General features: G+C 46.3%; 177 protein-coding genes (2 of these 177 only partly in view). 113 read left to right on the top strand and 64 right to left on the bottom strand.

The window, feature by feature from the left end; genetic code table 11:
- The 4 genes in view from gldE to CLV25_RS01235 are tightly spaced (at most 2 nt apart) and all read left to right on the top strand, a layout consistent with a single transcriptional unit that may run on beyond the window.
- Positions 1-162 carry the end of a gliding motility-associated protein GldE gene (gene gldE, locus CLV25_RS01250; protein WP_243649576.1) on the top strand. Its footprint begins 1,098 nt before the window's first position, so 162 of the gene's 1,260 nt are visible here — the last part of the coding sequence; its start codon lies off the left edge, out of view; the stop codon is at positions 160-162.
- Positions 149-745, top strand: coding sequence for a gliding motility lipoprotein GldD (gene gldD, locus CLV25_RS01245; protein ID WP_131837820.1), 597 nt, complete (start codon positions 149-151; stop codon positions 743-745). Before gldE ends, gldD begins: the two co-directional genes overlap by 14 nt.
- A gap of 2 nt (positions 746-747) precedes the next feature.
- On the top strand, positions 748-1,395 hold the full coding sequence (locus tag CLV25_RS01240) for a 4'-phosphopantetheinyl transferase family protein (RefSeq protein WP_131837819.1): 648 nt from the start codon (positions 748-750) through the stop codon (positions 1,393-1,395).
- Complete coding sequence (locus CLV25_RS01235; RefSeq protein ID WP_131837818.1) at positions 1,382-2,134, top strand: geranylgeranylglyceryl/heptaprenylglyceryl phosphate synthase; 753 nt, start codon at positions 1,382-1,384, stop codon at positions 2,132-2,134. The genes CLV25_RS01240 and CLV25_RS01235 overlap by 14 nt, the downstream gene beginning before the upstream one ends.
- 917 nt (positions 2,135-3,051) lie before the next feature.
- On the opposite strand, the gene CLV25_RS01230 is transcribed toward CLV25_RS01235, so the two are convergent.
- Both CLV25_RS01230 and ychF read right to left on the bottom strand, forming a co-directional pair.
- Positions 3,052-4,680 carry an alkaline phosphatase family protein gene (locus CLV25_RS01230; protein WP_165876953.1) on the bottom strand — a complete coding sequence of 543 codons (1,629 nt, stop codon included), beginning with the start codon at positions 4,678-4,680 and terminating at the stop codon, positions 3,052-3,054.
- A gap of 38 nt (positions 4,681-4,718) precedes the next feature.
- A complete protein-coding gene (gene ychF, locus CLV25_RS01225; protein ID WP_131837816.1) occupies positions 4,719-5,819 on the bottom strand; it encodes a redox-regulated ATPase YchF in 1,101 nt (366 codons plus the stop codon).
- A 201-nt stretch (positions 5,820-6,020) separates the two neighbouring features.
- On the opposite strand from ychF, the gene CLV25_RS01220 reads away from it, so the two are divergent.
- The 12 genes from CLV25_RS01220 (at position 6,021) to CLV25_RS01165 (ending at position 24,372) form a co-directional block, all read left to right on the top strand.
- Positions 6,021-6,866, top strand: a complete 846-nt coding sequence (locus tag CLV25_RS01220) for a transketolase (RefSeq protein ID WP_131837815.1) — start codon at positions 6,021-6,023, stop codon at positions 6,864-6,866.
- Between the two features lie 29 nt (positions 6,867-6,895).
- Positions 6,896-7,849 carry a transketolase family protein gene (locus CLV25_RS01215; protein ID WP_131837814.1) on the top strand — a complete coding sequence of 318 codons (954 nt, stop codon included), beginning with the start codon at positions 6,896-6,898 and terminating at the stop codon, positions 7,847-7,849.
- A 16-nt stretch (positions 7,850-7,865) separates the two neighbouring features.
- Positions 7,866-8,414, top strand: a complete 549-nt coding sequence (locus CLV25_RS01210; RefSeq protein ID WP_131837813.1) for an RNA polymerase sigma factor — start codon at positions 7,866-7,868, stop codon at positions 8,412-8,414.
- A 49-nt stretch (positions 8,415-8,463) separates the two neighbouring features.
- A complete protein-coding gene (locus CLV25_RS01205) occupies positions 8,464-8,913 on the top strand; it encodes a hypothetical protein (RefSeq protein ID WP_131837812.1) in 450 nt (149 codons plus the stop codon).
- 3 nt (positions 8,914-8,916) lie between these two features.
- Positions 8,917-9,375 (top strand): hypothetical protein, encoded by a 459-nt coding sequence (locus CLV25_RS01200; RefSeq protein WP_131837811.1) that lies wholly within the window; start codon positions 8,917-8,919, stop codon positions 9,373-9,375.
- Positions 9,376-9,644: 269 nt separating this feature from the next.
- A complete protein-coding gene (locus tag CLV25_RS01195) occupies positions 9,645-13,634 on the top strand; it encodes a hybrid sensor histidine kinase/response regulator transcription factor (RefSeq protein WP_131837810.1) in 3,990 nt (1,329 codons plus the stop codon).
- Between the two features lie 724 nt (positions 13,635-14,358).
- Positions 14,359-17,649, top strand: coding sequence for a SusC/RagA family TonB-linked outer membrane protein (locus tag CLV25_RS01190; protein ID WP_131837809.1), 3,291 nt, complete (start codon positions 14,359-14,361; stop codon positions 17,647-17,649).
- A 37-nt stretch (positions 17,650-17,686) separates the two neighbouring features.
- Positions 17,687-19,261, top strand: coding sequence for a RagB/SusD family nutrient uptake outer membrane protein (locus CLV25_RS01185; protein WP_131837808.1), 1,575 nt, complete (start codon positions 17,687-17,689; stop codon positions 19,259-19,261).
- 100 nt (positions 19,262-19,361) lie between these two features.
- Positions 19,362-20,924, top strand: coding sequence for a sialidase family protein (locus tag CLV25_RS01180; RefSeq protein ID WP_131837807.1), 1,563 nt, complete (start codon positions 19,362-19,364; stop codon positions 20,922-20,924).
- Between the two features lie 164 nt (positions 20,925-21,088).
- The gene (locus CLV25_RS01175) at positions 21,089-21,988 is read left to right on the top strand and encodes a dihydrodipicolinate synthase family protein (protein ID WP_131837806.1); all 900 of its coding nucleotides are present in this window, start codon (positions 21,089-21,091) and stop codon (positions 21,986-21,988) included.
- Between the two features lie 3 nt (positions 21,989-21,991).
- Entirely contained in the window at positions 21,992-23,176 is a 1,185-nt protein-coding gene (locus CLV25_RS01170) for an AGE family epimerase/isomerase (RefSeq protein WP_131837805.1), read from the top strand.
- 8 nt (positions 23,177-23,184) lie between these two features.
- Positions 23,185-24,372 carry a cyclically-permuted mutarotase family protein gene (locus CLV25_RS01165; RefSeq protein WP_131837804.1) on the top strand — a complete coding sequence of 396 codons (1,188 nt, stop codon included), beginning with the start codon at positions 23,185-23,187 and terminating at the stop codon, positions 24,370-24,372.
- A 68-nt stretch (positions 24,373-24,440) separates the two neighbouring features.
- On the opposite strand, the gene folE is transcribed toward CLV25_RS01165, so the two are convergent.
- Together folE and CLV25_RS01155 are read right to left on the bottom strand one after the other, a co-directional pair.
- Complete coding sequence (gene folE / locus CLV25_RS01160; protein WP_131837803.1) at positions 24,441-25,067, bottom strand: GTP cyclohydrolase I FolE; 627 nt, start codon at positions 25,065-25,067, stop codon at positions 24,441-24,443.
- A gap of 11 nt (positions 25,068-25,078) precedes the next feature.
- Positions 25,079-25,498: a 6-carboxytetrahydropterin synthase gene (locus CLV25_RS01155; RefSeq protein WP_131837802.1), complete on the bottom strand. Its 420-nt coding sequence runs from the start codon at positions 25,496-25,498 to the stop codon at positions 25,079-25,081.
- A gap of 818 nt (positions 25,499-26,316) precedes the next feature.
- Here CLV25_RS01155 and CLV25_RS01150 point away from each other — a divergent pair.
- Together CLV25_RS01150 and CLV25_RS01145 are read left to right on the top strand one after the other, a co-directional pair.
- Positions 26,317-26,892, top strand: a complete 576-nt coding sequence (locus tag CLV25_RS01150) for a superoxide dismutase (RefSeq protein WP_131837801.1) — start codon at positions 26,317-26,319, stop codon at positions 26,890-26,892.
- 72 nt (positions 26,893-26,964) lie between these two features.
- Positions 26,965-27,537, top strand: a complete 573-nt coding sequence (locus tag CLV25_RS01145; protein ID WP_131837800.1) for a nitroreductase family protein — start codon at positions 26,965-26,967, stop codon at positions 27,535-27,537.
- Positions 27,538-27,785: 248 nt separating this feature from the next.
- On the opposite strand, the gene CLV25_RS01140 is transcribed toward CLV25_RS01145, so the two are convergent.
- Positions 27,786-31,016 (bottom strand): FAD-dependent oxidoreductase, encoded by a 3,231-nt coding sequence (locus CLV25_RS01140; protein ID WP_131837799.1) that lies wholly within the window; start codon positions 31,014-31,016, stop codon positions 27,786-27,788.
- A gap of 222 nt (positions 31,017-31,238) precedes the next feature.
- Here CLV25_RS01140 and CLV25_RS01135 point away from each other — a divergent pair, with 222 nt between their 5' ends.
- From CLV25_RS01135 to CLV25_RS01120, 4 genes are all read left to right on the top strand, one after another.
- Positions 31,239-31,631 carry a hypothetical protein gene (locus tag CLV25_RS01135; RefSeq protein WP_131837798.1) on the top strand — a complete coding sequence of 131 codons (393 nt, stop codon included), beginning with the start codon at positions 31,239-31,241 and terminating at the stop codon, positions 31,629-31,631.
- A gap of 106 nt (positions 31,632-31,737) precedes the next feature.
- A complete protein-coding gene (locus CLV25_RS01130) occupies positions 31,738-32,637 on the top strand; it encodes a PASTA domain-containing protein (RefSeq protein WP_131837797.1) in 900 nt (299 codons plus the stop codon).
- Positions 32,638-32,661: 24 nt separating this feature from the next.
- Entirely contained in the window at positions 32,662-33,741 is a 1,080-nt protein-coding gene (locus tag CLV25_RS01125) for an RluA family pseudouridine synthase (protein WP_131837796.1), read from the top strand.
- A 349-nt stretch (positions 33,742-34,090) separates the two neighbouring features.
- Positions 34,091-35,077, top strand: a complete 987-nt coding sequence (locus CLV25_RS01120) for a D-alanine--D-alanine ligase (protein WP_131837795.1) — start codon at positions 34,091-34,093, stop codon at positions 35,075-35,077.
- A 102-nt stretch (positions 35,078-35,179) separates the two neighbouring features.
- Here the strand turns inward: CLV25_RS01120 and CLV25_RS01115 are convergent, their stop codons facing one another.
- From CLV25_RS01115 to CLV25_RS16145, 7 genes are all read right to left on the bottom strand, one after another.
- The gene (locus CLV25_RS01115) at positions 35,180-35,698 is read right to left on the bottom strand and encodes a nuclear transport factor 2 family protein (RefSeq protein WP_131837794.1); all 519 of its coding nucleotides are present in this window, start codon (positions 35,696-35,698) and stop codon (positions 35,180-35,182) included.
- A gap of 376 nt (positions 35,699-36,074) precedes the next feature.
- On the bottom strand, positions 36,075-36,827 hold the full coding sequence (locus CLV25_RS01110; RefSeq protein WP_131837793.1) for a HipA family kinase: 753 nt from the start codon (positions 36,825-36,827) through the stop codon (positions 36,075-36,077).
- Positions 36,828-36,897: 70 nt separating this feature from the next.
- Positions 36,898-37,422: a GNAT family N-acetyltransferase gene (locus CLV25_RS01105; RefSeq protein ID WP_131837792.1), complete on the bottom strand. Its 525-nt coding sequence runs from the start codon at positions 37,420-37,422 to the stop codon at positions 36,898-36,900.
- Positions 37,423-37,500: 78 nt separating this feature from the next.
- Entirely contained in the window at positions 37,501-38,280 is a 780-nt protein-coding gene (locus tag CLV25_RS01100) for an alpha/beta hydrolase (protein ID WP_131837791.1), read from the bottom strand.
- Between the two features lie 368 nt (positions 38,281-38,648).
- The gene (locus tag CLV25_RS01095; protein ID WP_131837790.1) at positions 38,649-39,554 is read right to left on the bottom strand and encodes a D-hexose-6-phosphate mutarotase; all 906 of its coding nucleotides are present in this window, start codon (positions 39,552-39,554) and stop codon (positions 38,649-38,651) included.
- A gap of 227 nt (positions 39,555-39,781) precedes the next feature.
- Positions 39,782-41,212, bottom strand: coding sequence for an SDR family oxidoreductase (locus CLV25_RS01090; protein WP_131837789.1), 1,431 nt, complete (start codon positions 41,210-41,212; stop codon positions 39,782-39,784).
- Between the two features lie 193 nt (positions 41,213-41,405).
- Positions 41,406-41,564: a hypothetical protein gene (locus CLV25_RS16145; protein ID WP_207895567.1), complete on the bottom strand. Its 159-nt coding sequence runs from the start codon at positions 41,562-41,564 to the stop codon at positions 41,406-41,408.
- A gap of 559 nt (positions 41,565-42,123) precedes the next feature.
- On the opposite strand from CLV25_RS16145, the gene CLV25_RS01080 reads away from it, so the two are divergent.
- Positions 42,124-44,787 carry a glycoside hydrolase family 3 C-terminal domain-containing protein gene (locus CLV25_RS01080; protein WP_131837788.1) on the top strand — a complete coding sequence of 888 codons (2,664 nt, stop codon included), beginning with the start codon at positions 42,124-42,126 and terminating at the stop codon, positions 44,785-44,787.
- A gap of 86 nt (positions 44,788-44,873) precedes the next feature.
- On the opposite strand, the gene CLV25_RS01075 is transcribed toward CLV25_RS01080, so the two are convergent.
- A complete protein-coding gene (locus CLV25_RS01075; RefSeq protein WP_131837787.1) occupies positions 44,874-45,821 on the bottom strand; it encodes a FecR domain-containing protein in 948 nt (315 codons plus the stop codon).
- A 356-nt stretch (positions 45,822-46,177) separates the two neighbouring features.
- Here CLV25_RS01075 and CLV25_RS01070 point away from each other — a divergent pair, with 356 nt between their 5' ends.
- The 3 genes from CLV25_RS01070 to CLV25_RS01060 all read left to right on the top strand — a co-directional run bounded on the left by CLV25_RS01070 (position 46,178) and on the right by CLV25_RS01060 (position 48,943).
- The gene (locus tag CLV25_RS01070; protein WP_131837786.1) at positions 46,178-46,978 is read left to right on the top strand and encodes a DNA/RNA non-specific endonuclease; all 801 of its coding nucleotides are present in this window, start codon (positions 46,178-46,180) and stop codon (positions 46,976-46,978) included.
- A 51-nt stretch (positions 46,979-47,029) separates the two neighbouring features.
- On the top strand, positions 47,030-47,680 hold the full coding sequence (gene elbB, locus CLV25_RS01065; protein WP_131837785.1) for an isoprenoid biosynthesis glyoxalase ElbB: 651 nt from the start codon (positions 47,030-47,032) through the stop codon (positions 47,678-47,680).
- Between the two features lie 444 nt (positions 47,681-48,124).
- Positions 48,125-48,943 (top strand): helix-turn-helix domain-containing protein, encoded by an 819-nt coding sequence (locus CLV25_RS01060; protein ID WP_207895566.1) that lies wholly within the window; start codon positions 48,125-48,127, stop codon positions 48,941-48,943.
- 320 nt (positions 48,944-49,263) lie between these two features.
- On the opposite strand, the gene gcvP is transcribed toward CLV25_RS01060, so the two are convergent.
- From gcvP to CLV25_RS01045, 3 genes are all read right to left on the bottom strand, one after another.
- Positions 49,264-52,122: an aminomethyl-transferring glycine dehydrogenase gene (gcvP, locus tag CLV25_RS01055; protein WP_131837783.1), complete on the bottom strand. Its 2,859-nt coding sequence runs from the start codon at positions 52,120-52,122 to the stop codon at positions 49,264-49,266.
- A gap of 111 nt (positions 52,123-52,233) precedes the next feature.
- On the bottom strand, positions 52,234-52,890 hold the full coding sequence (locus CLV25_RS01050) for an MBL fold metallo-hydrolase (protein ID WP_131837782.1): 657 nt from the start codon (positions 52,888-52,890) through the stop codon (positions 52,234-52,236).
- Positions 52,891-52,906: 16 nt separating this feature from the next.
- Positions 52,907-53,569: a protein-L-isoaspartate(D-aspartate) O-methyltransferase gene (locus tag CLV25_RS01045; protein ID WP_131837781.1), complete on the bottom strand. Its 663-nt coding sequence runs from the start codon at positions 53,567-53,569 to the stop codon at positions 52,907-52,909.
- A 146-nt stretch (positions 53,570-53,715) separates the two neighbouring features.
- On the opposite strand from CLV25_RS01045, the gene CLV25_RS01040 reads away from it, so the two are divergent.
- A complete protein-coding gene (locus CLV25_RS01040; protein WP_131837780.1) occupies positions 53,716-54,546 on the top strand; it encodes a hypothetical protein in 831 nt (276 codons plus the stop codon).
- A 57-nt stretch (positions 54,547-54,603) separates the two neighbouring features.
- Here CLV25_RS01040 and rpmH read toward each other — a convergent pair whose 3' ends face one another.
- The 4 genes from rpmH to CLV25_RS01020 all read right to left on the bottom strand — a co-directional run bounded on the left by rpmH (position 54,604) and on the right by CLV25_RS01020 (position 57,261).
- The gene (gene rpmH / locus CLV25_RS01035) at positions 54,604-54,762 is read right to left on the bottom strand and encodes a 50S ribosomal protein L34 (RefSeq protein WP_131837779.1); all 159 of its coding nucleotides are present in this window, start codon (positions 54,760-54,762) and stop codon (positions 54,604-54,606) included.
- Positions 54,763-54,893: 131 nt separating this feature from the next.
- Entirely contained in the window at positions 54,894-55,514 is a 621-nt protein-coding gene (gene rsmG, locus CLV25_RS01030) for a 16S rRNA (guanine(527)-N(7))-methyltransferase RsmG (RefSeq protein ID WP_131837778.1), read from the bottom strand.
- A complete protein-coding gene (locus CLV25_RS01025; protein ID WP_131837777.1) occupies positions 55,514-56,122 on the bottom strand; it encodes an RNA polymerase sigma factor in 609 nt (202 codons plus the stop codon). Before CLV25_RS01025 ends, rsmG begins: the two co-directional genes overlap by 1 nt.
- Positions 56,113-57,261 (bottom strand): glycosyltransferase, encoded by a 1,149-nt coding sequence (locus tag CLV25_RS01020; RefSeq protein WP_131837776.1) that lies wholly within the window; start codon positions 57,259-57,261, stop codon positions 56,113-56,115. Before CLV25_RS01020 ends, CLV25_RS01025 begins: the two co-directional genes overlap by 10 nt.
- 182 nt (positions 57,262-57,443) lie before the next feature.
- Between CLV25_RS01020 and tgt the strand changes: the two genes are divergently transcribed.
- The 4 genes from tgt to CLV25_RS01000 all read left to right on the top strand — a co-directional run bounded on the left by tgt (position 57,444) and on the right by CLV25_RS01000 (position 61,823).
- A complete protein-coding gene (tgt, locus tag CLV25_RS01015; RefSeq protein WP_131837775.1) occupies positions 57,444-58,574 on the top strand; it encodes a tRNA guanosine(34) transglycosylase Tgt in 1,131 nt (376 codons plus the stop codon).
- A 77-nt stretch (positions 58,575-58,651) separates the two neighbouring features.
- Complete coding sequence (locus tag CLV25_RS01010) at positions 58,652-59,743, top strand: LptF/LptG family permease (protein ID WP_131837774.1); 1,092 nt, start codon at positions 58,652-58,654, stop codon at positions 59,741-59,743.
- A gap of 194 nt (positions 59,744-59,937) precedes the next feature.
- Positions 59,938-61,482 carry an acyl-CoA carboxylase subunit beta gene (locus tag CLV25_RS01005; RefSeq protein WP_131837773.1) on the top strand — a complete coding sequence of 515 codons (1,545 nt, stop codon included), beginning with the start codon at positions 59,938-59,940 and terminating at the stop codon, positions 61,480-61,482.
- Between the two features lie 11 nt (positions 61,483-61,493).
- Positions 61,494-61,823, top strand: coding sequence for a biotin/lipoyl-containing protein (locus CLV25_RS01000; protein ID WP_131837772.1), 330 nt, complete (start codon positions 61,494-61,496; stop codon positions 61,821-61,823).
- Positions 61,824-62,443: 620 nt separating this feature from the next.
- Here the strand turns inward: CLV25_RS01000 and CLV25_RS00995 are convergent.
- On the bottom strand, positions 62,444-69,742 hold the full coding sequence (locus CLV25_RS00995; RefSeq protein WP_131837771.1) for a T9SS type A sorting domain-containing protein: 7,299 nt from the start codon (positions 69,740-69,742) through the stop codon (positions 62,444-62,446).
- A 997-nt stretch (positions 69,743-70,739) separates the two neighbouring features.
- Here CLV25_RS00995 and CLV25_RS00990 point away from each other — a divergent pair.
- From CLV25_RS00990 to pruA, 5 genes are all read left to right on the top strand, one after another.
- Positions 70,740-71,480, top strand: coding sequence for a DUF6261 family protein (locus CLV25_RS00990; RefSeq protein ID WP_131837770.1), 741 nt, complete (start codon positions 70,740-70,742; stop codon positions 71,478-71,480).
- A gap of 554 nt (positions 71,481-72,034) precedes the next feature.
- Positions 72,035-80,245: a PKD domain-containing protein gene (locus tag CLV25_RS00985; RefSeq protein WP_131837769.1), complete on the top strand. Its 8,211-nt coding sequence runs from the start codon at positions 72,035-72,037 to the stop codon at positions 80,243-80,245.
- 45 nt (positions 80,246-80,290) lie between these two features.
- Complete coding sequence (locus CLV25_RS00980) at positions 80,291-81,244, top strand: PorP/SprF family type IX secretion system membrane protein (RefSeq protein ID WP_165876949.1); 954 nt, start codon at positions 80,291-80,293, stop codon at positions 81,242-81,244.
- Positions 81,245-81,368: 124 nt separating this feature from the next.
- A complete protein-coding gene (locus CLV25_RS00975; RefSeq protein ID WP_131837767.1) occupies positions 81,369-81,965 on the top strand; it encodes an OmpH family outer membrane protein in 597 nt (198 codons plus the stop codon).
- Between the two features lie 170 nt (positions 81,966-82,135).
- Complete coding sequence (gene pruA, locus CLV25_RS00970) at positions 82,136-83,767, top strand: L-glutamate gamma-semialdehyde dehydrogenase (protein WP_131837766.1); 1,632 nt, start codon at positions 82,136-82,138, stop codon at positions 83,765-83,767.
- Positions 83,768-84,195: 428 nt separating this feature from the next.
- Here pruA and CLV25_RS00965 read toward each other — a convergent pair whose 3' ends face one another.
- Complete coding sequence (locus CLV25_RS00965) at positions 84,196-84,669, bottom strand: hypothetical protein (protein WP_131837765.1); 474 nt, start codon at positions 84,667-84,669, stop codon at positions 84,196-84,198.
- A gap of 425 nt (positions 84,670-85,094) precedes the next feature.
- Here CLV25_RS00965 and CLV25_RS00960 point away from each other — a divergent pair, with 425 nt between their 5' ends.
- The 5 genes from CLV25_RS00960 to galK all read left to right on the top strand — a co-directional run bounded on the left by CLV25_RS00960 (position 85,095) and on the right by galK (position 91,051).
- Positions 85,095-86,102 (top strand): GntR family transcriptional regulator, encoded by a 1,008-nt coding sequence (locus CLV25_RS00960; protein WP_131837764.1) that lies wholly within the window; start codon positions 85,095-85,097, stop codon positions 86,100-86,102.
- Between the two features lie 115 nt (positions 86,103-86,217).
- Positions 86,218-87,126 (top strand): nucleotidyltransferase family protein, encoded by a 909-nt coding sequence (locus tag CLV25_RS00955; RefSeq protein WP_131837763.1) that lies wholly within the window; start codon positions 86,218-86,220, stop codon positions 87,124-87,126.
- An 80-nt stretch (positions 87,127-87,206) separates the two neighbouring features.
- The gene (locus tag CLV25_RS00950; protein WP_131837762.1) at positions 87,207-88,256 is read left to right on the top strand and encodes an aldose epimerase family protein; all 1,050 of its coding nucleotides are present in this window, start codon (positions 87,207-87,209) and stop codon (positions 88,254-88,256) included.
- Between the two features lie 5 nt (positions 88,257-88,261).
- Positions 88,262-89,887 (top strand): sodium/sugar symporter, encoded by a 1,626-nt coding sequence (locus CLV25_RS00945; protein ID WP_131837761.1) that lies wholly within the window; start codon positions 88,262-88,264, stop codon positions 89,885-89,887.
- Between the two features lie 15 nt (positions 89,888-89,902).
- Positions 89,903-91,051 carry a galactokinase gene (galK, locus tag CLV25_RS00940; RefSeq protein WP_131837760.1) on the top strand — a complete coding sequence of 383 codons (1,149 nt, stop codon included), beginning with the start codon at positions 89,903-89,905 and terminating at the stop codon, positions 91,049-91,051.
- 83 nt (positions 91,052-91,134) lie between these two features.
- Here the strand turns inward: galK and CLV25_RS00935 are convergent, their stop codons facing one another.
- Together CLV25_RS00935 and CLV25_RS00930 are read right to left on the bottom strand one after the other, a co-directional pair.
- On the bottom strand, positions 91,135-91,656 hold the full coding sequence (locus CLV25_RS00935; RefSeq protein WP_131837759.1) for a hypothetical protein: 522 nt from the start codon (positions 91,654-91,656) through the stop codon (positions 91,135-91,137).
- A gap of 71 nt (positions 91,657-91,727) precedes the next feature.
- A complete protein-coding gene (locus CLV25_RS00930; RefSeq protein ID WP_131837758.1) occupies positions 91,728-92,228 on the bottom strand; it encodes a flavin reductase family protein in 501 nt (166 codons plus the stop codon).
- Between the two features lie 379 nt (positions 92,229-92,607).
- On the opposite strand from CLV25_RS00930, the gene CLV25_RS00925 reads away from it, so the two are divergent.
- Together CLV25_RS00925 and CLV25_RS00920 are read left to right on the top strand one after the other, a co-directional pair.
- Positions 92,608-93,522 (top strand): DMT family transporter, encoded by a 915-nt coding sequence (locus tag CLV25_RS00925; RefSeq protein WP_131837757.1) that lies wholly within the window; start codon positions 92,608-92,610, stop codon positions 93,520-93,522.
- A 189-nt stretch (positions 93,523-93,711) separates the two neighbouring features.
- Entirely contained in the window at positions 93,712-94,071 is a 360-nt protein-coding gene (locus tag CLV25_RS00920) for an FtsB family cell division protein (protein ID WP_165876948.1), read from the top strand.
- Positions 94,072-94,123: 52 nt separating this feature from the next.
- Here CLV25_RS00920 and CLV25_RS00915 read toward each other — a convergent pair whose 3' ends face one another.
- Positions 94,124-96,820: a cation-translocating P-type ATPase gene (locus CLV25_RS00915; RefSeq protein WP_131837755.1), complete on the bottom strand. Its 2,697-nt coding sequence runs from the start codon at positions 96,818-96,820 to the stop codon at positions 94,124-94,126.
- Between the two features lie 291 nt (positions 96,821-97,111).
- Between CLV25_RS00915 and CLV25_RS00910 the strand changes: the two genes are divergently transcribed.
- Both CLV25_RS00910 and CLV25_RS00905 read left to right on the top strand, forming a co-directional pair.
- Positions 97,112-98,680: a hypothetical protein gene (locus CLV25_RS00910; protein WP_131837754.1), complete on the top strand. Its 1,569-nt coding sequence runs from the start codon at positions 97,112-97,114 to the stop codon at positions 98,678-98,680.
- Positions 98,681-98,704: 24 nt separating this feature from the next.
- Positions 98,705-100,162 (top strand): DUF5723 family protein, encoded by a 1,458-nt coding sequence (locus CLV25_RS00905; RefSeq protein ID WP_131837753.1) that lies wholly within the window; start codon positions 98,705-98,707, stop codon positions 100,160-100,162.
- Between the two features lie 71 nt (positions 100,163-100,233).
- On the opposite strand, the gene CLV25_RS00900 is transcribed toward CLV25_RS00905, so the two are convergent.
- The 4 genes from CLV25_RS00900 to CLV25_RS16090 all read right to left on the bottom strand — a co-directional run bounded on the left by CLV25_RS00900 (position 100,234) and on the right by CLV25_RS16090 (position 103,628).
- Positions 100,234-101,430, bottom strand: coding sequence for an MFS transporter (locus tag CLV25_RS00900; RefSeq protein WP_131837752.1), 1,197 nt, complete (start codon positions 101,428-101,430; stop codon positions 100,234-100,236).
- A 151-nt stretch (positions 101,431-101,581) separates the two neighbouring features.
- A complete protein-coding gene (locus CLV25_RS00895; RefSeq protein ID WP_131837751.1) occupies positions 101,582-102,376 on the bottom strand; it encodes an ABC transporter permease in 795 nt (264 codons plus the stop codon).
- A 79-nt stretch (positions 102,377-102,455) separates the two neighbouring features.
- On the bottom strand, positions 102,456-103,370 hold the full coding sequence (locus CLV25_RS00890) for an ABC transporter ATP-binding protein (protein WP_131837750.1): 915 nt from the start codon (positions 103,368-103,370) through the stop codon (positions 102,456-102,458).
- 126 nt (positions 103,371-103,496) lie between these two features.
- Positions 103,497-103,628, bottom strand: a complete 132-nt coding sequence (locus tag CLV25_RS16090) for a hypothetical protein (RefSeq protein WP_262709449.1) — start codon at positions 103,626-103,628, stop codon at positions 103,497-103,499.
- Between the two features lie 29 nt (positions 103,629-103,657).
- Here CLV25_RS16090 and CLV25_RS00885 point away from each other — a divergent pair, with 29 nt between their 5' ends.
- The 3 genes from CLV25_RS00885 to CLV25_RS00875 all read left to right on the top strand — a co-directional run bounded on the left by CLV25_RS00885 (position 103,658) and on the right by CLV25_RS00875 (position 106,274).
- A complete protein-coding gene (locus tag CLV25_RS00885; RefSeq protein WP_131837749.1) occupies positions 103,658-104,698 on the top strand; it encodes a sensor histidine kinase in 1,041 nt (346 codons plus the stop codon).
- Positions 104,695-105,423, top strand: a complete 729-nt coding sequence (locus CLV25_RS00880; protein WP_131837748.1) for a LytR/AlgR family response regulator transcription factor — start codon at positions 104,695-104,697, stop codon at positions 105,421-105,423. The genes CLV25_RS00885 and CLV25_RS00880 overlap by 4 nt, the downstream gene beginning before the upstream one ends.
- Before the next feature lie 95 nt (positions 105,424-105,518).
- Positions 105,519-106,274: a hypothetical protein gene (locus CLV25_RS00875; protein ID WP_131837747.1), complete on the top strand. Its 756-nt coding sequence runs from the start codon at positions 105,519-105,521 to the stop codon at positions 106,272-106,274.
- Between the two features lie 399 nt (positions 106,275-106,673).
- On the opposite strand, the gene CLV25_RS00870 is transcribed toward CLV25_RS00875, so the two are convergent.
- A complete protein-coding gene (locus CLV25_RS00870; RefSeq protein ID WP_131837746.1) occupies positions 106,674-107,366 on the bottom strand; it encodes an HAD family hydrolase in 693 nt (230 codons plus the stop codon).
- Positions 107,367-107,592: 226 nt separating this feature from the next.
- On the opposite strand from CLV25_RS00870, the gene yihA reads away from it, so the two are divergent.
- From yihA to CLV25_RS00840, 6 genes are all read left to right on the top strand, one after another.
- Positions 107,593-108,201 (top strand): ribosome biogenesis GTP-binding protein YihA/YsxC, encoded by a 609-nt coding sequence (gene yihA, locus CLV25_RS00865; protein ID WP_131837745.1) that lies wholly within the window; start codon positions 107,593-107,595, stop codon positions 108,199-108,201.
- 78 nt (positions 108,202-108,279) lie between these two features.
- On the top strand, positions 108,280-109,224 hold the full coding sequence (locus CLV25_RS00860; RefSeq protein WP_131837744.1) for a ribose-phosphate pyrophosphokinase: 945 nt from the start codon (positions 108,280-108,282) through the stop codon (positions 109,222-109,224).
- A gap of 102 nt (positions 109,225-109,326) precedes the next feature.
- The gene (locus CLV25_RS00855) at positions 109,327-109,932 is read left to right on the top strand and encodes a 50S ribosomal protein L25/general stress protein Ctc (RefSeq protein WP_131837743.1); all 606 of its coding nucleotides are present in this window, start codon (positions 109,327-109,329) and stop codon (positions 109,930-109,932) included.
- 80 nt (positions 109,933-110,012) lie between these two features.
- Entirely contained in the window at positions 110,013-110,576 is a 564-nt protein-coding gene (gene pth / locus CLV25_RS00850; protein ID WP_131837742.1) for an aminoacyl-tRNA hydrolase, read from the top strand.
- A gap of 5 nt (positions 110,577-110,581) precedes the next feature.
- Positions 110,582-110,995: an RNA-binding S4 domain-containing protein gene (locus tag CLV25_RS00845; RefSeq protein WP_131837741.1), complete on the top strand. Its 414-nt coding sequence runs from the start codon at positions 110,582-110,584 to the stop codon at positions 110,993-110,995.
- On the top strand, positions 110,992-111,543 hold the full coding sequence (locus CLV25_RS00840) for a DUF4924 family protein (RefSeq protein ID WP_131837740.1): 552 nt from the start codon (positions 110,992-110,994) through the stop codon (positions 111,541-111,543). The genes CLV25_RS00845 and CLV25_RS00840 overlap by 4 nt, the downstream gene beginning before the upstream one ends.
- A 396-nt stretch (positions 111,544-111,939) precedes the next feature.
- Here the strand turns inward: CLV25_RS00840 and CLV25_RS00835 are convergent, their stop codons facing one another.
- The 3 genes from CLV25_RS00835 to CLV25_RS00825 all read right to left on the bottom strand — a co-directional run bounded on the left by CLV25_RS00835 (position 111,940) and on the right by CLV25_RS00825 (position 114,937).
- Positions 111,940-112,797: a VIT1/CCC1 transporter family protein gene (locus CLV25_RS00835; protein WP_131837739.1), complete on the bottom strand. Its 858-nt coding sequence runs from the start codon at positions 112,795-112,797 to the stop codon at positions 111,940-111,942.
- A gap of 11 nt (positions 112,798-112,808) precedes the next feature.
- Positions 112,809-113,783 (bottom strand): hypothetical protein, encoded by a 975-nt coding sequence (locus CLV25_RS00830; RefSeq protein WP_131837738.1) that lies wholly within the window; start codon positions 113,781-113,783, stop codon positions 112,809-112,811.
- 164 nt (positions 113,784-113,947) lie between these two features.
- Positions 113,948-114,937, bottom strand: coding sequence for a type I phosphomannose isomerase catalytic subunit (locus tag CLV25_RS00825; protein ID WP_131837737.1), 990 nt, complete (start codon positions 114,935-114,937; stop codon positions 113,948-113,950).
- A 121-nt stretch (positions 114,938-115,058) separates the two neighbouring features.
- Here CLV25_RS00825 and udk point away from each other — a divergent pair, with 121 nt between their 5' ends.
- Positions 115,059-115,682: a uridine kinase gene (udk, locus tag CLV25_RS00820; RefSeq protein ID WP_131837736.1), complete on the top strand. Its 624-nt coding sequence runs from the start codon at positions 115,059-115,061 to the stop codon at positions 115,680-115,682.
- Between the two features lie 2 nt (positions 115,683-115,684).
- Complete coding sequence (locus CLV25_RS00815; protein WP_131837735.1) at positions 115,685-116,404, top strand: 3'-5' exonuclease; 720 nt, start codon at positions 115,685-115,687, stop codon at positions 116,402-116,404.
- On the opposite strand, the gene CLV25_RS00810 is transcribed toward CLV25_RS00815, so the two are convergent.
- Positions 116,401-117,219, bottom strand: coding sequence for an alpha/beta fold hydrolase (locus CLV25_RS00810; protein WP_131837734.1), 819 nt, complete (start codon positions 117,217-117,219; stop codon positions 116,401-116,403). The genes CLV25_RS00815 and CLV25_RS00810 overlap by 4 nt on opposite strands.
- A gap of 1 nt (position 117,220) precedes the next feature.
- The gene (locus tag CLV25_RS00805) at positions 117,221-117,934 is read right to left on the bottom strand and encodes a pyridoxine 5'-phosphate synthase (protein WP_131837733.1); all 714 of its coding nucleotides are present in this window, start codon (positions 117,932-117,934) and stop codon (positions 117,221-117,223) included.
- A 48-nt stretch (positions 117,935-117,982) separates the two neighbouring features.
- Between CLV25_RS00805 and CLV25_RS00800 the strand changes: the two genes are divergently transcribed.
- The 9 genes from CLV25_RS00800 (at position 117,983) to murI (ending at position 126,339) form a co-directional block, all read left to right on the top strand.
- Positions 117,983-118,654 (top strand): CBS domain-containing protein, encoded by a 672-nt coding sequence (locus CLV25_RS00800; RefSeq protein ID WP_131837732.1) that lies wholly within the window; start codon positions 117,983-117,985, stop codon positions 118,652-118,654.
- 9 nt (positions 118,655-118,663) lie between these two features.
- Positions 118,664-119,539 carry an NAD(+)/NADH kinase gene (locus CLV25_RS00795; RefSeq protein WP_131837731.1) on the top strand — a complete coding sequence of 292 codons (876 nt, stop codon included), beginning with the start codon at positions 118,664-118,666 and terminating at the stop codon, positions 119,537-119,539.
- Between the two features lie 78 nt (positions 119,540-119,617).
- Complete coding sequence (locus CLV25_RS00790; RefSeq protein ID WP_131837730.1) at positions 119,618-120,382, top strand: hypothetical protein; 765 nt, start codon at positions 119,618-119,620, stop codon at positions 120,380-120,382.
- On the top strand, positions 120,382-121,044 hold the full coding sequence (gene porG, locus CLV25_RS00785) for a type IX secretion system protein PorG (RefSeq protein WP_165876947.1): 663 nt from the start codon (positions 120,382-120,384) through the stop codon (positions 121,042-121,044). The genes CLV25_RS00790 and porG overlap by 1 nt, the downstream gene beginning before the upstream one ends.
- A gap of 15 nt (positions 121,045-121,059) precedes the next feature.
- On the top strand, positions 121,060-121,800 hold the full coding sequence (locus CLV25_RS00780; protein WP_131838103.1) for an isoprenyl transferase: 741 nt from the start codon (positions 121,060-121,062) through the stop codon (positions 121,798-121,800).
- 23 nt (positions 121,801-121,823) lie between these two features.
- Positions 121,824-124,355: a BamA/OMP85 family outer membrane protein gene (locus tag CLV25_RS00775; protein WP_131837728.1), complete on the top strand. Its 2,532-nt coding sequence runs from the start codon at positions 121,824-121,826 to the stop codon at positions 124,353-124,355.
- Positions 124,356-124,408: 53 nt separating this feature from the next.
- A complete protein-coding gene (locus CLV25_RS00770; protein ID WP_243649575.1) occupies positions 124,409-124,876 on the top strand; it encodes an OmpH family outer membrane protein in 468 nt (155 codons plus the stop codon).
- Positions 124,877-124,920: 44 nt separating this feature from the next.
- Positions 124,921-125,472 carry an OmpH family outer membrane protein gene (locus tag CLV25_RS00765; RefSeq protein ID WP_165876946.1) on the top strand — a complete coding sequence of 184 codons (552 nt, stop codon included), beginning with the start codon at positions 124,921-124,923 and terminating at the stop codon, positions 125,470-125,472.
- Positions 125,473-125,538: 66 nt separating this feature from the next.
- The gene (murI, locus tag CLV25_RS00760) at positions 125,539-126,339 is read left to right on the top strand and encodes a glutamate racemase (protein WP_131837725.1); all 801 of its coding nucleotides are present in this window, start codon (positions 125,539-125,541) and stop codon (positions 126,337-126,339) included.
- A gap of 1 nt (position 126,340) precedes the next feature.
- Here murI and CLV25_RS00755 read toward each other — a convergent pair whose 3' ends face one another.
- A complete protein-coding gene (locus CLV25_RS00755) occupies positions 126,341-126,862 on the bottom strand; it encodes a gamma carbonic anhydrase family protein (RefSeq protein WP_131837724.1) in 522 nt (173 codons plus the stop codon).
- Between the two features lie 370 nt (positions 126,863-127,232).
- Here CLV25_RS00755 and CLV25_RS00750 point away from each other — a divergent pair, with 370 nt between their 5' ends.
- The 13 genes from CLV25_RS00750 to CLV25_RS00690 all read left to right on the top strand — a co-directional run bounded on the left by CLV25_RS00750 (position 127,233) and on the right by CLV25_RS00690 (position 141,135).
- The gene (locus CLV25_RS00750) at positions 127,233-129,080 is read left to right on the top strand and encodes a 2-oxoacid:acceptor oxidoreductase subunit alpha (protein WP_131837723.1); all 1,848 of its coding nucleotides are present in this window, start codon (positions 127,233-127,235) and stop codon (positions 129,078-129,080) included.
- A 2-nt stretch (positions 129,081-129,082) separates the two neighbouring features.
- Positions 129,083-130,120, top strand: coding sequence for a 2-oxoacid:ferredoxin oxidoreductase subunit beta (locus CLV25_RS00745; protein ID WP_131837722.1), 1,038 nt, complete (start codon positions 129,083-129,085; stop codon positions 130,118-130,120).
- A 939-nt stretch (positions 130,121-131,059) separates the two neighbouring features.
- Positions 131,060-131,833, top strand: coding sequence for a DUF6261 family protein (locus CLV25_RS00740; protein ID WP_131837721.1), 774 nt, complete (start codon positions 131,060-131,062; stop codon positions 131,831-131,833).
- Positions 131,834-132,335: 502 nt separating this feature from the next.
- Positions 132,336-133,220, top strand: coding sequence for an ACP S-malonyltransferase (gene fabD / locus CLV25_RS00735; protein WP_131837720.1), 885 nt, complete (start codon positions 132,336-132,338; stop codon positions 133,218-133,220).
- A gap of 199 nt (positions 133,221-133,419) precedes the next feature.
- A complete protein-coding gene (locus CLV25_RS00730) occupies positions 133,420-133,863 on the top strand; it encodes a hypothetical protein (protein ID WP_131837719.1) in 444 nt (147 codons plus the stop codon).
- A 106-nt stretch (positions 133,864-133,969) separates the two neighbouring features.
- A complete protein-coding gene (locus CLV25_RS00725; RefSeq protein ID WP_131837718.1) occupies positions 133,970-136,195 on the top strand; it encodes a TonB-dependent receptor in 2,226 nt (741 codons plus the stop codon).
- 35 nt (positions 136,196-136,230) lie between these two features.
- Positions 136,231-136,578 carry a heavy-metal-associated domain-containing protein gene (locus CLV25_RS00720; RefSeq protein WP_131837717.1) on the top strand — a complete coding sequence of 116 codons (348 nt, stop codon included), beginning with the start codon at positions 136,231-136,233 and terminating at the stop codon, positions 136,576-136,578.
- A gap of 258 nt (positions 136,579-136,836) precedes the next feature.
- Positions 136,837-138,087, top strand: a complete 1,251-nt coding sequence (locus CLV25_RS00715) for a 3-oxoacyl-ACP synthase III family protein (protein WP_131837716.1) — start codon at positions 136,837-136,839, stop codon at positions 138,085-138,087.
- Positions 138,088-138,091: 4 nt separating this feature from the next.
- Positions 138,092-139,135: a 3-oxoacyl-ACP synthase III family protein gene (locus CLV25_RS00710; RefSeq protein WP_131837715.1), complete on the top strand. Its 1,044-nt coding sequence runs from the start codon at positions 138,092-138,094 to the stop codon at positions 139,133-139,135.
- A gap of 48 nt (positions 139,136-139,183) precedes the next feature.
- Positions 139,184-139,573 (top strand): hypothetical protein, encoded by a 390-nt coding sequence (locus CLV25_RS00705; protein WP_131837714.1) that lies wholly within the window; start codon positions 139,184-139,186, stop codon positions 139,571-139,573.
- A gap of 52 nt (positions 139,574-139,625) precedes the next feature.
- The gene (locus CLV25_RS00700; protein ID WP_131837713.1) at positions 139,626-140,018 is read left to right on the top strand and encodes a hypothetical protein; all 393 of its coding nucleotides are present in this window, start codon (positions 139,626-139,628) and stop codon (positions 140,016-140,018) included.
- A gap of 148 nt (positions 140,019-140,166) precedes the next feature.
- On the top strand, positions 140,167-140,565 hold the full coding sequence (locus CLV25_RS00695) for a hypothetical protein (protein ID WP_131837712.1): 399 nt from the start codon (positions 140,167-140,169) through the stop codon (positions 140,563-140,565).
- 156 nt (positions 140,566-140,721) lie between these two features.
- Entirely contained in the window at positions 140,722-141,135 is a 414-nt protein-coding gene (locus tag CLV25_RS00690; RefSeq protein ID WP_131837711.1) for a VOC family protein, read from the top strand.
- 411 nt (positions 141,136-141,546) lie between these two features.
- On the opposite strand, the gene CLV25_RS00685 is transcribed toward CLV25_RS00690, so the two are convergent.
- Positions 141,547-142,266: a hypothetical protein gene (locus tag CLV25_RS00685; protein WP_131837710.1), complete on the bottom strand. Its 720-nt coding sequence runs from the start codon at positions 142,264-142,266 to the stop codon at positions 141,547-141,549.
- Positions 142,267-142,509: 243 nt separating this feature from the next.
- Here CLV25_RS00685 and CLV25_RS00680 point away from each other — a divergent pair, with 243 nt between their 5' ends.
- The 8 genes from CLV25_RS00680 (at position 142,510) to CLV25_RS00645 (ending at position 154,068) form a co-directional block, all read left to right on the top strand.
- Entirely contained in the window at positions 142,510-143,751 is a 1,242-nt protein-coding gene (locus CLV25_RS00680) for a serine hydrolase domain-containing protein (RefSeq protein ID WP_131837709.1), read from the top strand.
- Positions 143,752-143,930: 179 nt separating this feature from the next.
- Positions 143,931-146,909, top strand: coding sequence for a PEP/pyruvate-binding domain-containing protein (locus CLV25_RS00675; RefSeq protein ID WP_131837708.1), 2,979 nt, complete (start codon positions 143,931-143,933; stop codon positions 146,907-146,909).
- A 187-nt stretch (positions 146,910-147,096) separates the two neighbouring features.
- Positions 147,097-148,437: an NADP-specific glutamate dehydrogenase gene (gene gdhA / locus CLV25_RS00670; RefSeq protein WP_131837707.1), complete on the top strand. Its 1,341-nt coding sequence runs from the start codon at positions 147,097-147,099 to the stop codon at positions 148,435-148,437.
- Positions 148,438-148,599: 162 nt separating this feature from the next.
- Positions 148,600-149,112, top strand: coding sequence for an RNA polymerase sigma factor (locus CLV25_RS00665; RefSeq protein WP_131837706.1), 513 nt, complete (start codon positions 148,600-148,602; stop codon positions 149,110-149,112).
- An 83-nt stretch (positions 149,113-149,195) separates the two neighbouring features.
- Positions 149,196-151,802 carry a TonB-dependent receptor gene (locus CLV25_RS00660; protein ID WP_165876945.1) on the top strand — a complete coding sequence of 869 codons (2,607 nt, stop codon included), beginning with the start codon at positions 149,196-149,198 and terminating at the stop codon, positions 151,800-151,802.
- 71 nt (positions 151,803-151,873) lie between these two features.
- Positions 151,874-152,737, top strand: coding sequence for a FecR family protein (locus tag CLV25_RS00655; protein ID WP_131837704.1), 864 nt, complete (start codon positions 151,874-151,876; stop codon positions 152,735-152,737).
- A 19-nt stretch (positions 152,738-152,756) separates the two neighbouring features.
- Positions 152,757-153,557, top strand: a complete 801-nt coding sequence (locus CLV25_RS00650; RefSeq protein WP_131837703.1) for a hypothetical protein — start codon at positions 152,757-152,759, stop codon at positions 153,555-153,557.
- 100 nt (positions 153,558-153,657) lie between these two features.
- Positions 153,658-154,068, top strand: coding sequence for an OsmC family protein (locus CLV25_RS00645; RefSeq protein ID WP_131837702.1), 411 nt, complete (start codon positions 153,658-153,660; stop codon positions 154,066-154,068).
- Between the two features lie 304 nt (positions 154,069-154,372).
- On the opposite strand, the gene CLV25_RS00640 is transcribed toward CLV25_RS00645, so the two are convergent.
- Positions 154,373-155,758 carry a C1 family peptidase gene (locus CLV25_RS00640; RefSeq protein ID WP_131837701.1) on the bottom strand — a complete coding sequence of 462 codons (1,386 nt, stop codon included), beginning with the start codon at positions 155,756-155,758 and terminating at the stop codon, positions 154,373-154,375.
- A gap of 172 nt (positions 155,759-155,930) precedes the next feature.
- Between CLV25_RS00640 and CLV25_RS00635 the strand changes: the two genes are divergently transcribed.
- Entirely contained in the window at positions 155,931-156,299 is a 369-nt protein-coding gene (locus CLV25_RS00635) for a hypothetical protein (protein WP_131837700.1), read from the top strand.
- Positions 156,300-156,337: 38 nt separating this feature from the next.
- Here CLV25_RS00635 and tilS read toward each other — a convergent pair whose 3' ends face one another.
- The 7 genes from tilS to proS form a co-directional block, all read right to left on the bottom strand.
- On the bottom strand, positions 156,338-157,675 hold the full coding sequence (gene tilS / locus CLV25_RS00630) for a tRNA lysidine(34) synthetase TilS (RefSeq protein ID WP_131837699.1): 1,338 nt from the start codon (positions 157,673-157,675) through the stop codon (positions 156,338-156,340).
- A 30-nt stretch (positions 157,676-157,705) separates the two neighbouring features.
- On the bottom strand, positions 157,706-158,998 hold the full coding sequence (locus tag CLV25_RS00625) for an anthranilate synthase component I family protein (protein ID WP_131837698.1): 1,293 nt from the start codon (positions 158,996-158,998) through the stop codon (positions 157,706-157,708).
- Positions 158,999-159,037: 39 nt separating this feature from the next.
- A complete protein-coding gene (locus tag CLV25_RS00620; RefSeq protein WP_131837697.1) occupies positions 159,038-160,825 on the bottom strand; it encodes a hypothetical protein in 1,788 nt (595 codons plus the stop codon).
- Positions 160,826-161,054: 229 nt separating this feature from the next.
- Positions 161,055-161,636: a SiaB family protein kinase gene (locus tag CLV25_RS00615; RefSeq protein ID WP_131837696.1), complete on the bottom strand. Its 582-nt coding sequence runs from the start codon at positions 161,634-161,636 to the stop codon at positions 161,055-161,057.
- A 31-nt stretch (positions 161,637-161,667) separates the two neighbouring features.
- Complete coding sequence (locus CLV25_RS00610; RefSeq protein ID WP_131837695.1) at positions 161,668-163,341, bottom strand: dipeptidyl-peptidase 3 family protein; 1,674 nt, start codon at positions 163,339-163,341, stop codon at positions 161,668-161,670.
- A gap of 23 nt (positions 163,342-163,364) precedes the next feature.
- Positions 163,365-164,069 (bottom strand): hypothetical protein, encoded by a 705-nt coding sequence (locus tag CLV25_RS00605; protein ID WP_131837694.1) that lies wholly within the window; start codon positions 164,067-164,069, stop codon positions 163,365-163,367.
- Between the two features lie 94 nt (positions 164,070-164,163).
- Positions 164,164-165,639 (bottom strand): proline--tRNA ligase, encoded by a 1,476-nt coding sequence (gene proS / locus CLV25_RS00600; RefSeq protein ID WP_131837693.1) that lies wholly within the window; start codon positions 165,637-165,639, stop codon positions 164,164-164,166.
- Positions 165,640-165,736: 97 nt separating this feature from the next.
- On the opposite strand from proS, the gene CLV25_RS00595 reads away from it, so the two are divergent.
- Both CLV25_RS00595 and CLV25_RS00590 read left to right on the top strand, forming a co-directional pair.
- Entirely contained in the window at positions 165,737-167,044 is a 1,308-nt protein-coding gene (locus CLV25_RS00595) for a hypothetical protein (RefSeq protein ID WP_131837692.1), read from the top strand.
- Between the two features lie 53 nt (positions 167,045-167,097).
- A complete protein-coding gene (locus CLV25_RS00590) occupies positions 167,098-168,624 on the top strand; it encodes an OmpP1/FadL family transporter (RefSeq protein WP_131837691.1) in 1,527 nt (508 codons plus the stop codon).
- A gap of 34 nt (positions 168,625-168,658) precedes the next feature.
- On the opposite strand, the gene CLV25_RS00585 is transcribed toward CLV25_RS00590, so the two are convergent.
- From CLV25_RS00585 to CLV25_RS00560, 6 genes are all read right to left on the bottom strand, one after another.
- Positions 168,659-169,297, bottom strand: a complete 639-nt coding sequence (locus CLV25_RS00585) for a WbqC family protein (RefSeq protein ID WP_131837690.1) — start codon at positions 169,295-169,297, stop codon at positions 168,659-168,661.
- A gap of 88 nt (positions 169,298-169,385) precedes the next feature.
- A complete protein-coding gene (locus CLV25_RS00580) occupies positions 169,386-169,955 on the bottom strand; it encodes a DUF4251 domain-containing protein (RefSeq protein WP_131837689.1) in 570 nt (189 codons plus the stop codon).
- Positions 169,956-169,977: 22 nt separating this feature from the next.
- Complete coding sequence (locus tag CLV25_RS00575) at positions 169,978-170,526, bottom strand: hydrolase (protein ID WP_131837688.1); 549 nt, start codon at positions 170,524-170,526, stop codon at positions 169,978-169,980.
- Positions 170,527-170,851: 325 nt separating this feature from the next.
- A complete protein-coding gene (locus tag CLV25_RS00570; RefSeq protein WP_131837687.1) occupies positions 170,852-171,133 on the bottom strand; it encodes a DUF427 domain-containing protein in 282 nt (93 codons plus the stop codon).
- Positions 171,134-171,522: 389 nt separating this feature from the next.
- Positions 171,523-173,172, bottom strand: a complete 1,650-nt coding sequence (gene hcp / locus CLV25_RS00565) for a hydroxylamine reductase (protein WP_131837686.1) — start codon at positions 173,170-173,172, stop codon at positions 171,523-171,525.
- 112 nt (positions 173,173-173,284) lie between these two features.
- The gene (locus CLV25_RS00560; RefSeq protein WP_131837685.1) at positions 173,285-174,172 is read right to left on the bottom strand and encodes a 4Fe-4S dicluster domain-containing protein; all 888 of its coding nucleotides are present in this window, start codon (positions 174,170-174,172) and stop codon (positions 173,285-173,287) included.
- 313 nt (positions 174,173-174,485) lie between these two features.
- Here CLV25_RS00560 and CLV25_RS00555 point away from each other — a divergent pair, with 313 nt between their 5' ends.
- Positions 174,486-175,154, top strand: a complete 669-nt coding sequence (locus tag CLV25_RS00555) for a Crp/Fnr family transcriptional regulator (protein ID WP_131837684.1) — start codon at positions 174,486-174,488, stop codon at positions 175,152-175,154.
- A gap of 334 nt (positions 175,155-175,488) precedes the next feature.
- On the opposite strand, the gene mazG is transcribed toward CLV25_RS00555, so the two are convergent.
- Entirely contained in the window at positions 175,489-176,262 is a 774-nt protein-coding gene (gene mazG / locus CLV25_RS00550; RefSeq protein WP_131837683.1) for a nucleoside triphosphate pyrophosphohydrolase, read from the bottom strand.
- Between the two features lie 18 nt (positions 176,263-176,280).
- Positions 176,281-177,060 carry an SAM hydrolase/SAM-dependent halogenase family protein gene (locus CLV25_RS00545; RefSeq protein ID WP_131837682.1) on the bottom strand — a complete coding sequence of 260 codons (780 nt, stop codon included), beginning with the start codon at positions 177,058-177,060 and terminating at the stop codon, positions 176,281-176,283.
- 226 nt (positions 177,061-177,286) lie between these two features.
- Between CLV25_RS00545 and CLV25_RS00540 the strand changes: the two genes are divergently transcribed.
- The 7 genes from CLV25_RS00540 to xseB all read left to right on the top strand — a co-directional run bounded on the left by CLV25_RS00540 (position 177,287) and on the right by xseB (position 185,012).
- Positions 177,287-178,057, top strand: a complete 771-nt coding sequence (locus CLV25_RS00540; protein WP_131837681.1) for a 3'-5' exonuclease — start codon at positions 177,287-177,289, stop codon at positions 178,055-178,057.
- Positions 178,058-178,069: 12 nt separating this feature from the next.
- Entirely contained in the window at positions 178,070-178,684 is a 615-nt protein-coding gene (locus tag CLV25_RS00535) for a fumarylacetoacetate hydrolase family protein (RefSeq protein WP_131837680.1), read from the top strand.
- A 237-nt stretch (positions 178,685-178,921) separates the two neighbouring features.
- Positions 178,922-180,844, top strand: a complete 1,923-nt coding sequence (gene dnaK, locus CLV25_RS00530; protein ID WP_131837679.1) for a molecular chaperone DnaK — start codon at positions 178,922-178,924, stop codon at positions 180,842-180,844.
- Between the two features lie 112 nt (positions 180,845-180,956).
- The gene (locus CLV25_RS00525) at positions 180,957-181,745 is read left to right on the top strand and encodes a toxin-antitoxin system YwqK family antitoxin (RefSeq protein ID WP_165876944.1); all 789 of its coding nucleotides are present in this window, start codon (positions 180,957-180,959) and stop codon (positions 181,743-181,745) included.
- A gap of 56 nt (positions 181,746-181,801) precedes the next feature.
- Complete coding sequence (locus CLV25_RS00520) at positions 181,802-183,424, top strand: S8 family peptidase (protein ID WP_131837677.1); 1,623 nt, start codon at positions 181,802-181,804, stop codon at positions 183,422-183,424.
- Complete coding sequence (xseA, locus tag CLV25_RS00515) at positions 183,424-184,827, top strand: exodeoxyribonuclease VII large subunit (RefSeq protein ID WP_131837676.1); 1,404 nt, start codon at positions 183,424-183,426, stop codon at positions 184,825-184,827. Before CLV25_RS00520 ends, xseA begins: the two co-directional genes overlap by 1 nt.
- Complete coding sequence (xseB, locus tag CLV25_RS00510; protein WP_131837675.1) at positions 184,809-185,012, top strand: exodeoxyribonuclease VII small subunit; 204 nt, start codon at positions 184,809-184,811, stop codon at positions 185,010-185,012. Before xseA ends, xseB begins: the two co-directional genes overlap by 19 nt.
- A 54-nt stretch (positions 185,013-185,066) precedes the next feature.
- On the opposite strand, the gene aspA is transcribed toward xseB, so the two are convergent.
- Positions 185,067-186,527 carry an aspartate ammonia-lyase gene (gene aspA, locus CLV25_RS00505; protein ID WP_131837674.1) on the bottom strand — a complete coding sequence of 487 codons (1,461 nt, stop codon included), beginning with the start codon at positions 186,525-186,527 and terminating at the stop codon, positions 185,067-185,069.
- A 696-nt stretch (positions 186,528-187,223) separates the two neighbouring features.
- Here aspA and CLV25_RS00500 point away from each other — a divergent pair.
- Complete coding sequence (locus CLV25_RS00500; protein WP_131837673.1) at positions 187,224-189,764, top strand: NACHT domain-containing protein; 2,541 nt, start codon at positions 187,224-187,226, stop codon at positions 189,762-189,764.
- Here CLV25_RS00500 and CLV25_RS00495 read toward each other — a convergent pair.
- The 3 genes from CLV25_RS00495 to CLV25_RS00485 form a co-directional block, all read right to left on the bottom strand.
- Positions 189,761-190,609, bottom strand: a complete 849-nt coding sequence (locus CLV25_RS00495; protein ID WP_131837672.1) for a hypothetical protein — start codon at positions 190,607-190,609, stop codon at positions 189,761-189,763. The two genes, CLV25_RS00500 and CLV25_RS00495, sit on opposite strands and share 4 nt — an antisense overlap.
- Positions 190,590-192,218, bottom strand: coding sequence for an ABC transporter substrate-binding protein (locus tag CLV25_RS00490; protein ID WP_165876943.1), 1,629 nt, complete (start codon positions 192,216-192,218; stop codon positions 190,590-190,592). Before CLV25_RS00490 ends, CLV25_RS00495 begins: the two co-directional genes overlap by 20 nt.
- Positions 192,219-192,376: 158 nt before the next feature.
- Positions 192,377-192,691: a YbjQ family protein gene (locus CLV25_RS00485; RefSeq protein ID WP_131837670.1), complete on the bottom strand. Its 315-nt coding sequence runs from the start codon at positions 192,689-192,691 to the stop codon at positions 192,377-192,379.
- Positions 192,692-192,832: 141 nt separating this feature from the next.
- On the opposite strand from CLV25_RS00485, the gene CLV25_RS00480 reads away from it, so the two are divergent.
- The gene (locus CLV25_RS00480) at positions 192,833-195,304 is read left to right on the top strand and encodes an endonuclease MutS2 (RefSeq protein WP_131837669.1); all 2,472 of its coding nucleotides are present in this window, start codon (positions 192,833-192,835) and stop codon (positions 195,302-195,304) included.
- Positions 195,305-195,435: 131 nt separating this feature from the next.
- Here the strand turns inward: CLV25_RS00480 and CLV25_RS00475 are convergent, their stop codons facing one another.
- Together CLV25_RS00475 and CLV25_RS00470 are read right to left on the bottom strand one after the other, a co-directional pair.
- Entirely contained in the window at positions 195,436-197,796 is a 2,361-nt protein-coding gene (locus tag CLV25_RS00475) for a GAF domain-containing protein (protein WP_131837668.1), read from the bottom strand.
- An 813-nt stretch (positions 197,797-198,609) separates the two neighbouring features.
- Positions 198,610-199,086, bottom strand: a complete 477-nt coding sequence (locus tag CLV25_RS00470; RefSeq protein WP_131837667.1) for a hypothetical protein — start codon at positions 199,084-199,086, stop codon at positions 198,610-198,612.
- A gap of 243 nt (positions 199,087-199,329) precedes the next feature.
- On the opposite strand from CLV25_RS00470, the gene CLV25_RS00465 reads away from it, so the two are divergent.
- Positions 199,330-201,324 carry a site-specific recombinase gene (locus CLV25_RS00465; protein WP_165876942.1) on the top strand — a complete coding sequence of 665 codons (1,995 nt, stop codon included), beginning with the start codon at positions 199,330-199,332 and terminating at the stop codon, positions 201,322-201,324.
- A 5-nt stretch (positions 201,325-201,329) separates the two neighbouring features.
- On the opposite strand, the gene CLV25_RS00460 is transcribed toward CLV25_RS00465, so the two are convergent.
- Positions 201,330-202,328: a cation diffusion facilitator family transporter gene (locus CLV25_RS00460; RefSeq protein WP_131837665.1), complete on the bottom strand. Its 999-nt coding sequence runs from the start codon at positions 202,326-202,328 to the stop codon at positions 201,330-201,332.
- A 364-nt stretch (positions 202,329-202,692) separates the two neighbouring features.
- Between CLV25_RS00460 and CLV25_RS00455 the strand changes: the two genes are divergently transcribed.
- Positions 202,693-204,537: a glycoside hydrolase family 13 protein gene (locus CLV25_RS00455; RefSeq protein ID WP_131837664.1), complete on the top strand. Its 1,845-nt coding sequence runs from the start codon at positions 202,693-202,695 to the stop codon at positions 204,535-204,537.
- A 317-nt stretch (positions 204,538-204,854) separates the two neighbouring features.
- Here the strand turns inward: CLV25_RS00455 and CLV25_RS00450 are convergent, their stop codons facing one another.
- Positions 204,855-205,550 (bottom strand): cell division ATP-binding protein FtsE, encoded by a 696-nt coding sequence (locus tag CLV25_RS00450; protein WP_131837663.1) that lies wholly within the window; start codon positions 205,548-205,550, stop codon positions 204,855-204,857.
- A gap of 274 nt (positions 205,551-205,824) precedes the next feature.
- Here CLV25_RS00450 and CLV25_RS00445 point away from each other — a divergent pair, with 274 nt between their 5' ends.
- The 10 genes from CLV25_RS00445 (at position 205,825) to CLV25_RS00400 (ending at position 223,156) form a co-directional block, all read left to right on the top strand.
- The gene (locus CLV25_RS00445) at positions 205,825-208,899 is read left to right on the top strand and encodes a tetratricopeptide repeat protein (RefSeq protein ID WP_131837662.1); all 3,075 of its coding nucleotides are present in this window, start codon (positions 205,825-205,827) and stop codon (positions 208,897-208,899) included.
- A gap of 6 nt (positions 208,900-208,905) precedes the next feature.
- Positions 208,906-210,603 carry a TonB-dependent receptor gene (locus tag CLV25_RS00440; RefSeq protein ID WP_131837661.1) on the top strand — a complete coding sequence of 566 codons (1,698 nt, stop codon included), beginning with the start codon at positions 208,906-208,908 and terminating at the stop codon, positions 210,601-210,603.
- Positions 210,604-210,792: 189 nt separating this feature from the next.
- Positions 210,793-212,787: a DNA topoisomerase (ATP-hydrolyzing) subunit B gene (gene gyrB / locus CLV25_RS00435; RefSeq protein WP_131837660.1), complete on the top strand. Its 1,995-nt coding sequence runs from the start codon at positions 210,793-210,795 to the stop codon at positions 212,785-212,787.
- A gap of 179 nt (positions 212,788-212,966) precedes the next feature.
- On the top strand, positions 212,967-213,962 hold the full coding sequence (locus tag CLV25_RS00430) for a diacylglycerol/lipid kinase family protein (RefSeq protein ID WP_131837659.1): 996 nt from the start codon (positions 212,967-212,969) through the stop codon (positions 213,960-213,962).
- A gap of 244 nt (positions 213,963-214,206) precedes the next feature.
- Positions 214,207-217,344 (top strand): PDZ domain-containing protein, encoded by a 3,138-nt coding sequence (locus CLV25_RS00425; RefSeq protein WP_131837658.1) that lies wholly within the window; start codon positions 214,207-214,209, stop codon positions 217,342-217,344.
- A gap of 1,607 nt (positions 217,345-218,951) precedes the next feature.
- Positions 218,952-220,172 carry a TCR/Tet family MFS transporter gene (locus CLV25_RS00420; protein ID WP_131837657.1) on the top strand — a complete coding sequence of 407 codons (1,221 nt, stop codon included), beginning with the start codon at positions 218,952-218,954 and terminating at the stop codon, positions 220,170-220,172.
- 170 nt (positions 220,173-220,342) lie between these two features.
- Entirely contained in the window at positions 220,343-221,056 is a 714-nt protein-coding gene (locus tag CLV25_RS00415) for a hypothetical protein (RefSeq protein WP_131837656.1), read from the top strand.
- Positions 221,057-221,231: 175 nt separating this feature from the next.
- Entirely contained in the window at positions 221,232-221,972 is a 741-nt protein-coding gene (locus tag CLV25_RS00410) for a hypothetical protein (RefSeq protein ID WP_131837655.1), read from the top strand.
- 11 nt (positions 221,973-221,983) lie between these two features.
- Positions 221,984-222,427 carry a zinc ribbon domain-containing protein gene (locus CLV25_RS00405; protein WP_131837654.1) on the top strand — a complete coding sequence of 148 codons (444 nt, stop codon included), beginning with the start codon at positions 221,984-221,986 and terminating at the stop codon, positions 222,425-222,427.
- 183 nt (positions 222,428-222,610) lie between these two features.
- On the top strand, positions 222,611-223,156 hold the full coding sequence (locus CLV25_RS00400) for an RDD family protein (protein WP_131837653.1): 546 nt from the start codon (positions 222,611-222,613) through the stop codon (positions 223,154-223,156).
- A 646-nt stretch (positions 223,157-223,802) separates the two neighbouring features.
- Here the strand turns inward: CLV25_RS00400 and CLV25_RS00395 are convergent.
- Complete coding sequence (locus CLV25_RS00395; protein ID WP_131837652.1) at positions 223,803-226,973, bottom strand: glycoside hydrolase family 31 protein; 3,171 nt, start codon at positions 226,971-226,973, stop codon at positions 223,803-223,805.
- A 249-nt stretch (positions 226,974-227,222) separates the two neighbouring features.
- On the opposite strand from CLV25_RS00395, the gene CLV25_RS00390 reads away from it, so the two are divergent.
- Together CLV25_RS00390 and CLV25_RS00385 are read left to right on the top strand one after the other, a co-directional pair.
- Entirely contained in the window at positions 227,223-228,314 is a 1,092-nt protein-coding gene (locus tag CLV25_RS00390; protein ID WP_131837651.1) for a phosphotransferase enzyme family protein, read from the top strand.
- Between the two features lie 94 nt (positions 228,315-228,408).
- A complete protein-coding gene (locus CLV25_RS00385; RefSeq protein WP_131837650.1) occupies positions 228,409-229,218 on the top strand; it encodes a glycoside hydrolase family 16 protein in 810 nt (269 codons plus the stop codon).
- A 93-nt stretch (positions 229,219-229,311) separates the two neighbouring features.
- On the opposite strand, the gene CLV25_RS00380 is transcribed toward CLV25_RS00385, so the two are convergent.
- Together CLV25_RS00380 and CLV25_RS00375 are read right to left on the bottom strand one after the other, a co-directional pair.
- Positions 229,312-230,178, bottom strand: coding sequence for an endonuclease/exonuclease/phosphatase family protein (locus tag CLV25_RS00380; RefSeq protein ID WP_131837649.1), 867 nt, complete (start codon positions 230,176-230,178; stop codon positions 229,312-229,314).
- A 195-nt stretch (positions 230,179-230,373) separates the two neighbouring features.
- Positions 230,374-230,686: the end of an outer membrane beta-barrel protein gene (locus CLV25_RS00375; protein WP_131837648.1), read on the bottom strand. Its footprint extends 509 nt past the window's final position; the window shows 313 of its 822 coding nt (coding positions 510-822); the start codon falls outside the window, past its right edge; its stop codon occupies positions 230,374-230,376.

Here is a 230,686-nt window from a genome sequence, read left to right as displayed (position 1 = left end):
GCCGAAACGCTTGCCGGGTTGCTGCTGGAGATTAAGGGCGATTTCCTTCAAAAAGGGGAAGAGCTGGTTTACGGAGGCTTCACCTTTAAGGTAGACTCTATAGAAAAGCGTAGAATTAAAAAGGTAAAAGTTACAATACAGAATAAAGATGAAGAAGAGTAAGCGCTCCTATATATATTTGGCTCTTATGGTGGGGCTAGTTTCGCTGATTATGGAATCGTGTGGCGGGAACTATACGCCAAAGCCTAGAGGGTACTTCAGAATAGCCCTGCCCAAGAAGTCGTACGCGCTTTTCGATTCGACGGGCTTTCCCTACAGCTTCGAATATCCGAAGTACGCTAAGCTTGTTCCCGACAGGGAGGCTGGTGCTGAGCCCTACTGGGTAAACATCAACTTTAGAGGCTACAAGGCGGTGCTTCACCTTAGCTATAAGCGGATCAATAACGACCTGCCAACGCTGCTGGAGGATGTACATGCCTTTGTGTACAAGCACACCATTAAGGCCGATGCCATTCTCGAAACGGCCTACAGCGCTCCCGAGCGCAAGGTGTACGGAACGCTTTACGATATAGAGGGCAACGCGGCAAGCGCCCTTCAGTTCTACCTTACCGACAGCACCAAAAACTTTGTTCGCGGTGCGCTCTACTTCTATACCCGCCCCAACAAGGACTCGTTGGCTCCAGTTGTCGAGTACTTCAGGAAGGATGTGGTTCGGTTGGTGGATACCTTTAACTGGAGGCGATAGCAATGGCCATATCCTTTATCAGCAGAGACGAACGGCTGTCGGTTTACCTTTGGAAGATTGAGGAGGAGCTGCCGGATCTGCTGAGCAGCGCTGCGCTTACCGCCGACGAGCAGGCGCAGTACGATACCTTTAGGGCCGAGTCGCGCAAGCGGCAGTGGCTTACGGTTCGGGCGCTCGCCAATAAGGTCTTCGGGCGTAAGGCTACAATTACGTATAGCGCCATTGGTCGGCCTTCTTTGGAAACCGATGGCGAGTACATCTCCATCTCGCACGCCGATGCCTATGCGGCCATCGCCGTAGGGCCGATTAGCCGCATTGGGGTTGATGTGGAGAGCATCAACCGCAAGTACACCTCCATCCGTCATAAGTTTGTTGCGGATAGCGAGGCGGCCATCTTCGCCGCTAAAGGATTTGAGGCGAAGCTTTATCTACCTATTATATGGTGCGCCAAGGAGGCGGCCTTTAAGGCGGCCAACTGCAGCGATGTCGATTTTATCCGCGATGTGGTGGTTGATGGGGTAGCGGCCAACGGTGAGCTTTCGGCTGGCGAGGTGACGGTAAGGTTCAACCCGCTGGATGCAAGCGGCACCTTTAAATTCTCGATTTTTGATGATCATGTTATAGCATGGGGCGAGTATGACGGTATTTAAGAATATACAAAGCACCATAGGGCAGCGCCCGATGCTGGCGCTGCTGGTTGACCCCGACAAGGTGGGCGATGCAAGCGCGAGGGATACCCTTATTAATAGGATATCGAACTCGAAGGTAGATCTGGTGCTGGTGGGAGGAAGCCTCATCTTCTCGAGCGTTGACGATACTGTTGTGGCGCTGAAGCGGGGATGCGGGAAGCCTGTTGTGCTATTTCCCGGGCTGTCGTCGCACTTTACGCCATCGGCCGATGCCATCCTGTTCCTGTCGCTCCTCTCGGGGCGTAACCCCGAATTCCTGATCGGCAACCATGTGCACGCCGCTATCCCCATCATGAAAAGCGGCATCGAGGTTATCCCTACCGCCTACATTCTTGTTGATGGAGGCCGTACAACCTCGGTGGAGTACATGAGCAATACACATCCCATACCTGCCAACAAACCCGACATTGCGCTTGCCACCGCGGCGGCTGCCCAGCTGCTGGGCTTTCGGATGATCTACCTCGAGGCGGGTAGCGGCGCGCTAAACCACGTTCCGAAGGAGACCATCTTACAGGTGAAGCAGCATGTGAGCCTGCCGGTGATTGTGGGCGGGGGCATCCGTACCGAGGAGAGCCTATGCGAGGTGCTCGATGGTGGCGCCGATGTGGTGGTGGTGGGCACTGCCTTCGAGGAGGATGCGGGGCTGATCGATCGGTTTGCCGAGATCGTAAGCACAAGAAGTAGAAACGAGGAGCGTTAGGGCTCCTTTTTTTATGTGAGTTCGATGTGGGAATTGAACCCCAATAAATGGGTAGCAAAAGTTATAATCAGCGCGATTGCTCCCGCTAAGGCGGGAGGTCGGCGTAGCCGGGGGTGGTTGTAAGTGAGAAATCTTGTAATGCCTTAACAATCCGACTTAAACCACCCCACCCCCGCTTCTCGGGATTTCCGCTTCGCTACAACCTTCGGGCACTCCTCCTTGAAAAGGCGGGGAGTACACTCTAGGCAACCTTTGCTTATGATATTATCTTCTTTCATAGAATAACGATTTTTTATGGGCGACAGCTGCTTGTCGTACACTTTCGGGCAGCTGGTAAATGGACGACAACTGCTTGTCGTGCACTTTAGGTCTTCTGGAAATAGGCATCACTCGGTTGATGCGCACTTCCGGGCTTCTGGTAAATGGGCGACAGCTGCTTGTCGTGCACATTCGGGTGTCTGGAAATGGGCGACAGCTGCTTGTCGTGCACTCTCGAGCATCTGGTAAATGGGCATCAATCGGCTGATGTGTACTTCCGGGCTTCTGGTAAATAGGCATCACTCGGTTGATGAGCACTTACGGGCATCTGGAAATGGGCATCACTCGGTTGATGTGTACTTCCGAGCATCTGGTAAATAGGCATCATTCGGTTGATGAGCACTTCATCTGTCTAAAAAATGCAAACGAAGCGGGTAGCTCTTTCGCTCTTGACCTAGGTTCTGAATTAGAACGAGACGCATGCAATGCGTCTCTACCCCAGAAACGCTGATTCGGGCGGTTAGAGACGCGATGATCGCGTCTCGAAGCAACCTTAGCAGAGGATTAGCCGCAAGCCGAACAATCCGCGATTCAGACATTAAAAAAATCCCCCAGCAAATGCATCTGCTGGGGGATTCGTATTATTAGGTAACGCTATGCTATCGGACTAGTTCCTTAATTGGCTCGCCGGTTGCGGCGTTCGACCACGAGATGTCGAGCAGGTTGGCAATTGTTGGAGCAATGTCGGCAGGATCTACCTTGCTCGATATGCTTTCGCGCTTAATCTTCCATCCGTACCAGATTAGGGGTACGTGGGTGTCGTAGCTGTAGGGCGAGTTGGACGAGGTTACCACCTCGTCGCTATCCACCCAGCCGGGCTGCAGGTTGATCACCACATCGCCCGAGCGCTGCGCGTAGAAGGAGTTCTGCATCTTCTGCATGATGCCGTCGGTGAAGCTGGTGTACTCGAGCACCGATGCCGGTATGGCCTGTGCCACGCCCGAGAACTGCTTCATGAAGTTGGCCACCTTGGTTTGCATTTCCGCTAGGTTGATCTTGGAATCCTCGATCAGCGTATGGTTAAGGTAGATCTGCTTCTGATGGTAGGCCTTAATCCACTCTCCACGGCCGTAGGTGGCGTTGAGGAAGATCTTTAGCAGCATCAGGTTGCGGTTGGGCTCGAAGTGTCCGGCCGGAATCTTACTCTTTTCGATAAACTTAGGAGCGTTGGCCACCCCGTTGTCGGAGGTGAGCACCACCAGCACGTTTTGCTTTCCGATGTTGTCGGAAAGGAACTTAACCAGATGCGCAATTTCTTCGTCGAGGCGGTAGTAGGTGTCCTCCATTTCGATGGAGGTGGGGCCGTACTTTTGCCCGATATGCTTGTTGGCATCAAGGGTGATGGTGAGCAGGTCGGTGGCATCATCCTTGCCCAGCCCCTCGTTAACGATGGCGGCAATGGCAAAATCCTTGGTGAGGTTGTTGCCGTAGGGCGTATCCATCAGCTTCTCGTAGGTAGGGCGCGATTTAGACTTAAGCATGCTGCCAAGGCCGTTGTCCGGATTGGTGAGCAGCGGCTTGGCGGTGGTGTCGAAGTTCTCTTTCGAGCTGATGTACTTGTTCAGCGGCTTGGTAAGCCCCCACTTGTTGTAGATATAGATATCGGGGAACTTCTTTTGGTTGAACTCGTCCACCCACTTCGGAAGCGATGGCATGTAGTAGCTGCTGGTCATAAACTTTCCGGTCGATGGATCGAACCAGTAGGCTGCATCGGCGCTGTGGCCTGCCAGGAATACCGCCGAGGTTGGCTCCATGGCAACACCAATCACCTTCGAGTTCTTGTTGGCCATTTTGATCTCGTCGGCCAGCGTTCCGGCCAGCAGGTTGCGTGGCGAAACCTTACCTAGATCGCCGAAACCACCAACGCCTTCGGTCTTCGAATCCTGAACGGCCTTCACGTTTTGGTCGGTAAGCGGTATGTACCACATGTCGCCAACAACGCCGTGGGTCGATGGGTTGGTTCCGGTTGCAATGGTTGCCAGTCCGGGAGCCGATTGCGTGAAGCTATAGTTGTACTTTGCATTCTTGCATACCGCACCTTCTTCGAGTAAAACCCTGAATCCGTTGTCAGAAAAGTTTCCGAAGTACCGTTGAAGGTAGTCGTAGCGCATTTGGGTAACCACGATCTCAACGATAAGCTTGGGCCTTTCGGAAGGAATAGCGCGTCCTTGTCCAAAAGAGCACGATGCAATAAGCAGTGCTGCCAGTGCAGCGGCGATTTTTTGCATTTTATTTGCCATTAACGACGGTAGAATAATCCTTAAGCCTAAACGTTGAAGCGGAAGTGCATGATGTCGCCGTCTTGGACAACGTACTCTTTACCTTCAACAGCCAGCTTGCCGGCTTCCTTAACTGCAGCTTCCGAGCCAAGCGCAATGTAGTCGGCATACTTAATAACCTCTGCACGGATGAATCCCTTTTCGAAGTCGGTGTGGATTACGCCTGCAGCTTGTGGAGCCTTAGACCCCTTATGGTAGGTCCAAGCGCGGCACTCGGTTTTGCCGGTGGTGAAGTAGGTTTCCAGGTTAAGCAGCGCGTAGGCCGATTTGATAAGGCGCGATACGCCCGACTCGTGTAGGCCGACCTCCTCTAGGAACATCTGGCGCTCCTCGTAGGTTTCCAACTCGGCGATTTCGGCTTCGGTCTTTGCCGCAACGATTAGGATTTGAGCCCCCTCGTTCTTTACCGCCTCGCGAACCATATCTACGTACTTGTTGCCGTTTACGGCGCTTGCCTCATCTACGTTACAAACGTATAGAACGGGCTTTACGGTAAGCAGGTGAAGATCGTAGCAAAGCGCCTTGCCGGTTTCGTCGAGCTCGAGCTCGCGAGCCGATCGTCCGCTTTGCAGCAGCGCCTTGTACTCAAGAAGAATTTCGTAAAGCTTCTTGGCGCTCTTGTCGCTGCCTGTTTTTGCCATCTTCTCAACGCGGCTGATGCGGGTCTCAACAGTTTCGAGGTCCTTCAGCTGCAGCTCAGCGTCGATAATTTCCTTATCCCTAACAGGGTCTACGGAGCCGTCTACGTGGGTCACGTTCTCGTCGTCGAAGCAGCGAAGCACGTGGATAATGGCATCGGTGTCGCGGATGTTAGCAAGAAACTTGTTGCCAAGGCCCTCGCCCTTGCTGGCTCCTTTTACCAAGCCTGCAATGTCAACGATTTCAACGGTTGCAGGAACTATCTTTAGGGGCTTGTCGATGTCGGCAAGCTTTATGAGTCTTTCATCTGGAACTGTAATAACGCCCACGTTGGGTTCGATAGTACAGAATGGGAAGTTCGCAGCCTGTGCTTTTGCGTTCGAAAGGCAGTTGAATAGGGTCGATTTTCCAACATTAGGAAGCCCTACAATACCACATTGTAATGCCATTGGATATTAACGTAATAGTTTAGATTAACGAGGCGCAAATTTAGCGGAAAAAACAGAGCCTCCTTGTTTTGTCTGGTTTAAAACACCTTATTAAGGGGAAAATTACTAAATATTAGCTGGTACTTATACCTTAATCGGTTAACTTTGCCGCCGATAAATTAACATTATCAAATTTTTATCTCACTCTTAATCTTCGTCTTCATGGCAGATATAGCAGAACTAAAGCTAATGGCTTCTCAGGTTCGAAGGGATATTATTCGAATGGTTTCTGGCGCAAATTCGGGGCATCCAGGAGGCTCTCTCGGATGCGCAGATTTTATGACGGCGCTTTACAAGAATATTCTACAAAACAATCCGGCAGATTTTCGTTACGATGGGCATGGACACGATATGTTCTACCTTTCGAATGGTCACATTTCTCCGCTTTGGTATAGCGTGCTAGCACGTACCGGATACTTTGGTGTTGAGGAGTTAGGCTCATTCCGTAAGCTGGGAGCCCGTCTTCAAGGTCACCCAACCCCCGATAAAGGTATTCCCGGCGTTCGTGTTGCATCTGGCTCGCTTGGTCAAGGGCTTTCTGTTGGAATAGGAACGGCACTTGCTAAGAAGATGAATGGCGACCGCTCGCTGGTGTTCACCCTACATGGCGATGGCGAGCTTCAGGAAGGTCAAATATGGGAAGCTGCCATGTTTGCAGGGGCAAAGAAGGTTGATAACATCATTGCTACCGTAGACTATAACGGAAAGCAGATTGATGGCCCTGTTGATCATGTGCTCTCGCTTGGCGATCTTGAGGCTAAGTGGCGCGCATTCGGTTGGGAGGTGCTTGCCATGAACGGAAACGTGATGGAAGAGGTTGTTGATACGCTCGGCAAGGCACGTTCGATGACCGGCAACGGCAAGCCAATCGTAATCCTTATGAAAACCGAAATGGGCTTCGGCGTCGACTTTATGATGGGAACCCATGCATGGCACGGAAAGGCTCCTAATGCCGAGCAAACCGAAAAGGCCCTTGCTCAGCTCGAAGAAACTCTAGGAGACTACTAATCGATCAACTTACCTTAAGATTATTAGCGATGATTAAATACGAAAATACAGGAAGCAAAGATACCCGTTCGGGTTTTGGCGCTGCACTCGATATTCTTGGTGATGAAAATCCTAATGTTGTTGCCCTTTGTGCCGACCTTATAGGTTCGCTTAAAATGGACAACTTCGTAGCAAAGCATCCCGAGCGCTTCATTCAAACCGGAATTGCCGAAACCAATATGATTGGAATGGCAGCAGGACTGGCTGTGGCTGGAAAGATTCCTTTCGCAGGAACTTTTGCTGCATTTGCTTCTGGACATGTTTACAATCAGATTCGTCAATCGGTTTGCTACTCAAAAACCAACGTTAAGATTGCCGCATCGCATGCTGGCATTACCCTTGGCGAGGATGGCGCAACCCACCAGATTATGGAGGATATCGGGTTGATGAAGATGCTGCCAAATATGGTGGTTATCAACCCATGCGACTATAACCAAACCAAGGCTGCAACCCTAGCTGCTGCCGAGTATGTTGGTCCTGTTTACCTTCGCTTCGGTCGTCCTGTTGTTCCAAACTTTACCGCTGCCGATCAGAAGTTCGAAATCGGTAAGGCTGTAATGATGAATCCAGGTAAGGATGTTACCCTTATTGCAACAGGGCATTTGGTGTGGAAGTCTATTCAGGCAGCCGAGATTCTGGAAAACGAAGGGATTAGCGTAGAGTTAATCAATGTTCATACCATTAAGCCATTAGATGCTAATGCCATTATCGAATCGGCTAAGAAAACTGGTGCGGTAGTAGTAGCAGAGGAGCATTTAATAAGTGGAGGTTTAGGCGAGAGCGTTGCTCAAGTTTTATCGCAAAACGTGCCAACTCCGATGGAATTTGTGGCTGTAGATGATAAATTTGGCGAAAGCGGAACACCCGACGAGCTAATGAAGAAGTTTCACTTGGATACTTCGGATGTCGTTGAGGCAGTTAAGCGCGTGTTGAGCCGCAAGTAATACGCCTATAAGTTTAATGGCAGCATACACGGATAGCGAGCTTTTATCTCAATTTCAAAAAGAAGAAACGAAGAACTATGCGTTTCGCCTGATAGTCCAAAAGTATCAGGAGAAGGTTTATTTGCATATTCGTAAGCTTGTTATCGACCACGATGATGCCAATGATATTGTTCAGAACACCTTTGTAAAGGCTTGGAGCGGACTCGATAATTTTAGGGAAGACTCCCAACTCTTTACATGGCTATACCGAATTGCAACCAACGAGGCGCTTACCTTTTTAAAAAGGAAGCGCACTCGTTTTTTTTTACCCTTGGTTGACGTGGAGGCTCAGCTGGCCAATACGCTCGAAACCGATCCCTACTTTAATGGCGACGAAGCAGAGCTAAAGTTGCAGAAAGCGCTACTCACCCTTCCTGAAAAGCAGCGCGTAGTGTTCAACCTCAAGTATTTCGACGAACTTACCTACGAGGAAATGTCAGAGATACTCGGGACATCGGTAGGTGCGCTAAAGGCATCGTACCATCTTGCTGCAAAAAAAATCGAAAAATATTTACAGGCCGATTAAACCTTTTGCCTTTTCCGTAGTCAAATAAAAGTGAAACGAAACAATTGCTATGGAATTTAAAGGAAATAGGATGACGGATAAAATGGGGAAGCAAAGCCCTTTTGCCGTTCCTGATGGTTATTTTGAGGGCCTTCCTTCTGAAGTTCAGAATAGAATTGCAGCAAGGAAGGCCTTAAAACCATCGATAAACTACCTACATCTATTTAAGCATCAAATGGGAATAACGGTTGGAGTTCTGTTTTTTGCTGCTGTTGCTTATACTGGCTATAGGTACAATAAGTTTGTTGATGAGGCTGTTGTTCTACCCGAGGATTACTACGAATATGTATCGAACAACACAGAAGACTTTAATGAGCAGGATCTAATTCTCGAAATAAAAACCAGCAAAGCAGTGGCCTCTAAAAAAGTATTGAAAAGAGAATCTGATAAGATTATTGATTATCTTGTAGATCAACAGGTTGATGTTGCTGCTGTGGAAGAAGAATTGTATAAAGATTAAGAGATGAACTTACTTAAATTATTAAACGTAAGCACGCTTTCTGTATTAATGTTGTTGTGTACGACTGTTGCGAATGCAAAGTCAGGGATAAAGGAAGATAAGTTGAAAGCCAAGAAAGTAGCCTTTTTTACTCAGAAGTTGAATTTAAATTCGGAAGAAGCTGAGGTTTTTTGGCCAGTTTACAATGAGTATCAGGAACAAAAAGAAAATTTGTTTGAACAGAGGAAGGCTATACATGAGCAATTCGCTCGAAGTCTTCATAAGATGCCAAACAAAGAAGTAGAGGAGTCGTTAGACAAGTTAATGGCTATATCAAAGGATGAAGCAACGTTGCTTGAAACTTATGTGACAAAGTTTAAGGATATCCTTCCCGACAAAAAGGTTGCACAGCTTTTTGTTGTAGAAGAAGATTATAAACGCTTTTTACTCCAGCAAATCAGGAATACCTCCAATCATAGATAGATAATTTGTACAGTGTTTTGTGAATAATAAAGAAGGGTGCTCTGTTGAGCATCCTTTTTTTGTGAAGATTCTTGGATGGTGCTGTTGCCGTAAATTGACTTATTTTTGCAAAAAGTGCTATCTTGCAGAGAACTTTTGACTTGGGTGCGTTTTAGAGTTTCTTGTAAGGTTTGGACTCTTACGCAATAAGTACGGTCGTTTTTATAAGTGTGAGTTTATTGAGTCCATTTGCTGAATTTTTTGTTGCAGTTAGGTATCCCTTTGTGTTTATGTTGAGAATATTTTATAGGTGTTGTCTTTTTTTTATTCTATTCGGGAGTTCTTTAAATTGCCGTGCAGAAGGTTTTGATCTTGTAAAAAATATAAATGCTACCAATGGACTTTCCTCTAATGTCGTTTATACCTCTTTGTTGGATCATCAAGGATTTATTTGGTTTGGAACAGAAGAAGGGTTAACTCGTTTTGATGGGCATTCCTTTAAGGTTTATCCGTCAGACAATATGCAGGAGGCCAGTATCCCTTATGATATCGTTAAAAGGTTGTTCGAAGACAGTAAGGGACGAATTTGGGTTGGTACAGAGCGCGGTTTGGCTTATCTCAGCAACCCTGATCGAAGAGTTGTTCGTCTTTTGGGAGATGTTTCTACGTTGCGGATTTCTGCCATAGAGGAGTTGCGGAATGGCGCAATTTGGGTGACAACTCCTAAAGGAGTATACGAGATTACAGATGATCAGGATGCTGCAAGGCTAGTTTCGCTTCGGCGATATGGGTTAAAGAATGGCGTTGCACTTTCGAATATAGTTCAGGATAAGGATGGCTATCTGTGGGCTTTGGATGTAGATGGAGGTGTTTTCTCTAACCGAAAAGGGGATGCTGCGTTCTCATTTAGGGCTAATAAAAAGTATACCTCACTAGGAAAACTAGATGAAGGACGTTACATATATTTGGTTGGTCGTAATAACGTGGATTTTTTTGATGTTAAAAGAGGTAGGGCAAGTAGCCTAAAACTTCAAAGTCGGATTATGGGGGCTTACCTCTTATCTAAAGACCAACTTCTTATTGTTATGACCAGTGGAGAGGTTGCTCTCTATAGCATTTCAAAAGGCGCAAGCACTTTGGTTCCCCTTCGATTATCGAATATGTTTATTACAGGCGCTGCTTCTCCAATTCCTGGGGTACTATCTTTCTCTACACTCGAAAGCGGAGTTTTAATGTATGCTGAAAACAAACCTCTTTTCGATGTGGTGAATCCTCTTGGGGAGCAAAATGGAGAATACCAGATCTTTAAGTCAATGGTGAAGATGCGTGATGGGCGTATTGCAGCATGTGCATGGAATCATGGTGTTGTAATACTTTCTGGCGATCTAAAGGTGGTTCGTACATACCCTATTTCTTCTGTTTTTGATGGATACAATGCTCAAAGTATAACGGAGTTTATTCCTGGGAATTTGATGGTAGGAACCGTAGGTGGGGGCGTGCGGTTTATTGGAAATGTAAATATTTCAGACAAGGTTAGGGGATTGTTGGGCGTGCTGCAAAACGATAATGTGTGGACCTTAGTTGCCAGCCAATACAAAAGGGGGATTTGGATAGGTACACAGCAAGTTGGCCTTTTGCGATTTGATCCGCTGAAGGAACAAGTAGATAGAAGATTTGGTGCTACCTTCAGGAATATGGATGTGCGAGCTATAATGGAGGTGGATTCCACAAAGCTGCTAGTCGGATCGTTGAATAGGGGGATTTATTTGGTTAATCCTACAACCAGCTACGTTTATAAAATTGGCTCCGATTCTCGATTGGGGAGTGTAGGTGTTTACTGCTTTTATAGGGATGCAAGGCAATCTAATATAGTATGGGTTGGGACTTATGGAAGCGGATTGCTAAAGTTAAATGTGGCAACATTGAGGGTGGAACGAGCTTATACTGTTAAGGATGGCTTGCCGAGCAATGTTGTAAAAAGCATTCAGGCCGATACAAGAGGATTACTTTGGCTAGGAACTGCAAAAGGGTTGAGTAAGTTTTCTCCTGCAACTGGCGAATCTTTTAGCTTCGGGACTGATGGGAAAATGCCTCAGCATATATTCAGCTTTGGCTCCTCTATTCGAACCTCTGATGGATCCATTGTTTTTGGTACAGCTAATGGGCTTATTCGATTTAGACCTCAGCAATTGCGCGAGGTACTGCAATCGGCATTGCCTATTGTTTACGCAGTAAAAGCAGATGGGAAAGAGATCGCTGCCTATAGACAAGGAAGCGATGCAGCGCCCTTAAAAATCCCTTACGTGGATAATACCGTATCGATAGAATTTGGCGGTATAGCCTATAACGTTCAGCAAAAATCCAACTTTTTCTACAAGCTTGAGGGTGTCGATACCGAGTGGAAACGATCGGATAATCTTCAAAATGATGTAACCTATTCTAACCTTAGAAGCGGGACATATACCTTTAGAGTCCGAAATGCAATCTATGGTAAGGAGGATGGTGCGAACGAAACCGTCGTGCGTTTTCGTATTGGCTATCCGTTTTGGGGATCACCCGGGATGATCTCTTTTTATGTATTGGTGGTGATGACCGTTCTTTTCTTTTACAAAAGATATGTAGATTACCGAAAAGCATCAGAAGCAGAACGGGTAAAGAGTAAGTACGAGCTGTATGTTGCTCAGCAGATGTACCGTATGAGGTTGAAGTTTTTTGCAAATATTTCACACGAGTTCAGGACTCCATTAACGCTAATACTAGGTCCAATTCAGTCTTTGATGGATGAGAAGAGCATGACGTCAGAGCGGAAGCTGGCTATGTACCATAGGATTAGTCGTAATGCGAAACGAATGCTAAACCTGGTTTCGCAAATTGCCGACTATAGAAAGCTAGAAGAGGATCAGACTTCTATTGCAGTTGAGCTGCTCGATGTGGCATCTTTGGCACGGCAAACCGTCGATTTATTCTTGGATCAGGTAGAGCAAAAGCAGCAGCAGCTTGTTCTTGAGACCGAAGCTCCTTTATTGGAAGGATGGGTAGATCGCGATAAGTTCGAAAAGATACTGGTGAACCTTTTGTCGAATGCTGTAAAGTACTCCGAAGAGCATGATTCTATTCGCGTCCTTCTGCGTAAAGAACAGATTGCGGACGAAGATTGGCTAGTCCTAGAGGTTGCCGATTCGGGGATTGGTATTGCGCAAGAGAATGTGGGTAAAGTGTTCGATGACTTTTTCCGTGAATCATCTGATGAAGGTGGAACAGGAATAGGTTTGGCCTATACAAAGCGGCTAGTAGAGCTGCATAAGGGAGCTATATCGATTGTTTCGGAGCTGGGCGAAGGAACAACGGTTTCTGTGCGCCTGCCAGTATCGGCAAAGGCTTATAGCGAGCAGGAGCGATATGGAGCAGGAAGCTACGTTCGCAAGGAGCATACCTCTATGCTTCCTTTCGAAAAGGAAGCACCTGAGGTTTCAACATCTGCGGAGCCCAAAAAATGGAAGATTCTAGTGGTTGACGATGATGCCGAAATTTGTAAGTACGTTGCAGAAATCTTCGAAGATCACTGCGAGGTGATGACGGCCTCCGATGGACAGGTAGGGCTTCGAAAGGCTACATCTTTTCTTCCTTCGCTCATCATTAGCGACATTCTCATGCCAAAGATGAATGGCTTAGATCTTCTTAAAAAGCTGAAGGATAACGAGAGAACAGCTCATATCCCGGTGATGTTGCTATCGGCAAGGGCTGATAGTAGCAGCATCAAGCAGGGGCTGGCCCTTGGTGCAGATGCCTATCTCTCTAAGCCATTTGACGAGGATCAGCTCAAGTTCAACGTGCTTAACCTGCTTACTACTCAAGATCGGCTCTTGTCTAGTGTGAGCCCCGCAGGCACAAATGTAAACGTAGAGCTGCTTTCGGCCGTTGATAGGCGCTTCTTCAAGAAAGTCGTTGGTGCAGTAGAGCGCAATATTGACAACTACGAGTACGATATTGACGATTTATGTGTTGATATCGGCGTTAGTAGGACACAGCTCTACCGAAAGATGAAAGTTGTGACAGGCGTGTCTGCAAACGAGTTCATACGTAGCTATAGGCTGAAAAAAGCCGCCCGATTGCTGGGGAACCCAAACATGAACGTGGGGGATGTGCTCTTTGCCGTTGGGTTTAATAACCGGTCGTACTTTAATAGATGCTTTAAGGAGTATTTTGGGATGACACCTATGGAATACGTAGAGCGCTTTTGTAAGGGGGCGGTCTCTGATTCTCAACAATCTGTAGATTAGTATACTTAAACGACAATTAGATTGGTCGTCATAGAGGGTGGCTGCTAGCTTGTGTGCTGGCTGCTGCCCTTTTTTATGAAATAGGCCTTTGCTCAACGTTACCACCCTAAGCGTATCTCTAAATCGGAGCTGTCATTTGGGAGATATTCCGGCATCTACCCCAGGATTTAATAAATTATGATAAAGCCAATTGGTAATTCATTAGGTTGGCAATGTTGAGTTTGCTTTGCTCGGCTTAGTAAAAAGCAAGAGGTAATATTCCTATGCAAAGTCGATAGGAAAGTCGAAGTCTTTGAGTTTTTGCTATTCTCAAATTTTCCCAAGATAATAAATGGAGTGTTTTCTTTTTTACCATATAACGAGGTATACCAAGATGATTGCTTGATGCGTTTGGAGTGCTTTCGGACTCTGTTCGAACTTCTTCGTGATACAGCCTGTATTTGCTTTTTTTCTAGTGGTCTGTTTTGTAAATAGGGTAAGTTTATCGTTAAAAAGTCAATGGTAAGGCAGAAAACTCGGTTTTTGCAACGATTTGTAGATTAAATGACCTTAATATGAGTAAATGAAAAGTTAAAATGAGGGTGTGTTTTTTTAAGTTGTTGATTGATAGGTTTTAGTTTAAGGATTGGTGGTGTAAAAGTGTTGATGTTTGAATTGTTTGTACTCATAAAACAGGGTGTTTCGAGCGTATTTTGGCAGCTAACAAACATTAATTTATTGGTGTATGAAGTTGAAGCTGGGATTTACTTGGATCATGCTGCTACTAGTAATAGTGGCACAAGCTCAGTTCTCCATCAAAGGGCGTGTCCTTGATGCGAAAACTAATGAGCCAATGCCTGCGGTAACCGTAGGCGAAAAAGGAACATCAAAGGGTACAATAACGGATGTTGATGGCCGATATACGCTGAATGTATCAAGCGATAAGGCTGTCCTTGTTGTAAGCTTTGTTGGCTATGCTTCGCAGCAAGTGGCTGTGAATGGAAGGCATGAGGTAAACTTTATGTTGCAGCCTTCTGATATTAAAATTGAAGAGGTGGTTGTTACCGGATATGGTAGCACGCAATCTAAGGCAAAACTAACCTCTTCGATTGCAAAGGTAGATAGTAAGGTGCTAGAAACGGGAGTACGCTCTAATCCTGCTCAGGCATTAGCAGGATCGGTAGCAGGTTTGAAGGTTGTTCAAGCTTCTGGAAAACCTGGATCTACTGCTACGGTTACTCTTAGAGGTGGAACAAACTGGGATGGCTCTGGATCACCACTGGTTATTGTCGATGGTCAAGTTCGTGGAGGTTTTTCGGACATTAACCCCGAGGATATTGAATCTATGGACGTGCTGAAGGATGCGGGTGCTACCGCGCTTTATGGTGCTCGTGCCAACAACGGTGTAATCCTTATTACCACAAAAAGAGGCAAAGCGGGAAAGTCTGAGATTACCGCCAAGGTTCGTTTAGGGGTAAACTACCTCAACGAGCCGTATAAATTCCTTAATGCAGGGGATTACCTATACTGGATGCGTATGGGATATAAGAATGCGACGGATGGCGGATTCCAAAACCTGAACAGCTTAAAGCAAGCGGTTGCATATGGTACGGGAAACCTTTATTTTGATCCGAGCAACCCAAATGTAATTCTAGATGGCAATAAAGATAATAGGGCCGTATGGAGTCCAATGATTCTTAACGACCAAAATAAGTTTTTGCTAGACAAGGGCTATAAGCAGATGACCGATCCTGTTTACGGAGATCAAATTATCTATAAGGAATTTAATTACAAGGATGTTGCTTTCAATAATCCTGCAAAAACACAGGATTACAATATCTCTGTGATGGGAGGAAATGAAAAGGGCAGCTACTATGCAGGTTTAGGATTTTATAATGAAGAAGGTCTTCCTATTGAAACATTCTATAAGCGCTTAAACTTTACCTTTAATGGAGACTACAAGGTTCGCGATTGGCTAACTTCTTATACAGGATTCAGCTTTGCAGATGCTCGTTGGAAGGATACTCCAATTACAGGTGAGGGGAACTACTTTGCTCGTATGCTTAGTGCTCCTCCTACAATGCGCGGGTACAATGAGCAAGGAGAGCCGCTGGTTGGGCAAAGCTTGTCTGATGGAAACCCTCAGGCTAATATTGACAAGTTCTTACGTAAGAATAATTCTGATAAGTTCACATTAAGCCAGTCGTTTAAGGTTAACTTTATGCGAGACCTTTCCTTGAAGGTTGGTGCAATATGGATGTATGACGAAGGTTTCTACGAGAGCTTTAATAGGGATTACCTCCAATCTTCGAATAACTGGAACCGTACTCGTTCTAGCTCTGCTCAGTTCGAAAGGACAATGCGTCAGACCTACAACGCTGTATTAAGCTACAAGAAAACCCTATTTGAGAACCATAATATTGACGCTATGTTAGGGGGAGAGTTTTACGATACCTATAACTACGGATTGTATGGTGCTGGTAAGGGTGCTCCAACTGATGACTTTAGAGATTTATCGTTGACTCTTGGTGATAAGGATGCTCGTAGCATAGACACTTGGCATGACCGTCAGCGCATTCTATCTGCATTTAGCCGCATTAACTACGATTTTAAGAGCAAGTATTTGTTATCCTTTACTTTCCGTGAGGATGGCTATTCTACATTGTTTGAAAATAATCGTTGGGGATTCTTCCCAGGGGTGTCTGCTGGATGGGTTCTAAACAAGGAACAATTTATGCAATCTACTAGCAGTTGGTTGAATCTATTGAAGGTAAGAGCAAGCTACGGTGTAAACGGTAACGTATCAGGAATTGGGTCGTACCAACTACAAGGTTCATATGGTGCTGCAAAGTACGATGGAACTACGGGATTCCTACTAGGAGGACTTCCAAACCCAGAACTAAGATGGGAACGCTCAAATACTTCAGAAGTAGGTGTTGATATTAGCCTGCTTAACAACCGCATTTTTGCTTCTATTGCCTACTACGATCGTACAACCCGTGATAAGATTGCAACAATTCCTGTTCCTTCTAGTTCTGGTGTTACCGGTATTCTTTCGAATAATGGTGAACTAAGGAACAAGGGGCTTGAGATTGAAACCAAGTTTGTTGCCGTTGAAAAGGCTGGATTCAAGTGGAACGTTAACGTAAACTTTGCTTGGAATAAGAACAAGGTGGTTAAGCTTCCTGATAACGGATTAGAGCGCAATAGGCAAAGTGCATTTCAAATTTACAACTCAAAGGGTGAAAAAGTTTGGGTTGGAGGATATCAGGAAGGCCAAGAACCAGGTGGAATGTGGCTTTTTGTTGCAGAAGGTATCTACAAGAGCGCTGAAGAAATTGCAGCTGAAGCTGGAAATCGTATAGATATTACTTCTGGAAATAATGGAAGTAATGGGCGTCCTCTCTATGGTCCAGAAGCATGGGCTAAGCTAACTGCTGCTGAAAAATCTAAGGGTTTGCAGATTCAGCCAGGCGATGTTAAGTGGAAAGATGTAAATGGCGATGGTATTATCGACAACTACGATAGAGTTTATGTTGGTCGTACAACCCCTCGTTTTACCGGAGGTATCACCTCTTCAATGACATGGAAAGGTCTTAGCCTATTTGCCCGTATGGACTATGCTCTAGGTTTCTACCAGTACGATAATGTTCTTCCTTGGTTTATGGGATGTATGCAGGGGTCTTTTAATCCAGTTACTGAAACTAAGGGAACTTGGACTCCAACAAATGTAAATGCGCAATATCCAATCTATACATGGGCAGACCAATTAGGGAAGCGTAACTATGCTCGTGACTCAAAAATGTTTGCTTATAAGGCCGATTATCTATGCTTCCGTGAGGTGTCGTTGAGCTACACATTCCCTAAGGATTGGGCTGCTAAAGCAAAAATGCAGAATCTTCAGGTTACCCTTACAGGACAGAATCTTGGTTATCTGACTAAGGCAAAAACATACTCTCCTGAAATAGGAGGTTCTGTAGGAGGTGGATACGCCCTGCCTCGTACCTTTGTATTTGGTGTAAATCTTACATTCTAGTAATGTAATTGGATTGTAACGTTAAAAACAGATTCAAATGAAAAAGTTAAAAACGCTTTTTTACGCAATAGCTTTCGTGGGAGCGCTAACCTCTTGTAGCGATACTCTCGATTTAGCTCCAGAAGACTACTATGCTAGTGGAAACTACTGGAAGACTCAAGCACAATTTGAGGGTTTTATGGTAGGGATGCACAATTCTCTAAGAGGGGATTATTCAAATGTTTTTGTTCTTGGAGAAGCTAGAGGGGGAACTCAAAAATTTGGAACCTCTACAATGTCTACCAGCTTAAACTACAGCTCTCCTATTAAGAATAATGCCTTTACAAAAGATCAAACTGGCGTAGGAGGTTGGGCTAGTTACTATGGGCGCATTTTGCAGGTAAACCTTTTTATCCAAAAAGCAGAGGCAGCTACAGCTGCAGTTTTGCCAGATGCTGCAAAGAACTATTTGTTGGGTCAGGCTTATGGCTTACGAGCATACTACTATTTCCAACTTTACAAAACCTTTGGAGGTGTCCCTATTGTTACAGAACCAAAGCCAACAACAACGTCTGATCCCACAAAGCTTAGCACTGCGCGTAGCACCCCAAAGCAGACGCTAGACTTTGTAAAGCAAGATGTGGAGAAGTCGGAGCAGTACTTTTCAAGTGATAATTTTACCCTAAAAAGCAGAAGAGCAATGTGGTCGAGAGCTGCAACGCTAGTTCTTAAGGGTGACGTATATCTCTGGTCAGCAAAAGTTGCTGTTGGAGACCAGGCTCCTACGGATGTGTCTGGTGATCTAACCAAGGCTGAGAACGCTTTATTGGCAGTGAAGAATTCTGGAAAGTTTGGCCTTCTTTCTAAGTTTGAAGATGTTTTTTCTACTTCAAACAAGGGAAATAACGAGATCATCTTTGCCATACGTTTTGCTGATGGTGAGGCAACCAATAATGCTGCTGAATTCCTTTATCAGGATGCTGTTTTCTTGAATCAGTATATAGGTTATAATGGTAAAGTAATGAAAGATACGCTTAATCTTAAAGGAACCGGAGGCGTATTCCGTAATGAGTACAAGTTTGAACTTTTTGCTTCTTACGACAACGCCGATACCCGTAAGCGTGCTACATTCCTTGATTATTACAAGGTTGCTAATGGAGATACTACAGTTAGAGCAGTTGTATTGCGTAAGTTCGTTGGTTCTATCAATACTACCAATAATAGAGTGTACGATAGCGATATCCCAGTATACCGTTATGCTGATGTGCTTCTTCTCCTTGCTGAAATTGCAAATAAGAAGGGCGAAGATCCTTCCGGTTATATCAACGATATAAGGAAGCGTGCTTATGGACCGACCTTCCCAGTTTACACAAATGGAACATTTGAAGAAAATGAACTAGCAATCCTAAAGGAGCGCGACAAAGAGTTTGTTTGGGAAGGTAAGCGTTGGTATGATCTTCGTCGTATGCAAAATGCTGCTGGCAAGCCACTCGCATTTGCTGCTGCAGCTAATTATCCTGCTACTGCTCCTGTGCTACTAGAGACAGAAACGCATAAGCTGTTATGGCCTATTGATGTTAATACATTAAATGCCGATCCTTTGCTCAAGGATCAGCAGAATCCAGGATACTAGAGTAGTAGTCTGTTTTGAGTGTTTGAATAATAGCTAGGAGGATGAGGGGTATTCCTTATCCTCCTATATTTGTAGATACTAATTCATCACATTGCATTTCATGAGAATACTTTTCGTTGTTGCTTTTTTTGCATCGTTAGCTGCCGTTTGTCAGGCGCAGTCTTCTTTGCAGGCAGAGGTTTTGCAAAAGCAAAATCCAGTGTTGGTAGGGGTAAAGAATAATGTTGCTCTTTGCCTAAAGGTGAGCGTGCCAGAAAACCAGCAGATTGCCATCTCAGAATTAAGGTTTAGTACTAAAGGAACTTCGAGGTTGTCGGATTTGAAAGCTTTTCGTGTATTCTCTACAGGAACACGATCTTCTTTTGTCGATTCTGCGATGGTAAGCCAAACTGCAAAGGTTGGGAAAGAGCTTGCTGTAAAGGAGGCTATAATGCTACAAAAAGGTGAGAACTATTTGTGGGTTACCCTAGAACTAAAAGATAAGGTCAACCTTTTAAATCGATTTGATGTTGCCTGCTCATCAATGACGCTTTCAAATGGTGCTGTTTTAACTCCAACAGACAGGACTCCAAATGTTGTTCTTCGTGCTGGTTATGCAGTTCGCCAGCGCATGCAGGATGGTGTTAACACCTATCGTATACCCGGTTTGGTTACAACAAAAAAGGGGACGCTAATCTCGGTTTTTGACATTCGTCGCAAGTATTCTGGCGATTTGCAGGGAGATATTGATATCGGCATTTGCAGAAGCATGGATGGTGGTAAATCGTGGCTGCCAATGCAGGTTGCCATTGATATGGGCGAATGGGGTGGCCTTTCGCACGATGAGAATGGGATTACTGATCCTTCCATTTTGGTAGATGAAACAACCGGAACAGTTTGGATTGCGGCTCTTTGGCTAAATGGGTCGAAGGGTAAGCCTGCCTGGTGGGCCTCTAAACCTGGAATGACTCCGGATGTTACAGGACAATTCGTCCTTGCTAAAAGCGATGATGATGGGCTTACTTGGTCGGAACCAATTAACGTAACAGAGCAGATGAAAGATCCCAAGTGGTATCTATTCTTCCAAGGACCGGGACGTGGCATTACCATGAAGAATGGCACCATTGTTTTCCCTGCACAGTTTAAGGATGAGAATCAGGTTCCTCATTCTACGATTATCTACAGTAAGGATCATGGTAAAACATGGTCGGTAGGTACAGGCGCTAAATCGAAGACTACCGAGGCTCAGGTGGTGGAACTGTCTGATGGTTCGCTAATGCTGAACATGCGCGACGATAGAGGTGGCTTCCGTTCTATTGCGGTAACCTCCGATATGGGTAAAACTTGGGTGGAGCACTCATCTTCCCGTTCTGCCCTTCCCGAGTCTACCTGCATGGGTAGCATTATCACCCTAAAGACTAAGAAGGGTGAGAATATAATGCTCTTCTCCAATCCGAATACGCAGAAGGGCCGTCACTCCATGACCATCAAGGTTAGCTTTGATGAGGGGAAAACCTGGCCTGTCGAAAATAACCTGCTCTACCATGCCGGCGACTGCTTCGGTTACTCCTGCCTAACTCAAATTGATGATAAGACGGTAGGGGTACTCTACGAGGGTGTTCGCGACTTGTACTTCCAAAAGTTTGCCATCGAAGAACTTCTTCATCCTAAAATGAAGAAATAACCTTTGGGAGAGACGCGAATCTTAATTATGCAGGAGTGTAACGTTCCTGATGAATTTTTTTACAGTTTTAATCCATATTCTAATAATGAATCATCCATGTTTCAGAGTTAAAAACGAATGGATTAAACGTGCAACAATGCCTTTAAACACAAATTTATATTTTGATGAAACAGCATAACTTTATTGCGGCACCTCATACGCCATTTTTGGAGAATGGTGAGGTAAATCTTTCTGAAATTGCGAACCTTTACGCTTTCCTTAAGAGGAATGGTATTAAAGGGGTTTTTGTTAATGGCTCTACTTCGGAAGGCTACCAGATGACGACTGAGGAGCGTATGAAAACCGCCAAAGCCTGGGATGCAGCTGTTGACCCCGACTTTCAACTTTTTATTTTTGTTGGACACCTCTCTACCAAGGAGGCATGCAATCTGGCCGCACATGCAAATGGTCTTAAGAATGTGAAGGCTGTTTCGGCAACTGGTCCATTCTATCAGCGTCCTGGTAGTTTGGAACTGCTTGTTGATATCTGCCAAACGATAGCAGCAGCAGCGCCTGATAAGGGCTTCTACTACTACCATATTCCGGTGCTTACCAACATCAACTTCTCGATGACCGACTTCCTGAAGGCTGCTGCACCAAGAATTCCTAACCTGAAGGGAGTAAAGTATACTCATACCGATATGCAAGACTACATCACGGCAACAGCATCTCCATTTCCTGTAATGGCTGGTGTTGATGAGATTGCGCTGGCTAGCATGCAGCTGGGTGCTGATTGGTTTATTGGCAGTACCTACAACTTCATGCTTCCGCTTTACATCCAAATGGGCAAGTGCCTTGAGGCTGGAGATATTGAGGGTGCGCTTAACCTTCAGCGTAAGAGCATCGAGATTATCGGCATCTTGGCAAAGAACGGCTACATGCCTGCTGCCAAATTCGTGATGAGCCACCTTGGCGTAAATGTTGGCATTGCTCGTCATCCTTTCAAGAACCTTACCGACGAGCAAAAGGCGGGTATCCTGAAGGATTTAACTGCAGCCGGTTTCTTCGAATATGCTAATAAGTAGGCCATGGAAAAGAACTTTGCAGAAATAGCATCGCTGTATAGGAGTAACCTTCTTGACAGGGTTATGCCTTTTTGGATGAAGAACTCGCTAGACCACGAGTTTGGCGGCTACTTTACCTGCCTTGCCCGCGATGGTCGTGTTTTTGATACCGATAAGTTTATGTGGTTGCAGAACCGCGAGCTCTGGATGCTCTCCTTCCTTTACAATAAGCAGGAGGCTAAGCAGGAGTGGCGCGATGCTGCCGATCTGGGCTACCATTTCCTTAAGAAGCATGGTAGAGCAGCCGATGGCAGTTGGTACTTCTCTGTAGATCGTCAGGGAAATCCGCTTGTGCAGCCCTACAACATCTTTTCGGACTGCTTTGCCACCATGGGATTCAGCGAGTACGCAAAGATGACCGGCGATGCAGAGGCTATGGATATTGCCATCACCACCTTCAACAACATCTTGAAGCGTCAGGATAACCCTAAGGGTATTTGGAGCAAGGCTGTTCCAGGTTCGAGAAACCTTATCAACTTTTCGCTTCCAATGATCCTGAGTAACCTGGTGCTGCTGCTTAAGGATGTTCTTCCTAAGGAGCAGGTGGACGAAACTGTTGCCCACTGCGTGGATATGGTAATGAATACCTTCCTTGATAAGGAGCGCGGCATCATCTTCGAAAATGTTCTGCCTAACGGCGAGCATCATGATAGCTACGAAGGTCGCTTAATCAACCCTGGGCATGGCATCGAGAGCATGTGGTTTATCATGGATATCGCAAAAGCTTACGGCAATGACGAACTGATGAAGCAGGCTGTTGAGACCACCCTTTCTATCCTCGAGTACGGTTGGGATAAGGAGCACGAAGGCATCCTTTACTTCCTCGATGAGAAGGGAAATCCTCCTTTGCAGCTCGAGTGGGATCAGAAGCTTTGGTGGGTTCACCTCGAAACGCTGATTTCGCTTTCGAAGGGTTACCTGTATACCGGCGACGAGCGCTGCTGGGAGTGGTACAAAAAGGTACACGAGTACTCTTGGTCGCACTTTAACGACGAGGTTTACGGCGAATGGTACGGCTACCTAAACCGCCAAGGCCAGCCGCTTACAACCCTTAAGGGTAGCAAGTGGAAGGGCTGCTTCCATTTGCCTCGTGCGCTTTACCAGTGCAGCGTTACCTTCGATGCTCTAGCACAAAAGCATTCTAAATAGCGTAACCTATGCGAAAGGCTGCCTTTTCTATTCTTTTCGCCCTGCTTGTGGCAGGTTGCTTGGCGCAGCAGAAAGCATCATCAATTTACCAGTGGAGTAAGCTGGGCGATGTGGGTGATGCTTCTGAGGTGAATGCGGGTTACGGGCTGGGCGTTGCCTCGCCTTTTGCGGGCGTGGTAAACGGTAGACTGGTTGTTGCCGGTGGGTGTAACTTTCCCGGAAAGGCTGCTGCCGATGGTGGCACTAAGGCGTACTACGACGATGTGTACGTTTTCGACCTAAAAGGAAAGAGCCGTACGGCGCAAAAGCTATCCCTAAAGCTACCTGCTGCGTTGGCCTATGGCGCATCGGTGCAGATTCCTTCGGGGGTGGTGTTCCTTGGCGGGCGAAACGATAGCATCTACAGCCGCAAGGTGCTGCACCTAAGCTGGGATAGCGCCAAAGGTAGCATTGCAATCAGCTATCTTCCCGATTTACCCGTAGGCAAGGCTTTGTTTGGGGCAACCTACTCCGATAGGAAGATCTACGTAGTGGGAGCGGAGGCTGTATCTCCCTACCAAAAGGTATTTTTGGTTTACGACTTCCGAAATCCTAAAAAGGGATGGACGAGGCTGCCCGATTACCCTGGAGTTGCCCGTACGCTTCCTGCCGTAGTGGCGCAAAGCAACGGCGATGAGGTGCAGGTGTACATGTTCTTTGGCGCTACGGCCAATGGGGCATCTCCCTATATCCTCGATAGCTATATGGCCTACAGCATAAAGAGCAGAAGTTGGGCGGAGGGAGGTAAAACCCTATTCAACGGTAAGCCTATCTGCTTCTACGGTGGCGATGCATTTAGCTCGGGTACCAACGACATCCTCTTTATAGGAGGGGTTAACGTGGACGTGTTTCGGACAGAGGTGCAGCGTAGGGCAACGGCAAAGGTCTCCCCCGATAAGCAGCTGGTAGATTCGCTAAAGGCTGTTTCGGATGCCTACATGCGTGCCGATCGATCCTTTTACCGCTTCAACAGCAAGGTTATGGCCTTTAGTCTGCTTACCAATACCTGGACTGAGCTTCAGGACGCTCCTTATGGTGGGATAACTGGCGAAGAGGTCGTTGTTGATGGAAAAACAATTTTCGTAGTCAGCGGCGAGATTAAGCCGGGCATACGAACTCCCGATGTGTACAAGGGATTGCTTAAACGGATTAAATAGCCGAGCTATTCATACTTAAAAGGCTGCCTCTTGATGGGGCAGCCTTTTGTTATTCGCTATGCTTGTTTCTAGTGTAGCTTTAGTCCAATAAGGTGGATAAACTCCTCGCGTGTCTTGTTGTTGGAGAGGAATGCTCCGGTGAACGCCGAGGTGGTGGTTACCGAGTTCTGCTTCTGAACACCGCGCATCTGCATGCACATGTGCGAGGCCTCGATGACAACCGCCACGCCTAGCGGCTTTAGCGTTTCCTGAATGCAATCGCGGATCTGAACCGTAAGGCGCTCCTGTACCTGAAGGCGGCGGGCATAGGCCTCAACTATTCGGGCGATCTTGCTTAGCCCGGTGATGTAGCCGTTAGGGATGTAGGCCACATGGGCCTTCCCGTAGAAGGGTATCATGTGGTGCTCGCACATCGAGTAGAGCTCGATGTCCTTTACCAGTACCATCTGCTGGTAGTCCTCCTTAAACTTTGCTGAGTTTAGTATCTCCTTGGGGTCGAGGTGGTAGCCGTGAGTAAGGAATTGCATGGCTTTGGCAACCCTTTCCGGCGTCTTAAGCAGCCCTTCGCGCTCTACATCTTCGCCCAAAAGCGAAAGAATAGCCTTATAGTGTTCCATGAGCTTTAAGGTAACCTCGGAGTTGTACTTCTCCTCCTTTTCATATCCCCGGATGGTGCCGTTATCGAAATCGTTCATTTTAGTATTGGTTAGAAGCCGTAGTATTCGGCTGAATTATTCTCAGTTTCCTCAATTTTGACGCAGTGTAGTTCGATGCCCAGCCCCTTTATGTGCGGCTCGAGCTGCTTCCAAATGGCAACAGCAAGGTTCTCGGTCGAAGGGATGATTCCCTTCATAAAGTCGACCTCTAGGTTCAGGTTCTTATGGTCGAGCTTTTCCGTTATCTTCTCCTTGATGATTTTGCTGATCTCCTTTAGGTTTGCCACGTAGCCTACCTGCGGATCGACTTCGCCCTTTACGGTTACCCAGAGCGTGTAGTTGTGCCCGTGCCAGTTGGGGTTGCTGCACTTTCCGTAAAGCTCAAAATTCGCATCGTCGCTAAGCCCCGGCTGGTAGAGCCGATGCGCGGCGTTGAATAGCTCTCTGCGCGTTAAGAATGCTGTTGGCATACTCGTAGTGGTTTGAATTTTGTGTGTAATGTTAATTCTTTTGCACGTTTTAGGCAACAGTATAACAATATAAATGTTGATGGGTTCATCTACATCTTGTACTGGGCGGTGGCCTATTTCTCTCATGCTGGTTAAAGGGGGGAGGTACATCGACTAAAAAGCACCACCCTCAAGCTGAGGTTCGAGAGTGATTGCTTAAAAACGCTCACCCTCAAGTTGAGGTTTTAGGATGATTGCCTGAAAGCGTTCGCCCTCAAGTTGAGGATTTGGGTGTATAGCCTAAAAACGTCCACCCTCAAGCTGAGGTTCGAGGGTGATTGATTAAAAAGCGCTACCCTCAAGCTGAGGATTTAATAGGCTTGTCTAAAATCATCGACCCTCAAGTTGAGGATTTGGGTGTATTGCCTAAAAACGTCCACCCTCAAGTTGAGGATTTAGGATGATTGCCGGAAAGCGTTCACCCTCAAGCTGAGGTTTTATGGGAATTGCCTAAAAGTATCCACCCTCAAGCTGAGGTTAAAGGTGCCTCTTCCCCTTAAAGGGTTAATCATCGGGTTGTGGGCAGGTGTTCATCCCGAAAAATGCGTCGCGAAATGTGCTGCTCTAGTTCGTGTTGCAAAAAAATATCCGGCAAAGGTGGCTTTTACGATTCTTTCGAGTGAACATTTCCGTCTGGCTGCTGTTCTGTGGTCAAATAATCGAAGATAAAGTCGAAGATATGGCGGCTGGTGGAGTGGATTTTTCTGAGCTGCTATTTTGCATCTGATCGAATTTGGCCTTACCTTTGGTAACAACGTAAAAACTTTAATACTTAAAAGATGAAATTTGAACTACCAAAACTACCTTACGAGGTTAGCGCGCTAAACCCTAGCATTAGCGATCGTACAATTGAATTCCACTATGGAAAGCACCATCAGGCTTACGTAAACAACCTGAACAACCTTATACAGGGAACAAAGTTTGAGGATGCCGATCTCGAAACCATCATTCGCGAAGCCGAAGGTCCAATCTTCAACAACGCCGCGCAGGTGTGGAACCATACCTTCTACTTCAACCAGTTTTCGCCTAAGCCATCGGCGCATCCAAAGGGTGAGCTGGCCAAGGCGATAGACCGCCAGTTCGGCTCGTTCGATAAGTTTAAGGAGGAGTTTACCAAGGCATCCGTAGGGCTGTTTGGCTCGGGATGGACTTGGCTGGTGAAGAATGACGATGGTTCGCTCGATATCGTACCCGAGCCCAATGCCGGAACGCCAATCCGCAAGGGTAAAAAGGCAATCCTAACCTGCGATGTTTGGGAGCACGCCTACTACCTCGACTACCAAAACCGCCGTCCCGACTACGTATCCAGCTTCTGGAACATCATCGATTGGGATGTGGTTTCGGAGAGATATTAAAATGTAAAGCGTATATTCGTAGTCCCTGCATAGGCTTATGCAGGGACTTTTTTAATTAAAAAGGTATCTACTATGATAAAGGAGCTAGTTTATAAGAACAGGAGCTACCGCCGTTTTTACGAAGACGAGCCGGTAGGTAGAGATTTGCTGGTAGAGCTGGTAGACTTGGGTCGTATGTCGCCTAGTGGGCGCAACCTGCAACCGCTAAAGTACTTTATTTCGAACGATAGGGATTTAAACGCCAAGATATATCCAACCCTTGCATGGGCGGGTTACCTTAAGGATTGGGGTGGTCCTGTCGAAGGGGAACGTCCAAGCGCCTACATCGTAATTTTGGAAGATACATCGCTGGGGCAGGGGATGCCGCACGATCAGGGAATCGTTTGCCAGAGCATGCTTCTTGGTGCCGTAGAAAAGGGGCTGGGTGGATGTGTAATTGCGTCGGTGAAGAAAGCGGAGCTTGCCGATATCCTCAATATTCCCGAGCATCTGAAAGTAGCCCTTGTCCTTGCCCTCGGAAAACCCAAGGAGGAGGTGGTTGTTGACGATATCTCCGAAGACGGCGACATCAAGTACTGGCGTGATAGCGAACAGCATCACCATGTGCCAAAAAGAACGCTGAAGGAGGTTTTGATAAACCTATAGCATAAAAAAGGGAGCCGAGGGGCTCCCTTTTCTTATCATTTATAAATAGGACATTAAATGGGAAAGTCCTAAGTTCTATCAGGGTGATTTCCCTCCTTACCAAGGAGGGGTGCCCGACGGGCGGGGTGGTTCTTAACTTTTTTCATCTACAACCACCCCCGGCTGCGCCGACCCCTCCTTGAAAAGGAGGGGAATACGCTCTGTGCTAACTTATGTATGACATCGATTTCAAATATCGATCATTGCTCTTACTTAAACGCCTGTTCCAGTAGCCCGTCTCCCTGTATCGATAGCCTATCGAAGTAGGCAGGTGTTGGCTTTCCTGTAATCTTGTCAACGTAAAGTTTCGCCATCTCTAGGCCAAGCATAAATCCTTGTCCGCGTAGGCCAACCAAAAGCCCAGCCTCGGGATCGACATACATACGAGGCTCGGTGTAGTATCCGGCCCAGAATGCCTGGAAGCCGATGTTGGATAGGTTGGGTATCCACTCGGTAAAGACCTCCGAAACAATCTTCAAGAATTCCTGCGAGTTAATGGCAAGGTTCTTTCCGGCCTCCTGAGGATCGGTCATTGGCGAAGCGCAGCCGATAATTTGTCCGGTATCGGCCAGCTGCTGACCGTACACGGCAACAAATCCCTTATACTTGCGCCTGTCGATAAGCATTCCTAGTGGAGTGGTATTTGCACCCAGCCAAGGTAAGCGACGGGTGATGAACGCCTGATGCTTTACTGGGTACATCCCCAGCTGATACCCCAGCTGCTTTGCGTACCTGTCGGCATCGCCACCCAAGGCGTTTATGAAGAGCTCGGTGTGGTACTCAATAAACTCCTTCTTGTGGTTGCGAACCAGAGCAACGTACTCTTTGCCCTCCCTGTGGATGCTGATTAGTTCGCTATCCTCCTCTACGGTTCCTCCATGCTCAACTCCAAGGTCGCGGATTAAATCAACGGTCTTACCGGGCGTTGCCTGCCAGCAATCGCGGGTGATAAGAGCACCTTTGTATAGGTCGAGCTTTGGGTTGATGTATGGCGATATCTCCTTGTCGAAATCTTTAGGATCGACCATATAGGCGTTCGACCAAGCTTTTGATGCCTCAAGAGCCTGATAGGTTTTATCGTCGTGCGCAAAGTTTACGTAGTTGATAGGACGATAGTCGATGTTCGATATCTCCTGTAGCTGCTTAAACTGCTCGTTGCTACGGGTGGCTATCTCGGCAATTTCGGGAAGGCTAAATGCTGGGCGACCTCCGGCTATATTTCTCCACGAAGATCCTCTTCCAAAGTTTAGCAGGGTAGGCTTTAGGCCTGCCTTCGCCATATGCATAAACAGCGAGCTACCTGCAATACCACCACCGGCTATCAATGCGGTAACCTTTACCTTTTGGGCGGGTTTCGAGTTAATCTCGGTGATGTACTTTTCCTGCTTGCCATTTGGCTTTAGCTCGCCCATTGTAATTTGGTTCGATAGCGGTCCGCGAGGAGTAGAGTCGCCCACAATCTCGATACCCATAGGGGCAAGGGCAACCTTTAGGCGTTTCATGCAGCGCTTGCCACGGCAAGGCCCCATCCCTAGGTGGGTGGTGTGCTTAATCTCATCTGCCGAGATAAACTTACGGTTGCCGATAACAGCGAGCACCTCATCGAGCGGAACATCGTCGCAGTGGCAGAGGTAAAGCTCCGATTCTACATCTTTTGGTGCATCCTTAAGCGTTACTGGCTCTGGATAGCGATCCTTGGCAATAAACCCGCGGATGTTGGTAAGGTCGTCGGTGGTTGTTGAGGTGCACTTTACCCTTGCCAGGTTGGTCTTGTTCGGCTTGGTGATTACCTTTTCGATAACGCCTTCGCCCATCTTCTTGCCGTTGTTGTCTACCAGGTAAACCTCGGTTCCTTCCTGCGTGTGGAACTCAACGGGAAGGAAAATCTGCTGCTTGCCGATGTTGTACCCGAAGATGGCCAAGCCAGGGCAGAGCGTAACGCACTGCATACAGCCGATACACTTGGTGTAGTCGATAACTGGAGTCGAGTTGGTAGAGTTTTTTATGATGGCCCCATACTGACAGGCAAAGCTGCAAGGGTTACAGGCAAATCCGTATAGGCAGTCGGCAATCACAAAAGGCTTTTCGAGGCGTTCGCCTGATGGCTTTTGGGCCTCCTTTAGCAGATGAACCGGGTGCTGCTGCGACTCGATGTACTCCTTGGATACGGCAAGGTAGTGCGAGTAGGAAACGCGATGCCCAAGCTCCTGCATTATCTCGTAGGCCACCTGCTGACCGCGAAGCACGGCGCTGGTTCCCTCGCCAATGCGTATGGCATCGCCTGCTCCGTAGCAGCACTTGCCGAATACCTCATTCCCTTTTATCAGAAGATGGTTGTCGGGGAAGAGCCCGGTGCAGATGTTTATGGCGTCGATACCGTCGATGTACCTTTCGGTGCCGGGTATTGGCTGGAAGTTTTCGCTCTGGGCAACTATTGCGCCAACAATGCCATCGTGGTTTTTGTTGGGCACGGCTTTAATCAGCATATGCGAAAGCATTATCGGAATGCCTAAGCGGCGTACGCGGTTGGCCTGAACGGGGAATCCTCCTTCGTGGGGTGCAGCCTCGATTATAGCCTTAACATTGGCTCCGGCCTGCATCAGCTGGTAAGAGGTAAGGTAGCCGATGTTTCCAGCGCCAACCGTAAGGATGTTTTTACCAAGGATGGTGTACTCCTGGTTCATCATTTTTTGTACAACGGCAGCGGTGTACACGCCCGGAAGGTCGTCGTTCTCGAAGGCGGGCATAAAAGGAACAGCGCCCGTTGCCACCACTAAGTAGTCGGCATCTATGTAGTAAATTTCGTTGGTGACGATGTTCTTAACGGCAATTCGTTTTCCATCTAGGATGTCCCAAACGGTGCTGTCGAGCAGGATGCCGTCCATGGAGTCGCTCGCTAGGGTTTTGGCGATGTCGAAGCCGCGCATCCCTCCAAACTTTTTCTCCTTCTCGAAGAAGAAGAACTGGTGCGTCTGCATGTTAAACTGACCGCCAATCTTGCTGTTGTTGTCGACAACCAGATTAGGAATGTTGTTCTTAAGCAGCAGCTCGCGGGCGGCAAGTCCCGCTGGTCCAGCACCAATAATGGCTACAGTTGTTCGGAATATCTTCTCCTCCTTTTGGGCCTCTGGCTCTTTACTGGAGGGGATGTAGTCCTGAGGAATTTCCTGAACTTCCTTTACTCCATCAACAAGGGTTATGCAGATACGCTTGGCAACGCCATCAACAAGCATTTCGCAGGCGCCGCATTTGCCGATACCGCACTCGAGGCTACGCTCGCGGTTCTCTAAGCTGTGGCTGTGAACTGGGTATCCGGCGCGGTGTAGGGCGGTGGCAATGGTTAGGCCTGCCTCTCCCTTAATAGTCTTTCCGTCGAAGCGAAATTCAACTTCTTTCCCTTTTGGGATATCCAAAATGGGGTGTACGTCTACTTTATACATAGGTTGGTACTTTTGGTTTACGGTTTAGGTTAGTGATTTAGTGTTGCCCAATTTAGTTAAACTTAACCCTCGTTGTATTCAAAAAGAAAAGAAAGAATAGGGGTAGCGTAATTATTTTTAGTGGATAAGGCGAATAGTTGTATTTTAACACTATTCCAGTATGGTTTATTCTATGTTAAAATGCGTATAAGGCTGTTTCTGGTTTTTTAGGAGATAACGGGTTTGCTTAATTGCCGCTCGGCAGCAGAGCATTTACATAGTGCAAAGCTCTATCGCCGCTCGGCAGCTGAGCATTTACATAGTGCAAAGCTCTATCGCCGCTCGGCAGCTGAACTTTTAATAAGGGAAAAACTCAATCGCCACTCGGCAGCTGAGCTTTCACTAAGAGAAAAGCTCAATCGCCACTCGGCAGCTGAACTTTTACTAAGGGAAAAGCTCTATCGTTACCCGGCAGCAGAGCTTTCACCAAAGGGAAAGCTCTATCGCCATCCGGCAGTAGAGTTTTTACTAAGGGAAAAGCTTCGTGCTTTTATTGCATTTCGGTTTCCATCGTATGGGAGCAGCAGGATGCATTGGATGCTAGTTTGTGGCAAAGAAACTACGATCAACTTATAGGGCTCTAAAACGCGAAATCCCTGGAGTGAACCTTCATTTTTGCATTACTTCAAGCAGATAATTATATCTTTGCTTGAATTTTAGTCGGTCTCTTAAAATTAGTGGAATGGATTTCGATAAACTCACAAAAACGATAAAGGTAAAGGCCAAGCGTGCTTGGGCAAATGTTTATAGCCGTCAGCTAATTATAGCATTTGGTTTGCTGCTTCTTCTTTGGTTGGTAACATCGCTCTTTTTGAACATTGTTACCCAACATGGCATTTCGCAGCCTGTTCCCGAGTTTAGGGGGATGATGATTGACGAGGCAATCGCTCAAGCCGAGGGTGCCAATCTTGAGATTCAGATCGCCGATTCCATTTATATTCCAGGTAGGCAGGCAGGCATGATTATAGACCAAAATCCTAAGCCTGAAGTTCAGGTTAAGAAGGGCCGCAAAATATTTGTTACCATCATAACCCGCACCCCTAAGCTAAGCAACGTACCCAACGTGGTTGGCTACTCGCTTCGTCAGGCAAAAGCCATCATCGAATCGCAGGGGTTTGCTGTGGGGCGCTTAGATTACGTTGCCGATATTGCAACCAACAATGTGCTCGAGCAGCGCTTCAATGGTCGAATTCTAAGCTCAAGCGTTAAGATCCCCGTGGGGTCTGCCATCGAACTAGTAGTTGGGCTATCGCAGGGCGATGTTACCGAGGTGCCCAATGTGGTAGGACAGACTTTTGGTGGTGCGCGTTCGTCAATCGTTGAATCGTACCTAAATGTAGGTGAAGCCCGATATGACGAGACCGTTCGCAACTCGATAGATTCGCTCGAGGCTAAGGTTTACTACCAAAATCCATCGGTAGGTGCAAAACTTGGATTAGGGAAGAAGGTTAACGTCTATCTTTCGAAGAATCCTAAGAAGAAGCCTCAGTCTTGGATGATGGTGTCGCCTAATGGTGCCGATACGGTATCTACTGTTGATACAGCTGCATCTGTCGAAGAGCAGCCTGAAGAAGAACTATAAGAATATCTTAACCCTACATATTTGATGAAGGAGTACGAAGATCCTGACTTTATTGACGAACAGGACGAGGAGGAAGAAGAGGAGCAGTCGGGCTTGTACGAGCATTTCAGCTTCGGCGTCGATAAGGGACAGGGCATGCTTCGCATCGACAAGTGGCTTACCAACCGCATGGAGAAGGTGTCGCGCAACCGCATTCAGAGCGCTGCCGATGCCGGAAATATCCTTGTAAATGGCAAGTCGGTTAAGTCGAGCTACAAGGTAAAACCGCTCGATACCATCTCGATTGTGCTTCCATATCCCCGCAGGGAGCTGGAGATCATTCCAGAGAATATTCCTCTCGATATCCTTTACGAGGATGATGACGTTATCATCATAAATAAGGAGGCCGGCATGGTGGTGCACCCCGGTCATGGCAACTACACCGGAACCTTGGTGAACGCGTTGACCTACCACCTTAAGGACCTGCCGCTATTCCAGAGCGGCGATATGCGTGCCGGATTGGTGCACCGTATCGATAAGAACACGTCGGGCATTCTGGTAATTGCCAAGAACGAGTTTGCCCACGCCTACATCGCCAAGCAGTTCTTCGATCATACCACCAAGCGCGTATATACAGCGCTGGTTTGGGGTAATCTGCCGGAGGATGAGGGCACCATCATCGGGCATGTTGGCCGTAGCGTTAAGGATAGGCTTAAGATGGATGTCTTCCCTGAAGGCGATCAGGGGAAGCATGCTGTTACCCACTACAAGGTGCTGGAGCGCCTTGGCTACGTGAACCTGATAGAGTGCCGACTCGAAACCGGGCGTACCCACCAAATTCGAGTTCACATGGAGCATCTCAAGCATCCGCTGTTTAACGACGACCGCTACGGTGGCGATCAAATCCTAAAGGGAACAACTTTCAGCAAGTACAAGCAGTTTGTAAAGAATTGTTTCGAGATATGTCCACGCCATGCCCTTCACGCCCGCTCGTTGGGCTTTGTGCATCCAACCACCAAAAAGGAGATGTACTTCGAGAGCGAGCTGCCAAGCGATATGGCCCAGCTGCTCGACAGGTGGCGTTCGTACATCGCCAGCCGAGAGTTGGAACTCGAAGAGGAATAACGAGTGAGTAGGGAATAAGGGAGTAGTGTGTCGTGAGTTGGATGGATGCAATGTAGTTTGAGAAGCCCCGAAGGGGTGAACTCTTAGTAACCCCGGGATTTATCCCGGGGAATAGAAGCACAATATAAGCTGCCGCAACTGCTGCCTTTCCCAATAGGGATAACGATCTATGCGGCATAATACCGCTGTTTCTTGAGAGAGGAATAGCTACAAGGTTAATTTAACGTCATTATTCCTCCCTTGGGAGGGGTGAGTTTAGTGACTAATAGAAGATTACTCCTAGATTTATCTCGGAGATTATACAAGCATTAACGACTAGGTGCTTGCACCTACAAGAATAACTACCGTTATGAACAAGAAAAATATTGCCATCGTTGCAGGTGGCGACTCTTCGGAAGCCGTAATCTCGTTTAAGAGCGCGCAGCAAATCGCCGAGGTTATCGACCGCGATCGCTACAACGCCTACACCATCTTTATAAAAGGAACGGATTGGACCGTAAAGCAGGAGGGCAAGGCCGATATCGCCATCGATAAGAACGATTTTACCTTTGTTGAAGATGGCGCAAAGACTACCTTCGACTGCGTACTGATGATGATCCACGGAACTCCTGGGGAGAATGGCATCCTTCAAGCTTACTTCGATCTTATCCGTTTACCATATACCGGCTGTCGCACCTTTACCTCGGCGCTTACCTTCGATAAGTATGCAACCAAGAAGTACCTCGAGGGCGAAGGCGTTGATATGGCACGAGGTTTTATGTTCCGCAAGGGGCAACAGGTTGATGCCGATGCGCTGGTTGAGGAGCTAGGTCTTCCTATGTTCGTTAAGCCAAACGCAAGCGGTAGCAGCTTCGGCGTTACCAAGGTAAAGAGCGTTGAGCAGCTACAAGGTGCCATCGATGCCGCCTTTACCGAGGGTGATGCCATCCTTATCGAGGAGAGCATCAACGGCATAGAGCTGGGCAACGGATTGATCAAGACTCCTAGCAAGGCTCTTGTGTTTCCCGTAACCGAAATCGTTCCTAAAACCGAGTTCTTCGATTTCGAGGCTAAGTATACCTCCGGTATGTCGGAGGAGATTACCCCTGCTCGTATTCCCGAAGAGGTTACCGAAAGGGTACAGGAGCTATCGTCGCATATCTACGATGTACTAGGCTGTCGCGGTATCGTTCGTGTAGACTACATCTACAGCAACGATAAGCTTTACTTCATCGAGATCAACACCATACCTGGAATGAGCCAGGCTAGCATCGTGCCTCAGCAGGTTCGCACCATGGGGCTTGAACTTCGCGATGTGCTTACCCTCGAAATTGAGGATGCGATTGAGAGATTCTAGATTTGTGAATTGAAATAATAGAAAAGGTCGATGCTGAGGTGTCGACCTTTTTGTTTACATGGATACTTTGTTTGTCGGTAAATGCTCCGAATAGTTGCGAACTTAGTTTGTACCTTCTATCTGCTTTTGGAACTCGGCTGTATCGTAGTAAGTTTTATCCTCTATTGCTAGTCCTTCTGTGTTTACTTTCATTAAGCATACTCCTTTTATCCCAATCTTATGGCCTTTGGGGGATATATTAATAGGGGTATGGTCTGATGAGGCCGCAAGCGACTTGACAGCGGTTCCCTCTTGGTAAAACTCAAAACATAGCTGATTACCCTCCGAAATTACGGTAATGTATTCAAGTTTCAGATCTGGAACCATACGGAACAAATTCGCGTAGTATTCCTCAATAGCCTTTCTCCCAACTGTAGGTTTTAATTCACCCGATGCAATCATTGTTGCCTTTTCTGAATACAACTTCGCTAATGTTGCTGCATCATGAGAGTTAAGTGCCTGTCGGAATTTTTCCGTGAACTGTTTCGAATCAAAGGTGTCTTTTGTTTGATTGCAGCTGCTAAATAGCAAAAGGAAGAAAATCAAACTTAGTAGGAACGAATGCTGTACTGACTTTTTCATAATCTTGATATTTTTTATTTATGAACCCTATTCGTCTATTAACGAGCTTATGATGGTGGTTAAATGGACTGGGTATGGTTATAGACAAAAAACTAAAGTCAAGATTACGACAAAGTCAGCCTAAAGTCAATTTATTATCAGATGATTATGATGGTGTGTTTTGGTTGAAGGAAAATGTAGAATATATTTCTTATACAGTACAAAATACGGTGTCAGGTTCTTTTTTGTAGAAAAGGAAGAAATGAAGCTGTTAATATTTTTGGTTGTCTTATAATGCGTTTCTTTACTCAAAGAAAACTAGTTCTATTCGCCTTTATAGGTTTCCCTTTACAAGTTTTTCGAGCTTTTCTCGGTTTTTTCTAATTCGGTTATTCCTTTACTCTTCGGTTTCGAGGATTACGCATTCAAGTTTTTCTAGTGCTTCCTTTATCCTCCATCCGTTCTTCGATCTTTCCTGTATGCCCTTCTTTAGTACTTCTCGGCGCGCATCGTCGATTATTTCACTTGGAATTTCATCTATGATAGAATCAATTGACGCATGATTTACCTTTTCGAGAAACTGGTCAGTTCTATCGTTTTCAACATTTCGGTAAAGAGGGTTTGCTCTAAAGCATTGAAGGATTCTGTTATCGGCAAGCAAATCTCTACCGTATGCGATTTCGTTAAATAGCAGGCTCGAATCGAAATCGGAAATCGTTGGCTTTCCCGATATATTTAGCAGGTTTAGGTTGGTTGTTGTCCTATCGATATTCATCATTAGTATATCAAACAGAAAGATGTCCGTTAGAGCATCCTCGTCAATGCTATTCAGCTCTTTCATGCCTACCTCCTGTATCTGGTTGATGTACTTGTAGCCGATGTTAACGCCAACGCTTTTTGCCACCAGCTCGCGCACCTCTATGTAAATGTCGTTGAATTCTACACTTTCGGGTATTGTAATCCAAAAAGGAGTTCGGGTATTAAGCCCTATTCGGTTTCCGAGTGTATTTCCAAACCATTCGCTTATTAGTGAAAATTCTCCGCTCATTCTTTCGCGCAGCTTTACAAGAAAGGTCTCTTCGTCCCTCTTTAAAACCACGGGGAAAGAGTTTCCCTGTAGGAAATACGATACTATTTGAACGCTTTTCATCGATATTTTAGATTATACTTTTTGTACAAGGTATTGTTAGCAGTCTACTAATAGGAATAAAGTTTTTGTTTTAGTAATGATCTACGTACACGGTTTTAGTAACCTCTTTTACCGCTAGTTCTAGACTTGCACTATCCCATGGTTTGTTCGACATCAGCGCCATGCTCACTGGTGGCTTTACGCCATCGTACGAGGGCTGCATATAGTCGTAATTGAGCAGGGTTAACCCTAATCGCTCGTAAAACCGTATTCTTCTAACTGCCTCTTCGCTGTTCGGATGCTCTACCTCTAGCAGTAGAGGCGTTTCGATGCTAGCTAGCAGCTCCTTCATTATGGTGCTACCGTATCCTTTCCCTTTCTTCTGACGGTCTATGGCAATATGCTCGCCAAAGGTGAACGTTCTAAATGTCCAGTAGCACAGCATTCCTACTACGTTCCCATTATCCATGTAGGCCATCAGCTTCATCCGATTTATGGTAAGCATCTTCTTAAGCTGATCCGATTCACGTCGCTCGTCGGCCGGGAACGCGGTTATGTATATGGGCATTACTTCTTCAAAACGTTGGATGTTGGTGGTGGTAATGGCTTCCAGCATCTTCTTTTCTTTAGTTTATGTGATGATAGGAGTAGTAGGAGTTGAATTTATTCCGTTTTTTCTTAACGAGTTCTGCTTTTACCTATTTTCCTCAAGCCAATGCTTCAGCGCTCGTTTTAAGGCTTCGTCAAAGAATGTCCAGTTATGGTTACCTTGCCAATCCTCAAAGGTCGAGTCGTACCCTAATTCCTGTAGCAACCCTTGATATCTTTTGTTATCGTTGTGTAGGAAGTCTTCGGTGCCACAAGCAAGGTATAGCTGAGGTTTATTGGGTTTATTCTTTGCTTCTTTTGCTAGTTCTACTACATCCTCTTTCGGATTCCATTCTATCTTTTCGCCAAAGGCTGCTTGAAAATCCTTGAATAACCGCTCTCCAAAAAGCTCTTCGAATCGTTTAGCTCCTTCCGAATATTCAAGATGTTCCTTCAGCATTAGGCATGGCGACGAAAAGGCTCCGCAAAAACCGTATTGCTCAGGTTTCGACAATACACACTTTAAGGCTCCATATCCGCCCATCGAAGCACCTATAACTGCCGCATCTTCTCTTCTTTTCGATATGTTGAATAGGTTGCTAACCATCAGAGGGAGTTCCTCTGAAACATAGCTTTGGTAGCTTAAACCGTACCTCATATCCGTATAGAAGCTTCGGGCCACCTCTGGCATAATAAATACGGCATCGTAATCTTTCGCATAGTTTGGAAGCATGGTGTAGTCTACCCAATCGCCACTTCTTCCGCATAGGCCATGCAATAGGTAAACAACCTTATATGGACTACCCGTATGTTTATCTGGAGCAACAATCGTAATGCTGGTCTCCATTTCTAGCTTTTGTGAAAAAAGATTCCCTTGTAAAATCATTTCCTAAGTGAGTTGTTATCGTATGTTTGAGACTATAAAGATGGGCATTATCTGCTAATTGTATCATCAATCGGGATCGCTTTTCTGCTTGTTAGCAATATCCCATTTTACGGAACTCTTACATTCATCTCGTTATTCTTTATCTGTTGTATTAGTTCTTCAATATTCTTAATTAAGCGGTTGCGGATAAGATGTTCAACAAGTTATCCTAGTTCCTTCGAATTTCCGATAATACGTCCTTAAGTGGCCGCGCCGACATGCATCGTTACCCGCCGTGGCTTTTTAAAAGTTTTGTATGTAATAGGAGTGGTTACCCCAACGGTTTGTGATGGTTTCCGTTGGGGTAAAAAGCTCTTTTTCTTCTTCTACTAAAGAATTCCTATTATGGTCGTAATGCTATGGCTTTGTCCGGGTTGTAGAACAACCGAGTCGCTGTAGGCATTAACCGCTTCTACGCATACAAACGAGTGGTAGCCGTCGTTTGGAATATCTCCCATAGTTTTTGTGGTAACCTCGCCAGGGTTCCAAACCACCGTAACTTCGCTTCCGCGCTTTTCCACGCCAATCTTACGGTTCCACGCTGCATCGGTAATGGTACAAGTTGCCGAGTGGCCTATGTACCTTCTGTTCTCCTCACTTGTACTTGTAATGGTGAGCGTTGCCTCGTTTTGAACGTGGGTGGGCTCCTTCTCGAATCCGTTATAGTAGCGACATCCGCTTAAACCATCGATGCTGATATTGTCGATATCGCTAACGTTAAAGTAGCTATGCAGCGCATCGCTAACCGTAAACGATTGATCATTATCGGTGTTGGTGTAGCAGAGCGTTACCTCGAGTTTTTTGCCAACAACAACGCTTAGCGATGCTGTAAAGCTAAACGGCCAAAGCCCTTCGGTATAGCTGCTATTCTTTAGCTCGAATACTACTTCTGTTTCTCCCGATGGTAATGCCGCTGTTTTTACAACATCCCAAGTGCTAAGGCGGGCAAAACCATGCGCTGGTTTGCTGCCATCTTCGGGATTTGGCCCGAACCAAGGGAAGCAGATCGGTATCCCTCCGCGGATGGGCGTTCCTTTTTCGAATACGCATTGTGGGCTCATCCAAAGAACCTCCTTTTGTCCTTTTGGTTGGTAGCTTTGTACCTGTGCGCCGTATAGCGATATGGTTGCCCTTGCTAGGCTATTGGCTACCTTGGCAGCTACAAATCCGTTTTCTTCGTTAAATTCGATATGCCCTTCGATGGCATACCTTTGGTTTAGCTCGTTTGTGCTCATCTCTTGCTGTCTGCTTTAGTTGTTTTATGTGAACCGCGATCATGCTCTTCGCAGTTGTTTTTATTGTCGGGCTATGCTTCGTGCACATGCAGGCCTAGCGCTACTTGTGGTTTGGCATAGCACGTCGGCGTTAAGGTAAGGATAATTTAGTTAGTTGCCAGATAGTATTAGGGCTCGTAATCTCTCTATGCTATTCGATGTTTGGATTAGCTGAACGCTGTAGGTTTTTATGGCTGCGGATTTTGTGTGGTTAGTTTTTTTATTAATCCTTTGAAAATTATACTATGTAAGGGCAGTACTGCATGCCAGTATATCCTTCCAAATAATCCTTTTGGGCGAAATGTCGCTATTTGAATAAGCCTGTCGCCCTCTATTTGAAACTCCAACCAAGCTTCTCCAGGTAGCTTCATCTCGGCAAATAAGAGCAATCGTTTCTCTGCTTTGTTGGCGTATAGCACCCTCCAAAAATCTAGAGTGTCACCTGCCTGAATATTGCATGTGTTTGTTCTTCCTCGTCGTAAGCCTACTCCTCCAAAAACCTTATCAATAAATCCCCTTACCTTCCATAGCCAGTTCGCGTAATACCAACCTGTTTCTCCGCCGATTCTCCAGATGTTTTCGATACAAGATGAAACATCAATAACTCGTCTTTGGCGAATATCCTTATAGCATCCATATTTGGGAACTTTTATGTAATCTGAAATTTTGAAATCGAGCCTGCCGCTTACTGTTGAATCTTTCCAACTCGAAACAATCTCGTTTTGTTCAATTTTTTTAAAGGCTTGTTTTATGGAGTCCCTATAGGATAGAGGTTTAATGTTGAGTAGCCTTATAAGTTCATTATTCTTTGCTACTACCTCAACTTTCATGCTATCTACCAAAGAGGTTGCGAGTTTGTATGATGTAGAAGTGATAAAATATAGCCAATATGACGATAGCTTAGGTGTCATTACTGGGATAGTCCAAATATGCCTTTTTAATCCGCGTACCGATGCAAATTCTAGTAGCATCTCTTTATACGAAAGAATTTCGTCTCCAGCAATATCAAAGTTGCGATTGAACATTTTTTCATTATTTAAGATCTCTGTTAAGATCTTTATGACATCCGAAATTCCTATGGGCTGGCATTTGGTGTTTAGCCATTTAGGCGTAACCATGATTGGTAGTTTTTCTACTAAATCACGAATTATCTCGAATGATGCACTTCCTGATCCAATTATAATTCCTGCTCGAACTGTTGTAAGTGCATATTTTCCTTTCCCTAATTCTATTTCTACATTTTTTCTCGAATTCAAATGCTTCGATAGTGTTTGCGAGTTTACTATTCCACTTAGGTATATTACTTGTTTTGCATTGGTCTCATTCAGCCTTTCTCTAAAATTAATTGCAGATCTTCTTTCCAATTCATCAAAATCTTTTGAAGTTGACATGGAATGTACCAGATAGTATGCAAAATCAATATCCTTCGGGATGTTGGTCAGAGTGTTCTTGTTATTTAAGTCAACTTCAACTATGTTGATTCTATCTTTAATAGATTCTTCTGGATGAAACTTATTCCTATCCCTAACACAGCAAATAACGTAGTAGCCTTTATCGACTAGCACAGGTAGTAATCGCTTACCAATATACCCGGTTGCTCCCGTTAGTAAAACTTTCATTATGTTTCCGTTTAGTTAAACACAACGTTTGACTGTGTGGATAACAAGCATACTGGGGCTTATGTTCTTTTAGACTTTTTTCTAGCAATGGCATTGTAAATATTTGCTTACAGTTTTGTTTTTCAGTTGGCTATCCTATAAAATTATTCAAATGCTCTGTGTTATTCTTTCTCCAAATTATTTATCGTCGGATTTAATCCTCTGTATAATCTATCCCCTGCCATTTTGCCGGATTCTTGATAATGTATTCGGCAATATTGATGTACGATTGTTCGTTGCGGATGATATGTTCATAGTACTTGAGTTGCCACACCGAACAACCAATCCCCTTTCCGTTTAATTTTTTTTGCAACCTCCGATTTATACCCACGAACAGCTGCTCCAGCCGTTTGTGATGGTTTCTACAAATTAACCGAAAAATGGTGTGGATATGGTTGGGAATTCGATAGTACAGCCGAATTGTTCCATGCTGCACGTCGCCTATTTGGTGAGGCTGTTGTAGTCGGAAGTCTTGGTTATAGAAAAAAAGAGGAGAGGAGCTAACCACAACTCCTCTCCCTAGTAATCGAAACGTTCAATGTTCTATCTTGGTATCGTTGGCCCCTTGGGCCTAACGAACAACAAATAATCGCGTATCTTTTCGGTCGATACTATATAGATGCAGCTGCCATCGAAATTCCACACGGCATCGGCAAGTATTTTTAAAAAAAATATCCAATCATATTTTGGTTGTTCCCATTGTTGATCAATGTGCACCCTGTATGCATCTTTTATTTACTGCTAAATGGATGGAATTCTAGATAGATGAGTGCTAGCTTAGCGTAAAAATCACCACAAACAAGCATGCGATATTTTCTTTGCGTACCTTTGAGTTCCTAAGTACAGCTTTTTAAATCTAATCCCATAGCAAAATGAGGTTACTACTTATTCCCCTGATGGTTCTGTCGCTAGCCATACACGTTAGCGCTCAGCCCTACAAGGATCCTAAGGTTCCGATAGAGGATCGTGTCCGCGATCTGCTCTCGCGCATGACTCCCGAGGAGAAGTTCTGGCAGCTCTTTATGATCCCTGGCGATATTAGCGGCGATCGCGATCGCTACAAAACAGGAATATTTGGTTTTCAGATCAGCACCGTAGGCCAGAATGCCGATGCTGCCCAGCAGATGCTCAGCTACGCTGCCGGAGCCTCGGCTACCGAAACCGCCGAAATGGTGAACGATATGCAGCGCTACTTCCTTTCTCAAAGTCGGTTGGGTATTCCTATTATTCCTTTCGACGAGGCGCTTCACGGGCTGGTTCGTCAGGGTGCAACCGCCTTTCCTCAGGCAATCGGGCTCGCTGCAACCTTCGATCCTGCAACCATGCGCCGTGTATCGCAGGCTATAGCCAAGGAATGCTACACTCGTGGTCTAAGGCAGATTCTTTCTCCGGTGGTAAACATCGCCAGCGATGTTCGCTGGGGCCGCACCGAGGAAACCTACGGCGAAGACCCGCTTCTCGCCTCGGCAATGGGCGTTGCCTACGTCTCGGAGCTCGAGAAGATGGGCATCATCACCACCCCCAAGCACTTCTTGGCCAACGTGGGCGATGGCGGTCGCGATAGCTACCCCATTCACTTCAACGAAAGGCTGCTGCGCGAGATCTACCTGCCTCCGTTTGAGGCCTGCTTTAAGCAGGGCGGCTCGCGCTCGGTAATGACCTCCTACAACTCGCTCGATGGCTCCCCCTGCACTGGCAACGACTGGCTACTCAACCAGCTGCTCAAGAAGGAGTGGGGCTTTAAGGGCTTCACCATCTCCGATGCCGGAGCAACTGGTGGCGCCAACGTGCTCCACTTCACCGCCAAGGATTATCCCGGCTCCACCGTAAGCTCCATTACCAACGGCCTCGACGTCATATTCCAAACCAGCTACGATCACAAGTCGCTCTTCATGCCCCCTTTCCTCGATGGCCGCATTAGCCAAAAGGTTATCGACGAGGCCGTCGCCCGCGTTCTTCGCCTGAAGTTCGAGCTGGGCCTATTCGAGAACCCTTATGTCGATCCGAAGGAGGCTAAGGTTTGGAACGGACACCCCTCGCACCGTCAGATTGCCCGCGAGGCTGCTCAAAAGTCAGTTGTTCTTCTTAAAAATGATAAAAACATCCTTCCGCTAAGCCGTACGATCAAGTCGATTGCCGTTATCGGTCCCGATGCTGCCGAGGCTCGCCTTGGCGGGTACAGCGGCCCCGGCATCAACAAGGTTAGCATCCTCGATGGTATAAAGCGTAAGCTCGGAACATCCGCTGCCGTTCGCTACGCCAAGGGTTGTAGCCGCGAGGACGTTCAGTACGTCACCATTCCTTCCGATGCGCTATCCTGCATAGTCGATGGTAAGGTTCAGAAGGGGCTTAAGGGCGAATACTTCAGCAACGTTACCCTTTCGGGAGTTCCCGCGCTCACCCGCATCGACCAGCAGCTGCAGTTCCAATGGACGCTCTTCTCTCCCGATCCCAACGTGCTGCCCTACGACTTCTACTCCGTTCGATGGACGGGCAAGCTAAAGGCTCCAGCAACGGGCAAGTTCAAGATTGGGGTCGATGGTAACGATGGATACCGTATCTACATCGATGGTAAGCTCGTTGTCGACAACTGGAAGAAGCTCACTAAGCAGGCCGTGCTTAAGGATTTCACCTTCGAAAAGGGCCGCGAGTACGATATTCGAGTTGAATACTACGAGCCAGCCGGAAACGCCTTCTTCTCCTTAGTGTGGAATGCAGGTGTAAAGAATACCGAGGCTTTGGATATTGATAATGCCGTAAAGATTGCCGCGCAAAGCGATGTTGCCGTAGTGGTTGTGGGTATCGAAGAGGGCGAGTTCCGCGATAGGGCCTACCTTTCCCTTCCCGGACGTCAGGAAGAGCTCATTAACCGCATCGCCGCAACCGGAAAACCTGTTGCCGTAGTGCTCGTTGGTGGAAGCGCCATTACCATGAATAATTGGATGGGCAACGTATCCTCTATTCTCGACGTTTGGTATCCCGGCGAGGAGGGAGGCAACGCCGTTGCCGACGTTCTCTTTGGCGACTACAACCCCGCAGGTCGTCTTCCCATCACCTTCCCCGTATTCGAGGGGCAGCTACCGCTGGTTTACAACCATAAGCCTACCGGGCGTGGCGACGACTACAACAACCTCACCGGTCAACCCCTATTCCCATTCGGTTACGGGCTTAGCTACACCACCTTCGAGTACAGCAACCTCGATATAATCAAGAAGAGCATCTCTGCAACCGACTCTACGCAGATCTCCCTCACCGTTCGCAATACCGGAAAGGTTGCAGGCGATGAGGTCGTACAGCTCTACCTCCGCGACGAGCTGGCTTCGGTCGTTCGCCCCATCACCGAGCTCAAGGCGTTTAAGCGCATCACGCTAAAACCGGGCGAGGCTACCACGGTAACCTTCTCGGTAACCCCCGAAATGCTCTCCATGCTCGATGTCAACTTGAATAAGGTGGTAGAACCTGGCGACTTCCGCATCATGGTTGGCGCCTCCTGCAAGGACATCCGCCTACGCGGAATTCTAACCGTTACTCAGTAGAGTGCCGCTAGCGGCAAGCCTAAATAGCAAGCGAGGTGCAGAAGAGCTGCACCTCGCTTGCCATTTTTATGGGCTATTCTCGCCTTCTAGTAAAAAACTATCGTTTGTTCCTCCAGCTTCACCTGAAGTTTTAGATGTTTTGCCAGCGTATCGGTAATGCTTCTTTCGGTAGCGGGCTTAACGGTAAAGGTTAGCGGAATGCTATAGTCTACAGTGCTGCTAAAATGCACCTTCTTTCGCGTTAGCTTCTCAATTGGCCTGATGAGCTTACCTAGCGGGGTGCCATCTGCTACTAGCTGCCCGGTTCGCCATGCAATAAGATTCATATTTGCTGGTATAATCATTGGCGTATCCAGCGAGTCTACCGATATCATGCTCCCCTCTCTTACGCTTATCGTTTTGCTTATCGTTTTAAGGTTAAGGTTGCCGCGGAGGGCAATGGCCTCTCTAATGCTTTCGTCCTTCGTCAAAACATCTGCAATGCCATTGTCTATGGTAATCTTTGAATTCTTTGTCCGAATGGTAAGCGGAAGCCGCTGTGCGCTTATCGCCTCAAAAATTGCCTCGCCCTTTAGGTTGACGGTGCGGTTCCTGCTTCCGTAAAGCTTAGAGTACTTTATGGTTGTCCCGCTATCCAGGTAGGCAATGGTGCCATCGGGGAGGCTAACGCGCTCGCTCCGTTGTTTCGCCGTTATGGTAGTGTTAATCGTTCCGGTAAGCAGGGCAATGCCAATGCCCATAACGATAAACAGCAGCACAATAATAAGCAGCGTCTGCCCTATAAGCTTCGAAAGCGATCGTTTTTCTGATGTTGTTATTGGCTTGATGCTGCTTACCATCATCTCCCAGGCAACCTGCTTATCTTCCGTAAACTCGCTGTCGGCAAATCCCAGCTCGTCCCAAACCTTTTGGGCCTGTTCGACAATTGACGCATTCTCCTCCGATTCTGAAAGCCACTGCTGCAGCTCCTTTTTCTCAATTTCGGTTAGCTTCCCAAGGAATTGCTTGGCAATAAGCTTATCTGGTGCTTTCATCTGGCTTCAATTTTTGAAGTAAATATAGAAAGAACCTTTCTATTCTTGCTCGTTGTGGCGTAAAGTTAAGCGTAAGCATCCTGCTGTTATTCCGTATCGCTTCGCAGCCATACAGCCTCAGCTATTATGTGCCAGCTGTTCGTTGTTCTTTCTGATTAAGGAGTAAGGGCAGACTAGTGATCTAAAAGTTATTTTGAAAGAGTAAGCAACAGACAATATTGACAGTACGATTGCCTTTATGCGAAGGCTTCAGCAAAGCTTCCTTTAATAGCTGCCGCTGCTAAGCTTTTCACATGGTTTATACCTCCCGATTAACTTTCTGCTGTTTCGCTATCTTTGCCTTAAAATTTGTTGGAATGAAATTACGCTTTCCCCTTTTGCTGATGCTGCTCCTCGGTTTGTCGGTTTATGCCGTGCAGCACAATAGTAAGGCCGATAACGAGGCCCGATACGAATTGCCGAAATCGAGTTCAAGGACTCAGATCGTAAAGCATACGGGTTACACGCTTTCCTATAGCGAAGATGACGAGCAAGCCTTTTGGGTGGCCTATGTTCTAACCAAAGAGCATGTAGAGCAGCGAAGCGCTAAGCGAACTAATAAGTTCATAGACGATCCTGCGGTTAGAACAGGCTCTGCAACCAATGCCGACTACGCCCGTTCGGGGTACGATAGAGGGCATTTGGCCCCAGCTGCCGATATGGGATGGTCGGAGACGACCATGAAGGAGTCATTTTTCTTTAGCAATATGAGTCCGCAGGAGCCTAGCTTTAATAGGGGCATATGGAAGGACCTTGAAGAGCAGGTACGCGCTTGGGCTATTGATAACGAGCGAATTTATATAGCAACAGGCCCTGTTCTTTCCGGTAATCTCGAAAGAATTGGGCCAAGTGGCGTATCCGTTCCCCGCTACTACTATAAGGTAATCCTCGACTATACGCAACCCGAGCTTAAAGCCATTGGCTTTATAATGCCTAACCAAAAGAGTACGCGCTCTGTGAAAGATTTTGCGGTACCTGTAGATAGCGTAGAGCGTTTTACCGGGATAGATTTCTTTTACACCCTTCCCGATGATCTCGAAAAGCACCTCGAATCGCAAGTTGATCTTAATCTCTGGAGCTGGAAGCAAAAGAAAGTTCGAAAGCAGCCTAAATCCTAAAGTGTTGATAATTTTGTTTTAAATTGATACCTTTTCGAAAAAAACTAAATCATGAAAAAGTTCGCAATAGTAATTTCTGGATGCGGCGTTCAAGATGGCGCCGAGATTCACGAATCGGTAATGGCAATGCTTGCTGTTGATATGGCCGGATGCTTCTATCAGCTTTTTGCTCCCGATATGCTGCAGCTTAGGGTTGTAAACCATTTAACAGGGAGGGAGGTTGATGAAAAGAGAAACGTACTTGTAGAATCGGCTCGTATTGCTCGTGGCAACATAAAACCGCTAAGCGAGTATCGTGCTGCCGATTACGATGCGCTGCTTTTCCCCGGTGGATTCGGCGCTGCGCTCAATCTTAGCACCTATGGTCGCGATGGTGCAAGCATGAAGGTTAATTCTGAAGTGGAAAGAGCCGTTAAGGACGCTTACAGCCAAAAAAAGGTAATTGGTGCAATGTGTATTGCTCCGGTAGTTGTTGCAAAAATACTGGGCAAGGGAATGCTAACAATCGGTTCCGATAGAGGAACTGCTGCCGATATCGAAAACTTTGGGGCTAAGCATCAAAGTTCGGGTAAAGGCGAGGTTGCCATTGATTTAGAGAATAAGATATTCACTACTCCATGCTATATGCTTAGTTCATCCATTAAAGACATCTTCGTAGGTGCTACTAATCTGGTGAACGAAATGGTGCGAGCTATGGAGTAGCAGTGATACTATTTATTGCTATATTTCTCCCAAAATGTAAGTATGCTGCACAATCTTGTTATTTGTCTGCCTTCTCTTACAACGCTATTTTGGGGCCTAACTCTTTTCTTCGATAAGGGAGATAATAGTCAAGCACGAAGGTTTCTATCGTTATTTATGATGGTTGCTTTTGTGCTTTACTTATGTTACATCCCCTACTTTAATGGACAGCTCAGTTTGTTTATATACCTTTTGCCTGTGTACACGTTGGCAAGTCTGCTGGTTTACCCAATGTACTTTCACTACGTTTGCATGATAACGTTGCATCCAAGTTTCCAGAAAAAGTATCTTTTACACTATATTCCAGCCTTGTTCTATTTTGTTGCTTTATCAGCAGGAATCCTAATGTTGCCGCAAAAGGATGTTCATGCATTGCAACATTTAATGGAGAGCAATCAGCTATCAATGGCTCGATTTGATGGTGATATGCTTTCGGTGGTAACGATGCTCTTCCTATCCTCACGGTTGGTGTTTGGCGTTTTAGTTGTTGTAACGCTTTACTATAATGTAAAGAACATAAGACGGTACAATATTTCGATTCCAGACTTCTTCTCTAACCCCGAATCTCGAAGGGTAGACAACCTCTCTTTCGTGCTTGTAGCTATGGCTATTACATCGGGAACTAGCATGGTTTTTAATCTAATTGGCTTTCAGGTGTTCTTACACAACGATTATTTATTGGCGATTCCTTCTGTAATGCTAAGTTCGATGCTTTACGTTGTGGGTTTTGTGGGTAGTAAGCAAAAGCAGGTTTGTGTTGCCATGAAAGATGATAAGTATACAGATGAATGTGATTGTAGTGTTGTCGATAGCTTTGATGCCAAATTCGTAGAGCAGTTTAATATGCTTTTTTATGAGAAGAAGATATACCTGCAGCAGGATCTCAAGATTTGGGATGTTTGCGAGGCTATGAATTCTAATCGTACCTATATTTCCTGCTACATAAATAAGGCGGTTGGACTAAATTTTTGCTCTTTTGTAAACAAACTTAGAGTTGAAAACGCCTTGATTCTGCTCTCCGACTTTTCGTACGACATTTACAGCCTTAATTATATAGCAGAAAAGTCAGGCTTTAGTTCGATGAACTCATTCTACAGAGCATTTACCAAAGCTTATGGAGTTAGTCCGGGAAAGTATAGGCAAGTAAGAACAGAGCCTGATAGTTCTAATCATCAATTCCACAGTGAGAACTCGGAGGTATCTGATAAACGAGAGTTTTTGTAGCTCGTTTCCCAAAGTTTATTTGCCAATTGGTAAATAATTGACGTTTTGACCCTACATCAGGGATTGTTGTTTCGCATATTCTACTATTTTTGAAAGGCAACTAATGGATTTCTTGATTCAAAAAGTGAAATTATGAGCCTGTTTTTAATTGTAAGTGCATTAGTTTGGATTGGTTTGCTAACGTATATTCTTGTTTACTTTATGCGACTATGGAGAGCAATAAAGTAGTTTGAATAGGGTTTGTAAACGACATTGAAAATGGAAAGAGAGCGTAAACGTTTAGTTACGCTCTCTTTCCATTTTTCTATTGCAGATGATTTCTAAAGGTACGACTCAATAGGTGCGCAGGTGCAAACAAGATTACGGTCTCCAAATCCGTTATCAACACGGGTAGATGCAGGCCAGAACTTGTTCTCCTTAATCCATTCAAGAGGATAAGCAGCCTTCATCCTGTCGTACTTGTGGTTCCATTCGTTGCCACAAACCTCTTCGGCAGTATGAGGTGCCATCTTTAGAACGTTATCCTCTGCATCGGCAGTACCGTTCTTTATCTCTTCGCACTCGTTCTTAATGGTAATCATTGCCTCTACAAAACGATCAATTTCCTGAACTGATTCGCTTTCTGTAGGCTCAACCATTAGGGTTTCGTGAACAGGGAACGAAAGGGTAGGAGCGTGGAACCCAAAGTCCATCAAACGCTTTGCAATATCGGTAGCATCAATGCCATATTCGCGCTTAAAGTTCTGTACGTCGATTATACACTCGTGACCAACACGTCCGGTTTCTCCTGTATATAGAGTGCTGTAGCAGCATTCTAATTTTTTCGATAGATAGTTGGCATTAAGGATGGCCATCTCGGTAACCTTCTTCAATCCTTCAGAGCCAAGCATCTTGATGTAACCGTAGGTGATTGGGACTACGCTAGCGCTACCAAATGGAGCAGCAGCAACCGAGTTGATTGGCTTGTTGCCTCCCGTTTTTACCATACTGTGAGATGGCAAGAATTGGGCTAGGTGCTTTGCTACGCAGATAGGACCAACGCCAGGACCACCTCCACCGTGAGGTATTGCAAAGGTCTTGTGTAAGTTTAGGTGGCAAACGTCTGCTCCGATAAAGCCTGGGTTGGTAATGGCTACCTGAGCGTTCATGTTAGCGCCGTCCATGTAAACTTGTCCACCTGCCTCGTGAATAATGTTAACGATCTCCCTAATGCGTCTTTCGAAGACGCCGTGGGTAGATGGGTAGGTAACCATTAAGCACGAAAGGTTGTCGCGATGCTGATTCGCTTTTTCGCGAAGATCGTCTACGTTGATGTTTCCTTTTTCGTCGCAAGCAACCACAACAACCTCCATGCCAGCCATGGCAGCTGAGGCAGGGTTGGTTCCGTGTGCTGATGCTGGAATGATAGCAACGTTACGATGTCCTTCTCCGTTGTTTATATGGTGTTGGCGGATAACCATTAATCCTGAATATTCACCCGCTGCACCAGAGTTTGGTTGTAGAGATGTTGCTGCAAATCCGGTGATAACGGCTAAATCGTTTTCTAGATCTTTAAGCAGTTCGTAGTATCCTTCAGCCTGATCTGCTGGTACGAATGGGTGTAATGCTGCAAATTCTGGGAAACTAAGCGGAAGCATTTCGGCAGCAGCATTTAGCTTCATGGTGCAAGATCCCAATGAAATCATGCTGTGGGTAAGCGAAATGTCCTTACGTTCAAGCTTCTTTATGTAGCGCATCATCTCTGTTTCCGATTGGTACTTGTTGAATACTTTTTCGGTGAGAATTGCAGAGGTCCTTTCAAATTGCTTGTCGAAGCAAATGCTGTTGCCTATTTCTGCAGAGGCTTCGCTCTTTTTGCCAGCGGCAGCAGCGAAGATGTCAAGAATGGTTTGGATTTCGGTCTCGGTGGTAACCTCGTCGAAGCTCATACGAACGGTCTTGTCGCATGGGTAGAAGAAGTTTATCTCTTTGGCAAGAGCAAGTTCCTGAATCTTTTTAGTATCAGCAACCTCAACTTCTAATGTGTCGAAGAAGTTTGCGTTGTGCTGCTTGTATCCTAGGGCTACAAGCCCCTTGTTTACGGCACAAGCGGCATTGTGAGCGTGAAGAGCAATTCTACGAACGCCTTCTGGGCCATAGTAAACGGCAAACATACCCGCCATCGAAGCAAGAAGTGCCTGTGCTGTACAAATATTCGATGTTGCCTTTTCGCGTTTGATGTGCTGCTCGCGGGTTTGTAGCGCCATGCGTAGCGATTGCTTGCCAAGGCGGTCTACAGAAACTCCAATGATACGACCAGGCATACTGCGCTTGTACTCATCCTTAGTTGCAAGGTAGGCTGCATGAGGTCCGCCAAAGCCCATTGGAACTCCGAAGCGTTGAGTAGAGCCAACGGCAATATCAGCACCCCATTCTGCAGGAGCCTTCATAAGGGCAAGGCTTAAGATGTCGCAAACGGCAGTTACCAGAATTTCCTGCTCGTGACATTTTGCCGTAAATGCGCTATAGTCTTTTATCTTTCCTGATGCAGTTGGATATTGAACGATTGCACCAAACATCTTATCGGTTAATTCGAACTCTTCAAACTTACCCACAACCACTTCTATATCTCTTGGAGTGGCACGGAGATTAATAACGTCTAGGGTTTGAGGAAAGATATCTTCATCAACAAAAAGAACGTTCTTGCCAACCTTGACAGCGGCACGCGAACGTGCACCAAGCATCATGGTCATTGCTTCAGCAGCGGCAGTAGCTTCATCGAGCAACGAGCAGTTGCTGATTTCCATCCCGGTAAGGCTAAGAATTGCTGTTTGGAAGTTGAGTAGCGCCTCTAGGCGACCCTGAGAAATTTCAGCTTGATAGGGAGTGTAAGAGGTATACCAGCTAGGGTTCTCGAAGATGTTTCGCTGAATTACTGCAGGAGTGTAGGTTGGGTAGTAGCCCATACCAATAAAACTGCGGTATAGCTTGTTCTTAGAGGCTATCTGTTTAACCTTAAGAGCAAACTCGTACTCGCTGATTTCCTTTTCAAGATTAAGCGGCTCCTTCAATCTGATGTCTTCTGGAACTACTTGGTTGATTAACTCGTCTATGGAAGAAACGCCTATAACATTAAGCATTTCGGCTATTTCGTGCTGACGAGGTCCGTTGTGTCTTTCGACAAAATTATCGTTTGCCATTATTTATGTTGTTACTAGGTTAAGTTCTAAATTGGAGCTTAAAAATAGATATACACTTTTAATATCTAATCTATTTTTGATTAAAAAATTAGACTGTGTAATCTTTTAACGTTAAAGTTCAAAAGGATGTTCATTCACAAACGGGTTATATCGGCGCTCGTGTCCTAGGGTACTGCTTTCGCCGTGTCCCGAGTAGTAGCGAACTTCGTCGCCAAGTGGAAGCAGATTTTTTATTATGCTTCTAATTATGGTCTCGTAATCTCCACCAGGAAGGTCTGTCCTTCCTATGCTCCCTCTAAATAGGGTGTCGCCCACCATAATAATCTTTTGTTCGGCGTTGTAGTAGCCAACGCCTCCCTTGGTGTGGCCTGGTAGTGCAATAACTTTTAGCGTTGAGTTCCCAAATGTTACGTTGTCATTTTCTTCAACAAAGTTTACCTCGCAACTTGGTACCTGAATGTTGAATCCCCAAGCGGCACCCATTGCCACAGAACGATTGATGTTATCGACATCGTCGGCGTGCATGTAAAGTTCTATCTTATACTTCTTGCTTAGGTATTCAATGCCTGCAATATGGTCAATATGTCCGTGTGTGTTTAGTAATTTAACGGGTCTTAGGTTGTTTCCTGCAATAAAGCTGTCGATGCTTTCTTGTTCATCAGGAGTGTAACAGCCAGCATCAACAATCACGCATTCGCCAGTTTCGTCGTACAGAATATAGGTGTTCTCTTGAAAGGGGTTGCAGATGAAAGTTTTTACAGTTATCATATCTTAGCATTGTGAGTTATCTATTATTAGTTCCTTTGAGCATGGGTACAAATACAAAGTTCCCGTGCTCATGTATGTCTACCTGTGTTGGCGATATTCTATCGAGGGTAGTCATAACCTGAAGGTCTGAGGTTCCAATTGGGATTACCATTCTGCCCCCAATGGCGAGCTGTGCAATCAAATCCTTTGGGATTTCGGGGGCGCCTGCCGTTACAATGATTTTATCATATGGTGCATATGATGGTTTACCTAAGTATCCATCCCCAAAAAAGTAGAGGGGGTTGTATCCAAGCATTTTTAATAGATGCTGACAACTCTGAAATAGGTCTTTCTGCCGTTCTATGGTGTAAACTTTGGCCCCCAATTCCGAAAGAATGGCCGTCTGATAGCCTGAGCCTGTTCCAACCTCAAACACTTTGTCGAGGGGTTTAATGTTGAGCAACTCTGTCATAAATGCTACTGTATACGGTTGGGAAATTGTTTGCCCGGCGGCAATGGGAAAGGCCTTATCCTGATAGGCAAATTCAACAAAGCTGCTGTCCATAAAGAGATGTCTTGGCACTTTGTCGAAAGCGTTCAAAACGCGTTCGTCGCGAATGCCTTTCCGACGAAGTTCTTCAATTAGTTTGCGTCTTAGCCCTTTATGCCTGTAGCTGTCTTCAAAAATCGTAATTCCCATCGTATACTCTTTGTGCAAATATACCGAATGGTGTTGGTTTGCCAACCTCTTATGCCAGATTTGGGCAGGCTGTTAATAACTTTATTGTGCAACAGATGAGCACGCATCTACTTTTCTGCTATGTTTGTAATAAAACGAGTAAAGCTATGCTTATTGGACTTTTTGAAAACTCTAAACCTGCCCTTTACGAGTTGATGAATAGTCTATCAATGGAGTTAGGGTTTGATGTCAAGCTTTTAAAAAATGTCGATGAGGTGACGAATGAAAAGCTTGATGGACTTGTTGTTGCCGATGAGTTTAAGTCGTCAGCGTCTATTGCCGGCATCCTAAAGCAGTTTAAGAATGTTCTTTTGCTTGATCCTGTAAAGGCAGCAGAGGTTGTCAATCAGGAACTTTTGATTATTTGCGAGGAAGCAAATGTCGACCTGATGATAGCAGGCCCCCCTGTCAACCCTAATGTTTTTAGTTTTATAGGTAAGTACGCAAGCGATCCCTTTTACGTTAGGGTTATACACGAAGAGGATGGCATTGAGGTTGTTCACTTTGATATCTTATACAAGTCGTTTTATTGGAATGCTTTTTTCTCTGATGGCGACATCCGTAGGATAAAGGTAAATGCGTTGCCTTCGGTAAGCGAAAGCGGCATTGTCTTTTACGGAAAAACGGAGTCGGCAAAGAGTATACCCGTTGATACGTGGTTTACAAATCTCGGGTTTTGCAAAGTTCAAATGGTAAAAGTATTCTCGCAAAAAAATGTAGTAGAGCTCGATTGCAACACGTGGACGTTTAAAATGAAGAATAAGAATATTGAGGTTGTGGACAGCTATAAGGATTGTGGAAATACTCAGGAGCCTTTTGTTCGTTCCTTCATCGAACAGCTTATGGGTAAAAATGAACGACCATTGAACATCCCAATATCCAACTTTTTGAAGGTTACGGAACTTTATACGATGGCACTTCAGAAACTAGCGCTGTAGAAAATTAAAAAGGCTGTCTCAATCGAAACAGCCTTTTTAATATCTTGAAAGCAACTACTAGTACTTGCCTCTTGATTCGTCAGATACAGTAAGTTTCTTACGACCTTTTGCTCTTCTGGCGGCTAGAACTCTACGTCCATTGGCAGTAGACATTCTTTCTCTAAAGCCGTGTTTGTTTCTTCTCTTCCTCTTCGATGGTTGGTATGTCCTTTTCATTGGGAGACGCTTTAAACTATATTATTAACTTGTTACTCCTTTTTTTTGAACTGCAAAAATAGCCTTTTTTTTCTTCTCGCAAATAATGTTTAACCAAAATATTGTTTGCGCGTAACGAATTTTAGATTTGGCTAGCGTTGTAGGTATACAACCTTTTTAGTGTCAAAGAATTCGTCGGTAAAAAACTCTGGTATGTCGTACACAACTCGTGGGTAGGGTATTGTGCTGAGTTCGTCGGTTAGGTCTCCTCCTTTAAGGTAGAGAATGCCGTTTGGTAGTGCATTTTCGCCTTTGGGCTTAATCTTTTTCCATACCCACGAACAAAACGTTTTGATGTCGGTAACGGCACGGCTTACCACAAAGTCGTAGTTCTCGGGAAGCTGCTCTGCTCTAATTTGCATTGCCTTTACGTTTTTAAGCCCAATACTGTTTGCAATGTTTTGAACGACGGTAATCTTTTTCCCAATGGAGTCTACAAGAGTAAAACTTACCTCGGGAAACATAATTGCTAAAGGAATTCCAGGGAAGCCGCCACCTGTTCCTACGTCTAGTACCTTTGTCCCTTTCTTAAAGGAGATGACTTTTGCTATGGCAAGCGAGTGGAGAATGTGTTTAGTGTAGATGTTGTCGATATCTTTTCTGGAGATAACGTTTATCTTTTCGTTCCATTCGGTGTATAGCTCACGCAGCATCCCAAATTGCCGTTTTTGTTCCTCGGTTAGGTTTGGGAAGTATTTTTCGATAATTTCCATTAAAGTGGGTTGTCTTTGTTGTTTTTCATATAGGTCGAAAGCAACTCTTTCGCCCTAAAAAGTTGAGCCTTTACCGTACCTATCGGTAGCTCAAGTTCTTCTGCTATTTCTTCGTAGGAGTACTCTTTAAAGTACCGAAGTTCTAGCAGGCGTCGGTATCTGGGTTTTAGCTTAGATACTAAATCCTGAATTAACTTGGCATTTTGCTCCTTTATCATCGATTCTTCGGGATCGGGAGCGCTTGCTGGAATATCTACATGAGGAGAGAAGAATTCCTCAGTGTCATTCTGTTGGTCAATCGATACTAAGTTTGCCTTGTTCTTTCGGATAAAATCAATACAGTTATTGGTGGCAATCTTAAATAGCCAAGTGCTAAAGGCAAAGTTAGGGGTGTAAAGGTGGATGTTGCGGAATGCTTTTCCAAATGCTTCTATGGTAAGGTCTTCTGCATCAATCTTGTTGTTTACCATTTTTAGCAGCAGAAAGAAAAGCGCATCCTTATACCGATCCATTAGCTCTGCATACGCCTTTTGATCGCCCAAAAGAGCTAGTTGCACAAGCTTGTAGTCGTACTTTGCCTTTTCCGATAGATTGTCTTCTAGCTCCATTGTTGCCTCTTAGGTGTAAATTTACGCTTAAGGTAAATCGCAAGATACAAAACGGGCGAAATAATATCAAACAGAATCATAGGAAACCAAAGTCCGTACTCTTGAAGCTTGTTTATGCTTGTTTTAAAGCAAGTGGCGACTATGATTATTCGAACGAATATAAAGCCGAGAGCAATGTATGGGATTGGCATTAAAACTGCAAGAGCAACTGCAGTTGCTAGAAATGCTAATCGGCTAATCATTTCGATTGCAAGATTTGCTTTTGAGGCAAATCTATAGTGCTTGTATGTTGTGCCGTGCCTTGTTTTTTGCTGAATCCACGAATCCCAACTTGTTTTGGGCTCTGTAACAAGTAGTGCTTCTTTGGATATGCAAACCTTAGTGTTCTTCCCGGTTGCGACTTCGTTGATGAATAAATCGTCATCACCCGAAATTAGCTTATGATGGTTGGCGAATCCACGGTTCTTAAAAAAGATGCCTTTTTTGTACGAGAGGTTACGTCCAACACCCATATAGGGTGCCTTGCATAAAGCCAATCCAAGGTAGTTTAGTCCAACGAAAAAGGCATCGCATCGGATAATCTTATTTAAAATTCCTTTTTTACGCTCGTACCCGCAGTATCCTAGCACTACCTCTGTATTCGAGTTGTAGGCATTTACCATCTGCTTAAGCCATTGGTTGGTTTTTGGAGCGCAGTCTGCATCGGTAAGTATGATGATTTCATTCATGGCTGATTTAATGCCAACGGTTACCGCAAGCTTTTTTCCATGCCAAAATTTCTCATCCTTTTTGATGAAAGTCTGTCGTAGGTGTGGGTATATAGCCTTCAACGACTTTAGTACATAGTGGGTGTCATCCTCAGAGCAATCATCTACTACAACAATTTCATAGTTGGTATAATCTTGCTCAGCAATAATCGGAATGTTTTTTTTGAGGTTTCCCTCCTCGTTTCTGGCGCAAATCACAACAGAAACAGGAGGCCATTGTGCTTTCGCGCTGTCGATTTTCACCTGTTTAAACCTGCCAACTTTGCCATAAACGAAGATGTAGTATACAAGTTGGATTAAAAACGTAAGCGTAAGAAGAACCAGTAACGCTTGCTGATAAAACGCTAATTCGCTGAAGGAAGTGTACCCCATTGTTATGCTAAAAAATAATCGGCAATTTTATCAAAGTTTTTCGGCATTCTCAGCTGTTATTCACATTTTATTTGTTTGTTGTAAACTACTTAACATTTTTGGAGCGGATTTATTGCCTACTCTACGGTAGTTTGCGATGTATAATTAGTTATTTTTGCGCTCATTTTCAATAAAAGAGAATAATGAAGTTCGACTTAACAGCCACTGATCTGCATTCGAAAGCGCGTGCTGGTGTAATAACCACCGACCATGGGCAGATACATACGCCAATATTCATGCCTGTAGGAACGGTTGCTACCGTTAAGGGTGTTTTTCATCGTGATTTAAAGGATGAGATAAAGGCCGAGATTATTCTGGGGAATACCTACCACCTATATCTTAGACCAGGCCTAGATGTGCTTAAGGCTGCTGGCGGCTTGCATAAGTTTAGCGCTTGGGATCGGCCAATCCTTACTGATAGCGGAGGCTACCAGGTTTTCTCTTTGGCCGAAAATCGTAAGCTAACGAATGAAGGGTGTACCTTTCGCTCGCATATCGATGGCTCTAAGCATATGTTCACCCCCGAGAATGTTATGGATATTCAGCGCGTTATTGGTGCTGACATTATCATGGCGTTTGACGAGTGTCCTCCAGGAACGGCAACTTACGAGTATGCCAAAAAATCGTTAGACCTTACACAGGGATGGCTGGGACGATGCATTAAGCGTTTTGATGAAACCGAAGGGCTTTACGGTTACTCTCAAACCTTATTTCCAATCGTTCAGGGATGTGTATATCCTGATTTACGCAGAAAGGCTGCCGAGCATGCTGCTGCTCTCGATAGAGAAGGGTATGCCATTGGAGGATTGGCCGTGGGAGAACCTGCCGAAAAGATGTACGAGATGATAGAGGTGGTGAACGAGATACTACCTTCAACAAAACCTCGTTACCTGATGGGCGTAGGAACTCCTGTAAATATTCTCGAGGGGATCTCGCGTGGAGTTGATATGTTCGATTGCGTTATGCCTACTCGTAACGGGCGAAACGGAATGCTCTTTACAAGCGAAGGTATAATCAACATTCGGAACCTGAAGTGGAGGGACGATTTTTCGCCGATAGACCCTAATGGATCCGCATTTGTTGATACAACCTACACCAAGGCGTATCTTCGACATCTGTTTATATCCGATGAAATGCTAGGTGCTCAGATAGCATCTATGCATAACCTTGCCTTTTACCTTTGGTTGGTACGCGAGTCTCGTGCGCATATTCTTGCCGGTGATTTTGCTCAATGGAAGGAGATGATGGTGCCAAAGCTGTCTGTTCGACTATAATTTTGTTGAATAAATTACACTAATTAGCTTAGTAGCTCTGTTGCTTTTGTAATTTTGAAAGCATAAAAATTCTAAGGATGAAGGTTAAACTTTTTAAGCGTCTCGATATATACATCATCAAGAAGTTTATAGGAACATATTTCTTTGCGCTTCTTATTATTATAGGTATTGCAGTTGTATTCGATGCCGCTGAAAAAATTGATGATTTTATGGAGAAGAATGCTCCGTTAAGGGCTATCTTCTTCGATTACTATATGAACTTTATTCCCTACTTCGCAAGCCTTTTCAGCTCTCTGTTTACTTTCGTAGCGGTAATATTCTTCACCTCTAAGCTGGCTAGCAATACCGAGATTGTTGCGATTTTGGCAAGTGGGGTTAGCTTTAAGCGCCTGCTTTATCCCTACTTTGTTGCTGCGTTTATAATTGCAGTCCTAAACTTCTTACTCGTTGGCTTCATAATTCCTAGGGCAAACGAGGTTAAAATCGACTTTGAGAATAAGTACGTAAAGAGGCAGTACCAAAATACAGAAACAAACATCCATAGGCAGCTATCTCCGAACACGTTTGTTTATATGGAGAATTTTATGGTAATAGGGAAGATTGGTTCGAAATTCTCTTTGGAGAAATTTGAGGGTAACAAGCTTAAGTCGAAGCTGATTTCTGATTATGCCGTGTGGGATTCGACTAGTGGAAAGTGGACTGCCTACAACTACTACATACGTGAGATTCTGAATGGTAAGGAGGTGATTAAGCGTGGCGAGAAGATAGATACGCTCATAGATCTTAGCGGGAAGGAACTCTCGCAGCGTGCCAACGTGGTCGAAACAATGAACTTAATAGAGTTGTCTCGACAAATCGAAAAGCAGAAGCAGCGCGGAGCCGACGATGTTGAATTTTTGCAGGCAGAACGGAATAAGCGTTATGCGTATCCTTTCAGCACGTTTATTCTAACCTTAATAGGTGTGTCCTTTGCTTCTCGTAAAACAAGGGGAGGGGTAGGGCTTCATATCGGAATGGGTTTTGTTATAGGCTTTTCCTACCTGCTTTTCATGCGATTTAGCGAAATGTTTGCAATTGGAGGCATTATTTCTGCAAATGTCGCAATTTGGGTTCCTAACATTCTTTATGCTTTTATTGCACTATATCTATACTGGAAAACACCTAAATAGGGTGTTTTTTCTTTGACTATCGCGGTTCCCTTTCTTTAAAAAAAAAGTATAACGTGTGAAAAACTGGTGTTAAAGTTATCACACTATTTCGCATTTTTGGATTAGAATAGCTAGAATTGTAGCTTGATTTATAATGTGGATGTTGGAAATTATAATCGGCATCTTACGAGTTATCAACTAACACAAAAAAACACATGCCTTTGAAAAAGAAAATTCTTGAGCTTAAGAAGCGCAAGGAGGAAGTACTACAAGGAGGTGGCCCAAAAGCGATTGCTAAGCAGCAAGCGATGGGAAAAATGACCGCACGCGAGCGTATTCTCGCCCTACTAGATGAAAGTTCATTCCACGAGTACGATCTTTTCGTTGAGCACTCGGCTCGCGAATTTGGAATGGATGGTAAAGTGCTCGCCGGGGATGGTGTGGTAATAGGTACTGGTACGATATTTGGCTCTCCTGTGGCAATCTTTGCTCAGGACTTTACCGTTATGGGTGGTTCGCTTGGTCTTATGCACGCTCGCAAAATCACCAAAATCATGGACTACGCTATTAAGATGCGTATGCCTCTTATCGGAATTAACGACTCGGGTGGTGCTCGTATTCAGGAAGGCGTTAACTCGCTTGCCGGATATGGTGAGATTTTCTACCGCAACACCATTGCTAGCGGCGTGATTCCTCAAATTTCTGTAATTCTTGGCCCTTGTGCAGGTGGAGCCGTTTACTCTCCTGCGCTAACCGACTTCGTTTTTGTGGTAGACAACATCTCGAAGATGTTCATTACTGGACCAGAAGTTATTAAATCGGTTCTTGGCGAAGAAATTACCCAAGAAGAACTTGGTGGTGCTCGTGTACACTGCGAGACTACCGGTAACGCTCACTTCTTTGCCAACAGCGAAGCCGAGTGCTTTGAGCAGATTAAGAAGCTTATCACCTTTATTCCTTGGAATAACAGCAAGAAGGCGCTACGCTTCGAGCCTAAGCATCCAAAGGCTCAGTATAAAATTGGAGATATTGTACCCGATAATCCTAACAAGCCATACGACGTTCGCGATGTTATTCGTGCCGTTGTTGACGATTCCGATTTCTTCGAAATTCAGGAAATGTGGGCTCAAAATATCGTTATCGGATTTGGCCGCTTGAATGGTGATACCATTGGTTTCGTAGCCAACCAGCCTAAGGTGCTTGCAGGGGTGCTCGACTGCGACTCGTCGGATAAGGCAGCTCGCTTCATCCGCTTCTGCGACGCATTCAACATCCCAATCGTAACCTTCGAAGACCTTCCTGGGTATCTTCCAGGCGTAGACCAGGAGCACCAAGGGGTAATCCGCCACGGAGCAAAGATGCTTTACGCCTACAGCGAAGCTACCGTTCCTAGAATTACCGTTATCCTTCGTAAGGCATACGGTGGTGGGTATATCGCCATGAACTCGCGCCACCTGCAGGCCGACTTCGTATTTGCTTGGCCTCTTGCCGAAATCGCCGTTATGGGACCCGAAGGGGCCGCTAACATCATCTTCCGTAAGGAAATCATGGAAGCCGAAAACCCCGACGAAATGCGTAAGGCTAAGGTTGAGGAGTACAAGGAGAAGTTTGCCAACCCATACGTTGCTGCTTCGAGAGGGTACGTTGATACCGTTGTCGAACCAGAGGAAACCCGCAAGTTCCTTATCCATGCGCTAGAAATTTCGCTGGAGAAGGTTGTAGAGCGTCCTAGTCGTAAGCACGGAATTCCTCCATTTTAATCGTTGGGAAGATGAGCAAGAAAGAGGAATTGAATCCCGACTACACGACCTTTATCATTGACGATACCAAGTACGAGACAATAGTCCCTACAAAGGTTAGCAACCGTAAGGCGTGGGAGAGGCCAAATCCTAACATGATCACCTCGTTTCTTCCAGGCACCATTCTGGAGCTGTACGTAAAGGAGGGCGATGTTGTTAAGGCTGGCGATAAGCTGCTTCTTTTTGAGGCAATGAAGATGCACACCGCAATCACCGCTCCATTTGATGCAACCGTAAAGGCGATTAAAATATCGACCGGAGACAAGGTTCCTAAAGGAGAGCTGCTGATTGAGCTGAAATAGGATAGAGGGGAAGGCGAAAGCTTTCCCCTTTTTTTGTTCCCGTTTGCAGCGTAGAAGGTGCTGCTCGATCCAACAAATGGGATGTCGGATCGCACAAGCCATTTGTCGGACTCAACAAATGAGATGTTGAGTCGTACAAGCCACCTGTTGGACTCAACAAATGAAATGTTGAATAGCACAAGCCTCTTGTTGGATTCAACAAATGAAATGTTGAGTCGCACAAGCCATTTGTTGGACTCAACAAATGAAATGTCGGATCGCACAAGCCATTTGTCGGACTCAACAAATGGAATGTCGGATCGTACAAACCTCTTGTCGGACTCAACAAATGAGATGTTGAATCGTACAAACCTCTTGTCGGACTCAACAAATGAAATGTTGAGTTGTACATTTCATTTGTCGGACTCAACAAATGAAATGTTGAGTTGTACAAGCCATTTGTCGGACTCAACAAATGAAATGTTGAATTGTACAAGCCATTTGTCGGACTCAACAAATGGGATGTTGAATCGAACAGGTCGTTTGTTCTCCTACGCAGCAAGGGCATTTAACGCACGAAGGGCGAAGTCTTCCTTACCGGAGGCCTTCGCCCTTCAATTTTGGCGGTGGCTGCTGCTGTGCTACCTGGCTACCTGCAGCATTTTGGCCATTTTCTTATCCTTGGTTCGGGCTACTACCACGTAGCTGCCCGACTCTAAGCGGCTGATGTCGTAGTTGAGGATGATGGCCTGGGTGGTGGCCTCAAACTTCTTCGACTCGATAAGCGCGCCTACCGACGAGTATACCTCTATGAAGATGTCGCTTTTGCTGCTGGCAAAAGCCTCTATGTTGACAAACGATACGGCCGGATTGGGGTACAGGTTCATCTTAAGGGTGGCCTCTTCGGCTCCCTGCTTAACCTCTACCGTATCGGATGCCGTACAGCCGTTCTTGCTGGTAACCTTTACCCAGTACTCCCCTTCGGTGTCGATGATGATGCTGCTGGTGTTTTGTCCGGTGCTCCATAGGAACGTGTAGTCGCTGGTGAGGTTAACGTTCAGGGTGCTTGGTAGCGGACGGTAGATAACATCATTGCCTAGGTTGATCTTGGGTATAGGGTAGATTTCGAACTGCGTAGTCTTAACGGCGCTTTGCTTGCCGCCAATTTCAGAGAATCCGGCAATGGTGTGCTTGCCCGCAGCTTCCTCCACCATGTTGGCTGCTTGCTTGCCCTGGGCGGTCATGTTATCGAAGCGGTACACGATGCTTTGGCCAGGCTTTAGCTCCTGGGCAAGCGTTGTTGTGCCGCTAAACTTATACTCTAAGGCCGTACCATCGGGCTTGTCGATACGGTAGGTGCAGGATATCTTGATGCTAGTTCCTGTGGCAACCGGGGTGTTGGTGCTTTCGTTAACGAGCATGGCCTCGAATGGCGCCTTTTTCCCATCGTAGCACTTGGTTTGGCTTACGGCAGGATAAACCATGACGATGTTCTTTACCGAAGGGATCAGGTAGTCTATGGCAACCTCCTTGGTAAGCGTACACCCGTCGGCATTCGTGCCGGTTACCTTGTATAGGCTATTCTCGTAAACGGTAATCTCCTTGGTGGTAGCGCCGGTCGACCAAAGGTAGCTTAGCTCGGGCTTGTTGGCCGTAAGCGTAGCTTCGCTCCTGTCGGTTGCCGTTTTTATGTCGATGGTAAAGGTTGGGTTGGCCACCACCGTAAAGGTTCGGGTTACCGATGGGTTATTCGTATTTACGTCGTACTGGTAGCTAACGCTCACCTCGGCCGTTACGGTGGTTCCTGCCGTAGCGGCGTTAATCCCGGTGGCAGTTGTAAGGGTGATGGTGGCTGTTGTTTTGGCCAGAAGATCTTCGGTGAGCACGAAGTTTTCCGTCTTTACGGAGCCATTCGACTTAACGGAGATGGTAATGGTTTCCCCTTTCAGTATCGGCATATCGCCATCGTTGCCAATTACCAGCGAAAGGGGAACCGCGCGGCCCGACTGGCACATTTTTTCGTTGTTGACGATCGACTTAAGAACGAGGTCGCCACCCCTAAACTGTACCAAGATTGATTGCTCGGACGAGCAGCCCTTATCGTTGGTTACCTTAAGGGTGTAGGTTCCCGATTTGGTAACGGTTATCGACTGGGTTGTTGCACCGGTACTCCACAGGTAAGCTGCCATTCCCGATGGCCCGTTGATGGTTTCCTGCGTGTTCGACGAAACGATATCGGCCGGAAGGGTAAACGTTGGGGTTGGGTTGACGGTTATGGTAGCATCCTTCTTGTTGTTGTCCGTATTAAGATCGTTATCGATGTCCACTTCTACCGTAATAGGATATTGACCAGCCGTAGCTCTAGGAAGCGAGGCCGTTAGCGTGATGGTTGTCGATGCATTGGGCGCCAAGTCGGCCGCTAGCATCAGTTCCTCTGTAAATGCAACTCCATTTATGGTACCATCAAAATCTAGCTCTGATCCTTTTGTGATTGTTCTTCCCGACTTGTTGGTTACCGTTACGGTTATTGGTTCTGGTGTGTTGTTTTGGCAAATGCTGGTGTTTACAATAGCAGTAAGCTCGATGTCCGTGCTGAAAACCACCTCGGTGCTTTGGGTGCTAGTACATCCGTTGGCATCGGTTACGGTTAGCGAGTAGGTGCCTCCTGTTTCTACTGTAATGTTTTGGGTCGTTGCCGTATTGCTCCATAGGTATTTGCTCATGCCGGCAGGGCCTGTAATGCTTACCTGTGCATCGCTGCTGGTAATCGGATTGGTGAGCGTAAACGTAGGAGCCGGATTAACCTTAAAGTTACCCGTAAGCGTGTTGTTGGCGGCAACACCATCGCTGGCAAAGGTTGCCGTTGCCGAAATGGAGTAGCTGCCTGCCGTTAGCGCGGGTAGCTTTTGGGTAAAGGTGTAGGCTATGGTCTTGCCGATGGTCATTTCTTCGGCAAGGGTGGTTTCTTCGGTTACGGTATTGCCGTTAAACGTGTACGAAAGGGTAACCTTTGTTCCCGCCGCAATATTCTCCAGCCCCGAGTTTTTGAAGCTTACAGCAACAGCATGGCCTTCGGTAGATGCACAGAAGTCCTTAGGGCTGTCTATGGATGCTATTGCAATGTCTTTTCGGTTAAAGCTTACCACAACTTCGTCCGATGCCGAGCAGCCTTGGTTGGTTACCGTTAGCGCGTAGCTTCCCGAGTTGGTTACCGTCAGCGTCTTCGAGGTAGCGGCGGTATTCCACTTGTAGGTGTTCGATGCCAGATCGGGGGTAATGGTAGGCACAATGGTGTGGCTAGTTGATGTTGATGTAACATCGGCACCTAGGCTAACCGTCGGCGTTTGGTTTACCGTTACGTTTATGACGTTGGTAAAGTTGTTGGTTAGGTTCAGGTCGTCGAGCGTAATCATTGCCGAAACGCCCGTTGGCTGAGCCGTTGTAAACGTAGCCTTCTTTGTAAATGTATAGTCGATGCTTGCGTTGGGGGCAAGGTCGGCTACAAGGGTGATCTCTTCGCTGAATTCCGTAGCCCCAACCTTGAATGTTACCGGAATCTTTGTTCCTGCTACGGGCGTATCGTTACCCTTGTTTGTTATCTTGATGCTAACGGGGTATTCGTCTGCACCTGTACAAACGGTGCTGGCGGTTCCGTAGGTCGATGTAAGCTCAACGCTTAGATCGTTTCGGATAAAGGTTACCTGCGAGCTAAAAATGTTGGAGCATCCGTTGGCATCGGTGATCTTAACATCGTACTTCCCATCTTTTGATACTAGGATGGTTTGGCTTGCTTCGGTAGTGCTCCATTTGTAGTCCGTAAATCCGGCACCGGCATCGAGGGTTACCTCCACGTCTTTGGTTGTTACCGTAGGGGGAAGGGTCGACTGGGGAAGCCCGTAGGTTTCTACGGTGGTGGCTAGCGTGTTGTTGTCGGCCACCAAATCGTCGGTAAGCTTAGCGGTAAAGCTTACCGTGTAGTTCCCCTTGGCCGATAGATCGATGGGGTTGTTTAGTATGATTTCGGTAGTGGCACCAGGCGCAAAATCGGCCGCAAGCGTATAGCTATCGTTGGTTGAGGCTCCATTCTTTAGTATCTCAAATGGGATTACCGTGCCGCTAGGTATTGTAACGTTGCCCTTATTCTCGATGGTAAGCGAAGGCTTCATTGCAGGATCGTGGGTGCAGGACGTTTGAATGTTATTTGCCGATTTCACAGCAATATCCTTTACCGCAAAGGTTATAGTTGCTTCCGATTTGGTGCTACATCCGTTGTTGTCGGTTACCGTACACCACACTTTGCCATCGGCAGGCCCAGGATAAACAACCTTGTTTGTTTTTAGCGTGGTTTTATCGTACCACTCGTACGACTTGTACGCCATTGCAGGGTCTGCATCGTAGGTGTAGTCGAGCGCGTTTACGGTTTGCGTTTGAGGGGTTAGCGTAAAAGCTGGGAATCCAAACGATTTTACGCTAGCATCGAGCATATCATTTGCAACTTTGATGTCGTACTGCATGGTAACCGATGGCTTTAGCGAATAGGTTGTGCCCGTAGCCGACATGTTAAACGTTTCGGGGAAGGTGTACTCAAACGACTGGCCCGAGGCTACATCGTTAGGAACCGCAAATGTATGGGGTGGGGTTGTAGTTCCATTAAAGTTGAGCTGGAGGGTTAGCTCCGTTCCTGCTTTAATGATATCTATATCCTTCCCGTTATTGGTTAAGCTGATGGTGACGGCTTGCTTATCGCTAAGGCTACAGGCATCAACTGGCGATACTATTTTATCTACGGCAACGTCGGGGTTTAGCTTGTAAACAACGGTTGTGCTGCTGACGTTACATTTCGATGTATTTTCGGTTAGCGTAACCTTGTAGGTTATCTTGTTGTTGGGATCAACGAAATCTCCGGTTGTAACATTTCGAACGTATGCTCCGCTGGTGCCGTTGGGACTTACAGCCCAAGCTCCATCGCCAATCTTTACTAGCCAATCTATGGTATAGTCGAACCCTGAGGCGTCGCCAGAAATGTCGAATTTATGCAAGCTTGGATTGGGGCCTCCTAGCATTACTGTTGGACCAAGGTCTACAATGGGCTTGTTCACCTTTATAAGCTTTGTGAACGAATCGTTGTTGGTAAGGTAGAAATTCTCTGGGTCGTCTATGGTTTTGGCGGTAATTTGGTAGAGGCCGCCACGGTTCATGTCTATGGTTTTCGTTGTTATGAACTCCTGCTCGGCGTTTACATCTAAGTCTGCAGGAAGCGTAAACGTTTCCTCGAACGTTTCGGTTTTAGAAACGGGGTCTCCTAATTTTTTTGCGTATTTCGACTCGAAGGTAACCTTTACAGCAGTTCCTGCTTTAGCCTTCTTTATTCCGAGATTCTTTACCTTAAAGGTTATCTTTTCGGTTTCGGTAAAGCCATTGCAAACATCGGTACCCGTTAGCTCCACGGGTTTTGATATCTCCGAAACCCCAAAGTCATCGGGGGCTTCCTTTATGGTAAATCCGTTGAGCCCAAATCCGCTGTAGAAGCTGTTTTGGGCATCGCTGGTAAACTCGAAACGGAACTTGGCGCCGGTAGCTCCGTTAAGGGCAGTAGGGAGCAGGTGGCTAAAGGTTTTCCATCCGTCGCTGTTGCCGCTAAAGCCCACCTTGCCCGACGAGGCGATGGTACTTTGCCTATTCCATTCCCATAACGCATCCCACTTGTCTCCATTGTTGCCTAACAGCTGCCAGGTGGTGCCGTTGTCGGTGGAGTAGGATAGGGTTACCCCATCCTTTTCCAGCTCGGTGATGTAGTTGGCTTTAAACTCGAGCATGGGCCTCTCTACGTCAATAATGTCGAAGCAGGGGCTCGTTAGAGTTGCCTTGGTGCTGTTGTTGTAGTTGCCGTTAAGGTTGGTAATCCACATCTTATCGGCATCGCTTTCTCCAGAGATATTGGGGGCTGTTGATACTCCATGCATCCAGTTGTAGCCTTCCTTTACCCAATCTTCGGGGGTGTCGAAATTGGTGGTGTACGGCACCTTGTACGTTTTGGAAATATGTACGTTTACGCTGGTAGTGTCGTTTACGTTATCCTCATCATCGGGAAGCAGCACCTGGGCAATAATCTTCAGATCGCCATAGAGGTTGGCTGGGAATGTAGTGCCTAGGGTTACCGTTGCTTCGGCACCTGGGGCAATGTTCTGGTCAATTTTGTCGTTGATGGTGGTGCCGCCGTTAATGGTAATCTTTACGGGGATGGGGGCCACGGCCTCCTTCGATCCGGCATTTTTCACCTTGATGGTAATCGGTTGGCTGGTGGCTGAGTTTCCGCAGGTACTGGTTGGGCTAAGGATTCCGGTCATGGTCAAATCCTTCTCCATGAAGTTGCCGATAACCGAAACATCGTCGATGTTCCATCCGGTGAACTCCCGGTCTCCGTTGGTGTAGGAGAGCGTGAATCGCAGCTTTATGTCGTGGGCTCTGTCGAACTCGGCGGGGAAGGCCACCGAGGCGGATTGCCAGCCGTCGTCGAGGGCGTAGTCGGTATTTTCCCAAAGCGTAGTCCATGTGGCACCGTTGTCTTTGGTCGCCTGAATCTTCACGGTGTCGTACATGTCAACGTTCAGCCATCTCTTGAAATTTAGGATCAACCCTTTGTAGAAAAGAGCGTCGAAGCTGGGCGATGTTGCGGTGTATGGGGCCGAAGAGGGAATGTTGGCATCGTACACCCCGTCTTTGGTCAGGTCGTTTCCGAGAACCTTCGTGCCGCTTACGGCATTGGCAGGGTCGGGGTTGCCGAACGCCCCCGATTTGCCCATCGGTGCGGCAATTTCGAAATCGTTAGACAGGATCCATCCCGTGTTGGTTTCGAAGTCATCAAAGAATAGCTTCTGTTTGATCACCCTTATACCGCCAGAGTTGAGGGTGGCGTTGGCGTACGCGGCTCCGTTGACCGTAATCCCGCTTGCGGGAATCTCAGCATCGACGGTATTGCCACTTTTAGCGTCTGCTGCAATATCGTAGGTAACCCATAGGTAGGTGTAGCCCGTTGGGAGGCTGTAGTTGGGGGTGAGAATGGTGGAACTGCCGCCTAGGGTGCCGCTCGCTATTGGAGTGGAGGTATTGAACTCGGGCTCCTGTGTGGCGTACAGCGTTACGCGGGTTATGTCGGTTAGCTTGGTGGCGGTGGCGTTTACCTTTACGCTGCTTAGGATGGCGCTGCCGGTGTTGCCGGTTACCTTTAGCCTAGAGCGAAGGATGGGGTTGTTGCTGGTCCCGTTGGGGATGACGTCGGTGGTTACCTCATCGGCGACCACCTCTACTAGGGTCTTGGCCTGTGATCCGGTCTCCTCGATCTTAACCTCGTCCAGGCAGATCCCCATCCCCCAGCGGCTTAGCCCTTCGAAGGCGATGTAAACGTCCTTTTGAAGCGCTTCGGCGGGGAGGTTTAGCTGGAAGTCGCGCCACTCGTTTTGGCCAAAGTTGTAGGTTTGCAGGAGCCTCCAACCCCCGTTGAACCCTACTTTATAGTAGATTCGCAGGATGTCGTTGTTTACCCCTGTGGGTACGCGCCATTCGTAAATGGTTAGCCAAAACTTTATGGTTGGGATTACCGCGAACTTTAGGTCTAGGGGAGGCGTAATCAGCTTGGTTTGCTCCCTTCCGAAGCCTTGGGTGAAGAACCATGAGTTATAGGTTCCTGCCTTTGCCCTATCGGGGTTTCTGAACATGTCGTACGTTGCAGCCGGCTTCAAAAGGTTTGGATCGTCGGGGTTGTATCCCCCATTTCGGTAGCGCCAAGGGACGCCCCCTACAACCGCTTCTTCTGTCCATCCGTCGGGTTTTCTTCCCAGCTCAAAGCCTTCTTTTAGGTAAACCGTTTGAGCCTTTAGCTCAATGGTAGAACACACCAATAGGATGATGTACAGCATCATCCTTCTCATCCCTATTCTCATAATCCAACAGTTATCTTATAGCTTTTCGGTTTGAAATATAGCTTAATTAATCAATAAATTTAGGGCGAAAGCTTTTCATGATTTCTTGTGGCATTTATAATCGACCCCGTTCTCCTTAATTATTAGGCATAAAAAGCGCCATTGCCATAAGCTTAATATTGCTAAAATTTCGCTAAAGGTTTTCTTGGGAGTTTTGGGCCGATCCGTGGCAGCCCCCTCGTAGCCGTCTGGTTAGGGCGTGATAAAAGAGTCCTGATTCTATCATGCCGATCTCATTGCCATTAGCTTCAGCCAACGGCAATAAAAGCAGCATAAGCCGACCAATGGTGCTCTTTTTAATGGGTCAAGCGCGTACTTTCAAAAAGTCACCATGAAGATTTATACTTGTTTTGTTAACCAAACTAAATTTTTTATCTTAGGCATCGGTAAAGATTGTTTTTAGTAGCATTCTTTAGGCCAGCAAAAATATCAGCTAACGCATAACATTACGGGCTATTCAGCCAAATCGGGCCCAATAGCCTACAAAAATTTCCAAATTTTTAATCGTAGTACAAGCTGTAGCAGCTGCGTGAAACCTCGGGTCGAGCTTTCACCAAGGGAGAAGTTCCGTCGCCACATGGTAGCTGAGCTTTTACAGAATGTAAAGCTCTATCGCCACTCGGCAGCTGAGCTTTTACAGAGAGTAAAGCTCTATCGCCACTCGGCAGCTGAGCTTTTACAGAGAGTAAAGCTCTATCGCCATTCGGCAGCTGAGCTTTTACAGAGTGTAAAGCTCTATCGCCACTCGGCAGCTGAGCTTTTACAAAGCGTAAAGCTCTATTGCCATTCGGCAGCTGAGCTTTTACAGGGTATAAAGCTCTATCGCCACCCGGCAGCTGAGCTATAGCCTGTGCAACCGGCAGTATAGCCCTTGTAGTAGCTTGCGTTAGGGATATTCGACCTTGCCTTAAGTAAATGGTGCAAAAGCAGTCAGCCGCTAATCAAAAAACTAATTCTTATGGACGAATTAGCAATGGCCAAGCTCGGTGTCGCCGATGTAGGTTCGGTTGCAACGGTTATCAAGGAGGAGGTTGTGGCTTCGACCCTCAAGGAGGCGAAGGAGTCGGCACCCTACCAGGAGGTGGTAAACGAGCAGCTGAGCTACGACGACGCCATGGCTCGTGTACGTAAAAGCGACAATACGTTGTCGAAAAACGAGGCCGATAAGCGTCGCGACGATGCCTATGTGGGAACTCGTAAGGCTATCGATTCGCTAACCTACTCGCCTGTCGATGAGGTTAGCCAAAAGGCAACCAAGCTGTACAGCATTATGGACATGTACGGTGCAAGTGTCGAAAGGCTGCCCGACTCGAAGGAGAGCGAGTACCTGAAGATCATCATCAACCGCCTGAAGGAGCCCGAGAACTACCAGATGGCCACCGAGATCGGAGTAAAGGTGTTCGTTGACAATCTGGACAAGTGCGAGAACGATTTTCGTTCGGATTGGGGCGAGATGGAGAGCGATAAGGAAGAGTTTAGGAACAGCCTATCGGCCACCAAGAGCCGTAGGAAGCTGGAGGATGCCATCAACGCATTCTACGGCTACCTGGCCTACAACGCCAAGTACAACGCCAACAAGGAGCAGTTTGCCCAGCTGCAGCGCGCCATCTACAGCCGCTACCTAAGCATCCGCCAGAAGTACAACGAGCGGAAGAAAAAGGATGACCCAACCAAGACCGAAGGAGGCGAGCAGAAGTAGCCGCTTTGGGGTAACTATCGGAAGCCTACCTTGCAATGGGGTGGGCTTTTTTGTACTTGTGATATGAGATGTGAGATGTGAGATATGAGATGTGCGACGAGAGATTGGAGATGCAATGACGTTCAGTTACGCATATAGCTCAATTGCCGCTCTCATGCCGGGCTTGTTCCGGCATCTAAAATCGGAATTTAATAGATTCTAAAAAGGCCCCGCTTCTCGGGATTTGCGCTTCGCTACAACCTTCGGGAGGCTACGATCGGTAGGTTTCGGGTAAATAGGGTTGTGCCGTTGCATGCTTATAGCTGTGCCACTTCTGTTTCTTGCTGGTGCAGGGGGAGGCGCTCGGGGGGGCACAAATTTTTCTTAACGAATAATTGCTTGAAAGCATAGCGCCTAGCATTAGCGAAATGCTATATTTCGTGCACGAAGTGTTTTTTTTTGAAATCCATGTTTTTTTTGAAAAAAATGTTTTCTTTCTTTAAGGTGTGAAAAGGGGGGAATAATGGGCGTGTTGTAATGCCCTTAAGCTTTAGTTATAAAATTGGCTGTTGGTTATGAAGGTAAAGGCTGAATTTAATCCTTTTAGGGGCATATTGCTATTGCTCCTATTTACAGTTTGTGGACTGAAATCTTTCGCGCAAACCGATACGGAATTCTGGTTTGTTATTCCCGATGTTACGTACGAGCACCAGTCTCCAGGAGGAGAACCTGCGAATTTCACGATTTCGACATTGGATATGCCGAGCCGGGTAACGATTAGCATGCCCGCTAACCCATCCTTTACCCCAATTATTATTGATATTCCGGCCAACTCTGCGTACATACAGTCGATGAGTCCGTTTATTAACACGGCTGTTATCGCGAGTAAGTCAGGAAACCCTGATGCGGAAAACCAATATAAGACTTTACCAAACCCCACAAACCCTACAGGGGTTAACAAGTGCGGTATCCTAATTACGGCGACAACCCCAATTTCGGTCTACTACCAAATTGCCAACGTTAACAATACGGACTTGTATGCCCTTAAGGGGAAGAATGCGCTGGGAACCAAGTTCTACGTGCCCTTCCAAAACCTGCGCTCCAACCACCAGTTCTCGAATACGCACCCGGCCTATTCCTCCATAAACATAGTGGCAACCGAAGATGCAACAACGGTTCATGTAGAGCCTACCCAGGATGCCTACATTCATGGAACGCTCGTTACGAAAGGATCGGGTAAGGATATTACCCTGAATAAGGGTGAGTGTATAAGCATTGTCCCAAAGCTGGTAGGTGGACAACCAGCGCGTAACGGTGCCGATCACCTTTCAGGAACGCTCATCACCTCGGATAAGAACATTGCGATTACCATCAACGACGACTCCGTTCACAATCTTGGGGGAGGCAACTACGACATTATTGGCGATCAGCTGGTAAATATGACGTCGATTGGGCTCAAGTATGTGGTGCTAAAAACACAGGCAACCAACGGCGATGATCACATCTATGTGACGGCAACCGAGAATGGAACAACCGTAAAGTTCTACAACAACAATGGCAATCCGGCCGACTTTATAACGGTTACCATAGATGCCGGGCAGCAGGCCGACATTGCTACCTTGGGCGATTACTGCATCGTAGAGGCTGACAAGAAGGTGTCGCTGCTACATGTGGGAGGTTACGGCGGAGAGCTTGGTGGTGCCATTCTGCCCGCAATCGATAAGTGTACCGGAAGTACCCAAGTGGCATTTTACAAGCTCAGCCAAGGAGGAAAGTCGTTTAATACGAACGTTATGGTTCGTAGCAATGGTAAAGATGCGTTTTACCTAAACGGCGAAAAGATTAACCTAGCGGCGGCGGCTGGAAGTAATTGGACCCAGCTCCCCGGAACCGACTGGTGGTTTTTGCAGGTGCTCAACTGGAATACCGGCAAGTTTCCCTCCCTTAAGGAAGGACAGGGGAATATTCTTACCAACAAGGGCGACCTCTTCCACTTCGGGGTGTTCTACGGCGCCAGCAGCGGAGGCTGTAACTACGGTTTCTTCTCGGACTTTAACGAGCTGAAAATTGATGCCAATGTTGCAGGCGTAGAGGCTGGCGAAACCAAGGTTTGCTTTGGCGCCCCAATTCAGCTTTACGCCAAGGGCGGAACCTCCTACAAGTGGACTCCCGAAGACTATCTTAGCGATCCTACCGTATTTAATCCGGTTGCCAATATTCCGGTTCAGGGGGTAAAGCAGTACCAGGTAGAGGTTTCGGGAGCATGTAACATGAAGGAGATTAAAACCATTAACCTTCAAATTCTGCCTCCGGTAAAAGCGGGTTTCTCGGTCGACAAAATTGCCGGATGTTCGCCGCTTGCGGTTAGCTTTACCAATACCTCGCTAAACGCAGCAGAGCTACGCTGGAGCTTTGGCGATAAAATCGATACGGTTTCGAACAAGTTTAAGTCCCCTGGTTTGGTGGAAAAGTTTAGCCATCTATACGTAAACAATACCGATACGGCCGTAACCTACACCGTTCAGCTCATCGTAAAGAGCGAGTCGGGTTGTGGCGATGTAATAGAAAAGAAGATTACGGTTTATCCTTCGGTCGAAGCCAAGCTGAATAGAATAGACCCAACTCCAACCTTCTGTTCCCCTCGTAGCCTATCCTTCGAGAATGTATCGCCACCAACGGCATTGCCCGCTAGCGATATTACCTACATCTGGGATTTTGGCGATGGAGGTAGTATTAATACTGCTGCTGCAACTGTCAATCATGCATTCTCGGTTCTCGATAAGACTAAGCAGCGGTATAACGTGTCGCTTACAATGATGAATAAGTTTGGTTGTAAGTCGGTAGCAACAGATACTATTGATGTTTATGGCTTAGTTGATGCCTATTTTACGCTCGATAAGAATAGCGGATGTCCTAACCCTAACTTTAATGCGGTTCTTACCGACGGTTCTACCGGAATGATCGCGTCGAAGAATTGGACTTGGGATGGGTTTACATCTGCTGCAAGCGCAACTGCTCCTAATGCTTTTGATGTAGCTACAACCAACCGAACTCCTGATGCTGCGGCTGAAGATGTTAGAACAATAAGGCTTGATGTAATAGGGGCAGGAGGCTGTACGGACTTCCACGAGCAAAAGGTGACGATACATCCTTATGTAAATGCCCTTTTTACAGTCGGGGATAATATGCTATGCGACGGAGAGATTCTTAACATAACGAACTCTTCATCCAAGGGGTCTACGGATTTTTTCTGGGAGTTCGGTGATGGAGCAACCTCTGCTACTACCACTACTGCTAGCGTAACACACCTGTACAATAATTCTAGCTACAATACCATTCAGTACGACGTTAAGCTAACGGCTAAGTCGATCTCTGGATGTCAGAGTACTTACGTGTTGCCAACAAAGGTTTCTGTATACTCGCGTATCAATCCTAATTTTGTGGTTAAAGATTTGGGCGGCTGTGCGCCCTTTAACGCAACCATTGTAAACACGTCGCAGGGCAATCCGGGCAATAAGTATGAGTGGGATTTTGAAACCGATTCGAATGTTGATTTGGTTGAGAACTCTTTCGTCTCAGAACGACAGCACTTGTTTACCAATACTACGTCTACACCTAAAGACTATTCTGTTACGTTGAAGGTTACGAACGAGGGAGGTTGCTTTAACACGGTATCGCGTTTTGCAAGGGTTTACCCTCAGCCGGTTGCTGGATTTACGGTTGATAAAAATTTAGGATGTAATCCTTTACCCGTAACTTTTACGGCATCAACCAACGATCCAAACTACGACTATTCATGGTCGTTTGATGATGGAGCTACGGCAACAGGTTCAAGTGTGTCTAACACGTACAACAATTTTGACTATACTGCCGATAAGACCTTTAACCCGGTACTTACGGTTAGCTCTATTTATGGATGCTCTGCAACTATAACAAAGCCAGTTACCGTACATCCATTGCTTAAGGCTGCATTTACGGTTCAGCAGCTGTCGGCTTGCGCTCCATTCGATGTGCAAATAACGCCAAAATCGCTAGGGGCAACCTCTTACCTGTGGAATTTTGGAGATGGACGAACCGCCACCAAGACAACGGGGGATTCGTTTACCATCAGCTACGATAATACAGGGGCAACCTCAAATACATACAACATTAGCCTTGTTGCAACCAACTCGGGTGGTGCTTGTCAGGCAACGGCTACTGCTGTTCCCGTTGTGGTAGATCCTAGGGTGGTTGCAAGTGGTACCTTTGCTGTTGATGATAAATGTACCGGCGCGGTTACATTTAATAACACATCATCAGGCGCCACTTCGTATACTTGGGATTTTGGCGATGGCCAATCAGCTGGTGTTGCTACGGCTATTGCACAGAAGCACACTTACGAAAACAGGACAGCATTACAAAAAACATATACGGCAACACTAACTGCCGAAAATGCTAAGGGGTGTAAAGCCACCAAAACGTTCAGCGTGGATATAGTTCCTCGTATCGAGTCGGCTTTTACCTACGATGTTGTTGAGAAGTGTACTCCTATGAAGATACATATTATCAACACTTCTTTGAATGGAACAGAGTTTCAGTGGGACTACGGACATACAATTGGCGGTGTTGCTCAACAGGAGGTTAAAACGGTAAAGGATGCTTTTGATAGGATCATTGATAGTGAAGATCCATCTCAGGTAAAAACCTATACCCTTAAGTTAACGACACTGGACAAATCATCGGGCTGTTCTGCTGTTTCTACAAAGGACATTACCGTACATCCAAGGGTAAAACCCTCTTTTACTAGTACTATTATTGATAAGTGTACAGGAAAGCTATCCTTCCAAAATGCAACAACAGGTGCAACTACTTACACATGGAATTTTGGCGACATGACATCTTCGTACACAACCGATAAGCTAGATGCTGTTGCGCATACCTACTTAAATAGGAGTGGCATTAATGCAACGTTTAACGCTAAGTTGACTGCTAGTAACTCTATCGGATGTTCTGCAGAGTATGCTCAAGATATTTCAATAGTACCTCTTGTAGAGTCAAGTTTTACAATGGAGGAGCTGGAGAAGTGTACCCCTGTTAAGGTTAAGCTAACCAACACCTCGTTGAATGGTAGCGAGTTTAAATGGGATTATGGGCATACTATTGGAGGTATTGCGCAACAGGAAGTTCGTGCTACAAAGGATGTTTTCGAGAAGATAATCGATAGTGAAAGCCTTAATCAGGTTTTAACCTATCAAGTAAAGTTAACAACCTTGGATAAGACATCCGGATGCTTTGCTGTTTCCACCAAGGATTTAATCGTATACCCTAAAGTGCTGCCATCGTTTAGCAGCTCGGTTGTTGATAAGTGTACTGGTAAGGTATCTTTCCAAAATACCACAACTGGAGCAACAACCTATACATGGTTCTTTGGCGATCCAAGTTCGGCGTATACTACAGATAAGCTGGATCCTGTATCCCATACCTATTTGAATAGGAATGCGACCAATGCAACGTTTAATGCTAAGCTTATTGCTAGCAATGCTATTGGTTGTTCAGCTGAGGCTGTAAAAGATATTTCGATAGTACCTAGAGTAGAGTCGAGTTTTACGCTGGAAGAGTTGGAGGTTTGTAGCCCAATGAAGGTTAAGCTTACGAATACGTCGCTCAATGGACAGCAGTTTACCTGGGATTATGGTCATACTATTGGAGGTGTACCCCAAGTTGATGTTAAGTCTGATAAACTTGCATTTGAAAAGGTTATAGATAGCGAATCGGCTAATACAGTGTTGAACTACCCAATTAAGCTAACGGTACTTGATAAAAATACGCTCTGTGCCGACGATTCAACAATTAATCTCACCGTTCATCCAAGATTAGTGCCCTCGTTCACCTCAGATAAAGTGGGTGGATGCTCAGATCTTCCAGTTGTGTTAACCAACACATCAACAGGTGGAAATCTTTCTTTTAACTGGGATTTTAACGACGGACAATCTGTAAAGACTTCGGACATTTCTGAGACGGTAGCCCATACATTTATCAATAGGAACTCTACCACAAAGAATTATAATGTGGTATTAACGGCTACCAACGTAAAGGGATGTAAGGCTACTACATCTAAGTCTATAGGTGTATATCCTAAAGTAGAAGCGGCCTTTACCTTTATTCAGCCTTCGAAGTGTACTCCATTCCCGATTGATATTACCAATAGTTCGCTTAATGGAACCGAATATTCATGGGACTTTGGGCATGTAGTAAACGGGAATAAGAGAGATACTCTAACAACATCAAAGGCTGGATTTAGAACATACATTTATAATAGCAATACCTCAAGTGCTCAAACATACACGCTAACCCTTACGGCTCGTGATGCCGTAACGGGATGTAGCGATATTGTCACCAAAACTGTAGATGCTCAGCCAGAGGTCAAGTCTATCTTTAGCTTAAGTACAGATAAGGGGTGTAATCCGCTTACGGTTTCGTTTACCAATTCGTCTACTGGCTCTTCTGCGTACACTTGGAACTTTGGGAATAATACTTCTTCGGCAAGCGTTACCCCTGCATCAATGGTATTTACTAATAGCGATACTGTTAGCATTAAAACCTATAATATTACGCTAACATCTAAGAACCAAGATGGATGTACTAATGTCTCAACCAAGCGTGTAGACGTTTATCCGAAGGTATTGGCTGATTTTAGTTTAGATAAGGTAAACGGATGTACGCCTTTAGCCGTGAAGGTTGTTAATGCATATCCATCTTCGGCTTACCGTTACGAGTGGTCTTTAGGTTCGAACGGAACCAGCACTTCTCAGCAAATTCCTGATCTGAACTTTATAAATTCGACTACGGATTATACCATTCAGACCGAAAAGCTAAAGCTAAAGGTATTCTATAAGGGAGATGCTACCTGCTTCAAAGAGGTTGAGCGTTCGGTAGATGTTTATCCTGGAACACGAAGCGACTTTGCAATGGATGTTACTGAAGCTTGTAACCCATTGGTTGTAAACTTTACAAACGAGACAAAGTCGTACAACAACTCGGCTTCTTATAAGTGGAGTTTTGGAAGTCTAGGTAGCTCTGGGGATGTAAATCCTAAGTATACGTTTACTAATTTATCCAGAACAGAGCGAGTTACATACGCAGTCAAGCTTAAGTCCACTTCTATCCATGGATGTAGCGATTCAACGACTAAGACGGTTGTTGTTCGCCCCATTCCCAAGGCTCAAATGGCAATAAACACAGCCTCTGGTTGTGCTCCTTTTAACGTTGATGTGCAGAATCTTTCTATAGGTTCCATGCCAACGTACACCTTCTGGCTGGATAATGACAGAACGGCATCTGTTGTGAGAAATGGAAACTCTAACGTTCAGTTCAATATTGATAACCTTGCCGATACTCCAAAAATGACGGAGGTCTGGCTAAAAGCGGTTAGCGATTTTGGTTGCAAAGACAGTACTTCTCAGAAGGTTTATACCTATCCTCATGTTACTTCTGCTTTTACGTTTACGCCTTCGGATGCAGGATGTAATCCTTTGACGGTAAACTTTGCTAATTCCTCAAAAAATGCTATTTACTACACTTGGGATTTTGATGATGGGGTAACGGCTCACGTTAGCTCACCAAGCCATGTTTTCCAGAATTTTCAGGAGCAGGATAAGGTGTATAATGTCAAGCTTAAGGTAAAATCGGAATATGGTTGTGAGCATGTATCATCGAAAGATTTTACGGTATTCTCGGCACCTATAGCCTACTTTACCATAGATCCACCTTTGAGGACCTATCCTGACGCTTCATTCCTGTTTAACAACCAAACTACTCCAAAGGCAACAAATTGGAATTACGAATGGACGTTTGGAGATGGAGGTAAGTACATAGGCGTAGATCCTCCTGTTTATACATATAAGACATGGGGAGATCCTGCTAATGACTATAAGTACAATGTAACGCTAAAGGTGTCTAATGGAAACTGTAAGGACGAGATGACGCAGTTCCTTTATCTAAAGCCTGCTATCCCAGTTTCTATTTTCTCATCGAGCGTTGGTAGTAGCTGTTCTCCGTTGGAAACACAGTTTGTTCATCAGGCTAAGTACTACAAGTCTATCGAATGGAATTTTGGCGATGGAACAACATCAACGGAGGATAGCCCATATCACGTTTATAAAACGCCTGGAAAGTATCACGTTCAGCTAACCGTAAAGGGCGACGGCGGTAACTCGTACTCCTATACGACGCTGCAGGTTTATCCTAATCCGGTTGCAAGTTTTAAGCTCGCTCCTAATGAGGCTATGCTTCCCGAGGCTCGTGTACAGTTCTATAATACGTCAACCGAAGGAAAAGATTACGCTTGGGATTTTGGAGATATGGTTGGATCGTCTACCGAAAAAAATCCAACGTATACCTACAAAAAGTTGGGTAATTATGATGTTAGGCTGCGCGTGACCTCCGAAAATGGCTGTACTGATGACACTTTGGTTAAGGCGGGAGTAAAAGTTGTTGGCGAAGGCGTTTTAAAATTCCCCAATGCATTTATTCCAAACTCGTATGGTGCTAATGGTGGAGTTTACGAAATGCCAGACTATAAGAATGAGGTTTTTCACCCAATTAGCGAGGGCGTTGTTACCTACAAGTTGTTGATCTACAATAGATGGGGTGAAAAATTATTCGAAAGCAATGATGTCAATATAGGTTGGGACGGCTACTATAAGGGAAAGCTATGCGAGCAAGGTGTTTACGTGTACAGGGCAATGGGGCGATTTACTAATGGGAAAACATTCGATGTTCGAGGAGATGTTACGTTGCTTCGATAGTTTAGGAGGGATATGAATATGATTTTAAGAAAATGTTTGCTTGTTTTGGTACTTGGGCTATGGGGGGGCTTGGCTAAGGCTCAGGATCCTCAGTTTACTCAATTTTATGCCAATTCGCTCTATCTATCACCTTCATTTGCCGGTGCTGTAAAAGACTCACGTTTAACTGCAAGCTATCGTAATCAATGGACGGGGTTAAGCAATTCGTTTAACACCTTTAATGTGGCTGTTGACCACTATTTCTATAATTTGAAAAGTGGTTTTGGGCTAATTGCTTTTAGAGACGTTGCCGGATCGTTAAACCTGTCTAATACCCTTGTTGGGGTGCTTTACTCGTACAATATCCCTCTGAATTTCGAATGGTATGTGCGTCCTGGAGTCGGCTTCTACTACGATCAACGATCTATTGATTACTCTAATATTGTACTAGGTGATCAACTATCATCGGGAGGTCAGAGCAGTTCGATCTCAAATCTGAAGGGAAATGCATCTAAACGATCTTTCGACTTTTCAGCGTCTTCACTTTTAGTCGGCCCTAATGTTTGGGTTGGCTTTGCGCTCGACCACCTACTTCGTCCTGATAGATCGCTTCTTGGATTGGAGAATAGGCTTCCTGTTAAATTTTCAGTTCATGGTGGCTACCGTTTCGTTATTCAGGGATACTATCTTAGGCCTGTAGATGAAAGTGTGACGGCTGCGTTTAACTATAAGCAACAAGGAATATTTCACCAGTTTGATCTTGGATTGTACTGGTATAAGCGTCCTATTATGGTTGGGGTTTGGTACAGGGGTATTCCAATTGCAAAGAATTCTGGAACTGACGCGCTCGCCTTCTTAATTGGACTGAAGGTTCCTAAATTTAATATTGCTTACAGCTACGATCTTACGCTCTCTAATTTTGGGGTAGATTCGGGAGGGGCTCACGAAATATCGCTAACCTATGAGTTTAGCACGCAAGGACGGAAGAAGTGGAAGGCTGTTCCTTGTCCCGAATTCTAGTGCTGATTTGTATGTTGTTTAAAATTAGAGGTTTGTTTTACGAAAGTATTTTTGCATGTTTAGGGTAGAGCGTAAATAAATTCGTATATATTTGCATTAAACAACGAAAATCAAAAAAACTTTTATGAAAAAAGGAGCATTAATTTTTTACATCGCTATTTCAGCTGCAGTGCTTGGTCTCTACATTTTGTTCTTTGTTTCAAAAGGGGGAGAAGAAAAAGCAACGACCGCAGTATCTGCTGGAGGGGCTAAAAGCGTAATAGCGTACGTTAATATCGATACCGTTTTGGCGAAGTACGATATGGCTGCAGACCTAAATAAATCGTTGCAGGATAAAACTAAAAAAATTGAAAACGAGTTCGGGTCTAAGGTTCAGAATTTCCAACGAGAAGCTGTTGATTTTCAAGATAAAGCTCAAAAGGGGTTGATTACTCGTTCTCAGGCAGAAGAAATGCAAGGTCGTCTTCAACAGAAGCAGCAGTCTCTATCTCAGCAAGAAAATCAGTATCGTATGCAGCTTGCCGAAGAGCAGCAAGTTGCCTTAAGGAACATTCATTCAAAGATCGTAGACTTCCTAAAGGAGTATAATAAGACTAAGGGGTACTCTGTAATTGTGAGCACTACGTTGTATGGTGGTCCAGTGCTTGTAGGTAATGCGGCATTAGACATTACTGATGATGTTATTAAGGGGTTGAACGACACTTATAAGTCTAGCAAGTAAGATTTTTCAATAGGAAATAGAAGAGGGTTGCCTATAAGGCAACCCTCTTTTGCTTTATATACGAGGCTTGCATCTGGTTGTAATTAGGTAAAATTTTCTACAAAAATCATCTTTGGTATTTCAAATTTTTTAACTTTGATCGCGATATGTTACAAACTTAATCTACCAGTATGAATAATTCAGTCTTTAGATTCGAAAAGCCAAAGAACGAGCCAGTTCTGAGCTATGCGCCAAATTCGCCCGAGCGGCTTGAGTTGGTTGCAGAACTTGAGAGAATGTCATCTCAACAAATTGATATACCACTGATTATAGGTGGAAAAGAGATTAGAACTGGCAACTTAGGTAAAGTTGTCATGCCTCACGACCATGGACACGTTTTAGCAACCTACCACATGGCCGGAGAAAAAGAGGTGCGAATGGCAATTGAGGCTGCTGTAGAAGCTCGTAAAAAATGGGAAAATATTCCTTGGGTTGAGAGGGCATCCATTGCTATTCGGGTTGCAGAGCTTATTGCAAAGAAGTATAGAGCTGTTATGAATGCAGCTACCATGCTAGGTCAAAGTAAGAATGCCTTCCAAGCCGAGATCGATTCTGCTTGCGAAACCATCGATTTCCTTCGCTTTAATGCATATTACATGTCTCAAATTTATGCCGATCAGCCAATGTCGCCAACTACCGATGTGGTTAATCGCATGGAGTATCGTCCGCTCGAAGGGTTTGTATTCGCCGTTACCCCATTTAATTTTACCGCTATTGCATCGAATCTCTGCATGTCGCCTGTGATTATGGGAAATGCGGTGGTTTGGAAGCCTGCTACAACGGCAATTCTTTCGAACTACTACCTAATGCAAATCTACAAGGAGGCAGGCCTACCTGATGGCATAATTAACTTTATTCCTGGTAAAGGGTCTGTTATAGGCAAGGAGATCTTTGCTCATCGCGAGTTTGCCGGCGTTCACTTCACCGGATCTACCTGGACTTTCAACTCATTCTGGTCCGAAATTGCTCGAAATCTTCCTAACTATCGCTCGTATCCTAAGATTGTTGGCGAAACCGGCGGTAAGGATTTCGTAATGGTACACCCATCGGCCGATGTGCAGCAGGTTGCCGTTGCGCTGGTTCGTGGTGCATTCGAGTTTCAAGGACAAAAATGTTCGGCAGCTTCTCGTGCATATATCCCAAAATCGATGTGGTATGCTGTAAAAGATAGCATGGGTAAAATGCTTACAGATATAAAGGTCGGAGACGTTCGTAATTTCTCCAACTTTGTAAATGCCGTTATCGACGAGGCTGCCTTCGATTCGATTACCGGCTACATCGAGAAGGCCCGCAACACCAAGGATGCCGAGATCGTATTCGGCGGAACCTACGACAAGAGCAAGGGGTACTTCATACAGCCTACCGTTATCCTAGCCAACGATCCTCATTTCGTTACGATGGAAGAGGAAATATTTGGTCCTGTACTAACCATTCACGTTTACGAGGATGCTAAGTTTGAGGAAACGCTGGAGCTTGTAGATTCTACCTCTCCTTACGCGCTAACAGGATCGATCTTCTCGAACGACCGCTACGCCACCGAGGTGGCCTTCGAAAAGCTGAAGTATGCCGCAGGCAACTTCTACATCAACGATAAGCCGACCGGAGCCGTTGTTGGACAGCAGCCTTTTGGCGGTGCACGCGCATCGGGAACCAACGACAAGGCAGGTAGCTACCTTAACCTGATCCGCTGGACCAACCCACGCTCGATTAAGGAGACGCTAAATCCACCTACCGACTACCGATACCCATTCCTAGCGGAATAAGAACTTATGGTTAAGGGCTCCTTCGGGGGCCCTTTTTGTTTACACCACCACTGCAATAGCCGATCATCGTCATGCATTAAATGTATATCCGAAATACATTTAAAGTATATCGGATATACATTCGAGGTATATTGGAAATACATTTAAAGTATATCAGAAATACATTATGGGTATATCAGAAATGTATTCAACGTATATTCGATATACATTTGAGGTATATCAAATATAGCTGTAATGTATTGCGGGAATACATTTAATGTATATCAGAAGTACATTAAATGTATATCGGAAATACATTTAGGGGTTTTTCGAGATGGGCTTAAGCTATGGTGGAGATACTTGTAGCCCTGCCTCTGTACGCTGCCAGGCCGTAAAAACAAGTCTCGTTTTACGAAGGAACAGGACATATTGCATTTAATGGACCATCGCTACTCTTCGACTTTCTTCTTTCTGCCACCGGGGAACTGCTTTTTAAGCTCTTCGTAGATGGCTGAGGAGCCTGCCGCATTGCCCCTATAGGCAACCTTTACCGATCGGTAGAAGCCCATGCAGGCGTTGTAGATGTCGGTGCCCAGCAGCAGGTTGGTGTCCGTCAGCCCCTGAAGGATAAGCGACATTTTATCGATTAACGGATTTAGGTAGCCGTGCGCCTCTAGGTCGAGCTTTAGCTTCGAGGCATCAACATACGAGGGGATCAGGTGCGGGTTGTTGTAGAGGAAGCTTGAGGAACGGTTCACCCATCCCTCCATGTTGTACTTTACGCGGCTGTACTTCTTGCGCTGCAGGGGCGTAAGGTTTACCACCTTGCCCTCCAGCACCTGCTCCAGCGTGGCTAGGGCGTTGTCTATGGCCTTCTTCTCGTCGTCGGAGAAGGTTATGCAGATAAGATCGTTCAATGGCATACGCTGCAAATTTAGGGGTTAGGCTATCGGTGAAGGAGCTACCTTCACCTCATTCAGAAACGAATATAGCCAAAAGTCCTAAAAAATTATCGTTAAGCAGAGAGTTTTAAAGAGTTCGTCTTTCTGCTAATTACCACGGCAGCAGCGGTAACCTCTTGGCATCCCATTCCCCCAACAGGTAGCCGCTAAGGATGGAGTTTCCCATGCTGATCGACATGCCAGATTCCGCCCTATCCTACCAGTACGGTTCGTACCAGTAAAAAAACAGCAAAATACCGAACGGTCATGCATTAAGTTGCATAGGTGATATTTCACAAGCAATAAAAGCCGCTAGAAAACGTTAAATCGCCAGTATATAGGCAAGCTTAAGCTAAGCTGTATTGTTTTTTGCCTACCTTTACCCACCAGTTAAAAGAGGGAAATCTATGTGCCAACTCGATTTTATTAGCATCGACAAAAGCCTGTCTGTTTCTAAGTATAAGCAGATTATCAACTCTGTTCTTGACGCTATTGGTGAAGAGCGGTTGGTTTTGGGCGATAAAATGCCATCGATTAACGAAATCTGCGAAAAGTTCGACCTTTCGCGAGATACGGTTCTTACAGCCTATAATGAGCTGAAATCAAAGGGTATTATTGCAGCGCATCCGGGAAAGGCTTACTACGTGTGCTCTACCAACGTGAACATGGAGCAGAATATAATGCTGCTTTATGATGAGCTGAATGCTTTTAAGGAGGAGCTTTACAACTCTTTTATTCGAACGATTGGGGATAAGGCCAACGTCGACCTTTATTTCCATAATTTCAATAGAAAGATATTTAACCACCTTCTTAAAGAGAACAACTACAAGTATACCGCTTATGTTGTGATGCCAGCTCAGTTTACGGGCATATCCTCTATTTTGGGAGACTTAAAAGGTAAGGTTTACATTCTAGATCAGCTACCTGTTGAGCTAAGGGGAAACTATCCGACAATATACCAAAACTTCGAAAAGCAGGTTTATAGCGGCTTAATGGAGGCAAAGGATCGGATTGCCAAGTATCGAAAGATCATATCGGTTTATCCTGGTGGAAAAGAGCCCGAGTCTCAGCTTCGAGGCTTTATCCGTTTCTGTAAAGAGGTAAATATGCCGTTTGATGTTATAAACGACCTGAGAAATAGATCTGTGAAAGAGGGTGAGGTTTACCTCGTGGTAAACGATGCGCACCTTGTAGAGCTGGTTAAGCTCTCCCGTAATCAAGGTTTGGCGATAGGTTCTGATATAGGTATTATTTCGTTGAATGATACTCCGCTGAAGGAGGTGGTGGCCAATGGTATTACAACCATTTCAACCGATTTTGCAAAGATGGGCGAAACTCTAGCCAGCTTTATACTAAATAAGACAGCAGCCCAGATTGAAAATCCGTTCTCGCTAATTGTTCGCGATTCACTTTAAACAACCATCATAAATAATAGTAAGATGAAACCCGCATGGCTAGCAGTGGCAAACAGATATATGCAAAACCTTGTTATGCGGGTCGCATCCAACCTTTAAAAACAATTTTATTCGGATGAAACCAACGTTGTTGATACTTGCTGCCGGTATGGGAAGCCGCTATGGCAGTCTTAAACAAATGGATGGTCTTGGACCAAATGGCGAAACCATAATGGACTACTCGATTTACGACGCTATCCGCGCCGGATTCGGCAAGGTAGTTTTCGTAATTCGCGGCAGCTTCGAAAAGGAGTTTAGGGAGGTATTCTCTAAAGAGCGCTACGCAAACCAAATAGAAGTAGACTATGTGCTTCAGGAGCTGGATAAGATTCCAAGCCAGTTTGCCCTTAACCCAGAGCGCACCAAGCCTTGGGGAACCAATCACGCCGTTATGATGGCAAAGGATGCCATTAAGGAGCCATTTGCAGTTATCAACGCCGACGATTTCTACGGAAAGGATGCATTTGCCGTTCTTGGAAAGTTTCTTAGCGAAATCAGCGGGAAGAAAAACGAGTACTGCATGGTGGGCTACCACCTAGGCAACACGCTTTCGGAGATGGGCTCTGTATCGCGTGGGGTTTGCAGCACTGATGCCAACAAAAACCTAACCGGAGTGGTTGAGCGTACCAGCATCGAAAAAATCGACGGGGTGATTAAGTATAAGGACGAAAATGATCAGCTGGTGGCTGTTGATGCAAGCACTATCGTTTCGATGAATATGTGGGGCTTCACACCCGATTACTTCGAGCATTCGGATGCTATGTTTGCCGATTTCCTTGCTAATAATATGGAGAACATCAAGTCGGAGTTCTTTATTCCACTAGTGGTTAACAAGCTCATCAACGATGGTACATCGACCTTAAAGGTTTTGGATACCAATGCGCAATGGTTCGGTGTTACCTATCAGGGCGATCGTCCTGCTGTTGTTGAGAAATTGAACAGCCTGATTGCCTGCGGAGAGTATCCAAATAAGCTTTGGGAATAGATCGGTAATACAAGAGCAGCACGTTATGCGGCAGCGCGTTGTGCTGCTCCCTTAAACCAAACGAACAGAGACTTCGTCACATGAAAATAGCAATTGACAAGTTTGGGGTTACACCTAAAGGAGAGCAAGTCGATTTGATAACTCTTGAGAACGAGAGTGGAGCATACGTAAAGGTTACTAGCTACGGCGCAAAGCTGGTGTCGCTTGTTGTGCCCGATAAAACTGGCGATTTGGCCGATGTTGTGCTGGGCTACAACGATTTGGATAGTTACCTTAACGGCGAACGCTTTTTTGGATCAAATCCGGGTCCTTTTGCTAACCGCATCAAAAATGCCTCATTTACGATTGACGGGCACACCTACAACCTTACGCCCAACGAGGGCGCGAACCTTCTTCACAGTGGCAGCAGCGCTATTGAGGCAGAGATTTGGAACTACGAGGTCGAAAACGATTCGGTTTGCTTTTCCTGTAGCATACCGGATGGGAAATACGGATTTCCTGGTGATTTGAATATCGCGATTTGTTACCGATGGAGCAACGATATGAGGCTTTCTATCGACTACAGAGCAACTACAACAAAGCCTACCCACATTAACCTCACCCATCATTCCTACTTTAACCTGAATGGAGATAGCAGCGAAACTATTCTCGATCATATTGCGAGCGTAAATGCGAGTTACTATCTTGAGACGGATGTAAATATGGTTCCTACAGGGAATATATTGCCTGTTGCCAACACACCTTTAGATTTGCGAGAGAGCAAGGTTATTGGCAGCGTTGTTGCCGCCGATTACGAGCCTATAATAAAATGTAGAGGAATTGATCATTGTTACGTGATAGACAGAAAAGAGGAGGGGCTTGCTCATTGTGCGCGTGTGGTGGCCCCTAGGTCGAGTCGTACAATGGATGTGTACACTACGCTTCCTGGCGTTCAGTTCTATACCGATAATTTCGATAACGGAGTACTGCCTGGAAAGCATGGTAAGGTTTATCCATCTAGAAGCGCGTTTTGCTTAGAGCCTCAATTCTATCCGAACAGCCCTAACATTGAGTCTTTCCCAAGTACTCTTCTGCAACCAGGCAACGAGTACTTTCACAGTATAGTTTACCAGTTCAATCAAAAACTTTAGCACACATGACATTTAACGTTTTAGACTATGGCATCCTTATTGGCTATATGTTCCTAATCTTGGGGATTGGCCTTTGGGTATCGAGAGAAAAAAAAGGAGAAAAGAAGAATGCATCAGACTACTTCCTAGCTGGTAAGGGATTACCTTGGTGGGTAATTGGAGCGTCGCTTATTGCTTCTAATATTTCGGCAGAACAGTTTATTGGTATGTCGGGTTCGGGGTTTGCTATCGGAATGGGTATTGCCTCGTACGAGTTTATGGCCGCAATTACGCTGATTATCGTTGCCGTATTTTTCCTCCCAATCTTCCTTAAGATGGGAATTTATACTATGCCCGAATTCCTAGAACAGCGCTACGATAAACGTGTAAAAACAACCATGGCCATTTTCTGGCTAGCTGTTTTTGTTTTTGTTAACCTAGCCTCTATTCTTTACCTAGGTGCGCTTACCATTAAGAATGTGATGTTCGAGGGTAAGGACCTTCTAATCATGGGGTGCAGCGTAGATCCGCTTTGGTTTGGGATTGTTGTGTTAGGTCTTTTCTCTGCCGCCTATTCGGTTTACGGTGGTCTTAAATCGGTTGCTGTTACCGACGTAGTTCAGGTAATTTTCCTTATCGGAGGTGGCTTGTTTACCACTTATGTGGCTCTTCAGTTCCTTGGCGACAATGGTAGTGCTTTTGATGGCTTTATTAAGCTTACCGAAAAGGCTCCAGAGAAGTTCGATATGATTCTTAGCAAGGATAACCCTCAGTACTCTAACCTTCCAGGTTTGAGCGTTCTTATTGGTGGAATGTGGATTGCCAACCTCTACTACTGGGGATGTAACCAGTACATTATTCAGCGTGCGCTAGCCGCTAAGAGCGTTAAGGAAGCTCAGTCTGGTTTGGCTTTTGCCGGAATCCTAAAGCTGCTTCTTCCTCTTATTGTTGTTATTCCTGGTATTGTTGCCTTTGTAATCACCAGCGATCCTACCAATGCACACTACAACGAGATCTCTAAGCCTGATGCTGCTTACCCTTGGTTGCTACATAACTTTGTTCCAAATGGAGTTAAGGGGTTGGCATTTGCTGCGCTTGTTGCTGCTATTGTTAGCTCGTTAGCTTCGATGATGAACAGCATTTCTACCATCTTTACAATGGATATCTATAATGGCTACATCAAGAAGGATGCTTCTCAAACTCACCTTGTAAAGGTTGGTAGAATTACGGCAGGTGTTGCTCTTCTTATCGCAATCCCAGTTGCCATTATGCTCCAAAATCTCGATCAAGCATTCCAGTTTATTCAGGAGTTTACGGGATTTGTTAGCCCAGGTGCTCTTGCTATTTTCCTTCTTGGATTCTTCTGGAAGAGGGCCACTGCAAATGGCGCCTTACTTGCAGCTCTAGGAACATTCGTATTCTCGTTTATTCTGAAGGTTGCTACTCCCGAGATCCCATTTATGGATAGGATGATGATCGTATTCTTTATCTGTGTGCTTGTCATGGTTATCTCTGCATACATTGAGAAGAAGCCCGAAAGCGCCAAGTCAATTGTTCTCGAAAAGGGTATGTTTAACACCGGGATAGGCTTCAAGATTACCTCGCTTGTGATAATTGCAATTCTTATATTTATCTACACCATTTGGTGGTAACCACGTACAACAAAAATGTTAAAGGAAACAGTTAGAAAATTTTTCCGCGATAGGTTTAGTGCAACTGGGGCTGTTTATGCTGCACCCGGGCGTGTTAACCTTATTGGCGAGCACACCGATTACAATCTTGGCTTTGTTCTTCCGGGAGCAATCGACAAAGCTATTGTTTTGGAGATAAAGCCCAACGGAACAGATGCGTTTAATGTAGCCTCTATCGATTTTAAAGAGGAGACTTCGTTTGTCGCAAACGGGCAAAAGACCCCTTACTCTTGGGCAAACTACATTTTGGGCGTTATTATGGAGTTAAAGGCTTTGGGATACACCACCCCTGGTTTTGACTGCGTATTTGGAGGCAACGTGCCTCTAGGTGGAGGAATGTCTTCGTCAGCAGCTCTCGAAAGCGCCTTTGCTTTTGCCATTAACGATATGAATGGATTTGGGCTTACCCGTATGCAGCTTGCTAAGGTTGGACAACTTGCCGAGCATAACTATGCAGGTGTTCGTTGCGGAATTATGGACCAGTTTGCTTCGCTGCATGGGCAAAAGGACATGCTAATGAAGCTAGACTGCCGCTCCTTGGAGTACGAACTGGTTCCTTTTCAGCTAAACGGATATAAGGTAATTCTTTTAGACACCAACGTAAAGCACACTTTGGCTTCTTCGGAGTATAACGTGCGCAGGAGCCAGTGCGAAGAGGGGGTTGGCGTTATCGCAAAGAAGCATCCGCAGGTGCAAAGCCTACGCGATGTTACTCTCGAAATGCTTGCCGAGGTAAAGGATGAGGTTAGCCCTGTTGTTTACAACCGTTGCGAGTATGTGGTTAAGGAGAATATCCGCCTGAATACTGCTTGTGAGGCTCTTAAGAGCGGCGATATCCTTTTGTTTGGTAGCGAGATGTACGGCTCGCACGAAGGGCTAAGCAAGTTCTACGAGGTTAGCTGCGACGAACTAGATTTCCTTGTTGATGTGGCTAAGTCGGTGCCAGGTGTTATTGGCTCTCGAATGATGGGAGGCGGCTTTGGCGGCTGTACCATTACCGTTGTTGCCGAAGCCAACCACGACGAGTTCGTTGCCAAGGCTGTAGCTCAGTTCGAAGAGCGCTTTGGCAAGAAACCTCTTGTTTACGATGTTGTAATCAGCGATGGCGCGCGTCGGGTAGAATAGTTCGCTAGAATATAAGCTAGCAAGCATATAAGAAAGGAGGATGCCGTTAGGTATCCTCCTTTTGCCTTTTGGGGAAGTTTTTTTTAAGGCTTCTCTATCAATCCTAGCACCTTTAGCAGTATTAGGCAAAGAAGGCTGCCAAATACCATCCCGGGTAGGAGAAACGTTGTTTGCAGAAGTAGCAAAGTAAAACTGCTGCCAGCTACTAAAAGCGAAAGCATGCCGACAACTTCTGCTATAAAAATTAGCGCTAGTAGGTTCCAAAAATTCGTTTGGGCAGCCTTTCTCAGCAGCAACAAAGTAAGCACGAATGCCATAGTTTCTCTTGTTATCTCAAGAATTAGGAACGAAGAACTCTCTCCTATAAAATGGTAGAATAGGAGAGGGGGGATTATAGCGTTTACCAGCCCAAATGTTGTTCCAAAAAATATGGTGCCAACGATTACCGCAACAAGCTGTGGGTAGAAGTACTCGAACGGCTCGGGTAGGCGGCTAAATACCTCCTTCATCAGAAGGTAGGATAGGACGAAGACCAAAAGATATAGGTAAAATTCTACATCCTTTAGGCTATAAGGCTTTTCTTTACGAATGTAAAATGCCAGCATCGTACAATTTTGGTTAGGCCGAAGTGATTTAAAAAAAAGAGAAAAGAATAGGTTAGGTCTTTAACGTATGCCTACTTTGCATACGTATTAACAATTTCTCCAATAAACATTCTATGGTAGTCCTCATGAGGATAGTGTTTCTTTATTTTTTCATCGAGGAGGTTATTTGGGTTTACATCAGCAAAGTATACCTTTCTGCATTCGCACACTAGTTTTGCCTCGCCGAAGTAGGTACTCCCATGTTCTGATAGGATGGGGGTTAACCCGCTTTCCTTGATCTTTTCTACCTTGCGGCCCGATACCGTTCCGCACAGCTGTAGAGTGCTACGATACTTCTCTTCGAAAAACGAAACGGTGAAGTACTCTTCCCTCTCAACAAAGCTGTATGTATGACGGGTTGGACGTATAAAAACTATCACAACGGGCATGTTCCAGAGTTCTCCAAATCCACCCCACGAGGCTGTCATCGTGTTGCAATCCTCCGGATTACCAGCAGTGATAAGCATCCAGTCTTTTCCAACGAGCTTTGTGGCGCTCTTCTTCACTTCATTAATATCTACTTTTTTTAGCATATCGTCAACGTTAAAGGTTTTACCTAAAGCAATATTAATCCGTTTTGGCAACATATCAACTACTCTTACAATTTTTTTTATTTTTTCTTTGAGTTCGGGTGCATAGTTGTAGTTTACGTCTAAAAAGTTTTCTCTGAGTAGGCAGAATCGTATGTTGTTCTGTTCTTTTTATTCTTCAAAAAGAGCAAGATAAATGAGGGGGAATACCTCGCAAATTTGCAGCCTATCATAATGAAATGTAGGGATTCCGCTAAGTGTGCCCCTGTTTTAAGACGCATCTATCTTTACTTAACAGGCTCAGCTTCGGTGTTGTCCAAAAATCGGTTGTTGACAAACCTAATGTTGGGTGAGAATGCTACCTTTGGCCAAACTTTTTTTAATGGAACACCACATTGGTCAGCTGGCAGCGCTTGCAACCGCATTCTGTTGGACGATTACCGGAATAACTTACCAAATTGCAGGGAAGAAGATCGGATCGGTAAACGTGAACATGATCCGAATGGTTATAGCCATCGTGCTTCTTTCCACCTATGGCTACATAGCATATGGTAGCTTCCTACCCGTAAACGCAACCCCGCACAATCTTCTTTGGCTATCGCTATCGGGGCTTGTTGGCTTCGTTTTTGGAGATTTGTGCCTATTTCAGGCCTATGTAGTTGTTGGCGCCCGCGTGGGGATGCTGGTAATGACCCTCAGCTCTCCCATTGCGGCCATCTTTGGTTGGCTGATAATGGGCGAAACCATGTCGGCCATGAGCCTGTTGGGGATGGCGCTAACCCTTGGGGGAATTGCGCTGGTAATCCTCGAGCGTCCCACCGATAGTTCCGAAAATGGGAGAGAAAATGGCAAACTGCGTCTTTCCTATCCGTTAAAAGGAATTCTGCTTGCCCTAGGGGGCGCGTTTGGTCAAGGTTTTGGGCTTGTGCTAAGCAAGTACGGTATCGGCAACTACAATGCCATTCAAGGGACTCAAATCAGGGCCATAGCAGCCCTTGTAGGCTTTGCTGTGGTGTTCTTTTTTATTCGCCAGTGGCCAAAGTTTTTTCAGTCGCTTCGCAGTCCCAAGGTGATAAGCGTAGTAGCCATTGGCTCCGTATTTGGGCCCTTCCTTGGGGTATCGCTCTCGCTATTTGCCATACAGCATACCACAACAGGGGTGGCTTCTACCATCATGTCCATAATGCCAATTCTTATAATTCCTGTATCAATCCTTTTGTTCAAGGAAAAGGTGACGCTAAAGGAGGTTATAGGAGCCCTTATTGCCATAGGTGGAGTTGGCCTATTCTTTTTGTAGCGCGAACCTTCACGGTTGTTCTTGCCCCTTGCCATTGGATTTGTGGTCATGCTCTTCCTGTTGGGTTTATTTTCATCTATTAGGGTGACATTCAAAATTGATCGACTTTACGATCCAATAGATACTTCTCTGTTTTGATGGCGCTTTTTATGCGGTTTCTTACTATATTCGCATTATTAGATGCAAGCCATGAAAGAGACCGAAGAGAACGACGATAACAAACTAGGACATACCTCTCAAAAGGGGCATTCTGCAAAGTTTTTTCTGATGCAGTCGCTCCTAGTACTAAGGAATAAGTACGTACTTACCATTGTGGTTTTTTTGGTGTGGCTCACCTTTTTTGATCGCTACAACTTGGTAGACATGCTCAATAACGTATCTACCATACGCGAAATGGAGGCCGAGAAGGATTACTACAAGGCTAGGATTAAGGAGGATAGTACGCGGATTATGGAACTTACCACCAATAATGAAAATCTCGAAAAGTACGCCCGCGAGCAGTACCTGATGAAAAAGCCCGACGAGAAGATATTCATCGTAAAACAATAAAAAAGGAGGATGCGCAATAAAGCATCCTCCTTTTTTATTTTATGTGTTAAGTCTAGATCTTATCCTTCGAGATTAGTTTAAATACCTCCCCAAACAGCAGCACCAGCGAACCAGCGCCAATGGCCACTAGCCATCCGTTGATGCTGATATCTACGTTGCCAAAGGCAGTTTGTAGCACACCAATCTTGGTGGTAGCCCAAACGATGGCAATGCCTACGATGCTCGATATAACCAGAGGAATATTTCCTAACAGTCTAGACTTGAATGCTGATGTATTCAGCGAACGGTTGTTGAGACTGTTGAATAGTCTTGCAAAAATTAGCGTTAGGAAGAACAGGGTTTGTGCTTGTAGCGGCTGAAGCTCAAATATGGTTACACTTGCATAGTATACTGCAAAGGTTACCAGTGCAATGGCCATACCAAGCGACATTATGCGTAGCAAGCCCATTCGGGTGATGATTCCCTCGCTTACAGTGCGAGGCTTGCGGTGCATTATGCCTCCTTCCGATGGTTCTAGGCTAATGGCAATGGCTATTAGTCCATCCATAATAAAATTGATGAACAAAATTTGAACAGGCGTTAGCGGTAGGGCAAGGCCAAAAACAAAGGCAAGTATAATGGCAAAAACGGTACCCGCATTTCCGCTAAGCAGGAAGATGAGGAACTTCTTGATGTTTTCGAAGATGGTTCGTCCTTCCTCTACTGCGGCAACAATGGTTACAAAGTTGTCGTCGGTAAGTATCATATCGGCAGCTTCCTTGCTTACGTCGGTTCCGGTGATGCCCATTGCAACGCCTATGTTGGCCTTTTTGAGCGCTGGGGCATCGTTAACGCCGTCTCCGGTCATTGCTGCAATGTTGCCTTGCTTCATTAGCGATTCTACGATGCGGAGCTTATGCTCTGGAGCAATACGCGCAAATACCGAAGCCTTGTTTACAGCAATATCCAGTTCGCTTTGGCTCATCTTTTCGACATCAGAGCCTGAGAATACCTGCGACTCATCATGGGCAATCTTTAGCTCCTTTGCTATGGCAAATGCCGTAGCCTTATGGTCTCCCGTAATCATGATGGTTCTAATGCCCGCTTTCTTGCAGGTGGCAATGGCTGGCTTAACCTCTTCGCGGGGTGGATCTATCATTGCAACAAATCCTGCTAAAATCATATTGGTTAGGGCATCGTCGGTTAGCTGTTCTTGTTCGTCAATCATCTTATAGGCAACGGCAATAACGCGAAGGGCATTTGCGGCAAAGCCAGCAACCGTACTGTTAATACTGCTTTCAACCTCTGTCGTTAGCGGTTGTGCACCGTTCGGCGCTTCTACCATCGAGCACTTACCCATAACAACCTCAAAAGCTCCTTTCAGAACTACCATTCTGCCGCCTGATGTGCTATGAGCCGTTGCCATATACTTCTTATCCGACGTGAATGGAATCTCATCTACGCGTGGGTTCTCTTTTTTGATGGCTTCAGTATCAATCTTGGCTTTTTGGGCAGTAGTTACAATAGCCCCCTCGGTAGGATCTCCAAGAATATCCCAGCCTTCATCGGTAAGTTTAAGCTCGGCATCGCTGCAGAGAACTCCGTACGTAAGCACTTTTATCAGGCATGGGTTTGCGGCACCATGCTTTACCTTGTGACCGTTAAGAATTATATTGCCTTCGGGGGAGTATCCGCTTCCATCAACATCGAAGGTGGTAGCATCGGCGTATACCTTACGGATAGTCATCTCATCTTTGGTAAGCGTACCGGTTTTGTCGGTGCAAACTACGTTTACGGCACCAAGCGTTTCTACAGCCGGAAGCTTGCGGATGAGCGCTCTGCGCTTAACCATACGCTGAACGCCTAGGGCAAGCCCAATGGTAACAACAGCAGGTAAGGCCTCTGGAATAATTGCAACGGCTAGCGCAACTGCCCATATGAAGGCATCAAGGATCGTTCCTCCGTTGATAAAGTAGGAGAATGCCGAGAGTACAAGGGCAATTACAATTGCAATGATGCCGATGTTGCTTCCAAGTTTGTCAAGATTCTTCTGAAGCGGTGTTTGCTCGGTCTTCGTATTCTGGAGCATGGTAGCAATCTTTCCGAACTCGGTATTCGCACCCGTTCCTACCACTACCCCTTTGCCTCTACCGTTGGAAACTGAGGTTCCCATAAACAGAAGGTTCTTTCTGTCGCCAAGTGGAATGCTATCACCCTCTATGGCTTGGGTGAATTTTTCAACCGGTAGCGACTCTCCTGTAAGTGCGGCTTCTTCCACCTGAAGGTTGTTGCTCTCGATTAGCCGGATATCCGCAGGAACCTTGTTCCCGTAGGTAATGATGGCAATATCACCAGGCACCAGCTCCGACGATGGAACCTCTATGGTTTGGCCATTACGTAGTACGGTTGCCGATGGCGAGGCCATCTTTCGGAGGGCCTCTAGTGCCTTTCCTGCTTGGTACTCTTGCAGCGTTCCCAGTATGGCTGCCAATACTACAATTACAAATATTGATATGGATTCGACCTGCTTGCCTAAGATTAGCGATATGGTAGCCGAAACGATCAGCACTATAATTAGTACATTGGCAAACTGCGATGCTAGTATCGAAAGTAATGATGATTTTTCCTCTGTTGCCAGCTCATTTTTGCCAAACTTCTCGAGCCTTTTGGCTGCCTCGTCGGCTGTAAGCCCTGTTTCTTTCGCGCCTAGAGCGTTAAGCGTATCGCTGCTGCTTATGCTATGCCACTCTTTTTGTGGTTTCTCTTCCATTTCTGTTTGTTTTTGAATTACAATGTCCTAAAATTAACCGAATATTGGAACTATACCAAGCCCGATTTTGCTTTTTAAGGTAGGTGCTACCCTGTTGGTTATGTGCGCTATTGGGCATGGAGAAGCTTCGGTTGGTGTTTTTTGGAAGTTGAAGGATGCTCTGAAAATACTTCACAAAACATCTTGTTGTGATAGCAGCTTACGATGGAGGGCGTGTTAAATAGATTCAACACAGAGGGGACAATCCTATATTGTTTACTTTTGCGGGCGTAAAGTAAAATACATAGCAGCATGATTTTTAAGAACCGTCCTTTTTGGGCAATTCTCGTTGCATTGGGCCTTGCATCCTGCGCTAAAGAGGATTATAACATTGACAGGATATCTTCGTCCGTAAATGTTAATCCAGCTATAGCGTTTCCTATTGCTAGTGGCTCCATTATGCTCGAGCAGGTGTTGCCTAAGACCAATGACACTACCAACTACATCTATGTGGATAGCGATAAGCTTCTGCATTTGGTTTATAAGCAAACATTCGATTCGCTTAGCTTTGGTAGGTATGCCAACATTGTAAAGGACGTGCAGGGCAGTACCTCTATTGCTGCTCCAAATGGGGTTTCGTTTCCAACTACTACCGTTACTGGACAAACTTCATTTAGTTTTGCTATTAGTTTAGATAGGGCCGATCAAACGTTGGAGGAGGCATTGCTCGAGAGCGGAATGCTTACGGTTAGCAATAGTGCCTCGTTTAGTGGATCATTTTCCTACACAATAGTGTCGCAGGATATTGTAGGTGTAAATGGTGTTGCGCTTACAAAAACGTTTAACCAAAGCACGAGCCTGAATCTTGCCGGATATCGGATTAAGCCCTATGGGGGCAAGCAAATTCGCTTTAGTATTAGCTACTCTATTACCAAGCAAAGTAGCGGCACTACCAACGATAATGTCAGCCTGTCGTTTGGGCTAAGCTCTCTCCGCGTAAAGGAGCTGGTAGGAAACTTGGGGCAGCTTAATATCTCGCTTCAAAACAATTCGCTTCCGTTAGACTTTAGCGATATGGTAGACAAGGTTGGCGATTTCGACATAAAGAACCCTCAGATAAAGCTGATCTTTAAAAATCAGGCTATACTGCCGTTTGCCTTTTCTCATAGTGGCGTTACGGCAATCAAAGATGGTAAGGCCTATAACATTACTGGGCTCCCTTCTCCAATAAATATTTATTCGCCAACCTATGGGGTCGAAAAGGTGAAGATTAGCGAAGCTACAATCGATCCGAACACCAACTTGGTGAGCGTTCTTGCAATGTTCCCTCAGACTTTGAACTTTAACGGTAGTTTGGTGACAAATCCTGTTAGCATTCCTGCGGTAAAGAATAGGATAAACACTGCCGATAAACTGTACGTTGGTGCTGTGGCTGATCTTCCTCTCGATGTAAAGCTGTCTAATGTAGTTTTGAGGGATACCACTTCGTACGATTTTTCGAGCATCGTAAAAGATTCGAAAAGCATAGACCAGATGAAACTTCAGTTTCAGGTTAAGAACGGCTTTCCTCTCGACCTTAAGGTTGCAGCTGTTATTGTTGATGCTGCCGGAAATATTCTCGACAACGTATTTGCCGTTCCTTTTGATGTTAAGGCGGCTTCTACCCAAAATGAGAAGGTGGTTGCTGCTACAGAATCGAAAGTTGAGGTATCCTATAACCAGCAGCGCATTCAGAAACTGAAGGCTGGCGATCGTATTGTGTTTATATCTACAGTAAATACTGCCGGTAGCAGTAGCGGGCAAACCGTTAAGCTTCTTGCCAGCTACAAGGTCGACATTGCGGTTGTTGGCTTTATTCAGGCAAACTTAAACAACCTGTAGGACGCAGAACTTACCTAGAAGAAAATGAGGAAAACTATTATATCCGCCGTATTGCTAGCGGCTAGCCTTGCTGGTGCCAAGGCTCAAGACAAGACCCTTTACTACATGACGAGGGTTCCCCAAGCATCGTTTCTGAATTCGTCTGCTACTCCCGACTTCTCTACCTATGTGGGGTTTCCGGGGCTATCTAACGTTAGCGCTGCCTACAACAACTCGTCGTTTGCGCTTGTAGACGTTCTAAAGAAGGGGACAGGTTTGCAGAGAGATTCATTAGTATTCGACATAGATGGGCTTTCGAAGAATATCGGCAAGATGAACTTTATCCGCGTGGATAACAATATCGATCTGCTATCGTTTGGATTTAGGGTAAACCACTTTTACGGTCACTTCAATATTTCTTCTAAAACATCTGCTGGGTATAGCTACCCTAAGGGGCTCGTTGATCTTCGGTATGGTAACTACGACTTCAAAACCAACCGTCCGCGAACCATCAACCTTAACGATATGGCCGTAAATGGTTTCTCGTACGTGGAACTGGGCTTAGGACTCTCTCAGGAGGTAAATGAGAAGCTGTCGGTAGGAGGCCGCTTTAAAGTGCTTAGTGGTTTAGCTGCTATCCGCACCAGCAAGCTTAAGGCAAACATTGTTACCTCCGACGATTTCCAGAAGTCGACACTGAACGTAGATGCCGAGATGTTTGTGTCGGCACCGAACCTGACCTTTGGCTACGACAGCGAGGGGAAAATCAACGACGTTAGCTTTGACGACAACGGGGCAAATGGCTCTAAAGACTACAAGATAGGCTCTAACCTAGGGCTGGGCGTCGATTTTGGCGCAACCTATAAGATGAACGATAAGCTAACCTTTTATGGCAGCCTCGTCGATCTTGGCTTTATCCGATGGAATAGCAACGGCTACAAGGTGGTGTCGAAGGGAAGCTACGATTTTAGCGGAGCCGATATTACCCCCGACGAAAATGGTGATGTAGATTTCGATAAGGCAATGGAGGCAATAGGCGATACGCTGAAGTCGAAGTTTACGCCAACCGATAAGAATGCCAAGTTTACCACGCTGCTAAAGACAAAGGCCTACTTTGGGGCAACCTATAGCGCACTTAGCTGGCTGAGCTGCGGTGCGCTTCTGCGTGGCGGTTTCTACGGCAGCTACTTCGATCCTGCCGTAACGCTCTCGGCCAACGCAACCCCTTTTAAGGCGCTAGCATTCTCGCTTACCTACTCTATCTACAACCGAAGCATGAACAATTTTGGGGCAGGTATTGTAGTAGGAGGGAAGCCGATTCAGCTTTACATTGTTACCGACAACATTCTCTCGCGCATGGTTAACCTAAAGGGAGACGATGGCTCGTCGCTGCTGGTTCCCGGATACACCCGAAGCATGAACATTCAGTTTGGAATTAACCTCTTCTTTGGATGGAAGGGAAAGAAGCGCGTAGCCGAACCGATTACCTGCGATCAGCCATAGATGATTGCGCTACGATAGATTCCGAAGGTATAACGATTAATCCCGCACTGGTTGCGGGATTTTTTTTGTGCTTAGCGGCTATTCGTGTTGGTGCCGTTGCCAACAAAAAAGGCAAAGTAGCTGGCAACTACTGCTGCTGCAATTCCTGTAATCGTAAAGGTGGCGCTAGCACCAAGCGTCATCCAGATTATCCCGGCCAACGAGCTGGCCAGCATCGTACAGATGCTCTGAAATCCGGTAAAGGTGCCAATAGCTGTTGCCGTATCCTTCTTGTCGGCAATGTTGGTTATCCAGGCTTTGGATATGCCCTCGGTGGCTGCAGCGTAAATGCCGTAAAGGAAAAACATGGCTGCAATGGCGTAGCTGCTGGCAAAGTAGCCCATCCCAAGGTAGGTGGCTGCGAAAATGCAAAGACCAACAACAAGCACCCGCTTTAGCCCAATTCTATCGGCAAGAATGCCCATAGGGAAGCTGAATAGCGCGTACACAAGGTTGTAGAATATGTAGATGCCAATTACGGCTGTGTCGCTTAGCCCTGCCTGCTTTGCCTTGAGCAGCAGGAATACATCGGAACTGTTGAAAAGGGTGAAGGCTAAAAGCCCCACAGCAACCTCTCGGTAGCGTGCTGGTGATACCCTCCAGTAGCCAATAAAGGAGAAGAACGAGCGGTGGCTTTTGCTCGTTGTTGGTTGTTTCACCTTCGCCTTGTCCTTGTCGGAAAGGAGGAGGGTGGCTGCTATGGCAAGTAGTCCCGGAATAAAGGCAATGAAGAATAGGGCTCTGTAGCTCTCGGGGTGGAGGTGCAGAAAAAGCAGCGCCAGCGCTGGCCCTAGCACGGCCCCCAGCGTATCCATCGAGCGGTGAAATCCGAAGACCTTACCCTTCGTTTGGGGAGTAGCCTCGTCGGAGAGGATGGCGTCGCGGGCGCCCGTTCTAACCCCCTTGCCAATGCGGTCGATGGTTCGGGCGGCAAAAACCCAGAGCGGGAGGATAAGGATCGCCATCATGGGCTTGGATATGGCGCTTAGCGCGTAGCCCACCCGGACAAACGGAACCCGCCGGCCGCTGCTGTCCGACAGCTTGCCGAAGTACCCCTTGCTCAGCCCGGCCGTAGCCTCGGCCACCCCCTCCAGAACACCAATGAGCACCACCGAAAATCCGATAGATCTTAGGTAGAACGGCATGATGGGGTACAGCATCTCGCTTGCAGTGTCGGTAAAGAGGCTTACCAGCGATAGAATCCAGATGGTGCGGGTGATGGATTTCATGGTGCGGGTAGAATTGTTGGATTGGCCTTCGTGCTTTAGAACTTTGGCGCACCTAAATATACGAGCTTGTTCGGGTGTTTGCTGAATAAAAAATCCTCAACCTTAATGGTGGAGGATTTTTATTTCTTAGTTTCTGCTGTATGAACTCCCGCTACACCGCCATCCGCTTGGTGCAGGCCCGGTACCAAGCCGCTAGGCTAAAGAGTACGAAGTAGCCGCCCACCGTAATCAGCTCCTTGGCGGCGAAGAGCGGTTCGTGCGCAGCCACAATCTTGTAGTAGCTCATTCCGCTTACCATAGGGTAGTAGGTAGGTATCAGAAAGGCGTACTTCCACCCTGCCACAATGGTAACTACAATGAAGAGCGAGATGCCTATGCCCATCGACTTCACCTGATTCTTGATCTCGAAGCAAACGAAGTAGTACACCGATAGGATGCCGAAGCTGCATACCAGCACCTTTGCGGTAAGCGCAGCGCAGTGCTGCCACGGTATGGCCGATAGGATAAACCCTAAGTCTGGCTTAATGAAGGCTAGCAGCATCCCAGCTGCAATGGTGAGCAGCATCGTAAGCAGGTGCGCCGATAGGTTTAGCGTAAAGAGCATGGCCATCTTGCTCCAAAAGATGATGTGCTTGCTGTAGGGTAGGGTATAGGCCAGCCTCCAGGTGGCGTTCTTGTGCTCGAGGTTCAGCAGTTGGCTGGCGAGCAGAATAAGGTACATCGGAAGAAACACCATGGCGGCGGCATCCCAAATTTTAGCGATGAAGGGTAGCCAAGGATCGACCTTTGGGGGAAGCAGGTGGTGCCCCTTAAAGTAGAAGCCCAGCAGGAATATGAGCAGTATAAAGAAGGGCCCTATGTAGGTAAGCCAGTAGGCTGCAGTTCCCTTCGACTTGATGGTTTCGGCCTTAAAGGCAGCGCCGAATTGCTGTAGTGCGGTTCTCATTGTTGATCGGATTTTCGGTTTGCGATAAACGATTTGCGATGTGCAAAATCACATGCCAAATGCATCTTGCTTCTTGTGTCTATTTGTTATCCTCGAGCAGCTTCACGTACATCTCCTCTAGGGTTTGGTGCTCCTTGTGGATGCCAAACACCTCCACCCCCTGCGTTACCAGCTGGTGGTTGCAGCGGGCAATCTCCCTATCGGTAGTATACTCGAAGCCCACCTTAATGGAGCCATTCTGTCGGATCTCCAGCGGCCTGTCGAGCACGCTGCTGAGGCCCTCGGTGCTACCCACGGTAAACCATACCCGCTTTTGGGTGGCTATGCGCTCGGTGAGCTGTTCGATGGGGCCCTCGAACACCGCCTGCCCCTGGTTGATGATGGATAGGTGGGTGCAGAGCTTTTCTACCTCCGAGAGCAGGTGGCTGGATACGAAGATGGTAGTGCCCAGCTGCTGGTTGATGCGGATCAGCAGCTCGCGGATCTCGATGATGCCGTTGGGGTCTAGCCCGTTCGATGGCTCGTCGAGCACCAGCAGCTCGGGCTTGGGCAGCAGCGCCATGGCTAGGGCCAGCCGCTGCTTCATGCCTAGCGAGAACTCCGATACCTTTAGCTTGGCTGTGGCGCTGAGGCCCACCAGCTGCAGCGCCTCGGCGATGGTCTGTTGGGGTAAATCGTGTGACAGCCTTACGATCTCTAGGTTGCGGTAGGCCGTCAGGTGCTCGTAAAAGGTGGGCGTGTCAATTAGCGACCCGATGCGCGAAAGGATGGCGATTCGTTTCGTACTGTGGCTATCGCCAAAAACGGTTACGATGCCTTCCTGCGCCTTTAGCAGCCCCATCACCACGCGGATGGTGGTGCTCTTCCCCGAACCGTTGGGCCCTAAGAATCCGTAGATGCTCCCCTGCGGAATGCGCAGCGAGAAGCGGTTGAGCACCTTTACCCCATTTGGATACGCAAAGGATACGTTGTTTAGTTCTACAATTGGTTGCATAGTTTATGGACGTTTGATTTTAGATGTTAGACTTTAGATGCTAGATTGCTGCAAGGCTCAACTAGACTAGCGGGTTGCCTTGCAAATCCATCACAAACATCTCGCTTTACCTTCTGTACTTCAACTTTATTCGACAAACATGCCGGAGGTGTAGGCAAACGGAGGAAAGGGGTGTGCATTGCTGTACTTGCTTCCGTTCTTGTCGTTTGTCGCAGCATGGCGCGTTTTTGTCGAAAAGGAAGGGGCGTTTGCCGTCATTTTTCTTACTTTGTGTAAAAAAGGAAGGAATGGAAAAGGTCGTTTGCTTTGCCCGGCAGCATGGATTAGTTATCGCAGCACACCTGCTGCTGATGACGCTGCTGCTTATTGTAAGCTCGTTCCAAAAGTTTATACTGCTATTTGCCGTTAGCACTATTGTTCCCATATACTACAACCACTTTAAGCTTATTCCGCGCTTGCTCAATCGGCGTCAGCTGTGGGGCTACATCGGGAGCGTGGTGCTGATGTTGATAGCCTACTATGCGCTTATTTACATAGTAATTGCGATCTCCTTCCATATGGGGGAAACGTTTGGGGTTACCAAGTATCGCCCACAAGGGTATTTCGACAGCATATTCTTTGGAATGACCACTTCGCTTACAATGCTGCTGATCATCATGGGCCTGGTTACCTCAATAATCCGTCTGATGGCCGACTCGATGGCGGTGGCCGAGATGCGGGAGCGGCTTAGCTCGGTTCAGAGCGAAAAGGTGGCGGCCGAGCTAACCGGGCTTAAGTCGCAGATCAACCCCCACTTCTTCTTCAATGCGCTCAACAGCATTTATGCCCTTTCGTTGGATGCCTCGCCGCAAACCCCAACCTACATCCTTAAGCTCTCGGGGTTGATGCGCTACGTGCTCTACGAGTGCAACCAGCCCTTCGTGCCGTTGAGCAAGGAGGTCGACTTCCTTCGATCCTACATCGACTTGCAGGAGATTCGCCTTTCGGAGGGCAACCGCGTGCTCTTCGACGTGCAGGTCGAGGACGACCAGCAGCCCATTGCCCCGCTGCTCTTCCTTCCGCTGGTCGAAAACTGCTTTAAGCATGGCCTTTGCGGTGGCGCCAACGCAACAATTCGGGTTGTGCTGCATGCCGATGGCGGTACCGTACGCTTCTATACGGAGAATCCGTGCAACCCAGCCGTTACCACTAAGGGCGATAAGGAGCGCAGCCGCATAGGGCTAAGCAACGTGGTAAAGCGGCTCCAGCTGATCTACCCCGGTAGGCATACGGCCTCGTATCAGGCAACCGATCGTATATTTACTTCCGAAATAACCATACAGCCATGAATGCTCGCTGCCTAATTGTCGACGACGAACCGCTAGCCCAGCGGGTGGTAGAAAAGTACATAGAGCAAATCCCGGTGCTAGCGCTAGCGGGTAAGTGCTCCTGCGCTATGGATGCTATCCCATACCTAACCGGGGGTGGGGTCGATCTGGTATTTCTCGACATCAATATGCCCACCCTAACCGGCGTAGATTTCCTTCGCTCGCTAAAGAATCCTCCGTTGGTGATCATCACCACCGCATACCCCGAGTATGCCATCGAGGGGTTCGAGCTCGATGCGGTGGACTATCTCCTCAAGCCAATCCCCTTCGAGCGCTTCTTTAAGGCGGTGAATAAGGCAATCGAGCGCCTGCGCTTGGGCACCGCGCAGGCCGTATTGGCGGTTGCCCCCTCGGTCGAAGCGCCCCATACCGCCGAAAGTGCAACCCTTACCGTAAAGGCCGATAAGCGTATCTACAAGATCCCATTGGCCTCAATCTTCTTTATCGAGGGGCTGGGCGATTACGTCATCATTCATACGGCGAAGGGGAAAATTACCTCGCACGACACCATGAAGCGGCTGGAGGCCGAGCTGCGGCGCCCCGATTTTCTGCGAATCCACAAGTCGTACATCATTGCCGTAGCAAAGGTTGAGTACATAGAGGGCAACGCCGTTAAGGTGGGCGACGAGCTTATCCCCGTCGGGAAGAGCTACCGTGACGAGGTTTTGCCGTTGCTGGAACGGTAGATTTTTTGGGGTGAAGGTAATAAAACCGCCATTCGTTCCGTTTACTACCTGTAGTGCCGTTTTTTCTTATATTTGTGCAAACGATAAAAATAGCTATGAAGAGATTACTACTTCTTTCTTTGATCGGAATTGTTGGGCTACTAGGTGCCGGAAAGGCCAAAGCCCAGCTGCATAACATGGGGCTTCAAATGTCTATGGTAAACCCTAAAGGTAGCGATGCCGCTAAGCGAGGTTTTAACAGCTTGTACGGAGGCCTATTCTACGAGTACCGCTTCACCGGTGCCGATATCGACAAGAACGAGCTCCGCGACCATTTCGGGTTGGAGTTTGGCCTTAACTATACGGAGTTTATTAAAAAGGGGAACTGGGATTTGTCGAAGTATGCTACTAGCAAGTATTCTGGGTTTGATGCATTTTTTGGCAATAATTCGCCCGCTATTCGTTCGAGCAATAAGGGGGTAAACTTTTATACCGCTCCAAAATTCTATGTGGAGGTCTACCCAGAGCTGGTCGAACTTTACGTAATGGGTAAGGTCGGGCTACAGTATTTAAGTTCTTCGGGCTCTATTGCTGCTCTCAATAACCAATCATGGAAGGCAAAGTCTTCGAGTAATACCAACTTTTTTGTTGGCGCAGCGGTAGGCTTTGAGCTAAAGCTGGGAACTGTTTTTGTTGGGGCTAACTTTGGGTTTGATACAAATTCGCCAAAGAAGGCAATGGAAAAACAGACATATACCCCCCCTATCGAAGGATCTCCGATCACTATAAATCCATTTGGTAAAATGGGAAATCTCTGGGGCAACTCGGTGCTAGAATTCAAGATTAAGGCGCTGCTTAACGCACAGGACTAATGTAACCCCTAAATCAAAAGAGGAGGCTTTCCGCAAGGGGCCTCCTCTTTTGATTTCTTTACCTACCCTTGTTTAGGCTATGTATTTAGCCCTCCAGAGCGTGCATTCGGTAAGCTAGGCTGTGCATTTGGTCATTCAGGCTATGCATCTGGATAGTTAGAATGTGCATTTAGTAAGTTAGGCTGTGCATTTAGTAAGTTAGAGTATGCATCTAGTCTTCCAGAGCGTGCATTTAGAAAGGTAGAATGTGCATTTGGTTAGTTAGAATGTGCATCTGGTCATCCAGGCTGTGCATCTAGAGAGTTAGAATGTGCATCTAGCCTTCCAGAGCGTGCATCTGGTAAACTAGAGGATGCATTTAGCCCTCCAGACAGCGCATTTGCCCATTTCGTAGGTGCATTACAGGTTAGCGATGGCCTCTTTTGCCTCAAGGATGGAGGCTACCTCTCGGAATCGGGGGCTGTCAACCTTTACGTCGGTTTTGTCGAGGCTCCAGTGCGTGTGGAAGGGGATGTGGATGCCGTATCCGCCTAGCTTGATCACCGGGATGATGTCCGATTTGAGCGAGTTGCCCACCATCAGAAACTCCTCGGGCTGCACGTCGAGATGCTTGAGCAGCTTAAGGTAGTCGCTTGGCGCCTTTTCCGACATAATCTCTACGTGGTGAAAGTAGCCTTCGATCCCCGACTTGCGCAGCTTGCGCTCCTGGTCGAGCAGGTCGCCCTTGGTGGCAACCACCAGGCGGTACTGGCCGTGCAGGGCCTTTAGGGTTTCTTCCACCCCTTCGAGCAGCTCCACCTCGTGGTTTAGCTGCTCCTTTCCAAGGCTAATAATGCGGGCTATGGTTTCAGCGTCGAGCGTTCCGTTGGAGATGCGCAGGGCCGTTTCGATCATCGACAGCGTAAAGGCCTTTACCCCGTATCCGTAAAGCGGAATGTTGTCCGATTCGGTCTTGAGCAGCTCGCGCGATATCTCGTGGGGTTTCAGCAGGTGGTCGAGGAGGCCTATAAACTTCATTTCGGTTTCCTGAAAGTAGGGCTCGTTGACCCAAAGCGTATCGTCGGCATCGAATGCAATTACTTTTACTGGCATGGCTTGCTGATTTTGCCGTAAAGATAGGAAAAAGTGAGGGAGTGAGTAGGGAGTAGGGAGTAGGGAGTAGGGAGTAGGGAGTAGGGAGCGAGAACTAGTTCGCTCGTTTTTTGTCGCACATCTCACATCCCCCATCGCAAATCCCCCATCGCAAATCCCACATCGCACATCATACATCCCATATCGCCTATCTAATTATTCCTATCTTTGCACAAAAATTAGCCGTATGCAGGTAAAGAGTGCCGTATTCGTAAAGAGCGCCGAGAAGGCTTCGCAGTGTCCACCGCAAACCCTCCCCGAGTTTGCCTTTATTGGGAGGTCGAATGTCGGAAAATCGTCGCTAATAAACTATATAACCAACCAAAAGGGGCTAGCCAAGGTGTCGGGAACGCCCGGTAAAACGAAGCTCATTAACTACTTCTTGGTGAACGACGGCTGGTACTTGGTCGATTTGCCCGGGTATGGTTACGCTAAAGCTTCCAAAGGCGTTAGGCAGGGTTTCGCGGAAATCATCACCAAGTACCTGGAGTCGCGCGACGAGTTAACCTGTCTCTTTGTGCTGGTCGATTCGAGGCTCGAGCCTCAAAAGATCGATGTCGATTTTATAACCCTCCTCGGAAACCACGGAATACCGTTTGCCATTGTGTTCACCAAAATTGATAAGATAGGGGTAGAGGTGCTTAGGGATAACATTCGCTGCTACTCCGAGAAGTTGCTTGAGAGCTGGGAGGAGCTTCCACCGATGCTTTACACCTCGAGCTCCAAGCGGAAAGGGGCCGACGAACTGCTGACCTATATCGATGATTGCATAGAACTTGTTAACACAAATAAGTAGCTACTGTCGCAATTTTTGCGCTCATTTTATACCTTTGTGCTGTCAATTTTAAATACCAAGACAAAATTAACCCCTCCAATGGCCCAAAAGCATACGATTAAGTTCTTCGCCGGAAGAAACTCACGTTATCTAGCCGAAAAGATTGCCAAAAGCTTCGGAATAGAGCTGGGAAAATCTACCGTCACCGACTTTAGCGATGGCGAATTCCAACCATCCCTCGACGAGAGCGTCAGAGGATGTACTGTATTCATCATTCAATCTACCTTTCCGCCAACCGACAACTTATTTGAGCTGTTTCTGATGATTGACGCTGCAAAGCGTGCCTCGGCACACCGCGTAGTGGCGGTAATGCCTTACTTCGGTTGGGCTCGTCAGGATCGTAAGGATAAGCCTCGCGTTTCGATTGGTGCTAAGCTGGTAGCCAACCTTCTTTGCGCATCGGGTGTCGATCGTATTATGACCATGGACTTGCATGCCGATCAAATTCAGGGCTTCTTCGACGTCCCTGTTGATCATCTTTATGCAAGCTCAATATTTGTTCCTTACCTAAAGTCGTTAAACCTCGACAACCTTGCTGTTGCAGCTCCTGATATGGGTGGTGCGAAGCGTGCGCATGCCTACTCGCGATTCCTCGATGCCTCGATGGTAATCTGCCACAAGCAGCGCGAAAAGGCAAACGTGGTAGGGCACATGACCGCCATCGGCGATGTTAAGGGTAAGAACGTTATCATTTTCGATGATATGATCGATACGGCAGGTACCATCACCATGGCTGCCGATATGATGATGGAGATGGGCGCTAAGAGCGTACGTGCGGTGGTAACCCACCCGGTACTGTCGGGCCCAGCCTACGACCGCATCAACAAGTCGGCGCTGGTTGAGGTTTGCGTTACCGATACCATTCCGCTTCGTGCTGATGTTGACACCTCGAAGATTAAGGTGCTAACCGTAGCCGACCACTTTGCCGATGTAATCGATAAGGTGTACAACTATAGGTCGATTAGCTCTACGTTCATTCAGTAGAATTTACTATATTTGCGATCTCAAAATATCAGCCTTCTCATTTGGTTGAAGGTGTGATGGGGAGCCGAGTTAGGCTCTGAGTAACACAAAAACAAAAACAAAATGCAAAACATCGAACTTAAAGGCGCTCTACGTAGCGACCTAGGAAAGAAAGGTGCTAAGGATATTCGCCGTAGCGAGCTTACTCCTTGCAACCTTTACGGTAATGGCGGAAACGTTAACTTTACCGTAGTTGAGAAGGATCTTAAGGATATCCTTTACACTCCAAACGCTTACATTATCGACCTAAACATCGATGGTAAGAGCGAGAAGGCTGTTATCCGTGAGGTGCAGTTCCATCCAGTTACCGATGAGGTTCTTCACATCGACTTCTACCGTGTAACCGAGGATAAACCAGTTGTAATCGAAGTTCCTGTTAAGCTTAACGGTAGCTCAGATGGTGTTAAGCAAGGGGGTAAACTTCAGCTTTCATCTCGTAAGCTAAAGGTTTCGGCTCTTATTAAGGATCTTCCTGATACGCTTGATATCGACATCACCACCCTTGGTCTTGGTAAGACTATCATGGTTGGAGAACTCGAGTTTCCTAACGTAACCATTCTTAACCCAAAGAGCACCGTAGTATGTGCTGTTAAGATGACTCGTGCCGCTCGTGGTGCTGCAGCAGCTGCTGCTCTTGCTGCTCAACAAGCTGGTAAGAAGAAGAAATAGTAATTAACCGCTATTCGATACAAGGCGTTAGGAGTATTATCCCCTAACGCCTTTCTTCTATAGTATAAACTGTTATTGCGTTGAAGTACCTAATTGTTGGCCTAGGGAATATTGGCGATGAGTACGTAAATACCCGCCATAACATAGGATTTAAGGTGGTGGATGCCTTTGCCAAGGCGGCCGAGGCAACCTTTTCCACCAAGCGATACGGCGATGTGGCCGAGGCAAAGCATAAGGGGCGTACCTTTATCCTGCTAAAGCCATCGACCTATATGAACCTAAGCGGAAAGGCCGTGAGCTACTGGATGCAGGCCGAGAAGATTCCGCTCGAAAACGTGTTTGTTATTGTTGATGATATTGCGCTGCCCATAGGCTCCATCCGCATCCGCGAAAAGGGAAGCGATGGCGGCCATAACGGGCTAAAGCACATTAACGAGATACTGGGTACGCAGAGCTATGCCCGCCTACGCTTCGGCATTGGCGATACGTTTGCCAAGGGAAAGCAGGTGGACTACGTGCTAGGCCGCTGGACCGAGGAGGAGGAGAAGCTCCTTCCGGCGCTCATCGAGCATAGCATCGAGGCCATCAAGGGCTTTGGCACCATTGGCATAGCGCGTACCATGAACTTTTACAATAAAAAGTAGCCGATATGGCAGAAGTAACCTCTGTACGAATCGACAAGTGGCTATGGTCTATTCGCGCCTTTAAAACGCGCACCGATGCGGCCGATGCCTGCAAGCTGGGGCGTGTTACCCTTAACGGGGCGCTGGCTAAGGCCTCGCGCGATGTGAAGGTGAACGATATCGTCACCGTTAAGAAGATGCCGGTGATGTACACCTTTAAGGTGCTGGCGCTTATTGCCAACCGACAGCCGGCAAAGAACGTGTACCTCTACGCCGAAAACCTTACGCCGGAGGAGGAACTGGAAAAACTGAAGATGAATAAGACAATAATCTTTGTGCAGCGCGATCGTGGTACCGGGCGACCTACCAAAAAGGAGCGCCGCGATATCGACGATCTAATGGAGAACTACTACTGGGGCGAGGAGGGCTCCGACGTATGAAGCTATCATCGCAAAAGCGCAAGGAGAATGTGGCCGAGTACATCCTCTTTATGTGGCAGCTTACCGATCTGCTGCGCACGGTTAAGTTCGACGAGAGCCGCATCCGCGAGCTGCTGGTCGATCCGCTGAAGCTGCCCGAAACGGAAGCAGAAGCCGAGCTGCAGTGGTACCGCGACTACTGCCGGATTATCCACGAGGAGGGGAAGGAGCAGGGCGGTTTCCCATTCATCACCCTATACCTAATCGGCGAGCTGCACGACTTCCACCAACGCCTGCTGAAGGAACCCGACCAGGATACCTACCGCATGCTGGCCTTTAACGCCACACCGGCTATTGTATCCTTCCGAGAAAAGGTGCCACAGCAGCTGGCCAACGATATGGAGTACTGCTTCTACGCGCTCTACTCTAAGCTGCTCATGGGCATGCAGAAAAAGGAAATATCGCAGCAAACCGCCGATTCGTTTGCCGAAATCGCCAAAATGGTGGGTTACCTAGCCAAGAAGTTTGGCCAGTTCGAAAGGGGAGAATTCTCGTTTAAGGAGGATTAAGCCATAGTTCTACAGCAATGGTGGTAGGGTAAAATGTACAAGTTGATGCTCGAAAATCGTTGTTTGCTCTGTGAAAGTTGCTTTTCGGTAGGTGAAAATTTGTGGCTGCTTTGCTAAAGTTGGCGACAGGTATACGAAAGTGTTAGGGTGCTTTGCGAAAATCATTAAACGGTTCGTGAAAATTGCTAGTTGATTTGCAGAATTCATTTATCGAAGGGGGGAAGTTTCTGGTCGGTATGCGAAAGGCGTAATCCGCTTTGTGGAACTTACTTTTTACTCTGTAAAAAGTACTACTAGTTGGTGTTTGGCCGCACTTTTATTGAAGTAAGCGGCAAAAATATAAGCGCGTGCTACTCTGAGTAGCACGCGCTTATATTTTATAAGGTATGTGGCCGTTTAGGCGTCGACCCCAAGGAACTGCTTAAGCACAAATCCGAGGAGGAACGAGAATCCGGCAACCGAAATGCTGATGATGGCCATCTCCATGAAGCGCCTCTTAAAGTTGAGATCCTTCGCAATCGAAATGTAGTAGTTAAAGATGAAGATGATAAAAATGGCGATGGCAATCATGCAGCCAAGGGCCATTAGTCCGCTTTCGAGCAGTAGGTAAGGCGCTACCAGTAGCGCTACGGTAACCAGGTAGGCAATGCCAGTGTAACTGGCCGATTTTAGCGCATCCTCTTCGCCATCGGCCTTCGACGATAGGTACGATGATGCGGCCATCGAGAAGGTGGCTGCAATGCCGGTAACCAAACCTGCAAGGGCCGTTAGTCGGCTGTTCTGTAGCGCAAAGGTTAATCCCGCAAGGGCACCGGTAAGCTCAACAAGGGCATCGTTTAGACCAAGAACGATAGATCCAACGTACTTAAGCTTTTCCTCGTTGATCATTTCGATGAGCTGCTTTTCGTGCTTCTCCTCGTCCTCGCGGATTTGGGCAACGAAAGCGTAGTGCTGCTCGAGCTCGTCGTAAGCCTTTTGGGCTTTTTGCTCGTTCTTCTCCATCAACTTAACGCCAAAGGTTACGCCAAGTATTCGGGCAACATAGTAGCTTTTAAAGATGCTCCATTGGCTAGGTTTTACATCAACTTTGGAGATCTCCCTGAGCATCTGGTAGTGCTTTAGTTCCTGCTCTGCAATGTCGCGAAATATCTGTGCGTTGTGAGGATCTTTTTCGGCTTTAGCCAGCTTGTTGTATATGGTATATCCTGTAATTTCTTCTTTTTGTGCAATAAGCACGCTTTTGTCTAAGCTCATTGGTTGTTGTATTACTGGTAGAACTCGTAGGTGTACTTGTACAGAACCTGGTACTCGTATGGAGCGTAGTAGGTGTCTACTTCCTTTAGGATATCCTTTTGGTCGTAGGTTGACTCCTTTTTCGAGTACTCGGCACCCTTATTTTCGCTCCATTGCTCCTGTAGTAGGTTGCCTTTAGAGTCGTACTTGTAGGTGCTGTAGGGGAATTCTTTTCCTGTAGGCTCTTTCTGAATGACCTGCACAAGCTTGTTGTCGCCATCGTAGATGTAATGGTGGGTGTAGCGCTTGTTGCCCCCAACGTACTCGTCGCGCTTGTCGATTTGCCCGTTCGAGGAGTAGTTGTAGGTGGTCTTCTTTAGCTCTTTCCCGTTGGCGTCAAACTTTACCTCCTCAAGTTTTTGCCCTTTCGCGTTCTTGGTGATTCGTTGTTTGTAGGTGAGCCTGCCCTTTTTTGTGATGCATATTTGGCTTACTGTATCAGCGTAGGAGTAGTCCCATTGCTCTTCTACAGCCTTATTAGCATCTAACTTAACGATCTTGGTAATTTGGTTGGTAGAGTCGTAACTGTACTCAATGTGGTATGGTGATAGCCCATCGAAGCCATCTTCGCGGGTTAGTAGGCCTTGCGCGTTGTAGGCAAAGGATACCGAGTATATCTTCTTATTCTTGTCGGCATCAAAGTTGGTGTACTCCGACTTGTTGCCCTTCAGGTCGTAGGAGTACTTTTGGACGGTAGATATTTTGCCGGAGTTGTAGTTGGTAACCTCAATGGGGTAGCCCTGCTTGTCGTAAACCGTGACAACGCTAATGCTTCCGTTTGGTGATGGTTTGCCATTCTCGTACTTGTAGCTCCATTGTATAGCCTTGTATATCTTATTTGCCTGATTCTTCTCACGAGTCTTAGACTCGTCAAGAGGATCGATCATTTGTCCAAAGCAAGGCACAATGCATAAGAATGCAAGAGTTGTAACAAGTAGGTGTTTCATAGTTTGAATTCCCTTTAGAACCCGATCGGTTTAAAATCTTTGTTTTTTAACAGAGAGCAAGTATAGTAAAAAAAAGATAATTTTTTTCCTGTTGTAGGAAGTGAATGTTGCATTTAGCGAAGAAAAATAGGCAAGAGGAGCCTGCTTCTCCTCTTGCCTACCTTTTATAGCTTTACGTATACTTCTAAAATTTCGGTATCGCTTTTCGCTGATACGGTCACCTGCTCCATTGTTGCAGGTAGCAGCAGCGTGTCTCCGGCTTTTGCCGATTCTACGCCATCTTTAAAGCTAAGCTCAACGTCACCTTGCAGCACTATGTAAATAACGAAGGAGTCGAGCATGGCATAGTCGGTTTCGAGACCTTTCCCCTTGTTTAGCTTTATTAGGTTGGTGGTAAAGTAGGGGCATTCTACCAGCGTGTTCGACTGATTTTCTTTTGCTTCGTAATCTGTCTTATACTTTGGTTGAAAGCTGTAGTCGATGGCGTCAACAGCGAGCTCGGTGTGCAGCTCGCGTGGCTGACCGTTGTCGTCAACGCGATCCCAGTCGTACATGCGGTAGGTGATGTTGGAGGTTTGCTGTATCTCGGCAAGTAGGTTTCCTTTTCCAATGGCGTGTATTCGGCCCGATGGGATAAAGAAGGTGTCGCCTTTAGCCGAGGTTTCTACGTTGAGCAAATCGGTAAGCTTTCCATCGTTGAGGTGCTTAACGTACGTATCTTTATCAACAGGTTGATTGAATCCAACATATATTTTGGCATCCTTGTCGTGGCCAATAACGTACCACATCTCGGTTTTTCCGAAGGAATCGTGCCGCTTTTGGGCAAGCTCGTCGTTTGGATGAACCTGAATTGACAGGTCGTCGGACGCATCGATAAGCTTAATAAGAAGCGGGAATTCGTCTCCGTATTTTTCGTACACCTTTTCGCCAACCAGATCGCCCATGTAAATTTCAATAAGCTCTTGCAGGTCGTTGCCCTTTAGGAAGCCGTTCGACACAACCGATATGTCGCCTTCTACTGCCGATAGCTCCCAGCTTTCTCCAATTTTTTTGTTAGCAGGGAGCTTCTTTCCAAGAACGGTGTTAAGCTTATTTCCTCCCCAAATCCTTTCTTTAAGTATGGGGTCAAATTTTAGTGGGTAAAGGTTTGCCATTTGCTTACTAGATTAATTTTCCGCGAAGTTAGCGTAAGAGGTAAACTTTAAAAGGCAATTGTGTCTTAAAATGTGATGCTTTTTTACAATATCTTTCTATTTTTATTCCAAAAAAGTACGCATGCTAGTTATAGGAATTGCCGGAGGAACAGGATCCGGAAAAACTACCGTTGTTCGGAAAATCGTGGATTTGCTTCCTGATGGGGAGGTGATTGTTATCCCTCAAGATTCATACTACAAGGATAGCAGCCATTTGCCGTTGGAGGAACGGCTGGAGATGAACTTCGACCATCCCGAATCGATAGAGTTTGAGCTGCTCGTTGACCATATCAAAAAGTTGAAGGCTGGAATCACCGTAAAACAACCGATATACTCGTACCTTACCTGTACGCGTGCCGAAGAAACAATTCCTATAGAACCTCGCCATATTGTTATAGTCGAAGGCATTCTCATTTTTACCTGCGAGGAACTGCGAGACCTAATGGACATAAAGGTTTTTGTAGATGCTGATGCCGATGATCGGTTGAGCCGTGTAATTACCCGCGATATTGTAGAACGAGGTAGATCGGTTAGCAAGGTGCTCGATAGGTACGACCAAACCGTTAAACCTATGCACCTCCAGTTTATTGAGCCAACAAAGCGATATGCCGATATTATTATTCCTCAAGGAGGAAATAATGAGGTTGGCATTAATGTCCTAAAGATTTTTATAGAAAAAAGCCTTCGAGACCATCAAGAACAGTAACCATGCTGAAGCACATCAACCTGAAGAATGTCATCTTTGTGGATATCGAAACCGTTCCGCTGTTCGAAAGCTACGGGGCAATGCCCGATGTTTTACGGGAACTCTGGGATAAAAAGGCTGGCTCGCTGGCAAAAGATTCGCAAACGCCTGAAGAACTATATCCGCGTGCTGGAATATATGCCGAGTTTGGTCAAATCGTCTGTATTTCAATGGGGGCGTTTGTTGAAAAGGATGAAAAAATGTCTTTTCGGGTTAAGTCTTTTGCTAGTGATGATGAGGTTGAAATTCTGAAAGGATTTGCAAAGGCTTTAAGCCAATTTACATCGAAAAAAAATACCTACATCTGCGCCCATAACGGTAAGGAATTCGACTTTCCGTATGTTGCCAGGCGGATGATTGTTAACGGCTTAGAACTTCCGTCTATTCTTGATGTTGCCGGGAAAAAGCCTTGGGAGGTGCCATTTCTGGATACGCTCGAGTTGTGGAAGTTCGGCGATTACAAGCACTACACCTCGCTGCATCTGCTTACCACCATCCTAAACATCCCAACGCCTAAGGACGATATAGACGGGAGTATGGTGGCAGAGGTATACTATAAAGAAAAGGATATAAAACGGATTGCAGCGTACTGCGAGAAGGATGTGGTTGCCGTAGCGCAGATTATGCAGCGTTATAAAGGCGAAGATGTTTTAACCCAAGAAATGGTAGAGGTGGTGCCCTAGGAGAGATGTGCTTCGATTGAACAAAATTGTATTAGCTCATTTATAAAACGATCTTGCTGTTCGGCATGAACCCAATGTCCGGCATTATCAATTCCAACCATTTTGAATTCAGGGTAGAATTGGTGGATGGCTTTAATGTCGTCGTCATCTATGTAATCAGACTCTTTACCTTTAATAAATAGTATAGGGAAACTGTTTTGGTTTACGTGTTTAGGATTGTTGATTTCAAACCCTTGCATGATGCTCTCTAGTTGTTCTGCGATAACCGTTAAGTTGAACTTCCAGCGAAAGCCTTTTCCTTGTCTGCCAAGATTCTTTAAAAGAAATCCTCGGAGTCTTTCAGAATCGATATGCTTTTTAAGCATAATGTCAGCCTCGACGTAGCTGTTGACTGATTCTATGGGGAGGCCCTTAAGTGTTGAAATAATGCTCTTATGCTCTTCTATGATATGTTGCTTGTGCTGATTGTGACTGTTGCTAAGGGGTGAAATGTCAACCACCACCACCCGTTGTACCCTGTTGGGAAACATTAAGCCGTACTGCATTACGACTTTGCCTCCCATAGAATGGCCAATAAGTATTGGCTTTTCTATGTGTTTATCCTCAATGAACTCGCTTAGGTCAAGCGCCATTGCTTCGTAGCTATGGATGGAGGAGTGGGGCGAATGACCGTGATTTCTTAGGTCTATCAAGTAAATGCTGAAATGTGTCTCGAGCCTTTTGGCAACCGACAGCCAATTGTCAGACGATCCGTATAGGCCATGTACAATAATAAGAGGCCATCCGTTGCCAAAATGCCGATAGAAAAGTTTCATGTTACTTAAGCTGGTTGAGGTAGCGCTTTATGGTTTCCTCCAAGCCCAGGTATAGCGCATCGGAGATGAGCGCGTGCCCAATGGATACCTCATCAAGTCCGGGGATGTTCTTGTAGAAGTATGCCAAGTTTTCGAGGCTAAGGTCGTGCCCTGCATTTAGCCCTAGTCCTAGCTTGTTCGCTTCTTTCGCAGCCTCAATAAAAGGCTTGATGGCTCGCTCTCTATCCATTGGATATAGGCTTGCGTAGGGCTCGGTGTAGAGCTCAATGCGGTTTGTGCCGGTCTCTAAAGCGTGCTGCACCATTTCTACTGATGGATCAACAAAAATGGAGACCCTAATGCCTTTCTGCTGAAACGTTTTTATAACATCAGCAAGGAATGCCTTGTTGGCTTTCGTGTCCCAACCCGCGTTTGATGTAATGGCGGTAGGAGGGTCTGGAACAAGCGTCACCTGTGCAGGAACAACCTCTAGTACAAGGTCGATAAACTCCTTACAAGGGTAGCCCTCTATGTTGAACTCGGTTGTTACCACCTTTTTAAGATCACGTACATCCTGGTAGCGGATATGTCTTTCGTCAGGGCGAGGGTGTACGGTAATACCCTGTGCTCCGAATCTCTCGCAGTTAATAGCCGCTTCCACAACATTTGGCGTATTACCGCCACGTGCGTTTCGAATTGTGGCAATTTTATTTATATTTACACTAAGCTTAGTCATCGCTATAACGATTTTATTAGTAGTAATGCAAATTTAGGAGAAATCTTGATGAAGTTGTCTGCCGATTTGATGTCTGATATGATTCCTGCGTTAAAAATTACTGACACAGGAGGCAAAGCCCTTACGCTAATGGAGGTTTTTAAAGTATCGCACCTGCCGGTGGTAGACGATAGTCGTAGGCTTGTCGGCTTAATTTCCGAATCGGACATACTCGACATGAATGATCCCGAGGTGCTTATAGGCGATTATAGGCTAAACGATGGAGGTGGCTTTATAGAGGATAATGTTCCAATTTTTGATGTGCTTTCGATGGCTTCACGGCTAAACTTGTCGGTTATACCCGTAGTAAACGCCGAAAAGGAATATCTGGGAGCAATATCGGTATCGGAGCTAATCGTAAAATTTACCGAGAATTCCTCGCTCGAAAATCAAGGAGGAATAATTGTTCTCCAAATGGGAATTAAAGACTACTCCTTAGCGCACGTTGCACAGGTGGTAGAATCTAATGAGGCAAAAATTCTATTTTCGCACCTTACGAATATTCCGGACACAACAATGGTGGAGCTAACCATAAAGGTAAATACTGCTGATATTACGTCGATTATTCAAACTTTTAACAGATATAGCTACAACGTGGTAGGCGTTTACAATGCGAATAATGACATGGACGAATTGTTGGACGAGCGTTACGATCTACTCATGAAGCTACTAAACCTATAGCCTTGGAAAATGGAAAGCAAGATTCGTATAGCTGTTTATGGACGTCCACTTGTTAGCTGCTCACGAATAGGGGATGTTCTCTTGTTCCTTTCTAAGCTTAATGCCATTTCGACGCTACATATCTCGCAAGGATTCCTTGAAACACTTCCAGAACTTGAATTTACAGCAGATCGAACCTATTGTGGAGCCGATGACTTCCCGGAGGTAGACGTGCTTGTAAGTATTGGCGGAGATGGAACGCTACTCGATTGCGTTTCGCTAGTTCGCGATACCAATATTCCTATTTGGGGGGTAAATGTCGGCAGGTTGGGCTTCTTAACGTTCACTTCGCTTGATGATGTTGATGAAGCAGTACAATCCTTGTTGGATAAGACTTTTTCCATAGAATCTCGTTCAATGATAGAGGTAGAAACCGATGGCCTATTGCCATCTTTCCCTTCTGCTCTAAATGAGGCAACCGTGCAAAAGCAGGATGCATCTATGATAACCATTCATGCGTATATTAATGGCGAATTTCTGGGAACTTATTGGGCTGATGGCGTTATAGTGGCTACACCAACAGGATCTACGGCCTATTCGTTGAGTATAGGTGGCCCAATAGTTGACCCTCATTCTGATGTATTTGTAATATCTCCAATAGCTCCTCATAACCTTAATATGAGACCGCTAGTTGTTCCTGACACATCAATACTGCAGCTAGAGGTCGAATCGAGAACAGGGTATGCCATTTGGTCTATGGATAATCATAGGTTCACCATACCAAGTGGAACATCGCTAAGGCTCAAAAAATCAAAGGCACAAATAAAATTTATAAAGTTTCCGGGGGCAAACTTCTGTGTTAACTTGAGGAGTAAGCTGCTCTGGGGGCTTGATAAAAGAAACTAGTATTTTATTAAAGTTAAATGTGTAGTTTTGTTTTTTTATGATAGATTTGCTTAACGTAGTATTGGTAATTTTGATTTAATGAGGAATTCGCTGATTGTTATATTGCTGTTAGTCTCGATTGCCTGGCCAGGTTATTCTCAAGTTAACCAAAAAACGGTTAGCGAATTTGGGCTCGGTTTGTCAATGCTAACAGCGTATACAGATATTGGAGGGGCTGAAAATGCGGGTCCTAAAAGTATTTCGGAAATTGCACAAATGTCTAAAAGGCCTGGGCTTGAGGGATACTACAAGTATAATATAAATCCTAGAGTTTCTTTTAAACTAAACGGCATTGTGGGGCTTCTTGCTGGTACCGATAAGGGATCGCGAAATGAGGGTAGGGGCTATAGTTTTTCTTCTTTCATTTTAGATGTATCGGCAATAGGTGTGTACTATATAGTGACAGAAAAGGAGCCGTTTTTCTATCGATCTTCTCTCCGTCGGCAAGGCTGGAATAAAAATGTTTACCCATCTCTATACATTCAAGCAGGTGTCGGAGCCTGTATTTATGCCCTATCTCCTAATGAAAAACTCAGCAACGCTTCACTTGTTGGGTACGAAGGAGGTAAAACTGCAACGCCTGTTTTTCCGGTTGGTATAGGAAGTACGCTGCCTATAGCAAGAGATATAAGGCTTTTTTTAGAAACAAACTATGTTTTTACCCTGACCGATTATCTCGATGGCTATAGTAACGAGTTATATTCGAAGAGTAAAGATGCCTACTTGTCCATAAGCGCTGGGCTGGTTTACCAATTAGGCTACCAGAAAACAAATTGGAGAAAGTCACGCTCTTATAGACGATAATGAAGGCTATTCGCTGTTTTAGGATTCTTTTTATGATCTTCTTTCTTGTTCTGTATGTCAAACAGATGCGGGGACAGGAGGTGCATGAAATTGGACTACAAGGAGGAGCGAGTGCTTATTTAGGCGATTTTAATCATATAAACATATTTAAGTCTCCGTCTTTTTGTGGTGGGGCTTTTTACCGTAGGCTTTTTGACGACTATAATAGCATCCGTCTTTCTGTCGGAGCCGGCATGCTTTCAGGAAGTTCAAAAAACATTGGTAGCTTCCTTCCTAGAATTCCTCCCGAAATTGAGTTTAGCCGACAATATATTAATGTTGATGTAAAATATGAGGTAAACTTCATCCCTTTTAATCCATTAAGGGTGAAGGATGATTTTTTTTCACCATATTTGCTCGTTGGAATAGGATGCTACTTTTATGATGATAGCATCATTCCCGCAATACCATTTGGTGCAGGAATTAAGATTGCAGCATCTCCCCGTTTAACAATGGGGGTAGAGGTTCAGCTATCCAAAACGTTTAACGACAAGTTGGATGGCTATAGTAATGTAACTTCTGGCAGATCAGTACTAATTAATAATGACTGGTTTGCTTTTTATGGTCTGGTATTATCCTATCGGTTAAAATTGGGGCAGAAAACATGCCCTGCATACTTATAAAAGCGAATGAAGAAAATGTCAGTTGAGTCTGTAGATAAGTGTAGAGTGCCCCAGCACGTTGCAATTATTATGGATGGAAACGGTAGATGGGCTAGAAAATTAGGCAACCAGCGCTTGTTTGGCCACCGAAAAGGGGTGAACTCTGTTACGGCATCCGTTGAGATTGCAGCAGAGTTGGGCGTAAAGTACCTTACGCTATACGCCTTTTCGACGGAGAATTGGTCTCGACCAAAAGACGAGGTGGAAGGGCTAATGACCCTTTTGGTGTCTACAATAGAATCGGAAACTCCTAACCTTAATAAGAATAATGTCAGGTTAAATGCGATAGGCGATCTTGATTCGCTTCCTACAGGGGTGCTGGAGAAGCTTTTAAAGGCTATCGAAAATACATCTGGCAATACAGGATTGGTTCTTACGTTAGCGCTCAGCTACAGCGCTCGATGGGAAATAACTAAAGCCATTCGGGATATTTGTAAAGATGTAGAGGGCGGTAAACTTGATATGGGTGCAATAAATGAGCAAACTGTTTCGTTATATCTTACAACGCGTGAGATGCCAGATCCAGAGTTGATAATTAGAACTAGCGGCGAACAGCGGATTAGCAACTTCTTGCTATGGCAGTGTGCCTACTCCGAATTTTACTTCTCACCTGTTTTGTGGCCCGACTTTAATAAGGAAGAGTTTATAAAAGCCATAGTCGACTACCAAAAAAGGGAGAGACGATTTGGTAAAACGAGTGAACAAGTAAAGTTATAAGTCTAACTTCATTATTCATAATAATGCAAAGAAGAGCATTTTTTCTCTTATTGTTTATACTGTTTGCGGGCAAGATAGTTGCTCAAGATCAGACGGTTGATGTTGAGCTGAACTACGAGTCTCCTAAGAAATACGTAGTTGAAAACATTTCTATTGAAGGTGTAAAATATTTAGATCCGGATCTTTACATTGGCGTTACAGGAATAGCCAAAGGTGATACTGTAACTTTACCTGGAGATGTATTTGCACGAGCTGTAAAGAAGCTGTGGGAGCAAGATCTTTTCGGTGATGTGAAGATTCGAGTGGCTAAAGTTGAAGGTGATAAAATTTGGCTTAAAGTTGATTTGTTGGAGAAGCCTCGTCTGTATAACTGGGACTTTAAAGGGGCAAAGAAATCTGAGGTAACCGATTTAAATGACAAGTTAAAGCTTAAGCGAGGAACAACCATTACCGAGTTCATGCTTAGCACAACCAAAGATCTTATTAAGAAGTATTACATTAATAAAGGATACTTAAATGTTGATGTAAATATTACTCAAAAGCCAGATACTGTAGTTCAAAATACGGAGCATCTGCTTATTGCCATTAATAAGAATAAGAAGGTGAAAATTAAGGATATTGTTTTTGATGGGAATAACAACTATACCGACGAGCGTCTTCGTAGGGTTTTTAAGAAAACTCACCGTCGCGATTGGAATATTTTTAACGTGTCAAAATTCATCAAGAGCGATTACGAGAACGATAAAAAGGAACTTGTAAGCTTTTATGAGCAGAAGGGTTATCGTGATGCCAAAATTGTGAACGATTCGGTTTATAAAGTAAGCGATGATCGAATTGGAATAACAATCAGATTGGAAGAAGGACATCGGTACTACTTCCGTTCTATTAATTGGATTGGTAACACTAAGAATACGGCTGAAGAGCTGAATACCCTACTTAAGATAAAGAAAGGCGACTACTATGACAAGGTGGCGTTGGATAAACGATTAAATACCGACGAAGAATCGGTGGCGAATATCTATCAGAATCAGGGATACCTATTTTTTAATGCTACACCCATCGAGGTTAAGGTTGAGAATGATTCTGTTGATATTGAAATCAGAGTTAACGAAGGAAAGCCTGCAACCATTTCGTACGTAAAAATAGCAGGAAACGATAGAACCAACGAACATGTTATTCGCAGAGAACTTCAAACTAAGCCTGGGGACTTATACCGTCGCGATAACATTGTAAATACAATTCGTTACTTGGGTCAGCTTGGCCACTTTGATGCAGAAAAGTTGGGAGAAGGAATTCAAATGGATCCAAACCAGCAGGAGAGTACTGTTGGTATAACCTATACGGTTAGCGAGAAGTCGAATGACCAACTCGAACTTTCAGGAGGCTGGGGTGGTAATATGTTTGTAGGGTCGATAGGACTTCGATTCAATAACTTCTCTGCTCGACGTATATTTGATAAGGGAGCTTGGCGTCCTATTCCTACCGGAGATAGCCAGTCGCTTTCGCTTCGTGCCCAAACCAACGGATCGTACTACAAAGCGTTCTCTGCTAGCTTTACTGAGCCATGGCTTGGAGGAAAGAAGCCACAATCATTCTCTGTTTCCTTGTACTATCAGGTAATGAATAATAGTAGCTACTACTATCAAGCCGGAGATGAGTATTTTAAAGTAATTGGGGGATCAATTGGGTTGGGTCGCCGTTTGAACTGGCCAGACAACTGGTTTACCTTATCAACTGCTATAAGTGCTGAAGTTTACAACTTGAAAGACTGGAATGGTTTTATCATAAGCAATGGAACTTCTACCAATCTTAACTTTTCAACCGCGCTATCGCGTAATTCTACGAATAACCCGATCTATCCTCGTGGAGGATCTGAAGTGTCGCTTTCATTAAAGGCCACCTTCCCTTATTCTTTGGTAAACGGGAAAGACTATTCCCTTTACAACGAAGAAACCAAAACGGGGATGACCGATAAAGAGCGCTATCGCTGGGTAGAGTACTACAAGGTTGGTTTTAAAGGTACTTTCTACCAAAGCATATTTAAAGATCTTGTTCTTGCTGTTAAAGGTCAGTTCGGATATCTTGGCATGTACAACTCTAAGGTCGGGTACTCTCCTTTCGAAAATTATGTTGTAGGAGGTGATGGACTTAGCGGTTATGCAATGTACGGTACAGAAACGATAGGCTTACGTGGCTACGAAAACGAGAAGGTAACGCCTGTATATGTTTATAGAAAGTCGGTTCAGTCTACAACAATACTAAACAAGGCCAACGTGTACGATAAGTTTAGTGCGGAACTTCGTTACCCAATTACGCTGACCCCACAATCTTCGATATATGTACTCGGCTTCTTTGAAGCAGGAAATGCTTGGCAGGATATAAAGTCGTTTAACCCATTCCAAGTGGTACGATCAGCGGGTGTTGGTGCTCGTATTTTCCTTCCAATGATTGGTATGCTAGGGATCGACTGGGCTTATGGATTTGACGATATCCCTCACGCTCCAGGTTCGGGAGGAAGCAACTTCCACTTTGTGATTGGTATGCCAACAAACTAATGCTATTGAGGATGAAAAGAATACTGCTTCTACTGTCTTTAACGATGCTTTGTATGCTTGGATATAGCCAGAAGTATGCGGTGGTAGACTCGGAGTATATCCTTAAGAAGATTCCCAACTACAAAGCAGCGCTTGAGCAGCTTGATAAGCTGGCACAGCAGTACCAAAGCGATGTGCAGCAGAAGTTCGAAGGTGTAGATCAAGCTTATCGGGCCTATCAAGCAGAAAAGGTATTGTTGACCGAGGCTCAGAAGAAAAACAAGGAGGCCGATTTGCAGCAAAAGGAGCTTGATGCAAACGAGCTACAACGTAAGTATTTTGGGCCTGAAGGTCTAATGATAAAAAAGAGAGAAGAACTACTTAAACCATTTTACGATCAGATTTTTGGTGCTGTTAAAGAGTTAGCCACAGATGGGGGGTACTCCCTAATTCTTGATAAGGCCAATAATCCTTCGGTAATGTTTGCAAGTCCAAAAATCGACAAAAGCGACGAAGTTTTGCAGAAGTTAGGTTATAAGTAATTTTTGAAATGTATATTTGCGTAAAACGAAAAAGAACTATTAAGATGAAAAACGGAATTAAGGCGCTTCTTATAATTTGCGCTGTTCTACTAGGTGGCACCGCTTTTGGACAAAACCTAAAATTTGGAATTATCAATACTCAAGAGGTGATTTCAAAAATGCCAGAAAGAGACTCTGCAGAGGCTAAGTTGATGAAGTTAAGAAATGAACTAGGTTCTCAAATAGAAGCACTTCAGGTAGAACTAAATCAAAAGTACCAAGCTTATGCTCAAGGTAGAGAAAAGATGGCCGATCTAGTTCGCCAGAATAAGGAAAAGGAAATTCAAGATCTTCAACAGCGCATTCAGGAGTACGGTCAAAATGCTGAGTCTGAACTTGGAAAACAGCAGTCAGCGCTCCTTAAGCCAATTGTAGAGAAGATTACCGACGCAATTAAGGCTGTAGGTAAGGCTAATGGGTTTGCATACATCTTTGATACAGCAGTTCCTTCTCTTGCATATTACGATTCTGCTATGGCTGTAGATGTACTACCTTTAGTTATTAAGCAGCTTGGTATTAAAGAAAAACCAGCCGCTCCTGCTGCCGGAAAGAAATAAGAAGGATATTTTATACCTTTAAGCCACCTTTTGCAGGTGGCTTTTTTTGTTACTAGAAGTTCGAAAATGAAACAGCCCATCGGTGTTTTTGATTCTGGCGTTGGAGGTCTTTCGGTATGGAAAGAGATTGCTGCGCTACTTCCCAACGAGGATATAATTTACTATGCTGATAACGCAAACTGTCCTTATGGTCCTAAAAGCCAAAAGGAGGTGGTTGATCTTTCGGATGCTATTGTAAAGTTTTTTGTATCGAAAGGGGTTAAACTGGTTGTTGTTGCCTGTAATACTGCAACAGCTGCAGCAATTGACTACTTGAGGGCAAGCTACAACTTGCCATTTGTAGGAATGGAGCCAGCGGTAAAGCCCGCTGCGATTCTAACCAAAACCAAATGCGTTGGTATTTTAGCAACGGCAGGAACGCTTGGTGGTCGTTTGTTTAGGGCTACAACCGAAAGGTATGCCTCCGATATTAAGGTGGTTAAGCAGGTTGGTACGGGGTTGGTGGAGCTGGTCGAGAATGGCGAGCAGTATAGCCCGAAGGCCGAGGAACTTCTAAAAAAGTATGTTCAGCCCATGATTAAAAGGGGGGCAGACCATATCGTTCTTGGATGCACCCATTACCCCTTTTTCCGGCCCTTGGTTGATAGGATAGCAGGAGAAGGCGTTACCATTATCGATCCGGCTCCTGCAATTGCTCGGCGAGTAAACGATATTTTGGAGGATCAGCACCTAAAGGCTTCGGATACCGATGCTCCAAAATACTATTTCTACTCTAGCGGAACTTCTTCGACGATGAAAACGCTGCTTGAAGAGGTTTTGCACGTTGATACGGCAAAGGTAGCTCTCGAAGAAAATTTCACGCTTTAGGTTACTCCTCGTCCTTGTACCAGCTGGCGTACATCAGGTAGTTGTTCGCTATTTTGTTGATCATCTCTTTTGTTTGCTCTGGATCAACCTTCTTTACGAACTTCGCAGGAACTCCTGCATAGATGCTTCCTGGCTCTATGATGGTGTTGCTTAAAACAAGGGCGTTAGCTGCAATAATGCTATTCTCTCCAATTACGGCACCGTCTAGAATGGTGCTGCCCATGCCGAGTAGCACGTTATCTTTTATGGTTGCCCCGTGTATGGTAACGTTGTGTCCAATCGATACGTTGTCGCCAATGTGTATTTTTGACTTTTCGTAGAGGCAGTGGAGTACGGAGCCGTCTTGGATGTTTACCTTGTTGCCAATGGTTATCGTATTTACATCGCCGCGAAGTACGGCATTGAACCAGATGCTGCAGTCCTTTCCTATGGTAACCTCGCCAACAATGGTGGCGTTTTCGGCAATAAAGCAATTCTCTCCAATGGATGGGGTGTATCCCCTAACCGATCTGATGTAAGGCATATTCTTCGATTTTTATTGTAGGGCAAAGGTAGCAGTACCGTTGAGGAAATGTTGTCGTTTTAATCAAAAAAAGGATTCGTTAAACTATGTTCTATTGCATGTTTGCTTGCATCTAACAATTGGGTGGTTTCGTATTTGGTAAAGCTAAGTATGTTAAGAAACAGGTTCTGTTATGTGATAAAATGTAACTAAATGCTGTTCTTTGACTTTCATTTGAGTGAGTTTTTGTTTCGCTTGATAAAAAAATGAAATAAAGCGAGGCAGGTATTTCAAAATAACTAATTTTGCCACAGGAAAAATCTATATTTGGTTTTCAAAACGAGACTAGTAAGTGCTGTAGAAGCAGCATGCTGACCTAAAAGAAAAAATTATGGATGCAAAGGAAAGATGCTTAGAGTTGGAAGACGTGGTTATCCGGTTTTCAGGCGACTCGGGCGATGGAATGCAGCTTACAGGAACATTGTTCTCTGAAACCTCTGCTCTTTTAGGAAATGGTGTATCAACCTTTCCTGATTATCCTGCTGAGATTCGTGCTCCACAGGGTACTGTAGCGGGTGTGTCGGGTTTCCAAGTTCACTTCGGAAGCCATCCTGTTGCTACTCCTGGCGACTTTTGCGATGTGCTAGTGGCGATGAATCCTGCTGCACTTAAGGCAAACGCTAAGTGGACCAAAAGAGGCGGAACAATTATTCTAGATGCTGATGCATTTAGCGAAAAAGGGTTACAACGTGCTGGATTTACAACAACCGATCCGATTGCCGAGCTTAAGCTGGAGGATTTTGTCGTTGTTTTTGCCCCAATCACTTCGCTTACCAAGGAAGCCTTAAAGGATTCCGGATTGGACAATAAGAGCGTCATTCGTAGCAAGAACATGTTTGCCCTTGGAATCTGCTACTGCATGTTTAGCCGTCCGCTGAACTTTACCGAAAAGTACTACGAGGTTAAGTTTAAGAAGAAACCCGAGATTATTGAGGCCAACAAGAAGGTGCTTCAAGCTGGTTTCGACTATGCAGCAAATACCCACGCTATTGCTAATACCTACAAGGTTGCTCCTGCTGTTCGCGAAAAAGGAACTTACCGTAATATAAATGGTAATACTGCTACCGCATGGGGGCTTATTGCTGCCGCCGAGAAATCGGGACGCGAGCTCTTCTGTGGTTCTTACCCTATTACCCCTGCTACCGATATTCTTCAGGAGCTGGCTAAGAGAAAGGATCTAGGCGTTAAGACTCTTCAGGCCGAAGACGAAATTGCGGGTATCTGTACCTCTATTGGTGCTGCTTTTGCCGGCGATTTTGCGGTTACCACCACTTCGGGCCCAGGCTTGTCGCTTAAGTCGGAAGCCCTTGGCTTGGCGGTTATGACCGAACTTCCTTTGGTTATTGTCGACGTACAACGTGGAGGTCCATCTACCGGTCTTCCTACAAAAACCGAGCAGTCGGACCTAATGCAGGCGCTTTGGGGACGTAACGGTGAGGCTCCAATGGTGGTGGTTGCTGCCAGCACCCCATCGAACTGCTTCCACTACGCGTTCCACGCTAGTAAGATTGCCCTCGAGCACATGACGCCCGTTATGCTGCTTACCGATGGCTTTATTGCCAACGGATCGCAGCCTTGGCGCATCCCAAGCATGAGCGACTATCCTGCTATCAACCCACCAATTGTTGCTGCCGGAGATACCGACTACCTGCCATACAAGCGCGACGAAAAGCTTAGCCGCCGTTGGGCTGTTCCTGGAACTCCAGGATTGGAGCACCGCGTTGGTGGTCTGGAGAAGGACTTCCTGAAGGGAACCGTATCGCACGACCCAATTAACCACCAAAAGATGGTTGACGTTCGTGCTGCTAAGGTTGCCAAGGTTGCCGACTATATTCCTGAGCAGGAGGTGTTCGGCGATAAGGAAGGCGATCTTCTTGTTGTTGGCTGGGGAGGAACCTACGGTCACCTTTACTCGGCTGTTAAGGAGATGCGCAATCAGGGCAAGAGCATTAGCTTGGCCCACTTCAGCTACATCAACCCACTTCCTCGCAACACTAAGGATATTCTTAAGAGCTACAAGAAGATTATCGTTTGCGAGCTGAATATGGGACAATTTGCCAACCACCTTCGCATGAACTTCCAGGAGTTTGAGTACCTGCAGTTCAATAAGGTTCAAGGATTGCCATTCTCGGTAGTTGAGTTGGTTGATAAGTTTAACGAAGTATTGGAGGGTAAATAGCCATGTCAGAATTATGCAATAAGTATACAGCCCAAGATTTTAAGAGCGATCAAGAGGTAAGATGGTGCCCAGGTTGCGGCGACCATGCTATTCTAGCCTCAGTTCAAAAGGCGTTGCCAGAGGTGGCCGAGGCGCTTAACTATACCAAGGAACGCTTCACCTTTGTTTCGGGTATTGGCTGCTCTTCGCGCTTCCCCTACTACATGAACACCTACGGTTTCCACAGCATCCACGGTCGTGCTGCGGCAATTGCAACCGGCGTTAAGGTGGCCAACCCTAAGCTATCGGTTTGGGAGATCACCGGCGATGGCGATGCCCTTGCCATTGGTGGTAACCACTTCATCCACGCCGTTCGTCGTAACATCGACATCAACATCATCCTTTTCAATAACGAGATTTACGGTCTTACAAAGGGACAGTACTCGCCAACATCGAAGCTGGGTATCATCACCAAAACTTCGCCATTTGGAACCGTTGAGCACCCATTCATGCCCGGCGAAATCGTTCTTGGCGCACGCGGTACCTTCTTCGCTCGTTCGCTCGACGTAGAGGTTGCCCTTACCAAGGACTGCATGGTGGCCGCCGCTAAGCACGACGGAACATCGGTAGTTGAGGTGCTTCAGAACTGCGTGATCTTTAACGATGGAACGCACGCCGGATTTGTTGACAGGGAGGTGCGCGAGGATAGAACCATCGTCCTTCGCCACGGCGAGCCCATGATCTTCGGCAAGAATAAGGACAAGGGTCTGGTTCTTGATGTCGAAAACATGAACCTAAAGGTGGTTAAGCTGGGCGAAAACGGCATCACCGAAAAGGATATCCTAGTGCACAACGCCAAGAATCCAAACCCCGGAATCCACATGATGCTGGTTAACATGAAGGCTCCTGAGCTTCCTGTTGCCCTAGGCGTGATCCGTGCGGTTAAGGATTCGACCTACGACGATAACGTGCGCGATCAGGTGCTCGATGTGATGAAGAACGCTAAAATCCATAGCATGGACGAGCTGCTTCGTAGCGGCGATACCTGGGAGGTTGAATAGCCTTTGCTAATGAAATAATATGCTGAAGAGGCTGCCTGCTACCTGCAGGCAGCCTTTTTTGTGCTCGTACGCGGGGGTGTTTGCCCATAGCCGTCGAGCTAAGATTTAATTCAACAGATAAACGCCGGATAGCAGCACGTTATTCTCCCGCTTAGGCGGGAGGGCAGGAGGAGGGTAATAACGTTCCAACCCACCCCTACCCCTCCCACGGAGGGGATAAACAGCTTCAACTATACGCTGGTCCTTGATCTCTATCCTGTTTTGCCGGCGGGTGGCACATCGCCAAGCTACAGCCTGAAAGCGGTAGGATGGAGCTTGCCATGGAGAGCAATCCCCTGCGCTTCCTTTTTTGATGCCCGTACGCTCGAGCGTAAGCCCTTATCGCCCTTTTGGGGAGGCGACCACGGCAATGAGAACCTCTTCAAATGTGCTTTTCGAACCCTTCTTCGAGGTGAAAAGCCCTTCAGCTTTCTTTTTGGACCATCTCTCTAGCTGAAAGTCTTCTTTAAAAAATATTTTCATGAAATTTCATGCATGAAAGTCTATGATTTAAAAAATAATATAAGACATACATGTAGTAATGTTTTAGATTAAATATTATTTTAAACAAATACATGTACAAAAGAATATGATTAACTACTAAATCTACGGAAAATTTGCATGAAAGTTGAAGATTAACTATTGTTTTACTAACTTACTTGCATGAAAGTTAGCCTATTCAAGTTTATTCGATAACTTTCATCTGAAATAATGATCAAAATAGGGGAGAAAAGAGCTTTTCCTCAAGAAGAGCACCTCCGTTTGGTGCGCTGAAGGCTATATCGCTGCCCGTTTTGCCGTGAGCGGTGCCTTTTGAGAGGCGTTGCTGGCGGTTGTGCAGCAGACGAGCCAGCTGTAAGAGGTGCATCGCTAGGTGAACGCCCCCAAAAAAGGAATGGTATGATAAAGCACATGATGTTTCGCATGCTCTCGCTCAACGAGAAGTATCGCTTTGCCGAAGAGGTGATCTCGGCGTTAGACGCTATCCCTTGCAATGTTCCCGAGCTGCAACCGCTGGTCGATCGGATAAAAGCCAACTTCGAGGCTGTAAAGGAGGCATCGTTGGGGCTAAGCCATCCCGAGTTTGCCGCGGCGAGGAGGGCGGGTGATGCGCTGCGCGATTTGGGGCTGAAGACTCTAAGGTATAACGCCAAGCGCAGCCTAAAGCGCCGGGACGAGCGGTGGGTGGCTGCCGGAAAGCTCATTGTGCAGGCTTTTCACGCTTTTGGCGATGAGATGGCCAGTAAGTCTGTGATTGAGGAGACGACATCGGTAACCAATTTTCTGGCAGAGATCGACCGCAACGCCGAGCTACGCGCGGCCATCAGCACCATTGGGTGCGATGCCTGGCTGCAGGATATCCGCGATGGGCAGCGCGAGGTGGAGGATGCCGGTGCCGCGCGTCTTGCCATGCGGATGGCTAAGCCTAAGGTGGCCGCCTACAAGGAGGCGGTGCCCCTTGGCAAGAACCTGGAAAAGCTGCTCCGCCTGATTAACCTGAAGCTGGAGTTCGAGGATAGCCCCGAGCTGCTGGCGCTATCGCACCGCATTAACGAGATCGTAGGGCGCTACCGCGCCACCGTCAAGCACCGGCAGACGCTGCGGAAGCAGGCCAAGGAGCGGAAGGCTGCAGAACAGCAGGCTAACGAACAGAAGGAACCCGATGAGGCTTAGCCCAACAATGGCTGCTGTTCGGTGAAGCTTCTCACTTTAGCCATTAAGCAAAGGACGATGTTGATATCCTATATGCTAGAATCATGGTACGTAATCCCCTCCATGGGAGGGGTAGGGGTGGGTTGAGAACGTAAATTGAAATCAGAATGATGATTTTAGCGAGATAACCCACCCCCTGCCTCCAATGGAGGGGATTAACTGCTACGATTATACATTTCGGCATTGATGAAGATCCTTTGTCTGTCGGCATTAGGCAAACGCCATCCTCAACCCGCCAAGGTCGAAAAAAAATCTAACAATTGTCGCTACAGCACATGGTGGCCTCGGCTCCGCTCGGCCACCGGGCTCCACTTAGCCACGGGGCTCCGTTCGGCTATCGGATTCTGGTGGCTAAGCGGAGTCGAAGCCAAAGCAAAAGCCGAAGCTTGGTAGCTGAGCGGAGTCGAAGTTTGTCGGGTGAGCCGCTAAATGCTTATATTTGCACCTTTAAAAACCGAAACACATGAAAGCATATGTATTTCCTGGGCAAGGTGCTCAGTTTGTCGGAATGGGCAAGGACTTGTACGAGAATGTGCCCCAAGCAAAGGAACTTTTCGAAAAGGCAAATGAAATTTTAGGTTTCCGCATAACCGATTTGATGTTTAACGGTACCGACGAGGATCTGAAGCAGACTAAGGTTACCCAACCTGCCATCTTCCTTCACTCGGTTATCCTAGCAAAGTCGTTGGGCGACGATTTTAAGCCCGAAATGGTGGCTGGCCACTCGCTTGGCGAATTCTCGGCGCTTGTTGCTGCCGGAGCGCTTAGCTTCGAGGATGGTCTTCGTCTTGTGGCGGCTCGTGCTAACGCCATGCAAAAGGCTTGCGAGCTAAACCCATCGACCATGGCTGCCGTACTTGGCCTAGCCGACGAAAAGGTTGAAGAGATATGCGCCTCTATCGACGGTGTTGTTGTTGCTGCCAACTACAACTGCCCAGGACAGCTGGTAATTTCGGGAGCCAACGAGGCTATCGATGCTGCTTGCGAGGCGCTAAAGGCTGCCGGAGCAAAGCGTGCGCTTAAGCTACCTGTGGGTGGTGCATTCCACTCGCCGCTAATGGAGCCAGCACGCGTAGAGCTAGAGGCTGCCATCGAGGCAACAACCGTTAGCCAACCAATCTGCGCCGTTTACCAAAACGTAGACGCAAAGCCATACACCGATCCTGCTCAGATTAAGAAGAACTTGGTAGCGCAGCTAACCGCTCCTGTTCGCTGGACTCAAACCGTTCAGAACATGGTGGCCGATGGCGTTTCTTCGTTCGTAGAGCTCGGACCAGGAAAGGTGCTTCAGGGGTTGGTAAACAAAATCGCTAAGGATATCCCTGCCGAAAGCAAGCAATCGCTCTAGTACAGGCGAATAGAATAACATGGAAGCGGGCTTCGCATCTGCGAAGCCCGCTTCTTTTTTGTATCCGCGCCCCGTTTGCCAATTTTTGATAGGCTTTGCTATCCTTAATTTATCAAAAAATGGAGAAGGAATTGAGGAGATTGGTGCAACATTTGACCGATTTGAGTGTATTAGTGATAAATTTGGCGCATCAGCAACGATGAAAAAGATTAGGAACATACTATCATCCCTTACTATCGTTATGCTAGCGGTAGTTGCACTCTCCTTTTCGGGAAGGTATGTTGCCTTTATTACCACCTGCGAAGGGATGGGAACCCAGGATATCTCCATTAACGACAGGCAGCCTTGCTGCTGCTCTGGCGACGAAGATCCCGAAGTAGGTACCCCTTCAGAGGCCGTTTCGGATGATGGATGCTGTAACGTGGAGGTGAAAGGTATCGCTGTTGACGATTTCTCGTATAGCATTAAGAAGATTTCGTTTGGCAGCAGCGACTACACGCTTGTTCCATTTGCGCTCTTTGTGGCCGTATTAAGCCAAGGCAACGAAGCACCACTACAGTATGCGTCGTATACGCCACCCGATGTCGGTCCGCTTACGGGGTCCGATATCATCTTTACTATTTCTCGACAGCTTCGAATTTGATTCATCAGTAATTCTTTTGCCGATGAGGGAATGCTATGCTCGCGCATGCTCCCTCCGATGTTGCTATACGCTATTGTATGGCTTGTTTAACTAAAGATTTATTCTGATGAAACGTAAATTATATGTGCTGATGGTGGCGCTGCTGCTGGCATCGGCCGCTTTGGGCGAAGGTAAAGGTGTAACAGGAAAAGTTTATGGAACCGACTCTAAGGGAAATCGAACGCCTTTGCCCGGTGCAAACGTAATGTGGTTGGGTACCGTTCAGGGGACAACAACCAACGGAGAAGGTGTCTTTTCGATTCCCCAAATTGCAGGGAAGCGAAAGCTGGTGGTTAGCTTTATTGGGTATACCAACGATACGGTGAATGTGGAGTCGTCCTCCAAGATGGTGGAGGTTGTGCTGTCGGAAGCTGGAGTTCAGCTGGCGGGCGTAACGGTAAGGGCTAATCAGGGAGGTAGCTACATCTCTAAGCTGCAGCCGGCTAAAGTAGAGGTGATAACCCAGAGTGGTTTGCAGAAGCTGGCCTGCTGCAACCTTTCGGAAAGCTTCGAAAACAGCGCCTCGGTAACGGTTGGCTACGCCGATGCGGTAACCGGTGCCAAGCAGATAGAAATGCTGGGGCTGTCGGGGTTGTATAGCCAGCTCATGGAGGAGAACATGACCTTGATGAGGGGGATTCCCTCTACCTACGGTCTAAGCGCCATCCCAGGCTCGTGGATGGAATCTATTCAGGTGTCGAAGGGGGCCGCGTCGGTGGTTAATGGATACGAGTCGATTACCGGACAGGTGAACGTAGAGTATAAGAAGCCCGACACTACCGACCCTCTTTTCCTAAATCTTTATGGCGATTCGGATGGAAGAATGGAGCTAAACCTTAATGGCGGTGGTAAGCTTAACGAGAAATGGAGCGCCATGGGGCTAGTCCATCTTTCGGGGAATAGGATGGAGGTAGACCACAATAATGATGGGTTCTTGGATATTCCAAAGAGCAACCAGGTTAACCTATTCGGACGCGTTAGCTACCTCGATCCTGGAAAGCTGGAATCGCGAACTGGGGTGAAGTATTTACGCGATGAGCGATTGGGCGGTCAGCTCGGATTTAGCGAGAGCGATAGGGGCTCATCGTCAGTGTGGGGGTCGCAGATGGTAAATCAAGGCTTTAGCATCTTTAATAAAACAGGAATTCCGCTGCCATCGAACCCTAACCAGAGCATTGGTGTTATTACCAGCTACGGCTACTACGATCAGAACGGTTTCTTTGGCTTAAGAGATTATACCTCTACGCAGAATAGCGCTAATGTAAGCTTGCTCTACCAATCGATAATTGGCAACACCAACCATAAGTATGTGGTTGGGTCAAGCCTTAACTACGACAATATTGAGACGGTTCTCGATGGTGCTTCTTCGACCAAGGAAGAGGCCGTACCCGGTGCTTTTGCTCAGTACACCTATAGCTACCTGGATAAGCTGAATGTAATAGTAGGCGCTAGGGCCGATCATAGTTCGAAGTACGGATGGTTGTTAACGCCACGTGTACATGTGAAGTACAGCGTTACCCCAACGTTTACGATCAGAGTTTCGGGTGGTCGTGGATACCATTCGCCAAATCCTATAGCCGAGAATATCGGTGTTCTGGCAAGCTCGCGCCAAATATCGATAGCTAATGGCTTGGGAATAGAGAAGGCGTGGAACTACGGCGTTAATGCGACAAAGGATTTTAAGCTATGGGGAGGACGACCAGCCTCTGTAAGCGTCGATTACTATCGTACCGACTTTCAGAATCAGATGGTAGTAGATCAGGAACACGATATAGAGCATGTTCTCTTTTATAATCTTGATGGGAAATCGTACTCAAACAGCTTTCAGGTCGATTTTAGATCGGAACCATTGGAGAGGTTTGAGGTATACCTAGCCTATCGGTTGAACGATGTTCATCAAACCATAAATGGGAAGTTGGAACGTAAGCCTTTAGTTAATAGCTACCGTGCTCTGGCAAACCTTTCGTATGCAACGAAGTTCGATAAATGGAAGTTCGATTTTACGGCTCAGCTAAACGGTAAGAGCAAGCTGCCCGATATGAGCGGCTATCCTGCCCATTACCAGATGGGAGAGTACTCGCCTTCTTATCCGTTGCTATTTGCTCAGATCACAAAAAAATACCGAGCGCTAGATGTGTACGTAGGCGTTGAAAACCTCTTAAACTATACACAAATGCACTCTATTGTGGGTGCCGATAATCCGTTTGGTCCATACTTTGACTCCTCGTTTATTTGGGGGCCAATAATGGGGCGTAAGATATATGGAGGTCTCCGTTGGACGATTTCCCGATAGTTGATTTAAATGTTTCATGATAAAAGCTCATTAAGATGAAAAGAATTGTAACCTTATTTGCAGTGATGCTGATGGTGCTTGCTGCAACGGTGGCTCAGGCTAAAACAGATAGCACCACCATAAAAACAACAATCCAGTGCTCTTCGTGCGAAAAGCGAATAATGAAGAATCTGCCATTCGAGAAAGGGGTGAAAGATGTGAAGGTAGATGTAGATAAGCAGACCGTTTGGGTGGCTTACGATGCTGGAAAGACCGATGTAAAGAAGATTAAAGAAGCAATTGCAAAGCTTGGGTACGATGCTGATGACGTTAAGCGCGATGCAAAAGCTTACGAAAAGCTGCCTGCCTGCTGTAAAGAAAACTCAGGATTTGGAAAGCATTAATCTTGTATTGCACGTATTCTAAATTTATCCAAGATTTGTGTACGCTTGAAGTAGAAAAGTAAACTTTTTTACGCTGCTTTTAATCTATTTGTATTGCTTCTAAATTCCGCTGGAAGCCTTATTTTATAAGGCTTCCAGCGTTTTTTTTATGGTGCAATATTTTATCTTCGCAAGGTTTTTTGAATAATGGGGACAGGGGATTTCTTTTGAATATTTAAAATCGAACCAAAATAATTAACTTAAAAATTACTGGTATTAATGAAGACAGCTGGCTTAGTTAGTCTTGCAGGCTATTTTCCAGGTGCTACTCTTAATTCCACACAGGTAGAGAAGGTATGCTCGTACTTACGAGAACATACGCTGCTACGTGAGGAATATATTGAGATGATCGAAAGAGAGCAAAAGCTTCCTGGAACGATTGAAACAAACTATGATGGCTGGGTTAGTCAGCCATGGTACGAAACTTGGGTGAATCAGCTGCCCGAAAAGAAGCGTAAGGATCCTTTTCAAGGGGCTGTTGAGCGTAGAAGGGTGCCGTTAGATCCTCTTTCGGTAAAAACGACTATGCGCCCTCATCCTATGATGCCTTCGGATGCGGAGACAATTGCAGGGGCGTTGGCTCTTTTAAAATGGGGCAAACCCAAGGAAGAGATAGACCTACTACTCTCGCACTCGCAGGTTCAGGATCATCCGCTGCCCTCCAATACTTCGTTGATTCAGCATAAGCTGAAGCTAACCAATGCGGGGGCTTACGGTATCGACTCGTGCTGTTCAACGTTTGTTACAATGGTCGAAATTGCGGCAAACCTTGTGCGCTCGGGCGCCAAAAAGAACGTGCTTATCGTAAATAGTATCATCGATTCGTTTATCAACGACAAGGGTGATTACTATAGCGTAAACACGGGCGATGCCGCTTGTGCTGCAGTTGTTACAATGGTTGACGGCAAAGTGGGATACGAGGGCTCTTTCTCGTTGAGCAGGGGCGAACTCCACGATGGCATTCGATTTAAGCGTCGTGCTCCAAGGCTAATGAACCATGTTTCGATGCTCCCATCGTACGAACAAGATTTTGTGACATTTTGCAATCCCGAATCAACTCGTGCAATTGGTGCAAAGGCAACGGAGTACCTTTTAAATGCTGTAAACAATCTAGCGGAACGTACAGGAATTCCTGTGTCGGAGGCCGATTTCTTGGTGACGCATCAGCCGGTGGCTTGGGCTCCGAACGCTTGGCGCGAAACGCTAGGCTTTGCCGAAGATAAGTTCTACCAATCGTTTGAGAAGTATGGTAATGTGGCAACTTGTTGCGTGCCCACCAATCTACTCGAGGCTATTGAGAAAGGGCTGGTAAAAGAGAATCAGCGCGTGCTACTTGCATCGTCGGGAGCAGGCGAAAACCATATTGCACTTTACGAAGTGTTAAGTCCAGAGCTGGTAAAAAATGTTCTTGCATTCACCATGCTTGGAAAAGTTAATCGTGTTGAACTAGAAGAAATACATATCAACTAACAAAATGGCAAATCCGAACTTTAAAGAGTTTTTACTAAGCGGAGCTAAGGCAAAAACTTTGTCGCAACCTATTGGCATAACTGCCATTGGCGTATATATGCCCGAAAAGAATATATCGAATGCTGAATTTAATATCGATATTCCTGCAGAGGTAAATTTCGATCAGGCATTTGGCATCTTCAATCGCCGTGTTGGAGAGGGTGAAACTCCAGGAACGATGGCAACAAAAGCGGCACTGGATGCGGTTCAGCGCTTTAATGTTGACCCTGCAACTATCGATCTTGTAATAGCAACACATGCTAGCAAGAATACCGAGAGGTTGTGTCCTCCTATTGCTTCGCAGGTACAAACTGGCATCGGGGCTGTAAATGCGGGCGCTTTCAATGTCGATTGTGGCTATAATGGTTTTCTTCCATCTGTATTTAGTGCAATTGCATTTATCCAGGCTGGCATTTACAATAAGGTTCTTGTAGTTGCCGGAGAAACGCTAATGGATAATGTAAACTTCTGCGACTTTAAAGCGCTTACCATTGGTGATGGTGCTGGTGCCGTGATTCTTGAAAAAGTAGAAGATGGGCTTGGATTTCAGTCGTTCCACCATATGTCATGCGAAAAGGAAGAGGCTGCTGGTATTAAAATTAAGAATGGAAACCCCAGCTACACAGCAACCCAAAGTAGCGTAAAAGCATACCAATACGTAACTCCAGAAAGCCTTCAGCGTGATGTTCCTTTCTTGCAGCGTTTTATTCCTGCATCTATTGTAGAGTCACTAGAGGTGCTAAATCTTGATGTTAATGGTGTAGACCATTACATCTTTGGGCAACAGTTTGCTGGGCTAACTATGAGCTGGATACACAATTTGGGTATTGATGGTGCTCGTGTTTTTGATACGCTAAAAGATTATGCTGCAATGAAAACGGCAAGCATCCCAGTTAATTTATTTGAGGCCCATAAGAGGGGCATTCTTAAAAAGGGAGATGTGATAGCACTAGGCGATCAGGGTGCAAACTGGTACATCTCGTCGGCAATTCTTCGATGGTCAATTTAGGGTGAAGTAATTAATTATTTTGTTCACTATATTTTAATCAATTAAAGGATGGAAACATTGTATTCAACTCGTTTCGTGGATGTAGCTTACATGCCCGAAAAAAGTTGCCTAATTCAGACCTGGAAGGGGTTTTGCACTTCCGAAGATTTTCGTGCAGCACAGAAAAAGACAGTTGAGCTTTTTGTTGAAAAGCGCTGCAAGAACTTTATCAGCGATACCACAAACGCTTCCTTGCTGAAAAAGGAGGAAACCGATTGGGTGTCGGAAGTTATTACACCTCAGCTTGTGAAAGCAGGTATGGTAAGGTTAAACATGGTCTTGCCTGCAAGCGCTTTTACAAAGATGACTTTGATGAATCTAGAGAAGGCCGAAGGGGCCTCGGGTAATGCCGACATTAAGATGTTTGGCTCGCTCGAGAGCGCTCTAGCCGAAATCTAGTCTTTGTCACTTTTGGAGAGATTCATATTTTCCCACTAATATTTTTAATTGAATGGAAACAATTTACAGTACAAGGTTCTTGGAAATCTCGTATGTTCCAGAGAAAAATTGTTTGGTGCAAACTTGGAAAGGCTTTTGCACATCAGAAGAGTTTCGCGCAGGGCAGCTAAAAACGGCAGAACTATTCGTTGCAAAGCGATGCAAAAACTTTGTCAGCGATGCTAAAGATGCCGGTCTTCTTAAAAAGGAGGACACAGATTGGGTTACAGAGGTTGTTACACCTCAGCTTGTGAAGGCTGGTATGTCTGTGCTAAATCTAGTTATTCCAGAAAGTGCCTTTACCAAGATGACCATTATGAATCTCGAAAAAAGTGAGAAGGATGCTAAGAATTCGGGGCTAGCTTACTTTAGTTCGTTGGAAAGCGCTCTTGCATCTATAGGGTAAGAAACTTATTTAGATGCTTAGTCTTGTAGCTCTTGTTCGCCATAAAGGTGGGCAAGAGCTTTTGTTTTATGGCATTTATTTATACTTTAGCGCATCGAATTTTATATAGAGAACTATTTTTATAATTGCTCCCTAAGGAGATACACAGATGATAAACAAGTACACTTCTAATTATTTGCGAATTGCGATTGTGCCTCAAAAAAGGTGTTTAGTCCAAACCTGGATAGGATACATTACCTCCGAAGAGTACCGAGACGGACAGCGAAAATCGCTGGAAATTTTTGAGGAAAATAAGTGCCAGTATTTTATTAGCGATACCACTAACGCATGTCCATTGACGGAGGAGGATCTCGACTGGGTGACTGCCAATATTACGCCTAAGCTGATGGAGGCTGGTTTAAAAGCATTAGATTTTGTTGTGCCATCTAATGTTTACACCAAGATTACCCTAGAGATGCTGGAGGAAAAAGATCAAGCGGTAAATATGATTGACATGAATTTTTTTGGGACTTTAGAGAGCGCTCTAAACTCTATTGCCGATTACTAGAATGCCGTAAAAGAAAAAAAAGGGAAGGGGGACAATGAAGTCCTCCTTCCCTTTTTTATGCTATTGCCCGTTAGGTAAAAAGGGAAGAAGCTGACTGGTGAACTGCCTCTTTTGTGCTTTTGGGTGTTATACTCATATCTACCATTACCGAAAGCAATGAGGCGTGTTACTGGCATTGGCGGTATCTTTTTTAAGTGTAAAGATCCGCAAACGATGAGAGCTTGGTATAGAGCGCATTTGGGGCTCGATACCGACGATTATGGGACTAACTTTGAGTGGCGACAGGGGCGAAACCCTTCGCTAAAAGGGTTTACCCAGTGGAGCCCGTTTGCTTCGGATACGTCGTACTTTGATCCATCGGCTAGCCATTTTATGGTTAGCTATCGGGTCGAGAATGTAGAGGAGCTGGTTGCGCTGCTTGTGGACGAGGGGGTAATCGTTCTCGATTCAGTTGAAACCTTCGAGTACGGTAAGTTTGTTCATATCCTCGATGTGGAAGGGAATAAGGTGGAGCTGTGGGAGCCTAACGACGACGAGTACGATAAGCTGGTAGTTGGTAGAACCCTGTAAAATGATGGTGGAGGCGCTATCGGTATTCCGGGAACTCTCATCGGCTATGCGGGAATTAGCATCTGACGTCAGGGTGGGGCTATCTACCGCCCGGAAATCGATTTCTACCGGCAGGGAGAAGGCTTCGGACGGTAGGACGGAACTATCTACCATGCGGAAATTAGCATCGGACGCCCGGGAATTGGTATCTACCGGCCGGGTGAAGGTATCGGATGGTAGGACGGAGCTACCTACCATGAGGGAATTGGCATCGGACGCAAGGAGGAAGGTGTCTACCAGCAGGGAATAGCCGTCTACCGACAGGAATACGAAGCCTGCAACAAAAAAAGAGGAGGAGCATGCGCGATTATCGCGATCTCCTCCGGGGTTGCTCGTGCGGGCTTAACCGCTTGCTATTCGTTAAGTGCTGCGCTATTCCTTTTCTGCTGTTGGCTTTTTCTCCGATTCTTGGTAGCCCATTTGCTTCAGCGCACGGGTGTAGGAGAACTTTTCGATATCGGCCTTGTCGGTAAGCAGCGTACTGGCGATTTTGGCGATGGTGATTACCTCATCGTAGATGTCGTTTAGCTGGGCGTTGAGGGTTGCGGTGGTTTCCTTGCTGCCAATTTTCTTCTGCTCCTGAAGGGCGTTTGCCTGATAGAGCTCGGTTGCCAGCGCCTTGATGCTTTCGAGCGTTGCAGGGTTCATTCCAGCAGCGGTAAGGTCGGCTTCGATGGCGGGCGTTAGGTTGTTGCGGAAGGTTACGAGCATTTCTATGGTGGCATCCTGCGATGCATCCTTAATGCTTTTTACCTTGGCGAAGCCCAATGTTGAAATGTACTCCTTCCGCTTGGCCTCATCTTTCCTGAAGTCGATACCTATTTGCGTTTTCACCTGTTGAAGCATGGCCTTTGCGGCGATTTCTTTGGTTACGAGGATGGAGGTTACCTCCTTGAGCGAGGTTGTTCCTTTTATTCCAAAGCTGTCTTCGAGGATGCTGGCGATGTTCCCTTTAATGTCGGTTAGGTAGCTTACCGTCCACTTTGGACGTGCTGCGGTAAGCGTGGAGGCCATTGCAATGGCGTTGTCCATGATTAAATCCGTGGCCATGAGCATTTGGATGGCCGTTCCTTTGTACTTTCGTTCGTTCATACTTAGTTTTTTGTGCTGGTTAGACATATACTTGTAGCGGCTAAAATATAACAAAAATTAATTCAAACAAGTATAAATGTGAATATGTATCAAAAATAGTGGAAAATTGTGTATTTGTTTTAAAAATGGGGTTTTGCAGCCATTGGCTGTAGCTTTGGGCAATGTAGGTTGCCGTTATCCTCCATTATTGTTTTCTTGTAGGGGTGCGAAAGCTTATACGCGTCTAAAAACATCTACCTGAAAATGAGAAAAATATTTATGGTTCTGGCCTTTCTTGTTGGGCCTCTGGCGGGCATGGCGCAGCTGCAGTCCGCTATCGATTCCATTGTGAAGAAGAACCAGCTAATGGGCATTAGTCTGCTTACCTACGCTAATGGCCAGATTACTGGCACCTACCACTCGGGCTTGCGCGACTACGAGCGTAACCTCCCGGTTACCGATAGCACCATGTTCCGCATTGCATCGCTCTCTAAGCTGGTAACCACCACGGGGCTGATGGTGCTGTACGACCAACACCGGTTTAAGCTCGACGATGACGTTAGCCGCTACTTGGGCTTTACACTTCGCAACCCCAGCTTTCCCGAGGTGCCCATCACCTTTCGTATGCTGATGTCGCACACCGCCAGCCTAAACGACGGCGATGGGTACGACGATTTTTTGGGTAATATCTACAGCGCAGCTGGGGCAGTGCCGTCGGTAAAGGAACTGCTGCTGCCCGGTGGTCGCTACTATACCCCAAACATGTGGCTGGCGCATAGGCCTGGCAGCTACTTTACCTACTGCAATGCGAACTTCGGAATTATCGCCATGCTTATCGAGCGCATTAGCGGTCAGCGATTCGACAAGTACATGCGCGAAAATATTTTAGAGCCCCTAGGAATAGCTGGCGGCTACAACGTGGCCGACATCGGGAGCATTGATAACCTTGCCGCCATCTACCGCTATAAGGATGGGTGGAAGGCTCAGGTTGATGGCTACCATGGGCAACGCCCTAATGCCCGCAACCTTTCGGGGTACGAGGTGGGCACCAACGGCTTCCTATTTGGGCCACAAGGCGGACTGCGCATCTCTGCGCTCGATTTGGCTAAGATTATGCTGCTGCACCTTAATGGCGGAACCTACTCTGGGAAACGCCTACTTAAGCGTAGTACAATTGCGCTTATGCATAAGCCCCAGTGGCGCTACAACGGCACGAATGGCGATACCAACGGTGGCTTGTTCCAATGCTGGGGGCTTAGCGTTCAGCTGGGAACCAACACCCCAAAAGGCGATGTTGCCATTGAGGGGATTCCGCTGATAGGCCATGCTGGCGATGCCTATGGCCTAATTTCGGGATTGTATTTTGATCCAAAGCGAGGAGTTGGTCTCGTGTTTATGACTAACGGTACGGTTTCTGGGGCTAAGCCTGGTGCGCATTCGGGGTATTTTGCGCTCGAAGAGGATATCTTTAGGGCGGTGGCTCCCTATTTTATGTCGCTGAAGTAGTGGAAGCCTGCGCATTCCCTAGGAGATGAAGGGAGGTACTACCCAATTCCCTCCTTTTCTCTTGGATAATCAGATTCGACGAGGTATTTTTTGTTGCGGTAGGCTGTACATTGTTATATCGAACACGTTGCGGTTTTTGCGGTTTATTGCTTACTTAGCATTGCTTAAAACAGTTTACAATGATTGACTCCATTCCCGAGGGCAAAGAGCTAAGCCCTTCCACCATAGAGTTTGCCGATACTTCGTTTCATAAGCTTATGCCGCGTCGCATCCACAAGGTGCTGCTCATCTGTAGCAGCTACGACGCCTTTATTCTAGAGGAAGACGGACGGATCGAAGAGCAGATATTTAAAGAGTACGTTTCGTTGAACCTTCGCTATCCGCCTAACTTCTACAAGGTAAGTTCGGGGCAAGAGGCTCTCGAACGGCTTAAAACGGAATCGTTCGACCTCATCATCTCGATGCTAAATATTGGCGAGATGGATATCTTCTCGCTATCGCATACGTTCAAGGAACTAGACCCCGATACGCCTATCGTGGTGCTAACCCACTTCTCGCGCGAGGTGTCCATGAAGATGGAGAAGGAGGACCTTTCGGCCATCGACTACGTTTTCTGCTGGTTGGGGAATGCCGACTTGCTGCTCGCCATCATAAAGCTGATTGAAGACAAGATGAATGCCGATAACGATCTTTTGGATATTGGCGTTCAAGCCATCATTCTGGTGGAAGACTCCGTGCGCTACTACTCGTCGTATCTGCCCAACCTCTACAAGGTGGTGCTAAACCAGTCGCGCAACTTCGTTCGTGAGGCTGTGAACGAGCAGCAGCAGAATCTGCGCATGCGCGGGCGGCCCAAGATTCTGCTGGCTACCACTTACGACGAGGCTATGGAACTTTACGACAAGTATAAGAATAATCTGCTGGGCGTTGTTTCGGATGTAAGCTTTAAGGTGAACCACCGTCGCGACTCCAAAACGAGGGCGGGCATTACGCTCTGCAAGGTAATCCGCCGCGAAGATCCCTACATGCCCTTCATCTTTCAGTCGTCCGACCTCAACAACAAGAGCGTGGCTGAAGATCTAGGAGCCGGCTTTATTCATAAGTACTCGAAAACGCTCTCGCACGAGCTTATCGAGTACGTTAGGGAGTACTTCTTTTTTGGCAGCTTCAAGTTTGTCGATCCGGTAACTAAGACGGTGATTTACGAGGCGCACAATCTGAAGACGCTCTGCGAGGCGCTCATGAATATCCCCGATGAGTCGCTCTACTACCATGCCAGCCACAACCACCTTAGCAAGTGGCTCTTTGCTCGAGCGCTTTTTCCTATAGCCGAACTCTTCAAGAGCCTTCAGGCAACCGACTTTGCTGATATGGGTGCGCTACGCGAGTATGTCTCTAGGGCCATCAACCAGTATCGATTGGAGACGGGCAGAGGCGTAATTGGTAAGTTTAATCGGAACGACTACAACGAGCAGCTACAGATATCGCGTATTGGAGAGGGGTCGCTTGGTGGTAAGGCCCGTGGATTAGCCTTCATCGACATGATGCTCAAAAAGTATAACCTATTTAATAAGTACGAGGGAGTTGTTATTAACATTCCTCGCAGCACGATAATCTCCACCGAATTCTTCGACCAGTTTATGGAGGAGAATAAGCTTTATAAGTATGCCCGAACCGAAGAGACGGATGCTAAAATTCTAAAGCGATTCATAAGGGCAAAGCTGCCCAACGAACTTGTAGAGGATTTGCGCGTGTTTATCCGTAACGTAAAAAATCCAATAGCGGTTCGTTCTTCTAGTAAACTAGAAGATTCGTACTATCAACCCTTTGCCGGAATCTACAGCACCTACATGATTCCTCGTGTCGAAGACGACGAAGAATGCCTGCATATGCTGGTGCAAGCAATAAAGAGCGTTTATGCATCGGTTTTCTATGCGAGTAGTCGCGGATACATCTTCGCAACGTCCAATGTACTCGACGAGGAAAAAATGGGCGTGGTGCTTCAGGAGGTTTGCGGGACAAGGCACGAGAACTTGTACTATCCCACCTTTTCGGGAGTTGCTCGCTCCATCAACTTCTACCCGCTTGGAGTTGAGTCGTCGCACGATGGAGTTGCCTCTGTAGCCTTTGGACTGGGTAAGTTTATTGTTGATGGAGGAATGACCATGCGCTTCTCTCCCAAGCATCCTAAGCATCTGCTGCAGCTAAGTACGCCACAGATGGCCCTACGCGATACTCAGCGGATGTTTTATGCCCTCGATCTAGATCCTGCCGCGTTCACCATTTCCACCGATGATGGTGTAAACCTCCAACGGTTGGAAATCGACACGAAGAGCAACTACGAAGGGATGCAACATGTTGCCTCGTTCTACGATTCGCGTGACGATATGGTCCGAGACTACTACCAGCCCAGCGGTTGGCGTATCATCAGCTTTGCCCAAATACTAAAGTATGGGACGTTCCCATTAGCCGAAATCCTGAACGAGCTGCTTGCGCTCTGCCAAAAAGAGATGAACTCGCCTATTGAAATCGAGTTCGCCGTAAATTTTGATGTAGAACCAGGCCAGCCAAAGGTGTTTAACTTTTTGCAAATACGCCCGATTGTCGAGAACGAGGAGATGGAGGATCTGCAAATCGGGCAGATGTCCTCTGATGATGCGCTTCTTTATTCAAATTCAGCGTTGGGCCATGGAGTAATGGAGGGGATTCGAAGTGTGGTTTACGTGCGGCCAGAGGCGTTTGATTCCGCTTATACTCGCCAAATTGCCGAAGACTTGGAGAAAATCAACAAAACGTACAAGGATAAGGGCGAATACTACGTGCTTGTAGGGCCTGGCCGCTGGGGGTCTAGCGACCCTTGGTTAGGGATTCCGGTGAAGTGGCCTCAGATATCAGAAGCTAGGCTTATAGTAGAGTGCGGCCTTCAGAATTTTAGGGTTGATCCTAGTCAGGGAAGCCACTTTTTCCAGAATATAACCTCATTCCGCGTGGGGTACTTTACCATCAACCCGTTTATGGACGATGGAAAGTTTGACGTTTCTATTCTTGATTCGTTACCTGCTACGTTCGAAAACAAGTATATACGAGAGGTGGTTCTTGAAAAACCATTAACGATAATTGTTGATGGAAGGAATAATAGGGGCATTGTTAATCTATGATTTGCTTTTTTTAAATCTAAGGTTACAATGTGTAATGAAAAATATTTGGTATGCTATTAAATATGTTGTGAAATATTGTTTGATATTCGGAATTAAAGCTACATTTACAGCATCAAATTGCTCCGCTAGAGATGGGGCGAGGCGAATGGAAAAAACGTTTGTTTAATATACTAAAGAGATAAAAGCGATGGACGTAAAAAAAATTATGGCCGATCTTGAACAGAAGCATCCTGGTGAAAAGGAGTATCTTCAAGCTGTTCATGAAGTGTTAGAATCCATAGAGGAAGTTTACAACCAACATCCTGAATTTGAGAAGGCTAAAATCGTTGAAAGAATAGTTGAGCCTGATAGAATCTTTACCTTCCGTGTAACGTGGGTTGATGATGCAGGTAATGTTCAAACTAACTTGGGTTACCGTGTTCAGTTCAACGCTGCTATCGGACCATACAAAGGAGGTCTTCGTTTCCATAAGGCAGTTACCCCTTCAATGCTTAAATTCTTAGGCTTTGAGCAAACTTTCAAAAATGCTCTAACTACGCTTCCTATGGGAGGTGGTAAGGGTGGTTCTGATTTTGATCCAGTTGGAAAATCAGACGCTGAAATTATGCGTTTCTGCCAAGCTTTCATGCTTGAACTGTGGCAAATTATTGGTAAGGATACCGACGTTCCTGCAGGTGACGTAGGTGTTGGTGGACGAGAAATAGGTTATATGTTTGGCATGTACACCAAACTTGCTCGCGAGTATAATGTTGGCGTTTTAACTGGTAAGGGTATCAACTGGGGAGGTTCATTAATCCGTCCAGAGGCTACTGGTTATGGTGCATTATATTTCGTAGAGCACATGCTACACAAAGCAGGTAAGGATATTAAGGGTAAAACCGTAGCTATCTCTGGTTTTGGTAACGTAGCTTGGGGGGCTGCTCAAAAGGCAACCGAACTAGGTGCTAAGGTTGTTGCTGTTTCTGGTCCTGATGGTGTTTGCCATATTCCAGCAGGGATGACCAACGATATGATTGATTACATGCTCGAACTACGTGCTTCAAATAACAATGTTGTTGCTCCTATGGCTCAGAAGTTTAGCGGAGTTACCTTTACTGCTGGTAAAAAAGCATGGAGCATTAAGTGCGATATCGCTCTTCCAAGTGCTTTCCAAAACGAATGCGATGGAAACGATGCTAAGGAACTTCTAGCTAATGGTACTTGGTGTGTCGCTGAAGTTTCTAACATGGGTTGTACTCCAGAAGCTATCAAGGCTTTCCAAGATGCTAAGATTATGTTTGCCCCAGGTAAGGCTGTTAACGCCGGAGGTGTTGCAACATCTGGTCTCGAAATGACTCAAAATGCAATGCATATCAGCTGGACTGAAGCTGAAGTTGATGCGAAACTACATCAAATCATGGAAAGCATCCACGAAGCTTGCGTTAAGTATGGAACAAAGAAAGATGGTAGCGTTAACTACGTTGATGGTGCTAATATCGCAGGTTTCATGAAGGTTGCTAATGCTATGTTAGAGCAAGGCTTAATCTAGTATACTCTGCTTTATTAAGATATAGACCGCTTCAAGTTCGCTTGAAGCGGTCTTTTTGTTGCCCCAAATCTTTAAAACTTAACAAAAGTAGGTTTTGAAAGATAAAATGGAAAGGTATATTTGCACTTGGTTGTATTATGGTTTATAAGGGGTTGGGAGTATATGGTGCTAAAGCAGGAAGACAAAGCAAGTTGGTTTAAGTCTGTATTTGATGCTCACTATGATAGTATCCGAAGGTTTCTATATTTCCGATGTGGAGATGTAGATCTGTCGGAAGATATAGCACAAGAAGTCTTTATTAAGCTTTGGGATGTTCGCGATACCATTAGAGAAGAATCCGTCCTTTCCTTGCTCTACACCATTGCAGCCAATCTTCTTAAGAATTACCACAAGCATCAAAAAGTGGTGCTGAATTTCCAAAAGAATACAACCTTAATAGATGTGAATTTAGAGGAGGCTGATCATCCTATGCGAGAGCAAGAGATGAAGGAGCGTCTCGAGCGGGTTTTGTCTGATATGCCAGAGAAATGCAGAGTGCCTTTTCTAATGAGCAGAATTGAGGAATTGACCTACTCCGAAATTGCACAGAGACTAGATCTGAGCGTTAAAGCAATTGAAAAGCGGATGAAGGAGGCGTTGGACTTTATTCGTAATAACTTGGAATATAAAATTTAATGATAAGCTGCTGTAGGATTGTTCTTTTTTGTTCTAAGAATGTAAAGTATGCTTTAGCTGTAATTCTATGGATGTTTTGCAGCATGGCGTTTGCCCAAAAATTATCCTACTCGTTTAAGAAAAAGACTCTTTCGGAGGTACTAGAGAAGGTGGGGGCCGATAATCATGTTAAGATTGCATTTGATGCACAACTTGCCGACAACCAATTGGTAAGCGGATACTTTAAAGGAATCTCTGTTGATGAATTGATTCACGCAATACTATCAACGGGTCGGTTTGAAATGGAAAGAATAGGCCCAGTATGTGTAGTAAAACCTAGGAAAGCAGACGATGCTGCCGTTGCATCAACTTTATTGACCGTAAAACCTACGGTGGAATTACCTCGTTATAAGATATGGGGTACTATTGTCGATCAAGAAACAGGGGAGAAGCTCCCTTATGCCTATATTTACACCCAAGATAAGAAGTACTCAGTAACAGCAAATGCTGAAGGCTACTTTAATCTTATTCTCCCTACGGCAAAGCCTGTAACGCTCTGTATCTCGTACTTAGGCTTTGAAAAGAAGTGCGTAGAAGTATTTCCCGAGATAAGATCTGGAATGTTGTCTATTAACCTTGATCGTTCTAATACTGTTTTAAATAGCGTAGTCGTCACTCAAAGGCAGAACTATTTAGTTCAAATACCAAGTGTAGCCGGGAAGAGTACCCTAAACCCAAGGGCTGCATCGGATGTTCCTTCGCTTAATCAGCTCGATTTTACCTCATCGTTACAAATGCTTCCTGGTATTGATGCTACTGCCGAGTCGGCATCTAATCTGAGCATTCGTAAATCGCCAGCATCGCAAACACAAATTTTGTTTGATGGATTTACGCTATATCATATAAACCACTTTCTGGGGCAGTTGAGCGCTTTTAATACTAAGGCAATAAAAGATATTCAAATATTCAAAGGCGGATTTGATGCTAGGTATGGAGGAGCCGCATCGTCAATAATTGAGATTACGGGGAAATCTGGTAATAGGTATAGATCAAACTTTAGTATTGGAGCAGATTTTCTTTCTGCAGATGCTTTTGCTGATATTCCTATAGGAAAGAAGTTTGGTTTAGTTATTGCAGCACGTCGTTCCTATACGGATGTGTGCCAGACATCTCTATACAAAGACCTTTTTAATAAGCTAAGAGAAGATATTGCAGAAACTTCGACAGTTGATATTTCTAGTTATAATGAAAAGTATACGCCCGAATACTATTTCTACGATTTGCATAGCAAGTTAACTTATACACCAGATTCCACTCAGAATTTGTCGTTATCGGTATACGGGGGAAAGGATAATATGGATTTGTTATCTCGCAGTAAGTTCTTGTATCTTTCTGAAAAGTCTGATATAAATAATTACGGAATTGGCTTTAAGTGGAGCAAGCAGGTACGAGATAGGTACTTTTTTAGGGCATCTTTCGGGTATTCTTCTTACCTGCTAAATTTTACTCATCTAAACATTTCTCGAAATGTAAACTTAGTGGAGGTTGCGCGCAGATATAGTGCACTGCATAACCCTTTAAAAGATGCTACTGCAAAGGTTGAATACGAGTATAGGTTTTTGCCTTCTGCAGGTATTATTGCAGGAACTGTTTTAAGCAATCAGACCAGTACCTATTCATTTAAGAGTTATAGGAGCAATCAAGATAATGTGCTTGCAGATGTTGCTAAGCGAGTAGGCTCTGATGGAACTTCTGCAGCAGGCTATATTCTTTTAAATACGGGGAAAGGTTGGCTGAAGAATTTTACCCCTGGACTACGATTGACTTACTTTTCTCCAACCCAAAAGATATACCTAGAACCTAGAGTCCAAGCAAGCGTTGAGGTATTTAAAAAGTTAACCTTAAAAGCAGCGGGAGGTCGTTATCTTCAATTTATTAACAGTATTCCAGTTCCATTTATAGGTGATTATGCCAGCTATTGGTCGGTTGTGAATGGCGATAGTTTGCCCGTTGTTAAGTCAAACCATTTTATTGCTGGATTTACATATGATGCAACCAGCAGACTTCAATTTGATGTTGAAACTTATCTGAAAAAAGCCCAAGGCCTTGTATCTCAGAAAATGGTTCCTGTGGTGCGAAATGGTAAATATAGGCTTAGACAGGTTACTTTCTATAGTTCTAATGACATCATTGGGGTTGATTTGCTTGCAAAGTATCTGTATCCAAAGGGACAGGTTGCGTTAGCTTATAGCTTGTCGAAATCAACTATATTCTCAAAGGATCTGAAATCTGACAACGAGTATCCTGCAGATGATGATCAACGACACGAGTTTAAGGCCTTTATTTCTAATAAACTGTGGAGGTTTAATTTTTCTGCGGCTTGGATATTTGGTTCTGGAAAGCCTTGGGATGAAATAGTTTTATACAGTAACTTGAAGCCGAAGCTAGACTATCAACGGAATGAAAGGCGCATCAATGTATATCACAGGCTTGATTTCTCGACATCCTATGAGCAAAAAATTGGATCTACATTGCTTTCTGTTACTGCTAGCATTTTCAACTTGTACGATAGAGATAATGAGACAATGAGATCGTATAGCTTTAGTTCATCGGCATTGAAAGATGTTTCTAATGGGAAATCACCATTAATTTACAATGATATATTGGGATTTAGATTTACGCCTTCGCTATATCTGAACCTAACATTTTAAAATTACAGAAAGCAACCATCTTAGGTAGGGTGAATAAGTAAATGGTTGTATACTATATGAATTTCTGAAATATGAACCACGAGAGATCAAATATTGAAGACCGGCATCGCTTAGATAAGCAAACTGAAATGTTGCTAAAGCAGCTTGATGTTCCAAAAAAGCGTTCGAAGAATGAAGTATGGAAGGCTTTAAATAGTTCTATTGCTTCTCAATCTCAAACTAAGAGACGCTGGCTTACGCAAAGAACAACATGGGCTATTGCTGCGAGTTTTGCCGTTCTCCTTACTATAGGATCTCTAGTTCTGACTCATACCACACATGTTATCAGTAAAAAGGGTGAGCATGTAGCGGTAGTTCTGCCAGATGGTTCAAATGTCCTTCTTAATTCAGAATCGCAGCTGAGCTACCAAAAGTATATGTGGTGGCGAAAGCGCGAGGTAACCTTAAGGGGCGAAGGTTTCTTTAAGGTTATGAAAGGACGTCGTTTTGAAGTTCGAACAGGCAAATATGTAACAGCTGTACTCGGAACATCGTTCAATGTTTTTGCTCGTAATAACGAGGTTCGCGTATGCTGCTTCACCGGTAAAGTAGGCGTTCGCGAAGTTACAAGTGGCAATCACATGGTGTTAACGCCAGGCCGAGGGGTTACCTCTAGAGGAAACTCGCTAGGAAACGTTGAAACAATTTCTGAAAAGCAGAAGGGCTGGACAAAAGGGGAATTCTACTTTAGCGATGCTCCGTTAAAAGATGTGTTTGCCGAAATAGAACGTCAGTTTAATGTTACGCTAAGCTGTACGGGTTGCGAGAATCGACGTTATAGCGGATATTTTAGTGGTAAAAGCTTAAATCAAGCGCTAGAGTTGGTTTGTGTTCCAATGCAGCTCGAGTTTAGAATGGTCTCTGATGTTGAGGTTGTTCTTACTCCAATCAACTAACTTTTTTAATCGAATTTTTATGAGAAAAATTTTCTGGGTCTTAGCGGCTACAGCTGCTATATCTATGGCTTCGTGCCAAAAAAGTGATGAACCTTCTTCTATTTCTGATGCCAACGTTGAGGCTGCTGTTGATGGAGATCAGGTAGATGGTATATATGATGAGGTTGCCAGTGAAGTAGATCAGATTACATTCGGTGTAAAGGCAGGTAGTGCTCCCGATAGTTCTGGCTCTAGAACGGTTGTTACTGTAAAGAATGGTGATGGAACAATAACCAAAACGGTAACTTTTGTCAATTGGAAAATAGGCAAGTATCAGCGTTGGACTAAAAATGGACAAATTGTTGTTACAATCAATCCTTCAACATATACGCGTACGGTTACCTTTAAGAACTTTGCCATTAATGGTCGAAAAGTTGAAGGAACAAAGACGATGGTTTTAAATCTTCAGTCCAATACGTTGACAATTAAGCTTACGGATGGGAAGGTTACCTTTGCAGATGGCACTACATATACCCACGCATTTACAAAAGTATGGACAAAGGTTAAAGGTGTAGATACGCCTCTTAATGTGTGGGATGATGAGTATGATATTACGGTAGATGCATCGGGGGTTAATCGTCGAGGTAAGGCGTACGCCGAAGCTACAACTATTCCACTGCATTTCAAATTTGGATGGCCTGTATTTGTTTCGGGAGAAGTTAAGCGAGTTGTGGATACCCATACAATTACAACGAACTATGGTACTGGAGCCGAAGATTTCCTTGTTACCATTACCGTTGATGGTGTTGCAAAAGAGATAAATCTGCTAGACAGGAAGTAGCATAACGTAGTAGATCTAATAAAGGGATGGGCGAACAGTTCATCCCTTTTCTTGTTTATAAGCGCAAAATCGGTAAATTTAAATGCTAAAATCACACAAAATGGAAACTGCAAAAACAATCTATTTGGGAAATTTGCGTACAGAGGCAACCCATGTTCGTTCTGGACAAAAAATTGTTACAGATGCGCCTGTTGATAACCAGGGTAAGGGTGAGTTTTTTTCCCCTACCGATTTGTTGGCAACAGCACTAGCAAGTTGCATGCTTACAATTATGGGAATCGCTGCTCGTACGCACGGTTTTGATATTGATGGAACGGAAGTTAAAATCACGAAGGTAATGGGGGTTAATCCTCGTCGGGTTGTAGAAGTTATTGTAGAGTTGAATTTTCCTAGAAACTATTCGGTCAAAGAAAAGAGGATTATAGAACTTTCAGCAAAGGAATGTCCTGTTGCCAATAGCCTTCATCCAGATTTAAAGCAAACCGTCGTATTTAACTATAAGGGAGAATAGGCTAGGTAGGCCGAAAAATAATGAGCAAACATTAATTTTTTAAGGGCATATTTAATGAACTTTTGATTGTTTTGTTTGTTCTTATTTTGTAATTGTCACAATATGAAGGTTTAGTGTTTATTAATACTGTTTTAGTTGAGTTAGTATAAGCATCAGCTACCTTTGTATTCGAAAATCAGTTGAGACTAGTTTTTTCATAGGTTAAGTTTTAGGTTAGGTGTTAAATGTGTCTGAAGATTTAGGTTAGGTTTAGCAAAAGGAACGAAGTGATTTCGTTCCTTTTGTGTTTTTATACGGTTTGATCCTAGAACATCGGATCCCAAGGTGGCAGAACCACAGGCTTTTGATCGAGAATCTTTAGGATTTCAGGCTTGATAAACTTCTTTAGAACTACCATTCTAAACATGTACTCGCTGAACCAGCTGTCAGTAAAGGTGAGGTAGCCGTTGTGACCACTAGATGCTCCCCAGCTGTTTTCGAACTGCCATTTGGTTGGCTTCTCGTTCTTGTCCACATCAACGGCAACGATGGCCATTCCGTGAGATGATCCGCTTTCGCCGGTCATTATTCGTTGCTTCTTATCCATGCCGAATTTTATGCCGTAAAGGGCCTCGTAGTCGTAGTTCTCGAGGGCGCTAATGCCGTCAGTACTGTTGAGGAACTTGCCTACATCTACGCCTCCGTAAACGGCTTCGTTGCTTTTAATGGATTCGAGGGCTATCTGCTTTAGGTCTTCAACAGGTAGGTTGATGTAGCACCAGTTGATGCCATCTTGTGCATTTCTGTAGTTTTCTATCTCGTAGAGCTTGTAGTAGGGGCGGGTAGGGTCGTTCATCATCATTACGTAGTCGCCAACCTTTACGTCGGGGAGGACGGCGTGGTAGAAGCTGATGGGGGTGTAGGCTTGGAGGTCGCTAATGGCTCCATCTTTCTTCTTATACCTCCAGTCGAAGGTGGTTGGTGGCTCGCCGAGGTTGAGGGCTAGAATGCGGTACACCTCGCCAAGCATGGTGGCTTTTTGCGCTTCGATGGCGCTTGGCTTAGCCTTTTTTGCTACCATATCGCGGAGGATAAGTCCATCCTCTCGTAGCTTACTCTTTAGGATGCTTCCCATTGCAGAGGTGCTGCTGCTCGAGTTGGTTTCGGGCATTGCGCTTTTGGGTACTAGGCCGTACTTATCAACTAGGTTGATGAAGCCTGCCCAAGTTCCTCCATCGTCAACGGGTGACTTGAAGTACCACTCTACCCTGCGGTCGTCCATGGGGCTGGTGGCGGTTGCAATGACGTTTTCGAGGAAGAGGTTCGACTTCTCGAGCAGGTCGTAGAAGTAGAGGTAGCTCTGCGAGAACTCGAACTCCGACACGTTAAGCTGCTTGATGGCCTTTGGGCGGAACATGTTTAGGCTGGTAAACATCCAGCATCGGCCCGAGCTCTTTTGGTCGGTGATGCCCGAAACATCGACCTTGTACTTGAAGAGGTGGTCGATTTTGCCCTCGAAGGCGTTGTTCTCGGCCAGCTTCTTGGCGTCGACGTGGGTGAGGGCGTTGGTGATGGCGCGGGTGCTGGGGTCGTTGGCGTTGTACGACTTCTTAATCTGATCGAGCATATCCTTGGATATGCCCTTGTTGGGTTGGGCAACCGCTGTTATGCCTAGCAGCACTGCTGCTCCAGCTAGTAAAGATTTTCTCATCGGTTTACGGTTATCATTATTCTTTTCGGAGGGAGAGCCGTTGCGCTCTCTCGCGCTTCAAAAGAAGATAATTCTACTTACAAATCCTACAACATGGCGGGTTTGGTGGCAAAAAGAGCAGCGAGGGGTGACGTGGGTGTAGGATGGCCGAGAAAAGGCATCGGACGGCTGGGTGCGAGCATCTACCGACAGGAGATTGGTATCGGATGGACGGGTGAAGCTATCTACCGACAGGGTGAAGGTATCGGACGCTAGGGAGGAGCTATCTACCGACAGGGTGAAGGTATCGGACGCTAGGGAGGAGCTATCTACCGACAGGGTGAAGGTATCGGATGCCAGGGCGGAGCTATCTACCGACAGGGTGAAGGTATCGGATGCCAGGGAGGAGCTATCTACCGGCAGGGAGAAGGCATCGGACGGCCGGGTGGAGCCATCTACCGACAGGAAATTGGTATCGGATGGCAGGGTGAGAGCATCTACCGATCGGGAGATGGTTGCTGCCATCAGCGGAGCGGTTGGCTATGGAGAGAGAGGCGTTTAAAACGCGACTGTTCAGGGGAGAGCGTTTGAAACGCGGCTCTACACCATTAGGCTTACGATGTAGGCCGATTCGGTTTGGGGGGTGAGCTTGTAGCGGTCGTCGATGCGGCGGCCAACAATCCACACGATGTCGTTGCCCGAGCAGAGCAGCCACTGGTTTTCCTTATCGATGATGGAGAGCTTTTGGTCGATGAAGAAGTCGCTCAGCTTCTTTGTGCCCTTCATCCCAAGGGGGACAAACTCGTCGCCGCTTTCCCGCCGGCGCAGGGTGAGGGGGAAGCGGAGCTTGCCCAAGTCGAGGCAGGCGGTGGTGGGGCGTTTGTCAATCTGAAAAGACTTGGATGTATCTAGAATATCAAACTTCAGCTTAATTGGGCTGGTGATGGAGCCGCAATCGGCCTCTATATGATAGCTATCGTCGGCCTTATCCTTCTTGATGGGGGTAAGGATAAGGTGGTCGCGGTCGCGCACGAGCAGGTGGCTGGGGCTAAGGAATTGGCGCCCCGATTCGCCGCTTTCGACGGAATGGATGATGCCTTCGGTTTGGGTGCTGTTGAAGCCGTACTCGCACAGGAACTCGTAGAGGAGCAGCGAGGCGTTTCGGTTGAGCCTCAGCTTGCGGATGCTGATGCGGAGCTCGTCGGCGGTGGCGGCTACGGCATCGCGCTTAAAGTTGTTGACCTCCTGCGTTACCAAATCCTCGACCAGCTGAAGCCTGGCGATGTTGTCGAGCATGGTTTGGTTGAAGGAGGGGTTGATGATCTTTAGCTCGGGAATGACGTTTAGGCGGATGCGGTTTCGAGCATACTTGTCCTTAGCGTTCGATGAATCCTCGCGAAACTCAATTTGATGAAGCCTAGCGTACTCCTCAATTTCGCAGCGGGGGGCGAAGAGTAGGGGGCGAACCACCCGGCCAGTCTTGGGCTTGATGCCCGTGAGCCCCTTGATTCCGGTGCCACGGGTTAGGTTGAGGAAGAAGGTTTCGGCAACGTCGTCGGCGTTATGGGCAATGGCGATGTACTGGTAGTTTTCGGTGTTGCACAGCTGCTTGAACCACTCGTAGCGGAGCCTGCGGGCTGCCATCTGGATGGATTCCCCTGCTTGCTCGGCTTCGCGCTCGGTGTCGAAGCGGATGTAGTAGCCCTCAATTGCGAAGCGCTGCTGCAGGCTGCGCACGTGGCGCTCGTCGCCATCCGACTCCTCTCCACGTAGTCCGAAGTTGCAGTGGGCTATGGCAACGGTGTACCCCTCGCTCACTAGGAGGTGGAGCAGGGTGGTGGAGTCAATCCCTCCGCTGATGGCAACTAGGATTCGATCGTCTTTGTCGAACAGCTCGTTGTGCGCTACGAAGCTGTGGAATCGTGATGCAAGTGGCATTCCCTTCAATTTTCGAGTAAAGGTAGTAGCTTAATCGTTATGTTGCCCGCTTTTTTTGTCCAATACCTCCATGATGGCTTTGGCCTTTACGAGGCACTCGTTGTACTCCGCTTCGGGATCGGAGCTAAAGGTGATGGCGCCGCCAACCGAGAATGAGAGGTAGCGTGCTGGCTGGTTGTAGAGTATGCTGCGGATAACCACGTTGAAGTCGAAGCTGCCCGATGGGGTAAAGTAGCCAACGGCTCCGGAGTAGAGCCCTCGCTTGGTCTTCTCGTACTTTTCGATTAGCTGCATGGCGCTAACCTTGGGCGCACCCGTCATCGATCCCATGGGGTAGGCGTCCCGGATAACCTCCACGCCGCTGATGCCCTCCTTAACCTCCGACTCTACCGTCGAGATCATCTGGAACACCTGGCGGAAGGGGTATATGCCGAACAGCTCGGTGACGTTTACCGACCCATCTTTGGCCGTTCGCGAGAGGTCGTTCCGAACCAAATCGACGATCATCACATTTTCCGATTGCTCCTTGGGGTTGCTCCTAAGCTCCTGCTTTAGCATTTCATCTTCGGCGGGGGTGCTTCCCCTGCGGATGGTTCCCTTTATGGGCTGCGAGATAACCCGGCTGCCCTGCTTAAGCAGGAACCGCTCGGGCGATGCGGATATGAGGTACCTGTCGTGCAGCTTGTAGAAGCAGGCGAATGGGGTTGGCGATACGGTTGATAGCTCGATGTAGGTGGTCAGCGGGTCGATGTCGGCAGCTGTTGCGAAGAACTCCTGGCAGAAGTTCATCTCGTAGATATCGCCTCGGCGGATGTGCTCCTTAATCCGTTTTACGGAGTCGATATACTCGCTGTGGCTAATCCGGCTCTCTACCGCTAGCGGATTATGGGGCTTAGCCTCGAACTGGCATCGGCTTATTTCATCAAGAATAGTGGCGATGTCTTTGTCCGATTTTAGAATCTTAAAACTCCCAGCGTTATCTACAGCAATGATATGCTTTGGGATGAAGAAGTGGATGTCGGGGAAGCCAACACCATCAGGGTTTGTGGAGGTGAGATCCTCTACGTAGTTCTTAAGGTCGTAGCCCAGAAATCCGAAGGCGTACTGATTGGATACGAAGGCTTGCAGCTCGCTGAATGGGGCTTCCGATTCGCACATTTCAGCATCCACATCGGCTGCAAGAACTAGCGCGTATTGGCCGAATTCTGTTTCAATGGGATTTTGGGATAGCTCGTTGCTATCGATCAGCGCAAAGATGCCGAATTGGTTTCCCCAGGAGAGTAGCCGCTTTTTTGCTTCAAAAATCTTTTCCGAGAAATTCATGGCGCAAATGTACGTAAAGGCGTCAAAAGGAGAGGCATGCTACGGCTGATTTTGGTACTGGACGAAGTCGGGCCTAGATGGCTTAAAGCCGGATAGGCGCAACCTGTCGGAGCCCGATATTTCAAATTGGTCAATTGTTCCTCCGTATGGAACTCGAGGGTAGAACCCTAATCGTATGGTGAAGGTTTTAAAGGCTAGGTTGTCGTTCCTGATCCTTACCCCAATGCCAAAGCCGCTGTATATTGGTCCTTTGAAGGGGGTGTTGCCGTATGCATTTATCCAAGCAAAATCGGAGTAGGCAAAGAAGGCCATCTTAAAGTTCCATAGGGCATAGGGCGAAAAGGCAATGGTTTCGAGATGGAGGCTGAACTTTCGTTGCGCTCTTACGCTATCGCCCACATAGCCTCTAATACCGTTGTAATCGTCGAGGTATAGGCTTTCTCCAAGTCCTTTAAATCGGTTGAATCCATGGGTGTAGTCGATACTTGCGAATTGCCTAAAGCGGTACAATCCTGCCCTCATAAGATTCGAGTAGTAGAACATTCCGGTTTTTAGGGTTCCCTGCTGGATGCTTTCGTTTTTGATGTATCCGCCAACTTCAGCATAGCCGCTAATGTACCCTATACCATCAACAATACCTCCTTGAGATGTTTTTAGGGCAAAGTAGGGGCGGTCGTGAAACTCTCCTTTCTCCATGCCGCCAACAAGCTCGAATTTGTAGCCCGTTGGTATGTCCTCAATGCGTCCATATCCTAAAAGAAGCTTGGTTTGAGTATACCACTGTTTGGCTATGGCAATGGAGCCCAAGTATGCCACTCTGTTGTGGAATAGTGGATTCTCATTGGCAGAAACATATCGGTTGCCACTAAATTGGTTGCTTGCAATTCTTGCTGTAAAGTAAATCTGAGGCTTTTTTATGTCGAATTGGTGATGGGAGTAAAGCGGGATGCTTCGTCCAGTCCATATATCGTTGTTTATTTCCTTTACTGACACCCCTGTTGGATGTAGAGGAAACTTTACAATGTTTTGATACTTCTGTAGCGTCAACCCATATGCGTAGCTGCTTTTGAAGTAGTAGTCTTTCTGAATGTCCAAAATTAGGTTCTTGAGGTCGAAGTAGTTTGAGAAGCCTGTCTTAATTCGAACAATTTCATTTCCGATATTATTGATTGTATAGTAGGCCTCGTAGCCAACTGCAGGGCTTCTTTGAGAGTTGTACCTTGTTCTTATGACAGCCTCATGTCCGTATCCGAATGCATTTTCGTCGTATATTTCCACTAGTCCTTTAGAGGTAGCATAGGGCTCCCAGTGCAAGCCTATGGACCAGATGTCTTGAACTGCCACATTCAAATCTACCGAATCGGAATTAGGAACCTCCTTGGGGGTAATCAGTACATCGGAGATGTAGGGGAGATTACGGATAATTACCTCTTTTTCGGAGAGCTCGTAAGGGGCAAGCGTTTGCCCTTCTTTTATGTTTAAGGAGTTCCGAAGAGTTTTTTCTCTAGTATTTCGATGTATTCTATTGCCTGTTTTTTCAATAAGAGACAGCTCTTCGTTTGGCTTAGAATAGCTAACGGTACCACCAAAAACATTCACATTTTGAATGGTAATGTTGCGAACTATTTTGCCTTCAAAACGGTTCAAGTACTCTTGCCTTCCTATGTATATTTGGGATGTGTCTGGCTTTCCTGCGAATATCCAAGCGTTTAGGTGCTGGATTACAGAACTATTTCTGTACTTCCGTTTAACCTTTTTAGTTTTACGAAGAATTACTAGTTCGACAGAATCGGGGAGGTGAATTATGGTATCTTTGGATATTACCATTTCCCTTTTGCCGAGCAAAATTCTAGCCGGACTCTTTATTCGTACCGAGTCTCTTGAAACTTTATCTCGTTTTGCCTCTGCGTTTAGTAGAAGAAGTAGGCAAAAAAGAGTGACAAAAAGTATTCGTAATCCTCGCATAGTCTTGGTAAAGTTCCTGAGGCTAAAATACGATAAAAATAGGTCATATAAACAAAGAGAGAGCCTTGGCTCTCTCTTTGTTTAATTATGGTTATTTACCATCTTGGTATATCTTTTTGGTGCTTACCTCTACTTTTAGAATGAAGAAGTAGTACTTGTCGTCAAACGGGATGAACTGGAAGTTGAGCTTTTCCTCTGTTTTGCGGGCAATGTCTATAAGTCCAAGCCCTGCTCCACCTTTTTCGGTTAGTACACCCTCTTTCATTTGCTTTTTGTACATCTCTTTAAGTTCCTCTTTCGTGGCATTGTTCACCTTTATGAGCGTTTCTTCGAGAAACTCGCGGTGCTCGGCTGCTACTTTATTGGAGGTGATAACGTAGTAGGTGTCGTTTTTCTTTCCGATAATAAAGAGCCCGCTTCCTGTTTGACTTGTTTTGCTAAGCTCGTCGGAGTGCTTGTTCATGTTTTGCAACGTCTCAACCATAACATGGAATACTTTACGTTGAACCGATCGTTCTTCGCTGTTTCGTTCCATGTTAGATTCCGTCATAGTTGTAAACATGCGGGTGATTTCGTGGTTAAACTCACCAAGATAGACTAGCGAAAACCCATTCCCGATCATCTCGTCGTAAATGTTCGAGATGGATTTAATGAAAGAAAATGAAAGATCCATAATGACAGTCCTGATTTAAAAATTTAGACCATTAAAACTTAGACAATCCTATTTCACTCGGTCCTTGTATAAAGTTCAAGTCACGAGGAATGCGTTTGTCGTCTATACGTTTTAGGTCTTTTTTGAGGGTTTCAGATATGATTCCTTTTTCGGTTGCTCGTTTAAGTGCAGCCTCGTAATCTCCGTTTCCTTGGATGACAAGAATTTCGTGGGATAAGTTTTTAATGGCCTGCCTCATGGCTCGCTCGTTGACTGTATAGTAGCCAGTCTTTTCGTCTCTAGTAAGAGCAGCTTTGTCTACAAAGTAGTTAAAGGTTGCCATATTCGCTTTCCCGTGAGAACTTGCAGCTCCAAATCGTACAGATCGGAAGATTCCTGCCGCAAAGGTTACGTAGTTTTCCATTAGCGCTTTTTTGGGAAGAACTTTTTGCTTTACGAGATCCCCAATCATGTAAAGTCCCAGAATGTCAGCTTTGTTTTCTTCTATACCGCTATATTGTTCCTTAAGAGCGTCTCTGACACTCCCTTTTCTATTTATGGTATTCTTTATTCCGAGTCCATGCGCCACCTCGTGGAACATGGTGTTTTGAAAGAAAGCATTAAATGTGACAAATTTTGTTTGAGATGGGTCTATTACAACCTCCGATATGGGTTTGACAATGAGGTTGAACTTGGCTTCCATGACATTCTTGAGCATTAGCTTACGACTACCCTTCTTTAGCTGTACTTTGGGGTCGTTGGGAAGATTGATTGCAATAGTTTTTCCAGCGGCATTGCAGTCTCCACCGTAGTAAATAGCGCTATAAACGCCAATGTCGGAACCTTTGCCAGGAACTTCCTTTTTGTATTTTTTCTGAACTGGCAGCGATTTTTGCAGCTTAGGCAGATATTTGATAAACTGGTTGTAGTATTTTGTCTCGCTATGATCCTTTATAAGGATGTACGCTTCGAAGGCCGTTTTGTAGTTGAAAAGTTCGTCTTCGTAGTTTTCAATAGGACCCGCAACAAAGTCGATGTTGCTATTCTTCATGTCCATCCAAACTAAATCGCTTGGGTAGTAGTTGTCAGTTCGTAGAGATTTTGCTCTTGCTAATAGGTACTTTTTTAGCTGCTTGTTTTCAGCAAGTTTTGCTGCTTGGTCTAGCAACTTTGCTGCTTTACCTATTTGTTCGCCATAGGCAACAGAGTAGGGAACTGATGCCAGCTGGCCGGCTTCGTCGCGCCTTACTATAGTGTATTGGCTTTTCTTATCTTTCGATTTCCACTCTTCAAATTCAGCCTTCGTCATGTTTGTTGGATAGAAGTTGGCTCCGAGCGGCTTCTCCTGAAAACCTGCAATGAAAGGTTTGTTTCCATCCATACGATCCCAAGGTCCGTAGTTGATGCTAAAGTACTTTTTTGCTGCTTTGCTTTTTATGGTGTCTAGCACTTGCGACTTATCTCCAAATGCTTGTAGCCAGTAAATGTCATCCATTATGCGGCTAACCTCAAAAAGTTTGACAAGGATTTTTTTCTCCTTGTCCGATAGCTTACTAATGTCAGCGGTAAGCTTAAAATCGGCATACTCGGCGACTTTTGCATTAAGGAGGCTATCCTCTTTTGCTTTTATATCAACTTTTGCCGTTTTTTTATTGTCGTTGCTACCCCCACAAGCAGAGAAAAGTATTGCAACAATGACTAGTCCAAAAAGGAAGTTCTTCTTCATTTTAAATATTTGTAGTCGTCTAATTATCCGTTAACATCGTCAGAATTAAATTTATAGCCAAGACGTTTGCCCGTTTGCATTTTAGAGTTCTCGATCTTGGTGTTCATCTGTGCCACCGAGGCTATTTTTACGGTGTCGTATGGAGGAACTAGTAGGTCGAACTCTAAAGAATAGACAATCGCGGTTTCTATAATTTTCTTTAGAGCTTCAGATGTTATTGAAGCATTTCCGAAATTGCTGTATATAAATGCCATTTGGCGCTTTCCTTCAACAAAGTAGTTCATATCCTTGTTGATGAATATTCTGCCAATAAGATAGCCCAAGTCGTCTAGCCTATTATACTTAAACGAATCGGTAAGGAAGTTGTAGATGTTGATTACTCCGCAAAGAGCGTTAAGTTTGTCTTTTTCGACATACGAAGTTTTCCAGATCTGGTGGTCCCTGTCGAACTGAAAGACATTGGTATGCATGCTGAAGATAAGGATGTCTTCGGCTATGCGTATTTCTGCTTCAAACTTACCACGATCTCGGTATTCTAGTTTAACCCTACGGTCTACGCCTGATAGCTCTTCGTTGATATCGTTGGTTAGCTCATGAAGCATCTCCTTGAGCTGGTTGAAAACTTCGAACGTATTATCGTAAACCTTCTGCTTTGTATTTGTCTTTAGTTGAAGGATGTTGATGATGCCGTTAATGCTTTGCTTATTTTCTTGCGGGTCAGAATCCATTTCCGGTTGTTTTAGTTATTCGAGGCATAAATATATAAAAATGGCAAAAGGGGAAAGATTATTTCCCCTTTTTTTTGCATTAAATGCTATTATGCTAGTACGATCTGGCAATTATTACGCGCTGCTTTGAAGGTTTTCCTGTGACCATGCACTTCCCCTCTTCCATTTCACCATCTAATGGAATACAGCGAATGGTTGCTTTTGTTTCTTCTTTAATGAGCTCTTCTGTTTCGGCAGTTCCATCCCAGTGGCAAAGGAAGAAGCCTCCCTTTTCGTCGAGAAGACGCTTAAACTCGTCGTAGCTGTCAACCTTTGTGGTCATTTCTTTACGACGGGCAAGGGCTTTGTTGTAAATGTTTTGCTGGATATCGGTAAGAAGCTGCTCGATGTATTCGGCAATACCTTCCTGCGAAAGAGATTGCTTCTCTAGTGTGTCGCGACGAGCAATTTCGATGGTTCCGTTTTGGAAATCACGAGGCCCCATGGCTACGCGAACTGGTACACCTTTTAGCTCATATTCGGCAAACTTGAACCCTGGCTTAAAGTTGTCTCTATCGTCGAGTTTCACAGAGATTCCTTTTGCTTCGAGCTGCTTCTTTATCTCCTTTAGTTTTCCGCTAATGCTAGCCAACTCTTCAGCACCTTTGTAGATAGGAACCATAACAACTTGGATTGGGGCAAGCTTAGGAGGTAAAACCAACCCGTTATCGTCGGAGTGGCTCATGATAAGGGCACCCATAAGTCGGGTTGATACGCCCCAAGAGGTTGCCCATACATAGTCGAGCTTCCCCTCCTTATTGGTGAACTGTACGTCGAAAGCTTTTGCGAAGTTTTGGCCAAGGAAGTGCGAGGTTCCCGATTGAAGCGCCTTGCCATCCTGCATCATAGCCTCGATGGTATAGGTTTCAACAGCACCAGCAAAACGCTCACTTGGCGATTTGCGACCAATGGTTACAGGAACGCCCATCCAGTTCTCTGCAAAATCGGCGTAAACATTAATCATTCTCTCAGTTTCTTCCAGTGCCTCCTGCGAGGTTGCGTGTGCGGTATGCCCTTCCTGCCAAAGGAATTCGGCAGTGCGAAGGAAAAGACGGGTCCTCATTTCCCATCGTACCACATTGGCCCATTGGTTTACAAGAATAGGAAGGTCGCGGTACGACTGAATCCAGTTTTTGTAGGTGTTCCAAATAATGGTTTCCGAAGTTGGGCGAACGATAAGCTCTTCTTCGAGCTTGGCTTCGGGGTCAACAACAACACCTTTGCCGTTTGGATCGTTCTTAAGGCGGTAGTGGGTTACTACGGCACACTCTTTAGCAAATCCCTCAACATGGGCGGCCTCCTTGCTAAGAAATGATTTCGGGATGAATACCGGGAAGTATGCATTTTCGTGACCTGTGTCCTTAAACATCTGATCGAGCGTGCGCTGCATCTTCTCCCAGATGGCGTAACCGTAAGGTTTAATCACCATACAGCCCCTGACAGCCGAATTCTCAGCTAAGTTGGCTTTTAGTACAATGTCATTGTACCAAAGCGAATAATTCTCCGAACGTGGAGTTACTTCCTTTGCCATGCGACTTTGGTATGAAATTTGCTTTATTTTTGTAAGATTTGTGAACGCAAAATAAATAAATAAAATCGGTTTCTCATAAAACGCTGGAGGGGTCATTATGAAAGCTTTAAAATTATTCACATTACTGATTCCAGTAGCACTTCTAGGAGTGTCGTGTGGTACGAGTTCGAGGCTAGGCGGCAGTTCGGCTGGTGACGATATCTACTACAATCCAACTCAGGATGCTCAGGAACAGGTGGCGAGCGCTTCAAAGGGAAAGCGAGTGCCGCTCGATAAGTCATATAACGATCTAATTAATGAAACCAATAATGCTTTGGCGGATACTATTTATGTCGCTTCGGAATCCGACTCGACGGGAAACCCTTACCAGGATGTTCTGGCCGATTCCTACGAAAAAGCAAAGCGCAATCGAGAGTTGGGTTATAAAGACCCTTGGTATGGTATGCCATCGAGTGCTGCCTATTCGCAAAACTTGTGGTATGCTACGGCTTACGACCCTGCTTTCTATAACATCATCGTAATGGGCAATACCGTATGGGCAGAGCCAAAATACATTTCGTCGATGTTTGGCTATCCTTACTACAGCTCATACGTTAACTTTAGCCCTTACTACAGTCCATACAGAAACTATTGGAATTTGAGCTTTGGTATTGGTTGGGGCTGGGGATGGAGTACCAACTGGGGCTGGGGCTACGATCCTTATTGGGATTATCCGTACTACGGTCATCATCATTGGCATGGAGGGGGATACCCTTATTATGGAGGATATTATTCGAATGGTGGTTATTATCCTAGCCGATATCGTGATATAACTTATGGACCACGAGATGGTGGTATGCGCTATGGAACTTCAAGTGTTCGTAACTATCCATCGAGAGATTATGGATATTCGAACACAAGAAATACATCTAGGGTAAGCGGAGATAATGGTGCTGTAATGCGCTCGACCCGAGGTAGCTCTTCTGTACGACGTGACTACTCTAGTTCTACGCAAACAGCTACGTCTCGCGAATATCAGTCGGTGCCAGCACGACGCTCGTCTACTACGGTTACACCAACCCGTCAACCAAACAGCAATACTGGCTCTTATACGCCAACGTATAGCCGTCCTAGCCGTTCGGGACAGCCTGTGTTTAATGAAGGTAGCAGCTCGGGAACAACACGAAGCTACGAACGTCGTTCTTCTACTGTAGTTGTTCCTCGCTCGCAGGGAACTACCTCTTACGATAATAGCCGCAGCTATCCATCGCGTAGCAACGACAGCTACAATTCGGGTAGCAGCTATTCGTCGCCATCGCGCAGCTACAACTCGGGTAGTAGTTCTTCTTCTAGTTCTAGCAGCTCTTCGTCCAGCTCTAGCAGCCGTTCGGATAACAGTTCGGGTAGCAGCCGCGGACGTAGGTAAAAAAGATAAAGATTACAACCAACCCACTTAAATAACAACTAATACGTGTAATTATGAGACTTCGCGCAATACTTATGGGGGCTAGCTGCCTGATGGCTGGTGTAGCCCTTGCCCAAAGCGAAACCGACGTGCTTCGCTATTCGCAAACCTTTATGAAGGGATCGGCTAGGTTTACCGCCATGGGCGGAGCCTTTGGTGCACTTGGTGGCGATATGTCCTCGTTTATGATAAATCCTGCAGGCGTAGGTGTTTATCGTTCTTCGGAATTCTCCTTTTCTACAGGGATTTTTAATAGCAACCAAAAAATAGACTATCGTGGTACTCGTTCCTTTGATGGTCATACTTCTGTAAATATTGGAAACGCAGGAGTGGTGCTTAATTTTTTTAACAAACCTGATAATGGACTGAGAAATTTCAACCTTGGAATTGCTTACAATAGGGTAAACGACTTTAACCAGAATACGTTTTTAACGGGTATCAACAAGGATAACTCTATTACAGATTATTTTGCGGAATCGACATACGGCATTAAGAGATCTGAATTGCTAAGCGAGCGTCCTTTCGATTCTAACTTACCTTGGAACTCAATTCTGGCGTGGAAAACTTACCTAATTGATCCTTTAAACGAGACAGATGGTAATATTGAGTATCGTTCTCCTCTTAAGCAGGATGATGTTGTATTTCAAGACCAATGGGAGGAAATTCGAGGCTTTAATGATGTTGTAAATATTGCCTTTGGTGGGAACGTAATGGATGTAGTTTATGTTGGTGGTTCTCTGAATGTTACTAACGTTAACTATCATTCTTCTAAAACTTATCACGAACAGGCAGCCGAAGGTAATCAGTCTTCTTTTAATGAATTAAACTTTGATGAGATCTATAATGCCTACGGAACAGGTGTTTCTTTGGGGCTAGGGGTAATCCTTAAACCTGTGCAGTTCCTACGCGTCGGAGTTGCCTATCAGTCACCAACGTGGAATTCTATTGATGAGGATTATTCAGCTTATATGAACTCTAAGTTTATTATTCCCAACGAAAGCGGGTTTGCGGAATATGACACTCCTATAAATACATTCAGCTATCGCATATCCTCGCCACAACGCCTTACTGGTAGCCTTGGTTTTGTCCTTGGTAATGTTGGGATAATAAGTGCTGACGTTGATTGGGTAAACTATGCCGGCATGAGGATTCATGGATCGAATAGCTATCGCAAGCTTTTTAGCGATATCAATAATGCGGTGGAAAATAGTTACCGAAACACGGTAAATGCCAGATTAGGTGGAGAATTGAAACTTGACAAGTTTGCTCTTCGCGCCGGTTATCAGTACTATCAAAATCCTTATAAAAAGGACTTTATTAACTCTGATAACGCAACAAACGTTTACTCGGCAGGTTTTGGCTACCGTACGCGTTCGTTCTTCTTCGATTTTGCCTATAGTTTAATGACGATGAAAAACGGCTATTCGCTGTACGATTACTACTATAAGGACGCTAGTACTACAATTGATATTTATTCTGGTACTGCTACCTCCAGCATCAACCGTAATTCCTACATTGTTACCGTTGGGTTTAAGTTCTAGAATCATCAAAATATAAGATGAAAGGCGGGTATTTCTACTCGCCTTTTTTTATGCTCTGCTCTAGAATGCTCTTGGCCATGGGACCCTCGTTAAAGAGGAGGTCGAGAATGGAGAGGTTGGGCGTAAAGCCGTGTCGGTCGGCGAATACCTGGTAGTACTCTACTGGGGTGAAGTACGGATCGGGCTGCTGTTGGCTCTCCTTAGGCGATATGCTGTATCGTAGGTCTGCTTTCCCCTCGATCGTTTTGTCGAAGTCGGTAGTGTAGGCTATGCTTGGCTTTATACCGAGCGTCTTTAGGATTACCTCAAGGATTTGCTGGTTGTAGTCGAATAGGCGCTCGTAGCGGTTCTCGAAGAAGGGCATGAAGTCGTCGATGTAGTAGTCGTAGAAGGGCGAGTTTTTGTAGGCCGACTCGATGGACTTGAGGTGGTTATTTTGCCAGGGCTTGTCGTAGTCGATTTGTACCTCGGCGATGGGCATTCGCTCGCCATGCCACTTTGCTACGGGAACGGTAAGCGCCATTGGTCCGTTTGCTGCATGTATTTTGCAGCGGTTGCGGTAGCTTTGCTTGCGGTAGCTCTCGTGCGCCTCGATGGTTACGCTTCCTGCTAAAAACTTGCTGATGTATTGAAGGGGCGGAAAGTATGCCGTTGAAAGTGCTACCTGTTGCATTGTCGTTGTTTTGTTGGGCAAAAGTAGCAATCCGCAGGCAAAAAGAAAAGGAGGGCTTTAGGGCTCTCCTTGGCTACGGCTGGGGATGCTACCGCGGCATGCCCTTGTATACGCTCGAGTCTTCGAGCGGAACGATGAAGCCGCGATAGGTAATTCTTCGACCCCAGGTGTTGGGCGAGATGGAGGCTTCTGCCCGGTTGGTGTTGGGGTATAGCGAAACACGGATATCGGCATTAATGGCGTATCCTATAACCATGAAGCTTACGTTTACGTAGCCCTTCTTGTCGGTTGTAATTTGGTAATCGCGAATTCGGCCCTCTACGGTAACGCTGTTAAGGGCGCTATACCCTGCTCGTAGGGGCGAGGAGAGCTGCAGCGTTGCGGTCTCGTCCTCTACCATCACGAAGTTGAGCGTGCTGTTTACATGGTATAGGTTGCCTCGCTGCCCTTGAATGGTATAGGCTTCGAGTACCCAGTTTTGCGCCGATAGCGCCTCTACGGCCTTCGCGTAGCTGGCCGAGTCGAGCTGCTGTTGCTCCTTTTGGCGCAGCTCCCTTCGTTCCTGAGGGGTTAGCTCCCGAAAATCTTCCTGTGCCAACAAACTGATGGCGGGGAGAACCGCCAAAGCCAGCGTTGCGGCTAGTTGTTTTAGCTTCATATGCTGTGGTGCAATTCTCTTTTTAGGTGAATGGGAACCACCGATCGATGTCGAGCGGTTCGGAGTCTTTGCTCAGGTTGGTAACTTGGGCGATAATGACGTAGGTGCAGGTTTCGTGGCCATCGACATCGGTGCTTGAGGCCACCTTGCTTACGTAGTAGGTGAGCGGCTGCTCGTTGCGCCCCACCAAGAAGCTTTCCATCTGCCTAAAGAAGCTGCGCAGCTGCGTCTTCTTTCCTTCAAAGACCCGGCTGCGGAAGGTTCCCGACAGCTCTACGTAGTCCTTGTCGTCTACAGGTTTGGTAACCGATAGCAGCACCTCTTCCTTCCAGGGCGAGATGGGGTGGCGCAGCAGTAGCGCCTCGTTATCGTTGGGGATAACGTTCATTTGGTAGGCCTTATGGAGCAGCGACTGGTTGATGGTCTCGAGGCTATCGACAATAGGAAAGTGCATAACTTCCGATACGGTCGAACGGATGAAGGGCTTGTGGTTCCACACAAACTCCACATCGTCCCAGCTCTCGCGATTGAACTGGGGGGTTAGCATAATGGTGTTACCTTCTACTCGCATGGCGTTAGTTGTTTGTGCTTCATTTTACGTAAAATGTATCCGGATAGCAGCTAAAATCTGCTAGAAGATGGCCTATGCGGGGTGGTTTGTTGAGGTGCTACAGGGTTTCGCGGCTTAGCTTGGGTGCATCCAACCCCCTTTGGTTGGTTCGCCGAAGTTCCGTTGGGTGCTTTGTATATGGTACAAAAGCTTCGCCGGAGTTCCGTTGGCTATTTTGTATACAAATATGGAGTTTCACCGAGTTTATGGAGGTATCGGTGTTCGGCGTTGGCTGTGAAATCTGATCGACGGTTGGGCAAGCCTACCAGCATTGGGTTCGTGGTCTCTATGGCAGTACCACAATCCCCTTCCAGAATGCAATCCTATCCTTAACCATGGCGCCCCGCTCCGATGGAGTGGGGTAGTACCATGCAGAATCTTTATTGATATCGCCATTAATATCTACGTCGTAGAACGATGCAGTGCCCTTCCACGGGCAGAAGGTGCGGTGGCTGCTCTCCTTTAGGTACTCCATTTTTACCGACGATCGGGGGAAATAGTAGAACCCCTCCAGCTTAATGGCGTCGTCGCTCTCGGCGATGGTGGTGCCTTTCCAAATGGCGCGCATATCGTATAGAAGTTAAAAGAATGGGAGAAGTTATACGAAGTTATAAGAAGAGTCGTCTAGTATCCATTCCATATAGATGGCAAAGGTCTGAACTTAAAAAAGTTTCCCTCGGAGTGTCATCCCGTGCTTGTCACGGGATCTAAGGAGTCGCCCGAAGGGCTTTTTTTTCAGAATCTATTGGATTCCTGTTTAGATGCTGGGACAAGCCCGGCATGACAGTGCTATTTAGGGTATATTGCCTCATAAGCAAAGTTGTTTGGCAAGAGAAAGATTATCATTAACACAAAATCCTTGCTTTGTATCTAACAACGAAACCGTATAAACGGATGTGGGGTGCACAAAATATTTTGTGCACCCCACTACAATTCAAAATTCCTAGCAGATGGGGGCTAGGCTCCCATGAATAGTTTAATGTCCTCGTCGACGGTGTTGATGCCGGCGATGCCGAAGTTCTCAACTAGCACCTTCACCACGTTGGGCGATAGGAAGGCTGGGAGGGTTGGCCCTAGGTGAATATTCTTTACGCCCAGCGATAGCAGCGCTAGCAGCACGATAACGGCCTTCTGCTCGTACCAGGCAATATTGTAGGCAATAGGCAGCTCGTTGATGTCGTTTAGCTGGAATACCTCCTTCAGCTTAAGGGCAATCAGGGCCAGCGAGTAGCTGTCGTTGCACTGTCCTGCATCGAGCACGCGTGGGATACCTCCGATATCGCCCAGCGGCAGCTTGTTGTAGCGGTACTTGGCGCATCCTGCGGTAAGGATTACGGTATCCTTTGGCAGCTGCTCGGCAAACTCGGTGTAGTAGCTGCGGTCCTTCATGCGGCCATCGCAGCCTGCCATCACAAAGAACTTGCGGATGGCACCCGACTTAACGGCATCCACCACCTTGTCGGCAAGGGCAAACACCTGCTCGTGGGCAAATCCACCGATAATTTCGCCCTCCTCAATCTGGATAGGAGCCTTGCAGCGCTTTGCATGCTCGATGATAGCCGAGAAGTCCTTTGGTTTGCCATCCTCGCGAGGACCGATGTGTGTAGCTCCCTCTAGTCCTGCCGAACCTGTTGTGTAGATTCTATCCTTATAGGTGGCGTTGTGCATTGGCGGAACAATACAGTTGGTGGTAAAGAGCACTGGGCCGTTAAAGGTCTCGAACTCGTCTCTTTGCTTCCACCACGAGCTGCCGTAGTTGCCCACAAAGTGGCTGTACTTCTTAAAGGCAGGGTAGTAGTTGGCGGGAAGCATCTCGCTGTGGGTGTACACATCTACACCAGTACCTTCGGTTTGGGCTAGCAGCTCCTCCATATCCTTCAGGTCGTGACCGCTGATAAGGATAGCTGGGTTATTTCGTGTTCCGATGTTCACCTTGGTGATTTCGGGGTTGCCGTAGCGGGTGGTGTTGGCCTTGTCGAGCAGCGCCATGGTGGTAACGCCGTACTTGCCCGTTTCGAGGGTCAGGGCTACCAGCTCGTCGGCACCGATATCGGTTCTGGTTGTTTTTGCAAGTGCACCTTGGATGAACTCGCTAATGGAATCGTCCACAAAGCCTAGATTACCGGCATGCTCGGCATAGGCGGCCATACCCTTAAGACCAAAGATTATGAGCGACTTCAGCGAGCGGATATCCTCGTTGTCGGATATCGACATGGTGCCCACTTTGGTAGATTCAGAGGCAAAATCCTCGCGATTCCCGGTCCATGTTACTTCTTTTGATTGAGGAACTGCCACTCCATGCTTGCTGCATTCGGCAGTAAGCTTCTTTTTAATTTCAAGTCCTTCTATAATTCGGTTGGAAATAGCGTTATCGTCGAAGTTGGCGTTGGTGATGGTGCAGAACAGGGAGTCAATAACGTACTTGTCGACTGCGCTATTCTTGTATCCTTTGGCGCGAAGCTCCGTATGGAGGATGCTGATTCCCTTGTTTACGAATAGCAGCAAATCCTGAAGGTTAGAGGTCGATGCGTCTTTTCCGCAAACACCCTTGATGGTACAGCCAAATCCTTTAGCTGCTTCTTGACATTGGTAACAAAACATGCTCATGGTTATCAGTTTTAAATTTTGTTTGATTTACGATTTGCGAAATGTGATTTGTGATTTGTGATTTGCGAAATCTCACATCTCATGTCTCATATCTCACATCTCATATCAGTTATTAGATCCACTTCGAATCAAGTATTTCTCCCTGAATACCGACTTCCACCACCTTAATTGGTATGTGTCGCTTGGCGGCATCGCGGGCAATTTGGGCCATCTGTACCAGACCTCCGCAGCAGGGAACCTCCATGCGCATAACGGTGATGGTATCCACCTGTGCATTGTCGATGAGGGCTGTAATCTTTTGGATGTACACTTCCTTGTTGGAGTCCAGCTTTGGGCAGGCAATGGCCAGCGTTTTTCCTTGTAGATGCTTGCTGTGGAAGTTGGCTAGCGCATAGGCTACGCAGTCGGCTGCCAGTAGCAGGTTCGATCCCTTAAAGTGGGCTGCCATTGGGTTGATGAGGTGTAGCTGCACGGGCCAGTGGGTAAGCGCCGATGGCTGATCGTCGGCTGTAGGTGCTGCCGCCATCTTAGGGGCAAAGCTGCGTGCCGCCGATCCGGGGCATCCGCCTCCTGCATGGTGGTGTTGGTGCACCTGAGGCGCAGCTGGCTGAGCCTTTTGCCTTAGCGAGTCGATCACCTCGTTAATGTCAAATGGAATGCTCTTCTCTTTTTCTCTTAAGTAGCCAAATGCCTGACGGAGGTACTCGGTTTCGTTATGGTCGAGCAGGTGCTGAAGGTGAGCCATAACCACGTTCTTACCGTTAGGGATCATCTCTATGATGGTGGCCACCTCGTCGTAGGCCTCGGCCTCGCGCTTCTCTATGGTGATGGCTCCTACAGGGCAGGTGCCAATGCAGGCGCCCAATCCGTCGCACATCAGCTCGCTTACGAGGGTTGCCTTTCCGTCAATCAGCTGTAGCGCCCCTTCGTGGCATCCGGTGATGCAGTTCCCACATCCGTTGCAAAGCTCTCGGTCTATTCTAACAATGTCGCGTATCATCGGTTTCAGTTTTGTCGTTTTACTTTCTTTTGATGAAGCAAAGCTACGGCAATTGCAACCCTAAGTCTGTACCATATGATACAAACAGCAAACATTTTTAATTGTTAACTTTGGATTTGAAAAAAGTTAATCGGAAGTATACGGAAGTTATACCGGAGTTAGACGGAATGAATGAAGAAGTCAAAGACGCTGACGAATTTCAACAACGCATAATCAGCGAACTCCCCTCCTTAGAAAGGAGGGGAGTTCGCTCTTGGCGAGGTTGTCTATTTTAAAAGCAAAGTTTTGATAAGACCAACATAAACCAACCAACATGAATTTTACCCTGCTATCCCGCTGTCCGCTATTCCATGGGGTTGATCCTGTGGAGCTGGAGAACCTTTTGTCGATGTATCCCTACGCCGTAAAAAGCTACGTAAAAGGCAACGTGCTGGCCTCGCGCGACGACGAGTACGCGGGGCTGATGGTGGTCCTGGAGGGCAGCGTTAAGGGCGAGATGGTAGATAGCTCAGGGAAAGTGGTAAAGATTGAGGATATTTCGGCTCCACGTCCCATTGCTCCAGCCTTCCTTTTTGGTCAAAACAACCGGCTGCCGGTTGATGTGGTAGCCAACGATGTCGTTAAGGTGGTGATCATCCCCCGTCCGTCGATGGTCGGTATCATGCAGGCCAGCTCGCAGGTGCTCACCAACTACCTCGATATGATGTCGAATCGGGCAACCTTTCTTTCGAACAAGCTCTACTTCCTCTCGTTTCGGTCCATTAAGGAGAAGCTGGCGCACTACCTGCTCGATCTCTCTAAAGGGCAGCTCATCACCTTCTCGCTACCCATGGGGCAGCAGGAGCTGGCCGACTACTTCGGCGTTACCCGCTCGTCGCTGGCCCGCGTATTTGCCGATATGGAGCACGATGGCCTTGTAGCCTTCGACCGCCGCAAGGTAACGCTGCTCGATAGGGAGGGGCTGGTGAAGATTATTCGATGATGTAGGGAAGCACTGATCGAAACCGAAAACACCTTCCGTACTACTACGGAAGCGCTAATCGGAATCCAAAACACCTTCCGTACCACTGCGGAAGCACTAATCGGAACCCGAAACACCTTCCGTACTACTACGGAAGCGCTAATCGGAATCCAAAACACCTTCCGTATTACTGCGGAAGCACTAATCGGAACCCGAAACACCCTCCGTACTACTACGGAAGGTCCAAGCTGAACCGAAATCGCCTTCCGTACTTCGTGGAAAGCAGCAAGGGCAGGTTTCGAACCTGCCCTTCACTTCATCATAATAGTAGGGGTGGTTTGAGAACCAGCCCCTACTAGTCGTACTTCTTGGCTTCTTCCCAGATCTCATTCATCTGGTCGAGCGACATATCCTTGAGCGGCTGCCCCTGCTTGATGGTCTTCTCCTCGAGGTAGCTAAAGCGCTTGGCGAACTTGCGGTTGGTGAGCTCGAGGGCGGCTTCCGGGTCGATGCCGTAGAGCCTAGCGGCGTTGACCACCGAGAAGAGCAGGTCGCCGAACTCCTTTTCCATCTTTTCGCGATCCATCGCTTCTACCTCGTGGCGCAGCTCGTCCAGCTCCTCCTGCACCTTGTCCCACACCTGGCTGCGCTCCTCCCAGTCAAAGCCCACGGCTCTAACCTTTTCTTGAATTCGGTTGGCCTTAATTAGCGCTGGTAGGGCATTGGGCACGCCCGAGAGCACGCTCTTGTTGCCGTCCTTCTCCTTCAGCTTCAGCTCCTCCCAGTTCTTCACCACCTGAGCGGCGTTGCTCACCTCCGTTTGGCCGAATACGTGCGGGTGGCGGTACACGAGTTTATCGCAAAGGGCGTTTACCACGTCCGATATCTCGAACCACTGCCTCTCGGAGGCCATCTTCGAGTAGAAAACCACGTGGAGCAGGATATCGCCCAGCTCCTTTTTGATGTTGGGGATGTCGCTGGTGTTGATGGCGTCGATCAGCTCGTAGGTCTCCTCTATGGTGTTGCTGCGCAGGCTCTCGAAGGTTTGCTCGCGGTCCCAAGGGCACTTTTCGCGGAGCTCGTCCATGATCTTCAAAAGCCTGTCGAAGCTTTGCTGCTTGTCGTTCATTATGGTTGATGGTTTTGTCTACTGGTTAAAAAAGTTGATGCGCACCGACGAGCTCATATCGAGGTTTAGGATAGAGGCAATGCGACCCTTGTTCTGGGCCACCTCCAGATGCCCTGCCGAGTTGAAGATGGCCACAAACTCGCCATCCTCCACGGCGCTGTAGCTGCTGGATATGGTTTTTACCTTGTAGCGGTTGCTCTGTATCAGAATCTCGTATCGGCGACCTTTTGCTACCCGGTCAAATTCATTGCGGGTAATATTGGTGATGATGTTGCCAAACGTATCAATGTAGATGACGTTGCCGATGATGAAGCTGGCATCGAGCACCGGCAGCAGCATCGGCATATGGTTTACCGAAGGCTTTGGCGTTCCGATGCTCTCGATGGGCTCGCCCAAGGTGAGCGCTGCCGCTGCCTTGGCAAAGGGAATTAGTGCGTTGAAGCCGTTTCCGAGATCCTCGTAGTCGATGGTCACCACCGCATCGGGCTGGGTGTCGCAGATGAGCCCCATCACCCCGTTATCCACCGCAACAAAGTACTGGCCGAGGTAGCTAACCGCAACAATAGGCTTTTTGGGTGTAGGCTCGCTATCTACACCTATAATATGTACGCTCTTTTCGGGAAAATGACGGAAGGCACCCCTTAGAACATAGGCTGCACCTTGCAGCTGAAATGCCGGAATCTGGTGGCTTATGTCTACGATGGCTGCTACCGGATTCCTTCTCAGAATCTCACCTTTAAGGGCGGCCACGTAGAAGTCGTGCCGTGTCCAGTCGGTTGTGAGCGTTGCAATTGCCATCTACTTTAGTGCGCTGTTGGAGTTTTATCTTGTGGTCTTATGGTAGATCCATTTACCGATTATCAAAATTAGTAAGATATTCCTAACAAAAGTTGGTGGGCGTGCATTTTGCTGAAATTTGGATGCCGATTCTGCTAAAACGCCGTCATCCCGGAGCCTTTTATTCTAAAATTGCTACCTTCGCTGAGGTTTTAAACCGTTCTTTTACCCAATTAATTATCTAGTAATGGAGTTAAATGTAAAGAATCCGCTCGTATTCTTCGACCTCGAAACTACGGGAATCGACATGGTAAACGATCGAATCGTTGAGATCTGCATCCTTAAGGTATTCCCCGATGGGCGAACCGAGGTTAAAACGCGCAGGGTCAACCCAACCATTCCTATTCCCGCACAGGCTACCGCCATCCACGGCATCACCAACGAGGATGTTAAGGATTGCCCAACGTTTAAGGAGATTGCCAAGTCGCTGGTGCAGCTAATCGAGGGGTGCGATTTTGCGGGCTACAACTCCAACAAGTTCGATCTTCCGCTTTTGGCCGAGGAGTTCATTCGTGCCGGAATCGACTTCGATCTAAAGAAGCGCAAGTTTATTGACGTGCAAACCATCTTCCATAAGATGGAGCAGCGCACGCTGGTTGCCGCCTACAAGTTTTACTGCGATAAGGATCTGAATAACGCCCATAGCGCCGAGGCCGATACCGTTGCCACCTACGAGGTGCTCAAGGCGCAGCTCGACCGATATCCTGAGCTGAAGAACGATATCGACTTCCTTTCCGATTTCTCGGCAAAAACGCGTAACGTCGATTTCGCCGGACGAATCGTACTTAACGATAAGGATGTGGAGGTGTTCAACTTTGGCAAGCACAGGGGACGTCCTGTAGTTGAGGTATTGGAAACCGAACCAGGCTACTACGCATGGATGATGAACGGTGATTTCCCGCTTTACACGAAAAACGTACTTACCCGCATTAAGCTGGGCATGATGGTGAAGAAATAGTTCTGTTTCGAGATGAAGATAATCTGTATAGGGCGCAACTACGTCGATCACGCAAAAGAGTTGAATAATCCGGTTCCCGAGGAGCCGGTCTTCTTTATGAAGCCCGATACCGCGTTGCTGCGCAACAATGCTCCCTTCTTTTATCCTTCCTTCTCGAAGGATATCCATCACGAGGTGGAGCTAATCATTAAGATCAACAAGGTAGGGCGTTGCATTGGCGAAAAGTTTGCCAATCGCTACTACAGCGAGGTTGGCCTTGGCATCGACTTTACCGCGCGCGACGTGCAGCAGCGATGTAAGGAGAAGGGGCTTCCTTGGGAAGTTGCCAAGGCATTCGATTTCTCTGCACCCATTAGCAGCAAATTCTTGCCGATTAGCGATTTCGAATCGGTGGATCGTATCCCGTTTCGCTTGGTAAAGAATGGCGAAGTGGTGCAGCAGGGAAATTCTGGTGATATGCTCTTTAGCGTCAACCGTATTATCTCGTACGTGTCGCAGTATGTCACCCTTAAGATTGGCGACCTTATTTATACGGGAACGCCTGCCGGTGTTGGCTCCGTTGCCATCGGCGATCGTCTGCAAGGCTACATTGCCGATACGCTAATGTTCGACTTTGAGGTGAAGTAAGTCTGGTATTAAATAATACAGCAAATGGTTGAGGTTACTCTCAACCATTTTTGTTTATAGTAATGGAGTTGCAGAACTCTTTTGTCAGTTTTTTCTGACAGCATTTTAGCGTTTCAACAAGTTCAATGAGCCTGATTGGTGTAAAATATGACAATTTGGCGGAGTTCTTCCTTTGGCATAAGTATTGAAACATTCCTGTCAAACCGACAAAAGTAAAACTGAATTAAAATACATACTATGGGTAAAATCATTGGTATTGACTTGGGAACAACCAACTCTTGCGTTTCCGTAATGGAGGGTAACGAGCCAGTTGTAATTCCTAACAATGAAGGAAAAAGAACAACACCTTCGGTAGTTGCATTTACCGAGAACGGCGAAATTAAGGTTGGTGATCCAGCAAAACGTCAGGCAATTACCAATCCAGAAAAAACCGTATACTCGATTAAACGCTTCATGGGCGAAACCTACAATGAGGTTCAAGAAGAGACAACGCGTGTGCCATTTAACGTGATTCGTGGCGACAATAACACCCCTCGTGTAAAAATTACCGATCGCCTATATTCTCCACAGGAAATTTCAGCAATGGTTCTTCAAAAGATGAGAAAAACTGCTGAAGATTACCTTGGACAAGAAGTTACCGAAGCGGTTATCACTGTTCCTGCATACTTTAACGACTCACAACGTCAGGCTACCAAGGAAGCTGGCGAAATTGCAGGTCTTAAAGTTCTTCGTATCATCAACGAACCAACAGCAGCTGCACTTGCCTACGGTTTGGATAAGAAGGGCGCCGATATGAAGGTTGCCGTATTCGACCTTGGTGGTGGTACCTTCGATATCTCAATCCTAGAGCTTGGCGATGGCGTATTCGAGGTAAAATCAACTAATGGTGATACACACCTAGGTGGAGACGACTTCGATAACCGCATCATTAACTGGTTGGCCGAAGAGTTTAAGGCAGAAAATGCTAACATCGATCCTCGAAAAGACCCAATGGCGCTACAACGCCTAAAGGAGGCTGCTGAAAAGGCTAAGATCGAGCTTTCGAGCACAACTTCTACCGAAATCAACCTGCCATACCTTATGCCAGTTGACGGTGTGCCAAAACACCTTGTTAAGACGCTTACTCGTGCTAAGTTCGAGCAAATTTGCGATGAGCTAATTCGCAACGTAATTGAGCCTTGTAAGATTGCGCTTAGGGATGCTGGCTTAAGCACCTCTGATATTGACGATGTTATTTTGGTTGGTGGTTCGACCCGTATTCCTGCCGTACAAGCAGAGGTTGAGAAATTCTTCGGAAAGACTCCATCTAAGAATGTAAACCCTGACGAGGTTGTGGCTGTTGGTGCTGCAATTCAAGGTGGTGTGCTTTCTGGCGATGTTACCGACGTTCTTCTTCTCGACGTTACCCCACTTTCGTTAGGTATCGAAACAATGGGTAGCGTAATGACGAAGCTGATCGACGCCAATACAACTATTCCAACTCGTAAGTCGGAGACCTTTACCACTGCTGCGGATAACCAACCTTCGGTTGAAATCCACGTACTACAGGGTGAGCGTCCTATGGCAAGAGATAACAAAACTATCGGACGCTTCTCGCTTGATGGAATTCCACCAGCACCACGTGGCGTGCCTCAAATCGAGGTAACTTTCGATATCGATGCAAACGGTATTCTACATGTTACAGCGAAGGATAAGGCAACAGGTAAGGAGCAAAAGATTAGCATTACCGCTTCATCTGGTCTTTCTGATGACGAAATCAAGCGCATGCGCGACGAGGCAAAAGCAAACGAAAACGCCGACCGCGAAGCAAAAGAAAAAATCGATAAGCTTAACCATGCCGATTCGCTTATCTTCCAAACCGAAAAGCAGCTTAAGGAGTTTGGCGACAAGCTCCCTGCCGATAAGAAGAAATCTATCGAAGAGGCTGTTGGTAAGTTGAAGGCTGCTCATGCTAGCCAGGATTTATCTGCTATAGATGAGGCCACTAAGGTTCTAAATGAACTTTGGAATGCAGCATCACAGCAAATGTACAATGCAGGCGCACAGGCTGGTCCTCAAGATGCCGGGGCAGGTGCAGGTGCTGGTGCCGGACAAGGGGCTAATGCAGGTGGTCAAAAGGATGAGTCTGTTACAGATGTAGACTTCGAAGAGGTGAAATAAACATCTCGTATAATTATAGTAAAAAGGCCCCATATTGGGGCTTTTTTATTATATAGCAGCTAATTTTGGTGTCGTAAGTTCAATGTGAATGGTAAATCTTAAAATAAGGAGAATGAAGTTTATATTTTTTCTAGTTGGGTGTTTTTTGTGCTGTGCGATGTCGGTTTCTGCCCAGCAGGATACCGTATTTAACCAGAAAAATGCAAAGGGACAAAAGATTGGATGGTGGAAAAAGACCTACGAGGATAGTACCATTCAGTACATTGCGTTTTTCGAAAACGATAAGCCTGTAGGCGTGGTAAAGCGCTACTCAAAAAACGGGAAAATTAAGTCGATACTGAATTATGTGCCAAATTCAAATATTGTCGATGCGCAGCTGTTTAATGCCGATGGCATTTTGTTGGCAAAGGGTAAATATGAGAATAGTAAAAAGGTTGGAGAGTGGATAACCTTCTATTCAGATGGAGAAATAATGTACGTTGATAATTATAAGAATAATCTGAAAGAAGGTAAGTCGAATGGTTATTACAAGAATGGTGCCGTAATGTTTAAGTATCAGTATGCTAATGGATGTCGAGTTGGAGTTGCACTTCAGTACTACTCGAATGGTACGCTGATGGAGGAGTTGACATACAATCAGGTTGGAAAGCCTGTTGGTCCTTACAGGGCATACTACGATAATAATGCAAAGCGAATTGTGGGCTTATACGTTAATGGAGATAAGGAAGGGGAATGGATAACCTTTAATCAGGGCGGAACTGTTTTTTCAAAAGTTTTTTATAAAAATGGCTATCCTACAATAACCGATGATATGGTTAAAAAGGAAACTGAAATGCTCAATTCTTTTCGTAAGATGAAAGGACAACTTCAGGAACCTACAGAGAGCGATTTTTTAAGATAGTGTTTTTTTTTGTGAATATTTAAGAAATCTCATAACTTAGGTGAAAATATTAAGTTATGAGATTTTTTATTATTCTTACATGTCAGCTAATTCTTTTGCTTGCTGGGCTTAGTTCTTCAGCTTCTACTTATTTTGTGACGTTTAAGTATAAAACCTCAAAGGGGGTTTCCTTGAATAATCCTTCAGCCTATCTAACGGATAAGTCTATCAGGAGGCGTATTAGCCAAAGAATTATAGTCGATTCATCTGATCTTCCCGTTTCAAGGGCCTATCTTGGTATAGTTCGTTCTTTGGGAGGTCGTGTAATACTTTCTTCAAAGTGGTTTAACGGAGCTTTGGTAGAGACGTCTGACAATCAGGCAAACTCTCTCTTATTATTGGATTTTGTAAAGGATGTTAGGCTTGTTTATTCTGATTTTAGTTCACCCAAAGATTGCCAATTCGACAAAGAGTTGTCTTGTGTAGAAAACCAAAATTCTTCTACTAATGCTGTTTATGGAGGTGTCTTTGATCAGGTTAATCTGCTTAAAGGTGGCTTTTTGCATGATAATGGTTTTAAGGGGAGAGGGGTGACTATTGCAGTTCTTGACGCCGGTTTCTCGAACTATGAGAATGATGCTGCATTTTCTAATCTAAGGAACGGTCAGGTGGTTGATGTGTACGACTTTACCACTCAGAAGCCGAAGTTAGAGGATAACGGGAATCATGGAATAAAGGTGCTCTCGCTTTTGGCGGCTATGCTGCCTGGAAACTATTGTGGATCGGCAGTCGATGCCAATTATGCGTTGTATGTGACAGAATCAGAAAAATATGAACAGCTTATAGAGGAATATTTCTGGTGTGTAGCAGCAGAACGAGCAGATAGTCTTGGTTGTGATATAATTGCTTCATCGCTAGGGTATAATTATTTCGATAATCCGTTAATGGATCATGCCGTATGCAATTTATCAAAGCAAGTAGTCCCTATTTCTATAGCAGCTTCTACTGCTTTTAAGAAGGGTATATTTGTTGTGGTATCTGCAGGGAACGAGGGCGATAAGGTTTGGCGGTATATTACATTTCCTGCCGATTCTCCTGATGTAATGGCTGTGGGGGCTGTTGATCGTGATGGGCTATTGGGTGAATTTAGTTCAATAGGACTTCCCAAAACAGTAAAACCCGATGTGGTAGGAATGGGCGTTGCTGCATTAATGATAGATGCAGCTGGTAATGTAGTACAAGGTAGTGGGACTTCCTATGCGGTTCCTCAAATAGCGGGTTTTTCGGCATGCTTGTGGCAGGCCTTTCCATTCTTATCAGCAGTTGAACTTAAAAATGTAATATGCAAATCGTCTTCAAACTATTCGAATCCTGATAATTTGATGGGGTATGGTATCCCCAATTTCGAAAAGGCATATCAAATGTTAAAGTTGGAGCATAATCCGACTAATCGACATGTCTCAGTGTCTCCTAATCCTTTTACAAGATCAATAACGATTAAGACGGAATGGGTGTATAACGGAGTTGTAAATTACTATATGTATAATATGCAAGGAAAACTTGTAAAAGCAGGGCATGTTAGTTTTGCTGAAGGTTTTACTCGAATTGATGATTTGGAGAGTTTACCTTCAGGGGTAATAATTATAAAGCTTATCTTTGGAGATGGTAGCGTGGAAAAGAAAATCGTTAAGCAAGGCTGATGGAGTATCTATCATTATTTGATTTACAGAAAAAAATAAGGGATAGCCTTATAGATTCCTTCCCATTACCTGTATGGGTGGTTGCTGAAATAGGAGAAATGAAGCTTAACTATGCAGGGCATTGCTATCTAGAATTGGTAGAGAAGGAGGATTCTGATGGCGTAAAAATAAGGGCCAAGGTAAGTGCTAATATTTGGGCTAACAAGTTTCGTCTTTTAAAAACATACTTCGAGACATCAACAAGGGTTGCTCTCGAAGAAGGCCTTAAGGTTCTTATTAAGGTTGATGTTCGTTTTCACGAGGTGTATGGGCTCAGCTTAAACATTGTGGATATCGATCCATCGTATACAATCGGCGAGATGAAACTGCAGCGGAATCTCGTTATTCAGCGGTTAATGGATGATGGAATTATTGATCTGAATAGGGAACTTAGCTTCCCGATGGTTCCACAACGTATAGCGGTGATATCATCTCGAGGTGCTGCCGGTTATCAAGACTTTAGGAATCATATATCTGATAATCCGTTTGGATATACCTTTAACTTAGAACTGTTTGCAGCAGTAATGCAGGGGGATGAGGCTGAAGCATCTATCGTCGCAGCGTTGGACAAAATATACAGTCAGTTAACCCGTTTTGATGTTGTTGTGATTATTAGAGGAGGGGGCTCGCAAACCGATCTGGCTTGTTTTGACTCATATGAAGTTGCTGCAAATGTTGCCCAGTTCCCGTTGCCGATTCTTTCGGGAATTGGTCATGATAAAGATGAGAGTGTGGTTGATATTGTTGCTCATCAATCCTTTAAAACACCGACTGCAGTAGCAAACTTCTTGGTTGATAAGTTGGGAGAGTTTGATGGGGACCTAGATGATTGTGTAAGAGGTATTGGACTTATGGCCCAACGGCTGATTCAAGATCAAAAACTTTTAGCGCTTGAAGTAGAATATGATCTCTTAAATAGAGTCCGAAGTATGCTGAATCAGCAAGAGGTTTTACTTGGGGATCTTGCCTTTGCAATATCTAATCAGGCTAGTACTGTCCTGAATAGACATAAAAGAATCTCGGATGAGATGGCGCTTTCGCTACAATCGTTGGTGTCGTTTAGCCTAAAGCGTAATAAGGATCGTTTGGAGCAAGTTGATCGTGAGTTGAATCTCGGTTCGAAAATTGGTTTGACCAAATTAAAGAATGCTTTAGAGAATCTCGAAATTAGGATCAATGCTTCAAATCCTAATGAAATTCTAAAAAGAGGGTATTCTCTTACGCTTTGTAATGGTTTTGTAGTGAGGCAAACAGAAGGCTTGGTGGGTCAGGTTATAGAAACAGTTTTAAGTACAGGTAGAATTAAGAGTGAGGTTGTAGAAGTTGATAGTAAAACAGAATATTTATGGCAAAAAAGGAACTAACTTATAGTGCTGCCCTCTATGAACTTAAAGAGATCTTGACTCGCATTGAGGAGCAAAATGTCAATATAGATCAAATTGCAGAAGACGTTAAGCGTGCTTCAGAACTTATTAAGTTCTGCAAAGAAAAACTTCGAAAGACGGAGGGTGAGGTTGACGGAATTCTGAAAGGCATGAAGGAGCAGTAGATGAACATCTAAAAAAGAAGGAGGCCAATTGACCTCCTTCCTTTTTACTTTACCTTATTTCTTTGTAAACTTTCTTGGCTGAATCATATTCTCAGGTTTGAGAATGTTATCTAACTCATCCTGAGAAAGCAATCCTTTTTCGAGTACAAGATTGTAAACGCTCTTTCCTGTCTCAAGCGCTTCTTTTGCTACAATTGTTGAATTTTCGTAGCCAATGTAAGGGTTAAGCGCTGTTACCAAGCCAATTGAGTTAAGAACTAGGTTGCGACAGTGCTCTTCATTCGCTGTAATTCCAATTACGCACTCATCTTTTAGAGTTCTCATACCATTTCTAAGTAGCTCTATAGACTCGTGGATGCTGTATACAATGATAGGCTCCATTACGTTGAGCTCAAGTTGTCCTGCTTCTGCAGCCATTGTAACTGTTAGGTCGTTCCCAATTACCTTAAAAGCGATTTGATTAACAACTTCTGGGATTACTGGATTAACCTTTCCTGGCATAATTGACGATCCTGGCTGTTTTGGAGGAAGGTTAATTTCTCCAATTCCTGTGCGAGGGCCTGACGATAGTAGTCTAAGATCGTTACATATTTTTGATAGCTTAACGGCAAGGCGTTTTAGTGCAGAAGAGTACATTACAAATGCACCAGTATCTTGTGTTGCTTCAACAAGGTTGGCTGCTTGGACTAGCGGAAGATCTGTAATGCGTGCAAGAATTTTTGTAACAAGAGGGGCGTAGTCAGGGTCGGAGTTAATTCCGGTTCCGATTGCAGTTGCTCCCATGTTTATTTCGTGAAAAAGCTTTACGTTTTGTTCCAAACGCTCAATCTCTTCAGAAAGAGTAACGGCATATGCTTCAAATGCTTGTCCAAGAGTCATAGGTACAGCATCTTGAAGTTGAGTTCTTCCCATTTTAATAATGTCTTTGAACTCAACGCCTTTAGTTCTAAAGACTTCAATAAGCGATTTTAAAACGTCTATCAACTGTTGATTGCTAAAAATTACAGCAAGCTTAACGGCAGTAGGATAGGCGTCGTTTGTAGATTGAGATAGATTAACGTGATTGTTGGGATGAACAAATGAATATTCACCCTTCTTCTTGCCCATAGAAACTAGAGCCATATTGGCAATAACCTCATTGGCGTTCATGTTTGTAGATGTGCCTGCTCCTCCTTGCACCATATCCACGATAAAGTGCTCATTTAGCGAGCCTGATTTTACAACCTTACAGGCTTCTACAATGGCATCTTTAACATTTGGTTCAAGAAGCCCTAGTTCGCAGTTGGCTTCGGCAGTAGCCTCCTTTACCATTGCAAATGATTCTATAAGCATAGGGAAAAACTTTAGCGTAACGCCGCTAATATTGAAGTTTTCCAATGCTCTTAAAGTCTGCACTCCAAAAAATGCTTCTACTGGTACTTCCTTGTCTCCCAATAGGTCGTGTTCTGTTCTCGTCTTTCCTGAAAAAGGAATATTTACATTTTGGGAACTTAGTTTAGCAAATAGGCTTTCCATGGTTTACCCTCCAGTTGTTTACGAATTAAAATTTCGGTGAATATACGAAATCTTTCCTCTTGATATAAAAGAAAAGTGTAAGAGAATTTGGGTTATTTTGTTTCAAACTGTAAGTGTTGGTTTTTTAAATACTTAAGGAGTGTAATTTAGATGGATTTTATTTTAGTGAAAATTGAATTGAAGTTGCAATAAGATGTTGTAATTCCAAGAAGAGGTAACTTAATAAAATGCTATTTCTGGTACGAGATTAGGGAAGATAATGGGGGGATGAAGTGATACTTTGAAATTATTGCTTTGAAAAACGTCTCGCCCTTTGGTCGTTAGGTTTTAACACTGCCCTGTATTTGAATCAATTTTGCTATGCTTAGCTGTTTCTATTAGCATTACTATAGCCAAAGGGCAAGACGCTTTCCTTATGATCTAATAGTTAGTATATATTTTATCTAGATTTACTTTTTAATCTCAAAAAACAAGCGCTCCTTTATGTTTATTTTTATTTTAGTTCACTGCCCGTACCACTATCTTTTTGCTAATACTTTATCTCCTATCCGAAATTTTTTTAATCGATCAAGGAGCGCTGTTTTTTGATGTTGTAAAAGTAGATTCAAAGATTTAGCGAAACAAATGTCATCGTTGTCAAATTTTTTCTCTTATTTAGTATGGCTTATTTCTGCATAAAAAAGAAGGTATTTGAAGATGGTAGATGAACTAAAAAGACGGGTTGAACAAAAATTTGGAGGGAAAGTGGTTAATGTAAAAAGTTGCCAATCGCTTTCCGAGTTGATATACGACCGTTGTGGTGCACGAATTAGCGATTCTACATTGCGTAGAATTTGGGGTCTACTTCCAAGTCCACAAAAGCCTTCTACTAGTACTTTAGATCTCCTTTCGCAGTTTATAGGTAAGAAGTCGTGGGCTGATTTTCTTAATAGCATTGAGGGAGGAAAAGAAATTGGAGATCTGTCAACAGTTTGGGATACTGCGAAAGAAAACGCACAAGCGATTTCGGTGGGTACATCGGCATTTATTTTAAAAAAATCAGGAGTTGTTTTAAAAGATGTAATTTATAGGCAGTGTATTGATGATCAAATGTCGGCACTTGTTAGTTCTGATTATATGGCTACCAGTATAATTGCTCCTGGTGGTTATGGAAAGTCTTTGGGTATAGCCTCTTGGGTTATGAGGAACTTGAATCGTAAGACTTTTAAACATAGTATTATCTATTTCTTAACTGGTAGCCAAGTTGATGACTCCTATAGCCATTCTATGCCAATTGATACATGGATCTCAAGGAACTTGTTTAAAGTCAACGAGAATGTTTTTGGGAGTCCCGAATTATTTAGAGATAGGTACTTTATTTTTATAGTTGATGCACTTGATGAAATAGATAGCACGATGACTAAATCAGCAACTTTTTTTTCGAAAGTTGTTGAGTTTGTAAGTAAATACTCTGGGAGTAAAAGTGTTAAGGTTTTGGTTACTACACGGTCGAGTGTTTGGGGTAGGAGTTTGGTTCAGGAGGTTATTAACAACAAGGGGGCATCTGCACATTGGATGGGGTTGCGGTCTGCTGCATTTGATAGCGATACTACCAACATGCCCTTGTTGAACCATAAAGAGTTGCAAGATGCTTTCAATAATTTTATCAATAAAAAATCGAAAGGAAGAGCGTTGTTGGTTGAACAGCTGAATTTTATGCTTAGAGAAACTATATCGCATCCTTACATGCTAAAGTTGTTCATTTCAATCTATAATAGCAGTACGCTAAAACTGCAGAACTACAATGATGTTATTGATGAGTTTATCTCTAGGGAAATTGCTCATGCAAAATTTGCGGATGAAAACCTGGATATCATCAACTTCATGCTAAAGAAGCAGTGCTATGGACAGAATCTACAACCTGTAAAGAAGAGCGATCTAAAAGAGATGTATCCTATCCATCTTCGAAAAGGAGGAAACTACTTTTCGGCATACGAGCACCTTTTGGCATTTAGCATTCTATCGGAAGAAACTGTGGCAAATAAGTTTAAGAACCTTGTTGTTCAAGTAGATTTTTCGCATTCGAATCTAAGGGATTTGCTCATCACTCGTTACATTGTTGAAGCTAATGGTGGAATTTCTCAAGACCTATTCATAAAGGTTGATAAGGATTATACCAATTCGGATTTGCGTATACGTTTAATCAACAATCTTTATTCGATAGCATATTCAGAAAATAACTTTGAGGCTATAAAGAATTTCTACCTTCTCCCCGATACAATTAGTAAGGATAAAGATATTTTGAAGTTTATCATTTTCCAGTTTAGGAATGATAAGCCAATTCTTCAACTGTTAGTTCAGGATTACTGCAAGCATTCTTCTGCAAAGGAATTTTTAATTAGTTCGTACTTTGATTTTGACTACCTAAACACTTCATTCTACAAACTTTTGGAGTTAATACTGTATTCGGCGACTACAAAAAATGAGAAGATTTACTGTTTGGCAGGATTGGCTATTTCTAGGGCTCAATTGCTCGATCGTGATGGATTTCTTGCGTTTTCAGAGGAACTTAAAGATTTAGATATAGATGAATCTTGCTGTTTCTATAGCATATTAATATGGACAATTTGGAATGTTTATTTTGCTCATATAACCAATGATGCAGCACTTCTTGGTGATATTGGCAAAAAGGTTGCTAGGGCAGATGTATTGATTAACCGTAATGCTAGTTCAAATCAACTTTCTATTTTCCACTTTTACTTAGAGTTGATCCCTCACCTAATCCTTTTCAAGAATACGGCTGGGGCCAAGGCTATCGTTGAGCTAATCGAGAATCATCCTATAAAGGAAGAAATGGTGAAGGATGATAAGTTAACCATGCTTTACAGTCTTTACCAAATGGACATTAAGAGCATGGAGAACTTTGGGTTTAAGCTTACTCCAATGCAATTGTACAGTCTTGAGCAGCACATAAATACGCTTTCTATATCTCAGAGCTATATTAATAGGGTGTCTGGGTATGTCCTGCTTGCGTACAGCCACCTTCAGCAAGATGATAAGCAGACGTTTATGAGCTACTATCATACCGCACTTGAAATTTGTAGCAACGCTAATTTTAAGCTATTCGAAATATCGAAGCTAAAGCGATTGGCAGATACTCTCGATAACTTTAAAATGCAAACACAAGCTCAAAGGTTTAGAGACTACTCCATGACAATGGTCAACGATAAAAATCGCGAACTCTACAACGTTGTTTAGAGATAGGAACAACGGTATCGCGTTAGCACTTCGATAGGCGAATACAGCATTTTATCGGTTTGTAGATGGTGCAAATCGAGCTCGTTTTGCACGATTTCCTCGAAAAGGAAGCCTATAGGTCCCACTATCCCGATGTTTTTCATCCCTGTTTTAATAGAGAGCGGCAATAGGTGCAACTCTAAGAATTTTCGGAACGATTTCTGAACTAGGTGCTTAATAAAGGAATGCTCTTTATGGGCACTTCCAAATGTAACTAGGTTTGTAAGGAATGTATGAGGGGTTTCGAAGCTATTTAGTCGGCTGTAAAGCTCCTCTTGAGTCATCCCTGTTTCTTTTTGGAACAACCCTAAAAGGTCGTCAGGCATATATTTGTAGTAGTAGCTTTGTGCTATTTCAGATCCGATGCTTATGCCTCCACCCTCGTTGCCGATATGGAAGTTAAGAGGAGTCGATGTTTCTATAACAGACAATCCATCGTAAGCACAGGTACTTGTACTGGCGCCTAAGATGGCGATTAAGCCTGACTTTCTATCAAACACACCTTTTGCGGCACCTAATAGGTCGGTATCCACGTTTACTTCTGCCTCTTCGAAAAAGCTCTCTAAGCAAAAGACGATTCTCTGCTGGTGCTGTTGGGCGGTACAACCGGTACCGTAAAAGAATACTTTAGTAACATTACGTGGATCGACATCATTAGGGAAGCGGTTCATAAGCGCTCGCACCACCGTGTAGCTATCCACGTAAATTGGATTAAGCTCTTCGGTTGTAAACTGAATGATTTCGGTTGTGCTAACACATAAACGCCATTCGGTTTGGCTCAAGCCGCTATAGGCTACTACTATCATCAGTCTTGTAGGCTTTTTTTAAGTACAAATAGTTCATTGGATTGGGTTCTAACCCAACGATTTTCTTTTTGACAAACCTTACGGCCTTGTCGAAGTATAGCGGGATTGCAGGTGTTTGCTCGGCAAGCAGCTGGTTCATTTTGCCGAAGATTTTACTCCTATTCCCACTTGATTCAAAAAAGGATTCTAAATAGAGCTGATCAAACTCTTGACTTTTAAACCGGGTATAGTTTGGCCCATTGGGGCTTTCGTTGTTCGAGTAGAAGAGCGCCATGTAGTTCTCGGGATCGGGATAGTCGGCAATCCATGATCCCCTAAAGAATTGCAGCTTGCCGGATGCCATTTGTTGGCGGAACGATGGTCCAGGAACGATATCGATTTCAATCGCAATTCCAATAGCCGAGAGGTCGTGCTGAACAAACTCCAACAGGTCGGCGTAATCTTCGGTAGAGGTTAGCTTAATAGGTGCTATTCCCTTACCGTTGGGGTAACCAGCCTTTCGGAGCAATTCCGCTGCAAGCGTTGGATTGTACGTATACGGCTTGCCGTTAGGCGTATAGTCAGGAATCGATTGAGGAATCATTCCGCTTTCGGCGGCCAGCGCCATGTTCTTGCGCAGGTACTTGAGCATCTTTTGCCTGTCGAATCCTATCGCTATGGCCTTTCGCACCAGCGGGTTCATCAACGGGTGGTTCTTGGGTAGGTTCTGCGTTATGCCTAGGTACTCGGTGTTGAGGTATGGCGAAGTGAGCATCTTTATTCTATCCCCATACTTCGGGTTAAGTTTGCCGGAGTTGGTGATGATCTCATCTTTGGTTGATTGGTTAATCCCCGAGATAAAGTCGAGGTTGCCCCGGATGAACTCCATAAACTCGGAGTACTTATCGGTGATGAAGGTTACGTTTATCGCCTTGAGGTATGGTAGGCGCTGACCTTTACTATCGAATTCGAAGTACTTGGGATTTTTTACCAGCACGAGCATCTCACCTTCGCGCCACATCTTAAACATAAACGGTCCAGTTCCTACGGGGTGCTTGCGGAAGTCCTCCTTGTAACGATCTACCGCCTCTTTGGGTACAACGTAGGTAAGGGGCATTGCGAGCATCCCAAGGAAGAAAGGGGCTGGGGTTTTTATCTTAACCTGAAAGGTGGAGTCGTTTACCGCAAAAAAGCCCTTAGTGTGGAAGGTAGTGTCGAGCCCTGAGAATATCCATCTTCCGGGGCTAGCAACATCGTTGTCGAGGATGCGGCTGAACGAGTAGGCAAAGTCGGCGGCGACTACCTTACGCCCGATTCCTTTTGGGAACGCTGGGTCGTCGTGAAAGGCTACGTCGTTGCGCAGGTGGAAGGTGTACAGGGTTTTGTCGGGGCTGATGTCCCACGACTTTGCTATGGATGGCTCAACGTTAAGGCTGTCGTTAAGTTGAACGAGCCCGTTGAAGAGCTGAACGGTAGGCCAAATGGTTGGCAGGTTGCTCGCAAACGCGGGGTCGAGCGTTGCAATCCCCTTCGATTCGTTGTAGCGAATCACATCGGCGAGCTCGTGCTTCTTGTTCGAGCATCCGAATGCCGCCATTGCCATTATTAGTATAAGTATCCTTCTTACCACCAGCATCAATTTGGCTCAAAAATATAAAAAAAGGATGGTGATTGCGCATCATCTGCCCATTCGTTGGTTAAATGGCAATCATTGAAGGCCGCTCCATCTCTTCTAAAACAACAAAGGTTGTCCTATTCGGGCAACCTTTATCGTCATCGTTTAGTGGGCTATAGAAGCCTTACGGCAGTGCCACTTACCGATACCATTAGCATGCTTTGGCCTATGGTTTCGTAGTCGATATCGATGCCGACAACCGCATTGGCTCCAAGGCGAATAGCGTCGTCGATAGCTTCGCGGAGCGCAGTATCCTTTGCCTCCTTAAGCACCTCTTCGTACGACGAAGATCGACCACCAACGATATCGCGAATGCCTGCCATAAAATCTCTGAAAATATTAGCACCGATTACGGTTTCACCAGTTACAATACCGAGGTATTCCACTATCTGACGTCCCTCGATGGATGGAGTTGTACTAACAATCATAATTAGGAGCATTAGGTTTATAGCGATAAAGTTAGAAAAACCTTTCGATAATTTGCATGCGCTTGGCAACTAACTAGCTTCCCGATTTGACGAAACCGTAGTGGGTGATTAAATTTGCATCACCAAACACATATAAACATCTTGATTTACCCAAATACTTTTGAGGAAAAGGTTGGATTCGACCGAATCCGACAGCTAACCGAGCGCTACTGCGCTACCGAGCTGGCTAAGGAGAAGTTGCATGTCGTTAAGCTATCCACCAATTACGAGTGGATTACCCGCGAGATATGCCTAGTGGAAGAGCTCCGCCAAATCCTTATGATGGAGGAGGGCTTCCCTCAGACGGGCTACGTTAACGTGGACAACCTCCTGAAGAAGCTGGCCGTTATTGGCACCTTTCTAGATCCCAACGAAATGGTGCTGCTCCGTAGCGCGCTGGACGTGGTAAACTCCATCCTCAGTTTCCTCCGAAGGGTTGATGCGGAGAAGTACCCCTACTTCGTGCGCATGTCGGAGGGGATAAGCGCATTCCCGTCGGTGGTTGCAGGTATCGATGGCATCATCGACCGATTTGGCAAGGTGAAGGATAACGCTTCGCCAAGGTTGCTGGAGATTCGCCGAGAGATCAGCGCTAAGGAGTCGCAGATATCGCGCAGGATGGCTGCCATCCTTAAGAGCGCCCAAGCTAGCGGTGTGGTAGACGAGGACGTACAGATTTCCATCCGCGAGGGGCGACCCGTGATTCCGGTGAGCGCTGCCAACAAGCGTAAGATAAAGGGATTCGTTCATGACGAATCGGCCACCGGAAAGACCTTCTACATTGAGCCCATAGAGGTGGTTGAGCTCAACAACGAGATAAAGGAGCTCTACTATGACGAGCGCCGCGAGATTGTGGTAATCCTAACCACCTTTGCCGACGGCCTGCGCCCGATGCTGCCCGATCTGTTGGGCGCCATCGACTATATGGCTACGGTCGATTTCGTTAAGGCAAAGGCCAAGGTGGCGCTAGATATCGATGCGGTAAAGCCGATTTTGGTCGACTATCCGCACCTGAGTTGGCGCAACGCCAAGCACCCAATCCTGATGCTTACCCTGAAGAAGGAGGGCAAGCAGGTGGTTCCGCTCAACATCGAGCTGAACAAGGATACCCACCTGCTGCTGATATCGGGGCCTAACGCCGGAGGTAAATCGGTATGCCTTACCACGGTTGGGCTGCTGCAGTACATGGTGCAATCGGGCTTCCTGGTTCCGCTATCCGAGATATCGGAGATGGGAATCTTCGAAAGCCTTCTTATAGATATTGGCGATGAGCAGAGCCTGGAGAACGACCTGAGCACCTACAGCTCGCACCTGCTCAACATGAAGATGTTCCTACGCAGCATCAGCCCCAAGTCTATCATCCTTATTGATGAGTTTGGTTCGGGAACCGAGCCTACCGTTGGTGGAGCAATCGCCGAGGCGCTGCTGGGCCAGTTCCTAGAGCGGAAGACCTTTGGGGTGATCACCACCCACTTCTCCAACCTAAAGTACTTCGCGTCGAACGCCAAGGGTATCGTCAACGGGGCAATGATGTTCGACGTTACCAACATCCAGCCGCTGTTTAAGCTGGAGATGGGCAAGCCCGGCAGCTCGTTTGCCTTCGAGATTGCGCGAAAGATCGGCTTGCCCGAGAGCGTGCTTGCCTCGGCCTCCGAAAAGGTGGGCGACGAGTACGTGAGCATGGAGAAGCAGCTTCGGCAGATTGCCCGCGACAAGAACTACTGGGAGGGCAAGCGCGATAAGATTAAGCGCAACGAAAAGCGGTTAGACGAGCTGGTGGCTAAGTTCGAAAAGGATCTCTTGGAGATTAAGGACCTGCGTAAGGATGTGGTAGAAAAGGCAAAGGTTGAGGCTAAGACGATTCTCTCCGAGGCCAACAAGAGCATCGAGCGTACCATTCGTGAGATTAAGGAGAGCAACGCCGAACGCGAAAAGACGCGCTTAGCCCGTCAACAGTTCGAAAAGGAGAAGGAGCGTATCGAGTCGGAATCGGAAGACGAGGATACACGCATCGCCCGTAAGATGGAGCAGCTGCGCCAGCGCCAAGAGCGGAAGTCTGAAAAGGTCGAAAAAGAGATTAAGGTTCCAACGGCGAAGGCGCAAAAGCCCTTCGAAGTTGGCGATAAGGTTCGTCTTAGAGGGCAGGATGCCGTTGGCGAAATCACCCAAATCTCCGGTAAAAACGCAACCGTCGCCTTTGGAAACATCTACACATCGGTAAAGGTGGAGAAACTGGATAGAGCCTCCAACGCCGAGTACCAGCAGAAGATCCGCGAAGACCGTACCGTTTCGTCGACCGTGGTGGAGATGAGCACCCGCCGCAACAACTTTAAGAGCAACGTCGACCTGCGCGGCATGCGCGCCGACGAGGCGCTGGAGATGGTGCGCGACCTGGTAGATGAGGCCATCATGCTCAGCATCTCCGACCTGCGCATCCTGCACGGCAAGGGTAACGGTATCCTAAAGCAGCTTATTCGCGACTACCTCAAAACGGTCGACCTGGTGAAGTCCTTCAGCGACGAGCGCGAGGAACTGGGCGGTGCCGGCATCACCATCGTGAAACTGGATGTTTAGCAAGGGGGGCTTAAAGATTCGTTATCCTTCACCTTCCTCTGGTGTCTAAAAATAAATGAGAAAGGCGGAACTCTTAGAGTCCCGCCTTTCTCGCAATTCAAGGTGCTTTAATTCCCTCTTACATTCCCATATTACACCTCTTTGTATATTGAAATTAATCCAACGACCTCTTGTCCTGTATTCTTAACTGGGTACTTATTCTTCTCTACCGTTTTGGTTGTTCCGTCCTTATAGGTTAGCTTTCCTTGCTGCTTTAGGAGCGGTGTTTGACTTTTCATAACGGCTTGGTCTTCCTTGTCTATTTCTTGGGCAACGTCAGCGGGGAATAGGTCGAAGGCTGTTTTGCCGAGGGCCTCCTCTATTCGATCTACGCCAAGCAGCATTCGGGCAGATTCGCTGGCCTTTACGTAGCGGCCCGAGCTGTCCTTAAAGTAAACATACTCCGATGTGCTTCGAAGTAGTGCTTCGAACATTTGGTTGTCGGTTGTAACCTTGTCCATTGCACGCTTTTGCTCTTCTTGAACACGGGCCATCTCCTCTTGCGTTGATTGTAGCTCCTCAAGGTTCTGGCGCATTTCCTCTTCTGCTGCAGCCATCTCTTCGGCCTGAATTTTGGTTTGTTCGAGTAGCTTAGCGGTATGCTCGTTGATGCGCACGTTTTTGAGCGTAGAGGCAATGCTCTCGGCCACCTTCTCCACAAACTTTACCTTATACTCGGCGATTGGCTCCAGCGATGCAAGTTCGATTACTCCGTTTACTTCTCCATCAACCTTAAGCGGAACAAGGAGAAGGCACCTAGGAGGCGTATCGCCTAGGCCAGAGGTTATGGTAATGTAGCTTTCTGGAACCTCCAGCAGGTATATGGGCTCGGCTTCTACGAAGCAGCGGCCAACAAGGCCTTCGTTAACCTCAAAGCGTTGTTCCATCATCTTACGACGGCTGTAGGCAAAGCAGGCTGTCATGTCCAGGTATTGCTTTTCGCTGTCGTTCTGAACGAATAGGCCTCCTTGGTTAATGCCTAGGTAGCGAACCAGGTTGCTGATGATCTGGTGCGACAGCTCCTTTATATCGGTATGGTTGCTGCGAAGGATTTCGGAGAATTTGGCTACCCCTTCGTTGGCCCAGTTGTTGATCTGCTCCTCCTGCTGGCGCTGCTGCTCCTGCTCCTTACTGCGGATTAGGCTTTCCTTCATCTCTATAAGGGCATTGCTGATGTCGTCGTTATCGCTTTGGCGGGCTAGGTTCTCGTTGAAGTTCCCTTTGCCGATCTCGAAGGCAAAGTGGACTGCGCTTCCTAGCGAGTCAATCAGGTTGTTCATGGAGCGGTATATCTGACCAATTTCGGTTTGATCGTCCGAGTTCAGCTTGGTTATGCTCTTAACCTCGCCCTTGCCCAGCTTGTTGATGCTTTGGTTGATCTCGTTAATAGGCTCGGTGATTCGTGTTGCAATAAAGCGGCTCAACGCGAGGCCAATTGCAAGGCCTACCAAGGACACCAAAATGGCGATAAGGGTGTTGGTGCGTGCTTTCTTGTAGAGCTCGTTATTCGGAATGGATAGGCCAAACGCCCAGGTGGTGTAGGTTTGATCGACATTTACCGGAACCACAAAGTGCGATTTGCCATTTAAATCGACGAAGTGAGGAGTTTGGTTGTTCTTGTCGTGGGTGATGGACTGGATGGTCTCCATCAGCTTGGGATCGGTATCGCTGGGGAGCGGCTTGGCGTTCATTGCGTCGTTGGTGTGGGCAACCACCTGACCATCGTGGGATATCAGGTAGGCCGATGCCCCTTCGGGAACCTCCGTTTTTTTGATGATGCGCTGTAGCTGTTGCAGCGGGATGTCTACGGCCACGCTGCCGATTACCTTATTCTTGTACTCAATTGGAGCCGATATCGACGCCACAAAAGCCGAGGGCGATCCGTTGGGATAGCTGCTCATGTAGGGGCGCGAGATGGCTGTCTTTCGTTCCGTCTCCGAGCGCTGAAGGCACTGGTCGAGCTCGCTCTGGTCGAAGTTCGGCTTATCGATGCGGGTCATCCCTACCTTGTCCTCTGTCGAGATAAAGGTGGCCCGGCCATCTCCGTTGCCAGCCTGTAGGTATCGCCTATCCAGCGATATGTAGGCCGCATGGTAGAGCGTGATGTCGTTGTACTTGGTCAGCCTTTGGGTGACATCGTTAAGAAGGTGCGAAATGGTGCTATCCTGTAGCGTCTTCCTCTCTTCGATTAGGTTGTCGATGGCAATGCTGAGCGTTCGAACGGTACCAATGGCTCGGTAGGTGCGCATCTTGGCTCCGGTGGCGTTTACCTGAGCCTGTTCGATGTAGTACTTTTGTGCGTTCGACGTACTGTTGCTCCAGTTCGTGTAGGTGAAGAATACCCCCGTCAGAAGTAGAATTGAACTAAACGAGATTCCCACCAATTTGAAAACTTTCCCCCTTAAAGTTTGATGCTTCTTAAGCGAAAAGAAGCCCCTGAATGATTCCAACATAGTTTTATTTAAAAATGTAGCGGTGTCGAAACTATTTATTTTTATGTCTCATAAAAGGGCTTGCTGTGCGATGGATTCTTATAAAGTATTAAACGGTTTTTGGCCGACAAGGGGCGTATGGATGGGGTTTTGCTCTTTTACTCTTAAGGCAAGAGACTTGTAATGGTGATTTGGACGGTATCTTAAAGGGCAAATCTTTGCATTGGCGTGTCGGTTTATGATTATTTTTCATTTATCCCATCTTTCCGAACGCTTAATGTGGCGGCGATAGGCTGTCTGATGCAATTTCCCCATAGGTTGAGCCGACGATGCCCTACGGCTAGCTTATCCTGGCTCTTGGATGGCTCAGCATCGCTTCGGAGAGGGGTGATGCCAGATCGGCCGATGGCCTAGCCCTACTTCCGATCGGTCTTGGGGGTGGTCCGTTGATCGGTTAAGCCATCGCCGTACCGGTCTTGGGGGTGGTTCGTTGATCGGTTAAGCCATCGCCGTACCGGTCTTGGGGGTGGTTCGTTGATCGGTTAGGCCATCGCCGTACCGGTCCTAGGGGTGGTCCCGATCGGTCATCGCACCGGTCCGAATCGGCGCTAGGGGTGGCGCTAATGCCGTTTGGGTGGACCTTAAACAAAGCCAACCCCATAAAAAAGGTTCCCGAAGGAACCTGTGGTACGCTATTCCGCAACCCTGTTATGGGATCGCGTATTACGAGTCCTGAATCAGGAGGCTTACACCAGCTATCCCTGACAGCCGGTACGTCTGGTTCGTGATACTTGTGCTGTGTGTAGTGATACCCTACTGTTGGATGGCCATACGCTACTTGTCGGGCTTATCCTTGCTAGCCTTACCCTTCCTGAAGTGCCCCCTAAGCTGGTTGTAGGCCTCGCTGGCACCCTGTACGTTGTTTCGGGTTAGGTACTGAAGATGGGCGTACTGGTCGATGGCGTCGTTGTAGTTGTCGAACTCGTGCATCATCTTGGCGCTTTCGAGCTTGTAGGCAACGGCGTTAATCCGCGACACCCAGCCCCCAATGGTGCTTCCGGCTAGGTTGTCGCTGGCGAATTCGGACCAGTCAATCAGCGGGGAGTTCAGCTGCGGCTGAGTTTTGGCGAGCTGCGACACATCGGCAACCAACAGCTTGTTGGCGTTTCCGCCGCCTCTGCCGTACAGGTGTCGATCCTCGTTGGTGATGACGGGCGTATTGGGGTTCACCAGCTGTTCGAGCGCGGTTATGTGCTCCTCAATTTCTTTTAGATGATCTTTCACCAGCTTGTCGGTAATCGAACTTTTCATAGGCGTAAAGTTTTTGAAATTCGTACGACCATGTAGCTGCATGGCTTTAATCTATTTTGGGTGCTCCTACAGCCCTAGCAGGGTTGCTGGCAGATCGCTACATCTGGACGAGCCGCAAGAGTGTCCTAAAGTTAGCAAGATGTTTCTTGTTAACAAACATTTCGAAGGCAAAGGCAGATGCTCTTTTCTCGGTTTCAATAGCTATCTTAGCAAGATGCATGGGTTGCTTAACGATGGATGCGTATGGATAAGGATGCTTTTGAAGGCGAGCTAAGGCTGCTGATGGACGATGGGGGTCGAAGCCCCAAGCAGGTGCTGGTGGATTTGGTTGGGCTGGTTCGGCCCAGCGTTGCCTCCGATACTGGTTACGCCCAAGAGCGCTTTGGGTGGCTGGTAGAGCTGCTCGAGCACGATGTTCAGCTTGCCGGGAGGGTCGCCGATAACCTTTTTGGCGTGCTTAGGAGCCACAGCTTCGAGAAGCTGTTTACCGAAAGCGGAATCGTATCAACCCGTAGCTTCTGGTCCGACCTGGTGGCCAAGCTAAACCGTAAGTTCCTGCCCGAGTACTACCCCGACAACGATGCCCGACTGCTGCTGCACGAGGTATTCCATCGTCGAACCGACTACCTTTGGCTTTCCATGCTTTCGTACGCCAGCTGGCACCGCTTTGTAGAGGCGCTCCGTAAATCCGGAGTGCCGCTCGAGCTGTCGGGTCTCGAAGGTGCCATTGCCGATTCGCTCATTGTGCTGGCCCAGCGCATCACCGCCATTGCCTACGAGCCCGAAATCGACTCGAAGCTGCCCGAACTGGAGAATATTAACTCCCCGTTTCTGGAGCTGGCGCGGGCCACCAACAAGCTGGTAAAGGCGCGCAGCAACCCTGCCTCAACCCACGAGGTAATCCGCTTCGAAGAGGCCATCCTTGGCCATCTGGATAGGTGCCGAAAGCTCATCGATCACATCTACGAGAATAAGGATCGCTACGGAGTTAGCATGCACTTCATCTACCTGATTAAGCGGTTCGAGCAGCAGGTAGAGCGCTATGCCATGCTCTTTATCACCATTTGGTCTTCTGATCGTAAGCGGGTAGACGACGGGATTTCGAACCTAATGGTACACCTCGTTAAGGTTGAAAAGCAGAGGAACAGCATCCGCAAGCACCTGCACACCAACACTCGGTTGCTTCTTTATAAGATAGCTGTAAACACCTCGAAGACGGGCGAACACTACAAGGTGGCCAACCTGAAAGAGTATGCTCAGATGTTTAGGGGTGCTCTTGGGGGGGGATTGGTTGTGGGAATTTTGGCCTGCCTTAAGCTTGGCGTGTCGTACCTGCCGCTGTCGCCTTTAGGCACAGCCGTAGGCTACAGCCTTAACTATGCAATGGGGTTTGTTGCCATATACATGCTGCACTTTACCCTTGCCACCAAGCAGCCTGCCATGACAGCCTCTACCATAGCCAAAACTCTAGCCAACGGAAGCACCGACCAGCTTGTTACTCCCGATACGTTGCTGCTGATACGCCAGATTGCCCGAAGCCAGTTTGTGTCGCTGCTGGGTAACGTAATGGCATCGCTACCTTTTGCATGGCTGCTAGCAGCTAGCCTTACCTATATTGGCGGCGGACATGTTGTTGATGCGGGGAAGAGCGTTGCCCTTATGAGCGATATCAGCCCTTGGACGAGCCTCTCGCTTTTCTATGCCGCCATTGCAGGGGTGTACCTGATGCTCTCGGGGCTTATTGCCGGATACTACGATAACTTGATTCTTCACAACAGCTTTTGCCTGCGGGTTAAATCGCACAGGGGGTTGAGGCGGCTGCTTGGCGAGCGACGTCTTAGCAGGCTGGCGCAATACCTTTCTAATAATATGGGGAACATAGCCGGAAATGTTGCGCTAGGGCTATTCCTTGGATCAACATCTACCCTAGGACACTTCATAGGACTTCCCTTGGATATTCGCCACGTCACATTCTCGGCTGCTAACTTTGGTATTGCGCTGGCCGATTACCCAGGGCTTCCATCGTTGGCGATGGTTGTCGAAGTGGCAGTAGGTGTTTTTGGTATTGGGTTGATGAACGTTGTTGTGAGCTTTGGCCTTTCCATTGCAATAGCCCTATACTCGCATGGAGCCAACCCATCCGATTACCTAAGGCTGGTAAGGGTATTGGTTCTAGACTTTGTTAGGGCTCCACACCAGTACATACTCCCGTTGAGGATTCCTAGGCGGAGGCGCTAGGGTTTTTACCGTGTTTCGTTTCCGGTATGGCGCTTGGCGTTTGCCACATTCTCCGATGTCCATTCTACTCGTTGGTTGAGAGGTGCAATTCTATGGATGCAGTCCTTCACCTCGCATATCGAGCAGGCCGAAAGGTGGCAGTCCTCCACGTGCACGCTCATCTCTACGTTAGGTCCGAACTTTTCAACGATAAGGCCTTCGAGTTGGCTGGCCTCGATGTGCGCTTCCTTTACGGTGATGTACCAAGGTACCGTTAGGTGGCAGTCTATATGGTACACCGCTCCGTACTTTACAATTCGAAAGTTGTGGAGGTCTACCCACTGCATCCGGCGGTTGCTATTGATGTGCTCAACAACTTCGGATATGAGCTTCGTGTCGGCTTCGTCCATAATTCCAGCAAGGGCATGCCGAACAATCTTTACTCCTTGGTAGATGATTAATCCTGCAAAGATCATCGCGGTAACGGCATCGAGCCAAGTTTTCCCCGTAAGCTTAAGGATGATTAGTCCAGCGATGATGCCTAGGGTGGTGTAGGTGTCCGATTGAAGGTGCTTGCCGCTGGCAACAAGGGCTAGCGATCGGGTCTTTCGGCCTTGGCGGATAGCCATTAGACCAACGCCGTAGTTTACAATTGCCGAGAAGAGCACAAGGTAGATCCCGTAGTCGAGCTTAGCCAATGGGGTGGGTGATATAAGGGCCAGTATCGATTTGTAGATAATGAGCGCTCCTGCAATGGCAATTAGCGCACCCTCGAATCCTGCCGATATGAACTCAACCTTTCCATGTCCGTAGGGGTGATTCTTATCGCGCGGAACCGCAGAAAGGTAAAGGCTGTATAGGCCAACAACGCCGCCAACCACGTTTACGATGCTCTCCATGGCATCGGTAAAAATGGCTACAGATCCGGTAATGTACCACGCTGCCGTTTTGATGGCAAAGAGCGATACGGCTACAACGGCAACTATCTTTTGTGCGCTTATATTCTGCTGGGCATTGTTTTGCATGATGTTTTTTTGTGTAAAGATAGAAGGGCTAGCCTACTTTACCAAAAAAAGCTAACCGAAGCCAGCAATGCCTTTATCTGGTGGACATGCTTCCTTTAATGTTGCAATTTGGTTGTTGATATAAGATGGGGCGCATTATGTATAGTGGCTTGTTCTTCCTGTTTTATTAGAAGATTAAACAGGCGAAATTTGGACGTGAAATAAATCGGAACTACTGGCATTGAGGAGGTCGACTCACATAGCATGGATAACGAGGGCTTACATAGTAATGGTTCTTACAACGTTTTTTCGATTTTCGTGATGCGTGCGGCGTGTGTTGTGATTCCATAGGGTGCTGAGTAGTTACAATAAATCTTGCAGAAGCATGAAACGAATAACCTTACCTTGTGTTGTGCTGCTGGTTGCGCTGGCGCAGCAATCGGTGGCAAAGAAGCCATCCCAAACAGCAGAGTTTGTCCCTCAATGGGCTAAGAGCGCGGTGTGGTACCAAATCTTTCCCGAACGGTTCCGTAATGGAGATCCCACCAACGATCCAACCGTGAACGACATTAAGGGGGCCGATCCTTCCGATCCGCCCAAGCAGTGGCAGGTGCACCCATGGGGTAGCGACTGGTACGAGCGTCAGCCCTACGAAAAGGCTAACGGCGAACCGGAACTCTGGAAGCATATTCTTCGTCGTCGCTATGGGGGCGACTTGCAGGGTATTATCGAAAAGCTCGACTACCTAAAGGGTATGGGCTTTAACGCTATCTACCTTAACCCTATTTTCGACTCGCCTTCGTCGCACAAGTACGATGGGGCCAGCTATCACCACATTGACCCAAATCTAGGCCCCGATCCGGTAGGCGATAGGGTGTTAATGGAAAAGGAAAATCCATTGGATCCATCCACTTGGGTGTGGACCAAGGCCGATTTGCTGGCGCTAAAGCTTATTAATGAGGCGCACAGCCGTGGTATTCGTATCATCTTCGATGGCGTTTTCAACCATTTAGGGATAAACAGCTTCGCATTTCGAGACTTGAAGAAGAACCAGCAGCAGTCGGCATATAAGGATTGGTTTACGGTTAAGTCGTACGACGATAGCGCTAAGGGAACCACGTTCGACTACGTTGGGTGGTTTGGAGTGAAGTCGCTACCCGAGCTGTGCGAGGATGAGAATGGCATTGTTGATGGCCCCAAGCAGTACATATTTGCCGCAACCCAGCGCTGGATGAACCCGAAGGGCATGGGAACAGCGTATGGCATCGATGGCTGGCGCCTGGATGTGGCCTACTGCATTGGACATCCCTTCTGGAAGCAGTGGCGCAAGCATGTTCGTTCCATCAATCCTGAAGCCTATTTGACTGCAGAGATTGTTGAAACTCCCGAAAAGGTTAAGCCTTACCTGATGGGCGATGAGTTTGATGGCGAAATGAACTACAACTTTGCCTTTACCTGTGCCGAGTTCTTCTTTAATCCCGATACGATGCGCATCAGCGCAACGCAGTTCGATAGAAAGCTGAAAGATTTGAGGGAGTACTACCCACAGGGCGTTGCCTATGTGGTGCAAAACCTCTTTGGCAGCCATGATGCCAACCGAATTGGATCGCACATTGTAAACCGTGGTGTTGGCAACTTCCGCAGCTGGGGCGAGTATTTTGGCAAGTCGCAGGCTGCAAATAATCCGAAGTATAGCGTTCGTAAGCCTAATGCAGAGGAGCTGCAGCTGCAAAAGCTTTTTGTGATTATGCAGATGACCTACGTTGGAGCGCCTATGGTGTACTACGGTGATGAGGTTGGCATGTGGGGCGGCAACGATCCCGACTGCCGTAAGCCAATGGTTTGGGACGACATTGCCTACGCCGATGAGGTGTACAACGTAGATGGCTCCAAGCGCACCCCCGATAGGGTGGAGGTAAACAAGGACCTTCAGGCGCACTACAAAAAGCTAGTTGAAATTCGACGATCTAATCCTGCGCTGCAATTGGGCTCCATCAAGACGCTTATTGCCGATGATGCTAAGGATGTTTACGTTTTTGAGCGCGAGTATATGGGGCGTAGGCTTATTGTAGCCCTAAACAACTCCAGCAAGGCGCAAACGGTAAGCGTTGCTGGAGTTAGCGGTAGGCAAATGAAGGATCTGCTTAACGGCCAAAGCTACAGTTCGGCGAAGGGGCGCTTAACGCTCAGCATATCGCCTAAATGGGGCGCTATCGTAAGGGTGCGCTAGCCGATTCAAGAAGCTGCACATATTAAGGTACTGCCAAGAGGGTGTCTGACATGCTACAGGCACCCTCTTTTAGCCTTGACCCTGCTTAGGGAACGACTTCCTCGACTGAATAAATCATTTTCTCGCTCGAATGAACGACTTGCCCGATCGAATAAATGATTTTTTAACTCGAATAAATCATTTACCCGAGCAAAAGAGTGATGTTTTGTTTCGGCAGATCCTTATCCTACGACCACCCATCTGCTCTTGGGGCTAAACGCCAAAGCGGGGTAGCGCTTCTAAGAGCCTACCCCGCTTTGATCTATTCTTGATTAGCACTATAAGTCGATGCTTGTATTCGGATTAACCTCCACCATGGCCTCCTCTGTGAAACGAATGATCCTAGAAGGGAACTTCTTAATGAGGTTGTAGTTGTGGGTTGCAACAATAACGGTGCAGCCGGTAATGCTGATCTCGAGCAGCAGCTTCATGATGTCTTCCGATGTTTCGGGGTCTAGGTTGCCCGTTGGTTCGTCGGCTAAAAGCACCTCGGGGTTGTTGAGTAGGGCACGGGCAATGGCAATGCGCTGCTGTTCGCCGCCCGATAGCTGAAACGGGAATTTGTAGTCCTTGAGCTCCATTTTTACCTTTTCGAGGACATCGTTGATGCGTTTGTCGATCTCAAACTTGTTCTTCCATCCGGTAGATTTAAGAACGAACTCAAGGTTTTCGCGCACCGAACGATCGTTTAGCAGCTGAAGATCCTGAAAAACGACCCCCAGCTTACGGCGGAGCATTGGAATTTCCTTGTTTCGTATCTTTCTAAGGTCGAATCCGCAAATGGAGCCTTCCCCTTCTTTTATGCCTATCTCGGCGGTAAGAACCTTTATCAGGCTAGACTTTCCGCTGCCCACCTTGCCAACAAGGTAGACAAGCTGCCCCTTTTCCACTTCTAGGTTAACGTTGTTCAGCACCATGTGGTTGCCTTGGTATATGGCCGCATTCTTTATCTCAATAATTGTGTTCAATGCCATTGCTGTAGTTTTTTAAGACCCTAAGAGGCTAAGCCTTTGTCTGAGCGGTTTGTTCCGAAAGCATCTCTCCGCGACACCTTCCCCTAGGGTTTGGGAAGGAAGGCTGGCATAGCGAATTGCCATTCAAAAATAGTAAATGTTTTAGTTCGCATTCGCTTACAAAATAAATAAATAAAGTGGAGAGAATCGGGGTGCTCGCAGCTATAAAATTTAGGTTGCTGCACGATGTTCGGACAAAACTTTCTATTTTTAGGCAGAATCTATTCTCAAGTCAATGGTAAAAAACTTAGCTAAAGGTTGTGTTTCCTTCCTATTCTTTGTGATTGTAAGCTACTCAGGAATAGGACAAACCACGCAGATCAATAGAAGTGAGGAGCGCCTATATCGTGAGGCGCTGGAGTTGTTCGAGAAGGAAAAGTATGCATCCGCTCAGCATCTTTTCGAGGAGTATCTTTCGGCGGTAGGCTCCAAAAATACGATGCAGAAGGGGAATGCCGAGTTCTACAAGGCAATGTGCGGCGTTCATCTCGAAAATCGGGATGCCGAACGCGAGGTGCGTAGCTTCGTGATGCACTATCCCGAAAACCAAAAGGTAAACTATGCAAACTTTGCTTTAGGAAATCTTTACTACAAGCAAAAGAAGTATGCCGATGCGGTTTACTGGTATGGTAGGGTTGAAACCAATGCCCTTGGATTCAACGATAAGTGCGAGTGCTTCTTTAAGAGAGGCCTGTCGTACTACTACATTAACAAGAAGGACTTGGCGGCGCAATCTTTTGCCGCCATAAAGGATGTAGATAACAAGTACTCGTCGCCGGCAACCTACTACTACTCGCAGATTGCCTACGAGGAGAAGAACTACGCTACCGCGTTAAAAGGATTTACGGTGCTGCTCAACGATGAGTCGTTTGGGCCAATTGCGCCCTACTATATCGTTCAGATATACTACATCCAGCGCAACTACGAAAAGGTGATAGAGCAGGGGCCAAAGCTGCTCGAATCGTCTACGCAGTCGCGTTCTGCCGAGATATCGCGCCTAATTGGCGAGTCGTACTACCGGTTGAAGATGTACCCCGAGGCCTTGCCCTACATCAACCGCTATGCCGACGAGGCCAAGAACATAACCCGAGAGGATAGCTACCTGATCGGCTTCATCAACTTTAAGGCAAACAACCATAAAAAGGCGGTAGAGTCGTTCGAGCGTATTGTTTCTGGCGACGACTCGTTGAGCCAAAACGCCTACTACCACCTTGCCTATAGCCAAATGCAGCTCGATGCCAAGCAAAAAGCCCTTCAGGCATTCGGCATGGCATCTAAAATGAGCTTCGATAAGGATATTCAGGAAGACGCGCTTTTCAACTTTGCCAAGCTAACCTTCGAACTTAACTATAATCCGTTTAACGAGGCCATCACGGCATTTAACAGCTACATCGAAAAGTATCCCAATAGCCCACGCGTTGACGATGCCTACGAGTACCTGATGATTGCCTACACCAATACGAAAAACTACAAGGCCGCGCTCGAATCGCTGCAAAAGATAAAGAAGCAGGACGTCAAGACGAAGTCGGCCATTCAGCGCGTTGCCTACTATCGCGGGCTGGAGCAATTCCAGAACTTGAACTTTAAGGATGCAATTGCATCGTTCGATTTGTCGTTAGAGAACTCGAGCTACAATCACACGCTTGGAGCACTGACGAAGTATTGGAAGGGCGAGAGCTTCTACCGATTAGAGGACTACGATAGCGCCCAGAGGCTTTATGGTGAGTTCTTGCTTGCTGCTGGTGCCTTCGATCAGTCAGAGTATAAGCTTGCCCACTATGGACTAGGCTATAGTGCCTTTAAGCAAAAGAAGTACGACGAGAGTATGGTCTGGTTTCGTAAGTATACCAGCTTCCAAGAAGTTCCTTCGAAACCAGCATTGGCCGATGCCTACAATCGTATAGCTGATATTCTCTTCTTCGAGCGAAAGTATTGGCTGGCAATTGAGAACTACGATAAGGCTTATGCGCTCAACGCCTCCGATCCCGACTACGCACTTTATCAGCGTAGCTTCGCGCTTGGCTTGGTCGATCGTCCCGAGCGAAAGATCGAGTCGATGAATACCTTCCTTCAGAAGTATCCAAAATCACCGCTTGTAGACGATGCCCTGTTTGAAATAGGTCGCACTTACACTCAAATCGAGCAGTTTGACAAGGCAGAGGAAACATTCCAGAAACTGGTGGATAAGAATAAGGGGTCGAACTACTATATAAAGGCTCTTGTAGAGTTAGGCTTGATTAACGTGAACAAGAACGACGACGATAAGGCGCTTGAGTACTATAAAAGGGTTGTGGAAGATTTCCCTGGAACCAACGAGGCTAAGAATTCGCTTCTTGCTATAAAGGAAATTTATGTCGATAAGAATGATGTGGATTCATACTTTACCTATGCTCAGAAGTTGGGTAAGGATGTAAGCCTTGGCATGGCCGAAAAGGATTCGCTGATGTATTCTGCTTCGGAGCGCGCGTATTTGGCTAATGACTGCGCCAAGGCAATTCCAGGGTTTAAGAAGTACATAGCAACCTTCCCTAATGGCGACTTCCTGCTAAACTCGTACTTCTATCTGGCCGATTGCCAAGAGCGAAGCGGAAACCTTGGCGATGCTGCTACAGCCTACAAGTACGTTAGCGAAATGCCAAAGAACCAATTCTCGGAGGTGTCGCTTAAAAAGTATGCTAATATAAGCTTTGGCTTAAAGAACTATAAGGAGGCATTAGCAGCCTACGAAAAGTTGGAGGTTAATGCCGAGAATAAGTCGACCCTACTTGAAGCGCGTGTTGGAATGATGCGAAGCGCCAACGAGGAAAAGCTGCTCCAGCAGGCAGCAGATGGCGCAACTAAGCTGCTATCAACCGAAAAGGCTTCGGCAGAGCTGCTTCGTGAGGCCCATTACGTAAAGGCTAAGTCGCTTTACGGTTTGGGAGATTTGGATGGTGCTTCTGCCGAATTTGCTCAGATTGCCACCAACGTTCGTACCAAAGAGGGTGCCGAGGCTAAGTTTATGAAGATTCAAATCTCCTATCAGCAAAAGAAGCTTGATGCGGTGGAGAAGGAAGTGTTCGAGTTTGCCGATATGAATACTCCATTCCAGTACTGGATCGGAAAGAGTTTCTTGATACTTGGACGATTGTACATGGATAAAAATGATGCCTTCCAAGCTAAAGCAACGATCCAAAGTGTTCTGGATGGTTACTCCGTAAAGGATGATGGGGTAGTTGATGAAGCAAATAAGCTGCTGAAGGAGATCGAAGAGATCGAAAAGGCAAAGCAGAACGTTCAACAAGCACCGGTTGAGGTTATTCAAAAGTAAGCAATGATGAAGAAGATTCTATACACGTTACTTGCGCTGGCTCCCGTAGCTGCGCTTGCACAAACCCAAGAGAAAACGCTTAACAAGCAGGTTGAGGTAACCCGTTCGTACGAGCCTACCATCAACGATGCTTCTAAGCTAAACATAATGCCTAAGATTACGGATACGCTTAAGCTAACCCCTAACTTTAAGTACTCCATATTCTCGAAACCATTAGAGTCGTACTTTCCGGTAAAGCCTATTGCAGCGGCAAAGCTGGTGGACGAACCGAAAACCGATTTGTACGACTTCTTTATTCGAGGCGGTATTGGCAACTACTCTACCACGCTTTTTGATATCTACTACAATAGTCCGCGGAACCAAGACTACAGCTATGGTGCCTACTTTAAGCATCGCGCTTCAACGGGCAAGGTAGAGTTGGAAAAAGGACCTAAGGTTCCAACAAATAATTCGAAGAATGAGATTGCCCTTTTTGGAAAGAAGATCTTTAGTAGTGCAATTTTAAGCGGAGGAGTATCCTATAGCCACAATCGGAACCTGTTTTATGGCATTGATTCGGCCCAGATGGCTAAGCCTACGTTCCGCTTCAATAAAGATTCCTTAACGCAGTATTTTAATAATATTAGAGCAGAGGTTAACCTAAAGTCGTTTTACCTAGACTCTACTCACATCAACTACAAAGCATCGGTTGGCTACGATTACTACAACGATAAGTCTGATTTTGGTGAAAATCACGTTTCGGTAGGAGGTGAAGTCTTTAAGTATATTCAGAAAGACTACTTAGGTGCTGGCTTGAATATATTGCACGTTGGCAAATCGGGTAGTTTCGATACCGTGTCGAATACGGTAGTTTCGGTTTTGCCAATGCTACGCAAGTATGGAAGTTTTTATACGGCATCAATTGGGGTGAACTTTACCAACGATGTGTGGGGCAATAACACTAGAAGCTACTTCTTCCCTATGGGGCATTTGACCCTCGATGCTGCTGGTAGTTTTTTTGTTCCCTATGTTAAGGTTGGAGGCTATCTTGAGGTGAACTCCTACAAGAAGATTACCTCTGAAAATTCTTTTGTAATGCCGGGGATTTACGTGGAAAATACGGCGCATAAGATGGTACTCTCTGGAGGAATAAAGGGTAATGTAAGCGCCTCTGTATCGTACAACGTTTGGGGTGGCTACGAGCTGATCGATCATCAGTTCTTCTTCCTTAACGAGAAGGGAAGCAAGCGCTACTATAACAATTTCAACGTGATTTACGATAATATGTCGAAGACAACCTTTGGCGGTGAGATTGCCCTAGCCGTAAAGAATTTCTTGGATATTGGTGTGCGCGCACAGGTCTACAGTTACTCGCTGGATAACGAGGCAAAGGCTTGGGGTATGCCAGCCTTCGAATCGTCGGTTGATGCAGCCTACCGCCATAACGAGAAATGGACGTTTAAGGCATCTGTATTTACCGTTGGATCGCGCTACGTAAGATGGATGGACAACTACAACAGCAAGGGTGAACTTATCTTGCCAAGGATGCCTGCTGTTAAGTTAAGCTCGTTTGTTGACGTTAATATTGGTTGTGAATACCAATTCACCAAGCGTATTCATGCCTTCATCAATATCAACAACCTGCTAAATAGCAATTCGGACACCTACTACCAGTACAGAACCTACGGGATTAATGGCGTAGTAGGGGCTAGTTACTCGTTTTAGCACTGGCTGGGGCTAGGTTAAGCTGTTAAAAGCTAGCAATAATCTTTTGCCCTAAAGGTTGCTATTGGCTCGTTTTTGGGATATAATTGCTATATTTGCATGTAATCCTGCCTAAGTTAATTAAGGATTAATCTTAGGCAGGATTTTTACATGAATAGTACGATCAAAAAACATAAATTTTTGCAAGTAATGAGCAATCTTGACGCAGAAAACAATGAACTCAATTCAAACAATAGCTACTCGGCCGATAGTATTCAGGTGCTCGAAGGGCTTGAGGCAGTTCGCAAGCGTCCGTCGATGTACATTGGCGATGTGGGAGTCCGTGGATTACACCACTTGGTTTACGAGGTAGTAGACAACTCTATTGACGAAGCTCTTGCCGGATATTGTAAGAACATCAACGTATACATAAACGAAGATAACTCCATTACCGTTGAGGACGATGGTCGTGGTATTCCTACCGATTTTCACGAAAAGGAGCAGAAATCGGCCCTTGAAGTGGTGCTAACCGTGCTCCATGCCGGTGGTAAGTTTAACAAGGATTCCTACAAGGTTTCTGGTGGCCTTCACGGGGTGGGGGTGTCGTGCGTAAATGCGCTTTCTATAAAGCTTGTTGCCGATATCTACCGCAATGGTAAGCACTACCGTCAGGAGTACAGCCAAGGAAAGCCAATGACGGAAGTCGAGATTATGGGTGATACCGACCGTACCGGAACTACCATCACCTTTAAGCCCGATGCTGAAATCTTTACAACAACCGAGTATAGCTATGATATCCTGTCGGCTCGTTTGAGAGAGCTAGCTTTCCTAAACAAGGGGATTAGCCTCAATATTAAGGATAGACGCGAAGTTGAGGAGCAAATCTTGGAGGATGGATCATCGGTCTCTGGTTATAAAAATGACAGTTTTTACTCTGAGTTAGGCCTGCGCGAGTTTGTTGATTACCTTGACGGAACCCGCGAAAAGCTAACCGAAAACCCTATCTTTATTGAAGGAGAAAAGAACGGAGTTCCTGTGGAGATTGCCTTCCAGTACAATACCAGCTTTTCGGAGAACGTTCACTCGTACGTAAACAACATCAACACCATAGAGGGAGGTACTCACCTTACCGGTTTCCGTCGCGGATTAACGCGTACCCTTAAAAAGTATGCCGACGAATCGGGAGCACTCAGCAAAGTGAAGTTCGAAATTAACGGCGACGACTTCCGCGAAGGTTTAACGGCCGTTGTATCGGTTAAGGTTGCCGAGCCTCAGTTCGAGGGGCAAACCAAGACGAAACTGGGAAACTCGGAGGTTTCGTTGGCCGTAGATCAGGCAACCAGCGCAGCATTGGAGGCCTACCTCGAGGAGAATCCAAAGGATGCCCGACAGATTGTTTCGAAGGTGATTCTTGCGGCTACTGCCCGTCACGCAGCCCGTAAGGCGCGTGAGATGGTTCAGCGTAAAACCGTTCTTTCGGGATCGGGGCTGCCCGGTAAGCTGGCCGACTGCTCGGAGCGCGATCCTGGCGTGTGCGAGATCTTCTTCGTCGAGGGAGACTCGGCAGGTGGTACGGCTAAGCAAGGTCGCGACCGCAAATTCCAGGCAATTATGCCGCTTCGTGGTAAAATCCTGAATGTGGAAAAGGCCATGCAGCATAAGATCTTCGAGAACGAGGAAATCAAGAACATGTTTACTGCGCTTGGCGTTAGTATCGGAACCGAGGAGGATAGCAAGGCACTTAACCTAGCTAAACTCCGCTACCACAAAATCATCATCATGACCGATGCCGACGTAGACGGTAGCCACATTTCGACCCTGATGATGACCTTCTTCTTCCGATACATGTTCGATCTGATTAAGGAAGGATACCTATACATTGCCACTCCACCGCTCTACTCGGTTAAGAAGGGCAATAAGCAGGTGTACTGCTGGAACGAGGATGAGCGCGATAGGGTTAGCGTGGAGATGAGCGGCGGTCGCGAAGGCTCGGTTCACGTTCAGCGATACAAAGGTCTTGGAGAGATGAATGCCGAGCAGCTTTGGGAAACCACTATGAGTCCTGAGAATCGTATTCTTCGTCAGGTTACCATTGACAGCGCTGCCGAGGCCGATCGTATCTTCTCGATGCTCATGGGCGATGAGGTTCCTCCACGCCGCGAGTTTATCGAGCGAAATGCGAAGTACGCCAAGATAGATGCGTAATAGCCAACTGTTAGACAATAGACTTTAGATATTAAAGAGGAGGGTGCTAAGCCTTCCTCTTTTTTTAGCGAAAGGTGTTGCATGTTTAGCTGTTTTCTATTCATAGGCCATGGTAGAATAGTTGTTCAGTCGTTAAGCCTTCCTTAAATTCTGCTACCTTTGCCCCACTTAAAATCCGCATGCAGACAATCTGTTTTATAGTAAACTCTAAGAAGAAACGGGCAGAAAACCTGGTGAGCCAAATAGAGGCTGCCTTTGGTGCTCGTTACCAAACAACTATCCGGTACACCTCGGCCAGCCGAGATGCTGAACGGTTAGCGGCTGCTGCAGTGGAGGATGGTTGCTCATATTTGGTGGCCGTAGGTGGCGATGGCACCGTAAACGAGGTGGTAAATGGCCTGATGTCGCTCTCCGAAGCACAGCGTAGGGCCGTTGCTGTTGCTGTTCTTCCTTGGGGTACCGGTAACGATTTTGCCCGCTCAGTTGGGGCTTCGGCTTTGGTAGAGGAATTGTATGCGCAGATTGAAAGGGGGGATACCTGTTCGACGGATGTGGGGAAGGTGCAGTATACGCAGCCCAACGGGTTGGCTGCAGTTCGCTACTTCGTTAACATCGGCGATATCGGCATTGGTCCCAGTACCGTTCTAATGGTGGAGAGGCTAAAACGGCTGGTTGGGCCAAAAATTGCCTTTTGGATTGGAGGTTTTTGTACCATCTTTTTCCGTAGGCCGAGGATGGTGGCCATAGAGGCCGACGGCTACCGCTTTAGAGGACGAGCAATGGCTGTTTGCATGGCTAATGGGCGCTACTTTGGCAGCGGGCTGGGTATCGCTCCTGGAGCCATTATCAACGATGGCGTACTCAACCTAGTTGTTGTTGGGCGCGTATCGGCCTTAACCTTTCTTCGATTCACCGGTAAGCTGCGGAAAGCCGAGCCGGTAATCCACCCCGAAGTACACTACGTAGATGTAACCCAATGCAGAATTCTCTCCGATACGATGGACTGCCCGCTGGAGCTCGACGGCGAGGTGCTGGGCGCCGCGCCGCTGGAGGTGGAGCTGCTGCCAGGTGCCGTTCGCTTTCTCGTTGATGCAGATCGGGCGAAGGCCGTTTGCAAGGCGCTTGTCTCAAGTAGCGAAAATTCGCCTAAGGTAAATTGTTGTGCGCACCCTTAGCTGCCGCTAAAGTGCCGCTGCTTGGCCATCTGTTGAGGATGGCTTTTTTTGTGCGATCTTTCAGGTTAAACCGCTGATGGATGGTGCTATGCCGATTGGTATTATTAAAAATAAAGCTAATTTTGCGCCATCTTTTGTAATCGTCTTTTCCAGTATATGCTCTATTCCCTTGTCGGTAGTAGTTGGGTGGGAGAGGTTATAATTGAACAACAGCAATCCGTTTAAAAAAATCACACCGCTTACCATGAAAAAAGCCGCTCTTCTTTTTCTGAGTTTGGTAGCCGCTATCTCCCTCTTTGCCCAAGGCGAGGGCGAGATGACGGTTTCCGGCTTACGCCACTGCCACAGCCCCAACAGCTGCGCCAGCATCCAATCGTTAACCGCCAACTGGAGGATTACCTCCTTAATGGGCGAGCCTCTTGTTCGCATATCGTTTAAGTGGACGGCTGGCGCCAATACTCCTGCCAACTTTTTCGATAGCCGTGACTTTATCGTGCTGCGCTGCGTTGCCAAAGGCAGCTCGCAGGTGGTGGGCTACATCCGCAGCGGCGGCGATTGCCCCGTTTCGGGTAAGGGGTACGGCCACAACACGGGCGGATCGCCCTCGTGGACGTCGATCTTCTGCGACTCGGAGGGCAACAGCCTCGGCTACTCGGCCGAAAAGACCAAGGAAATATGGAAAAAGGGCTTCTCGGTTGCCGGCGTGTCGCTGGTGCGCTCGGGCGGGCTCGATGCCGACAAGCCCAATACTTCTCAATCGTCGGGCACTGGAGGTGGCGGCACACCAACCACTACGGTAACGGGCTCGTCGCAGTCGCAGCGGATGGCCGAGCTGCAGGCCAAGCAGCGCAAGCTCGAGGAGGAGAGCAAGCAGCGCCAGCAACAGCAGCAGCAACAGCAGCAACGGGCGGCTCAGGAGCGAGCTCGTCAGCAGCAAACCGATCGCAGCCGCCAGCAGCAGACCATCCGACAAACTTCGCCCGGCGAGGCTCGCCGCTTCGAGAGTGAAATGGCCAATAACTACTACAAGGACTCGCAGCGCGAAACCCAGGAGATGCTCGACAAGGTGAAGCAGGGTGCGCAGGATATGATGAACACCTGGGTACAAATCGCCGAGAAAAACCGCATAGAGAATGAAAAGTGGAAGGCGGAGTGCGCTGCCAAGGATCGCGCTTGGGAGGCGAACGAAGCCCGCAAGAAGCGCGAGAAGGAGGAACTCGAGCGCCAGTACGAGGAGCGCATGCGCCAGAAGGCCGAGGAGCGCCGACGCGAGCAGGAGGCCAAGGCTGCTCAGGCAACCCTGCTTGGGCAGAACCGTTTGGCCATCGTCAACGAGTTTAATGCTTCGGACATTCCGCTATCGTCGGAGCAGGGCTCGAGTGATAAGCTCTACTACTTTGGCTACTCGTTCAGCAGCGACATGCTCAAGGACAACACCTGCACGTTCCTCATCACCCCAACCTTTGAGGTGGGCCGACGTGCCGACGGTACTTGGCCCTACACCTCCAACGTAGAGGGTGAGCTGAGGCTGACGTTCTATTCCTCCTGCATTCTGCACGGAGCCTACAGCACCTACGACGAGGCCGAGCAGGCCCGGCAGCTGTTTATGAGCATGCTGCAGAAAACAGGGGTAGCCTTTAAGGATAAGGCGTACGCGGGTAAGGTGGCCACGGTGCTGCCCAAGCCGATGCCCGCTGTGGCCCCTGCGCTAAAGGCCAGCTTCGAGGGGGCCGAGCAGCTCTTTGCCAGCGACAAGTACGACGCTGCCCTACAGCAGCTCTTCGATACCGAACGTCAGCCCGGGGGTAGCTCCGAGCAGGGTGCCTACCTCAAGATATGGGCCTACGATAAGCTCCTTACCTATCCGCATACCGACTCGCTGGAGCTGCTGCTGCCCATGCACCAGGCCATCAACAGCTACTTGAGCACCTACGCCAGCTATCCCATAAAAGAAAAGTACGCCGAGGTACAGGCGCTACAGCAGCGGTACGACGGCTTGGGGCTCGGCTACCAGCGCGTGGCCGCCGCCCTGAGCGGCAACGCCGAGGAGCAGTACCAGCTGGGCATGGTCTTCTACAGGAGCCAGCTCTACCGAAGGGCGATGGAGCAGCTTACGCGCAGCGCCGAGCAGAAGCACCCCAAGGCCTGCGGTAAGGCGGGGCTGCTCTACTATACCGGCTTAGGTAGGGTGAAGCCCGATCCGAACCGCTCGGCCAAGTACCTGACTTGGGCCGTGGAGGCCAACGACTGGGAGGGCGTTACCCTAGCCGCCTACCATTACCTCGATGGCCTTGGAAACTTCCGAAGAGATGCCGATAAGGCTGCTGAACTCTTCAAAAAGGCCTACGAAATGAGCCAGACGCAGCGGGATAACCCGGATGCCGATGGCGCTATGTTCCTCACCGGCCAAATCTGCCGCTACGGCCGCTGCGGCGAACCCAACTACTACTGGGCCTCCTTCTGGTACAACAGGGCGGCCCAGCAGTCCCACTCAGTGTACCAGAAGCTAGCCCAGAAGAAGGCCAACGAGGTTTCCTCGTTCCTCGATAGCAAGATGTGGGGCAATACCTACTTCAACCGAAAGGACTACCCCAGCGCCATTCGGAGCTATAGGGACGCTTACAACATCATTAAGGATGCCCAGGTGAAGGATCGCCTCTTTGAGGCGCTGCTCGCCAATGCCGACCAGCTCTTCCTCGAAAAAAAGGACCGGTACAATGCTCGGAAAGCCTACGATGAGGCGGGCGAGCTGGTGGGAGCCGACCAGCAGAAGCTGGCCGTAATCCTGCCCAAGCTCGAGGAGTTCGTGTACAGCGAAATGCGCGGGTACTCGTTCGGCTTTACCTCTCCGTCCGATCATCATAAGCTCAGCTTCTACTTGGCCTGCTTCCCCAACGGCAAGTTTCGCCAGAACCTGACCAACGTAATCGACTTTGTTTACCCCAACGCGGCCAAGTACGACTACAAGTGGGATTACTACACCAGCGCCAAGCGGCTCTACCTAATAGCGGCCTTCACCCACTCCAGCTCGGGCAAGGCGTCTCGATTCGTGAAGAAGGCGCAGAAGTGCATGAAGAAGCTGCCCGGATACGGCGAGCGGAGTATAGGCTTCGGCTACGATCCGAGCACCAAGGACGACTGGACCAAGGGCAAGCTCGTAGTTTCCGCGGTGCTAAAGGGCTACCCCGCCGAGGGAAGTGGCTTGCAGCTCAACGACGTGATTACCCACATCGATGGCATCCCTGTCGAGAAGCTGGAGCCCTGGCAGGCTCGCGAGCTGATGCGCTCCTTCACGAGCGACGAAAAAGGGGGCTGCTGCTACATCACCTTCATTCGGCCGGGCGAAATCCTGCGCCGGGTAATCCAGGTTTGCGGCAAGTAGGTGCAGCATGTGTTGCTATTGATACAAAGAAAGGGCTACCCGTTGAGGTGGCCCTTTCTTCTTGTGGTACCATCTTGTATGGGCTGTACTAGAAAACCCTATGCCTTTAAAAACTCTGATTATTCAGTAGGGATAGATGTTTTTTTAATGGGCTTCATTTTGTAAACAATAGGTAAATAGCAAGATAGCCTTTGATCTTGCTTGGCGGGTTTTCTTTAATCTGAGATTAGAAGCACTCTTTCCCTATCTCCGAATAGGCTTGGAGTTTCTCCGATCATGCTTCAAGCTTTCCGGAACATGCTTGGAACTTCTCCGAACATGCTTCAAACTTTCCGGAACATGCTTGGAGTTTCTCCGATCATGCTTCAAACTTTCCGAAACATGCTTGGAGCTTCTCCGATCATGCTCCGAGAAGTTCAAAGCCTCTATTTTTTTACTCTATGGGTATTTGGAGAAGCCCAAAGGAGACCTGCATCCGTAACCGGTAGGTATGTCTCCCATTAGCTCCAACACTGTAAACAACCACCGATGCAGCGTTCTCAGCAAAACGCATACGGTTAGCACCGACCTTGCCATACGATACCTCGAATTTATTGGAGTAATTTAATTGTTGTCTATCAAGTTGTTGAGTGTTTTGCGCTCTAAGTTTTTTACGTCTACGGGTCAGCCCTAAGGAGCTACGGGTCGGCCCCAAGGAGCTACGGGCTAGCCCCAAGTAACTACGGGTCGGCCCCAAGAAGCTACGGGTCGGCCCCAAGAAGTTACGGGCCAGCCCCAAGGAACTCCGGGTCAGCCCCAAGGAACTCCGGGCCAGCCCGAAGGAGCTACAGGCTAGCCTCAAGAAGCTACGGGCTAGCCCGTAGCAGTATCAGGCCTACCCGTAGCCGTAAAAATATAGCCCAAAGCACTACTCTGCCCACCTGTTAGACCAACGATGAAGCTGAACCAAACAACGGTACTACCCGCCCATCCTATGGCTACAGCTGCCGATAGAACGCTACAACTTTTTAACCTTTACCGAACAACCGTAGGATATTTTAGCTACATTTCGCTCATCTATTTTTAAATCGTAAACCTAGGATAAGTATTGTAGTAGAACAACGCTTCGTGTGCGCCCCTTTCGGGGTTGCTGGGGTTTACGGTATAGATAGATGCACCTCTTTTGCGGAAAAGGTATACAATACCTACCGATTTGGGTGTATATATGCACCTTTTGGAGGATGAAGGTGCATATATAAGTAAGTTAGCGGCAATCCACCCTATACCAGAGACATTGATTACTTGGGCGAACGTTTTAAGAGGGCAAAAATAGGCATGAGAATGGAGATTAAATTGCGGAGTTGTAAATGTCACAAAAACAGCGTTTTACAAAAACGTTAGTCAGAACCTTAAAAAAAACAGCACCCTTTGATAACCAATAAACAATTCTAATAATAAAACTTCTCAAAAAAAATTTTATCTTTGTGGCATTATGAGGCAATAATAACTCCATATCGTAATCTTTATTCTCAATCAATTCTGATTGGGACTTTTGTTATGCATTTATTGTTAAACAAATTGTATTATGCTTCTCTGAAAGCATAATGTGAATTTAATTGCTTCATAAGATGAAATCGAATAAAAATTCAACGCTAATATTCATTATTGTTGTGGTCGTAATTGACACGGCAGGTTTTGGTTTAATATTTCCTGTACTTCCACAACTTTTAACTAATTTACTTCATTCCGATATAAGTACGGCAGCTAAATATGGAGGCTGGCTCTCATTTGCTTATGCCGCTATGCAATTTGTGTTTGCACCAATTCTCGGCAATTTAAGTGACCAATATGGAAGGCGACCAGTGATTTTAAGTTCGTTGTTTGGCTTCAGCATTGACTGTGTTTTTCTTGCTTTTGCACCTAATATTCTGTGGCTCTTTGTTGGGCGGACAATCGCAGGAATAACTGGTGCAAGTTATTCTGTAGCATCTGCCTGCATCGCGGATATAAGTACCGAGAAAAATAGAACAAAAAACTTTGGGATTGTAAACGCAGCATTCGGTTTGGGATTTATTATTGGCCCAGTAATTGGAGGAACATTAGGTCGGTTCGGAACGCATACTCCCTTTATAGTTGCAGCCATACTTAGTTTTATCAATTTCACCTTTGGCTATTTCTTTTTTCCCGAATCGCTAAATACTGATACCCGTAGAACATTTGAGTGGAAAAGGGCTAACCCATTTGGTTCTCTAAAGCATTTAAGTGAATTCCCATTGATAAATACATTGTTACTTTCAATGATTTTTGTATCAATAGCAAACCATAGCATGGAAAGCGTTTGGGCTTATTTCACAATTGAAAAATTTAAATGGAATACATCGCTTATTGGTTATTCATTAGCCGTGATAGGTTTGTTATCAATTATTGTTCAGTTATGGCTAGTCGGCATTTTGGCAAAGAAACTTGGCGACAGACGAATGGCAGTATTTGGTCTCATGCTTATGATGACAGGATTTTTTCTTTTTGCTTTTACAGAGTGGCAATGGTTGCTTTTAGGAGCATTGTTAATATATATTATTGGTGGAGTTCAGGGAACGGCTATTCAAAGTATTACGTCTTCTATTATACCCGACAATGAACAAGGAGAATTGCAAGGTAGTCTTGGCAGTTTAATGGGTTTAACAACACTCATTGCCCCGCCGCTAATGACAAGTAGCTTCTCATATTTTACAGGTAAGAATTCTGCAATTTATTTTCCAGGCATTTCTTTTTTAATTGCAGCCTTACTTACACTGATTAGTTTAATTTTGTTGATTAAAAGTTTCAAAAAAAACAAAATGAAAAAATAAGGCAGCCGCTAACAACGGGTCATAAAACATGCCGGTTTAAGTGGGTTTGCAACATTTCGTCCCGCATCGTGGTTTGTTACGGCGGATACAGACGCAGCACGCAATCCGGCACGTTTTATACCCGCGAACGTTGGCGGTAATGCAAAAAGATGCTACAAAATTGTAACATTATGATTAAAAATAAGAGAATGAATATTGGGTCAATAATAATCTGGGTGATTGTATTTCTTGTGATAGTTCCATTGATTAATAAAGGATTTGGTCAATTAAAAGCTCAATCTAATCCTGATACACCTGTAGGTTTTGGATATAAAATAATGTGGATTGCTGTTAAAACAGACAGCCAAGAATTAGTCGCTCAAACGATTGGATTAAAAAAGACTAAACCTTCAAATTGGAAAAACGGGATTGATAAAGCCTACAAGGATGCAATATTTATAACGCCAGTGATTGATAATTGGACACTGATTGTAGGAATGGGCTTACCGACAGGAGACAGTAAAGAAAGTATTGACCAAGTTTCTGATTTATTAAACCGATTAAGCAAACAATTTGGAGAAGCTCAATTCTTCTGTACTCATAGAGTTGTAGAGTATCATTGTTGGATTAAATCAACAAACGGCAAGATTGATAGGATATACTCTTATCTTGGAGAGAGGGGAGAAAATATTGTGATTAAAGGTCAACCAACCGAAATTGAGAAAAAATACAACTTGATTGATACTTTTTCCGAAGAAGCAAAAAAGGATAATTATTTTGACCGAGAAGATTTAGTATTTCCAGACGAACAATTAGTAATGACTATTGCAGGTAATTGGAGTATTGACCCGACTTTACTTGACAAACGGACAGATATAAAAGGACTTGGATTAATAAGTAAATAAAATGCACATACCGCCAACACACAATATAGCCAATAAGGGTTTCGGTGGTATACGGAGGTTTGCAGCCCGCTTTAACTTTTCGTGTAACTTGATAGGTAATCGCCCGCAATTCCTTTCTGGCCATATTGTTACACGTTGGCGGTAATTTTAAAACGACACTACAAAAAAACAATAAATGAATTGGGTTGCAATTTTCAACAGACTTTTTGAAATAATAAACACACAGGGTGAAACCTATTACGGTGGAACAAGGTTTCTTGACACTATTAGAGAAGTAAATTATGGTGTTCCTAACTATCAGACCTATATTGACCAAAGACGAGAACAAAATAAAAGCACAAGTCGAAGGGATTATTACTTTGATTTGTTTATGGAACAAACAGAGCCTGACAGACTACAAATTGCAAATTCAATTCTTGATACGGTTGGACACTTACTACCAGAAAAAGAGGCTGCCATTCGACAACTTTTAGGACATCCCCAACAAGTACAAGGACCTCAAGCTGCGATTCCTCAAGACCTTTGGAATGCTGACCGACTTACCGAATATTTGGAAGGAATGGATAATGCAATTACGGAGGTAAACTATGAATACACCTTGACCTTAGCTTATACTTGCCTTGAAGGGTTTTATAAGTCGTTCATACGAGAGAAAATACCTGCTCAAATAGCATTAACAGAATTGACCCCAATGTCAGTTCATATCAGAAACTATATCAAAAGCCAATTAGACGCTAATGGTATAGCTTACCCAGATCAAGTATTGACACTAATTTCAACAGTAACAAATGCAGTTTGTAATGCCAGGAATAATTTCAGTGACTCTCATAGCGGAAACAGAGCGGAAAAGTGGCTTGCTGTTTACTTAAGAGACAACGTAAACTCAATTGTAAAAATGCTTTTAAATTTCATCTAAACTTAAAGACTATGTATTGTATAGAATGTGGGGCACAAATCCCTAACAACTCAAAATTCTGCTCCCACTGTGGATACAAACAAATCGAAGGAGAACCTTCATTAAATGAAAAATTAGCAGAAGTAATAATTGAAAAAGAGATTACAAGACAAGTTGTTGAAGAACATAAAACTTCTATTGACTTTGAATTTTTGAAAAAAGTTATGGGTTGGTATCTAGCATGGGTATTACTCCATTTGGGCCTTCTACTAATTGGTTCTGACGGGATTTTTGATGGAGACAATATGGGTGCGAAAAGATTTTGGCCACTAGGCGATTATGCAGATTTAAATGAAGTAAATTATTATGATATAACAGAGTTTTTAGTTTATACAATCTTTCCATTAGCAATATTAGTTATTTGGAGTATGGTAAGAACACAGGCAAATGATATAGAACAAAACCCAACAGAATAAAGAAAAAAACTACCGCCAACACACGGTATAGTCAACAAGCGGGTGAAGTGGTAGGCGGTTGCTTGCTGCACCGCAGCAGCCGCAGTGCAGGCTGTGAGAACGGAAGCCCGCAGGCGCTTGTTGCCCATACCGCCAAACGTTAGCAAACATTTTGACCCGTCCTAAAAAAAGGAATTTTTTAATATGAGAAATGAGATTACAAGAGGAATGAGATTGACTTCGATGCTTGTTGACCATTTTGCTATGACTTTCATTTGTGGCATTGCGATGGGAATTTGCATTGCATTGGGAGCACTATGCATCTATTTGTTGAATGCTGAAGCTGCATTAAGTATTATAATTCTAATTCTATCTCCATTGGCATTCTCGATATATTTGAACAAAGATGCTGTTAAAGGACAAAGTGTCGCAAAAAGAATTCTCAACAATCAAGTGATTGATGTTAAGACGGGAGAAATCGCTTCACCGATAAAATGTTTCATCAGAAATGTGACGATCCCTATTTGGATTATTGAAATACCATTTGTTCTAATAAATCCACAAAGAAGACTAGGCGATTTAATAGCAGGAACTAGAGTAGAATGCTTAAACACGGAGTTGAAATCGAAAAGTAAACCTATAGAGTACTTTGTTTCACTTGTTTTAGGTGGAATTTATATCGCTCTTATATTTTCGATTTACCTTTTTATGTTCAGAAGCTATAATGAGAATTTCTATTTACCCTTTTAAGCGTATATTCGAGTGCAAGGCTCGGTATTGCCTGTATATAAATAGCTGTATTCTACTGCAGCCCTCTACTTGAGCGTAGCGTCCTTGCTACGCTCAAGTAGCCAAGTCTTCTATCCTGCCACAGTGCGGTCGGAGTCCGTAAGGAATAAAAGCCTAGGCTTAGCTGGTGAACAGAGCGAACTCTGCTAATCTAACGAATTGCTCGAAGGTTGTAGCGAAGCGCAAATCACGAGAAGCGGGAGCCTGTATAGAATCTATTGAATTCTAATTTAAATGCCGGGACTTGTCCGGCATGACAGCCTTGATTGAGGGATGTGCTTAGCTAAAAGACATTGAGATACTAGCCGTAATCTATAAAGCGCCAGGCTAACCGATGAGGTTGGCCTGTGGTGTTTTATGGATGGGTTGTAAAGCCAAGGCACTGCCTTGGCTTTACTGGTGTCCTAAGATGGTTGGATGTTGGCCGTAGAGGTGTAGAGTCGCGATGCTCGCGTCTCTCGTTGAAGTAGGTTGTGTGGCCTCTTTAAAACTTGTCGGTTTCGTTTATTCTCAAGGTGCTGGAGACGCATACAATGCGTCTCTACCCCACCAAAACAAAAGGGGCCACCCCAACAGGTAGCCCCTTTTATATATGATGTAGGTAAACCTACTTTATCTGGATGGATGTCTTAGCATCGGTAGAAACCTTAGCGGTTTTTACCTTGATGGTTCCGCCCATGGTGCAGGTGTCGTAGTACCAGCCCTCGGCAGCACGCTCGAAGTCGGCCTCCGATTTTGCTTTCTTCATAGGCTTGCCGTTAACCGCAACCGACTTAGGCGCAAGCTTGGTGATCACCTCGAGCAGGTAGGTGCGCTCCTTCAGGCGTCCGTTAAAGTCGCCCTTGGCAGGGTTCATCGTAACATCCATTGGGCCTACGCCGCCATCAACGGCGTTAACCTCGAAGGTGGTTGTAGCGAATACGCCCTTGCGGTGCTCGCGGGTAAGGCCATCGTCCTCGTACATCTCGTAGTTCGACTTTCCGTTAGGGAAGATGCGTAGCGTCAATGTATCGGCAGGGCGCTGTGCGTCGTACATCATCTGCTGGTACATGGGGATGATGGCGCCTGAGCGAACGAATAGAGGAAGCTTATCGAGCGGAGCAGGGTAGCTGTTAAGGGTGGTGTTACCCTTAAACTGGGTGCCATCCCAGAAGTCGATCCAGGTTCCCTTGGGGAAGTAGATGCTGTCGCGCTTATTCTCCGACTTGTACACTGGTGCAACAAGGATATCCTTGCCCAGAAGGAACTCGTAGCGGGTAGTCTCCTCGCCCCAGGTGTTTGGGTCTTCGGGGTATTCGAGCACAAGGGCACGAACTGCAGGTACGCCAGTTTTGTTGGCCTCAGCGCAGTGGGTGTACATGTATGGGGTAAGGCGCTGCTTCAGCATAAGGTACTTGCGGTTGATGCTGGTAAATGGCTCTCCAAACAGGTATGGTTGCTTATCAACAATACCATTCTTATTGTTGGATGCCCATCCCGACATCGACATAAGGGCAGGGGTGAAGCACTTCCACTGTAGATCGCGGGTGAAGGTAGAGTCGCTACCGCCAAAGATACCGTCGATATCGCCGGTGGCGCAGTTCTGAGCCGATAGTCCCGAACCGATAACGGTAGGGATATGCCAGCGGATGTAGTTCCAGTTGCCCGATTGGTCGCCGGTCCAGAGTACGGCGTTGCGGTGCGAACCGGCCCATCCGCATACCATCCATACGAAACCACGGCCATCGCAGTTCTTTTCGATGCCTTCGTAGGCAGCCTTAGCGCCATCGAGGGCAAACTTGTAGCCAGGGCCAACCCAAGCTACGTCGAGCTTGCAGAGGCGGCTACCGTATTCGCCCACCTCGCGGGCAATCTTCTCAACACCGTTTTCTGTCCAAAGTCCGGTATGGAAGCCGCGCTTGTGCAGCTCGGTAACCACCGAGTCAAGACGGGTGTATCCGCAGCCGTAGCCGTCGTTAGGGAGGATCCATCCACGGGGCATGTTGTGCTCAATGTACTTATCGGCGATCAGGTTGATTACGCTTGGAGTAAGGCCCTTAAAGCCGGTTGAGGTGGTTCCAATCGTTTTTCCCGACTTAGCGCCGCGGTTGTAGCAGTTGGCATCGCCCATACTTAGTCCCCAGCGAGGCATAAGGAAAGGCTTTCCGGTGATGTCGGTGTAGTCGTTAAGCACGTCCTTCATCGAGCTGCCGACAAAGTAGTACGAGTCGAAGCGAGGCTCGGTGTGGCCTAGCTTAACGGTATCCTCGAAGCTGTACTTGCCGGGAGCGTAGGTGTTGCGTAGCGCACCCCAGCCGTTGCTGCTCATAAAGAATGGGGCAGGGTTGGGGTTGCCGCCATCTTCCCAGTTGTAGTCGATATCCATTTCGATGGTCTTGCCGCGGTGCGAGAAACGGCCGTTTTGCATACCGCCACCGTAGTAGTACTCGTTCTCGCCACGGGTGATGTACTGCATGGTTTGCTCGCCGTAGGTCATTCCCTTCTTTTCCTCCCAAACAAGGGTTTGGTTGTCGGCGCGGTATAGCGCAAAGCGAAGCGGATTCTTGTAGGCGCGAAGCGCAATGTCGGCAGTTTTGAAGAGGTAGTAGTCGCCCTCGTCCGATTGGTTAACGGCGGCAGCCTTTTCAGGGAGGTTTATAACGATATCGTTACCGGCAGGGTTGGTAAAGTCGCCATCGTAGGCCATCCAAATGCGGAAGATGTCGGCACGAGGGAACTGCAGCTTAACCTTGGCCTTGTTGCAGGTAATTTCGTATTCACCGTTGCTAGAGGTGAAGTTGGTGATAGCGCCTAGCTCGTATGCTCCGGAGTAAAGCAGCTTGGTAATGGTGTCATTAGAGGTTCTCAAATCGCCGGGTAGCTGGCTTATGAAGCGGATCTTATGAAGACCAACATCGGTAAGGTCGAGATTTGGGAAGCGAACCAATACGGTATCGATAATGCCAATAGGCTTCTTCTTAGATGCGGGAACGGTTACCGTAATAGGATCGCGCTTGTCGACGAAGAGCTGGCAGGTGAAATCTTTGGTGATTTTGGTAGAGCTGAGGTTAACCACCTTAAATACCAGCTCGTCGTTGCTGGTGAACTTGTTGCCGGTATCGTTGTGCGATGCTAGGCTGTAGGCTAGCATATCGGCATCGAAAGCCTCCGAAAGCTCAACATCGTCAATCATCCAGTACCAGTGGTATAGACCGCGCCAGGTAAAGCGCAGGTACACGTTTTTTTGTTTGGCAGCGGTGCGGGTGATGTTAATCTCAACGTTCATAGGGTTTAGGCAATCTTCGCCTGCACCTACGTTCTTACGCACATCGTATTCGGTCCAGTTCTTACCGTCGTTGCTTACCGAAACAATCAAACCGCCCTTAGCGTCGGCTTCTCTATCGTTCCAGTAAAAGTTCTGCTGGAACTTAAGCACCACCGAATTCTTCTTAGAACAATCTATGGCATCGGTTTCTACGTATGCGTTGGGGTATTTGCCAGCCTTCTTCCACTTACGGTAGTGGCGGTCTACCTTAACTGCAGGAGAGTATTGCAGGTGGTAGCCTCTACTGTTTGAGGCAATAGGTGGCGCTTGGTAGTTTCGTCCGTACGAGCCGGGGAATGGCTGGTCGGTGATAATCCAATTTACGCTACTGTCGTTTTGTGCAACAGCTTTCCATCCTTTTGGGAGCGTTCCTTCGTTAAAGCTCTCTTTCCAGAAGGTTTTATCTACAACCTTTTGAGCCCATAGAGCGTACGAAGCGGAAAGCAACAGTGCAAATAGTGCTAACTTTTTCATAAATATGGTGTTTGAGTTGGCCAAATATAGACCTACAACGCCAATCGCACAATAAAATTCCGGCTATTCGGTGTGCATCCATTGATAAAATTTCAGCACAATGACTGATACTTGCACAGGGTAAAGTTTTAGTGTTAAATCGGGCGTATTTCGAATTAAGGCTGCCATCGGCCTTTCGCCTTTTTTATTCATCTTTGGAGCTTGAAAGGTTTCATAAAATCTTTCGGATAAATCTCTAAACAACCTAACATGAAGGAACTTTTGGCAATCAGTAGTCAGTTTGCCCTAAATGGTGCGCCTATTGAAGTAAAACCTCTTGGAGAGGGGTTTATTAACGATACGTACATTATATCTACCAATGCCGATAGCTACCTGTTGCAGCGTAAGAATAAGAATATCTTTACCAACGTACCTGCAATGATGGATAATATTGAAGCAGTGTGCAATCACATTAAGGCAAAGGTGGCTGCAAGGGGAGGTGATCCTATGCGCGAGGCGATGACGGTTATCCCTACTCACGATGGTAAACTGTACTATCAGGATGAGCAAGGCGAGTTTTGGGCGGTATGTCTTTACATTAAGGATAACCTTACCTACCAGTCGGCTTGCACTCCCGAGTTGGCATTCCAAGGTGGAAAAGGTATTGGTATGTTTCAGGCAATGGTGTCCGACTTAAAGACTCCGCTTACCGACATTCTTCCCGGATTTCATAACATTCGCTACCGCTTTCAGCAGTGGGATGCTGTATTGGCAAAAGACCCTGTAGGTCGTAAGGCTAGCGTTGCTACCGAGATTGCCTGGGTTGAAAGCCGTCGCGAGGAGATGCTTCGCTTCTGGTCGTTGGTGGAAGATGGGACCATTCCTACCCGAGTTACCCACAACGATACCAAGATCAACAACATTCTTTTCGACCAAAACGAAGAGGTGCTTTGCGTAATCGACCTCGATACTGTGCTCAACAGTACCTGTCTTAACGACTTTGGCGATGCCATTCGCTCGTACACCAATACAGGTCTTGAGGATGATGAAAATCTTGATAACGTAACAATGAGTATGCCTATCTTCGAGGCGTACACCCGTGGATATCTTTCTCAAACTAGCTGCTTCTTAACTCATGCAGAGCTGGAGTACCTTGCCTTCTCGGCTAAGTATATTACCTACGAGCAGGTGCTTCGCTTCCTGATGGACTACATCGATGGCGATAACTACTATAAGGTAAAGCACAAGGAGCACAACCTTCAGAGAACTCGTGCACAGTACAAGCTGCTTAGCAGTATCGAAGAGCAGTTCGACGAGATGCGCAGCGTTGTTGAGCGCGTATCGAAGGAGTACTCGTGCTAGCATAGCACCGTGCTTTAAACTTTTTAATAGATAGGATAGTTTATAAAGCGGATTTTACTGTTACAGGTTAGATCCGCTTTAAATTTTTACTCGTATGAATAATAGACTTGTATGTGGACTATTGGTAGGGACGGTTGCGCTTTTTGCATCGTGCTCTTCCTCTCATAATGTTGCTAGCCGCTCAAAGGCTAAGCTAATTTGGGCTGACGAGTTTAGCTATAAGGGTCTGCCTGATCCTAAGAAGTGGGGCTACGAGGTGGGGCTGATTCGTAACAACGAGAAGCAGTACTACACCAATGCTCGAATCGAGAATGCCCATGTCGAAAACGGTTATCTGGTAATCGAATCGTTAAAGGAACCTTTCGAGGGGTTTAACTACACATCGGCAAGCATCAATACCTTGGGTAAGGCTTCGTTCGATGGCGACTTTAGGATAGAGGTGTCGGCTAAGCTACCCCAGGGTAAGGGCATATGGCCAGCTATTTGGATGATGGGTAGCAACCGCCCCGAGGTGGGATGGCCTCGCTGTGGCGAGATGGATATCATGGAGTTTGTGGGCAACACTCCAAACACCGTATGGGGAACGCTTCACTGGTACGATTCCTTATCTACCAGCAAGTCGCACCACAGCAGCAAGGGCGATAAGCTTCATTTTAACGATCTGCACGATAATTTTCATGTGTATGGTTTAGAGCGCAGGGGCAATACGATTTCGCTATTCGTGGACGATAATGTATACTTTACCTTCACTCCTCCAGCATCGGCCCTACCCAAGATTTTCGAAAAGCCCATGTACCTGCTGATAAATACCGCAGTTGGTGGCTCGTGGGGTGGTGCCATAGACGATAGCATCTTCCCTCAAAAGTTTTACATAGATTACGTTCGGGTATACCGACTGAAATAGCCTAAGCTCCAAAAAAGCAATACGGACAGTCAACGGTGATTTCTCACCTCGGCTGTCCGTATTCGTTTAAGGCATTATTGGTTTTTGATGCTTCTACTTCTTGTTCTTCCTGTAGAGTAGCGTAGAAACAACCGGATAGTGGTCGGAGATAAATATGTCACCCTTCTTGGTTGCCATTACCCTATAGTCTTTAGTCTCGAAGGACTTTCCGGTGAAGATGTAGTCGATAATGTAGTTTTTGCTGATCTTACCGTATTCGTGGAAGGTAATGCCGTCATCCGATGTCCCCATCCTGTTTTTTGCTGTAGTACGAACATCAATAAGCGGAGGAAATCCCTCTAGCGCTTTGATGGCGGTAAGGTAGGCGCTCTCGTTGGGCAGCGAGTTCAGGTCACCCATTACGATATAGTTCTTCGCGTCGATCTCCTTCACCTTTTGGCGGATCAACTTTATTGACTCCTCGCGGGCTTTAACCCCAATATGATCGAAGTGGGTATTAATAACCGTCACCTCTTGCTTTGCTTTTTTGTCGTATAGCGTAACGATGGTGGCAATGCGTGTTAGAGCAGCGTCCCAGCCAACGCTGCCAACTACCGATGGGGTTTCCGATAGCCAGATGGTCTGGTGATTCTTTTCTGTAAAGCGATCATTTCGAAAGAATACTGGAGCGTACTCACCCTTTTGCTTGCCATCCTCGCGGGCAACACCAACGTAACTGTAGTCTTTCAGGCTTGAGTTTAGGTACTCGAGTTGATCCTGAAGCACCTCTTGCATCCCAACAATATCGGGCTTTTCGGTGTTGATGAACTCGGTCGCTATGGTCTTGCGGTTTTCCCAGCGGTTGATGCCATCGTTGGCGCCGCTGTTACGAATGTTAAACGTTGATACCTTTAAGTTGCTCTGGCTGATAGCTGCTACCCACGAGAGGGCTAGTGCTAGCATTACGAAATATCTGCACATTTTCTGATGTTTTTTGGTGCTACAAGGTTACAAAAAAAGGCGCAAACTGTTGTGGTCTGCGCTCTCTTCATTGTATGGATGTGCTAGATATTAGACATTAGATGCTAGATATTAGATTTTAGAAGTACGCCTAATCGTCCTTCCTCAAAATATCAAGCATCACCATCTAGCGTCTAATGTCTAACGTCTAAAATCTCATTTCATAAAGTTCCACACCACGCCCAGCTTAACACCCACGGCAAGTGGCCTAACCTTGCCCACGCCATCGGAGGCAAATAGGCCGTTGTAGGTGCCGTCCTTTAGGTAAATGGGCTTGTTGTCGGCCTTGAGCATGCTGCCTAGGCCGTAGCTGGCGTAGGCGCCGCCGTACAGGCTGATGGCATCGGTAAACTGGTAGGTAGCTCCGGCATCGGCCAGCAGCGCTACGGTGGCGCGGAGGGTGATGTCGTCCGAGGGCCTATCTCCGTACGTTCTTAGCCCCTGCTCGGGTAGGTCGCCCAGCTCCACG

It is taken from the genome of Acetobacteroides hydrogenigenes (assembly GCF_004340205.1).
In the GTDB taxonomy this organism is placed as follows: Bacteria; Bacteroidota; Bacteroidia; order Bacteroidales; family ZOR0009; genus Acetobacteroides; species Acetobacteroides hydrogenigenes.
This window is presented reverse-complemented; position numbering and strand designations above follow the sequence as displayed.

Coding starts and splice junctions, on each gene's coding strand:
- gldD (WP_131837820.1), top strand. CDS start 149: ATGAAGAAGAGTAAGCGCTCCTATATATATTTGGCTCTTATGGTGGGG.
- CLV25_RS01240 (WP_131837819.1), top strand. CDS start 748: ATGGCCATATCCTTTATCAGCAGAGACGAACGGCTGTCGGTTTACCTT.
- CLV25_RS01235 (WP_131837818.1), top strand. CDS start 1,382: ATGACGGTATTTAAGAATATACAAAGCACCATAGGGCAGCGCCCGATG.
- CLV25_RS01230 (WP_165876953.1), bottom strand. CDS start 4,680: ATGCAAAAAATCGCCGCTGCACTGGCAGCACTGCTTATTGCATCGTGC.
- ychF (WP_131837816.1), bottom strand. CDS start 5,819: ATGGCATTACAATGTGGTATTGTAGGGCTTCCTAATGTTGGAAAATCG.
- CLV25_RS01220 (WP_131837815.1), top strand. CDS start 6,021: ATGGCAGATATAGCAGAACTAAAGCTAATGGCTTCTCAGGTTCGAAGG.
- CLV25_RS01215 (WP_131837814.1), top strand. CDS start 6,896: ATGATTAAATACGAAAATACAGGAAGCAAAGATACCCGTTCGGGTTTT.
- CLV25_RS01210 (WP_131837813.1), top strand. CDS start 7,866: ATGGCAGCATACACGGATAGCGAGCTTTTATCTCAATTTCAAAAAGAA.
- CLV25_RS01205 (WP_131837812.1), top strand. CDS start 8,464: ATGGAATTTAAAGGAAATAGGATGACGGATAAAATGGGGAAGCAAAGC.
- CLV25_RS01200 (WP_131837811.1), top strand. CDS start 8,917: ATGAACTTACTTAAATTATTAAACGTAAGCACGCTTTCTGTATTAATG.
- CLV25_RS01195 (WP_131837810.1), top strand. CDS start 9,645: ATGTTGAGAATATTTTATAGGTGTTGTCTTTTTTTTATTCTATTCGGG.
- CLV25_RS01190 (WP_131837809.1), top strand. CDS start 14,359: ATGAAGTTGAAGCTGGGATTTACTTGGATCATGCTGCTACTAGTAATA.
- CLV25_RS01185 (WP_131837808.1), top strand. CDS start 17,687: ATGAAAAAGTTAAAAACGCTTTTTTACGCAATAGCTTTCGTGGGAGCG.
- CLV25_RS01180 (WP_131837807.1), top strand. CDS start 19,362: ATGAGAATACTTTTCGTTGTTGCTTTTTTTGCATCGTTAGCTGCCGTT.
- CLV25_RS01175 (WP_131837806.1), top strand. CDS start 21,089: ATGAAACAGCATAACTTTATTGCGGCACCTCATACGCCATTTTTGGAG.
- CLV25_RS01170 (WP_131837805.1), top strand. CDS start 21,992: ATGGAAAAGAACTTTGCAGAAATAGCATCGCTGTATAGGAGTAACCTT.
- CLV25_RS01165 (WP_131837804.1), top strand. CDS start 23,185: ATGCGAAAGGCTGCCTTTTCTATTCTTTTCGCCCTGCTTGTGGCAGGT.
- folE (WP_131837803.1), bottom strand. CDS start 25,067: ATGAACGATTTCGATAACGGCACCATCCGGGGATATGAAAAGGAGGAG.
- CLV25_RS01155 (WP_131837802.1), bottom strand. CDS start 25,498: ATGCCAACAGCATTCTTAACGCGCAGAGAGCTATTCAACGCCGCGCAT.
- CLV25_RS01150 (WP_131837801.1), top strand. CDS start 26,317: ATGAAATTTGAACTACCAAAACTACCTTACGAGGTTAGCGCGCTAAAC.
- CLV25_RS01145 (WP_131837800.1), top strand. CDS start 26,965: ATGATAAAGGAGCTAGTTTATAAGAACAGGAGCTACCGCCGTTTTTAC.
- CLV25_RS01140 (WP_131837799.1), bottom strand. CDS start 31,016: ATGTATAAAGTAGACGTACACCCCATTTTGGATATCCCAAAAGGGAAA.
- CLV25_RS01130 (WP_131837797.1), top strand. CDS start 31,738: ATGGATTTCGATAAACTCACAAAAACGATAAAGGTAAAGGCCAAGCGT.
- CLV25_RS01125 (WP_131837796.1), top strand. CDS start 32,662: ATGAAGGAGTACGAAGATCCTGACTTTATTGACGAACAGGACGAGGAG.
- CLV25_RS01120 (WP_131837795.1), top strand. CDS start 34,091: ATGAACAAGAAAAATATTGCCATCGTTGCAGGTGGCGACTCTTCGGAA.
- CLV25_RS01115 (WP_131837794.1), bottom strand. CDS start 35,698: ATGAAAAAGTCAGTACAGCATTCGTTCCTACTAAGTTTGATTTTCTTC.
- CLV25_RS01110 (WP_131837793.1), bottom strand. CDS start 36,827: ATGAAAAGCGTTCAAATAGTATCGTATTTCCTACAGGGAAACTCTTTC.
- CLV25_RS01105 (WP_131837792.1), bottom strand. CDS start 37,422: ATGCTGGAAGCCATTACCACCACCAACATCCAACGTTTTGAAGAAGTA.
- CLV25_RS01100 (WP_131837791.1), bottom strand. CDS start 38,280: ATGATTTTACAAGGGAATCTTTTTTCACAAAAGCTAGAAATGGAGACC.
- CLV25_RS01095 (WP_131837790.1), bottom strand. CDS start 39,554: ATGAGCACAAACGAGCTAAACCAAAGGTATGCCATCGAAGGGCATATC.
- CLV25_RS01090 (WP_131837789.1), bottom strand. CDS start 41,212: ATGAAAGTTTTACTAACGGGAGCAACCGGGTATATTGGTAAGCGATTA.
- CLV25_RS01080 (WP_131837788.1), top strand. CDS start 42,124: ATGAGGTTACTACTTATTCCCCTGATGGTTCTGTCGCTAGCCATACAC.
- CLV25_RS01075 (WP_131837787.1), bottom strand. CDS start 45,821: ATGAAAGCACCAGATAAGCTTATTGCCAAGCAATTCCTTGGGAAGCTA.
- CLV25_RS01070 (WP_131837786.1), top strand. CDS start 46,178: ATGAAATTACGCTTTCCCCTTTTGCTGATGCTGCTCCTCGGTTTGTCG.
- elbB (WP_131837785.1), top strand. CDS start 47,030: ATGAAAAAGTTCGCAATAGTAATTTCTGGATGCGGCGTTCAAGATGGC.
- CLV25_RS01060 (WP_207895566.1), top strand. CDS start 48,125: ATGGCTCGATTTGATGGTGATATGCTTTCGGTGGTAACGATGCTCTTC.
- gcvP (WP_131837783.1), bottom strand. CDS start 52,122: ATGGCAAACGATAATTTTGTCGAAAGACACAACGGACCTCGTCAGCAC.
- CLV25_RS01050 (WP_131837782.1), bottom strand. CDS start 52,890: ATGATAACTGTAAAAACTTTCATCTGCAACCCCTTTCAAGAGAACACC.
- CLV25_RS01045 (WP_131837781.1), bottom strand. CDS start 53,569: ATGGGAATTACGATTTTTGAAGACAGCTACAGGCATAAAGGGCTAAGA.
- CLV25_RS01040 (WP_131837780.1), top strand. CDS start 53,716: ATGCTTATTGGACTTTTTGAAAACTCTAAACCTGCCCTTTACGAGTTG.
- rpmH (WP_131837779.1), bottom strand. CDS start 54,762: ATGAAAAGGACATACCAACCATCGAAGAGGAAGAGAAGAAACAAACAC.
- rsmG (WP_131837778.1), bottom strand. CDS start 55,514: ATGGAAATTATCGAAAAATACTTCCCAAACCTAACCGAGGAACAAAAA.
- CLV25_RS01025 (WP_131837777.1), bottom strand. CDS start 56,122: ATGGAGCTAGAAGACAATCTATCGGAAAAGGCAAAGTACGACTACAAG.
- CLV25_RS01020 (WP_131837776.1), bottom strand. CDS start 57,261: ATGGGGTACACTTCCTTCAGCGAATTAGCGTTTTATCAGCAAGCGTTA.
- tgt (WP_131837775.1), top strand. CDS start 57,444: ATGAAGTTCGACTTAACAGCCACTGATCTGCATTCGAAAGCGCGTGCT.
- CLV25_RS01010 (WP_131837774.1), top strand. CDS start 58,652: ATGAAGGTTAAACTTTTTAAGCGTCTCGATATATACATCATCAAGAAG.
- CLV25_RS01005 (WP_131837773.1), top strand. CDS start 59,938: ATGCCTTTGAAAAAGAAAATTCTTGAGCTTAAGAAGCGCAAGGAGGAA.
- CLV25_RS01000 (WP_131837772.1), top strand. CDS start 61,494: ATGAGCAAGAAAGAGGAATTGAATCCCGACTACACGACCTTTATCATT.
- CLV25_RS00995 (WP_131837771.1), bottom strand. CDS start 69,742: ATGAGAATAGGGATGAGAAGGATGATGCTGTACATCATCCTATTGGTG.
- CLV25_RS00990 (WP_131837770.1), top strand. CDS start 70,740: ATGGACGAATTAGCAATGGCCAAGCTCGGTGTCGCCGATGTAGGTTCG.
- CLV25_RS00985 (WP_131837769.1), top strand. CDS start 72,035: ATGAAGGTAAAGGCTGAATTTAATCCTTTTAGGGGCATATTGCTATTG.
- CLV25_RS00975 (WP_131837767.1), top strand. CDS start 81,369: ATGAAAAAAGGAGCATTAATTTTTTACATCGCTATTTCAGCTGCAGTG.
- pruA (WP_131837766.1), top strand. CDS start 82,136: ATGAATAATTCAGTCTTTAGATTCGAAAAGCCAAAGAACGAGCCAGTT.
- CLV25_RS00965 (WP_131837765.1), bottom strand. CDS start 84,669: ATGCCATTGAACGATCTTATCTGCATAACCTTCTCCGACGACGAGAAG.
- CLV25_RS00960 (WP_131837764.1), top strand. CDS start 85,095: ATGTGCCAACTCGATTTTATTAGCATCGACAAAAGCCTGTCTGTTTCT.
- CLV25_RS00955 (WP_131837763.1), top strand. CDS start 86,218: ATGAAACCAACGTTGTTGATACTTGCTGCCGGTATGGGAAGCCGCTAT.
- CLV25_RS00950 (WP_131837762.1), top strand. CDS start 87,207: ATGAAAATAGCAATTGACAAGTTTGGGGTTACACCTAAAGGAGAGCAA.
- CLV25_RS00945 (WP_131837761.1), top strand. CDS start 88,262: ATGACATTTAACGTTTTAGACTATGGCATCCTTATTGGCTATATGTTC.
- galK (WP_131837760.1), top strand. CDS start 89,903: ATGTTAAAGGAAACAGTTAGAAAATTTTTCCGCGATAGGTTTAGTGCA.
- CLV25_RS00935 (WP_131837759.1), bottom strand. CDS start 91,656: ATGCTGGCATTTTACATTCGTAAAGAAAAGCCTTATAGCCTAAAGGAT.
- CLV25_RS00930 (WP_131837758.1), bottom strand. CDS start 92,228: ATGCTAAAAAAAGTAGATATTAATGAAGTGAAGAAGAGCGCCACAAAG.
- CLV25_RS00925 (WP_131837757.1), top strand. CDS start 92,608: ATGGAACACCACATTGGTCAGCTGGCAGCGCTTGCAACCGCATTCTGT.
- CLV25_RS00920 (WP_165876948.1), top strand. CDS start 93,712: ATGAAAGAGACCGAAGAGAACGACGATAACAAACTAGGACATACCTCT.
- CLV25_RS00915 (WP_131837755.1), bottom strand. CDS start 96,820: ATGGAAGAGAAACCACAAAAAGAGTGGCATAGCATAAGCAGCAGCGAT.
- CLV25_RS00910 (WP_131837754.1), top strand. CDS start 97,112: ATGATTTTTAAGAACCGTCCTTTTTGGGCAATTCTCGTTGCATTGGGC.
- CLV25_RS00905 (WP_131837753.1), top strand. CDS start 98,705: ATGAGGAAAACTATTATATCCGCCGTATTGCTAGCGGCTAGCCTTGCT.
- CLV25_RS00900 (WP_131837752.1), bottom strand. CDS start 101,430: ATGAAATCCATCACCCGCACCATCTGGATTCTATCGCTGGTAAGCCTC.
- CLV25_RS00895 (WP_131837751.1), bottom strand. CDS start 102,376: ATGAGAACCGCACTACAGCAATTCGGCGCTGCCTTTAAGGCCGAAACC.
- CLV25_RS00890 (WP_131837750.1), bottom strand. CDS start 103,370: ATGCAACCAATTGTAGAACTAAACAACGTATCCTTTGCGTATCCAAAT.
- CLV25_RS16090 (WP_262709449.1), bottom strand. CDS start 103,628: ATGACGGCAAACGCCCCTTCCTTTTCGACAAAAACGCGCCATGCTGCG.
- CLV25_RS00885 (WP_131837749.1), top strand. CDS start 103,658: ATGGAAAAGGTCGTTTGCTTTGCCCGGCAGCATGGATTAGTTATCGCA.
- CLV25_RS00880 (WP_131837748.1), top strand. CDS start 104,695: ATGAATGCTCGCTGCCTAATTGTCGACGACGAACCGCTAGCCCAGCGG.
- CLV25_RS00875 (WP_131837747.1), top strand. CDS start 105,519: ATGAAGAGATTACTACTTCTTTCTTTGATCGGAATTGTTGGGCTACTA.
- CLV25_RS00870 (WP_131837746.1), bottom strand. CDS start 107,366: ATGCCAGTAAAAGTAATTGCATTCGATGCCGACGATACGCTTTGGGTC.
- yihA (WP_131837745.1), top strand. CDS start 107,593: ATGCAGGTAAAGAGTGCCGTATTCGTAAAGAGCGCCGAGAAGGCTTCG.
- CLV25_RS00860 (WP_131837744.1), top strand. CDS start 108,280: ATGGCCCAAAAGCATACGATTAAGTTCTTCGCCGGAAGAAACTCACGT.
- CLV25_RS00855 (WP_131837743.1), top strand. CDS start 109,327: ATGCAAAACATCGAACTTAAAGGCGCTCTACGTAGCGACCTAGGAAAG.
- CLV25_RS00845 (WP_131837741.1), top strand. CDS start 110,582: ATGGCAGAAGTAACCTCTGTACGAATCGACAAGTGGCTATGGTCTATT.
- CLV25_RS00840 (WP_131837740.1), top strand. CDS start 110,992: ATGAAGCTATCATCGCAAAAGCGCAAGGAGAATGTGGCCGAGTACATC.
- CLV25_RS00835 (WP_131837739.1), bottom strand. CDS start 112,797: ATGAGCTTAGACAAAAGCGTGCTTATTGCACAAAAAGAAGAAATTACA.
- CLV25_RS00830 (WP_131837738.1), bottom strand. CDS start 113,783: ATGAAACACCTACTTGTTACAACTCTTGCATTCTTATGCATTGTGCCT.
- CLV25_RS00825 (WP_131837737.1), bottom strand. CDS start 114,937: ATGGCAAACCTTTACCCACTAAAATTTGACCCCATACTTAAAGAAAGG.
- udk (WP_131837736.1), top strand. CDS start 115,059: ATGCTAGTTATAGGAATTGCCGGAGGAACAGGATCCGGAAAAACTACC.
- CLV25_RS00815 (WP_131837735.1), top strand. CDS start 115,685: ATGCTGAAGCACATCAACCTGAAGAATGTCATCTTTGTGGATATCGAA.
- CLV25_RS00810 (WP_131837734.1), bottom strand. CDS start 117,219: ATGAAACTTTTCTATCGGCATTTTGGCAACGGATGGCCTCTTATTATT.
- CLV25_RS00805 (WP_131837733.1), bottom strand. CDS start 117,934: ATGACTAAGCTTAGTGTAAATATAAATAAAATTGCCACAATTCGAAAC.
- CLV25_RS00800 (WP_131837732.1), top strand. CDS start 117,983: ATGAAGTTGTCTGCCGATTTGATGTCTGATATGATTCCTGCGTTAAAA.
- CLV25_RS00795 (WP_131837731.1), top strand. CDS start 118,664: ATGGAAAGCAAGATTCGTATAGCTGTTTATGGACGTCCACTTGTTAGC.
- CLV25_RS00790 (WP_131837730.1), top strand. CDS start 119,618: ATGAGGAATTCGCTGATTGTTATATTGCTGTTAGTCTCGATTGCCTGG.
- porG (WP_165876947.1), top strand. CDS start 120,382: ATGAAGGCTATTCGCTGTTTTAGGATTCTTTTTATGATCTTCTTTCTT.
- CLV25_RS00780 (WP_131838103.1), top strand. CDS start 121,060: ATGTCAGTTGAGTCTGTAGATAAGTGTAGAGTGCCCCAGCACGTTGCA.
- CLV25_RS00775 (WP_131837728.1), top strand. CDS start 121,824: ATGCAAAGAAGAGCATTTTTTCTCTTATTGTTTATACTGTTTGCGGGC.
- CLV25_RS00770 (WP_243649575.1), top strand. CDS start 124,409: ATGCTTGGATATAGCCAGAAGTATGCGGTGGTAGACTCGGAGTATATC.
- CLV25_RS00765 (WP_165876946.1), top strand. CDS start 124,921: ATGAAAAACGGAATTAAGGCGCTTCTTATAATTTGCGCTGTTCTACTA.
- murI (WP_131837725.1), top strand. CDS start 125,539: ATGAAACAGCCCATCGGTGTTTTTGATTCTGGCGTTGGAGGTCTTTCG.
- CLV25_RS00755 (WP_131837724.1), bottom strand. CDS start 126,862: ATGCCTTACATCAGATCGGTTAGGGGATACACCCCATCCATTGGAGAG.
- CLV25_RS00750 (WP_131837723.1), top strand. CDS start 127,233: ATGGATGCAAAGGAAAGATGCTTAGAGTTGGAAGACGTGGTTATCCGG.
- CLV25_RS00745 (WP_131837722.1), top strand. CDS start 129,083: ATGTCAGAATTATGCAATAAGTATACAGCCCAAGATTTTAAGAGCGAT.
- CLV25_RS00740 (WP_131837721.1), top strand. CDS start 131,060: ATGATAAAGCACATGATGTTTCGCATGCTCTCGCTCAACGAGAAGTAT.
- fabD (WP_131837720.1), top strand. CDS start 132,336: ATGAAAGCATATGTATTTCCTGGGCAAGGTGCTCAGTTTGTCGGAATG.
- CLV25_RS00730 (WP_131837719.1), top strand. CDS start 133,420: ATGAAAAAGATTAGGAACATACTATCATCCCTTACTATCGTTATGCTA.
- CLV25_RS00725 (WP_131837718.1), top strand. CDS start 133,970: ATGAAACGTAAATTATATGTGCTGATGGTGGCGCTGCTGCTGGCATCG.
- CLV25_RS00720 (WP_131837717.1), top strand. CDS start 136,231: ATGAAAAGAATTGTAACCTTATTTGCAGTGATGCTGATGGTGCTTGCT.
- CLV25_RS00715 (WP_131837716.1), top strand. CDS start 136,837: ATGAAGACAGCTGGCTTAGTTAGTCTTGCAGGCTATTTTCCAGGTGCT.
- CLV25_RS00710 (WP_131837715.1), top strand. CDS start 138,092: ATGGCAAATCCGAACTTTAAAGAGTTTTTACTAAGCGGAGCTAAGGCA.
- CLV25_RS00705 (WP_131837714.1), top strand. CDS start 139,184: ATGGAAACATTGTATTCAACTCGTTTCGTGGATGTAGCTTACATGCCC.
- CLV25_RS00700 (WP_131837713.1), top strand. CDS start 139,626: ATGGAAACAATTTACAGTACAAGGTTCTTGGAAATCTCGTATGTTCCA.
- CLV25_RS00695 (WP_131837712.1), top strand. CDS start 140,167: ATGATAAACAAGTACACTTCTAATTATTTGCGAATTGCGATTGTGCCT.
- CLV25_RS00690 (WP_131837711.1), top strand. CDS start 140,722: ATGAGGCGTGTTACTGGCATTGGCGGTATCTTTTTTAAGTGTAAAGAT.
- CLV25_RS00685 (WP_131837710.1), bottom strand. CDS start 142,266: ATGAACGAACGAAAGTACAAAGGAACGGCCATCCAAATGCTCATGGCC.
- CLV25_RS00680 (WP_131837709.1), top strand. CDS start 142,510: ATGAGAAAAATATTTATGGTTCTGGCCTTTCTTGTTGGGCCTCTGGCG.
- CLV25_RS00675 (WP_131837708.1), top strand. CDS start 143,931: ATGATTGACTCCATTCCCGAGGGCAAAGAGCTAAGCCCTTCCACCATA.
- gdhA (WP_131837707.1), top strand. CDS start 147,097: ATGGACGTAAAAAAAATTATGGCCGATCTTGAACAGAAGCATCCTGGT.
- CLV25_RS00665 (WP_131837706.1), top strand. CDS start 148,600: ATGGTGCTAAAGCAGGAAGACAAAGCAAGTTGGTTTAAGTCTGTATTT.
- CLV25_RS00660 (WP_165876945.1), top strand. CDS start 149,196: ATGGCGTTTGCCCAAAAATTATCCTACTCGTTTAAGAAAAAGACTCTT.
- CLV25_RS00655 (WP_131837704.1), top strand. CDS start 151,874: ATGAACCACGAGAGATCAAATATTGAAGACCGGCATCGCTTAGATAAG.
- CLV25_RS00650 (WP_131837703.1), top strand. CDS start 152,757: ATGAGAAAAATTTTCTGGGTCTTAGCGGCTACAGCTGCTATATCTATG.
- CLV25_RS00645 (WP_131837702.1), top strand. CDS start 153,658: ATGGAAACTGCAAAAACAATCTATTTGGGAAATTTGCGTACAGAGGCA.
- CLV25_RS00640 (WP_131837701.1), bottom strand. CDS start 155,758: ATGAGAAAATCTTTACTAGCTGGAGCAGCAGTGCTGCTAGGCATAACA.
- tilS (WP_131837699.1), bottom strand. CDS start 157,675: ATGCCACTTGCATCACGATTCCACAGCTTCGTAGCGCACAACGAGCTG.
- CLV25_RS00625 (WP_131837698.1), bottom strand. CDS start 158,998: ATGAATTTCTCGGAAAAGATTTTTGAAGCAAAAAAGCGGCTACTCTCC.
- CLV25_RS00620 (WP_131837697.1), bottom strand. CDS start 160,825: ATGGTAATATCCAAAGATACCATAATTCACCTCCCCGATTCTGTCGAA.
- CLV25_RS00615 (WP_131837696.1), bottom strand. CDS start 161,636: ATGGATCTTTCATTTTCTTTCATTAAATCCATCTCGAACATTTACGAC.
- CLV25_RS00610 (WP_131837695.1), bottom strand. CDS start 163,341: ATGAAGAAGAACTTCCTTTTTGGACTAGTCATTGTTGCAATACTTTTC.
- CLV25_RS00605 (WP_131837694.1), bottom strand. CDS start 164,069: ATGGATTCTGACCCGCAAGAAAATAAGCAAAGCATTAACGGCATCATC.
- proS (WP_131837693.1), bottom strand. CDS start 165,639: ATGGCAAAGGAAGTAACTCCACGTTCGGAGAATTATTCGCTTTGGTAC.
- CLV25_RS00595 (WP_131837692.1), top strand. CDS start 165,737: ATGAAAGCTTTAAAATTATTCACATTACTGATTCCAGTAGCACTTCTA.
- CLV25_RS00590 (WP_131837691.1), top strand. CDS start 167,098: ATGAGACTTCGCGCAATACTTATGGGGGCTAGCTGCCTGATGGCTGGT.
- CLV25_RS00585 (WP_131837690.1), bottom strand. CDS start 169,297: ATGCAACAGGTAGCACTTTCAACGGCATACTTTCCGCCCCTTCAATAC.
- CLV25_RS00580 (WP_131837689.1), bottom strand. CDS start 169,955: ATGAAGCTAAAACAACTAGCCGCAACGCTGGCTTTGGCGGTTCTCCCC.
- CLV25_RS00575 (WP_131837688.1), bottom strand. CDS start 170,526: ATGCGAGTAGAAGGTAACACCATTATGCTAACCCCCCAGTTCAATCGC.
- CLV25_RS00570 (WP_131837687.1), bottom strand. CDS start 171,133: ATGCGCGCCATTTGGAAAGGCACCACCATCGCCGAGAGCGACGACGCC.
- hcp (WP_131837686.1), bottom strand. CDS start 173,172: ATGAGCATGTTTTGTTACCAATGTCAAGAAGCAGCTAAAGGATTTGGC.
- CLV25_RS00560 (WP_131837685.1), bottom strand. CDS start 174,172: ATGATACGCGACATTGTTAGAATAGACCGAGAGCTTTGCAACGGATGT.
- CLV25_RS00555 (WP_131837684.1), top strand. CDS start 174,486: ATGAATTTTACCCTGCTATCCCGCTGTCCGCTATTCCATGGGGTTGAT.
- mazG (WP_131837683.1), bottom strand. CDS start 176,262: ATGAACGACAAGCAGCAAAGCTTCGACAGGCTTTTGAAGATCATGGAC.
- CLV25_RS00545 (WP_131837682.1), bottom strand. CDS start 177,060: ATGGCAATTGCAACGCTCACAACCGACTGGACACGGCACGACTTCTAC.
- CLV25_RS00540 (WP_131837681.1), top strand. CDS start 177,287: ATGGAGTTAAATGTAAAGAATCCGCTCGTATTCTTCGACCTCGAAACT.
- CLV25_RS00535 (WP_131837680.1), top strand. CDS start 178,070: ATGAAGATAATCTGTATAGGGCGCAACTACGTCGATCACGCAAAAGAG.
- dnaK (WP_131837679.1), top strand. CDS start 178,922: ATGGGTAAAATCATTGGTATTGACTTGGGAACAACCAACTCTTGCGTT.
- CLV25_RS00525 (WP_165876944.1), top strand. CDS start 180,957: ATGAAGTTTATATTTTTTCTAGTTGGGTGTTTTTTGTGCTGTGCGATG.
- CLV25_RS00520 (WP_131837677.1), top strand. CDS start 181,802: ATGAGATTTTTTATTATTCTTACATGTCAGCTAATTCTTTTGCTTGCT.
- xseA (WP_131837676.1), top strand. CDS start 183,424: ATGGAGTATCTATCATTATTTGATTTACAGAAAAAAATAAGGGATAGC.
- xseB (WP_131837675.1), top strand. CDS start 184,809: ATGGCAAAAAAGGAACTAACTTATAGTGCTGCCCTCTATGAACTTAAA.
- aspA (WP_131837674.1), bottom strand. CDS start 186,527: ATGGAAAGCCTATTTGCTAAACTAAGTTCCCAAAATGTAAATATTCCT.
- CLV25_RS00500 (WP_131837673.1), top strand. CDS start 187,224: ATGGTAGATGAACTAAAAAGACGGGTTGAACAAAAATTTGGAGGGAAA.
- CLV25_RS00495 (WP_131837672.1), bottom strand. CDS start 190,609: ATGATAGTAGTAGCCTATAGCGGCTTGAGCCAAACCGAATGGCGTTTA.
- CLV25_RS00485 (WP_131837670.1), bottom strand. CDS start 192,691: ATGATTGTTAGTACAACTCCATCCATCGAGGGACGTCAGATAGTGGAA.
- CLV25_RS00475 (WP_131837668.1), bottom strand. CDS start 197,796: ATGTTGGAATCATTCAGGGGCTTCTTTTCGCTTAAGAAGCATCAAACT.
- CLV25_RS00470 (WP_131837667.1), bottom strand. CDS start 199,086: ATGAAAAGTTCGATTACCGACAAGCTGGTGAAAGATCATCTAAAAGAA.
- CLV25_RS00465 (WP_165876942.1), top strand. CDS start 199,330: ATGGATAAGGATGCTTTTGAAGGCGAGCTAAGGCTGCTGATGGACGAT.
- CLV25_RS00460 (WP_131837665.1), bottom strand. CDS start 202,328: ATGCAAAACAATGCCCAGCAGAATATAAGCGCACAAAAGATAGTTGCC.
- CLV25_RS00455 (WP_131837664.1), top strand. CDS start 202,693: ATGAAACGAATAACCTTACCTTGTGTTGTGCTGCTGGTTGCGCTGGCG.
- CLV25_RS00450 (WP_131837663.1), bottom strand. CDS start 205,550: ATGGCATTGAACACAATTATTGAGATAAAGAATGCGGCCATATACCAA.
- CLV25_RS00445 (WP_131837662.1), top strand. CDS start 205,825: ATGGTAAAAAACTTAGCTAAAGGTTGTGTTTCCTTCCTATTCTTTGTG.
- CLV25_RS00440 (WP_131837661.1), top strand. CDS start 208,906: ATGAAGAAGATTCTATACACGTTACTTGCGCTGGCTCCCGTAGCTGCG.
- gyrB (WP_131837660.1), top strand. CDS start 210,793: ATGAGCAATCTTGACGCAGAAAACAATGAACTCAATTCAAACAATAGC.
- CLV25_RS00430 (WP_131837659.1), top strand. CDS start 212,967: ATGCAGACAATCTGTTTTATAGTAAACTCTAAGAAGAAACGGGCAGAA.
- CLV25_RS00425 (WP_131837658.1), top strand. CDS start 214,207: ATGAAAAAAGCCGCTCTTCTTTTTCTGAGTTTGGTAGCCGCTATCTCC.
- CLV25_RS00420 (WP_131837657.1), top strand. CDS start 218,952: ATGAAATCGAATAAAAATTCAACGCTAATATTCATTATTGTTGTGGTC.
- CLV25_RS00415 (WP_131837656.1), top strand. CDS start 220,343: ATGATTAAAAATAAGAGAATGAATATTGGGTCAATAATAATCTGGGTG.
- CLV25_RS00410 (WP_131837655.1), top strand. CDS start 221,232: ATGAATTGGGTTGCAATTTTCAACAGACTTTTTGAAATAATAAACACA.
- CLV25_RS00405 (WP_131837654.1), top strand. CDS start 221,984: ATGTATTGTATAGAATGTGGGGCACAAATCCCTAACAACTCAAAATTC.
- CLV25_RS00400 (WP_131837653.1), top strand. CDS start 222,611: ATGAGAAATGAGATTACAAGAGGAATGAGATTGACTTCGATGCTTGTT.
- CLV25_RS00395 (WP_131837652.1), bottom strand. CDS start 226,973: ATGAAAAAGTTAGCACTATTTGCACTGTTGCTTTCCGCTTCGTACGCT.
- CLV25_RS00390 (WP_131837651.1), top strand. CDS start 227,223: ATGAAGGAACTTTTGGCAATCAGTAGTCAGTTTGCCCTAAATGGTGCG.
- CLV25_RS00385 (WP_131837650.1), top strand. CDS start 228,409: ATGAATAATAGACTTGTATGTGGACTATTGGTAGGGACGGTTGCGCTT.
- CLV25_RS00380 (WP_131837649.1), bottom strand. CDS start 230,178: ATGTGCAGATATTTCGTAATGCTAGCACTAGCCCTCTCGTGGGTAGCA.